The 184,648-nt window shown below is 43.6% G+C and carries 163 protein-coding genes and 1 other RNA gene; 71 read left to right on the top strand and 93 right to left on the bottom strand.

The window, feature by feature from the left end; genetic code table 11:
• A partial coding sequence (locus ACH0AB_RS03505) for a S1 family peptidase (RefSeq protein ID WP_406877186.1) occupies nucleotides 1-300 on the top strand: 300 nt, incomplete at its 5' end.
• Between the two features lie 153 nt (nucleotides 301-453).
• On the opposite strand, the gene ACH0AB_RS03500 is transcribed toward ACH0AB_RS03505, so the two are convergent.
• From ACH0AB_RS03500 to ACH0AB_RS03490, 3 genes are all read right to left on the bottom strand, one after another.
• Nucleotides 454-1,182 carry a hypothetical protein gene (locus ACH0AB_RS03500; RefSeq protein WP_406877184.1) on the bottom strand — a complete coding sequence of 243 codons (729 nt, stop codon included), beginning with the start codon at nucleotides 1,180-1,182 and terminating at the stop codon, nucleotides 454-456.
• A 179-nt stretch (nucleotides 1,183-1,361) separates the two neighbouring features.
• Nucleotides 1,362-1,733, bottom strand: coding sequence for a hypothetical protein (locus ACH0AB_RS03495; protein WP_406877183.1), 372 nt, complete (start codon nucleotides 1,731-1,733; stop codon nucleotides 1,362-1,364).
• A gap of 287 nt (nucleotides 1,734-2,020) precedes the next feature.
• On the bottom strand, nucleotides 2,021-3,163 hold the full coding sequence (locus ACH0AB_RS03490) for a DUF805 domain-containing protein (RefSeq protein ID WP_406877182.1): 1,143 nt from the start codon (nucleotides 3,161-3,163) through the stop codon (nucleotides 2,021-2,023).
• 271 nt (nucleotides 3,164-3,434) lie between these two features.
• Here ACH0AB_RS03490 and ACH0AB_RS03485 point away from each other — a divergent pair, with 271 nt between their 5' ends.
• Nucleotides 3,435-4,388, top strand: coding sequence for a LysR family transcriptional regulator (locus ACH0AB_RS03485; protein WP_406877181.1), 954 nt, complete (start codon nucleotides 3,435-3,437; stop codon nucleotides 4,386-4,388).
• Nucleotides 4,389-4,434: 46 nt separating this feature from the next.
• Here the strand turns inward: ACH0AB_RS03485 and lipB are convergent, their stop codons facing one another.
• Both lipB and ACH0AB_RS03475 read right to left on the bottom strand, forming a co-directional pair.
• The gene (gene lipB / locus ACH0AB_RS03480; RefSeq protein ID WP_284033992.1) at nucleotides 4,435-5,115 is read right to left on the bottom strand and encodes a lipoyl(octanoyl) transferase LipB; all 681 of its coding nucleotides are present in this window, start codon (nucleotides 5,113-5,115) and stop codon (nucleotides 4,435-4,437) included.
• 44 nt (nucleotides 5,116-5,159) lie between these two features.
• The gene (locus tag ACH0AB_RS03475) at nucleotides 5,160-6,503 is read right to left on the bottom strand and encodes a calcium-binding protein (protein WP_406877180.1); all 1,344 of its coding nucleotides are present in this window, start codon (nucleotides 6,501-6,503) and stop codon (nucleotides 5,160-5,162) included.
• Between the two features lie 364 nt (nucleotides 6,504-6,867).
• Between ACH0AB_RS03475 and ACH0AB_RS03470 the strand changes: the two genes are divergently transcribed.
• The 6 genes from ACH0AB_RS03470 (at nucleotide 6,868) to accC (ending at nucleotide 14,605) form a co-directional block, all read left to right on the top strand.
• Complete coding sequence (locus tag ACH0AB_RS03470) at nucleotides 6,868-8,382, top strand: protein adenylyltransferase SelO (protein WP_406877179.1); 1,515 nt, start codon at nucleotides 6,868-6,870, stop codon at nucleotides 8,380-8,382.
• Nucleotides 8,383-8,523: 141 nt separating this feature from the next.
• Nucleotides 8,524-10,830 (top strand): NADP-dependent malic enzyme, encoded by a 2,307-nt coding sequence (locus ACH0AB_RS03465; protein ID WP_406877178.1) that lies wholly within the window; start codon nucleotides 8,524-8,526, stop codon nucleotides 10,828-10,830.
• Between the two features lie 83 nt (nucleotides 10,831-10,913).
• Nucleotides 10,914-12,095 carry a tRNA nucleotidyltransferase/poly(A) polymerase-related protein gene (locus ACH0AB_RS03460; RefSeq protein WP_406877177.1) on the top strand — a complete coding sequence of 394 codons (1,182 nt, stop codon included), beginning with the start codon at nucleotides 10,914-10,916 and terminating at the stop codon, nucleotides 12,093-12,095.
• Nucleotides 12,096-12,105: 10 nt separating this feature from the next.
• Nucleotides 12,106-12,594: a type II 3-dehydroquinate dehydratase gene (gene aroQ / locus ACH0AB_RS03455; protein ID WP_406877176.1), complete on the top strand. Its 489-nt coding sequence runs from the start codon at nucleotides 12,106-12,108 to the stop codon at nucleotides 12,592-12,594.
• Between the two features lie 168 nt (nucleotides 12,595-12,762).
• On the top strand, nucleotides 12,763-13,182 hold the full coding sequence (locus tag ACH0AB_RS03450; protein ID WP_100269924.1) for an acetyl-CoA carboxylase biotin carboxyl carrier protein: 420 nt from the start codon (nucleotides 12,763-12,765) through the stop codon (nucleotides 13,180-13,182).
• A 55-nt stretch (nucleotides 13,183-13,237) separates the two neighbouring features.
• Nucleotides 13,238-14,605 (top strand): acetyl-CoA carboxylase biotin carboxylase subunit, encoded by a 1,368-nt coding sequence (accC, locus tag ACH0AB_RS03445; RefSeq protein ID WP_406877175.1) that lies wholly within the window; start codon nucleotides 13,238-13,240, stop codon nucleotides 14,603-14,605.
• 51 nt (nucleotides 14,606-14,656) lie between these two features.
• Here accC and ruvA read toward each other — a convergent pair whose 3' ends face one another.
• The 4 genes from ruvA to ACH0AB_RS03425 all read right to left on the bottom strand — a co-directional run bounded on the left by ruvA (nucleotide 14,657) and on the right by ACH0AB_RS03425 (nucleotide 18,405).
• A complete protein-coding gene (gene ruvA, locus ACH0AB_RS03440; protein WP_406877174.1) occupies nucleotides 14,657-15,277 on the bottom strand; it encodes a Holliday junction branch migration protein RuvA in 621 nt (206 codons plus the stop codon).
• A 108-nt stretch (nucleotides 15,278-15,385) separates the two neighbouring features.
• Nucleotides 15,386-16,423 carry a class II fructose-bisphosphate aldolase gene (gene fba, locus ACH0AB_RS03435; protein WP_007116726.1) on the bottom strand — a complete coding sequence of 346 codons (1,038 nt, stop codon included), beginning with the start codon at nucleotides 16,421-16,423 and terminating at the stop codon, nucleotides 15,386-15,388.
• A 211-nt stretch (nucleotides 16,424-16,634) separates the two neighbouring features.
• Nucleotides 16,635-17,039, bottom strand: a complete 405-nt coding sequence (locus ACH0AB_RS03430; RefSeq protein WP_007116727.1) for a hypothetical protein — start codon at nucleotides 17,037-17,039, stop codon at nucleotides 16,635-16,637.
• Nucleotides 17,040-17,214: 175 nt separating this feature from the next.
• Nucleotides 17,215-18,405 (bottom strand): phosphoglycerate kinase, encoded by a 1,191-nt coding sequence (locus ACH0AB_RS03425; RefSeq protein ID WP_406877173.1) that lies wholly within the window; start codon nucleotides 18,403-18,405, stop codon nucleotides 17,215-17,217.
• 277 nt (nucleotides 18,406-18,682) lie between these two features.
• On the opposite strand from ACH0AB_RS03425, the gene ACH0AB_RS03420 reads away from it, so the two are divergent.
• Entirely contained in the window at nucleotides 18,683-19,009 is a 327-nt protein-coding gene (locus ACH0AB_RS03420; protein WP_062334665.1) for a TraR/DksA family transcriptional regulator, read from the top strand.
• 111 nt (nucleotides 19,010-19,120) lie between these two features.
• Here the strand turns inward: ACH0AB_RS03420 and ACH0AB_RS03415 are convergent, their stop codons facing one another.
• Both ACH0AB_RS03415 and ACH0AB_RS03410 read right to left on the bottom strand, forming a co-directional pair.
• Nucleotides 19,121-20,155 carry a D-alanyl-D-alanine carboxypeptidase family protein gene (locus ACH0AB_RS03415; protein WP_406877172.1) on the bottom strand — a complete coding sequence of 345 codons (1,035 nt, stop codon included), beginning with the start codon at nucleotides 20,153-20,155 and terminating at the stop codon, nucleotides 19,121-19,123.
• 356 nt (nucleotides 20,156-20,511) lie between these two features.
• Nucleotides 20,512-22,263 carry a glutamine--tRNA ligase/YqeY domain fusion protein gene (locus ACH0AB_RS03410; RefSeq protein ID WP_406877171.1) on the bottom strand — a complete coding sequence of 584 codons (1,752 nt, stop codon included), beginning with the start codon at nucleotides 22,261-22,263 and terminating at the stop codon, nucleotides 20,512-20,514.
• A 212-nt stretch (nucleotides 22,264-22,475) separates the two neighbouring features.
• Here ACH0AB_RS03410 and ACH0AB_RS03405 point away from each other — a divergent pair, with 212 nt between their 5' ends.
• On the top strand, nucleotides 22,476-22,985 hold the full coding sequence (locus ACH0AB_RS03405; RefSeq protein WP_219298590.1) for a peptidylprolyl isomerase: 510 nt from the start codon (nucleotides 22,476-22,478) through the stop codon (nucleotides 22,983-22,985).
• Between the two features lie 10 nt (nucleotides 22,986-22,995).
• Complete coding sequence (locus ACH0AB_RS03400) at nucleotides 22,996-23,799, top strand: UDP-2,3-diacylglucosamine diphosphatase (RefSeq protein ID WP_406877170.1); 804 nt, start codon at nucleotides 22,996-22,998, stop codon at nucleotides 23,797-23,799.
• A 103-nt stretch (nucleotides 23,800-23,902) separates the two neighbouring features.
• Here ACH0AB_RS03400 and tkt read toward each other — a convergent pair whose 3' ends face one another.
• The 3 genes from tkt to ACH0AB_RS03385 form a co-directional block, all read right to left on the bottom strand.
• Nucleotides 23,903-25,900 carry a transketolase gene (gene tkt / locus ACH0AB_RS03395; RefSeq protein WP_406877169.1) on the bottom strand — a complete coding sequence of 666 codons (1,998 nt, stop codon included), beginning with the start codon at nucleotides 25,898-25,900 and terminating at the stop codon, nucleotides 23,903-23,905.
• Between the two features lie 190 nt (nucleotides 25,901-26,090).
• The gene (gene murU / locus ACH0AB_RS03390) at nucleotides 26,091-26,789 is read right to left on the bottom strand and encodes an N-acetylmuramate alpha-1-phosphate uridylyltransferase MurU (protein WP_406877168.1); all 699 of its coding nucleotides are present in this window, start codon (nucleotides 26,787-26,789) and stop codon (nucleotides 26,091-26,093) included.
• Between the two features lie 6 nt (nucleotides 26,790-26,795).
• Nucleotides 26,796-27,923 carry an aminoglycoside phosphotransferase family protein gene (locus tag ACH0AB_RS03385; RefSeq protein ID WP_406877167.1) on the bottom strand — a complete coding sequence of 376 codons (1,128 nt, stop codon included), beginning with the start codon at nucleotides 27,921-27,923 and terminating at the stop codon, nucleotides 26,796-26,798.
• 165 nt (nucleotides 27,924-28,088) lie between these two features.
• Between ACH0AB_RS03385 and ACH0AB_RS03380 the strand changes: the two genes are divergently transcribed.
• Together ACH0AB_RS03380 and ACH0AB_RS03375 are read left to right on the top strand one after the other, a co-directional pair.
• Nucleotides 28,089-31,073 (top strand): LPS-assembly protein LptD, encoded by a 2,985-nt coding sequence (locus tag ACH0AB_RS03380; protein WP_406877166.1) that lies wholly within the window; start codon nucleotides 28,089-28,091, stop codon nucleotides 31,071-31,073.
• A gap of 244 nt (nucleotides 31,074-31,317) precedes the next feature.
• Nucleotides 31,318-32,973 (top strand): peptidylprolyl isomerase, encoded by a 1,656-nt coding sequence (locus ACH0AB_RS03375; protein ID WP_406877165.1) that lies wholly within the window; start codon nucleotides 31,318-31,320, stop codon nucleotides 32,971-32,973.
• Between the two features lie 57 nt (nucleotides 32,974-33,030).
• Here the strand turns inward: ACH0AB_RS03375 and pgeF are convergent, their stop codons facing one another.
• The 3 genes from pgeF to ACH0AB_RS03360 form a co-directional block, all read right to left on the bottom strand.
• The gene (gene pgeF, locus ACH0AB_RS03370) at nucleotides 33,031-33,930 is read right to left on the bottom strand and encodes a peptidoglycan editing factor PgeF (protein ID WP_406877164.1); all 900 of its coding nucleotides are present in this window, start codon (nucleotides 33,928-33,930) and stop codon (nucleotides 33,031-33,033) included.
• Between the two features lie 69 nt (nucleotides 33,931-33,999).
• Nucleotides 34,000-35,181 carry a 2-methylaconitate cis-trans isomerase PrpF gene (gene prpF / locus ACH0AB_RS03365; protein ID WP_406877163.1) on the bottom strand — a complete coding sequence of 394 codons (1,182 nt, stop codon included), beginning with the start codon at nucleotides 35,179-35,181 and terminating at the stop codon, nucleotides 34,000-34,002.
• A gap of 142 nt (nucleotides 35,182-35,323) precedes the next feature.
• Nucleotides 35,324-36,346, bottom strand: a complete 1,023-nt coding sequence (locus ACH0AB_RS03360; RefSeq protein WP_406877161.1) for a hypothetical protein — start codon at nucleotides 36,344-36,346, stop codon at nucleotides 35,324-35,326.
• Nucleotides 36,347-36,494: 148 nt separating this feature from the next.
• Here ACH0AB_RS03360 and ACH0AB_RS03355 point away from each other — a divergent pair, with 148 nt between their 5' ends.
• Together ACH0AB_RS03355 and ACH0AB_RS03350 are read left to right on the top strand one after the other, a co-directional pair.
• Nucleotides 36,495-37,352, top strand: coding sequence for a glycerophosphodiester phosphodiesterase (locus ACH0AB_RS03355; protein WP_406877160.1), 858 nt, complete (start codon nucleotides 36,495-36,497; stop codon nucleotides 37,350-37,352).
• A 35-nt stretch (nucleotides 37,353-37,387) separates the two neighbouring features.
• Nucleotides 37,388-37,843, top strand: a complete 456-nt coding sequence (locus tag ACH0AB_RS03350; RefSeq protein ID WP_188874431.1) for a DIP1984 family protein — start codon at nucleotides 37,388-37,390, stop codon at nucleotides 37,841-37,843.
• A gap of 213 nt (nucleotides 37,844-38,056) precedes the next feature.
• Here ACH0AB_RS03350 and ACH0AB_RS03345 read toward each other — a convergent pair whose 3' ends face one another.
• Nucleotides 38,057-38,782, bottom strand: a complete 726-nt coding sequence (locus tag ACH0AB_RS03345; RefSeq protein ID WP_406877159.1) for a ribonuclease HII — start codon at nucleotides 38,780-38,782, stop codon at nucleotides 38,057-38,059.
• Between the two features lie 59 nt (nucleotides 38,783-38,841).
• Between ACH0AB_RS03345 and ACH0AB_RS03340 the strand changes: the two genes are divergently transcribed.
• The 3 genes from ACH0AB_RS03340 (at nucleotide 38,842) to ACH0AB_RS03330 (ending at nucleotide 42,201) form a co-directional block, all read left to right on the top strand.
• Nucleotides 38,842-39,243 carry a hypothetical protein gene (locus tag ACH0AB_RS03340; RefSeq protein ID WP_406877158.1) on the top strand — a complete coding sequence of 134 codons (402 nt, stop codon included), beginning with the start codon at nucleotides 38,842-38,844 and terminating at the stop codon, nucleotides 39,241-39,243.
• Between the two features lie 50 nt (nucleotides 39,244-39,293).
• Complete coding sequence (gene purD, locus ACH0AB_RS03335) at nucleotides 39,294-40,598, top strand: phosphoribosylamine--glycine ligase (RefSeq protein ID WP_406877157.1); 1,305 nt, start codon at nucleotides 39,294-39,296, stop codon at nucleotides 40,596-40,598.
• A gap of 172 nt (nucleotides 40,599-40,770) precedes the next feature.
• Nucleotides 40,771-42,201: an ABC1 kinase family protein gene (locus tag ACH0AB_RS03330; protein WP_406877156.1), complete on the top strand. Its 1,431-nt coding sequence runs from the start codon at nucleotides 40,771-40,773 to the stop codon at nucleotides 42,199-42,201.
• A gap of 70 nt (nucleotides 42,202-42,271) precedes the next feature.
• On the opposite strand, the gene lpxB is transcribed toward ACH0AB_RS03330, so the two are convergent.
• Entirely contained in the window at nucleotides 42,272-43,636 is a 1,365-nt protein-coding gene (gene lpxB / locus ACH0AB_RS03325; RefSeq protein WP_406877155.1) for a lipid-A-disaccharide synthase, read from the bottom strand.
• 327 nt (nucleotides 43,637-43,963) lie between these two features.
• On the opposite strand from lpxB, the gene ACH0AB_RS03320 reads away from it, so the two are divergent.
• Nucleotides 43,964-45,061 (top strand): 3-deoxy-7-phosphoheptulonate synthase, encoded by a 1,098-nt coding sequence (locus tag ACH0AB_RS03320; RefSeq protein ID WP_406877154.1) that lies wholly within the window; start codon nucleotides 43,964-43,966, stop codon nucleotides 45,059-45,061.
• A gap of 122 nt (nucleotides 45,062-45,183) precedes the next feature.
• On the opposite strand, the gene ACH0AB_RS03315 is transcribed toward ACH0AB_RS03320, so the two are convergent.
• Nucleotides 45,184-46,347 (bottom strand): PilT/PilU family type 4a pilus ATPase, encoded by a 1,164-nt coding sequence (locus ACH0AB_RS03315; RefSeq protein WP_406877153.1) that lies wholly within the window; start codon nucleotides 46,345-46,347, stop codon nucleotides 45,184-45,186.
• A 361-nt stretch (nucleotides 46,348-46,708) separates the two neighbouring features.
• Nucleotides 46,709-46,984, bottom strand: a complete 276-nt coding sequence (locus tag ACH0AB_RS03310; protein ID WP_406877152.1) for a SlyX family protein — start codon at nucleotides 46,982-46,984, stop codon at nucleotides 46,709-46,711.
• A 104-nt stretch (nucleotides 46,985-47,088) separates the two neighbouring features.
• Between ACH0AB_RS03310 and ACH0AB_RS03305 the strand changes: the two genes are divergently transcribed.
• Both ACH0AB_RS03305 and ACH0AB_RS03300 read left to right on the top strand, forming a co-directional pair.
• On the top strand, nucleotides 47,089-49,044 hold the full coding sequence (locus ACH0AB_RS03305) for an ATP-binding cassette domain-containing protein (protein WP_406877151.1): 1,956 nt from the start codon (nucleotides 47,089-47,091) through the stop codon (nucleotides 49,042-49,044).
• Nucleotides 49,045-49,201: 157 nt separating this feature from the next.
• Nucleotides 49,202-50,182 carry a pirin family protein gene (locus ACH0AB_RS03300; RefSeq protein WP_406877150.1) on the top strand — a complete coding sequence of 327 codons (981 nt, stop codon included), beginning with the start codon at nucleotides 49,202-49,204 and terminating at the stop codon, nucleotides 50,180-50,182.
• A gap of 66 nt (nucleotides 50,183-50,248) precedes the next feature.
• On the opposite strand, the gene ppnP is transcribed toward ACH0AB_RS03300, so the two are convergent.
• Nucleotides 50,249-50,536, bottom strand: coding sequence for a pyrimidine/purine nucleoside phosphorylase (ppnP, locus tag ACH0AB_RS03295; RefSeq protein ID WP_406877149.1), 288 nt, complete (start codon nucleotides 50,534-50,536; stop codon nucleotides 50,249-50,251).
• A gap of 253 nt (nucleotides 50,537-50,789) precedes the next feature.
• Between ppnP and ACH0AB_RS03290 the strand changes: the two genes are divergently transcribed.
• Nucleotides 50,790-52,133: a lytic murein transglycosylase gene (locus ACH0AB_RS03290; RefSeq protein ID WP_219333235.1), complete on the top strand. Its 1,344-nt coding sequence runs from the start codon at nucleotides 50,790-50,792 to the stop codon at nucleotides 52,131-52,133.
• A gap of 48 nt (nucleotides 52,134-52,181) precedes the next feature.
• On the opposite strand, the gene ACH0AB_RS03285 is transcribed toward ACH0AB_RS03290, so the two are convergent.
• On the bottom strand, nucleotides 52,182-53,114 hold the full coding sequence (locus ACH0AB_RS03285) for an NAD(+) kinase (RefSeq protein WP_128677936.1): 933 nt from the start codon (nucleotides 53,112-53,114) through the stop codon (nucleotides 52,182-52,184).
• A 201-nt stretch (nucleotides 53,115-53,315) separates the two neighbouring features.
• Here ACH0AB_RS03285 and ACH0AB_RS03280 point away from each other — a divergent pair, with 201 nt between their 5' ends.
• A complete protein-coding gene (locus ACH0AB_RS03280) occupies nucleotides 53,316-54,035 on the top strand; it encodes a Bax inhibitor-1/YccA family protein (RefSeq protein ID WP_406877148.1) in 720 nt (239 codons plus the stop codon).
• 57 nt (nucleotides 54,036-54,092) lie between these two features.
• Here the strand turns inward: ACH0AB_RS03280 and pdxH are convergent, their stop codons facing one another.
• The 4 genes from pdxH to cysS all read right to left on the bottom strand — a co-directional run bounded on the left by pdxH (nucleotide 54,093) and on the right by cysS (nucleotide 59,488).
• Entirely contained in the window at nucleotides 54,093-54,752 is a 660-nt protein-coding gene (gene pdxH / locus ACH0AB_RS03275) for a pyridoxamine 5'-phosphate oxidase (RefSeq protein ID WP_406877147.1), read from the bottom strand.
• Between the two features lie 25 nt (nucleotides 54,753-54,777).
• Nucleotides 54,778-56,133: a phosphoglucosamine mutase gene (gene glmM, locus ACH0AB_RS03270; protein ID WP_095355507.1), complete on the bottom strand. Its 1,356-nt coding sequence runs from the start codon at nucleotides 56,131-56,133 to the stop codon at nucleotides 54,778-54,780.
• Between the two features lie 202 nt (nucleotides 56,134-56,335).
• Nucleotides 56,336-57,802 carry an IMP dehydrogenase gene (gene guaB / locus ACH0AB_RS03265; RefSeq protein WP_282840998.1) on the bottom strand — a complete coding sequence of 489 codons (1,467 nt, stop codon included), beginning with the start codon at nucleotides 57,800-57,802 and terminating at the stop codon, nucleotides 56,336-56,338.
• A gap of 237 nt (nucleotides 57,803-58,039) precedes the next feature.
• Nucleotides 58,040-59,488, bottom strand: a complete 1,449-nt coding sequence (gene cysS / locus ACH0AB_RS03260; RefSeq protein WP_406877146.1) for a cysteine--tRNA ligase — start codon at nucleotides 59,486-59,488, stop codon at nucleotides 58,040-58,042.
• Between the two features lie 107 nt (nucleotides 59,489-59,595).
• Between cysS and ACH0AB_RS03255 the strand changes: the two genes are divergently transcribed.
• From ACH0AB_RS03255 to ACH0AB_RS03240, 4 genes are read left to right on the top strand one after another with little or no spacing between them, the layout of a single operon-like run.
• The gene (locus ACH0AB_RS03255; protein WP_406877145.1) at nucleotides 59,596-60,189 is read left to right on the top strand and encodes a cob(I)yrinic acid a,c-diamide adenosyltransferase; all 594 of its coding nucleotides are present in this window, start codon (nucleotides 59,596-59,598) and stop codon (nucleotides 60,187-60,189) included.
• 57 nt (nucleotides 60,190-60,246) lie between these two features.
• The gene (locus ACH0AB_RS03250) at nucleotides 60,247-60,963 is read left to right on the top strand and encodes an ABC transporter ATP-binding protein (RefSeq protein ID WP_406877144.1); all 717 of its coding nucleotides are present in this window, start codon (nucleotides 60,247-60,249) and stop codon (nucleotides 60,961-60,963) included.
• On the top strand, nucleotides 60,960-61,766 hold the full coding sequence (locus ACH0AB_RS03245) for an ABC transporter permease (RefSeq protein ID WP_406877142.1): 807 nt from the start codon (nucleotides 60,960-60,962) through the stop codon (nucleotides 61,764-61,766). The genes ACH0AB_RS03250 and ACH0AB_RS03245 overlap by 4 nt, the downstream gene beginning before the upstream one ends.
• A 41-nt stretch (nucleotides 61,767-61,807) precedes the next feature.
• Nucleotides 61,808-62,434, top strand: coding sequence for a LysE family translocator (locus tag ACH0AB_RS03240; RefSeq protein ID WP_406877141.1), 627 nt, complete (start codon nucleotides 61,808-61,810; stop codon nucleotides 62,432-62,434).
• A 4-nt stretch (nucleotides 62,435-62,438) separates the two neighbouring features.
• Here ACH0AB_RS03240 and ACH0AB_RS03235 read toward each other — a convergent pair whose 3' ends face one another.
• From ACH0AB_RS03235 to ACH0AB_RS03220, 4 genes are read right to left on the bottom strand one after another with little or no spacing between them, the layout of a single operon-like run.
• Nucleotides 62,439-62,936, bottom strand: coding sequence for a TSUP family transporter (locus ACH0AB_RS03235; protein ID WP_406877192.1), 498 nt, complete (start codon nucleotides 62,934-62,936; stop codon nucleotides 62,439-62,441).
• On the bottom strand, nucleotides 62,827-63,165 hold the full coding sequence (locus ACH0AB_RS03230; protein ID WP_406877193.1) for a hypothetical protein: 339 nt from the start codon (nucleotides 63,163-63,165) through the stop codon (nucleotides 62,827-62,829). The genes ACH0AB_RS03235 and ACH0AB_RS03230 overlap by 110 nt, the downstream gene beginning before the upstream one ends.
• Before the next feature lie 56 nt (nucleotides 63,166-63,221).
• Nucleotides 63,222-64,520, bottom strand: coding sequence for an adenylosuccinate synthase (locus tag ACH0AB_RS03225; RefSeq protein ID WP_406877140.1), 1,299 nt, complete (start codon nucleotides 64,518-64,520; stop codon nucleotides 63,222-63,224).
• Between the two features lie 57 nt (nucleotides 64,521-64,577).
• Nucleotides 64,578-65,873 (bottom strand): ATP phosphoribosyltransferase regulatory subunit, encoded by a 1,296-nt coding sequence (locus ACH0AB_RS03220; RefSeq protein ID WP_050324362.1) that lies wholly within the window; start codon nucleotides 65,871-65,873, stop codon nucleotides 64,578-64,580.
• A gap of 304 nt (nucleotides 65,874-66,177) precedes the next feature.
• Between ACH0AB_RS03220 and ACH0AB_RS03215 the strand changes: the two genes are divergently transcribed.
• The 3 genes from ACH0AB_RS03215 (at nucleotide 66,178) to corA (ending at nucleotide 68,866) form a co-directional block, all read left to right on the top strand.
• The gene (locus tag ACH0AB_RS03215) at nucleotides 66,178-66,771 is read left to right on the top strand and encodes a glutathione S-transferase N-terminal domain-containing protein (RefSeq protein ID WP_406877139.1); all 594 of its coding nucleotides are present in this window, start codon (nucleotides 66,178-66,180) and stop codon (nucleotides 66,769-66,771) included.
• A gap of 44 nt (nucleotides 66,772-66,815) precedes the next feature.
• Nucleotides 66,816-67,199 (top strand): DUF2237 family protein, encoded by a 384-nt coding sequence (locus ACH0AB_RS03210; protein ID WP_065252584.1) that lies wholly within the window; start codon nucleotides 66,816-66,818, stop codon nucleotides 67,197-67,199.
• 506 nt (nucleotides 67,200-67,705) lie between these two features.
• Nucleotides 67,706-68,866, top strand: a complete 1,161-nt coding sequence (corA, locus tag ACH0AB_RS03205; RefSeq protein WP_406877191.1) for a magnesium/cobalt transporter CorA — start codon at nucleotides 67,706-67,708, stop codon at nucleotides 68,864-68,866.
• Nucleotides 68,867-68,955: 89 nt separating this feature from the next.
• Here the strand turns inward: corA and ACH0AB_RS03200 are convergent, their stop codons facing one another.
• From ACH0AB_RS03200 to ACH0AB_RS03165, 8 genes are all read right to left on the bottom strand, one after another.
• The gene (locus ACH0AB_RS03200; protein WP_313012515.1) at nucleotides 68,956-69,591 is read right to left on the bottom strand and encodes a hypothetical protein; all 636 of its coding nucleotides are present in this window, start codon (nucleotides 69,589-69,591) and stop codon (nucleotides 68,956-68,958) included.
• A 207-nt stretch (nucleotides 69,592-69,798) separates the two neighbouring features.
• Entirely contained in the window at nucleotides 69,799-70,731 is a 933-nt protein-coding gene (locus ACH0AB_RS03195) for an electron transfer flavoprotein subunit alpha/FixB family protein (protein ID WP_060994967.1), read from the bottom strand.
• A 68-nt stretch (nucleotides 70,732-70,799) separates the two neighbouring features.
• Complete coding sequence (locus ACH0AB_RS03190) at nucleotides 70,800-71,549, bottom strand: electron transfer flavoprotein subunit beta/FixA family protein (protein WP_099807962.1); 750 nt, start codon at nucleotides 71,547-71,549, stop codon at nucleotides 70,800-70,802.
• A gap of 469 nt (nucleotides 71,550-72,018) precedes the next feature.
• Complete coding sequence (locus ACH0AB_RS03185; protein WP_007116781.1) at nucleotides 72,019-72,231, bottom strand: cold-shock protein; 213 nt, start codon at nucleotides 72,229-72,231, stop codon at nucleotides 72,019-72,021.
• A 211-nt stretch (nucleotides 72,232-72,442) separates the two neighbouring features.
• Nucleotides 72,443-72,982: a hypothetical protein gene (locus tag ACH0AB_RS03180; RefSeq protein WP_219331179.1), complete on the bottom strand. Its 540-nt coding sequence runs from the start codon at nucleotides 72,980-72,982 to the stop codon at nucleotides 72,443-72,445.
• Nucleotides 72,983-73,130: 148 nt separating this feature from the next.
• Nucleotides 73,131-74,147, bottom strand: coding sequence for a ketol-acid reductoisomerase (gene ilvC / locus ACH0AB_RS03175; RefSeq protein WP_007116783.1), 1,017 nt, complete (start codon nucleotides 74,145-74,147; stop codon nucleotides 73,131-73,133).
• A 48-nt stretch (nucleotides 74,148-74,195) separates the two neighbouring features.
• Nucleotides 74,196-74,687: an acetolactate synthase small subunit gene (gene ilvN, locus ACH0AB_RS03170; protein ID WP_007116784.1), complete on the bottom strand. Its 492-nt coding sequence runs from the start codon at nucleotides 74,685-74,687 to the stop codon at nucleotides 74,196-74,198.
• Complete coding sequence (locus ACH0AB_RS03165) at nucleotides 74,687-76,402, bottom strand: acetolactate synthase 3 large subunit (RefSeq protein WP_313421413.1); 1,716 nt, start codon at nucleotides 76,400-76,402, stop codon at nucleotides 74,687-74,689. The genes ilvN and ACH0AB_RS03165 overlap by 1 nt, the downstream gene beginning before the upstream one ends.
• 743 nt (nucleotides 76,403-77,145) lie before the next feature.
• On the opposite strand from ACH0AB_RS03165, the gene ACH0AB_RS03160 reads away from it, so the two are divergent.
• A complete protein-coding gene (locus ACH0AB_RS03160) occupies nucleotides 77,146-77,622 on the top strand; it encodes a DUF4124 domain-containing protein (protein WP_406877137.1) in 477 nt (158 codons plus the stop codon).
• A gap of 111 nt (nucleotides 77,623-77,733) precedes the next feature.
• Here the strand turns inward: ACH0AB_RS03160 and ACH0AB_RS03155 are convergent, their stop codons facing one another.
• Nucleotides 77,734-79,410: an NAD(P)H-hydrate dehydratase gene (locus ACH0AB_RS03155; RefSeq protein ID WP_406877136.1), complete on the bottom strand. Its 1,677-nt coding sequence runs from the start codon at nucleotides 79,408-79,410 to the stop codon at nucleotides 77,734-77,736.
• A gap of 70 nt (nucleotides 79,411-79,480) precedes the next feature.
• On the opposite strand from ACH0AB_RS03155, the gene queG reads away from it, so the two are divergent.
• Entirely contained in the window at nucleotides 79,481-80,608 is a 1,128-nt protein-coding gene (gene queG / locus ACH0AB_RS03150) for a tRNA epoxyqueuosine(34) reductase QueG (RefSeq protein ID WP_406877135.1), read from the top strand.
• On the opposite strand, the gene ACH0AB_RS03145 is transcribed toward queG, so the two are convergent.
• Nucleotides 80,605-81,183 (bottom strand): DUF924 family protein, encoded by a 579-nt coding sequence (locus ACH0AB_RS03145; protein ID WP_406877134.1) that lies wholly within the window; start codon nucleotides 81,181-81,183, stop codon nucleotides 80,605-80,607. The two genes, queG and ACH0AB_RS03145, sit on opposite strands and share 4 nt — an antisense overlap.
• A 115-nt stretch (nucleotides 81,184-81,298) precedes the next feature.
• Here ACH0AB_RS03145 and ACH0AB_RS03140 point away from each other — a divergent pair, with 115 nt between their 5' ends.
• From ACH0AB_RS03140 to tgt, 4 genes are all read left to right on the top strand, one after another.
• A complete protein-coding gene (locus ACH0AB_RS03140) occupies nucleotides 81,299-81,880 on the top strand; it encodes an acyl-CoA thioesterase (RefSeq protein ID WP_160001941.1) in 582 nt (193 codons plus the stop codon).
• A 4-nt stretch (nucleotides 81,881-81,884) separates the two neighbouring features.
• A complete protein-coding gene (gene queA / locus ACH0AB_RS03135) occupies nucleotides 81,885-82,958 on the top strand; it encodes a tRNA preQ1(34) S-adenosylmethionine ribosyltransferase-isomerase QueA (protein ID WP_406877133.1) in 1,074 nt (357 codons plus the stop codon).
• Nucleotides 82,958-83,521 (top strand): hypothetical protein, encoded by a 564-nt coding sequence (locus tag ACH0AB_RS03130; RefSeq protein ID WP_406877132.1) that lies wholly within the window; start codon nucleotides 82,958-82,960, stop codon nucleotides 83,519-83,521. The genes queA and ACH0AB_RS03130 overlap by 1 nt, the downstream gene beginning before the upstream one ends.
• Before the next feature lie 67 nt (nucleotides 83,522-83,588).
• Complete coding sequence (gene tgt / locus ACH0AB_RS03125; RefSeq protein ID WP_406877131.1) at nucleotides 83,589-84,725, top strand: tRNA guanosine(34) transglycosylase Tgt; 1,137 nt, start codon at nucleotides 83,589-83,591, stop codon at nucleotides 84,723-84,725.
• A gap of 104 nt (nucleotides 84,726-84,829) precedes the next feature.
• Here tgt and lpxA read toward each other — a convergent pair whose 3' ends face one another.
• The 14 genes from lpxA to hrpA all read right to left on the bottom strand — a co-directional run bounded on the left by lpxA (nucleotide 84,830) and on the right by hrpA (nucleotide 103,488).
• Nucleotides 84,830-85,606 (bottom strand): acyl-ACP--UDP-N-acetylglucosamine O-acyltransferase, encoded by a 777-nt coding sequence (gene lpxA, locus ACH0AB_RS03120; protein WP_060995097.1) that lies wholly within the window; start codon nucleotides 85,604-85,606, stop codon nucleotides 84,830-84,832.
• A 228-nt stretch (nucleotides 85,607-85,834) separates the two neighbouring features.
• Entirely contained in the window at nucleotides 85,835-86,350 is a 516-nt protein-coding gene (gene fabZ, locus ACH0AB_RS03115; protein WP_312522765.1) for a 3-hydroxyacyl-ACP dehydratase FabZ, read from the bottom strand.
• 129 nt (nucleotides 86,351-86,479) lie between these two features.
• Nucleotides 86,480-87,532, bottom strand: coding sequence for a UDP-3-O-(3-hydroxymyristoyl)glucosamine N-acyltransferase (gene lpxD / locus ACH0AB_RS03110; protein WP_406877130.1), 1,053 nt, complete (start codon nucleotides 87,530-87,532; stop codon nucleotides 86,480-86,482).
• 109 nt (nucleotides 87,533-87,641) lie between these two features.
• Nucleotides 87,642-88,154 carry an OmpH/Skp family outer membrane protein gene (locus ACH0AB_RS03105; RefSeq protein WP_406877129.1) on the bottom strand — a complete coding sequence of 171 codons (513 nt, stop codon included), beginning with the start codon at nucleotides 88,152-88,154 and terminating at the stop codon, nucleotides 87,642-87,644.
• A 13-nt stretch (nucleotides 88,155-88,167) separates the two neighbouring features.
• Nucleotides 88,168-90,561, bottom strand: coding sequence for an outer membrane protein assembly factor BamA (bamA, locus tag ACH0AB_RS03100; protein WP_406877128.1), 2,394 nt, complete (start codon nucleotides 90,559-90,561; stop codon nucleotides 88,168-88,170).
• 330 nt (nucleotides 90,562-90,891) lie between these two features.
• The gene (gene rseP, locus ACH0AB_RS03095; RefSeq protein ID WP_406877127.1) at nucleotides 90,892-92,259 is read right to left on the bottom strand and encodes an RIP metalloprotease RseP; all 1,368 of its coding nucleotides are present in this window, start codon (nucleotides 92,257-92,259) and stop codon (nucleotides 90,892-90,894) included.
• 129 nt (nucleotides 92,260-92,388) lie between these two features.
• Nucleotides 92,389-93,609 carry a 1-deoxy-D-xylulose-5-phosphate reductoisomerase gene (gene ispC, locus ACH0AB_RS03090; RefSeq protein WP_406877126.1) on the bottom strand — a complete coding sequence of 407 codons (1,221 nt, stop codon included), beginning with the start codon at nucleotides 93,607-93,609 and terminating at the stop codon, nucleotides 92,389-92,391.
• A gap of 265 nt (nucleotides 93,610-93,874) precedes the next feature.
• The gene (locus ACH0AB_RS03085; protein WP_406877125.1) at nucleotides 93,875-94,762 is read right to left on the bottom strand and encodes a phosphatidate cytidylyltransferase; all 888 of its coding nucleotides are present in this window, start codon (nucleotides 94,760-94,762) and stop codon (nucleotides 93,875-93,877) included.
• A 19-nt stretch (nucleotides 94,763-94,781) separates the two neighbouring features.
• Entirely contained in the window at nucleotides 94,782-95,522 is a 741-nt protein-coding gene (gene uppS, locus ACH0AB_RS03080; RefSeq protein WP_406877124.1) for a polyprenyl diphosphate synthase, read from the bottom strand.
• A 44-nt stretch (nucleotides 95,523-95,566) separates the two neighbouring features.
• Entirely contained in the window at nucleotides 95,567-96,121 is a 555-nt protein-coding gene (gene frr, locus ACH0AB_RS03075) for a ribosome recycling factor (protein ID WP_007116803.1), read from the bottom strand.
• 61 nt (nucleotides 96,122-96,182) lie between these two features.
• On the bottom strand, nucleotides 96,183-96,911 hold the full coding sequence (gene pyrH / locus ACH0AB_RS03070; protein ID WP_313012579.1) for a UMP kinase: 729 nt from the start codon (nucleotides 96,909-96,911) through the stop codon (nucleotides 96,183-96,185).
• A gap of 187 nt (nucleotides 96,912-97,098) precedes the next feature.
• Nucleotides 97,099-97,443 (bottom strand): SMR family transporter, encoded by a 345-nt coding sequence (locus tag ACH0AB_RS03065; RefSeq protein WP_313091816.1) that lies wholly within the window; start codon nucleotides 97,441-97,443, stop codon nucleotides 97,099-97,101.
• Nucleotides 97,444-97,457: 14 nt separating this feature from the next.
• The gene (rimO, locus tag ACH0AB_RS03060) at nucleotides 97,458-98,945 is read right to left on the bottom strand and encodes a 30S ribosomal protein S12 methylthiotransferase RimO (RefSeq protein ID WP_406877123.1); all 1,488 of its coding nucleotides are present in this window, start codon (nucleotides 98,943-98,945) and stop codon (nucleotides 97,458-97,460) included.
• Between the two features lie 319 nt (nucleotides 98,946-99,264).
• Nucleotides 99,265-103,488: an ATP-dependent RNA helicase HrpA gene (gene hrpA / locus ACH0AB_RS03055; protein ID WP_406877190.1), complete on the bottom strand. Its 4,224-nt coding sequence runs from the start codon at nucleotides 103,486-103,488 to the stop codon at nucleotides 99,265-99,267.
• Nucleotides 103,489-103,743: 255 nt separating this feature from the next.
• Between hrpA and ACH0AB_RS03050 the strand changes: the two genes are divergently transcribed.
• The 3 genes from ACH0AB_RS03050 to ACH0AB_RS03040 are packed head-to-tail and all read left to right on the top strand — an operon-like array spanning nucleotide 103,744 to nucleotide 106,363.
• Nucleotides 103,744-104,691, top strand: coding sequence for an AAA family ATPase (locus ACH0AB_RS03050; RefSeq protein WP_406877122.1), 948 nt, complete (start codon nucleotides 103,744-103,746; stop codon nucleotides 104,689-104,691).
• 7 nt (nucleotides 104,692-104,698) lie between these two features.
• A complete protein-coding gene (locus ACH0AB_RS03045; protein WP_159374583.1) occupies nucleotides 104,699-105,667 on the top strand; it encodes a DUF4435 domain-containing protein in 969 nt (322 codons plus the stop codon).
• 27 nt (nucleotides 105,668-105,694) lie between these two features.
• Nucleotides 105,695-106,363 (top strand): alpha/beta hydrolase, encoded by a 669-nt coding sequence (locus ACH0AB_RS03040; RefSeq protein WP_406877121.1) that lies wholly within the window; start codon nucleotides 105,695-105,697, stop codon nucleotides 106,361-106,363.
• Nucleotides 106,364-106,437: 74 nt separating this feature from the next.
• Here the strand turns inward: ACH0AB_RS03040 and ACH0AB_RS03035 are convergent, their stop codons facing one another.
• Nucleotides 106,438-106,860: a hypothetical protein gene (locus tag ACH0AB_RS03035; protein ID WP_406877120.1), complete on the bottom strand. Its 423-nt coding sequence runs from the start codon at nucleotides 106,858-106,860 to the stop codon at nucleotides 106,438-106,440.
• Nucleotides 106,857-107,462 carry an NAD(P)H:quinone oxidoreductase gene (gene wrbA / locus ACH0AB_RS03030; protein WP_406877119.1) on the bottom strand — a complete coding sequence of 202 codons (606 nt, stop codon included), beginning with the start codon at nucleotides 107,460-107,462 and terminating at the stop codon, nucleotides 106,857-106,859. The genes ACH0AB_RS03035 and wrbA overlap by 4 nt, the downstream gene beginning before the upstream one ends.
• A 250-nt stretch (nucleotides 107,463-107,712) precedes the next feature.
• On the opposite strand from wrbA, the gene ACH0AB_RS03025 reads away from it, so the two are divergent.
• On the top strand, nucleotides 107,713-109,728 hold the full coding sequence (locus tag ACH0AB_RS03025; RefSeq protein ID WP_406877118.1) for a YihY/virulence factor BrkB family protein: 2,016 nt from the start codon (nucleotides 107,713-107,715) through the stop codon (nucleotides 109,726-109,728).
• Nucleotides 109,729-109,801: 73 nt separating this feature from the next.
• Here ACH0AB_RS03025 and ACH0AB_RS03020 read toward each other — a convergent pair whose 3' ends face one another.
• The 3 genes from ACH0AB_RS03020 to ACH0AB_RS03010 are packed head-to-tail and all read right to left on the bottom strand — an operon-like array spanning nucleotide 109,802 to nucleotide 112,581.
• Nucleotides 109,802-110,326 carry a DUF2127 domain-containing protein gene (locus ACH0AB_RS03020; RefSeq protein WP_406877117.1) on the bottom strand — a complete coding sequence of 175 codons (525 nt, stop codon included), beginning with the start codon at nucleotides 110,324-110,326 and terminating at the stop codon, nucleotides 109,802-109,804.
• Nucleotides 110,327-110,380: 54 nt separating this feature from the next.
• Nucleotides 110,381-111,547: a dihydroorotase gene (locus ACH0AB_RS03015; protein ID WP_406877116.1), complete on the bottom strand. Its 1,167-nt coding sequence runs from the start codon at nucleotides 111,545-111,547 to the stop codon at nucleotides 110,381-110,383.
• A gap of 50 nt (nucleotides 111,548-111,597) precedes the next feature.
• Complete coding sequence (locus ACH0AB_RS03010) at nucleotides 111,598-112,581, bottom strand: aspartate carbamoyltransferase catalytic subunit (protein ID WP_406877189.1); 984 nt, start codon at nucleotides 112,579-112,581, stop codon at nucleotides 111,598-111,600.
• 296 nt (nucleotides 112,582-112,877) lie between these two features.
• Here ACH0AB_RS03010 and ACH0AB_RS03005 point away from each other — a divergent pair, with 296 nt between their 5' ends.
• The 3 genes from ACH0AB_RS03005 to ACH0AB_RS02995 are packed head-to-tail and all read left to right on the top strand — an operon-like array spanning nucleotide 112,878 to nucleotide 115,140.
• Nucleotides 112,878-113,855 (top strand): class 1 fructose-bisphosphatase, encoded by a 978-nt coding sequence (locus ACH0AB_RS03005; protein WP_406877115.1) that lies wholly within the window; start codon nucleotides 112,878-112,880, stop codon nucleotides 113,853-113,855.
• Nucleotides 113,856-113,867: 12 nt separating this feature from the next.
• Entirely contained in the window at nucleotides 113,868-114,347 is a 480-nt protein-coding gene (locus ACH0AB_RS03000) for a hypothetical protein (protein WP_406877113.1), read from the top strand.
• 16 nt (nucleotides 114,348-114,363) lie between these two features.
• Nucleotides 114,364-115,140 (top strand): TrmH family RNA methyltransferase, encoded by a 777-nt coding sequence (locus tag ACH0AB_RS02995; protein ID WP_406877112.1) that lies wholly within the window; start codon nucleotides 114,364-114,366, stop codon nucleotides 115,138-115,140.
• Nucleotides 115,141-115,236: 96 nt separating this feature from the next.
• Here ACH0AB_RS02995 and ACH0AB_RS02990 read toward each other — a convergent pair whose 3' ends face one another.
• The 3 genes from ACH0AB_RS02990 to xthA are packed head-to-tail and all read right to left on the bottom strand — an operon-like array spanning nucleotide 115,237 to nucleotide 117,477.
• The gene (locus tag ACH0AB_RS02990) at nucleotides 115,237-115,401 is read right to left on the bottom strand and encodes an NF038104 family lipoprotein (protein ID WP_172823558.1); all 165 of its coding nucleotides are present in this window, start codon (nucleotides 115,399-115,401) and stop codon (nucleotides 115,237-115,239) included.
• 19 nt (nucleotides 115,402-115,420) lie between these two features.
• Nucleotides 115,421-116,635, bottom strand: a complete 1,215-nt coding sequence (gene argJ, locus ACH0AB_RS02985) for a bifunctional glutamate N-acetyltransferase/amino-acid acetyltransferase ArgJ (RefSeq protein WP_406877111.1) — start codon at nucleotides 116,633-116,635, stop codon at nucleotides 115,421-115,423.
• 29 nt (nucleotides 116,636-116,664) lie between these two features.
• Complete coding sequence (gene xthA / locus ACH0AB_RS02980) at nucleotides 116,665-117,477, bottom strand: exodeoxyribonuclease III (protein WP_219333192.1); 813 nt, start codon at nucleotides 117,475-117,477, stop codon at nucleotides 116,665-116,667.
• A 286-nt stretch (nucleotides 117,478-117,763) separates the two neighbouring features.
• Here xthA and ACH0AB_RS02975 point away from each other — a divergent pair, with 286 nt between their 5' ends.
• The gene (locus ACH0AB_RS02975; protein WP_472797691.1) at nucleotides 117,764-118,300 is read left to right on the top strand and encodes an IclR family transcriptional regulator; all 537 of its coding nucleotides are present in this window, start codon (nucleotides 117,764-117,766) and stop codon (nucleotides 118,298-118,300) included.
• A gap of 322 nt (nucleotides 118,301-118,622) precedes the next feature.
• Here the strand turns inward: ACH0AB_RS02975 and ACH0AB_RS02970 are convergent, their stop codons facing one another.
• The 10 genes from ACH0AB_RS02970 to ACH0AB_RS02925 form a co-directional block, all read right to left on the bottom strand.
• Nucleotides 118,623-119,438 carry a Cof-type HAD-IIB family hydrolase gene (locus ACH0AB_RS02970; protein ID WP_406877110.1) on the bottom strand — a complete coding sequence of 272 codons (816 nt, stop codon included), beginning with the start codon at nucleotides 119,436-119,438 and terminating at the stop codon, nucleotides 118,623-118,625.
• A gap of 122 nt (nucleotides 119,439-119,560) precedes the next feature.
• Nucleotides 119,561-120,487, bottom strand: coding sequence for a 3-hydroxyisobutyrate dehydrogenase (gene mmsB / locus ACH0AB_RS02965; protein WP_312538803.1), 927 nt, complete (start codon nucleotides 120,485-120,487; stop codon nucleotides 119,561-119,563).
• Nucleotides 120,488-120,521: 34 nt separating this feature from the next.
• Complete coding sequence (locus tag ACH0AB_RS02960; RefSeq protein WP_406877109.1) at nucleotides 120,522-121,715, bottom strand: enoyl-CoA hydratase/isomerase family protein; 1,194 nt, start codon at nucleotides 121,713-121,715, stop codon at nucleotides 120,522-120,524.
• Between the two features lie 48 nt (nucleotides 121,716-121,763).
• Nucleotides 121,764-122,222, bottom strand: coding sequence for a hypothetical protein (locus tag ACH0AB_RS02955; RefSeq protein ID WP_406877108.1), 459 nt, complete (start codon nucleotides 122,220-122,222; stop codon nucleotides 121,764-121,766).
• Between the two features lie 75 nt (nucleotides 122,223-122,297).
• A complete protein-coding gene (locus tag ACH0AB_RS02950; protein WP_406877107.1) occupies nucleotides 122,298-123,074 on the bottom strand; it encodes an enoyl-CoA hydratase in 777 nt (258 codons plus the stop codon).
• A gap of 29 nt (nucleotides 123,075-123,103) precedes the next feature.
• Nucleotides 123,104-124,264 (bottom strand): acyl-CoA dehydrogenase family protein, encoded by a 1,161-nt coding sequence (locus ACH0AB_RS02945; protein WP_201664297.1) that lies wholly within the window; start codon nucleotides 124,262-124,264, stop codon nucleotides 123,104-123,106.
• Nucleotides 124,265-124,299: 35 nt separating this feature from the next.
• A complete protein-coding gene (locus ACH0AB_RS02940) occupies nucleotides 124,300-125,151 on the bottom strand; it encodes a hypothetical protein (protein WP_050324317.1) in 852 nt (283 codons plus the stop codon).
• Nucleotides 125,152-125,214: 63 nt separating this feature from the next.
• Entirely contained in the window at nucleotides 125,215-126,708 is a 1,494-nt protein-coding gene (locus tag ACH0AB_RS02935) for a CoA-acylating methylmalonate-semialdehyde dehydrogenase (RefSeq protein WP_050324316.1), read from the bottom strand.
• A 106-nt stretch (nucleotides 126,709-126,814) separates the two neighbouring features.
• Nucleotides 126,815-127,423: a LuxR family transcriptional regulator gene (locus tag ACH0AB_RS02930; protein ID WP_076776059.1), complete on the bottom strand. Its 609-nt coding sequence runs from the start codon at nucleotides 127,421-127,423 to the stop codon at nucleotides 126,815-126,817.
• Nucleotides 127,424-127,487: 64 nt separating this feature from the next.
• Entirely contained in the window at nucleotides 127,488-129,470 is a 1,983-nt protein-coding gene (locus tag ACH0AB_RS02925) for a propionate--CoA ligase (RefSeq protein ID WP_406877106.1), read from the bottom strand.
• 306 nt (nucleotides 129,471-129,776) lie between these two features.
• On the opposite strand from ACH0AB_RS02925, the gene ppc reads away from it, so the two are divergent.
• Nucleotides 129,777-132,635: a phosphoenolpyruvate carboxylase gene (gene ppc / locus ACH0AB_RS02920; protein WP_406877104.1), complete on the top strand. Its 2,859-nt coding sequence runs from the start codon at nucleotides 129,777-129,779 to the stop codon at nucleotides 132,633-132,635.
• Between the two features lie 77 nt (nucleotides 132,636-132,712).
• Here the strand turns inward: ppc and ACH0AB_RS02915 are convergent, their stop codons facing one another.
• Entirely contained in the window at nucleotides 132,713-133,138 is a 426-nt protein-coding gene (locus ACH0AB_RS02915) for a hypothetical protein (RefSeq protein WP_406877102.1), read from the bottom strand.
• A 126-nt stretch (nucleotides 133,139-133,264) separates the two neighbouring features.
• Between ACH0AB_RS02915 and ACH0AB_RS02910 the strand changes: the two genes are divergently transcribed.
• Nucleotides 133,265-133,756, top strand: coding sequence for a hypothetical protein (locus tag ACH0AB_RS02910; protein ID WP_353478303.1), 492 nt, complete (start codon nucleotides 133,265-133,267; stop codon nucleotides 133,754-133,756).
• A 129-nt stretch (nucleotides 133,757-133,885) separates the two neighbouring features.
• Here ACH0AB_RS02910 and ACH0AB_RS02905 read toward each other — a convergent pair whose 3' ends face one another.
• Nucleotides 133,886-134,278, bottom strand: coding sequence for a hypothetical protein (locus tag ACH0AB_RS02905; protein WP_065252543.1), 393 nt, complete (start codon nucleotides 134,276-134,278; stop codon nucleotides 133,886-133,888).
• Nucleotides 134,279-134,547: 269 nt separating this feature from the next.
• Here ACH0AB_RS02905 and ACH0AB_RS02900 point away from each other — a divergent pair, with 269 nt between their 5' ends.
• From ACH0AB_RS02900 to gspM, 8 genes are all read left to right on the top strand, one after another.
• Nucleotides 134,548-135,246, top strand: coding sequence for an alpha/beta hydrolase (locus tag ACH0AB_RS02900; protein WP_313012664.1), 699 nt, complete (start codon nucleotides 134,548-134,550; stop codon nucleotides 135,244-135,246).
• Nucleotides 135,247-135,446: 200 nt separating this feature from the next.
• Complete coding sequence (zapE, locus tag ACH0AB_RS02895; RefSeq protein ID WP_406877101.1) at nucleotides 135,447-136,568, top strand: cell division protein ZapE; 1,122 nt, start codon at nucleotides 135,447-135,449, stop codon at nucleotides 136,566-136,568.
• A gap of 41 nt (nucleotides 136,569-136,609) precedes the next feature.
• Nucleotides 136,610-137,257 (top strand): hypothetical protein, encoded by a 648-nt coding sequence (locus tag ACH0AB_RS02890; protein WP_144917534.1) that lies wholly within the window; start codon nucleotides 136,610-136,612, stop codon nucleotides 137,255-137,257.
• A gap of 43 nt (nucleotides 137,258-137,300) precedes the next feature.
• Complete coding sequence (locus ACH0AB_RS02885) at nucleotides 137,301-137,873, top strand: nitroreductase family protein (RefSeq protein WP_406877099.1); 573 nt, start codon at nucleotides 137,301-137,303, stop codon at nucleotides 137,871-137,873.
• An 88-nt stretch (nucleotides 137,874-137,961) separates the two neighbouring features.
• Nucleotides 137,962-139,170, top strand: coding sequence for an NAD(P)H-dependent glycerol-3-phosphate dehydrogenase (locus ACH0AB_RS02880; protein ID WP_406877098.1), 1,209 nt, complete (start codon nucleotides 137,962-137,964; stop codon nucleotides 139,168-139,170).
• Between the two features lie 33 nt (nucleotides 139,171-139,203).
• A complete protein-coding gene (gene sixA, locus ACH0AB_RS02875; RefSeq protein WP_406877097.1) occupies nucleotides 139,204-139,656 on the top strand; it encodes a phosphohistidine phosphatase SixA in 453 nt (150 codons plus the stop codon).
• A gap of 36 nt (nucleotides 139,657-139,692) precedes the next feature.
• Nucleotides 139,693-141,012: a type II secretion system protein GspL gene (gene gspL / locus ACH0AB_RS02870; RefSeq protein WP_406877096.1), complete on the top strand. Its 1,320-nt coding sequence runs from the start codon at nucleotides 139,693-139,695 to the stop codon at nucleotides 141,010-141,012.
• A gap of 21 nt (nucleotides 141,013-141,033) precedes the next feature.
• Nucleotides 141,034-141,525: a type II secretion system protein GspM gene (gspM, locus tag ACH0AB_RS02865; protein ID WP_406877094.1), complete on the top strand. Its 492-nt coding sequence runs from the start codon at nucleotides 141,034-141,036 to the stop codon at nucleotides 141,523-141,525.
• Nucleotides 141,526-141,609: 84 nt separating this feature from the next.
• Here gspM and ACH0AB_RS02860 read toward each other — a convergent pair whose 3' ends face one another.
• Both ACH0AB_RS02860 and ACH0AB_RS02855 read right to left on the bottom strand, forming a co-directional pair.
• Nucleotides 141,610-142,278 (bottom strand): DUF2057 family protein, encoded by a 669-nt coding sequence (locus tag ACH0AB_RS02860; RefSeq protein WP_406877093.1) that lies wholly within the window; start codon nucleotides 142,276-142,278, stop codon nucleotides 141,610-141,612.
• A 77-nt stretch (nucleotides 142,279-142,355) separates the two neighbouring features.
• On the bottom strand, nucleotides 142,356-143,141 hold the full coding sequence (locus ACH0AB_RS02855; RefSeq protein WP_406877092.1) for a DnaA ATPase domain-containing protein: 786 nt from the start codon (nucleotides 143,139-143,141) through the stop codon (nucleotides 142,356-142,358).
• Between the two features lie 402 nt (nucleotides 143,142-143,543).
• Here ACH0AB_RS02855 and ACH0AB_RS02850 point away from each other — a divergent pair, with 402 nt between their 5' ends.
• Entirely contained in the window at nucleotides 143,544-144,467 is a 924-nt protein-coding gene (locus tag ACH0AB_RS02850; protein WP_406877091.1) for a hypothetical protein, read from the top strand.
• A 20-nt stretch (nucleotides 144,468-144,487) separates the two neighbouring features.
• On the opposite strand, the gene ACH0AB_RS02845 is transcribed toward ACH0AB_RS02850, so the two are convergent.
• A complete protein-coding gene (locus ACH0AB_RS02845; RefSeq protein ID WP_406877188.1) occupies nucleotides 144,488-147,223 on the bottom strand; it encodes a heavy metal translocating P-type ATPase in 2,736 nt (911 codons plus the stop codon).
• 190 nt (nucleotides 147,224-147,413) lie between these two features.
• Between ACH0AB_RS02845 and mrcB the strand changes: the two genes are divergently transcribed.
• The 5 genes from mrcB to purH all read left to right on the top strand — a co-directional run bounded on the left by mrcB (nucleotide 147,414) and on the right by purH (nucleotide 154,878).
• Nucleotides 147,414-150,020, top strand: a complete 2,607-nt coding sequence (gene mrcB / locus ACH0AB_RS02840) for a penicillin-binding protein 1B (RefSeq protein WP_406877090.1) — start codon at nucleotides 147,414-147,416, stop codon at nucleotides 150,018-150,020.
• A gap of 230 nt (nucleotides 150,021-150,250) precedes the next feature.
• Nucleotides 150,251-151,159: a 50S ribosomal protein L11 methyltransferase gene (gene prmA, locus ACH0AB_RS02835; protein ID WP_406877089.1), complete on the top strand. Its 909-nt coding sequence runs from the start codon at nucleotides 150,251-150,253 to the stop codon at nucleotides 151,157-151,159.
• 223 nt (nucleotides 151,160-151,382) lie between these two features.
• A complete protein-coding gene (locus ACH0AB_RS02830; RefSeq protein WP_406877088.1) occupies nucleotides 151,383-152,561 on the top strand; it encodes a DUF3426 domain-containing protein in 1,179 nt (392 codons plus the stop codon).
• Between the two features lie 253 nt (nucleotides 152,562-152,814).
• Nucleotides 152,815-153,144: a helix-turn-helix domain-containing protein gene (locus ACH0AB_RS02825; protein ID WP_404935879.1), complete on the top strand. Its 330-nt coding sequence runs from the start codon at nucleotides 152,815-152,817 to the stop codon at nucleotides 153,142-153,144.
• Between the two features lie 153 nt (nucleotides 153,145-153,297).
• Entirely contained in the window at nucleotides 153,298-154,878 is a 1,581-nt protein-coding gene (gene purH, locus ACH0AB_RS02820) for a bifunctional phosphoribosylaminoimidazolecarboxamide formyltransferase/IMP cyclohydrolase (RefSeq protein ID WP_406877087.1), read from the top strand.
• Nucleotides 154,879-154,965: 87 nt separating this feature from the next.
• Here the strand turns inward: purH and ACH0AB_RS02815 are convergent, their stop codons facing one another.
• The 4 genes from ACH0AB_RS02815 to sohB form a co-directional block, all read right to left on the bottom strand.
• Nucleotides 154,966-156,054 carry a type I glyceraldehyde-3-phosphate dehydrogenase gene (locus ACH0AB_RS02815; RefSeq protein WP_406877086.1) on the bottom strand — a complete coding sequence of 363 codons (1,089 nt, stop codon included), beginning with the start codon at nucleotides 156,052-156,054 and terminating at the stop codon, nucleotides 154,966-154,968.
• Nucleotides 156,055-156,082: 28 nt separating this feature from the next.
• Nucleotides 156,083-158,170 carry an AAA family ATPase gene (locus ACH0AB_RS02810; protein WP_406877085.1) on the bottom strand — a complete coding sequence of 696 codons (2,088 nt, stop codon included), beginning with the start codon at nucleotides 158,168-158,170 and terminating at the stop codon, nucleotides 156,083-156,085.
• A gap of 133 nt (nucleotides 158,171-158,303) precedes the next feature.
• The gene (locus ACH0AB_RS02805) at nucleotides 158,304-158,951 is read right to left on the bottom strand and encodes a DUF1543 domain-containing protein (protein ID WP_406877084.1); all 648 of its coding nucleotides are present in this window, start codon (nucleotides 158,949-158,951) and stop codon (nucleotides 158,304-158,306) included.
• A 111-nt stretch (nucleotides 158,952-159,062) separates the two neighbouring features.
• Nucleotides 159,063-160,052 (bottom strand): protease SohB, encoded by a 990-nt coding sequence (sohB, locus tag ACH0AB_RS02800; protein WP_406877083.1) that lies wholly within the window; start codon nucleotides 160,050-160,052, stop codon nucleotides 159,063-159,065.
• 241 nt (nucleotides 160,053-160,293) lie between these two features.
• Between sohB and aspS the strand changes: the two genes are divergently transcribed.
• From aspS to ACH0AB_RS02775, 5 genes are all read left to right on the top strand, one after another.
• The gene (aspS, locus tag ACH0AB_RS02795; RefSeq protein ID WP_406877082.1) at nucleotides 160,294-162,114 is read left to right on the top strand and encodes an aspartate--tRNA ligase; all 1,821 of its coding nucleotides are present in this window, start codon (nucleotides 160,294-160,296) and stop codon (nucleotides 162,112-162,114) included.
• A gap of 22 nt (nucleotides 162,115-162,136) precedes the next feature.
• A complete protein-coding gene (locus ACH0AB_RS02790) occupies nucleotides 162,137-163,081 on the top strand; it encodes a lysophospholipid acyltransferase family protein (RefSeq protein WP_406877081.1) in 945 nt (314 codons plus the stop codon).
• Between the two features lie 18 nt (nucleotides 163,082-163,099).
• On the top strand, nucleotides 163,100-163,882 hold the full coding sequence (locus ACH0AB_RS02785) for a glycosyltransferase (protein ID WP_406877080.1): 783 nt from the start codon (nucleotides 163,100-163,102) through the stop codon (nucleotides 163,880-163,882).
• Between the two features lie 108 nt (nucleotides 163,883-163,990).
• A complete protein-coding gene (locus ACH0AB_RS02780) occupies nucleotides 163,991-164,803 on the top strand; it encodes a hypothetical protein (RefSeq protein ID WP_406877079.1) in 813 nt (270 codons plus the stop codon).
• Nucleotides 164,794-165,648: a hypothetical protein gene (locus tag ACH0AB_RS02775; protein ID WP_406877077.1), complete on the top strand. Its 855-nt coding sequence runs from the start codon at nucleotides 164,794-164,796 to the stop codon at nucleotides 165,646-165,648. The genes ACH0AB_RS02780 and ACH0AB_RS02775 overlap by 10 nt, the downstream gene beginning before the upstream one ends.
• Here the strand turns inward: ACH0AB_RS02775 and ACH0AB_RS02770 are convergent.
• The 7 genes from ACH0AB_RS02770 to glnE all read right to left on the bottom strand — a co-directional run bounded on the left by ACH0AB_RS02770 (nucleotide 165,626) and on the right by glnE (nucleotide 174,299).
• Entirely contained in the window at nucleotides 165,626-166,723 is a 1,098-nt protein-coding gene (locus ACH0AB_RS02770) for a glycosyltransferase (RefSeq protein ID WP_406877076.1), read from the bottom strand. The two genes, ACH0AB_RS02775 and ACH0AB_RS02770, sit on opposite strands and share 23 nt — an antisense overlap.
• Before the next feature lie 16 nt (nucleotides 166,724-166,739).
• The gene (locus tag ACH0AB_RS02765; protein WP_406877075.1) at nucleotides 166,740-167,495 is read right to left on the bottom strand and encodes a glycosyltransferase family 25 protein; all 756 of its coding nucleotides are present in this window, start codon (nucleotides 167,493-167,495) and stop codon (nucleotides 166,740-166,742) included.
• Nucleotides 167,496-167,513: 18 nt separating this feature from the next.
• A complete protein-coding gene (locus ACH0AB_RS02760) occupies nucleotides 167,514-168,611 on the bottom strand; it encodes a glycosyltransferase (RefSeq protein ID WP_406877073.1) in 1,098 nt (365 codons plus the stop codon).
• 15 nt (nucleotides 168,612-168,626) lie between these two features.
• Entirely contained in the window at nucleotides 168,627-169,496 is an 870-nt protein-coding gene (locus ACH0AB_RS02755) for a glycosyltransferase (protein WP_406877072.1), read from the bottom strand.
• 10 nt (nucleotides 169,497-169,506) lie between these two features.
• Nucleotides 169,507-170,334: a hypothetical protein gene (locus tag ACH0AB_RS02750; protein ID WP_007116867.1), complete on the bottom strand. Its 828-nt coding sequence runs from the start codon at nucleotides 170,332-170,334 to the stop codon at nucleotides 169,507-169,509.
• A gap of 112 nt (nucleotides 170,335-170,446) precedes the next feature.
• Complete coding sequence (locus ACH0AB_RS02745) at nucleotides 170,447-171,391, bottom strand: branched-chain amino acid transaminase (RefSeq protein ID WP_007116868.1); 945 nt, start codon at nucleotides 171,389-171,391, stop codon at nucleotides 170,447-170,449.
• A gap of 85 nt (nucleotides 171,392-171,476) precedes the next feature.
• Complete coding sequence (gene glnE, locus ACH0AB_RS02740; protein ID WP_406877071.1) at nucleotides 171,477-174,299, bottom strand: bifunctional [glutamate--ammonia ligase]-adenylyl-L-tyrosine phosphorylase/[glutamate--ammonia-ligase] adenylyltransferase; 2,823 nt, start codon at nucleotides 174,297-174,299, stop codon at nucleotides 171,477-171,479.
• A 582-nt stretch (nucleotides 174,300-174,881) separates the two neighbouring features.
• Between glnE and phbB the strand changes: the two genes are divergently transcribed.
• A complete protein-coding gene (phbB, locus tag ACH0AB_RS02735; RefSeq protein ID WP_219333156.1) occupies nucleotides 174,882-175,655 on the top strand; it encodes an acetoacetyl-CoA reductase in 774 nt (257 codons plus the stop codon).
• A 132-nt stretch (nucleotides 175,656-175,787) separates the two neighbouring features.
• Here the strand turns inward: phbB and rpiA are convergent, their stop codons facing one another.
• Nucleotides 175,788-176,477, bottom strand: a complete 690-nt coding sequence (gene rpiA, locus ACH0AB_RS02730; protein WP_406877069.1) for a ribose-5-phosphate isomerase RpiA — start codon at nucleotides 176,475-176,477, stop codon at nucleotides 175,788-175,790.
• 224 nt (nucleotides 176,478-176,701) lie between these two features.
• Here rpiA and ilvA point away from each other — a divergent pair, with 224 nt between their 5' ends.
• From ilvA to ACH0AB_RS02715, 3 genes are all read left to right on the top strand, one after another.
• Nucleotides 176,702-178,252: a threonine ammonia-lyase, biosynthetic gene (ilvA, locus tag ACH0AB_RS02725; protein WP_406877068.1), complete on the top strand. Its 1,551-nt coding sequence runs from the start codon at nucleotides 176,702-176,704 to the stop codon at nucleotides 178,250-178,252.
• Nucleotides 178,253-178,464: 212 nt separating this feature from the next.
• The gene (locus tag ACH0AB_RS02720; RefSeq protein WP_313421097.1) at nucleotides 178,465-179,808 is read left to right on the top strand and encodes an ABC1 kinase family protein; all 1,344 of its coding nucleotides are present in this window, start codon (nucleotides 178,465-178,467) and stop codon (nucleotides 179,806-179,808) included.
• Between the two features lie 145 nt (nucleotides 179,809-179,953).
• Nucleotides 179,954-180,703 carry a YebC/PmpR family DNA-binding transcriptional regulator gene (locus tag ACH0AB_RS02715; protein ID WP_060994896.1) on the top strand — a complete coding sequence of 250 codons (750 nt, stop codon included), beginning with the start codon at nucleotides 179,954-179,956 and terminating at the stop codon, nucleotides 180,701-180,703.
• Nucleotides 180,704-180,750: 47 nt separating this feature from the next.
• Here ACH0AB_RS02715 and ACH0AB_RS02710 read toward each other — a convergent pair whose 3' ends face one another.
• The gene (locus ACH0AB_RS02710) at nucleotides 180,751-181,548 is read right to left on the bottom strand and encodes a hypothetical protein (RefSeq protein ID WP_406877067.1); all 798 of its coding nucleotides are present in this window, start codon (nucleotides 181,546-181,548) and stop codon (nucleotides 180,751-180,753) included.
• A 280-nt stretch (nucleotides 181,549-181,828) separates the two neighbouring features.
• Between ACH0AB_RS02710 and ssrA the strand changes: the two genes are divergently transcribed.
• Nucleotides 181,829-182,189, top strand: a transfer-messenger RNA (tmRNA) gene (gene ssrA, locus ACH0AB_RS02705).
• Between the two features lie 340 nt (nucleotides 182,190-182,529).
• Nucleotides 182,530-182,868, top strand: coding sequence for a septal ring lytic transglycosylase RlpA family protein (locus ACH0AB_RS02700; protein WP_101964194.1), 339 nt, complete (start codon nucleotides 182,530-182,532; stop codon nucleotides 182,866-182,868).
• A gap of 78 nt (nucleotides 182,869-182,946) precedes the next feature.
• Here ACH0AB_RS02700 and ACH0AB_RS02695 read toward each other — a convergent pair whose 3' ends face one another.
• Both ACH0AB_RS02695 and ACH0AB_RS02690 read right to left on the bottom strand, forming a co-directional pair.
• A complete protein-coding gene (locus ACH0AB_RS02695) occupies nucleotides 182,947-184,128 on the bottom strand; it encodes a DEAD/DEAH box helicase (protein WP_406877187.1) in 1,182 nt (393 codons plus the stop codon).
• Between the two features lie 118 nt (nucleotides 184,129-184,246).
• The gene (locus ACH0AB_RS02690; protein WP_007116878.1) at nucleotides 184,247-184,459 is read right to left on the bottom strand and encodes a cold shock domain-containing protein; all 213 of its coding nucleotides are present in this window, start codon (nucleotides 184,457-184,459) and stop codon (nucleotides 184,247-184,249) included.
• Nucleotides 184,460-184,648: the final 189 nt, after the last annotated feature.

The raw sequence follows: 184,648 nt of genomic DNA, 5'->3' as shown, positions 1-184,648 counted from the left end.
CTACAAGGCATTGGCAATGATATTCGTTTTATGCAGTTTACTGCGCCAATTCAGCCTGGCTCAAGTGGCAGTCCGCTTCTACTTCCCACAGGCGAAGTGGTCGGTATGGTTACCCATACCATTGCCAACGCCCAAAATATGAACTATGCGGTCAAATATCAATTATTATCCGCGCTTTTAACCAGTTGCGGTCTTAATGTGAGCGAGCTTACCCACAATATTAGCCAAACACCCCTATCCACGCCTCAGATTACCAAACAGAGTAAATCTGCTTTGTGGTTAGTTGGCTGTGGGGCGTGACAGCTTTTTATTAAACTGAACTTATCGAAGTCAGCAGAGAAGATATACAATCAAAAAAGTCAACACTTTAGACTCACAACGATTAAAAAATCACTCAATCAAGCGCTAAAGCTGCAGCAGATGGCTAAATGTGTCTAGATTTTTGGTGGCTATTCACGGGTCGGCAATAAAATGCTGTGTTTGGGCATAAGATTGCGCTTCTGATTTAATTAGCGCCAACCATTCATTGGCAATAACAGCATTCGACTGAAAATATGCCATCATCCAATGGGCTAACGGCGTAGGTACAGGCACAAATTGGGTGGAAGGCAAAATGGATTGGGTGCCATTGGTGTCATCGCTGTCATACACAAGCTCGACCTGTGGATTTTTTTGAATAATTTCCACTCCCGTAATCTGCCAATTGGTAAAAGCATTATCAATCGCATAGGGCAACGATTCTGCTTGAGATAATTTTGATTGTAGATAGATGGGCTCAAATGTTTTGATGGTATTCACCCAATGCAAGCGTAATGCAATGTCAGGGTGTTGATAAAACACCACCAATTTGCCAGCAAACTTTATTTGCCAAGGATTGACTACTTGGTGGAGATGAATGCCCAGCATTTGCGCAAATTGTTCTCGCGTCAGCAATCGATCAAAGCTTGCTAGCAATTGACCATTTAACGGATGTTGCAGTTTGAGTAGGTCAGATAAATACTCATAATGGTAAATAAATTTCATAGGCAAGTGCTGTGAGATAACCCCGTCCGTCACTTGACACCGATGCACTTTCCACTGCGGCATGGTATCAGTGATAAGCGCAAGCAAATCTATGATTGTGTTATTGTTTGTACTCTTGGCTATAGTTTGTGTATTAACATCCGTTTGAGTGACTGGCAAGGGATTTCCTTTTAAATGATTTGTCTATCTAAATGGTTTGTTTATCTAAATGATTTTTTTCATCATAATAGCTTTATTATAAAACTTTTTTCATTTATTTGAGCCAAAAAAAATCATTACATGGTGAAATGTAATGATTAATGATTACTCAAAAAAACTGTGGTAGTTAAAAGTTTCAGTTAATAATAAGCAGCGTTTAGCAATAAGGCGACCGCTAAAAAGAACCAAATCATAAAGACGGTACTAAGCCATTTACGATGATAGCGCCAAGACTCATCATCGATTTTATTATCGGTTGCCCAATCATCCACCAAATCATCTTTAGCTGATTTTTTTGGTAGCTTTTTTGGTAGTTTTGCAGACTCTTTAACGCTATCTTTAAACCGCAAGTCTTTGGTTAATTGATTGTCCTCATCTTGCATGGTAAAGAAATTAGACGGGTAATCTGTCAAATACGTTTGCTGACTATCGTAGCTCGGTAATAGGGATTTAATAGTTGCCTGACTATAATCACTCTCATCCACGTCACCAAAAACTAATTGAGAAGCCATACTTTGAGGTGTTAGGCCCCTCCTTATATTATCATGTGTTTTGTTCATTTTCATGTAAAATACCCCTTTTTGATAGCTAACATTATAGGGATATCGTGCTTTAATTTAAGCATAGGTTTAATTGTGGTTTTGTTATACTTAGCTAACTTGTATTAGCAAATGTGCAGATTTGAAACCGTTTGTAAACCGCTAATAGTTAAACTTACGCCCTCTTAATTTATAATTTTTGGCACCCATGATTTGTACTAGGATGGAAAATTTTTATTTAACCTGTAGATTTAAAAAAATTATCTTCTATCGATAAATATTTGTTGCTCAGAGGCTTTGACAAAGTCTTCATAAGAAACCACCCCTTGACTATTAGGGGCATTCGTTGTTGGATTACTGCTGCCCGTCTGCGCGCGCTCATTTGAACCTTGATTTAGGTTATTGGGATTTAGGTTATTGGGATTTAAGCTATTAGGATTTGGGGTATTGGGATTAGCGGTGTCAATTGGCGCCTCAGGCATCTGATTAGTCCTACTTGGCGTATTGGCAAGTGTATCTGTTGACACTTGATTGGTGGTCATAGCGGGATTGACATTCGCTGGCGCGGTGGGTTGTGGGGTGGAAGCCACGCCGTTCCCTAATTGCTCACCGGTAATTACCACCGCTTCTGTTCTTAAATTCTCTGGTTGAGTGGTCGAGGCAACAACAGCGGAAGCAGTTGCAGGCAATATCTGCGCCGATTGGCTAGGGTTTGTTGCCGTCACAATGACGTTGTTTTGAGCGTCTCTACTGTTTCTTATCGCTTGATAACTGTGATAGCTGGGCACGACAACTTGGGTTAACAAACCGATGAGTGAGATGACTAACAGCGGAATCAATACCATCAGTACCGTTTTTAATTGGCTAGCAGGTCTAGCAGGTAAGCCATAATAATTGGCGCCTTCACTGCCTTTGACTGCTAGCAAGTAAAGGTAAACTAAGACATTTACCCCGGGCACTAGCATCAATAGCGCAAGCCACCCTGTTTTGTTAAGATCATTGAAGCGGCGTTTGCTAACGGCAAGCTGTAGATAAAACAAAACCGCCACACCAACACTACTTGCACCAAGCAAACTCATCGGCAACTGCTCACTACTGGCATTTACTATGCCTTGAAAGCCGCCAATCATCACAAATAGTAAAGCGACCAGCATTAATGCTATCAACGCATTGAAGGTGGAATACGCTAAAAACTGAACACGGCTAACGCGACCATGCCAGTCAAAAAACCGACGATTATTAAAGCCTTCATGCATCTCGGTTAACGTGACAAAAGACGTACCTGCTTCAGTTTCAATTATTTCATCAGCTTGCATTTCATCAACTTGATGCATATTATCGAAACTGGGTTCAATCGGGGGTAAAGACTGGGCTTTTTTTGGCTTGGGTAGACGGATGGCCATAATGAGCAACTTAATCTAGAGGTTTAAAATTCTTTTAGCGTAAGGTTTTTAGCGTGATATTTTTAACGTAGTATTGCCCAAATTTTATAATATATTGGTTAGAATATCTTGAAATGGCGACATAAATTTGACATTTTTTGTAACATTGATTTAGTGACATTGATTTAATGGTTTGGCTTGATCGCAAATTTGTTGCATAAATAATTTATTGAATGAGTAAGTAATTTTTAACCCCGATAACACAACGCTGTAATGATCATTGAGTATTGATATGGATATTTCCCAACTCACTTATTTTGTGGTAGTGGCAAAAGCAGGCAGTTTTAGCCAAGCTGCCAAAACCTTGGCTATATCGCAGCCATCGTTAAGCCGCCATGTCCAGCAACTCGAAAGCGAGCTGGGTGTCGAGCTGCTGGATCGCTATCACCGCCCAATGACCTTAACCACAGCGGGACATTTTTTTTTGGCACAGATTGAGCCAATATTGTTGCAACTTGAGCAAGCCAGTGAGTTGACTCAGCGCTTTGCCCAGCCGCATAGAAGCAATCATCTTACGATAGGATTTGTCGCCTCAGTGCTGTACGGTTTGTTGCCTGAGATTATTTCTACAGTCAAACAGCGACACCCCAATTTGGATATCAAGCTGGTCGAAATCAATTCAGAGCAGCAAATGTCAGCGCTAAAGTCGGGAGACATTGATGTGGGGTTTGGAAGATTTCGGCACAGTGACAACTTTGTGCAACAGATATTTTTACGGCATGAACGCTTTGTGGTGGCGCTGCCGATGGCGCACCCCTTGGCATCACGCCCAGATGATATCGGCATCGCATTTAAAGAGCTGCTAGAAGATACGCTTATTTTGTATCATCGCACGCCCTTGCCAATCCTGCAAAATCCGCTATTGAATGGCGAAACTGACCAACTCATGTATTTGTTTGCCCGCCATCAGTTGTCACCTCATTTGACCACCAAAGTGCGCGATATCCAAATCGCTTTGGGCTTGGTGGCGGCAGGTGAAGGTATCACCTTAGTGCCTGATAGTTTAAAAACCGTGCGTACCGAGCAAATTCATTATCATCGTGTACGCCACGAAGATGCGACAACCCCGATTTTTATGAATGTGTTGGCACACCAATCCAATCCGTATATTGATGATTTACTGCAAGCGACTTACCAAGTGTATGAAGCTAAAGGCATTACCTACTCTAATCAATCCTTGAATTAAACACAGTTATATTAAAGACTCTTATATTTAAGCCGCTAGTAAAATTTTATTTGCTTAGGCTAAATTGGCGTTCTTGGTTGACACGGCTGATAAATTGTTGGGTAAATGCTTGATAATCCACGTCCGCAAAATCTGCTAGACGCAACATGGTCATGCCGGCATAGCCACAAGGGTTGATCATTTGAAACGGGGTCAAATCATTCTGTACATTGATGGCGATGCCATGATAACTAAAGCCGTGTTTTATCTTAAATCCCAATGACGCAATTTTACCAAGTTCTAAATCGTCTTGATTATACACATACACCCCTGGCGCATCCGCACGCGCTTTGGCATAAAAATCTGGCGGCAAATAAGGCGTGATGACATCAATGATGATGTTTTCAGCTTTACTGACCAAATCGCGCACGCCCCACCCCAACGCATTTAAATCAAATAAAAAATACACCACCAACTGCCCATGACCGTGCCAAGTGACTTGACCGCCACGATCGGTGTGGATGATGGGGGTATTATCTCTTTGCAAAATATGTTCAGGTTTGCCCGCTTGACCCAGTGTAAACACATTTTCGTGATCCACAATCCATAACTCATCAGCGCTAAGCTGCGCCTGCTCGCTGCTGGTAGATTTTTTTTGCTCGATACGCGATAACACGCGCGCCAGCATTGCCGCATGGGTGGGTTCATATTGAGCGTTTTGCAAATATTTAATTTCTAATGGTAACATCGCATTTCCTTGCAGTATCTTTTTGCGTTTGTGTGACAAACCGCTTATTTGTCGTTTGTAGCAATAAGATTGACTTTGCCCAGTTGTAAAAGAGATTTTTGCAGTATTGACTGATAATCAGTCATATCACGCTGCGAGACTGAGCCAAAATTTTTTAATTGACTGGTTAATTGACTGACTGGCATCAGCATCGCAGGGTTGGCGATACCGCTTTTTGCAAAACCGATGGCTAAACTGGCGTTATCGCCCCCCAAATAAAAATCTTTGATGGTAAGTTGATCGTCAGTCGGCGTATGGGTTTTCTCATTGTTATTGGGCGAGGTAGTTGCAAAATCCAGCGTTAAATCCTGCTTTTCTTGAGTGACTAGGCTCAACTCGTTATATCCTCTATCCGCAAGATAAAGCGTATCTTTGCCACCGCCTGCATTGATGATGGTATCATGACCAAATCCTTTGGTGAAATAATATAAATCATTGCCCGTGCCACCCACTAGCATATCATCACCGGCATTGCCGATGAGCACATCATCATCAGCACCGCCCAGCAGCCGATCTTGACCGCTATTACCCACTAGCACATCGTCCCCCTGACTACCCCATAATAAATCCCCTACGCCCTGCTGTCCAAGTACAGAACCATCAATATGGTGATTGATAATGACGTCATTAGCTAAGGTGCCAAAATGCTGGTTAGCTTTATTAGCAAGGGATTTGGCTTCATAACTGTTCCAATCCAGTGGCTTGCCAAATGCTTGCTGATAATCTTGCGATATACGCGAAATGGCAAAACGGTTATTCAAGAACACCAAGGTATTGTATTCATCATACGTATAAAGTGGCGCGTGAAACTGCCCACTAGGCAACATGCTTTGATTAAGGACTGCCAATTGGGTTATTTTGTCGTTTTCACTGATTGCTTGGCGCATGATTTCATCGACTTCAGTAAACACATCTTTATCTTGCGGTTTTGCCGCGTTATCGAGCCACAAGGGTTTGACAAACCGTTGATACCCCAATTCTTTTGCCACCAAAAACTCATAATAAGTTGCCTCACCCTCCGCTTTGGCGCGTGCCATTCCATAGGCTTGTGGCGTATCAAATTGATACAAATTGTCTTTATCACTATTGATTTTTTGGTATTGACCGGTTGCGTGCCCTAGCTCATGGGCAATGTTCAAAAAATTTTTGTAACTTTTAGCAATATGAATGGTATTGCCGTAGGCTTTTGCGCCGACACCGACGGTGGTATCTTGCTCATCAATGAGTAAGTTACCTTGAAATCGATTGAGCAAATTGACCAAGGTAGGCGATTTTTCGATATCTTGGACATTAAATCCCGATTGAACCAAATAGACATTGTTGGGATTGTTAAGATCTAACGCAGGCATGACCTTCCTTTACGTAAGTGGCTTTTTAGTTAGTTTAGGTAGTTTCTTTAAGTGGCTTTCTTTACCTGTTTTTTTACTGCTTTTTTAAGCGGATTTTCTATCAAGTAACGCTTAATGACAGTAAAAAGTTATCACAGCAAAAAGTGAGTTTTATAGCGGCATTGCCTCATGCACAGTTATTGCACAGACCCTATCGTCGGATAAATGTATAGTAAGCAATATAAATTTTAAAAAACGTCAGCAAGCTTAATCAAATTTTAAGCCGGCTGTTAACGCGCTATTATAGCGCAATTAATAACTTAAAACGCCTTAAACAGGGGCATTTAACATCCAGATTAGTAATGCCTATAAACATGGAAAAATTATGAAAATTGAAAACTCGTATGCCACGCTCGATCCAAGGCTTTATCATAAACAACCCCCAAAACCGCTCACGAACCCGCAAGCAGGGCATTTTAATCCGCAAGTCGCCCACCAAATTGGTTGGGCTGATGATGAGTTTTTAACACAGCATTGGGTCGAAATCTTGGGCGGTGACATGGTTCCCGACGGTTTTGAACCATTAGCCATGGCGTATGCTGGACACCAATTTGGGCAATGGGCAGGGCAATTAGGCGATGGTCGTGGTCTATTACTCGCTCAGGTAATCGATAAAGACGGACAATTGACCGATTTGCATCTAAAAGGCGCAGGATTAACCCCCTACTCGCGCATGGGGGATGGTCGTGCGGTGATTCGAAGCGTCGTGCGAGAGTATTTGGCAGGTCATGCGCTTAATGGCTTGGGCATTCGGTCTAGCAACGCGCTAGGCTTTGTGGTGTCAGATACCCCTGTCAACCGTGAGACACGTGAACGCGGCGCGGCGCTACTACGTACCGCAGATTGTCATATTCGCTTCGGGCATTTTGAATGGGTGGCAAATTATGCGCCTGATTTATTGCTGTATTTTACCCGTTATGTCATCAAAACTTATTTCGCCGACTGTTTTGACAGTGATACGCCCATTCAAGATTTTTTGAGACAAGTCGTTGATAAAACTGCCAAAACCATTGCCGACTGGCAGCTGATTGGCTTTGCCCATGGGGTGATGAATACCGACAATTTATCTATCACAGGTGCGACCATCGATTTTGGTCCTTATGGTTTTATGGAGCGCTTTAATCCGATTTGGATCAATAACCATTCTGATTACAACGGGCGTTATGTTTATCAAAACCAGCCATCCATTGGACTTTGGAATTTGTCACGTCTGATTACCTTATTTTTACGTCTTAATGGCGAAAAACTGACCGCCAATCATCCGCCAGAAACCTTGTCGCGCGAGCATTTAACCGACATTTTAGACAGTTTTGGTGAGATTTTTTATCAGTATTATCAGCAAGGTCTCTGCCAAAAATTTGGCTTACCCAGCAGTGAAGAAAACTGTGACTTTGCTTTGCAGTACTTAGAGACCATGCAGCAAAACAAACTCGACTTTACCAACAGTTTGCGAGCGCTAGTAGCAATCGTTGCTGACGCCAAACCTAATGATAAATTAAACCTATTACATGAATTTAATTTACTTAATCAATTGAAAATTTCAATTAGCAGCAGTAACGGTCAACTCAATGCCACCTTAGCGGACTGGATTGCTACCTACCATACCAAATTACAGCAGGATTCTTTGCAGTTGGTAATGACCCACAATCCCGTGTATGTCCTAAGAAACAGCATGGCACAGCAAGCCATTGAATTGGCTGAACAAAATGACATGAGCGAGGTGGATAGACTGTATCAGCTACTGGCTAATCCTTACCAAGTTAGTGCATTAGCCAAACCGACTGACACCGAGCCACCGTTGGCAGATGCGCCTGAAATATGCGTCAGCTGCTCATCTTGAGATGATAGCCAAGGTCGGTAGCGCGATTTTTTACCTAACTAGTTTTATTTTTTGCCGGTACTCAACTAGTCATCAATCTGTCAATAGTGCTAGAATAGCGAACACTACGATTCGAAAACGACTGTCGCAACGAAGGATATTATGGATAAATTATCGCCGACCAACAATGGCTTATCAGACAAAGAATTATTTGAACAAGCCGCCTTGCATTATCATGCCAATCCACGCCCAGGTAAAATTTCTGTTACCCCCATCAAGGCACTTGCCAACCAACGGGATTTGGCACTTGCCTATTCGCCTGGCGTTGCCGTACCTTGTTTAGAAATTGAAAAAGACCCAAAAAAAGCCGCGCTTTATACCGCTCGTAGCAACTTAGTCGGGGTGGTGACAAATGGTACCGCTGTTTTAGGATTGGGGAATATTGGTCCTTTGGCGTCAAAACCTGTGATGGAAGGTAAAGGTGTCCTGTTCAAAAAATTTGCCGGCATTGATGTATTTGACATTGAAGTGGCACAAAACGATCCAGATAAATTCATCGAAGCGATTGCCTCTTTAGAGCCTACCTTCGGCGGTATCAATCTTGAAGATATCAAAGCCCCTGAGTGTTTTTATATCGAAAAAGAACTGCGTAAACGCATGAATATTCCTGTGTTCCATGATGACCAACATGGCACCGCGATTATTGCATCTGCCGCGTTATTAAACGCGCTAGAAATTACCGGTAAAAAAATCGAAGACATCAAAATTGTGGTCTCTGGTGCGGGTGCCGCAGCGATTTCTTGTTTGGATTTGATTTGTGCGTTGGGCGCCAAAAAAGAACACATCTTTGTCGCTGACTCAAAAGGCATCATCACCAGCAACCGCGCAAACCTAGATGAGTCAAAACAGCGTTATGCCCGCGATACCGAAGCCAAAACCCTATCGGATGTGATTGAAGGCGCGGATATGTTCTTAGGTCTATCTGCCGCTGGCATGCTGACCCAAGATATGGTAAAACGCATGGCGCAAGATCCCATTATCTTTGCCCTAGCCAATCCAAACCCAGAAATTTTACCTGAAGATGCCAAAGCGGTGCGTCCCGATGCGATTATCGCTACAGGTCGCTCTGACTATCCAAACCAAGTAAACAACGCACTGTGTTTCCCGTATATTTTCCGTGGAGCGCTTGACGTGGGTGCCACGACCGTCAACGAAGAAATGAAAATTGCCTGCGTGCGAGCCATTGCTGCCATGGCACATGTGGAAGCCACCCCACAAAAAGGTCAAAAAACGGTGGATGAAACCCAACGTTTTGGTCGTGAATACTTAATTCCGGGACCGCTAGAACCAAATTTGATTTTGGAGATTGCACCAGCGGTTGCCAAAGCGGCGATGGATTCTGGCGTTGCCACGCTACCCATCGAAAACATGCGTGCTTATCGCGATAAACTCTCAGAGTTTGTTTATAACTCTGCGTTCTTGATGAAACCTATTTTTACCCGTGCCAAACAAGAACCAAAACGTATCGTTTACTGTGAAGGTGAGTATGAAAACGTATTGCGGGCAGTGCAAGTGGTGGTGGATGAAGGCTTGGCAAAACCTATCTTGGTCGGTCGTCCAACCATTATTGCCAACCAAATCCAACGGTTGGGCTTACGTATGGTGGCAGGTGAAAATTATGAACTAGTCAACATCGAAAGCGACCCACGTTACAAAGACTACTGGCAGTTTTATTATGAGATGAACAAACGCAATGGTGTGACGGTTGAGTTGGCACGTCGTGATGTTCGCCGTAAAACTTCTTTGATTGGCGCGCTAATGGTTGAACGTGGCGATGCTGACGGTATGATTTGTGGTACGTTTGGTTCATACCACTTGCACCTAAACTACGTGCAAAACGTCATCAAAAAACAAGCAGATGCTAAAGATTTTTATGCGTTAAATGCCTTATTGATTCAAGGTCGTAACTTGTTCATTGCTGACACTTATGTGCATGAAGACCCAACTGCTGAACAACTAGCGGAAATGACAGTATTAGCAGCGCAAGAAGTCCGCCGTTTTGGTCTTGAACCGCGTGTGGCATTGTTATCACATTCAAACTTTGGTTCATCTGACTTTGAAAGCGCCAAAAAAATGCGTCAAGTCTATGATTTACTGACCGATATGAATGTTGATTTTGAGTTTGACGGCGAAATGCATGGTGATACCGCGCTTGATGACCGTATCCGCCATGCCTCATTCCCATTTAGCAAGTTGACGGGTTCAGCCAACCTACTCATCATGCCAGACTTAGATGCGGCTAACATCGCATTTAACTTATTAAAAACGGCGACCAATAGTGTGACTGTGGGTCCGTTGTTACTGGGAGCGCAACGACCTGTGCATATCTTGACATCTTCTGCCACAGCACGTCGTATCGTCAATATGACAGCTGTAGCGGTAACGCAAGCGCAAGAATTGGCAAAATAATTTTGTGTTGATTGATAAAACCAGTTTAGTGCTCTAAACTGGTTTTTTTATGGGTTTAATTTAGTTAAAACATCGGGGTAATTATGCAGGTTTATTTGGTCGGTGGTGCGGTACGCGATTATGTATTAGCGCGCGAGGTCACTGAACACGATTATGTGGTAGTCGGCGCAACGCCTGAGCAGATGCTTGAATTGGGATTTTCGCAAGTAGGTGCCGATTTTCCAGTTTTTTTACACCCAAAGACCCATGACGAATATGCACTGGCTCGCACGGAACGCAAAAGCGGTAACGGCTATCTTGGTTTTAACGTACACGCTGACGCCGCTGTCACCTTAGAAGAGGATTTAGCCAGGCGCGATCTCACCATCAATGCCATGGCCATAGAAGTCAATGGCTTGTTTGACTGCGGTTTTAAACAGGGCAAATTTGATGCGCGCGATATCATCGACCCGTATGGTGGCTTAGCAGACATTCAGCAAAAAAAATTACGCCATGTGTCCGCCGCTTTTGCAGAAGATCCGGTACGCGTATTGCGCCTTGCCCGTTTTGCCAGTCGTTATGCGCCACTTGGATTTACAGTCGATGAGTCAACCACGAAACTTACCAGCCAAATGAAAGCCGCGGGTGAGCTCAATCATCTTGTCGCTGAGCGCGTATGGTCAGAGACGTCAAAGGCGTTAACGCAAGCTTGGTCGGATATTTATTTTGACACGCTTTATCAGCTCAATGTCCTCGATGTCATTATGCCAAAATTGTATCAAGCATCGATTGATAATCCTAAGCAATGGCAATTGATGCTATCTGCTCTGCGAATGGCGGGAGAGCAACAAGCGGACAACGTCATGAAATTCGCTTTGGTTGCAACCTGCTTTAAGTCTCACCAGCAACACAATAACCCAACCACCGAGTATTTAGAATTTTGCCAAAATCTAAAAATCCCAAAAAATTATGAGCGATTGGGGTTATTTATTTTTGAGCATTTTGATGCATTAAAAAATTTCGATCACTTAACTGCAGACCCATTGTTTGAGCTGTTAAGATTGAGTAATAGCCTTAAAGACACCTCACTTTTAGAGCAAGCCTTGAAAGTCATTCATCTTTATCAACAGGTCAAACAAACCGCGCTATTAACCACCATCAAAACACAATTAACTCAAATTTCTGCCAAAGATGTGGCAAGCGAGCTGACCGGCAAACAGATCGGTGAAGCCATTGACAAGTTAAGGTTGCAAAAACTTGAGGAAATTTTAAATCAGCCACGATAAAGGAAGCATCATGACGACAACGACAGCAATAGCAAAGACCCCACTAACCCATGTGTTATTACTAAATGGTCCGAATCTCAATTTGCTTGGCAAGCGAGAACCAGAAATCTACGGATTTCAAACCCTACAACATATTGAAGATGATATAAGACAATTAGCCAGCAAGCATCAAGTCAAACTCACCTGTTTTCAAACAAATCAAGAATCTGCCCTCATCGATAAAATCCATCATCACGGTTTGTTGACCACAAATCCTGACGAGCAGATTGACGCGATTATCATCAATCCCGCTGCCTTTACTCACACATCGGTAGCAATTCGCGATGCCCTACTCGCCGTCAATAAACCTTTTATAGAAGTTCATCTTTCCAATATCCACACGCGTGAGCCATTTCGACAGCATTCTTATTTTAGTGACAAAGCTGAAGCCGTCATCTGTGGTATGGGCGCTTTTGGCTATACTGCAGCGTTTAATTATCTGGTTCAAAAATATCAGTAGCAATACAATTTAGCCTAAAATCAATAGCAACATGGCAGCAAATTTTAAGTGTACAAACGTACACAAATATACCCTGCTATATCTATTTATTTTAGAAAAATCTTGTTACAATACGGCAATCTATGAATTAGTTGTCTATGAAGCGTATAATTTTAAGGTAGTTAGGATATGGACATAAGTAAAATCAAACAACTTATTGACTTAATGGAAGAGCGAACGTTAGCAGAATTAACCGTACAAGATGGCGATAAAAAGGTCTCTATTTCCCGCCATTTACCCCAAGCGAATGTTCAACCCGTCACAGCAACTACAGCCACCACGACAACCGCTAATGCTGCCCCTGTAAAATCTGGCATGGTAGAAACATCACCGATGGTTGGGGTGTATTATGTTGCACCGAGCCCAAATGACGCGCCATTTATTAAGGTGGGTCAACAGATACAAGCAGGGGATAGTTTAGGCATTATTGAAGCCATGAAAATTATGAACCCGCTTGAAGCAACCCAAAGCGGTATCATTGCAGAAATCTTGGTACAAAACGGCGATGTTGTGCAATTTGGTCAACCGATTGTCCGTTACGAGTCTTAATTTTTAACTTTTTGTATATTTGAAGTTTGTTTATCGATAAAAATTAGGGATAGCAATGATAAAAAAATTACTGATCGCCAATCGTGGTGAAATTGCGCTTCGCATTGTTCGCGCTTGTAAGCAGCTTGGCATCCAAACGGTGGGCGTCTACTCAACTGCAGATGACAACTTGATGCACCTTCGATTCGTTGACGAATCCATCTGTATTGGCAAGCCCAATGCCAGTCAAAGCTATCTCAATATCGATACCATACTAACAGCCGCAGAAATCTCTGGCGCTGATGCCATTCATCCAGGTTATGGGTTTTTATCTGAAAATGCTGAATTTGCCGAACGCGTGGAAGAGGCAGGGCTGACCTTCGTAGGTCCTGCGCCTGAGCACATTCGCTTAATGGGTAACAAAATATCCGCTATCAACGCCATGAAAAAAGCCGGTGTGCCTACCGTCCCTGGTTCAGTAGGCAGCGTCACTCTGGCTAACGCTGAAGAACAAGCTAGAGCCATTGGTTTTCCTCTGTTGATTAAAGCCGCAGCGGGTGGTGGTGGTCGTGGTATGCGGGTTGTTGAACGCCTTGAGCAGTTATTGTCTCAAGTGCAAGCCGCAAAACAAGAAGCCGAATTGTGGTTTGGAGATGATAGCGTCTATATGGAGCGCTTTTTAAAAAACCCACGCCATGTCGAAGTGCAAGTGTTAGGTGACGGCGAAGGCAATGCCATTCATTTATTTGATCGCGATTGCTCGCTACAACGTCGTCACCAAAAAGTGCTTGAAGAAGCCCCTGCCCCAGAGATTCCTGAGGATATCAAAGAGCCCATTTTGCAAGCTTGCGTCCGTGCTTGTGAGCAAATTAACTATCGCGGTGCAGGGACGTTTGAATTTTTATATGAAGACGAGCAATTCTTCTTTATTGAAATGAATACCCGCGTACAGGTTGAACATCCTGTCACCGAGATGATTACCGGCATTGATGTGGTGGTTGAACAACTCAAAATCGCATCTGGCTATGGTTTATCGTATCGTCAAAACGAAATAGAAATTCGCGGTCATGCCATCGAGTGCCGTATCAATGCCGAAGACCCTGTGACTTTCATGCCCTCACCCGGCACGGTGACCCACTTTTTTATGCCAAATGGTAGCGGTGTACGTTTTGACTCGCACCTCTATCCCAACTATGCCATCCCTACCTTTTACGACTCATTGATCGGCAAATTAATCTGTCATGGTCAAACCCGTGAACAAGCGATTGCCAAGCTTCGCCATGCCCTTGACGAGCTGATTATCACCGGCATCAAAACTAATGTGCCATTGCATCGCGATGTAATTTTGCAAGACAAGGCATTTTGTAAACAAGCGCAAAACATTCATTATCTAGAAAAAAACTTATTATCTCCCCCAGAGACGTCAAAAACCGAAAAAGAATAAAGTTAATGGTAAAAAAAAGAGGGTCATTTGAGCCTCTTTTTTTATGCAATTTTAATTCATCGCCAAATTTTTAAGAGACGCCTTAAGCAGATTTTGGATGGTTAACGGTGAATCAATGGCAGATTTAGCCAGTTTTATCGCAGCTTGCGCTTCTTTATCGCGATAGCCTAGTGCAATCAACCCCGCTTCGACTTCAGCAATGATAATGCCTTCATTGCCACTATCGGTCTCTAGTGGCAATAAAGGTGCAAAACCTGACGTATCACCTAAGTGCTTGATTTTATCTTTTAACTCAACAATCAATCGCTGTGCGGTTTTTTTGCCAACCCCTGGGATACGCGTCAATGCCAGCTCATCATTGTTCATCACAAACTGGTGCAACTCCTGCACTGTTACGGTTGACATCATTGCCAATGCCATCTTTGCCCCCACCCCATTGACTTTAAGCAACAGTCTAAACACGTCCCGATCGCTATGGCTTAAAAACCCAAATAACAACTGAGCATCCTCGCGTACCAAAAAATGCGTCCACAAAGTGACGGATTGATTTAATTGTACTTGGCAAAATGCATTGAGCGGCATCTCAATTTCATACCCAACGCCCGCTGTGGTCATCACCACTACCGTAGGTGCCATTAGATGATGCACTTGCCCTTGAATTAATCCTATCATTGATGACTCGCTACAAATAATTTAATCCAATAAAAAAGTGGGCAACCTCAGTCAACCCACTTGAATGTCATGCTTTTTAGTCATTTGCTAAAACTTTAGTTCTAGTATTTAGTTATAGAAACTAACCATTTTTTCTAGACTAATTGGGCGAATTTTATCCGCATTACCCGCCGTACCAAATGCAGTATAGCGATCAATACAAACCGCTTTCATGGCATCGATGGTTTTGGCAAAATATTTGCGTGGGTCAAATTCTGCCGGGTTTTCAGCGAGGAATTTGCGAATCGCACCCGTTGATGCCAAACGTAAATCGGTGTCGATATTAACTTTACGTACGCCATGTTTGATGGCTTCTACGATTTGCTCAACTGGCACACCATAAGTCTCACCGATATTGCCGCCATTTTCATTAATCACTTTGAGCCATTCTTGTGGCACACTTGAAGAGCCGTGCATCACAAGGTGAGTATTAGGAATACGGGCATGAATCTCTTTGATACGTGCAATCGATAAGATATCATCGGTAGGTGGTCGAGTAAATTTATACGCCCCGTGGCTAGTACCGACTGCAATCGCTAGTGCGTCGACGTGGGTATCGTTAACAAATTGCTCAGCTTCATCGGCGCTGGTTAATAGCTGTGAGTGGTCAAGTTTCCCTTCCGCCCCTACGCCATCTTCTTCACCAGCCATACCCGTTTCAAGGCTACCCAAAACGCCAATCTCACCTTCTACTGATACGCCACAAGCGTGAGAGAGTTTTACCACTTCACGCGTCACTGCCACATTATAATCATAGTCTGCAGGGGTTTTACCATCACTCTTTAACGAGCCATCCATCATCACCGATGAAAAACCCAATTGGATTGAACGCTGGCAAACCTCTGGACTGGTACCATGGTCTTGGTGCATAACCACTGGAATATGTGGCCACTCTTCAATGGCAGACAAAATAAGATGGCGTAAAAATGGGGCACCTGCGTATTTGCGTGCGCCTGCCGATGCTTGCACAATCACAGGTGAGTTGGTTTCATCCGCTGCCATCATAATGGCACGCATTTGCTCTAAGTTATTGACATTAAATGCAGGAACACCATAGTTGTTTTCTGCTGCATGGTCTAAAAGCTGACGCAAAGAAATCAAAGCCATATTACTTTCTCTTGGTAAAGTTAATAATCAATTGAAAATTTTAGGAAAATTGGGTTTTGCCGTGTTGGACAAGGCTTGAGTATAACAGAAGTGCACTACAATTTGAATTCAAAAAAAATAACTTTGCGATGATAGATATCATGACAACATGCCTAACCCAATCAAAAAGCCCCAAAATAATTTTGGGGCTCTTTTAGAGTAAATGCTAAAATTAATATTTTTGTTTTTCTGGTACCGTGGTTTGGATATCAGTGTTGCTATTTGCTGCATCGTTTTTAACCGCTTCTGCACCTTGTGCTACATTGGCTGCACCAGTCGCTACAGCAGAGGCTACGTTTTCGGTAGCTTGGGCGGCACCATTGGCAACAGCTTCAGTCGCGTTGATTGCTGCGCCTTGGGCAACCGCGGCACCCGTGGTAGCAGCACTGGCAACTGCGTCACCTGCATTTGCTGTTGCACTGGCGGCACTTGCAGTCGCGTCTTTAATGTCTTGACCCGCTGCGCTCGCTGCAGCTTCAGGCTGACCGTTAGCTGCGGCTTCTTCCGTTTTTTTACTACACGCAGTAATTGATAAAGTGGCTAATAAAGTTGCCAATACTAAATTACGTTTTAACATATTCATTCCTTAAACGCCAAACATATGGGTATACATACTTGCATAATATCTTATCGACAATATATTTTTGGTGCAATTAATTACAATGTTTACCATACAAATATTAACTTAACATTACATTAATTCAGCGATGATAAATTTAAATCGCTGAATTAATGATAATGATTATTAGCATTTAGGCACGTTGGCTCAGTGCGTGCACGGCAGGTAGCGATTTACCTTCCACAAATTCTAAGAACGCCCCGCCCCCTGTTGATGTGTAGCTTACTTTATCGGCGACCTTGTATTTGTCAATCGCAGCGAGCGTATCACCACCGCCGGCAATGCTAAAGCCTGCACTTGCTGCGACTGCTTCACTAACGATTTTGGTACCTTCCCCAAATTTATCGACTTCAAATACGCCGACAGGTCCATTCCATAAGATGGTTTTGGCATTTTTAATCGCATCGGCAAGTTTCGCCGCACTGTTTGCACTAATGTCTAGAATCATTTCATCATCTGCAATGGTATCGACCGATTTGGTTACGGCATCGGCAGATTCTAGCGAGCCCAAAAAATCATCAAAATCAATCTGTGATTTTTTGGCGACGACCACTTCGTCAGGTAGCAATACATTGGTTTCTTGCATAATGCTTTTCGCCGTTTCTACCATGTCCGCTTCATATAGCGATGCACCGACATTGGCACCTTTGGCTGCCAAGAATGTATTGGCAATACCACCACCCACAATGATTTGGTCACAGATTTTTGCCAATGATTTAAGCACATCCAATTTGGTAGAAACTTTCGAGCCACCAACAATCGCAAGCATGGGCTTGGCCGGGTTATCTAAAGCTTTGGCTAATGCATCAAGTTCTGCCGCCAATAACGGGCCTGCACAGGCAATCTTTGCTTTGGCGATAACGCCTTCTGTTGACGCTTCAGCACGGTGAGCCGTACCAAAAGCATCCATCACAAATACATCACATAAAGCGGCGTAGCGTTCAGATAAAGCGGCATCATTTTTCTTCTCACCCGCATTAAAACGTACATTTTCCAGTAGCACAACTTCACCTGGGGCTACTGTCACATTATTTTGGGCATAATCGGTCACTAATTTGACAGGTTTGCCCAGAGCATCACCCAAATAATCTGCGACTGGCTGCAATGAATATTTGGCTTCAGGGTTTGATGGGTCGGGGCGACCTAGATGTGAACAAACGATAACCGCTGCGCCTTTATCTAAAGCCAACTGAATGGTGGGTAAGCTTGCTTTTAAGCGGGCATCATTGGCAATTTTGCCATCTTTTAACGGTACATTTAAATCTTCGCGAATCAAAACTGTTTTGCCAGAAACATCAATATCGTTTAAACGAGCAAATTGCATGGATTAACCTCTAAGTTAACAACAGGATGGTGACCCGTAGGGGTTGATAAAACGTCGTCACATGACAACAAAAATTGAATAAAAAATACGCGTAGATTAGCATATTTTGAGTATTTTTAACATTATTGATGCTATCAACTAACGCCGCGCACTCTGATAACACGGTATGACTACTATATTACTACTTTATTAAGAGGGGTCTTGATGATAAGCTTATAAGAACAAAAACATGAATGCAGCACTGCGTTCAATATTTTCTTATTAAATTGGAGTATTTATGGTTGACCTTGACAAAGCAAAACAACGATTACTTGACCTAAAACAAGAATACCAAACTCGCGTGCATAAAATACAACATGATATGCAAAATCCTGATACGGATATGACCCAAGATTGGGACGACCAAGCGGTGATTAATGAGCAAAACGATGTACGTAAAAACTTACTAGTTGAAGCCCAGCAAAACCTTGAATTGGTGAATAATGCCTTACTTCGTATCGAAAATGGGACTTACGGTATTTGCACCGTCAGCGGTGAAGAAATCGAGCCCGAGCGTCTGGAAGCGGTACCCTTTGCCACCACCTGTATGAAACACGCTAAATAGCTTATAAAACACATCAAATAGCTGGTTTTGGTAGTTTTGTGCTGATAAAAAAAGCAAGGACAGTTATCCTTGCTTTTTTTTCAAAAAATCAGTCAATTAATTGCGAATTGATTAGGTAAATCGGCGCATGCTTAAGTTAGCAATAATATTTTCTGCATCGTTCCAGCGGGTTTTTGAGTCATTGGCACCCAATAAAACTACGATGGCTGGACGATTACCGACATTGGTTTCAAATAAAACACAGTTACCCGCTTCACGAATATACCCTGTTTTTGATAGGCCAATATTGTATAGACCATCACGCACCATGTAATTGGTACTGCGTGCTGCAACCGTGCGATAACCTGAATTGATATTATTTACCCCAAATTGGCGGCTAGGTGTGGTACTAAACTGGCTAATTAAATTATGCTTATAAGCATAGCGCGCCAAAATTGCCAAATCACGTGGTGACGCCACATTACGAGAATCCAAACCCGATGGGTCATAAAAACGGGTTTGCGTCATCCCCAATTCACGCGCTTTTTGGTTCATACGGCTGATAAAATTGTCATAGCCCATAGGGTCAGTACGTGCTAATGCTTTAGCCGCGGGATTTTCTGATTTCATCATCATCATCAGTAGCATTTCAGCACGATTAAGCTGATCGCCAACTTTTAGACGGTCACTGCCCGATTGTTTTGGGGTTTTGAAATCTAATGGGCTAATCGTCAATGTTTCGCTCATGTTAGCGCCTGATTCCGCTACCACCACAGCTGTCATCAATTTACTAATTGACGCAATCGGACGGGCGATATCAGCATTTTTTTCATAAATGGTATTGCCTGTTAACGCATCCACTACCAAGGCACCTTTGGAATTAGCAAAATAGCTGCCCGAAGCCCGTGTGCTATCTTGAGACCACGCTGGATTGTAACCATCATCCTCACTGTATGCATTGTTATAGTTATTATAATTACCGCTATTAAAATTTGTCGTCTGTGGCGTGCTGTTATACATGATAGCACGGGCTTTATCTAAACTACCTTGCCCACCCCAACTAACTTTAGCCTGGCTACCTGTCTGCATATTTAATTCAGCATTACTTTGTACGCCAACCAGTGCAAGCACAGCACCTAACAACGTTTTCTTTAACAATGTTTTCATTTCAACACTCTCAATCAAATCATGGTTAACTTGCTGTTGGATAAAGCATACAGTTACCAAAACTACCAATACATTTACGAAAAACAGATCAACAACGATACCTTAAGCCTAATAGCCATTAAAATCAAGCCATTAAAAGTTACAAAATCTAACAAGAATAACGGATTGATTACGCAAGACTGACTTAAATTTACGATCAGTAGTTTAGCACAATACAAATATTACGCATGTAAAAAAATAACAAAACAGTCTAGCTAATACAATAATAAAACCATAAGTAACAATAGGTTAAGATATCCTTTTACAAAAAAAGCTGACATATTGCTATGCCAGCTAATTTATAAGTTAAAGATGATTTATGGTTTGAAACTGTCTTTTAAGGTCACAATACGGTTAAACACCAAATGCTCTGGTGAATAGTCTTTACTATCTGCCACAAAAAACCCTTCACGTTCAAATTGGAAACGCTCGCCTGCATTGACTTGTGATAAAGAAGGCTCGACAATGGCATCTACTTCACGTAGCGAGTTAGGGTTAATCTCTGCAGCTAGATTATTGATGTCAATTTTGGCGGGGTCTTCTTGGGTGAACAGCTGCTCATATAGACGTACCTTCGCAGGTACACCTAGACTAGCTGAAACCCAATGTATCACACCTTTAACCTTACGTCCTTCAGGGTTATTACCCAATGTTTTGGGGTCGATGGTGGCTTTTAATTCCACCACTTCGCCATTTTCGTCAGTGATGTGCTCCTCAATCTTTAGCACATAACTATTGCGTAAGCGGATTTCTGGGTTTTGCGATGACAAGCGTTTATAGCCCTCAGGCGGCGTGATTTCAAAATCCCCTTTATCAATATAAATTTCTTTGGTAAAGGGAATGTCACGCATACCTTGGCTGTCATCATGGCTATTTTTAGGCTGGGTCAACCATAAAACCCCATTGTCGAGTTTAGTTTTTACACTGTCTTTTTTGAGTGTTTCAACATTGGCGACGGCTTCATCAAAATTGGTAATCGTCACTTTTAGTGGGCTTAGTACCGCCATAGCACGATTCACATGCTCTAATGAGTTACGAATACTAAATTCCAGTAAGCCAAAATCCACCACACCGTCTGACTTGCTCACGCCTACACGGTCACAAAAATCCCGCAAGCCTTCAGGGGTATAACCACGGCGGCGCATACCGGCAATTGTCGGCATACGCGGATCGTCCCAGCCGCTCACCAAGTCATCTTCGACCAGTTTTTTGAGTTTGCGTTTACTGGTCAAAATATGGTTTACGTTTAGGCGGGCAAATTCATACTGGTGCGGTTCTTTCTCAAAGCCCACTTTATCTACCACCCAGTCATAAAACGGCCGGTGGTCTTCAAATTCTAGGGTACAAATCGAATGCGTAATACCTTCGATGGCATCTGACAACGGGTGCGCATAATCGTACATGGGATAAATGCACCAATCATCGCCTGTTTGGTGATGCGCTTGGTGCATGACACGATACAAAATCGGATCGCGCATATTCATATTGGGGCTTGCCATGTCGATTTTGGCACGAAGCACCGCTTCACCGTTGCCATATTTGCCAAGTTTCATATCGTCAAAGCGTTGCAAATTCTCTTCAACACTGGCGTCACGGTAAGGTGAGTTTTTACCTGCCTGACCAAAATTGCCGCGGTTTTCACGAATATCCTCAGGACTTTGTAAATCAACATAGGCATCGCCTTGTTTGATTAATTTCACCGCCCAATCATACAATTGACCAAAATAACTGGACGCATAGCGAGCCTCACCTGCCCAATCAAAACCGAGCCATTTGACATCATCTTTGATATTATCGACAAACTCCTGATCTTCAGCATCAGGATTGGTGTCATCAAACCGTAGGTTACACAGCCCTGCAAACTCCTTGGCAAGCCCAAAGTTGAGACAAATAGATTTGACATGACCCAAATGTAAGTAGCCATTGGGCTCAGGTGGAAAACGGGTCACAATCTGGCTATATTTTTGCGAAGCAAGGTCATCGCGTACGATCGCACGGATAAAGTCATTTTTTTCACTACTGGCTGCTGTATCGTCGGTTTTTGTATTTTTGTCGGTCGTCGCCGTCATTTGGTTGCCCCTTACCTATTACAAAAATGGTGAACTAATCTGCCATTCTAGCAGTTTTTTGACATTGAAAAAACTTAAATGAATTTAATTGAAACATTTAATTTTGCCAACTTTGCAAACTAAATACTGACTTTTTGATTGAAAATCGCTAGGATAGCCACAACAATTGCAAGATACGTTTTTTTAACCATAAAAACCATTAGGAGCTCACAATGGATATGCCATACGTAGAATTAGAAACCACCATGGGTAACATCGTTATCGAACTCAATCAAGAAAAAGCCCCCAATACCGTGGCAAACTTCTTAGCGTACGTCAAATCAGGTCATTATGATGGTACGATTTTTCACCGCGTCATTGACGGTTTTATGATTCAAGGTGGTGGTATGGACGCCAACATGACAGAAAAATCTACCAACGCCCCAATCCAAAACGAAGCAGATAATGGTTTAAAAAATGAAGTCGGCACGATTGCGATGGCACGTACTTCTGACCCACATTCAGCGACCGCGCAGTTTTTTATCAATGTAAAAGATAATAGTTTCCTAAACTTTTCTGGCAAAAACCCACAAGGTTGGGGCTATGCCGTGTTTGGTAAAGTGACTGAAGGCATGGATATTGTCAATAAAATCAAAGGTGTACCTACTGGTAAATACGGTTTCCACGCTGATGTACCAACCACGCCTGTGGTGATTACCCATGCAAAAGTAATTGAGAAATAATTTTTTTTGTATGCAAAGTTTTGCAGATTTGGTCACCGATAATTCCTCGGCCATTGCGCAGGTTATTATCAGTGACTTACATTTGAGCATGAATGAGCCTGCCACTAATCCTTTGGGGCAGGCTTTTTTAGATTTTTTAGATAAATTGGCTTTATTGCCCAACCTAAAACAGTTTTTTATTCTCGGTGATTGGTTTGAAGCTTGGCTAGGGGATGATGTTGCCGATACAGACACCTTAACAGATGCGCTGCAACCGATTATAGCAAAGCTCAAAGCATTATCCGATAAAAACTGCCAGATTTTTGTCATGCATGGTAATCGGGATTTTCTGCTTGGGAAGCAATTTTGCGACAAGTTTGGCGGGCAATTGATTTTTGAGCCGTTTTATTTGACGTTAAATGGCAGAAAAGTTCGCCTAGAACATGGCGATGCGCTGTGCAGCGATGATAAAGGTTACCAACGCTTTCGCAAAATCATCCAACATCCTATCACTAAAAAAATTTTGCTCGCGCTACCCATCAAAAGACGCCAACAAATCGCGCAAGATTTACGCCAAAAAAGCAAAACTGATAATACCAAAAAATCCCTGCAAATCATGGATGTCAATGAACAGGCCGTCAAACAAGCGTTGCGAAAAGCCGATATACTGATGCATGGGCATACTCATCGCCCTGCTGTTCATCAAATTGGCAATAAAAAACGGTTAGTGCTAGGTGATTGGCGATTGAATGACAACAGTGTTAGTGCTGTCATTGGCGTTACAATGTTGGGGCAACTAAATTTGGTCGAATTTTCTTATACAGTTAATCGTTAAATGCTCTCAAAGAATTTACTATTATTTGTTGCGGTGTTTTCAATTTAATTGAGAAATAAAAAAGGCGAGCATTGCCCACCTTTTAGTAAGTCAACAATTAAATTTAAACAACCGCTTTCACGGCTTGAATGACCGCATCAGTGGTGATGTTAAAGTATGGGAACAAGTCTTTGGCAGGGGCAGACTCACCAAAGGTGGTCATACCCACGACTTTACCATCAAGCCCTACAAACTTGTACCAATAATCGATATGGCTGGCTTCAACCGCTACACGCGCACGCACTTGCGGTGGCAACACACTGTCACGGTAGTTGATTTCTTGTTTGCCAAACACTTCAGCACAGGGCATTGATACGACGCGCACGCCCAAACCTTCGGCAGTCAACTCAGTATAAGCATTCATGGCAAGCTCAATCTCTGAACCTGTGGCGATGATGATGGCACGTAGCTCACCTTGTTCTTTGGCTAGCACATAGCCACCTTTGGCAATATTGGCTACTTGCTCGATATCTCGCGCTTGATGCGGTAGGTTTTGACGGCTAAAAATCAGCGCGGATGGCGTTGATTTTGCTTTCAAGGCTTCTACCCATGCCACGGCTGACTCGACCGTATCACATGGTCGCCAAGTATGTAGATTTGGGGTAGCACGCAGGCTTGACAACTGCTCAACAGGTTGGTGAGTGGGTCCATCTTCTCCCAGACCGATTGAGTCGTGGGTATAGACATTAATGACGCGTTGTTTCATCAAGGCTGACATACGCACCGCATTGCGCGCATATTCCATAAACATCAAGAACGTTGCCACATAGGGAATAAAGCCGCCGTATAAGGCAATACCATTGGCAATCGCCGTCATACCAAATTCACGTACACCATAGTGAATATAGTTACCTGCCGCGTCATCTTCGAGCGCTTTGGCATTTTTAAACCAAGTCAGATTTGACCCTGCCAAATCAGCGGAACCGCCAAGCAGCTCTGGCAATAATGGCTGCAAGGCATTGATTGAATTTTGGCTGGCTTTACGCGTTGCAATGTTTTCTGGGTTATCTTGACACGCCTTGATAAATTCCTGAGCTTGTGTCTCAAAATTTGCTGGCAAGTCACCATTCACACGGCGAAGCAATTCACTGGCAAGCTCTGGGTAAGCGTCTTTATAAGCATCAAACTCACTTTCCCATGATTGCTGTAGCGCTTGACCTTTAACTGTACAGTCCCACCCTTCATAAATATCGTCTGGAAGTTCAAAGGCTTCGTGATCCCACTTGAGGGCTTGACGGGTAAGCAAGATTTCATCTGCACCAAGGGGTGCGCCATGTGAGGCCTCCAAGCCTTGCTTGTTGGGTGAACCTGCGCCAATCACGGTTTTACAGATGATGAGGGAGGGTTTATTTTTTTCAGCTATGGCATTTTGGGTTGCTTGGGTGATGGCATCGGTATCGTGACCGTCAACTTTTTGCACTTGCCAGCCATAAGCTTCAAAACGTTTTTGGGTGTCATCTGAGAACCAGCCTTCGACGTCACCATCAATCGAAATACCATTGTCATCATAATATACAACCAATTTGCCCAGCTGCAGCGTACCGGCTAATGAGCAAACTTCATGGCTAATACCTTCCATCAAACAACCATCACCTAAAAAGCAATAGGTTTGGTGGTCGATGACTTGGTGACCGTCTCGGTTAAATTGCGCGGCTAGGGTTTTTTCTGCAATCGCAAAACCTACAGCGTTGGCAATCCCTTGACCCAAGGGACCTGTGGTAGTTTCCACACCTGCGGTGTAGCCATATTCAGGGTGACCAGGTGTTTTAGAATGCAATTGGCGGAAATTTTTGATATCCTCAATGCTAACGTCATATCCCGTCAAGTGCAGCAACGCGTACTGGAGCATTGAGCCATGACCATTTGAAAGCACAAAACGGTCGCGATTTAGCCAATTTGGGTCGGTTGGATTGTGCTTTAAAAACTTACGCCATAACACTTCAGCGATATCTGCCATGCCCATCGGCGCGCCTGGATGTCCAGAATTGGCTTTTTGCACCGCTTCAAAAGCTAGGGTACGGATGGCGTTGGCAAGACGACGTTCAGAAATTGGGGTTGTCATTGGCTTTCCTATATTACAGAATTAGTTACAGAATTAATTACAGAATTAAATTTTGTCGTATGTAACATGCTAAAAATAAAACTGTGACAAATTTTATCACAGTTTTGGGTCATTTTTTTAGCTTTAACCGTTTAGTTTGCTCGGCTTTCAAATAAAAGCAAAATGGCAAAAGATGCAATTTTCTGTCAAATCACTTTTTAGCCGACAATTTTTGGTTCAAATTTTCTAAACGCTCAAGCGTGCCCACATCGACCCACGTCTCGCTCAGCAAATCCCCCATGACCAAACCCGCTTGCATGGCTTGTTTAAGTAGTGGCGCAAGGGGCGCAGTTTCACCTACCTTGACCGTATCCAATAATCTTGGTGACATCACACTAATCCCTGCAAAGGTATATTTTGGCGTACCATCTGCCTTGACCTTGCCATTTTCTAAGGCAAAATCGCCAGTTGGGTTATGCGTCGCTTGGTCGGTGAGTAGCAAATAAGCCTGCGAATCGTTTAACTGAAGCTGGCTTAGTTGAGCAAAATCAAAAGGCGTCCACACATCCCCATTGACCAAAATAAATGGCTGGTCTTTTAATTTTCCGGTAGCCAAAGCCATCTTGATACCACCTGCTGTCTCAAGCGGTTCTTCTGGCTCAATCGACCAATGAATGGTGACACCGAATTGACTGCCATCCCCGATTGCATTGAGCAGTTTATCAGCAAGCCATGACACATTGATGGTGATATCGGTGATACCTGCTTGTTTGAGTGCTTTGATATGCCACACGATAAGCGGTTGCCCGCCGACTTCGACAAGTGGCTTTGGCGTGGTCAAGGTTAAAGGGCGCAGCCGAGTGCCTTTACCCGCGGATAAAATCATGGCTTGGGTGATGGTGGTTGACATGGGGTTTTATCCTTGGATTTTTTGATGAAAAGCAGGTTCAACGACGGCGGTCATCCAATCAGCAAACTTATCAAAAGTAGGACGCTCATCCCATTGGCTGATAGCTTTTAAACAAGTTAATAAATCATTGAAAACTTTGGGAAGGTTTACCAAATAACGGTCTTTGCCATCTCGCTCAAACAAACGTACAAAAATACCTAATACCTTGAGATGACGCTGCATACTCATGATATTAAAATCCACGGTAAACTCTGCCAAGCTTTTGTCAATTTGCGCCAATTGATAATAATGAGCCAGATGCGTGTTCACCCAGTTTTCATCATAATTGATATAGGCATCTCGCAATAAAGACGCCAAATCATAGGTGTAGGCACCGATGACAGCATCTTGAAAATCAATCACGCCCAACTCATCGCTGTGATTTAATACCATCAAATTACGGCTGTGAAAATCACGGTGCACCACCACTTGAGGCTGCGCGATGACTTGCTGGATAATATCAGACTGCAAATCTTGCCACAGCGTCTCTAAGTCTGGGGGCATCGTCACGCCGATATAGGGTAAAAACCACTCGCTAAACAAGCCCATTTCTCGGCGCAGCAAGGCATCGTCGTAACTTGGGATAACGGGTTTGGCGTCATTGATGTCAATCTTTTGAATCGCCAAAATTTCCTGCATTGCCTGCTGATAATAGCGCGCAGTTTTTGCCAGCTCGCCTGCATCCGTTAAATCCTTGGCAATGACATCGGCAAAATCCGTGTTTCCCAAATCCTCAAGGACGATAAAACCTTGCTGTTCATCCGTGGCAATCATTTTTGGCACATGCACATGACCTGCCATTAAATTGTCCACGGCGATAAATTCTTTTACCGATTCTTTTTCTGGCGGCGCATCCATCACGATATAGTGTTGATTGTCGACGGTTAAGCGATGATAGCTGCGAAAGCTGGCATCACCAGGTATTTTTTCATGCTGCAATGACCGATTTTGAAAAACTTCGGTCAACCAAGTGTGCAGCTGTTGTTCACGTGGCTGTTGTTTAAGTGATTGTTGTTCACATGGCTGGGCATTTGATGGCGAAACTGGGCTATCGCAAGGGTCTTGGTTGGCAAGTTGTGCGGCAGGATGGTTCATAAGGTGGGCTTACTCAATAAAAATAAGTTATGCTACCGAAAATCTGCGTATCTCTCAAGTGGCGTCTAACATGTTTGCAATTTTAAACATCTTTTGCAATAGTATATTGATGACGCTAGTGATATGATGTGAAGGTTTTTATATTGCGTCTTTGGTAAATGTCTAATGAAAAAATCTGTGAAATTGTCGCCTATTTCGTCAACTTCTAATCGTTTAACTTCACATTCGTCTTTGCCAACCCAGCCCACACGCCTGCATCAATCATTATACCAAATTTATCGACATACCAACGTTTTAGCGATGACGCTTGGGGCGATGTTTACTACTTTGTATTCAACCTCAGCGCTTGCGGTGTTGCCGACAGCCGCCGTTACGGAATCGACTGATGCAGCGACAGCACAAAGCACAGCAGCTCAAAACATTGAGTCACAGAGTATCGAGACACAGGGCACTGAATCACAAATTATTAAAAAACAAAACCTTGATGCCTCAACTGCAACGCCCGATACCGATAGTAGTATCGCCACCACAGCAGACAGCGTTACTACTGTCGATGTGACCACCAATCAAGGCATCACACCGATTAGCACGCCTGACATCAAACCAAACTCTGCGCGTACTCGTGCCAACTTTACCCCAAATCAACAGCAGCAAGCCAGTCTAGAAAAGCTCAAAACCTTTTATCAACCCAAAACCCCGCAAACCACGGACGATACTAACGCCACGGTTGCTAATCCAACTTCTAATCCAAACTTACTGAACCCGCTCGCGCCTGATAGTCAACAGTTAGGTGCTCAAGCAAATACGCAATCAAAAGCAGAGACCCGAAAAGACGCCATGTGTCATGGCAACTGGGTATATCCCACTTCCACCATCTATCAACAACAGGCATTAGCGGCAGCTGCTACCGACCAACCCAATAGCAGCTTCCCAATTTATGCCTCGGCTGACTATGGCTATTATGACAATGAAAATTACGCTGAATTGTCAGGCGATGTGCAAATCAACCAAGGTCGTCAGCAAATCTCTGCTGATAAAGTGGTCGTTAACGTGCAAGATGGCATTGCAGCCGCTCAAGGTAATGTTTTGTTGGTGGATGCCGCGCAAAGTACCCAATCGACAAACGGTAACCCACGTGTAAGCCTTAAAGATAGCCCAAAAGGGGGGCTGATTACCGTTGCCGATGAACTGGCGTACCAAACTGATAGCACCAAAGCAACCGCCAAAGATGTGGCGTTTGCCAGCGTGCCGCTACAAGCGTATGGTTATGCCAAACGGCTTAATAAAGTCGATGAAAGCCGCGTTGAAATTGACGATGTCATGTTTACTACCTGCGCGCCTGACAATCCGACTTGGCAAATCAATGCCAAAAACATCGATATCAATACCGACACGGGTCGCGGTGAAGCCTATAATGCCACGTTAAAAGTTAAAAATACCCCAGTATTGTACCTACCGTATTTCAACTTTCCGATTGACGATCGCCGCACCAGTGGTTTTTTGTTACCACGCGGCGGCTTTAGTACAGAAGGGAGTTTTAATGTACAGTTACCTTATTACTTTAATCTAGCGCCAAATTACGATGCCACTGTCACGCCAACCATTTTTACTGACCGCAATCCGATGTTGACAGGTGAGTTCCGCTATCTGACAGAAAAATTTGGTTATGGGAGCTTGACAGGCTCTTATCTGCCAAACGACAAACAATATAATGATGAAGACCGTACCCGCTTTTATTATGATCATCATTGGCAGTCAAAAGATATCCCTAACCTGTCCATTGATGCGCTATATCAGTATGTCTCAGATCCTAAATTCTTAAACGATTTTGAGACCTTGGGTGACGAAACCGTTCAATTAAATTTACCGCGCCGCATTCAAGCCAATTATTACAATGACTATTTGACTGCGCTTGCCAAGATTGAAACCTTTCAAACACTGGATCGTAATTTAACCAATTCAGACAAAATCTTGGATAAAGACAAACCGTATGACCGTCTGCCGCAGTTATCGGTCAAATATCGTGTGCCTTGGGTAACCCAATTTGATTTGACGGGTATCAGCGATTTTGCTTATTTTAAACGCCCAATCGATGATGGCTCTGCCCCTGAGCAAAGCGGTGGTAGACTGTATAACAAACTCACTGCCGCCTACCCAATGATGCGAACTTGGGGGTATGTGACCCCGTCAATAAGTTTACAGCACCTTTATACCCAATTTGACCAAGAATCAGCCGATGCCAATGGACTGGATGAAAATAGCAAAAGCCAATCTATTTTTGTACCGCAGTTTAGTATTGACAGTGGCTTAAATTTCTTTAAAGCAGGTACCCCATTTGGTAAATTTGATGACTCCTTGGGCGGCTATCAGTTATTAAGCCCGCGCCTAAAATATGTGTACTCGCCTTATAAAGACCAGACTGATGTACCCAACTTTAATACCCGTTTGGCATCGCTCAATTTTTCGCAATTGTATGAAGATTCATGGTTTTTGGGATATGATCGCCTGCCCGACAACAATCATCTAACCCCTTCATTAAATTATCGCTATATTGATCGCAATGGTTTGACTCGCTTGGATGCTAGCGTGGGTAAACAAATTTATTTGAGTGATATTCGGGTACATCTTGACAATACTGATGATGGGTTAAAAATTGACAATACCGGTACCGTCTTTCAGGTAAGCACCCAACCGCGTCAAGATTTTTGGGTGGATTTAGATGGCTCGGTTGATGACAACGCGGATTTAAACTATATCAATACCCAATTTCGTTATGCTCCAACTTACAATAGCCTTTATAACTTAGGGTATATCAAACGCAATGAGAGTAGATTTGGACAAAAAGCCCTCTCTGCTTTCACAGGCTCTACTGTTTTACCTATTAATGATAATTGGCAGTTTTTAGGGGCTGTCCAATACGATAATGAGAAGAGTCGTTTTAGTGATGTATTAGCGGGCTTTACTTATGATAGCTGTTGTTATGGCTTATCGATTTATGCTCGCCGTTATTACGATGAATTAAGTGATAAAGACAGTGCTGACCACGCCATCATGGCAGAAATTAGTTTAAATGGGTTATCCAATAAAGGTGACGGTCGACTGGCTAGCTTGATGCGTAATCGGGTGTTGGGTTATGACCCTAGATACTAAACGCCTATTACGCAAAAAACTGCCTAAAACTTGAGGTTTTTTAGGATTTATTATCATACAGACATACGCCAGCAAATATTATTGTATAAAATGACCCAAACTTAGCAACATCTAAATCTAAGCAACTTGATGTAAGAAACTTGGTCAAAGACCAGCCATTTTATCGAAATTGTTTTGCCATAATTTTTTGAGTGATCAAATTTACTTTTTTTATTTTTTGGTTTTTATTTTAAGGATACATGCCATGAACCATGCTGTCATGCATAATTTACCCAATTTTCACCGCAACACCCTATCTGCTCTCACTAGCGCTTTGATATATGGCGCTCTATTGGTTATGCCAACATTGAGCGCGCAAGCCGTGACTGCAGCAGCGGCTGCAACAGCCAAAACCAACACAACCAGCAGCAAAACGACGGTAGAATCTAGCAAAAAATCTAGTACCAAACCTGCAGCGCAAACCACAAGCAAATCAACCAAAGCTGTGACAGCAAACAAAACCACCAACGCTGCCAAATCAGTCAAAGCTGACACTAAAGCCAGTGGCTCAAAACCTACCACTCAAAAAACAGCAAAAGCTATCTCCCAAACTGCGCCCGTAACATCAGAGGTCGCCAACTCATCAGCCAAGCCAACGCCTGTCGTCACTAGCAGCTCGCAAGATCAGGTCATTGATGGCGTGATTGCTATTGTCAACGACACACCTATTTTACGCAGCCAGTTAGATCGCGCGGTTGCTCAAGCTTCTGCACAGCTTCAAGCGCAAAACAAACCTGTACCACCCGCACAGCAACTTTATCCGCAAGTATTGGATCAGCTAATTACTAAGCAAATCCAACTTGATATCATCAAACGCCAAGGACTGCAAGCTGAGGAGAATGCAGTGAATGCTGCATTGACCAATTTGGCACAACAAAATGGGGTCGCAAGCCTTGCCGAATTCCAGCAAAAACTTGACGCCCAGCGCGCAGGTAGTTACCAAGCATTGCGTCAAAAAGTCAGTGAAGACTTGGCGATACAAACCTTGCAGCAGCAGCAACTTGCCAGCCGTATCAAAATCTCCGATCAAGATGTCGATAACTTCCTCAAATCACCAGAGAGCAACGCTTTAGAAAAATCACAATATCGCACCTTACATATTCGTGTGCCTTTTGAAGCCGATGCCGCAGGTAAAACCAGCGACAAACAAAAAAAACAAGCGCTGACCGTAGCCACCCAAATTGCCAAAAACTTGCAAGCTGAGAATGCCAATATTGAGCAAATCATGACTGATGCGCAAACCAACTATAACGCGCAAATTCAAGGGGGCGATATGGGCTATCACGTCGCGGCAGAGTTACCGACAGAACTGTCAAAAAACATCACCGCCCTTGAAGTCGGGCAAGTCACCAACCCGATTGCCACGGCAGAAGGTTATAACGTGATTAAACTCGTCGATAAACGCGGCGGTCAACAAAAAATCATCGATCAATGGCATACCCGCCATATTTTAATCAGCCCATCAACTGCCCTGCCCGCTGACATGGCGAAACAGCAGATCGACACTATCTATGAAAAACTGCGTCAAGGTGAGGACTTCGCTACCTTAGCAAGCACCTACTCAAAAGACCCAGGCAGCGCCAGTAACGGCGGCGATTTGGGGTGGGTCAGTGAAGGTGATATGGTACCAAGCTTTGAAGCAATGATGAAAAAAACGTCGGTAAATGACTATTCTGTGCCATTCCAAACACAATTTGGCTGGCATATTCTTAAAGTCGATGAAAAACGCCAAAAAGACGTGAGTGATGTCTATCGTAAAAACATGGCGCGTGAAATCCTATATCAACGTATGGCACCACAAGCGCTAGACGATTGGATGCAGGAATTAAGAGCCCAAGCTTACGTTAAAATTATGCAATAATTTAGCTTGCATAAAAAAGGCAGTGTGTTAATCACACTGCCTTTTTTTATGATTGAATTAATCCATAAAAATCAGCGTTGCCATTCTACCTGTCGCAGGCAATTGATGCTGGGTTTGCCGACGATACGAATAAAATCGTGCATCACTATGACTATCTAAACCACTTTTATGCACCTGATGAATACCACAAGCCTTGAGCTGTAATTCTGCTATTGCAGGCAAATCGGCAAAATAATGACCGACCTTATCAGCATTTGGTTGAAACAACTGGGTAGCGACAGCCTCAGATACGTTTAACACTGATAACACGGCATCTTTGACACGACTGTCCACTTCATAGCTCGATTGTGCGATGCTAGCGCCTATCCAAGCGTGCCACCCACGAGTGACCTTGTGCATTTCGGCAGGCGCATTGTCCCCCGCTGCCAAATCAAACTGATGTACCATTTTTTGCACCGTTTTTGCAATAATATTTTTATTAAGACCTTGCCAGCCAGCGTGAATAGCCGCAATCAGCTTGTTATCATCTGCTGCCTCCGTCGCTATCATGACAGGTACACAATCTGCTGTCATAATCGCTAAGGCAACGTTAGGCAAACGAGTGATATGCGCATCAGCCGATATCGCTGCTGTGCCAATTTTATCAGTAACTTGATAAATGTCATTACCATGAATTTGATTAAGCCAATGAACGCTCTTTAATGCGGGATGATATTGTTGCAAGGATTGTAGCAAGTGCGCACGATGTTGATGCACCTGCATGCTATCATCACCTACATGCAAACCCAGATTGAATTGACCATACACAGCATTCAAACTAGACTGCCCCACTGCATCATTGCTTGACTTGCTTGACTTTCTTGGCAGGGACTCACAGCCAGATAGGGTTTGAACCACGGTTACCCCTTGGCTTGGCGCTTGCGTCAGTTCAATCCAGTGTGATTGCTTATCTGTCATTATTAGGCTCTTAGTTATTGGGCTCTTAGTGTTATTAGGCGCTCAGTTGGCTTGTGAATGATTTGTCGATTAAAACGCATCGCCAGGCAAATACACCTCACCCACCATTAGACGGCGCGCTGAACGGCTCATAGACACTTTTTTGGCTTGCCATTTGCCATCCACTTGCGAGGACTCACCCCCGACCAGTAGCGTGCCTGAGGGGTGACCAAAGCGTACTTCAGACAACGCTTTGCCACCGGCCGCTTGGTTAACTAGCGTACCTTTAATGGTCGCTGCGGTGCCAATCGCAACCGAGGCTGTACCCATCATGGCATGGTGCAGTTGACCCATGCTCATCGCGCGGGCAAGCAAATCAATATCGCCTGCCTTGACTGCTTTGCCACTAGAGGCGGTATAATCGGCGGGTGGCGCAACCCAAGCAATTTTTGGGGTATGCTGACGGGTTTGAGCTTCTGTTAACTCTTCAATTAGTCCCATTTTAACTGCACCGTACGCACGGATTTTTTCAAGCTTCGCCAAAATTTCTTGGTTGCTATTGATGTCTTTTTGCAGCTCAGCGCCCGTAAAACCTAAGTCTTTGGCATTTAAAAAAATGGTTGGGATACCTGCATTGATCATCGTGACGTCAAATTCACCGATTTCAGGTACATTAAGTTTGTCAATCAAGTTGCCCGTCGGGAACATATCCCCATCGCTGTCCACAGGGTCGATAAATTCAATTTTGACTTCGGCTGCTGGGAAAGTCACACCATCTAGCTCAAAATCGCCCGTTTCTTGCACTTGACCATCGGTCATGGGTACATGCGCGATGATAGTCTTGCTGATATTTTGCTGCCAAATACGCACTTCACAAATGCCATTTTGGGGCACTTTACTGGCATCCACCAAGCCATTGGCAATCGCAAATGAACCGACCGCAGCAGTTAAGTTTCCACAGTTACCTGACCAATCAATCATCGCTTTATCAATGGCGACCTGACCGAATAAATAATTCACATCATGATTGGCAACATCTGTTTTTGACAAAATCACCACTTTGGAGGTTGATGATGAGCCATTGCCCAAACCGTCAATTTGCTTACCATACGGATCTGGACTACCCACCACCCGCAGTAAAAAGCTATCTCTGGCTTGCCCTGGAGTTTGGCAGCGTTCAGGTAGGTCATCAAGCTTGAAAAAAGTACCTTTTGATGTACCACCGCGCATATAGGTAGCTTTAACAGCGATTTGTGGGGCAAAATGGGCCATGTTCATATCCTTATGGTGGCAGGCGAAAAATCGACGCATCAATTTGTTTTATGGTTAGTCACATGACTACATCAAAAATATGCTAAAACAAATTGATGACTGGGTGATATACGTTAAACACGTCATCTAACAGTGTTTAACGTTAGTATTGCTCGTTTTTTTCTTCAATGGTTAATTTGACATTGGTGTCGGTTGGGACTTTTTCATGCGATACTGACTTGGTCGATTTGTCTGTATTTGTGCTAGCCGCTGACTTAGTAGCGGTTGATTTGCTATCAGCATTTGAGGTGGTTGGCTCAGATTTTTTATCCGATATTTTATCTGCGCTATCTGATTGCGTGTTTTTCTTGTCTGATGTGTTGTTCACGTCAGTCTTGGTTTTTTCACTGCCTGTTTTTGGTTGTTCTGTGGTTTGTTTTTTGACAGGTTTGGTGGTTGAATTTTGGCTGTTGTTGGCAGCGACACTGGGTCTGCTAGTCACAGGTGGCAAAACAGCGATAGCGCCTGCCGAAGAACCGGCTAAGGGCGTATTAGATGGCTGGGTCAGCGTTTGCGCTAATGCCGAATTTGCCATAATCTCACCGACTAGCCCAATCACATCGTCGCCTGTGGTGCTATTGACTTGGTAATTGGCGCCACTCGCTGATAGACCAAACCCAACATTGTTTGCCACTAAAGTGCTATTTTGCAGTTGATAACCACGCGACGTGATTTGCTCGGCGGCGACTGGCATTTTTAGACGGGTATAAATTTTATCCGCGTTATCGAGCTGCGCTTGAGGCATATTAAACGACACGGTCGCTTGGCATTTACCATTGCTACCATTCACGCCTTCTAGGTTGATTGCCACTTGCGATAAGCCATTTTGCAAGATAGTCATATCAACCATCGTACCTGCTTGCTGCTGAATGATGTCAGACTGCTTTTTGGCTTGCTGGTCAATGCGATTGACTAAATAACTGTGAATGGCACCGGTTGCCTTCTCATTGTTACAGGCAATATCAGACGTTTCAATTGACTTTTGCTCACTGCTTGCAGCACTGCCAGTTTGCTCGTCTTTTTGCTCATTGCGACTACATCCCACGACGGTTAAGGCAAAACACGCCAACAATAACGGCGTACGCATTTTTTTTGACAACGTATTTTGTGGGAAAATCATAGACATAAGGCACCTTTCACGCAGAATTTATTACCATGCCATTATAAAGCAAAGTTTTGCAAATTGGGTAGTTGTTCACTATTATTTATAATAAAATTTAGTTGTAATAATTTTTAGTAGTCATAAAATTTTATTGTCTATTGCGAGCCATCGTATGCGCCATCCAAATCAAACCTATTATTTAATCGGTCATCGTGCTGCTCGGGCTGAAATGCTTGAGAACTGTCAAGACGGATTTGCCTACGTGCAGCAATTACAAAAACATGGTAAGCAGCTTGATGGGGTTGAATTTGATATTCAAATGACCTCCGACGGTAAATTTGTGGTGGTACATGACGAAACCTTAAATCGGCTGGCAAGACAACAATCGTGGATTGCTGATAAAACATGGACGGAATTAGACGCCATTGTGCAATCGGACTATGGGCGTTTTTCCCAATGTTTTGAACCCGGATTTTTAAAACATCACGTATTGTTGCTAGACGATTTACCACCCTATCTGCAACACTTTCGCCATATTGAACTAGAAATCAAAACCCATGCCAAAACTCATCCAGCGCTATTGGTTAAAAATCTGCTTAGGCTATTATCACAAGAAATATGGCAAGATTTACCTATCACTTTGACCAGTTTTGATACCGATGTGTTATATCAGATACGAAACCAACAGCAATCACTAACACTTAAGCGTCATACAGGCTTATTGCTTGAGCCAAAAACCACGCTGGCAAGCCACATTGCTTTTTTACCGACGCCTGATGCAGCGGGTAAACACTTAATATTACAAACCTTTAATCGCGCTTGTGCGTTAGGCTGTAGCCAAGTGGGCATTTATTATCCGCTTATCACCCCAACTCTGCTAGAAATTGCCAAAATTTATGGCTTAACAGTCACCGCTTGGACGGTAAATGAGGTTGATGTGGCAAAGCGCTTGATTGAGATGGGCGTGGATTGTGTGATTACAGATTATCCTACCCAATTTTTAACCCAATTATATGAGCTTAACGTTTAAATTGACCCACTAAATTGACCAATCAGGAGATAACCATGAAACTTGCAGAAGCTTTGTTACGACGTGCTGATATGCAAAAAAAGCTCGCCAGCTTGAAATCGCGCATTGCTGAAAACGTCAAAGTCCAAGACGGCGATACCCCAAATGAAAACCCGAATGAACTGCTGCTGCAAGCCAATCAAGTCATGAGCGAGCTGTATGCGTTAATCGACCATATCCATCGCACCAATGCCATTGCCGTCATGCCCGATGGTTCAACCATGCTCAGCACTTTAGTCAAGCGTGATGAACTTGCCGAACGCCATCGCCTGCTGCAAACCGCGATTGATAATGCTAAGACGGAAGGCGATCGCTATAGCTATCGGGAAATCAAATGGCAAAAAGTGATTGAACCCGTCAGACTGCAAAAACAAGCAGATGACATAGCGGTCAAACTTAGAAACTTAAATATCCAATTGCAAGCCGCTAATTGGCAGATTGATTTAGTATAAGCTAGTTTGAAAAAAGCCTACAATTTGCTATGATGGATTCGAACATACAGGGCGACTATCAGACCTTGTTTGGCGCGCTGTCCACCGAGAGGTTGAAAACAAATCGGGCACAGCTTGCAGGTCTGTGAGCAAGACCATCTTTTTACTTGTCATGCTCAGCACACTTTACTAGTTAAACTCGCTCACAAGGCGACTTTAGACCTGCACTCATTACTACCGGATATTGACTGTATGTTCACCTTTTTTGTCTAAAATCCTCTGTTTGATGGGGGCAAAACTTTTGCGGTGCATGGGCAAAATGCCGTAATGTTGTATCGCTTGGATATGGGCGGCGGTGGGATAGCCTTTATGCTGCTCAATGCCATAATCAGGATATAACTTTGACAACGCCACCATGTCTCGGTCACGCGTCACTTTGGCAATCACACTGGCGCCACTGATACACGCATGTTTGCCGTCCCCTTTCACAATCGCTTGCTCATGGGTAATTTGCTGATAATTGGGCAAATCAAACAACACGGGCAGTTTATTGCCATCCACCATGACGCTAAAAGTCGCTGTTGGGTATTGCGCTAACATTTGCGCCATCACGCCTGCCACTGCTTGTTTCATACCGAGTAATGTCGCTTGTAAGATGTTGAGCTGGTCTATTAAGCTAGCAGAAATTTTGACAACCTGATGCGCACTCGCCGTTTGTTCAATCAAGGAAAATAACGCTTCTCGCTTTTTCTCTGACAGTTTTTTGGAGTCAGTTAGCGCGCTTAGCGGATGATTGTGGTTAATACCTACACTATTAGCCGTGGGTAAATCAGTGCTTAGGCTATCTTCTTTGATAGATAAAATCGCCTTATCGAAGATGATCGCACAAACCACCACATCGCCCAATAACGGCCCTCGCCCGACTTCATCCACGCCAATAACAAAATGGTATTTATTCATTTAAAACTCGTTATAATGCTATAATTCAGGTGTTTATATTAACATATTGGGATTTAATCATGGCAACATGGTGGGTTAATCAAGGTAGCAAAAAAGGCAAGCCTCAGAATAAGATTGTTTGGTCTCCATTAAGAAATAAAAGGGGTGCTTCACAATGGCACTGGGAAACGATGTGGGATGCAGTTGAAGGTGATAAAATTTATCATTATACAAATAGTTTTATTGTAGGCGAAAGTTTAGTAACCAAAAGCGCAGTCAAAAGCAGGAATCCTTATCCTAACAATGATATGTGGGAATCAGAAGGTAAGCTTTTGGAAGTGAACTATACTCCCTATGAAAAACCTATTCACAAAACTAAAATTTCCGCAGATAATCGAACAAAATTTACCGGTAAAAATGGACCATTCAATGCGAATGGCGATGTCCAGCAAGGTTATTTTTTCCAATTTCTGCCGAGTTAGAAACTATTATTGAGAAATTGAAGTAACCATTAACTTTATAGAGGATATACATGAATATTTTAGTAATTGGCACAGGTGGACGTGAGCACGCATTGGCATGGCAATGCGCCAAAGATAGCAAAGTTAGCACGGTTTTTGTTGCCAACGGCAATGCAGGCACAGCGCTTGAACACAAATTACAAAATGTCGATTTAGACGTCAAGGACCATGCGGCGGTGATTCAATTTTGCCAAGACAATGACATTGCCTTTGTGCTGGTTGGTCCTGAAGCGCCACTTGTGGCAGGTATGGTCGATGACTTAACAACAGCAGGTATCAAAGCTTGGGGACCCACGGCGTATTGCGCGCAGCTTGAAGGGTCAAAAGCCTTTGCCAAAGATTTTATGATAAAACATCATATTCCTACCGCCAAATACCAAACTTTTAGCGATGCCGAGCAAGCGATTGCTTATGTGAAAGCCGAAGGCGCGCCGATTGTCATTAAAGCCGATGGTTTAGCTGCAGGTAAAGGCGTGATTGTGGCGATGAACGAACAAGAAGCCGTTGATGCCATCAATGATATGTTATCGGGCAACAAATTTGGTGATGCGGGCAGCCGTGTGGTGATTGAGCAGTTCTTGCAAGGCGAAGAAGCCAGCTTCATCTGTATGATAGATGGCAACCATATTTTACCGATGGCAACCAGCCAAGATCACAAACGTATTGGCGAAGGTGATAGCGGTCTTAATACAGGCGGTATGGGGGCTTACTCACCTGCCCCCGTGGTGACACAGCAAGTACATGATAAGGTGATTGCCCGTATAATTCAGCCAGTGGTCGATGCCATGAACGCTAATGGCACGCCTTATACGGGATTTTTGTACGCAGGCTTGATGATTGATGACCACAATGACCCCTATGTGATTGAGTTTAATTGCCGTTTTGGTGACCCAGAAACACAGCCCATTATGATGCGCCTAAAAGGCTCAATGGTAGATTTGATTGAAGCTGGACTTGCAGGCAGTCTTCCCAAACAAACCGAGTGGGATGAGCGTCCTGCCTTGGGTGTGGTACTGGCTAGCAAAGGCTATCCAGAAAGCGCGAGCAACGGCGATGTCATCCATGGGTTACCAACGCTTGAGTCTCAGTATGGGCAAACGGATATGGATGTCAAAGTTTTCCACGCAGGCACCAAAGCGTTTGATAATGGTGAAATTATCACCAATGGCGGCCGTGTGGTTTGCGTGACGGCGCTCGGTGACGATATTTTGGATGCGCAAACCAAAGCCTTAGCAGTTTGTGGCGCTATTAGCTTTGATGGTATGCAATATCGCCGTGATATCGGTTGGCGCGCTATTCAATCTAGCGCCGAATAACCAACAACCAATAAGATGGCATTTAGACATCTAGCCACTGTGTTAGCCAAGTGGTTACGCTAAGTTTTAATCTACTTTATTAAAAATCGGTAACAACAATCAAAGCAAATCATGTGTTAAAATGATTTGCTTTTTATTTGGCTTTTTCTTTCAAAAACATTAGGCACCCTGTATGGCAAATCCGCAAAATTACGATAACCAACCGCTTGAACAGCTCAAAACCTCGGCGCTTGACCGTCGGTTATCGATTGCCAAAGCATCGCTCAATATCGGCAGACGATGGGCGACCAATAGTGCTTTTGGATTATTCAAATCAAAAGAAGAAAAAGCGTTACAAAAACAAGCTTTTATGCGTGAGCAAGCCCAGTATTTGGTGGATGAGCTAGGTAAACTCAAAGGCTCGGTGGTCAAAATCGGTCAAATGTTAGCCCTGTACGGGGAGCATTTTTTGCCCCCCGAAATCACAGAAGCCTTACAGACATTGAACAGCCAGACGACTGCTTTTTCCTGGTCAATTATCGAATCAGCGCTACGAACCGAATTTGGTGATACCATCCATGAATTTGATATCGACCATACCCCCATTGGCACCGCCTCACTTTCGCAAGTACATAGAGCAGTTCATAAAGCCACGGGCGAGCAAGTGGTGTTTAAGGTGCAATATCCCAATATCGCTGATGCCGTAGACAGTGACTTGGATTTGTTCCGCCAATTGCTTAGAGTGACGAATGTTGTCCCGCAAACCCGCCAACTCGATGCGTGGTTTGAAGAAATTCGTGACCTGCTGCATCATGAAGTCAACTACCTCCTCGAAGCAGATACCACTGAGTTATTTTTTCAACGTTTTGTTGGGGATCGTCGCTATGTGGTGCCGCGCATCCTCAAAGCTTATAGCACCGATCGGTTGCTATGTATGACCTATGAAGATGGTGTGTCGATTTTGGATGAGCAAGTATTTGCGCTACCGCAAGAAAGACGGAATGCGATTGGGCAGGCGTCGATTGAAATTATGCTACGTGAGATTTTTGAATGGGGGGATATGCAGACCGACCCCAATTTTGGCAACTATCTGATTCGCCTTGCACAAAAGCCCAATACACAGCAGCCTGATACACAGCTTGACCAATTGGTGTTATTGGACTTTGGCGCGATTCGTCAGTTTGATGACAATCTGCTGCTCATCGCCCGTAATTTGCTGTTGGCAGGGGTTTTTCACGACCGTAGCAAAATGCGCCAAGCGATTGATCAAGCAGGCAAGCATTTTGAATTCTTTGCTAATCTTAGCGATTCGGTGAAAAATGATATGGTAGAGCTATGTTTGCTTGCCAGTGAACCCTTTAGTTTGCCAAGTCGTAATCCGACAATTCCACCGAATGTACTGGATGTACATGGCAATTATATTTGGGCAGAAAGTGATTTACATAACCGTGTCATTAAGCTTGCCAGCAAATCAGCGACCTCAAAATCCTTTAGCGTGCCGCCTAAAGAGCTGATGTTTATTAGCCGTAAATTCATCGGCGCTTATACCTTTATGACTGTGCTTGATGCCAGAACCAAAGCCCATGATTTGATGACAACATTCACCTCAGAAGATTGGACGTAAATTTGCCGTCAATATCACCGCGCCCAACTTGATAAAGTGTCAAATTTTGCTTGGATTTTGCCTGAGATTTTTACTGCTTTTTCCACATCAGCCAATTATCAATCACCGCATTGGCGGGATTGATGTTGCTTTGCTCACGCAGCCATTCTGACGTTTGCCGCAAATCTCGCAGCTGCTCGTTATAATTTTTAACTTTTAATGATTGCTGTACCACACGGCAAATATTGTCTGGGTTGGCGTCTTCTTGTAGCAATTCTGGTACGATTTCTCGACCTGCCAAAATATTAGGCAGTGCCACATACGGCACTTTGACCAGGCGTTTTGCCAGCCAAAAGGTCATTTTATTGAGTGAATATACCACCACCATCGGTTTACCCAGTAGCATGGCTTCAAGCGTGGCGGTACCCGATGCGAGTAGCACCAAATCTGACGCCGCCATCACCTGTTGGCTAAAATCCGCTTGTGTTTCATCACAGCTCACTGTCACATGATGGCGCACCTGCGCTGACTGGGCTTCTAGATATTGCTCTACGATAGTCAGTAGATGTTGGTTGACCGTTGGCACGATAAAGCACAGCTTATCGTCCATAATCAACATTTGATGAATGGCTTTGAGCATTTTTGGAAAAATCGCATCGATTTCACTGCGTCTTGAGCCTGGCATCACTGCAATGAGATGACTCATCTCAAGCTCGCCCATTTTAACAAAAAACTGATGGTAGGTGGGATTATCCCAAATCAACTCACGGCGCAGCTCGTCCATAGGCGTTGTAAACAAATTGTCATCCATGGTTTTGAGGAGTGAATGCCCGACACACACGGCGGGATGATCATGTTTTTGGTACACGGACAACTCAAACGGAAACAAACACAGCACCAAATTGGTGGCGCGTTTGATTTTCTCAATTCGCCCTTCCCGCCATGCCCATATCGATGGGCTGACATATTGCACACAATAAATACCGGCTGATTTTAACCGTTCCCCCAATCGTAAATTAAAATCAGGCGCATCAATACCGACAAAAATATCGATGGAATTTTGTTTAAACGCTGCCAAAATCTCATCACGTGCTTTAAACAAATCTGGCAAATGCTTGACCACTTCCACCAAGCCCATCACCGACAAACGAGACATGTCAATCACTGAGTTAAGCCCTTGCGCTTGCATCTGTGCGCCACCCACGCCCACCCACACAATGTCATCACGCAAATTATTCATCTGGCGCATGAAGTCTGCACCCAGCGCATCGCCTGAGACCTCGCCTGCTACGATACCAATGACAATCGGCTGAAACTTGGTTTTAGCAACGTTTTGCAGCAAATTCTCTTCACTGAGGTTAGAAAAGCTGGCTGCGCTTGGGTTAGCAATATTGGTTGCGAGTGTTGCGTTTGCAGCAAGGTCTGAAATGGTTTGTGCAGGGGTGTTAGCGTACATGGGATTAAACAGCCTTGTTTGGTTATAATTTTAAAAAAATATTTTAGGGGTAAACAGATGAAAAGTAAAACCATCAAAAAATTTAAATGACAGTTATTTGTTATTTTGTACTAGTATGCTGATACAATAGTTGTTATACTATTGCTATAGGATATGCAGCTTACCCAAGCATCCAAAAACTTTGACCAAACAGATTTTGAACATTGACAAAAAATTTTATCAACTGCCAAACTAAAAGTAGGCTTTCCTACTGACTCAAGTAATGACATTATAAATTTTTTGGTTTATAGTGATTTTTTAAATTTTTGCCAACAGCCTGTGAGAATTATGACAACTTTTGCCAAAACTGATATCGCTGATGTAGATAATGTGAATATTGAAGCAATTTTACCGCTAGTGACGCCTGCGGAATTAAAAAACGAACTATCATTGAGCCCCAAAGCTATCGAGACGGTGACCAAAGGTCGCGAAACCGTACGTAATATTTTAGACGGTAAAGACAAACGCTTATTGATGGTGATTGGTCCCTGCTCGATTCATGACGTCAACGCTGCGCATGAATACGCCGATAAACTGTTGGCTTTATCCAAAGAAATTGAAGACAGTATTTATGTGGTGATGCGTGTGTATTTTGAAAAACCCCGTACCACAGTGGGCTGGAAAGGCTTAATCAATGACCCAGACATGAATGATAGCTTTGATATCAATAAGGGCTTGCGTGTTGCGCGCAAACTGCTGCTTGATTTGAATGAAAAAGGCTTACCTTGTGCAACCGAAGCGCTTGATCCCAATACACCGCAGTATATCCAAGATTTAATAAGTTGGTCAGCCATTGGCGCACGTACCACTGAGAGTCAGACTCATCGCGAGATGTCTTCAGGTCTGTCTTGTCCAGTTGGCTTTAAGAACGGTACAGACGGCGGTATGACAGTGGCGGTCAATGCCATGCAAGCGGTCAAATCTGGTCATAGCTTTTTAGGTCTATCTGCCGATGGTCTGGTGTCTATCATTCAATCAAAAGGTAATCCATACGGTCATGTGGTACTTCGCGGCGGCAATGGCAAACCTAACTATGATGCCACTGCCGTTGCCCAAGCAGAAAATGAACTTGCCAAAGGGAAAGTCTCAGGCAAAATCATGATTGACTCAAGCCATGCCAATTCAAACAAAGACCCTTACCTGCAACCGATGGTCATTCAAAATATCGCTGAGCAAATCAAACACGGTAATCGCTCGATTATTGGGATGATGGTTGAAAGTCATCTTAAAGGCGGTCGTCAAGATTTGACCGCAGATTTGAGCCAGCTTGAATATGGCAAGTCCATTACCGATGGCTGTATCGATTGGGATACCACGGTCAAAGCGATGCATGATTTACGTGATGCCATTAAAGATGTATTACCCACTCGCGAGTTGAATGAGTAACTGTTATTTTTTAAGTGATTAGTAATGAGTAATTGATTATTAATTGTTAACTGACTCTAGTTTTTCAGATAGCTGATTAAAACGCCCTGTTTTACTTGTTTAGTCACAGGGTTTTTATTTTATCAGAGCTTTAATTCACTTGTGCTTTGCATGTCGCCTTCACCACGTCGGCTTTTAAGTTTGATTTGCAACCGCAGTTCGTTGGCAGAGTCGGCATTGCGAATTGCTTCATCATACGAGATGGCGCCTTCATCGTAAAGATCAAATAAGGCTTGGTCAAAGGTTTGCATACCCAATTCCCGAGATTTGGTCATCAGCGCTTTAATTTCATGAAAATTACCCTTTAATATCAAATCCGCCATCAATGGGGTATTAAGCATAATTTCTACCGCCGCCCGACGACCTTTACCATCTTCTGTACGAATCAAACGCTGCGAAATGATAGCTTTCATATTCGATGACAAGTCCATCAGCAATTGGTTACGACGCTCCTCTGGAAAAAAGTTGATAATACGATCTAAGGTTTGATTGGCATTATTGGCATGCAAAGTGCCTAAACATAAGTGACCTGTTTCAGCAAATGCAATGGCGTTTTCCATGGTTTCAGTATCACGAATTTCCCCAATCAAAATCACATCAGGCGCTTGGCGCAAGGTGTTTTTGAGTGCGTTATGCCATGAATGACTATCCACGCCTACTTCACGGTGGGTGATCATGGATTGTTTGTGCTTGTGCACATATTCTACTGGGTCTTCGACAGTGATAATGTGACCTGCGGAGTTTTCATTACGATGGTCAATCATTGCCGCCAGCGATGTTGATTTACCTGACCCTGTTCCCCCTACGACCAACACTAACCCACGTTTTTCCATGATAATTTTTTTGAGCTGCTCAGGTAGCAGCAGCTGTTTAAAGTTGGGTATTTCTGCCGTAATAGTACGAATCACCATACCGACTTGTAATTGCTGCTGAAACACATTAACCCGAAATCGCGATACATTGGGCACACTAATCGCAAAGTTACACTCAAGATTGGTTGCAAATTCTTCGCGCTGTTTTTGGTTCATCAAACTATAGGCAAACAGTTTGGTTTTTTCAGCCGTCAGTGGTTGTTTATTGAGCGGCTTCATGAGCCCGTGATATTTAATACTGGGTGGAAAATCCGCTGAGATAAATAAATCAGAACCACCGATTTCTACCACTTTGGACAGCATATTAAACATGACTGTTTTGGCTTCATGTAATGTTTCTTCGGCAACGCTGATTAAAGATTCATTATGATTCATATAGGATATTCCTAACAATAAATGAAAGCAGATTATTTGGTCACAGCACTATGCTTGCTTGAAATACTTGTGAAACTTATTTGCTATGCTGGTGAAAATTGATAGATACATATACAAAATTTACGTTAAAAAAATGACCCGTTTAGTCTCTCATCCTTGCCTATCTTTGACGGCACGCCTTGATAAAGCATTGATAAAGCAGTTTGCGTTTGATATCTATCACGGTCAATTTTTGCAGAGTTTGTTGCTGATAGTCAGATGCAACTAGCTACCATTATTTTTTCCTATTTAGGACATTGGCAGTCTATGGCGCATAAAACGCTTGCCATGTTGATAAAAATTTCAATTTTTGTCAATAAAATTAGTAATGCGGCGGTTTATCGCTCAACAAATCAAACGGCTGAATTTGTGAGCCTTGCGTTTGAGTTTCCAATTTTTGATAAAGTAGCTGTAATTGCCGTTGTTGGTCAGCAATTAGCTGGCTTTGCTCGGTGACGATATTATCAAGTTTATCCACTGTATCTTCCATAAACAGCACTTGCGTTTGTAAATCAATCAAGTCTTGGGTTAATTTTTCTACCATGGTAACCCACCCATTTTCATCGCTTGCCTGTTTTTGGTGATCTTTTTCGCTCATTTAGAATGCCTCATAACTTTCCCCACAATTTTTTGCCATAAAGTCTGCTACAATAGCCGCATTTTCCTATTATACAAACATTTTTACTAAACTTTGAGAAAGTTATGGCACTGATTCATTTACGAGATATTCATTTGGCATTTGGTATTGCACCGATTTTGGACGGTATTGATTTTAATATCGAACAAGGCGAACGCGTGTGTTTGATTGGGCGCAATGGTGAAGGCAAATCAACCTTATTTAAAGTCATTAGCGGTCAAGTCAAGGCTGACAGTGGCGAATTCCAAATCAGTGGCAATCTGAAAATTGCCATGCTCGAACAAGACATTCCAGAAACGTCGGGCAAAGTCAGTGACATCGTTATGGCAGGTGCCGGTGACGTGGCAACCTGGCTGACAGCCTACGAGCAAGCCAGTGATAAATGTGCCAGCGGTGACATGAAAGCCTGCGAACTAATGTCAGATTTGCAGCATAAAATTGATGATGCCCATGGTTGGGACTTGACCCGCGAAGTACAGACCATGCTGTCCATGATGAACTTGGACGGCGATGCCGATATTAGTGAATTATCGGGCGGTCGCAAACGCCGTGTACTGCTTGCCCGTGCGCTGATTACCAAACCTGATGTGCTACTACTTGACGAGCCGACCAACCATTTGGATGTCGAAAGTATCGAATGGCTTGAGCAATTTTTATTAAACGCGCAAGGATTGACCCTGCTGTTTATCTCGCATGACCGCTCGTTTATTGACAAAATCGCCACCCGCATTGTCGAACTTGACCGCGGTATTCTACGCAGTTATGACGTCACCAAGCAAGCAGGCAATGTCAATAAAGGCTATGCCCGCTACCAAGAACTTAAAGAACAACAACTCAACGCTGAAGAAAAAGCCAATGCCAATTTTGATAAAAAACTGGCTGAAGAGGAAGTGTGGATTCGTCAAGGTATCAAAGCGCGTCGCACCCGCAATGAAGGTCGCGTGCGCGCGTTAAAGGCGCTGCGTGAAGAACGTAAATCCCGCCGTGAGCAAGTCGGACAAGTTAACATTAGCATGAACGATGGCGACAATAGCGGCAAATTGGTTGCCAATGTCAAACATCTCAATCTAGGTTATGGCGATAAAACCTTGGTAAAAGATTTTAACACCAGCATCATGCGTGGTGACCGTATTGGCATTATCGGTAAAAACGGTGTCGGCAAATCCACGCTCATTCATGCGATTTTGGATATTCCACAGCCTGATATCACCAAATCCGGCTCAGTAAAATTAGGCACCAATCTACAAATCGCCTTTCTTGACCAGTTGCGTGACCAACTTGATCTAGAAGCGACCGTGGTACAAAACGTCGCGGAAGGTTCTGATTTTGTAGAAGTAGCGGGTAAAAAGAAACATATCATCGGCTATTTGCAAGATTTCTTATTTGCCCCAGAACGCGCCAGAACGCCAGTCAAAGCCCTTTCAGGCGGTGAGCGTAATCGCGTTTTGCTGGCCAAACAGCTACTAAAACCTGCAAATATCTTGGTACTTGATGAGCCGACCAACGACTTGGATATGGCAACCCTAGAGCTGTTAGAAGAAGCTGTCGATAGCTTTAATGGCACCATCTTACTGATTAGCCATGACCGTACCTTTATGGACAATGTCGTAACATCAACTTGGGTTTTTGATGAAGATAGCGATGGCAATGGCATTGTCAAAGAATATGTCGGTGGCTATCAAGACTATTTGACGCAAAAATCCCGTGAACAAGCGATTAAACCCAAAGCAGACAAATCAGAAAAGACAACAGTAAAGCCCAAAGCAGTGATTAACACTGATGCGCCAAAAACTGATACCGTGAAGAAAAAACTAAGCTACAAAGAACAGCGCGAATTAGATAGTCTCCCTAATGAAATCGCGCTACTCGAGCAAGAGCAAGCTGAACTTCAAGACAAATTAGCCGATGGCAGCTGGTTTGTGAGTGATATGGCAGCCGCTACCCAAGCCAGTGAACGCCTCAACGAGATTGATGATTTGCTACTTGAAAAAATGGCACGTTGGTCAGAACTTGATGATTAAAACAAGTAAACAATTTATAAAGGCAAAGTTAGCAATTAACTTTGCCTTTTTTTATCTTTTATATTAGTTAATATTGACAATAACCAATATAATGTAATTTATACTTGAAAATAGCTTTTTTGCTCCTATATTAAAGCTATCAATAAGGAGAAAAATCATGGCCATGCAAAATAGCAAGCAAAATAGCAATAAGACTTACCGACAAGTCGACAAAATTCATGCCGCCCCACGCCCCCATTGGGTGGGTGATGGTTTTCATGTCAACCCGATGTTCAATCACATGGTGGGTGATAAACGCACCGATCCTTTTTTAATGCTCGACTATGCGGCAACACAGTATTTTGAGCCCAATGCTCAAGCGCCGCGCGGTGTCGGACAACATCCGCACAAAGGCTTTGAAACGGTAACTATCGCCTATGCAGGTGAAGTGTCCCACCGTGATTCTAGTGGCGGTGGCGGTACTATTAAGACAGGTGACGTGCAGTGGATGACGGCGGGCAATGGCGTGATTCATGAGGAATTTCACTCCCCTGAATTTAGCCAAGCAGGCGGTGATTTTAGTATGGTACAGCTTTGGGTCAATCTACCTGCCAAAGATAAAGCCACGCCTGCCAAATACCAACATCTTGCCAATGATGACATGGCAGTGGTCAGTCTGCATGATGATGACGGACTGCATGCAGGACAAGTTAAGGTAATTGCTGGGGAGTTTACCCCTACTGTCAATACCAAAGCCCCTCAGCAGGGTGACAATAAGGCACGCGGCATTGGCACGACTTTTACCCCTATTAACTTGTGGGATATTAGCATTGAACCCAATCGCTCGATAGAAGTCGCAATTTCTCGCAGCCACAATTTGTTGTTATTGTCGATGCAAGGCGATGTTATTATCAACGCTGATCACGACCAGCAAGCACATGCCAATCAATTAATTACTTTTGAGATTGAAAGTGGTGAGACGGGCGAGGATTTTGTACGCTTAACGGCGGGCAAAGCGGGAGCGAAAATTTTGCTGATGAGTGGTGAGCCGATTAATGAGCCTGTGGTGGGTTACGGACCCTTTGTAATGAATAGTCAAGCCGAAATCCGTCAAGCTATCTTAGATTTTAATGCGGGGAAATTTGGCGGTATTCAATAAATTTTTCGGCTAAAAAAAGCGATATCATTGATTTGATATCGCTTTTTTATTACTAATTTATCTTGATTATTTATCTTGGTAAGTGCAAAGATAAGCCGTTTCTTCGTCAATTTTTACCTTGAATTTTTGGTTGGCCTCGACGGTAAAGGTTTCATTGGCTTTAAAAGTTTGCCAGTCAGTTTGGTCTGGCAATAGTGCTGAGATAGCCCCACTAATGACGGTCATGGTTTCAAATTGACTTGTGCCAAATTCGTATTCGCCTGTTTTCATCACACCCACGGTCGCAGGTAGGGTGGCTGTTTGAAAACCGATTGATGTCACATTCCCATCAAAATATTGATTAACTTTTAGCATAGTTATTCCTCAAAATTAGCTACTATAAACCGATTATCATAAACTTTTCTGACCAATTATCAATCCTATTTTCCAAAAAACGCTGGCAAAACTGCCAAAATCTGGCAAATACTTTTACCGCAATTTTTGTAGTATTTTTATATCAATTATTCCTTAACAACTAAAATTTCCTATTTTTATGCTATATTCATTTTTTTATAACAGTTGTTATGTTTGTACGCGTTTGGCTTGTATTAATTGAGGTTATTGCTTTATGTATGTTAAATATTCGTCGTCTATCGTCTCTTTATCGCTCTGTTTGTCGCATCGTTTGGGTGGTCAAAAACTGGCATTGCCTGTCAGCTTGGCGGCATTGTTGGCAGCTTGTTCATCAGCACCTATTCAGACCCAACCCCAAAAATTACCAGGTACCTTGCCGACTGCCCCTGTGGTCATTACAGTACCCCCTAAAGTCACGCCCGTGCCACCTGTGACTGTTCCAACCAATCAATACAGCAGCTTTTATCAGTGGAAATCGGATTTTATTGAACGCGCTGTGCAAAAAGGTTACCCCCGCGCTGATGTTGAACGCTTGCTGTCAAGTGCCAACTACAGTGAGCAAGTGGTGTCACTGGATAAAGGACAGCCTGAATTTGCCAAAATGCCTTGGGAATATATCGATGGTGCCGCATCGAGTGGTCGAGTCAGTGGCGGTCAGCGCAATTTTGCCAGCCAAAGCGCCCTACTTGATCGCATTGAAAATCAGTATGGTGTGCCGGCCTCTATTGTGACTGCCATTTGGGGCATGGAATCTTCATATGGTCAAGGCACAGGTAACTCATCACTGGTTAATAGTTTAGCGACCCTGGCATATGATGGTCGTCGCCGCAGTTTTGCAGAGGATCAGCTGCTAGCGCTGTTGTCGCTGCTTGAGCGTGGTGATATTGATTGGTCGCAACTGCGCGGCTCTTGGGCAGGTGGCATGGGACATACCCAATTTATTCCCAAAACTTGGTTAGATGAAGCAGTAGATGGCAATGGTGATGGTCATCGTAACCCTTGGCATACCGCTGATGCGTTAGCCTCTACCGCAAGCTATCTTAAAAATGCCGGCTGGCAGCGCGGCATGGGCTCGTACTATGAAGTACGATTACCAAATGGTTTTGATTATCGCCATGTCAGTACCAAAAAAACCATGGCGGACTGGCAAAATTTAGGTGTTCAGTTTATTACCCCAAATGCGCCCATGGATGCGATGGCAGAATTATGGCTCCCTGCGGGTAAAGAGGGTCCTGCGATTTTATTAACCAAAAATTTTGATGCCATTAAGGTCTACAATAATTCCTCCAATTATGCTATGGGGGTGAGCTTACTTGCCAAAGCCATTATCGGGCAGCTAGGCTTACAGCAATCTTGGCCTCGCTATGAGCAGCCACTTGCTACTTATGAAGTACGCCAACTTCAACAGCGTTTGACGGCAATGGGTTATGATACCAAAGGGTCAGATGGCGTCGTAGGTACCAATACCAAATTGGCATTTCAGCGCTGGCAAGCTGACCACAACCAAATCCCAGATGGATTCATCTCAAAACGCTCGGCAAGTGGGCTGATTAATTAAGGTATTTCTTTATAAAAAAGCCACCGAATGATTTGGTGGCTTTGTTATTTAATTATCCATACTAAATTCTTCAGCGTAGCTATTCCAACCGAGCTTAGTACGGCAAGCTTCAAAAAAATCCACCCCAGGTGGGTGTAATAACGTGAGTTTGTTAGGATGCTTGTGAATTACTAAGCGCTGGTTTTGGTTGAGCGGCACCGATGGTTTGCCATCTGCACTCACCATCGGCTGGGTGCGGTTATCTTTATGGATGCGGATTTTGATTTCGCTGTTGCCGCTAACCACAATCGGGCGGCTTGATAAGGTATGTGGATGCATGGGCACCAGACAAATGGCATCCATACTAGGATGAATAATCGGCCCGCCACCTGATAGCGCATAAGCCGTGGAACCTGTTGGAGTGGAGGCAATCAGACCATCACTGTGCTGACGATAGACATTAAGCCCATCAATTTTTAAATGAAAATCTAGCATATGCACTGATTTACCTGCATGCAGCACAATGTCATTTAGCGCCATATCTTCATAAATCACATGCGCACCTTGACGGATTTCCATTTTTAGCAAGAATCTATCTTCAAGCTGATAATGACCTTGTAAAATACTGGTCAATTTCATGTTTAAATCATCAGGATAAATGTCAGTTAAAAACCCTAAACGCCCGCGGTTTACCCCCACCACTGGCACTTTGTGTTTGACCAGTACTTGCGCCGCATGTAGCAGCGAGCCATCACCACCGACCACAATGACCAAATCACAAGCACCGCCGAGCAAACTGCGCTCAATCGTAGCAATCTCGCCCAGACGTGCAAAATCTAATGCCGGCAACCGTGCCGTCTGATGGTCAATTAATAAAGGCAACCCTTGCTCATGAAAAAAATCGCAAATTTGGTAGATACTTTGAATGACACTTGGCTTGTTGGCACGACCCATAATGCCGATACGCCCAAAGGCAGGATTGGGAATAAGTGTGGACGTCATAGCAGAAAATTAACTGATAAAGATTGAACTATTTTATCACAGCTTACTGGCTCACGTTATGCCCAATCAGTATTTTATATTACAAAATTGCTAACCTTCGTTGTGCAGTTAATGTATACAAACTCGTTGCTATTTGCTAATTTAAGGTAATTGATATCTAGTTAACTTTTGGAATTTTTTAACGCTTGGGAGCAAATTTTTATGGCAAATCCGATTATATCTCGCGCTGAACTTGCGGTTAGCACGACACCGATGACGGTCAAAGGGGTCATCCGAAAAACCTCTTTTCTGCTAGGTTTGACGACCTTATCGGGTGTTGGATTTTTTGGCTATTGCCTAACTAGTGGCGTCACTTCAGGTTTTGTTAGTGTAGCAGCTTTAGCCAGTATCTTGGTGGCTTTTGTATTGAGTATGGTGATTATCTCAAAACCCCACATAGCTAAAACACTGGCAATTCCTTATGCAATTTTAGAGGGCATCGTGATTGGCGCGATTTCTCTCTTTGCTAGCATCAAGTTTCCCACAGTTGCGCCGACGGCGTTGGTCGCAACTTTTGTAACCGCTGCCGTGATGCTGGCACTTTATCGCAGTGGCGTGATTAAAGTCACCCAAAAATTTCGTTCGGTGATGATGTCGGCTGTGATTGCTATCATGCTGGTGTATCTGGTACAAATCGGGTTTAGCCTATTTGGTAGCTCACTGCCGTATTTGTTTAGCGGTGGCGTGGTGGGTATTGGTTTTAGCTTGCTGGTGATTGTGATTGCGTCATTGAGCTTGTTATTAGATTTTGACAGCGTTGAGCGAGCTTATGCTGCAGGGGTGGATGAAAGCTATGAATGGCTACTAAGCGTCGGTATCTTGTCAACACTGGTGTGGATGTATATTGAATTTGTGCGTTTACTGCGTTCACTGCAAAACTAATTTTTATTAAATAAAAAAACACGGTATTCTAAACCGTGTTTTTTTATGGCTTGCAGTTTAAGGTAGTAGTCGTTCCATCACCCATTGCTCGTCAGCTAGCGAATAAACAATGCGGTCGTGCATACGATTGGCTCTACCCTGCCAAAATTCGATTTTTTCTACTGTCAGCAGATAGCCTCCCCAAAATTCTGGCAAAGGGATTGGATTGTCCTCATACTGCGCAGTTAATTGGGCAAATTTGTCTTCCATTACCTCGCGGCTAGCAACCACGCTGCTTTGTGGCTCGCTGACCCAAGCGGCTAGTTGGCTGTCACGGGGGCGGCTATGAAAATACCGGGCGGATTGTTCACGGCTAACCTTTTGCACAGCGCCGGTAAGACGGATTTGTCTTTCTAGGCTCGGCCAAAAAAATAATGCTTCTGCATTGGGGTTGGTCGCCAAATCACAGCCTTTGGCACTGTCGTAATTGGTATAAAACACGAGGCCAATGCCTGCGTTATCCAATTGGATAATTTCACGCATCAGTAAAGTGCGTACACTTGGCTGCCCATCACGTCCACAAGTCGCCAGTGAAAACGCATACGCTTCCCCTTGCTTGACGTCAATCGCTTGCTGCACCCAAGTTTGTAGTAAGCCAAACGGCTGCTTTGGCAAGTGTGATTCGATAAGCTCGCCTTGCTCATACGATAATCGTTGACTGGTAAAATCAATACTCATGTTTTATCCTTATAAAATGTCAACTTTACGCCATCACTTGGCGTACTTTTTCAGCAAGTTCATTGGCTAGCATATCACACTCAATCTCATCATCGCTTTCGACCATTACCCGAATCAATGGCTCTGTACCTGATTGACGAATCAGTAAACGACCCCGTCCTGTCAATTTTTCTTCGGCATCTTTAAACGCATTTGCCAATTCTGGGAAGGTGTAGGGATCTTGTTTTTGCGCCAATCTGACATTGACCAATTTTTGTGGTAGCTGCGTATAACCCTTCATCAGCTCTGATAATGATTGTTTGCTCTGCGCCATCACCGCAAGCACTTGTAGACCTGCTACAATGGCATCGCCCGTACTGGCTTTATCTAGGGTTAAAATATGACCTGATGACTCACCGCCCAGTACCCAGCCATTTTTTTCAAGCCCTTGCATGACATAGCGGTCGCCGACTTTGGCGCGTTCAAAGGCAATGCCCGCTTTGTCAAACGCCAATTGTAGACCCATGTTGGTCATCAAGGTACCTACCACGCCATCGACTTGTTGCTCTGCTTGGGTGGCTAAAATATATAAAATGCCGTCACCATCAACCAACTCGCCTTTTTCATTGACCATGATGATACGGTCGCCATCGCCATCTAACGCAATACCCACTTGGGCCTCATGGTCAAGCACCGCTTGTTGCAAGTTTGCCGGATGGGTAGAGCCGACATTGTCGTTGATATTAATGCCATCGGGTTTATCGCCAATGGCAATGACGGTCGCACCTAACTCACGTAATACACGGGGTGCGACGCTGTATCCTGCCCCATTGGCACAGTCAACGACGATTTTTAGGGCATTTAAATTTAGATTGTAGGGGAAAGTGCCCTTACAAAACTCGATATACCGGCCTTTGGCATCTTCCACACGATAACTTTTGCCAAGCGCTTCTGGTGCGTCAATGACGACATTGATATCTTTGATTTCATCGATTTTTTCATTGATGGCTTGTTGAATTTCATCTGACAGCTTTTTGCCTTCATTGGAGAAAAATTTGATACCGTTGTCATAAAATGGATTGTGGGATGCGGATATCACTACGCCCGCATCAGCGTGAAAACTTCGGGTCAAATGCGCGATGGCAGGGGTTGGAATAGTGCCTAGCATATGCACATCTACCCCTGCGGCGTTAAATCCTGCTTGCAGACAGGCTTCAATAACATAGCCAGAGAGCCGCGTATCTTTACCAATGACGACATTGGGACGATGATTTTCGTTCGGGGCTGCTTGGTTGGCTAGCAGCACTTTACCCGTGGCATAGCCTAATTTGATTAAAAACTGCGGATGTATCGGAAATTCCCCAAACTTACCACGAATACCATCAGTACCAAAATAACTCATTTAATTCTCCTTTGTCGCCCGTTGTTGTTATCACAATATAAAATTTTAGCATAGCAAAATTTCACGCATGTTGCGATATCTGTTTGTTTTTATGGGTGATGGCGCAACACGTTACTTTAAGCTATAAAAACTTTGGGCGATAAATTGGGCCATAAAAAAAAACTGGGTAGTTAACCCAGTTTTAGCGCAATCAACCTATCACTTAGTTTACACGGTAATTCGGTGCTTCTTTGGTGATTTGCACGTCATGTACGTGAGATTCTTTCATACCGGCCGAAGTCACACGCACAAATTGTGGTTTGCTACGCATTTCTTCAATATTGGCACAGCCTGTATAACCCATTGACGAACGTAAGCCACCGGCTAATTGGTTGATGATACCGTTCATTGGACCTTTGTAAGGGACGCGACCTTCGATACCTTCAGGTACCAATTTTTCTACCCCTTCTTTGGCGTCTTGGAAATAACGATCAGATGAACCATTTTGTCCTGACATCGCACCTAGCGAACCCATACCACGGTAGGCTTTGTAGTAGCGACCTTGGAATAGCTCCACTTCCCCTGGCGCTTCTTCGGTACCTGCAAGTAAAGAACCCACCATGATACAAGAGGCACCCGCTGCTAACGCTTTTGCCATATCGCCTGAAAAACGGATACCACCATCGGCTATCAGTGGAATATCATTTTTTAGCGCATCAGCCACGTTGCTAATCGCTGAAATTTGCGGCACGCCGATACCTGCGATGATACGTGTGGTACAAATAGAGCCCGGACCGATACCCACTTTGACCGCATCGGCACCCGCATCACGCAACACGAGTGCCGCATCAGCAGTGGCGATATTACCGCCAATCACTTGGATGTTTGGATAGTTCTTTTTCACCCAAGCCACGCGATCAATGACGCCTTTTGAATGACCATGTGCGGTATCTACGACAATCACGTCCACATCGGCAGCGATGAGCGCTTCAACGCGGGCTTCGGTATCTGCCCCCGTACCCACTGCCGCACCAACACGTAAGCGACCTTTGCTATCGCGGCAAGCATTTGGGTTGTTTTCTGCTTTGGTGAAATCATTGACAGTAATCAAGCCTTTTAATTGAAAATTGTCATCCACAACAATCACTTTTTCGATGCGGTGTTCGTGTAGCAGACGTTTAATATTCTCTGTGGGCTCGCCTTCTTTAACTGTCACCAATTTTTCTTTTGGGGTCATGATATTGCGAACAGGCTGGCTTAGGTTATTTTCAAAACGGATATCACGGTGGGTGACGATACCCACGACTTGGTTACCTTCTACCACAGGCACACCGCTGATTTTGTTTTCTTTGGTGATACGAAGCAATTCGCCAACACTGGTATCGGGTGATACGCTGATAGGGTCAACAACCGTACCGGCTTCAAATTTTTTCACCCGGCGTACTTGCATGGCTTGTAAATCAATGTCCATGTTTTTGTGCAAAATACCCATACCGCCAAGTTGGGCAATGGTAATCGCCATTTGCGATTCAGTCACGGTATCCATCGCAGCAGAAACAATGGGTAAATTTAGCTCAATACCGCGCGTCAAACGGGTTTTTAAATCTACCATCTTAGGCAAGACTTCAGAATAAGCAGGTAGTAGTAGCACATCATCAAAGGTAAGTGCTTCATCAACGATTCGTAACATAAAGACCTCGGAGCAGTTAAGAGTAGTTAAATAGTATTTAGAATTTTGTCGTGGTGAAAAATTTGACAGCCAAAAAACCGCAAAAGGCTGAACAGTTCCCTGCCCAGCCTTTGGATTTAGCGTGTTGTCATTGGTATGTTCAATTGACACCATCGTTTAGTTTTTGATTAACCGTCTATTCTAGCTAAAATCGGTTAAATTATCAAGCGATTTAAATGGTGACAGGTTAAAATCAGCTTAAACACGGCGCCACGTCGTGCCATTTTTACCGTCTTCTAGCTCAACACCTTGCGCCTTCAAATCATTACGAATTTGGTCAGCTTTGGCAAAGTCTTTGTCCGCTTTGGCTTGCTTGCGGGCTTCGATGAATGCTTCAATCTCGCTATCACTTAACCCGGTCGTTTCGCCCACTTTCGCTTGTAAAAAATCGGTTGGATTAAGCTGTAAAATATTGAGCGGTTGTGCCAAATCTTTTAGCAATGTTGCTAACGCCAGCGCTTGGGCATTGCCTTCAACGGTTTCGAGATTGACCGCTTTGTTGATTTCACGCGCTAGACTAAATAATACGCTCACCGCCCCTGCACTGTTAAAATCATCGCACATCGCTTGATTAAAAGGGGTTTCAAATGGGGTTTCGTCAATCTCGCCGGCTGGTTCGGTGAGGCTTTCTACAGATTTTAAGGCTTGATACAGACGCGTGAGGCTGGTTTGGGCTTCTTTAAGCGCGCTATCTGAGAAATTCACTGGACTGCGATAATGACTCGATAAAATAAAGAAGCGAATGGTCTCTGGGTGAAACTGCCCCATCACATCGCGAATGGTAAAGAAATTACCCAGTGATTTTGACATTTTCTCGCCGTCAACATTGATAAAGCCCACATGCATCCAGTTGTTGGCATAGGTTTTACCGGTTGCGCCTTCAGATTGGGCAATTTCGTTCTCGTGGTGCGGAAACTGTAAATCATGTCCGCCGCCGTGGATGTCGAAGGTGTCGCCCAAGCAGCAAGTACTCATTGCCGAGCATTCGATATGCCAACCTGGGCGACCCACCCCCCAAGGCGACTGCCATTTGGTCTCAGATGGCTCTGTTTGTTTGGCAGATTTCCACAATACAAAGTCAAACGGATTTTTTTTGTCTGTCTCAACATTCACCCGCTCGCTAGCACCCGCTTGCATATCGGCTAGGCGACGTTTTGAGAGTTTGCCATACTCAGCAAAATTTTCGACCGCATAATAGACGTCGCCCGTTGCGCCTTGATAGGCTAAATTTTTGCTTTCCAGCGTTTGAATTAGATGCTGCATCTGTGGGATAAAATCCGTGGCTTTTGGCTCACTGTTAGGACGCTCACAGCCCAGATTATCAGCATCTTCATGCATGGCTTTGATAAAGCGGTCTGTCAACTCATAGATACTTTCGCCATTGTCCTTAGCGCGGTTAATAATTTTGTCATCAATATCGGTAATATTACGCACATAATTGACATCATAGCCAATATGACGCAGCCAGCGCACGACCACATCAAAGCCGACCATGACCCGTGCATGACCAATGTGGCAATAATCATACACCGTCATCCCACAGACATACATGCCAACTTTGCCTGCTTCTAAGGGCATGAATGGGCGTTTTTGTCCACTCATCGAGTCATATATGGTAATCGGCATGGGCTGTGTCAGCTGTGTCATGGGATAGTCACCTGTGCAAGTTGGGTAAAAAAGACAATCGGTTATCATACCGAAATTTTGTTAAAAGTGCTATGATTTGGCATATTTCACACTTTAAGGTCTCTATAATGGGCAATCGATTATCAAAGATTTACACCCGAACGGGCGATGACGGCACCACTGGCATGGCGGATGGTTCACGCGTCTCCAAGGCAGACTTACGCTTTGACGCCATGGGCAAAATTGACTTATTAAACTCCCAAATCGGTTTATTGCGGGGCTATCTTACTCAAGATAGCCAATCCCAACCTAACCATGTCCAACCCAACCACGCCCAATTTGATGCTAAACTAAGCCGCTTGCAGCATCAGCTTTTCAATCTAGGGGGTGAACTTGCTATGCCCGAATACCGCGGGATTTTGGCAGACTATGTGACGGAACTGGAAAATCAAATTGATGAGTGGAACACCCATTTACCACCCCTCAAAGATTTTATCTTGCCTGCAGGCACCATGGTGACTAGCCAAGTGCATATCGCTCGCTGTTATTGCCGAGACGCTGAGCGCCTACTCGTGGCATTAAACTCGCGGGATGATAATGTCTCACCACTCAGTCTACAGTTTATCAATCGTCTATCCGATTGGCTGTTTGTATTGGCGCGTGTCGTTGCTCGGTTGGATGCTGGTCAAGAAGTGCTTTGGGATAAAACCACCTTGTCATAACTCTATCACGATACTTTAAAAACGCTATCCATTAAAAACACTATACTTTAAAAAGCCATGCTACAATTTAGCCAACTGTCCTACCAAATCGACAATCGAACACTCGTTAATCATGTTTCAGGTGAAATCCATGAGCATGACTTTATTGTCATCACAGGACAGTCTGGCAGTGGCAAATCGTTACTGCTAAAGCTACTATCAAGCCTATTACCTATGTCAACAGGTCACATCACGTTAAACGGCAAAAATTTGACCGACTTGACACCGGCTATTTGGCGCTCACAGGTGGCCTATATTGCGCAACTAAGTGAGATGATTGAGGGCAGCGTCTTAGATAACTTGACCCTGCCCTTTAGCTTTGCACTTTATAAAGACAAAAAACTCGATGTATCTTGGCACGAGCAGCAGCTAGTTAACCTTGGCAAATCACCCCAGTTTTTACAGCAAGATAGCCGAAGCTTATCGGGTGGCGAAAAACAGCTTGTCAATTTATTACGCACGCTACAATTGCACCCGACCATTTTATTACTTGATGAGCCTACCGCATCCCTTGATACCACTACCACCCACCAAGTCGAAACATTGATTAACCACTGGTATCAATCCACTCCTAATGCTACCGTCGTGTGGATCAGCCATGAGCCGACCCAAATTCAGCGCTTATTGGCGATTGGCACTAGCCACTGGACGATGGCTAATGGTCAATTGAGCAATGACGAGTTAACAATCGATAGCAAAGTACCCGCATCCATAGTACAAGGGAATCAGCCATGATGATGTTAGCCATCACTATGCCGCCTATCTCCTACCTACAAGTAGCGCTGGCAAGCCTGGCATTATTACTGGTGATGGCAATCAGTGTTTGGTTAAAATTGGGTATCGTCAAATCCCTGCTCATTGCAAGTTTTCGCACGGTGGTTCAACTAAGCCTAATTGGACTGGTCCTTGCGTGGATTTTTGCCAGAGAGCAATGGTATGAAGTGTTGGCAATTTTGACTTTTATGTCGATTGTCGCCACTATAGCTGCCAAAAATCGGGTTAACAAACCTTATCAAGGTTTATTTTGGGATACGGCGCTGGCGGTGTTTGTCAGTAGTTGGGTGGTGGCTATATTTGGTGGTTGGTGGGTGCTGTCAGATAACGCTGCTACATGGTTTCGCCCCCAAGTGATGATACCATTATTGGGGCTGATTTTAGGTAATTCATTGACTGCTGTCTCACTCTGTATGAACCAACTTGTCAGCAGTTTTCATCGCGAACAAAATATGATTAATACTTATTTGGCATTGTCCGCCACGCCTTGGGAAACTGCAAAACCCTATGTCATCGCTGCCATTCAAAATGGCATCACACCGACGATTAACAGCATGATGGTGGTGGGGTTAGTGAGCTTGCCGGGTATGATGACAGGACAAATTTTGGCAGGCGCAGACCCGCACCAAGCCGTGCTTTATCAAATTATAACCCTGTTTTTAATTGCCACCAGCAGTACCTTAGGGTGTACAATAGCGACTTTGCTGATGTTTCGACGGTTTTTTAACCCGCAATGGCAGTTTGTCATTCCACCGTCTGACTAACCGTTGATTGGCTATCTTTCACTTATTTACTAAAAATTCTAATGACCCTGCAAAATTTCTTATTTTTTTTAATCAGTACTTGCCTTATCTCGGCAGCGCCTGGCTCTAATATGCTGTTAGCGTTCCAATTTGGTGTCAATTATGGCATCAAAAAAACCCTGTGGACGTTAGCAGGGCTGAGCATGGGTCTATTTATATTACTAACAACGTCACTGTTAGGGCTAGGGCTTATCAGTACCAACGCGCCTTTTTTGCTGACCATTATCAAAGTCGTTGGCGCGCTGTATTTAGCCTATCTTGGGATAAAATCTTGGCGCCAAGCTGACAGCGAATTGCACAGTGACCAGTTACAGGTCATACCGACCCCCGCGCAACTGTTTAAAACAGGGGTTTGGGTGTCTTTATCCAACCCCAAGGCGATTTTGTTTTTTGCCGCATTTTTTCCCAAATTTATCAATTTTTCCGCGCCTTTACTGCCGCAATACCTCATACTCACGCTGGGTTTTTTTATGATTGAGATAACGTGGCAGCTGGTTTATACCATGAGCGGCAAAAAACTGTCGGATTGGCTGCAATTGGGCAATCGCTTGATGTGGCTTAATCGATTATGTGGGTTGATATTTATCATCATTGCCATGGCGCTTATTACTGAGATTTTTTGGCATTAGCGGTTCAAAAAAAATAGCGACGGGCGATATCGACAATCAATTTGAGCGCTATGAGGGTGATTAGATACGGCAGGATTTTTTCTAGCCAGTCTAAACGGATTTTATGGCACAGTCGGGTACCAAGCCATGAGCCCACGGTTGCCATGATGACCATCATCACTAGCAACTGCCAATAATCGGCAAACACAAATCCCATCGCCACATAAACTAGCAACTTAGCGGTATGCACCACCGTCATCATCAAGGCGCCCGTGGTAACGACGACATTATTATCATCATAGTACTTATTGAGCATGGCGATATTGAGCGGACCCGGTGTGCCAACAAACACGCCCAAGCCCGTTTGTGCAAATCCGACCAAAAAGAAACTTTCAAAACGGCGAATCACTCGGTTAAAAGTGCTTGGCCAGGTTATTAGTAAGATATAAATACCGATAAATAACGGAATAAGCTCTAAATGTATAAAGCGTACTAACACGCCAAATATCAACAGTCCCGTCAATGAGCCCGCCAAAAATTGCCAAAAATAGGTAAAGTCTAAGGCATCCCGACCAAACCAAGCGCGTGGCATTACTGACAAGCTGGGTCACGCCATGCACTGGTACAATCGCTGCTGCAGGCACAAAAAATGGCATCAGTCCAATGAGTATCATGCCGCCGCCCACGCCTGTGATGGCGGTTAAAGCAGAGGTTAATAAATTGGCTAAGGCGAGTAAGCTATCATTCAGCATTTTTTACCCTAAAATAAAAAACCCGACATGACATCGGGTTTTTTGATATGTGAGGGTTAAGCATCGTATGGGTCGCGTAGCACGATGGTTTCGGCACGGTCAGGACCTGTTGAGATAATGTCAACGGGACACTCGATGAGCTGCTCAATGCGTTTGATATAAGCTTTGGCATTTTCAGGTAGCTTGTCATACTCTGTCACGCCTACAGTGCTAGTTTTCCAACCTGGCAATGTTTCGTAAATGGGTTTGACATTCTCGTAAAACTCCGCATCGCTAGAGCCGCAAACTTCCCCACTTGGCAACTCATAACCCGTACAGATATTGAGGTGTTCAAGGTCATCTAACACATCAAGCTTGGTCAAGCAGATACCAGATAATGAGTTTAGTACCACAGCACGGCGTAGAATCGCTGCATCAAACCAACCACAACGACGGGCGCGGCCCGTGGTAGCACCAAATTCTTGACCCACAGTACCGATGTGCTCACCGATATCATCAAATAACTCAGTTGGGAAGGGACCCGCCCCCACGCGCGTGGTGTAAGCTTTGGTGATACCCAATACATAGTCAAAGTACAAGGGTCCAAGACCCGTACCCGTTGCCACGCCGCCAGCTGTGGTGTTTGAGCTGGTAACGAAGGGATAAGTGCCGTGGTCAACGTCAAGCAAGGTACCTTGTGCGCCTTCAAACATTAAGTTTTTGCCTTCTTTGCATAGCTTGTCAAGCTCGCCCGTCACATCAGCTACCAAGTCTTTTAGCGCATCACGCCACTCTTCTGCCAACTTTAAGGTCGCATCAAAATCAACTGCGTCCACCCCATAATATTGGGTCAAGGCAAAGTTATGGTACTCAAGGTTAGTTTTTAGTTTATCGGCGAAGTCAGCTCGCAACAAGTCAGCAAAACGCAAGGCACGGCGCGCTACTTTATCTTCGTAGGCAGGGCCGATACCACGCCCGGTCGTGCCAATTTTGTTGTTACCACGTTTGACTTCACGGGCTTGGTCAAGCGCTACATGCTGTGGCATGATCAGTGGGCAGTTGGGTGAAATACGAAGTCGCTCACGCACAGGCACGCCTGCTTCAACCAGTGATTGCATTTCTTTTAATAGCGCGTCTGGGGCTAGCACCACGCCATTACCGATGTAGCAAGTAACCCCTTCACGTAGAATACCCGATGGAATCAAATGTAATACGGTTTTTTTACCGCCAACGACTAAGGTGTGACCGGCATTATGACCGCCTTGATAGCGCGCCACCGCACTGGCTTTTTCAGTCAATAAGTCAACGATTTTGCCTTTACCCTCATCGCCCCACTGGCTACCAAGGACAACGACGTTTTTTCCCGTATGTTTCATGATAAGTCACCTTTTATCAAAGTAATTGCTAAAAACAAGTTTATGACAGCTTAAAAATTAATTTTCTGCCAAATGCTCTAAGTACCAAACCCCATTCGCTACTTGCAAGCGATGGGTGGTTTGCTCAGGTTCATCGGTTTCATCCAACGCAATCATCACCCGATGCCCTTCTTGGCGTAGTGAGTCAATCGCTTGTTTGAGCGCTGGCGCATCAGGATGATTGGGTACATGTAAAATAGTTTGTACATGGCTATAAGGCACCACGGTAAAAGGCTGCTCATGTACTTGGATATGATTTTGCCAACGGTTTAGCTCGCAGCTAAACCCAACGCCGGAACGCACGGCATCGGTATTATCAACTTCATGATGAAAATGATTACTAAAACGACCACCACGAATCAGCGGCAATGACTCATCTGCCACGTACACATTAAAGACAACGCCTGTATGATAGTGATATCCCAATCCTGTGACATCGACACTGACATTGGCATCCCAGTGCTCTTCGAGATAACTCACCAGATAAGTCAAATCAGACAAGGCTTTGGCAATGATAGCATCGTGTTTGGCTTGAGTTGATAGACGTTCACTCAGTTTTTGCAAGTCATTACCTGCCTCGCCAAGCACATAAAAATCGTTGGCAAGTTCGCCAAACTGGTTCATTTTGCTGGTCAAAAGTTTCAGCTCAGGTAACGCTTTATTGGCATACAGCTCAATTAGTTTTTCTTGCAGATACGTAGGTACACTGGCAAGCTGGCAAAGCTGCTGAAAAATCGCCACATGACCAATATCAATATGCGAGTGCTCAATCACATCGGTGCTATCTAACAAGGTAAATAGCACATCTAATAGCTCCACTTCACTGGCTAGTGAATCGGTACCAAAAATCTCAGCCCCCAACTGTAGCGGGGTGCGCGAACCAAATAAGCCCTTTGGCATGGTATAGATTACATGCCCTGCATAACAATAGCGGGAAATTGATTTTGCTGGGTTACTAGTGTCTTGATTATTGTGTAGACGCGCATCAATCCGCGCAATTTGTGGGGTGATATCCGCGCGTACCCCCATGAGCCGACCCGTTAGCTGATCAATGATTTTAAAAGTTTGTAATTTAACATCTTCAGACGCATAGCCGAGCAAGCTTTCGGTATATTCAATCATGGGCGGGCTAATAAATTCATAGCCATGGCTGATTAAAATCCGGGTCAATTGATAACGCAGGGTTTCTTGCTTTACCGCTTCGGTTGATAGTAAATCGACAACCCCATCGGGTAATAGCCAAGTATTTTTTGTATTAAGATAAAAAGCAGACTGATTTGCCACGTTTGTGGAATTTGATGCTAAATTTGACACAATAAATCCTAAGGATGATTAAATGATATATCACTAGACATGACAACAAGCGGCCATATGAAAACATAGACCATGAATTACCATGTAAAATCATAGAATAATCGATGAGAAGGGCACTTACAAAAATAAAATAAGCAAAGAATAAAATAAGGGCACTTTTCCTTTTCATTGTATCATAGCTTCACTGGGCTTAGGCATTTTTTTATTGCCCAATTTTTTATGCTAAACTCCTATAAAATTTTATTGAAACTTATTTATTAAAACTTACACCCATGCAACCAGTATAGGGAAATCCAATTTACCCATGAAACTCTTTGTCTCAACCACCTCCCCTTTCGCCCGTCTCGTGATGGTCGCCTGTTTACGCCAGCAGATTGATGCCGAGCTTATATTTGTCATGCCTTGGGAAAACCCACAAGAATTATTAGCGGTCAACCCTTTTAGCCAAGTACCTGCCCTGCTCACCGATAATCAATTACTCATCACAGAAAGCAGTGTGATTTTGGCGCACCTTATGCCGCAAATTTTCGCTGATGAAAAATCTGCCGCTTTAATCAGCCTGAGCCTCGGCATTATCAATCAAACTGTTCGCGCCTTTGCCACCGAGCGCTTTCAGCCATCAATTGCTACCCCACATCCATTTATTGAGCGCTCCACCAGTCTATTGTCGAATTTACTCCCCAATGCACCACAGCTCGACGCACAAAGCGATGCGTTAAGCCAAATCTTTTTTGGTATCGCTTTAGGGTATTTAAAATTACGTTTGGCTGAGGTGTTTGACAAGGCAGTAAGTGAGGCAAACAAAGCGGCACTTGAGCAATTTTGTCAGCGAGATTTTATGCAAAAAACTCAGAGTACTGCTTTAGAAAAACTACCAGCATCTATCTTTAAGCTTTAGCCAATCTTTCATCTAACACAATTAAAACGTAAAAAGAGCTCATTATGTCCTATCATCCAAAAGCTGAATTAAACCAAACCAATGTACTGGGTACCGCACTAGCGAGTTGCTGTTTTGACCCGTTAACAGGTTATTATCGAAATGGTTTTTGTCATACCGGCGCTGGTGACGTCGGCTTACACACGGTTTGCGCCAAAATGACCCGAGAATTCTTAGAATTTTCTGTTGCCAAAGGCAATGATTTGGTGACGCCTTTACCCGAATTTGGTTTTCCAGGGCTGCAGCCCAATGATTTTTGGTGCGTGTGTGCCCTGCGCTGGGTGGAAGCATTGGATGCGGGGGTTGCGCCGCCGCTAAAGCTTGCCGCATGTCATGAGAGTCTCTTAGAGTTAGTAGATATAGAGACACTGCAGCAGTACGCTATCTAAGGCGATAGTGAAAAAATGACCGTTGCTAATTCCATAGTTAACTAGATTCAACTAGGTTTTAGCGGTCTGTTACGTATAATTATCTTGAGATTGTCATTTTTCACTGTTATCATTATCCATCTAACTTTAGCGGTACGATTGCATTGTCAATGCATGACTTCTTTTTTTATTCGTTTAAAAATCACTGAGAATTACAAAATAGCAAGAACACACAGGCGCATTTGCCTACTTTGATGTTTACTTGCTGTTTTGTGGTTGCTACCTTTTAGTACTTTGATAACGACTGGACACATTTATTCGATCTGATATAACTCTTTCAAATCGTGATAGCGAGGTTTTTGGTTATGACGCCACCCCACCAAAACAAAAATTTATCTGAACGCAGCGACGATTTATTAGAGCACCCCACTCAGACGACCCAGCGCGTAACGCCGCCTTTAGCCTCAGCGCTTAATCCGCCACATGATATGTCTGCAGATGCTTTTACCCTTGCCAATGCGGATTTCATGTATGATGAAATCACTGATGAAGAACTCGATTTGCACGGTGATGATAGTTATATCTATGGCGAAGATTATGATGATGATGGCACTGTCGAAGTCTATGCACCGACCGATGTACCACCCCCTGAGTACAACCCTGAAGCTGAAATCACCGAAGATCGCTTTAAAGGGAAAAATGAGATTGCCAACTGCTTTGCCTACTCTCGTAAATCTGGGGAAAAAATCGGCGAGATTGAACTTGATGATGTGCGCCGCGAATTATCCAACAACAACGTATTTGTTTGGGTAGGACTGCATGACCCAAGTATCGAAACCATTCGAGAAGTCCAAGAGGCATTCGACTTACACGAACTTGCCATTGAAGATGCTTTCGCTGAGCATCAACGCGCCAAAGTTGAAAGCTATGGTAATGATAGCGTGTTCGTGGTGGTACGAACCGCCAAATTGACCGAAAACACCATTCGTTATGGCACTACGGCTATCTTTATGGGCAAGCAATATATCATCACTATTCGTCAAGGTGCCTCTCATAGCTACCAGAGTGTGCGAGATTTTTGTCATCGCCGACCAGAAAAATTACGCCTTGGACCCATCTTTGTGCTGCACGCCATCTTAGACTTTATCGTCGATAACTACTTACCTGTCACTGAAAAATTAGGACGTTATTTGCGCGAGCAAGAACGGGAAATTTTCTCTGAAAACTTTAACAAGCATACGCTGCGCAATTTGTATGAATTAAAATCACAGCTCGTACATATGCGTGCTGTCATCTTACCCGTACAAGATATCTGTAATTTTTTTATCAATCATAAAAAGACTGATTTGATTCCAAGTTTCCCTAGCCAAGCCAAACCGTATTTTCGCGACGTCAATGACCATCTACTGCGTGCGCTCGATGCGGTCAATGGACTTAACGAAATGCTCAGTGTTGCCATGGATACTTACATGGCAGTGGTCAATATGGGTCAGAATGAGGTGGTACGAAAACTTGCCGCTTGGGCAGGTATACTCGCGGTTCCGACCGCCGTCGCAGGGATTTATGGGATGAACTTTGACAATATGCCTGAACTAAAAATGCATTATGCCTACTATGTCTTATTAGCCGTTATTTTGACCATTTGTTTCACGCTTTACTATCGCTTTAAAAAGGCAGGTTGGCTGTAAATTTGATCTTTAATTATAAAAGCTTAACAGATGATGCTGTTAAGCTTTTTTATTATTGGTTTATAAATTTATCAATTAAACACTATTCTCTAAACAGTAATTAAATTAAACAGCTCATCAATTTCTTCTTTCAAATGATACATTTCGGTGTCATTCCATTTTTTGGATAAATGGCTGATGGGCAAAATCACACAGTGTAAATCTCGATAAGTAATGGCATTAAAAGTATTTCTAACAAGAATTTTATTGGCTTCTCGTTCAAAATATTTAATTACATCAATATTTTGGGTAATGACTAAGACAGGTTTTAAAATGCTATATAGCCAATCAAATAGATGCGTGTGTTTATGCTGAGGGCTTAATAAAGTCTTTTTGGGGGTGATAACACTATAAAGGTAAGTTTCAATCACAGGATGATTTGAGATTTCATCAATCAAATTTTGCTGAAATATATGGTTGCGATTCCACTGTAAATCATCATTGTAGCTAGCGATGTCATAATGCTCAGCAAACGATTCACGATCAAACCCTATGTCATCATGCCAAATATTTGCATCAAACACGTCTAAATTAACTTCGCGAGCTGGATTGTAGCCGACCATCATGATTTTGCAATTAAGGGGTGACCCTGAACAGATAAAGGGACGTACTTTCACATTGTCTAGTTGCTGCTCGCTAAGCCGCTGCTGCATTTCTGTACGGAATTTTTTTAAATCCATTTTCACGATTTATTTCCAAAAAATTTACTATCAATAAAATCCCATAATTTTTATTATATTACCTAGTCGCTATACAACAATCAATATACTTTTAGCGATAATTAAGTCACTGCTTAGCCTATAAATAGCAAATAAAAAAACCTCAAAAAGCATGAGGTTTTTTTATATTTATAGCCTATATATTTATCGCTTAGTAGCTTATGATAGCGGCAATTACAATTTGCTAGTTAGTTCTGGCAAGACTGTAAAAATATCACCTTCTAGGAAATAATCAGCCACTTGAGAGATAGGCGCTTCTGGGTCATTGTTGATAGCAACGATAACTTTTGAATCTTTCATACCTGCCAAATGCTGAATAGCACCTGAGATACCTGCGGCGATATATAGGTTTGGCGCAACAATTTTACCCGTTTGACCCACTTGTAGGTCGTTTGGCACATAACCTGCGTCAACTGCCGCACGTGATGCACCCATCGCAGCACCTAGCTTATCAGCGAGTGGCTCAATATACTTGGTGAAGTTTTCACCGCTGGCTAATGCACGACCACCTGATACAACAATCTCTGCAGCAGTTAATTCTGGACGATCAGATTTTGCTAACTCTTCACCGACAAATTTTGATTTGCCCGCATCTTCGCCTGCGCTTACTTGCTCTATACTGGCTGCGCCGCCTTCTGCTGCCGCTGCATCAAATGCAGTGGTACGAACTGTGATAACTTTTTTGCTTTCAGTATCTTTAACCGTTGCAATGGCATTGCCTGCGTAGATTGGACGTTCAAATGTCTCTGCATCAATCACAGCGGTTACATCAGTTAGCATATTTACGTCTAACAAAGCGGCAACGCGTGGTAAGAAGTTTTTACCTGTGGTTGTTGCTGGTGCAACGATATGGCTATAATCACCTGCAAGCGATACCACGAGTTTAGCGACGTTTTCAGCCAGTTGATGCTCAAAAGCAGCGTTACTTGCGCAAAGCACCTTTGATACACCCGCTACTTTAGCGGCTTGTTCTGCTACGGCTTCACAGCCAAGACCTGCAACTAACACAACGATATCGCCACCGATTTTGCTTGCTGCCGTTACGGTGTTGAGTGTTGCTTTTTTCAGCTCTTTATTATCATGTTCTGCATATACTAAAATTGCCATGAGATTTTCCTTAATATTTGATAATCGCTATCGTTAAATGACGAATTAAATTGAAGGTAGTTAAATGATTAGATAACTTTAGCTTCGTTTCTTAATTTATCGACTAACTCGTCAACCGATTTAACTTTAACACCCGCTTTACGCTCTGCAGGTGGCGTTACTTTTACGATTTGAATGTTACTAGCGGTAGAAACACCATAATCTTCTGGTTTTTTCTCTTCTAATGGTTTTTTCTTCGCTTTCATGATGTTAGGCAGTTTGGCATAACGTGGTTCATTTAAACGTAAATCAGTGGTGATAACCGCAGGCAATGATAACTGAACGGTTTGTAAGCCACCATCGATTTCACGTGTTACATTGACGCTACCACCTTCGACTTTTACTTGTGATGCAAAGGTTGCTTGACCTACATCCATCAATGCCGCTAGCATTTGACCTGTTTGGTTGTTGTCATCATCAATCGCTTGTTTGCCTAGTAAAATGATGTCAGCAGCTTCAGCTTGTGCAATCGCTTTTAAAATTTTTGCCACTTGTAGGGGACGCACAGTGTCGGTCGTTTCAACTAAAATACCACGATCTGCACCCAGTGCCATTGCGCCACGGATTTGTTCTTGTGCTTCTTTTGGACCGATAGATACAACAACAATTTCAGAGACCACGCCCGCTTCTTGTAGGCGTACAGCTTCTTCCACAGCAATCTCATCAAATGGGTTTACAGACATTTTAACATTGGTTAAGTCAACACCAGTGTTGTCCGCTTTTACACGAACTTTTACGTTATAGTCAACTACACGTTTAACAGCAACTAATGCTTTCATACGTTCCTCGTTTGTTATATGAATTAAAAAAGGAGGATAAATCCAAGTATCCCCAGTCATGATAAAATGAACATCCTATTCTTCTTAACTTAAACTAGCTTGGTGAGCTAACTTAGCAAGCTAAAAAGAATAGTTATACTGTGAATACTCACAATACCCATTATCTTCGTTAATAATATATGTTGCGATAACTTACCCAACAAATCAAGAAAATCCTATGAATTTTAAGTCATAAAAAAATGGTTGGAAAACATCAAAAATTCTTGAATTTTTCGAATATATCATAACTAAAATAATTAGGGAAATTTTTTAACTAAATATTCAACATACAATGTCTTGTGCTTGATATAAACATTAAACACAAAACAAACGCGCAAAAAAAAACAACCTATCGTCTGGTTGTTTTTCTTTATTGCAAGCTAATTAAGATAAGCAGTTAATAAACAAACAATTAAGCTTGTAGTTATTATTATTGTGCTTCAATTTGTTCGGCTTGTGGGCCTTTTTGACCTTGGCTCAATACGAAGCTCACACGTTGACCTTCTTTAAGTGTTTTAAAACCTGAACCTTGGATTGCACTGTAATGAGCAAAAACGTCTTGACCGCCATTGTCTTGAGCGATGAAGCCGAAACCTTTGCTTTCATTGAACCATTTTACAGTACCAGTAGCTTTATCTGACATAAAAAATCCTACATTAAAAATTAACTATGTTATCTATAACGCTTGCAATTACTTAGGTAAATACAGGATGTTATAAATTGTCATCGCCAAAAGTTTGTTAAGTGTATTTTAGCGAATAATCACAGTATAGCCTAGTTTTAGCGTTTCACCTACTATTTTTTGATTTTTTTACCACAAAGTTACAATTAAAAAGGGATTTAAATTGACTTTATTAAGCTAGATTAAAAGCGATTACGCCGTTCATCAACATATTGATAAATATCGCAATGCTGGTCACCATAATCACCAGTGAAAATGATAGGCTATAGTCCATATATTTGATGGGCATACTCATATCATCGACATCTTTAATATCGCCCGCCTGGTCTTTGAGTAGATAAAATCCGTAAATCCAACCAAATATGCTATACAGAATATAGGCAAATGGCACGACTTTGGCAATGCTACTAAATGCACCATAATATACGGCGACCACGGATACCATGAGCCACACGGTTTCTAATATGGAGCTCACGCTAAATAACTTTGATTGCGGCAATTTTCCTAAGTTTTTCTTCAAAACTATGGATTCATAGGCAATCAGTAGGGCGACAATTAACGTACCGACCAGATAAATTGCTTGCCAATTTAACGTATAGCTATCCCCCATCAGGTAATTCAAAGGATTTGCCAATGCAGGCAAAGCACTCATACCGCTAAAAGTGTGTAAAAAAGTTGCAGTCGACAACTGCCAAACAGACGCTATATTCAAAACAAATCTCATAAACTTTATATCGATACCCATTATTTTATACTAAAAAACCCTGTCTATGTAACTTTACACAGCGCAGGGTTATTGTCATTTTATTAGTTTTACCAATTGGGTATGATGCCATTGGTAAAACTAACTGGGTGCAAAACTAGTTTTTCTCTTTGTCGATGATCTTACTTGAGGTGATCCAAGGCATCATACCGCGAAGTTTGGCACCTGTTTTTTCGATTTCATGCTCAGCGGTTTGACGACGGCGCGCTGTCATTGATGGATAACCTGACATACCTTCAGCGATAAACATTTTTGCATATTCGCCTGATTGGATACGTTTTAGGGCATTACGCATCGCTTCACGTGATTGATCGTTAATAACTTCTAAACCTGTCACGTATTCACCGTATTCTGCATTGTTACTGATTGAGTAATTCATATCAGCAATACCGCCTTGGTACATCAAGTCTACAATCAATTTTAATTCGTGTAGACATTCAAAGTACGCCATTTCTGGGGCATAGCCTGCTTCAACCAAGGTTTCAAAGCCCATTTTAACCAGTTCAACCGCACCACCACACAGTACCGCTTGCTCACCAAATAGGTCCGTTTCAGTTTCGTCTTTGAACGTTGTTTCGATGATACCTGAACGACCACCGCCGACACCCATCGCGTAAGATAACGCGACTTGTTTGGCTTGACCAGACGCATCTTGGTAAACGGCGATTAAGTCAGGAATACCGCCGCCTGTGGCAAATTCGTTACGCACGGTATGACCCGGTGCTTTTGGCGCAATCATGATGACGTCTAGGTCTTTACGAGGTACCACTTGGTTGTAATGGATTGAGAAACCATGGGCAAACGCAAGCGTGGCACCTTGTTTGATGTTTGGCTCAATCACGTCATTGTAAAGTTGTTTTTGGAATTCATCAGGGGTCAAAATCATGACTAAGTCAGCTTGCTTGACGGCTTCTTCTACTTCAGCCACTTTTAGACCGGCATTTTCTGCTTTTTTCCAAGATGATGAATCTTTGCGCAGGCCAACTGTGACATCAACACCGCTGTCTTTTAGGTTCAATGCGTGTGCGTGACCTTGTGAGCCATAGCCGATAATCGCAACTTTTTTGCCTTGGATGATTGATAGATCACAATCTTTATCATAAAAAATGTTCATAACTATTTCCTTGTGTAAAAAACAACTACTATTAAAAGGTTGGTAAATTTAGACGCTGAGGATTTTTTCACCCCGAGCGATACCAATAACACCAGAACGTACGACCTCTAAAATGCGTTCACGTCCCATCAATTCAATAAAACCGTCCAATTTTGCCGTGTCACCGACAATTTGAATGGTATAGACATTGGGCGTGATATCAACAATACTTGCACGAAAGATATCCGCACAGCGCTTCACTTCTTCGCGGTTGCTACCCGTGGCACGTACTTTGATCAGCATGAGTTCGCGCTCAATATGTACACTATCGGTCAGCGTGGTTACTTTAACGATTTCAATCAGCTTGTGCAACTGTTTGGTCACTTGCTCAATCTTATTTTGATCGGTATCTGTGGTCAAGGTCAAACGCGATAAAGTCGGGTCATCAGTTGGGGCAACGTTCAGTGTCTCGATGTTGTAGCCACGTTGTGAAAATAAGCCAACCACACGAGACAGTGACCCTGATTCATTTTCCATTAAGACAGAAATTAAATGTTTCATTAGGTACGCTCCCCTTTCGCTAACCACATATCACGCATTGACTGACCTGCTAATTGCATTGGATAAACATGCTCGTTTTTATCGACGAGCACATCGATAAATACCAATCGATCTTTGAGTGATAAAGCATAAGCAAGTTGTTCATCAAGTTTGGCTGGGTCGGTGATTTGGATACCGACATGACCGTAAGCTTCTGCAAGTTTGACAAAATCTGGCAATGAATCCATATAAGAGTGCGAATGACGACCTTCATAAATCATGTCTTGCCATTGTTTTACCATACCCAACTGGGCGTTGTTAAGATTTAGAATCTTCACGGGTAAGTTATATTGTAGGCAAGTTGATAGCTCTTGGATATTCATCTGAATTGAGCCTTCACCTGTGATACAGACCACATCACGCTCTGGATTAGCAAGTTTGGCTGCCATTGCATAAGGCAATCCTACCCCCATGGTGCCTAAACCCCCTGAGTTTAACCATTGACGCGGCTCATCGTATTTATAGTATAGGGCTGCAAACATTTGGTGCTGACCCACATCAGATGTGATGATAGCTTTACCATGCGTTAACTCATATAAGCGCTCAACAACGTGCTGTGGTTTCATGCCATTGCTGTCGTCTTTGTCATAGCGTAGACCATGACGTTTACGCCATTCATTGATTTGCGCCCACCAATCATTTAACGCGGCTTGGTCAAGCTGTGCGTTATTTTCTGTTAATACGGCGAGCATATCACTCAGCACATTTTTTACATCACCGACGATCGGGATGTGTGCATTGATGGTTTTTGAGATTGATGCAGGGTCGATATCAATATGGATAATTTTAGCGTTTGGACAGAATTTTTGCGTATTGTTGGTCACACGGTCATCAAAACGCGCACCGACGGCCAAAATCACATCTGAATTGTGCATGGTCATATTGGCTTCATACGTACCATGCATCCCAAGCATACCTAAAAACTGTTTATCCGACCCTGGATAAGCGCCCAAACCCATCAAAGTATTGGTCACCGGTAAATTAAGTAAACGGGCTAATGCGGTTAATTCTGCACTTGCGTTTGATGCAATCACGCCACCCCCTGAATATAAAACAGGGCGTTTAGCAGCAATTAAGGTTTCGATGGCTTTACGAATTTGTCCTGAATGACCGCGAACTGATGGTTGGTAAGAACGCATACTGACCGACTCAGGGAAATGGTAAGGAAATTTTTCGTTAGGCGCGGTTTTGTCTTTGGGTACATCAATCACCACAGGACCTGGGCGACCAGAGCTTGCGATATAAAACGCTTTACGCACGATTTCTGGGATTTCGCTGGCATGACGTACTTGAAAACTGTGTTTGACGACAGGACGTGACACACCAATCATATCAGTTTCTTGGAACGCATCATCACCGATGAGGCTTGAAGGCACCTGACCTGAGATGACAACCATCGGAATAGAATCCATAAACGCGGTAGCGATGGCGGTAACCGTATTGGTGGCGCCTGGACCCGATGTGGCTAATACCACCCCAGTTTTACCTGTCACACGGGAATAAGCATCTGCCATATGACCCGCTGCTTGTTCGTGACGCACGAGGATGTGCTCAATGCTATCTTGTTTGAACAAAGCATCATAAATATGCAACACGGCGCCGCCTGGATAGCCAAAAATGTATTCAACACCTTCGTCAATTAGCGCTTGCACCAGCATTTCTGCACCAGACATCATGACAGGTTCACCTGCTGAGGCTTTGGCGGTTTTTTTGTCAAAATTGGGTGCAGCGTGAGCCGTTTGGTTTTCTCCCGTCATATTGGGAGCTTGGGTAGTTTGAGTCACTGTCATCACCTTTTATGGTCGTCTTCAAAAATGATACTGGGAAGTTGTTTTAGATAAAAATTGCTAAATGATTAGCAAGAATCTTCAACACTGCCATGAGGTAACAGTGAACAAATCAGACGAGGGCAAAAAGCATGATAACCAAAAAAGAAAGCATCACGAAAATTACGTAATGTATAAATTGATGGCTACTTTTTGTCTTTGTTGACCGATAAGTCAGGGTTGTTAGATTCTTTTGTTTAGATTCATAAACAACAACAACGGTAAAAAATGCTCTCATCCAATTGGAGAGCCTAATCAGCGGATAGCGCCAATTAGCTTAGATTTTACCAATTAGTAACCAACGATAATTGTTACTAACGACCAGTAGAGGACTTATGATGTGAGTTTTTTTAACACTTGTCAATAAAAAAAAGCTATTAGAATTAATAACTTTTAGTTATAGGTAAATGAATTGTCTGAGGCTTGGTTTTAAGGCTTGATAAACTTTAAAATCTCAAACTGATTGAGCCAGTCGTTTTTAGAAAACTACCTTTAGGAAATTATACGATTATCTTGTCAAAATTTACTGCTAAAAGCTATCAAGCTGTGATAGGCTATCGCATAACTTTCTAGTTTCTTGCATAGGAAAAACAATGTTAAAGCCACTGTTTTTGTTATCACTCATGTTATCACCATTCGTTATGGCGAGTTCAAATGCAGCCACTTACTACAAGTGGACTGACAAAAATGGTGTGCCGCATTATAGCCAATATGCCCCGACCAATGGTGTTAATTTGCGACAAGTGCAAGTGATTAATACCCGTGAACTTGGACCTAGTAGTCGTGCACCTGCAACCGCTGGCAATAGCACAGGTGCTGCATCAGGTGTATCACCAACGCTGACAGCCGATCAAAAACGTGCTGCTGAACTTGAAGCACAAAATCAGCAACTCAAAAAACAGCAAGATGCGGAGCGCTGTAAAGCCTTACAAAACACCCTTGCCAACTTAAACCAAGGCGGGCGCGTCTATGAGATGGATAATAAAGGTGAACGTAAATATTTAGATGGTCGTGAAATTGAGCTACGCCGTCAGCAAGTCGCGCAAACAGTGAGCCAATACTGTAAATAACTTTGCACGCTATATGACTTTAGCATTCAATTAAAATTAACGGTGTGTAAAGGTTAAAGGTGAGTGAATTCTCACCTTTTTTCTATTGAACCTGCTTAACCTGCCATGATTTTAATCGTCCGTGAATTGATGGATGATGTCACCGATTGCCGATGCCATGTGATTGGCTTGCAACGCATATTCACCCATTTTTTCTGCTAACGTATCACCCGCTTTGGCATGTATGAGCACGGAGGCTAGCATGGGTGCGGCAATTGCTTGCCCCAATAAGCCCGCCATCAGACCTGCCAAGCAGTCGCCCATGCCAGCCGTTGCCATACCGGCATTACCCAAGCCGCAAATATCAATGCTGTCACGCTCAAGACTGGCACGTTCAAGCACAATCGTTTGTGCCCCTTTGATAAGCCAATTGCCCCCATATTGGTGAGCTAACGCCCGAATCGCGCTGATTTTGTCTCGATCAATGTCAGCATAGGGTTGATTGAGCAAACGTCCTGCTTCCGCTGAATGCGGCGTTAGGTAAAACCGTTGGTTTGACTGTCCCAATCGTGGTTGAATGGGAGCATTTAAACCGTCACTCGTGCTTGCCCAATCTGCTAAATGGTATAAACCATCAGCGTCAATGACACATAGCTTCTCTGATTGCTTGATGGCCATAAGATACTGGTTAAATAAATCAAGCGTTACTTTATCCCTACCCAAACCCATGCCGATGGCAACCACATCCACCGCGTCAATCAGCTCGATGACGCTAGCGATATTGTGTAAATCCGCGGTCATGGCATTGGGCAAAGCGGTGACAATGGCTGGATGAAAATCACGATGACAGGCAACAGTGACTTTGCCTGCACCACTGCTCAATGCTGCATTGGCGGCCAATATCGCCGCCCCTGCCATGCCATGCCCATCCTGTAACCGATTGCCACCGATGATGAGTACATGACCATACGTACCTTTATGGCTCACCTGCTGACGTTGTGGTAAGTTAGGTAGCGTGGAATGCAACAAGATGCCTGATTGCTCAATAGGGAGCAAAGGCACATCGATAACGCTGCCAACATAATCTTTACTATCCCCGATATGCAGTCCGACCTTTCGCCCGATTAAACAAAGTGTCTTGTCTGCTTTAATCGCAATGTCATCGTACACTTCGCCCGTAGCGGCATTAAGTCCGCTGGGTACATCGATGCTGATGACTTGACAAGCGTGAACTTGCTTGCGGTATTGATTAATCCAATTGATGATTGTCTGATAATCATCGCTAGGCTTGCCATCGAGTCCAATCCCCAACAACCCATCAATCACCACATCATACTGATAGCTTAAACCAAGCTCATAGAATGGCTGTAAAAATGCTGTCAACGTCAAGTATTTTGCCGCATTTGCACAGTTTGACAGGTACATGTGCTTTGCTGTTTGGCTGTCGAGGGTGCTAGGCGCTGCGACTTGTACTACGGTAACTGACCAATGCGGGCAAAGCTTGCTCACATAATGCGCCACCAACCAAGCATCGCCGCCATTATTACCAGCGCCGGCTACTACCAATACCGATTTTTGAGGGTGACTGCTTTTTTGAAGGTAATTGCTTTTTTGAGGGGGACTGCCTTTTTGATTGCTACTTTCCTGCTTGATGATGTGTGCAAGTTGCCATGCAGCTTGTTGCATTAAGGCAAAACTGTCATTTTTGCTAAACCAGTTTTTTTCAATGTCATATATTTGTTTGGGGCTATATAAGGCAATGGCGTTTTGCATCACAGTATTTTTATCCGTCTGTGCATTACTTTGCATAAGATGATCCAATGATGTGGTAGGTTTTTATTTTGCTATAATAGCATTTTAATTTTATCTGGTTGTTGGCATGTTGGACACTACAAATGAACTCAATGCACTCAAGGGCTGGATAAAAGCGCAAGCCAAGGCGTTGGGGTTTGCTGATTGTGGCTTTGTCCATCCAACCAATCCCATCTTTAGCAAACAGCTTGATGCCTTGCAAACTTGGTTAGCACAAGGTAAACATGGCAATATGCTGTTTTTTGAAGACAATCATGATAAACGTGCTAACCCTGCCCTGTTAGTTGACAAGACGCAAAGCATCATTAGTGTGCGTTTAGATTATCTAGTCACGCCACCGCCCAAACGCAGTGTGCCAGACAACGAGCGCCCTAACTCAGCGATTATTGCCCGCTATGCTCGAGGACGTGATTATCATAAAACCATGCGAGGGCTACTAAAAACCCTAGCCAGACTGATTCAAGACAAACTAACCACCGATTATCCGCAATATGCCAACGACTTTGTATTTCGTCCCTTTAGCGACTCCGCGCCTATATTTGAGCGCGCGTTGGCTGAGCAAGCAGGTTTGGGCTGGACAGGCAAACACACTTTGCTGATTCATCCACAAGCGGGGTCATTTTTTGTGTTGGGGGAATTATTCACCAGCTTGCCTTTGGCAGACGATAAAAAGCAAATCGAAACCACATTATCGCATTGTGGCAGTTGCCGGGCTTGTATTCATGTGTGCCCTACCCATGCCATCCGCAAAACACCCACCGGGCATTATGATGTCGATGCACGGCTGTGTATTTCGTATTTAACCATTGAATTAGATGGCAAAATCCCTGTAGAACTTCGTCCCAAAATTGGCAATCGCATTTTTGGCTGTGATGATTGTCAGTTGATTTGTCCTTGGAATAAATTTGCCAGATTAGCGACGATTGAGGATTTTAATCCGCGTCACCGTTTAGATGAGATGTCACTACTTGAGTTATGGGCATGGGATGCACAGGATTTTTTGACAAAAACTGAAGGCTCGCCGATTCGCCGCACGGGCTACGACAATTTTATGCGCAATGTGGCAGTAGCCTTAGGCAATGCACCGTTTAGCCAAGCAATTATTGACAAACTGCAACAAAAACGCCCAATGCTAAGCGAAAACACACAAGAACATATTGATTGGGCGATCCAGCAACAACTTAATAAAAGTTAAAATGACGAGTTGGGATGTTGCAAAAAGGCGATTTCCTCATCACTGGATTGTCTACCCAAAATCGCATTGCGGTGCGGATAGCGCCCAAATCTTTCAATAATGGCTTGATGCTTATATTCAAACGCTAATGTATCGTTACTGGCGTATTTTTTAAACAATGGCAACGCCTGCTGATGAATGTTTGCCGATTCCGCATGCATAAAAGGCATTAAAGCAAAATTGCGTTCGTCTTGATTCAACGTGTCAAAATCTGGCTGTTTGACGATTTCTTGCGCCAATACTAACGCCATGCCATCTTGGGCAAAAGCTTGTGAAGAATCTCGAAAAATATTGCGCGAAAACTGGTCCAATACAATGATTTCTGCCAGTCGCCCTTTTGTACTGGCTCGCCAATCCCCTAACTCGCCTCGTTTGGCTTGCTCAAGTGTGACTAAAAATTTAGCCGTTACGGTTTTATCAAAATCCTCATCTTTGGCAAACCAAAATGGCTTAGTATTTTGCTGCAACCAAAAATCTAATACCTTTTTAGCGTCTGATGATATTGGTTGTGCTGCTACCTGTGATTGATTGGTCATTTGCTTTCCTTGTGTAGAGTAATTATAGTGACTTGTCGGGTAATTATAGTGACAAATTTTGCTAAACAAGCGCGATTTCCCTATAATGTGGCACAAATTTAGATTGAGAACAACCATGTATCCTTTTTTACGACTGGGCACCCATGCCATCAAAAGCGCGATTAAACAAAAACAAGGTCATTCGCTTCAATTAACCGATACCAGCGAAATCACCTTGACCGCTAATATCAACGACATTGACCATTTTTTTGAAATGAACAACGGGCGTATTTTTACGCTGTTTGATTTGGGGCGAAACGATCTTGCCATTCGCTCCGGTCTTGCCAAAAAATTATTCAAGCATCGCTGGGGGCTGGTGGTCGCTGGTAGTACCATTCAATATCGTAAGCGTGTTCGTTTATTTGATAAGGTCACCATCAAAACCCGACTGATAGCTGTTGATGAGCGCTGGTTTTATATTGAACAAAGCATGTGGGTCAAAGGTCAGCCGACTTGCTCTGCGCTGCTGCGCACCGGTATCACCAACATCGTGACTGGCAAGGTTTTGCCGACTAAGCAAGTGCTCAGCGCATTGGATTATAAAGATATCAATATGCCACCTGATGACTGGGTCAAAGCTTGGTCAGACGCCGATAAAATCCGCCCATTTCCTAAAGCCAATGTCCACCTTGCCAAAGATTCTGCTATCACCGAGTAAATAAATGCCTTTAACTTTAGATGATTTTGATTATCAACTGCCCGATGAACTTATTGCCCGCTATCCGTTAGCGGTTCGCTCAGCCTCTCGATTGCTGTATTTGCCTGCTCATGGTCAACCCAAAGACCAACAATTTGTGGATTTGCCAGCTTTGCTAAACGCTGGTGACTTGGTGGTGTTTAATGACACCAAGGTCATGAAAGCAAGGCTGTTTGGGCAAAAAGCCAGTGGCGGCGCGGTCGAAGTATTGGTCGAGCGCATTTTGCCCGATGATGCTAGTAGCAACCAAAAGCACACCGCTTTGTGTCATGTACGCGCCAGCCGCAGCCCAAAAGAGGGGCAAACGTTGAGCCTTGCCGATGGTAACATTCATGCCACAGTAATGGGGCGTGAGGACAATTTATTTTTGCTAGCGTTTGACCAACCTATATTGCCTGTGCTTGAGCACTATGGCGAACTACCGATTCCGCCCTATTTTGAGCGCCATGCCGATGACAATGACGAAACCCGTTATCAAACGGTATTTCATGACCCAACCAAACTTGCCAGCGTAGCCGCACCGACCGCAAGCCTGCATTTTGATGATAACGTATTGGCTGCCTTCAAGTCCAAGGGCATCAATACCGCCTTTGTCACGTTGCATGTCGGTGCAGGCACATTTTCCCCTGTCAAGACAGAGGATATTGTGCGCCATAAAATGCACTCAGAATATGCCGAGTTGCCCCAAGCGACTGCTGAATTGATTAACCGAACCAAAGCCCGTGGCGGGCAAGTGATTGCAGTCGGTACCACTGTGACACGGGTATTAGAAACAGCGTTTCAAAAAACCGCCAGTTTCGAAAGTCCGATGCTATCCGCTTGGTCAGGTGATACCGATATTTTTATTTATCCGTCATTTAGGTTCGGGGTGATTGATAAGCTCATCACCAATTTTCATTTGCCAAAATCCACGCTATTGATGCTGGTGTCAGCGTTTGCAGGCAGTGAGCCCATCAAACAGGCTTATCAGCACGCCATCGAGCAACAATATCGTTTCTTTAGTTACGGTGATGCGATGTTGTTAGATAAAGTAGAATGATGTTAGTAATTTCTCAGCTTGTTAATAAAATGACTGCATTGTCTTTATACCTAATCGTTGGTTTGTGGTTAGCAGTTAGCATTGCTTTTTTTAGTACGCTTAAATCTGCAGTTATGATTTTAAACTATCCAATTCCTGCTAAAACTGAACTTTTTCACTCGCAAGGTACGGCTAAATTTACCCCTTATCAACAAATCAACAGCAAACTTATCTATTTGCCAAATATGGCGGTGGTATCAGAAAATACTTTACGATTTTATCAATGTCCATTCACACCTTATATTCAAGATTGTTTGCATAACTATTTACCTTTAGAAAATCAAACAGTTAGCCTTGATTGGGCATCATTACAAAAAACATCGCAAGTCGATGCCACACGTCTTTTATACGAACTTTCAATCGATGGCAAAGTAATTTATGATTATGCCGATGCAGTCAAGCATATTGAACACAGAAAAAACCAATCGCTTTGGGTGGTGATTATTTATGCGGTTAGCACGCTTTGTGTTTTATCTTACCTGTTATTTTTTATTACCATTGATATTAAAAAAACTAAAAATTAATAGCATTTTCAGCCACGTAAGTTAATGGTATAATACCGCCTTTTAGCAAAACTTACTAAAGCAAAATATGCAATTCACCTTACATAAAAACGCTACAGGCGAGAGCCGTGCTCGCCGTGGTACGGTTCATCTCGCTCATGGCGATGTGCAAACCCCTGCCTTTATGCCTGTCGGTACTTATGGCACCGTCAAAGGCATGCTGCCGCGGGATATCCACGAAATCGGTGCCGAAATCATCTTAGGCAATACCTTTCATCTTTGGCTGCGCCCAACGACCGATGTCATTGACAAATTTGGCGGCTTACATGACTTTATCGGTTGGAATAAGCCGATTTTAACTGATTCCGGCGGTTTTCAAGTCTTTAGCCTGGGTGCAATGCGTAAAATCGTCGAGGAAGGTGTGCATTTTCGCTCGCCGATTGATGGCGCAAAAGTATTTTTATCCCCCGAAATATCAATGCAAATTCAATACTCACTGAACTCAGACATCGTCATGCAGTTTGATGAGTGTACGCCCTATCCTGCGACCCCTAGCGAAGCGGATACATCGCTTGAATTATCGCTGCGTTGGGGCGAGCGCTGTAAAAATGAGCATGAAAAACTGGGTAACAAGAATGCTTTGTTTGGTATTATTCAAGGCAGTATGTATCGCAACCTTCGCGAAAAGTCCTTAGAAGGGTTGCTCGCTATTGGGTTTGATGGCTATGCCATTGGTGGGCTGTCAGTCGGTGAGCCAAAAGAAGAAATGATGGCGGTGCTTGATTACTTACCCGATGATATGCCCGCCGACAAGCCCAGATACCTGATGGGCGTGGGTAAGCCTGAAGATATCGTGGAAGCGGTACGCCGCGGTGTTGATATGTTTGATTGCGTGATGCCAACACGTAACGCACGAAATGGTCATTATTTCACCACTTTTGGCGCCGTTAAAATTAAAAATGCGGTGCACCGTTTTGACCAAAGTCCGCTTGATAGCGAATGTGATTGTTATACTTGTCAGAATTTCAGCCGCGCCTATTTGCATCATTTGTTCAAGTGCAATGAAATGCTATCGGCACAGTTGGGTACTATACACAATTTGCGTTACTATCAGCGCTTGATGGCAGATATCCGTCAGTCCATTGAAGATGATAAGTTTGATGCGTTTGTCGATACTTTTTATCAGCATCAAAACTTACCAAAACCTGATTTGCATTTGACATAAAAACCACCTAAAAACACATAAAAAAAGAGCCGATTTGGCTCTTTTTTACTTTTTATAAGCTGCTGTTGATACGCTAAATAGCAACGCTATCCTTTCTTAGTACATTATCTGACTAAGCCACGTTCACTATGAATCAGGGAATCCAATAGCAATTGTACCAAAGGTTCTTGGGGTAATAGCTGCTCGGTCACTGCTACAATGGCTTCTTCCTTGGTCAGTCCTGAACGGAAAATCACCCGATAAGCCTGGCGTAGATAATCAATAGTCTGCTTTGACCAACCTTTGCGGCGCATGCCTTCGATATTAAGACCATGGCTTTTGGCAGGGTTGCCCGATACCATATTAAAAGCCGCAACATCTTTTAAAATCAAGCTGGCGCCACCAATCAAACTATAATCATCAATGCTACAAAATTGGTGAATACCTGAATTACCACCGACAATCACATGGTTACCGATGCGGACATGACCTGCAATCCCCACATTATTAGCCACAATGTTGTCGTTGCCAATCACGCAATCATGCGCAATATGGGTATTGACCATAAACAGATTACGGCTACCAACGCGCGTGATACCTTTATCTTGTACCGTGCCGCGATGAATACTACAGGCTTCGCGAATGCGATTGTCATCGCCGATTTCTAGCCACGTCTCCTCGCCTTGGTATTTGAGATCTTGGCAGTCTTCGCCGATGCTAGCGAATTGAAAAATCTGGTTACGCTCACCGATACGGGTAAACTTGCTAATGACGACATGGGGGTGAAGCACAGTCTGCGCCCCAATTGTGACATGTTCACCAATAATGCAATACGGCCCTATCTTGACCGACGGGTGTATCGTTGCAGTGGCATCAATAATCGCCGTTGGGTGAATCGTCATGAAAAATCCTTATACCAGCCTGCTATTCAAGAAGAATTAAAAATACAGGTTTAGCTGAACCCATAGGCAAAGCTAACTATAAACAGCAGGTTAAAATAAAAACGACATTATAGCATTTTTACTAAAGTATGCCATTTTTATCAAGGATTTTGCTTAACTTAAACAGATTTAAGCGGTATAGCTTACTCAAACGCGCCTTATTCAAGCCATGTAAAAATGATGTTGAAGTCATGATTGATGATATTGGGTACGCTGCTCTGCAATGGTGATTTCTGCACTGGCTGCCAACTCATCGCCCACGCACGCTGTACAACTAAATTTATAGATACTGTGACGCTCCATGGTTTTTTCGGCACGTAAAATAAGCTGATCACCAGGGATGACTTGACGTTTGAAACGCACTTTATCGACCCCAGCGAACAGATAAATATAACCATCTCTTGGTTTGACATTTTTGCTAATAAAGCCCAGAACACCCGCTACCTGCGCCATGGCTTCAATCATTAAGACGCCTGGCATGATAGGCTCTTCAGGAAAATGACCATTAAAGAAAGGCTCGTTAATGGTGATGTTCTTAAGACCGGTAATCCACTCATTGGGTTTTACCGCAGTGACTCTGTCTAATAGCATAAAAGGATAACGGTGAGGCAGATAATCACGTAACACAACGGCATTGAGAGGTAATGTCACCCCAATCTGTGCAAGGCCAGCGATGTCTTCATCAATCAACTTATCAAAATCCATGGATATATCCTTTATACTTTTAAATCATCTTTATCAAAAAAATAGATTTGTGAAAAACAACCATTGTAACGGTTTTAAGATTGAGTTTACAGTTGTTTTCTCAAATTATTTGATGGATAAACGTAATGACTAGCTTTTTGGTTTGCCAAGTTGCTTAAAATTAATATACGCTCTTTTCCATAAGCTATTGGGCATCACTGGCATGCCTGAAGAATATACACCCGGTTGGTGAATCGATTTGGTTACCATCGTCATGCCAGTAATCGTGACATCATCACAAATTTTGATATGACCTGCAAAACCTGATGCCCCGCCAATCATGCAGCGTTTACCAATTTCTGTACTGCCAGCAATCCCCACACACGCTGCAATCGCCGTGCCAGCACCAATTTTTACATTATGGGCAATTTGCACCAAATTATCGATAATGACATGATTACCGATAACCGTATCATTCAGCGCGCCGCGATCGATACAGGTGTGGCTGCCTACGCTGACATGATCGCCCAGTATCACTCGCCCCAATTGGTGAATTTTTTGCCACCCTGCTTCATCTGTACTGCCTTTAGGAGCAAAGCCAAACCCGTCATTGCCAATGCTGGCATGACTGTGCAAGCTGACATGTTTACCCAGTACACAATCATGCCCGATGTACACATGCGGCGCAATTAAGCTACCTTCGCCAATCACGACATTGGGCTGAATATTGACTTGGGCATCAATCTTGACGTCATCACCAAGGACGCAGTTATCACCGATTTGGCTATAAGCCCCAATACGCACATTGTCACCCAATTGCAGATTGTTACCCAAAATGGCAGTCGGGTGAATCAAACTATCCGATAAATTAGGGTTGACTGTCTGATGATACGCTTGCGTCGGTTCAAACAATGCGGTCAGTTTGGCATACGCGGCATAAGGTGATTTGACTACGATGGCAACGCTATGGCTTGGGCATTTTTCCTGTAAGGATGCGGGGACTAGCACAGCGCCAGCACCCGTGGTTTGCAATTTTGATTCAAATAGAGGATTGGCAATAAACGTGATATCGGTGCCAGTGGCATCCTCAAGGGCGGCGATTTTGGAAATTTGTTTCTGCAAATTTTGGTCGGTTTGCGCATCCCCTTGGTCAATGACGTCACTAGCTAAAAAATCCAAAATTTGTGTGAGGGTGAACGCCATTTAATTACTCCAATTATTTGCTTAAAATTTGCCTTAATTTTACACACAAAATAAAAAACGCAATAGTCGAATATTGCGTTTTTGCTAAAACCTCTGCGCTTAAAAAATATTATTTTACTTGATCGTTAATCGCTTTGGTAAAATCTGCTGTTACATCCCATTCAGGTTTGACATAACTAACCATTCTATCACGATTATCAATGAGTACATCAATATTTTTTTGACGCACAATAGTTTCTTTAATGGCTTGGATTTTGGGGGCAATTCGCTGCATCACTTCTGCCTCATTGGCATCAATAATGGACTGGATTTGACTGGCAACCTGTTCATAGTTTTGTAGGTTGGTTTGAATTTGCTTACGCAAATCATCCTTTTGTGCTTGGGTCATCTGAGCGTTTTGCGTGGCATATTGTTTTTGCAAACGCTCAATGGTCGCTTTATAGCTGTCAAGCTGCTGCTGCTTTGGTTTGACCGCCGCTTGCACCACGCCAATTTTGGTTTTGGCGATGTTAGTATTACTGATGGCAACTTGGGAATTCCAAACCGCAACGGTATTGGCAAACACTGGCATTGCCAATACACTTAAAATGCTCGCTGTGGCTAACTGAGTCATTATTTTCATATATATAGACCTTTTAGAATGTACGTCCAATCTCGAACTGTACATTGTCGACTTTATCTTTATCTTTATCATTGAGCGGAACGGCATAGCTTAATGAGATTGGGCCAATTGGGGTAATCCAAGTGAAGCCCACACCCGCGCTAAAACGCATGTCATTGTCTTTTTCATTTAATAGCGATACGGGATTGCCACCCACTGTGATTTTTTGGTCATATTTATTGGTGGTGTCAAACACTTGTGCCCCTTCAACAAATAACACGGGACGGATTTGGTCTGCCCAATCGCCTTTAAACGGCATCGGCAAGATTAATTCAGTACCCACTTGCGCGAGTGCATTACCGCCAATCTCTTCTGGGTAATTATCGACCCCACTATAATTCTTCACTGGGTAATAACGCTTACTGGTAGGGCCTAAAGTGGCATTCTCATAGCCACGCACAGAGCCATAACCCCCTGCGAAGAAGTTTTCCCAGAAAGGTAAATCGTTACCATATCCCAACTTGGTATAACCGCGTAGTACGGTATTTTTTAGGAATGGGCGATAATAGTTGCCTTGGTAGACCAGTTTTTGGTAAGTGGCATCGCCAAAGGCCAGTTTCAAATTGACGTTATGTGACATACCGTTGGTTGGAAAACGTCCACGGTCAAGCGTGTTCATATTCCAGCCTAAATTTAGGCTCGCGGTATTAAATGGGTCTGATTCGAATGATTCATTGCCATCAGAGTCTGAACCTACTTGCAGAGTACCTTCGTCTTTTAAGTATTGATAGTTTGATACCGCTAACAAAGCACCTGCTTTGATTGTGGTACTATCAAGTGTGAGACCGGCACTTAAACTCTTATTTTCATCAATCGGGTAGCTAAAACCTAAGGTGCCACCATACGAGTCTGTTACATAGTTTGAAATGTTTTTTCTGTCATATTTGGTTTTGCGTGTATAGATACTGGCACTTTGCGATATCCCATCTGGCGTAAAGTACGGGTTGGTATAGCCCAAATTATAACTATCTAACGTCTCAGAACGCGATAACGAAATATTGACCTGATTACCTGTACCCAAAAAGTTAGATTGACTTAAACCTGCTTGGAAGGTGATACCACCACTTTGTGAATAACCAGCCGCAATGGTACTGGTACCTGATGGCTGCTCCTCTACTGCGACATTGATATCTACCTGATCGGGGGTGTTGGGGACAGGTTTGACATCCATGTTGACAGTTTTGAAGAAGCCTGTACGCATCAAACGCGTGCGCGACAAATCGATTTTTTCATTGGCGGCCAATGCGCCTTCCATTTGGCGCATTTCTCGGCGCAATACTTCATCTGCGGTTTTATTATTGCCGGTAAAATTGATACGGCGCACATACACAGGACGCACAGGATCAATAAAGAAATCGACATCTACCGTGCGAGTGTCCTCATTGATACGGGGCACTGGGCGGATTTGGGCAAAATAGTAGCCATCGTTACCGTACAATGTGCCAAGATTTTGTAAAGTTGTCGTCATTTGACGTTGTGAATAACGCTCACCTGGCTTAAATGCCACCTGCTTACGAAGCTTGTCGGTGTCGTAGTTGGGCGTACCCATAAAGTTGACATTGCCAAATTTATATTGCTCACCTTCAGTAAGATTGATCTCAATAAACACTTTGTCTTTTTCTGGACTTAAATTAATGGTGGCATCATTGATGGTGAATTTGACGAAGCCCGCATTTTGGTACATGGCGGTGACATTTTCTAAACTTGCCGCAAGCTTTTCTTTGGCATAGCGGTCAGATTTACTAATCACATTGACCCATGAGCTTTCTTTGATGCTCATCGCCTGTCTGATTTCTTTGTCGCTAAAATGTTTGTTACCAATTACCTTGATATCGACAACACGCGCCGCTTTACCTTCAACAAAATTAAATTTAAGCGCAACGCGGTTATTGTCTAAAGGCGTTTGGGTCACCGTAACTTCGCTATTATAATAACCTTGCTGATTGTATTGCTGTTTTAGCTCATTTTGAACCTGCTCAACTGTCGCCTGTTTTAATACATTGCCTTCTACGATGCCAATACGTTTTAGGCCTTCGGTCAATGCTTCTTTTGGAATGAGTTTATTACCGTCATAAGTGACATTTGCGATAATTGGGCGCTCTACCACATCAAATACCAATTTATTGCCTGATTGGGATGCTTTAACGTCTGAGAAATTGCCAGTTTCATAGAGGGCTTTGATACTAGCTGCGATATTGGTATCGTTTGCTACTTCACCGGTATTGACAGCAAGCACTGGATAGAGGTTATCAGCGGATACCCGTGTCAATCCATTAAATTGAATATCGCTCACGGTAAAATTTGCCGCTTGTGCATACGAGGTAACGAGTGCTAACGGTGCAACCAAAAATAACGCTGAATTTCGCATATAACTTGTTTCCGAATTGACGACTGCCCAAAGATAATGCATGAAACCTGTCACTTTTAGGTATCCAAACTTAGTTATCCAAAGGTATTTATCTAGGTTTGTATCTAGGTTTGGTAATCTAAGTTTAGTTCGCTAAAAATGACAAATGCTATCAAAAAGGGTGACTTGATTAAACTTCTAGTAATAGTTTGTCTTTGATGTGTAGCTTGTATTATCAAAGTACAAGAGATCCGTAAATAAATTTTACTGGCATAAGGTAAGCTAAATTTTGCGTAAAGTCTAGCGAAAAAACAAAACTACAAATCAATATTTTAGCCAAATCTGGGTCGATTAAAACAAGCGTGAGATATCGTTACCAATCGCCAACAGCATGAAACCTGCAAGCAAAACTAACCCAATATTCATTCCCATCATTTGTATTTTCTCCGGCATGGATTTACCAAAAATAGCCTCATAGGCATACATGACAATATGACCGCCATCAAGCACAGGTACGGGTAATAAATTGAGCACAGCAAGGCTTAAACTGATAATCGCCATAAACGACAATACCGCTTCCCAACCGATGCTAAAGCTTTGATTGGCGACTTTGGCAATGGTAATGGGACCTGATAGGTTCTCTACCCCAATGGTGCCGGTCAACATTTTACCCATGGATTTGAGGGTCATGGCACTTAAATCGACAGTTTGATGCACGGATTTTTCGACCGCTTGGATGGGGGTATATTGAATGGTTTTTATATACTCAGGTGGCGGCGTGACCTTAGATGCTGCTGCCGCTGCGCCAATTTGTCCAAATCGATTGCCCATAGTATCTTTTTTTGCTTGTGGCATGACTTGTAAGGTAGTAATTTTGCCTTGGCGCTGTACTTCAAGGGTTAATAACTGCTCGGGGCTGGATTTGACAACTTGTGAAAACGCCAGCCAATCGCTCACCGGTTGACCGTTGACACGACTGATGGTATCACCGACTTGCAGACCTTGACGCGCGGCAGCGCTATTTGGGACAATTTCACCGACCACCGCCGGAATTTTTGGTTGCCACGGAATCGCGCCTAGACTATCAATCGGATTGGTTGCTTTACCCGCTTCTACTTTCATAAAGCGCTGTATCGGCACGGCAACATTGGTTTGACCTTGCGCGCCATTCACTGTTAAATTAACTTGTCCCGACTCGCCCATGCGATCAGCTAACGCATAGTTAATATCTTGCCAACTTTGGATGGGTTTATTATCAACCGCAACAATTTCGTCACCGACTTTTAGACTGGTTTGACTGACCGGTGAATTGGGCAAAATACTGCCGACTTTGGTCGCCAAGACTTGGGTTGGGGTGATAAATAGCAGCCAATACAAAAAAATCGCAATGAGTAAGTTCATCACCGGACCTGCTGCGACGATGGCAATTTTTTTCCAAGGTTGTTGGGTATTAAAGGCTAAATGACGTTCAGCTGGATTGACTTTGCCTTCTCGCTCATCGAGCATTTTGACATAGCCGCCAAGCGGAATCGCAGAAACCGCATAATTAATCCCAGTTTTTTTACTTGTCCAGCTTAGCAGCTTTGGACCAAAGCCAATTGAATAGGTCAATACCTTGACACCGCATAGCCGAGCAACAATATAATGCCCCCACTCATGTAGCGCAACCAAAGGTCCTAGTACCACAATCGCAGCTAAAACGGTCAAGATAAAATTCATGGCTATCCTTTTGACAAAATCACAGGCTAAAAATATTTTAACTATCGTTATCTTGATAATTTATGCAGTCATTTTTAACGATTATCAACCAGTGTTGCCAACTATTTTTAAGCTTTTTTTAAGCATTATTTAAGCGTTTAAATCGGCAATACATTGGTGTGCTTGTTCACGGCTTAGTTTATCTACCGCCAAAATTGCTTGCAATGACCCAATCGGCTGTTTTTCGGCTTGCAATAGTACTTTTTCATTGATATCAGCAATATCGGTTAAACGGATGTCACCGTCCAAAAACGCTTGAACGGCTATCTCATTACTGGCATTTAAGGCGATACACGCATAGCTACCTTGTTGCATGGCTTGATAAGCCAACCCTAAGCATTTAAACTTTTCTAAATCAGGTCGGACAAAATTTAAATTACTTAACTGAAAAATGTCTAATCGTTCCACCCCACTGCTGATACGATTGGGGTATGCCATAGCATGGGCAATGGGGGTACGCATATCAGGACTGCCAAGCTGCGCTAAAAAACTACCATCGTTGTATTCAACCATAGAATGCAAGATGCTTTGCGGATGAATGACCACTTCAATCTCAGAGACCGGCATATCAAATAAAAAACTCGCTTCAATCAGCTCCAAACCTTTATTCATCATGGTGGCACTATCTACCGATATTTTTTGCCCCATGGACCAGTTCGGGTGTTTGACAGCTTCCGCAATGCTGGCGCGTTTCATATCGTCAAGTGTTTTGTGTAAAAATGGCCCACCTGAGGCGGTTAACCAAAGCTTTTTAATACCATGGTTATCATCATGAATGGCATTGCGCTGTTGTTGCACCGCGGTAGGCAAACATTGAAAAATGGCATTGTGCTCACTATCAATTGGCAGCAATTTGGCATTTGACTGCTTGACGGCTTTAATCATCAGCTCACCTGCCATCACTAACGCTTCTTTATTGGCGAGCAAAATCGTTTTACCCGCGTTCGCCGCTGCCAGCGTTGATGGCAAGCCTGCAGCACCGACGATAGCCGCAACCACCATGTCCACTTCTGCTAGTGTGGCAAGCTCAACTAAACCTTGCTCACCAATCAAAATCTTGCAGTTTAGATGAGCCTCGCTGAGCATCTGCGCAAATGTTGCTTCCTTTTCTTTGGCAACACAAACATAGCTTGGCTTAAATTGCTGGCAAATGCTCAACAGTTTATCCAGCCGCGAAAACCCTGTCACCCCGACCACGTTATACAAATCAGGATGCTGACTGACAACCGATAGCGTACTATCGCCGATAGAGCCTGTTGCGCCCATAATAGCAATGTTTTTTTGCGATATAGTGTGAGTTGAAGATAGCATTACAATGACCTAGTAAGTTGCGGGCAGACGGCGGTTAAACCTAACATTTTGCGTTTACAGCGGCAAATTGCCTCTGTTATAAGCATATTAACACGCGAAAAAATTTTTAAGCATCAATCGACAAGCAGTTGCGCAAAAAAGATTGAATGAAAAACAAGCTTGCACTGATTAGCAGATTCAATAAATTGATATTGGCTATATTGGAATTGAACAAATTGGTATTAAGCAGATGTGAAAATTTTTGAAAGCTAAACCCAATGTAGCATTAAATTAATCCGTAAAATTTCATCGCCCAAAACCCCAACGCAAAAATTGGCACTGCTGAAAGCTGCGAATCAATACGATCAAGAATGCCCCCATGTCCTGGCAACAATGCCCCGGCATCTTTCACACCTGCATGGCGTTTTAGCATACTTTCAAATAAATCACCGAACACGGACATGCTGATAGTGATCAACGATAAGAGCAAAAACACGCCAATAGCCAGCATCGACCAATCGTTTAACAACCCAAAGGATACACCAATCACCACTAGCGTGCCTGTAGCAAGTCCGCCTAATAGGCCTTCCACACTTTTATTGGGTGAGACGTGCGGGGACATTTTGCGTCTACCAAGTTTTCGTCCGACAAAGTAAGCACCACTATCCGCGCACCACACCAATACAAACACATATAACAGCCACCAAGCTGAAAGTGACCACAGATAATACATCGCAGTAATGGCGGATGACAGTACAATCATACCGATGACGTATAAATGCTTACCATACCAAGCTTGCGTATTGTTGGGATAACGACGAATCCAGCCAATCGCTACCAACCAAATCAGCGCCGCAACCAGCCAAAAAAACACCCAAGAGACTATGCTGCCAGTCAGCTTTGCTATCGCCAATAACACACTGACAATCGCTAACACCACAAGGGTATACATATAATCAATTGGTTTGGCAGGTTTGGTGGGCATTTGGGTGGTAGGCGGTACATAATTGTCGGGATTTTGGTGAAATGATGGCATGAGCTTTGACCACTCAAAAGCCCCAAAGCCTGCACCCACTAACAATAGCGGCAACATCAAAATAGGCTCGCGGGTAGCAAACATCGCAACGCCAACAATCACTAACAAAATAATGGCGGTTCTAATGCGTTCCCACATGACAATTCCTATTGATTAACTAAAAGCTCAAACCTAATACTTGCTCGCTGGTCTTACCAAATCGACGCTCACGACCCATAAAAATATCAATCATTTGGTCTAATTCAGCTGCCTTGAAATCTGGCCAAAGCGTTTCGGTAAAAAATAACTCAGCATACGCACATTGCCAAAGGAGAAAATTAGAAATGCGGTAATCACCCCCTGTACGGATTAACATATCAACGGCGGGTAAATCCGATAGCGACAGGTGGCGTGCAAAATCGTCTTGGGTAATAGCCTCGGCAGTAAGTGCGCCTTCTTCCACTTGTTTGGCAACTTGGCGGCAGGCATTGACGATGTCCCACTGACCGCCGTAGCTGATAGCAATCACCAAACTCATCTTAGTAAAGTGGGCAGTTTGCTCTTCTGCATCTTGCATAATCGCGCGTAAATGCGGCGTCAAGGTACTCCTGTCACCGATAAAGCGCAAAGAAATTTGATGACGCAGCATTCGCGGTAATTGGTCATGGACGGTTTGCTCAAGTAGCTTCATCAATAGCGCCACTTCATTGGCTGGGCGCTGCCAATTTTCGCTAGAAAAAGCAAATACCGTCAATGCACGTATACCAATATCCATGCAATGCTCAACCAAAGGGTCTAAATTATCTTTGCCGGCAATATGCCCGCCACCGGTTGGTAGCCCATGTGCTTTGGCATAGCGGTTATTGCCATCCATAATGATGGCAATATGTTGTGGCATTGCTGCCTTTGACTCAACCATGACCTACTTCTTATGAATTGGTTCTTTTGTTGGATAAATAACGATTAAACGGCCATTAACTCTGCTTCTTTGCTAGAGAGCATTTTATCAATGCTATCAATGTATTTATCGGTCATTTTTTGGATGTCGTCATTGGCGCGGCGTTCATCGTCTTCTGAGATTTGCTTGTCTTTCACTAAGGCTTTTAAGGCATTGTTGGCATCACGGCGAGCATTACGCACGGATACACGGCGCTCTTCGGCTTCATGACGTGCCAATTTTTGCATATCTTTACGGGTTTCTTCTGTCAATGCGGGTAGTGGTACTCGAATCACTTCTGCGCTCATTGGGTTAAGACCCAAATCTGATTCACGAATTGCTTTGTCGACTGCCTGCACCATGCTACGGTCAAAAGGCTGCACTAATAGGGTACGCGAGTCTTCAACGTTGATGCTCGCCACTTGATTAAGTGGCATCTCAGAGCCATAGTAAGACACCATCACACCCTGCAAAATACCAGGATGGGCACGGCCTGTACGTAATTTACTAAAGGCATTTTCTAAGGCTTCAATCGCCTTTTTCATTTTGTCTTCGCCTTGTTTTTTAATATCGTTAATCATGTTGTGTCCTTTTAAAACTATGTATGTCAAATTTATAAAGTATTTTAGTGTATCAACTATTTTAGTGATTGATAACTTTGGTGCCTTCTGACTCGCCCATCACCACATGAAGTAGCGCATTGGGTTTTGCCATATCAAATACTTGCAGCGGTACGTTATGCTCACGCAGCAACGCAATCGCAGTCAAATCCATCACCCCCAATTTTTGATCTAGCACTTGGTCAAAGGTAAGTTCGTCGTATTTGACGGCATCGTCATGGTTATTTGGGTCTTTGTTATACACACCATCGACTTTGGTCGCTTTTAGGATTAAATTGGCTTCAATCTCGATGCCACGTAAACATGCTGCGGTATCCGTAGTAAAAAACGGATTGCCGGTACCTGCGACAAACACGCACACTTCATTGTTCTGTAAATAGCGAATAGCGTTGCGGCTGCTGTAGTTTTCAGTCACTTCGCCAATTGGCAAGGCTGACATCAAACGGCATTTGATATTACGGCGCTCTAGGGCGTCACGCATCGCCAAGCCATTCATTACGGTCGCAAGCATACCCATTTGGTCGCCTGTGACACGGCCCACCAAGCCTTGTTTTTGTAGCGCAGCGCCACGATACAAGTTGCCACCACCGACCACGATACCCACTTGCACACCCAATCCTACCAAGTGCGCAATCGCAAGACTCATGTTGTCTAATACGCCTGAATCAATCCCCATATCATTTTTGCCTGCCAGGGCCTCGCCAGAGAGTTTGAGCAAAATACGTTGGTAACGGGGAGCTTTATCAGACATGGTTGACCTCTTGTTGGCTGTTGGATAGCAAATAATGCAAATGGCGAAATTTTAACAAAATTAACGGTTTTTAGATAGTGTAAAGATAATTTCAACAGTCATTTTAATTTTTACCCTGCTCTCACCTTGAAAATTCAATCGGCTTTAGCCATCAAACTGTTAAGGTACTATATTAATGTGTAGATTATTAATGCGTGGCTGAATGAGAAAACAGATTAATCACAATCACACCCAATACAATTAGACTCATACCCGCGATGGCGGGTAAATCCAGTTTATTACCCAAAATAAAGTACCCAATGATAGCGGTCAACACAATACCTACCCCTGACCAAATGGCATAAGCAATCCCCAGTGGTATGATTTTTATGACTTGTGAAAGAAGATAAAAAGCAATGCCAAAACAAATCATGGTGATGATAGTGGGCAAGGGTTTGCTAAACCCCTCTGATTTTGCTAAAAAAGTTGAACCAGTAACCTCACTGACAATCGCAATCCCTAAAAGACCATACGCTAACATTGATTGAGACATGACAATTGTTATCCTTATAACATTTCACCTGTGAAACTGGCAAAAAGGTCATACTCGTTGGCTTCATCAATGGTGACGGTTAAAAATTCACCGATTTTAACCGATGCATCAATATTATCTACATACACGTGACCGTCAATTTCTGGCGCATCGGCATAGCTACGGCAAATGGCGATATTTTCTTCTTCATCAATCTCATCCACTAGCACTTTTAAAGTTTTACCGACTTTTTCAGCCAGTTTTTCGGCACTGATTTGTTGCTGTAGCGCCATCAGTCGTTCATAGCGTTGTTGTTTGATAGCCTCTGGCACAGGGTTCGGCAAATCGTTTGCCGCCGCGCCTTCTATTTCTGAATAGGTAAACGCCCCTACTCTGTCTAATCGCGCCTCTTTGAGCCAGTCAAGCAAATATTCAAAATCTTCTTCCGTCTCCCCAGGGAAACCCACCACGAAGGTGGAACGAATGACAATATCGGGGCAAATCGAGCGCCAAGTTTTGATACGCGCCAGTACGTTTTCGCTATGTGCGGGGCGTTTCATGGCTTTGAGCACATTGGGGCTGGCATGTTGGAATGGGATATCAAGGTATGGCAGTAGCTTGTCTTCACTCATCAGTTTGACCACAGCATCGACATGTGGGTAAGGATAGATGTAATGCAAACGCACCCAAATGCCCAGTCGATTCAGTGCCTCGCACATATCGTAAAATTTGGATTTGATGGGCATGCCATTCCAAAAACTGGTTCTGTATTTAAGATCTACGCCATAGGCTGAGGTATCTTGCGAGATGATTAATAGCTCTTTGACGCCTGTGTTTTTGAGTGCAGCCGCTTCAGTCATGATACTGTCAATCGGGCGACTAACGAGGTCACCACGAAAGCTTGGGATGATACAAAATGTGCAACGGTGGTTACAGCCTTCGGATATTTTGACATAAGCATAATGTTTTGGTGTAAGCTTAATGCCCGCATCATTGATTAGGTCAATTTTTGGGTCGTAAGTTTTTGATGGTGCAGGTTTGGGCACATAATGCGACACGGCATTGACCACTTCTTCATAGGCATGTGCGCCAGTCACCGCAAGCACAGCTGGGTGCATGGTTTTGATTTTTTCGGCATCTTTGCCAAGGCAACCGGTGACAATCACCTTACCGTTTTTGGTAATCGCCTCACCAATGGCATCAAGCGATTCTTGCACCGCAGATTCGATAAAGCCGCAAGTATTGACCACCACCAAATCTGCGCCATCATAGTCACTGGCGACTTGGTAGCCATCACGGCTAAGCTCGGTGATAATGCGCTCACTATCCACCAAGGCTTTGGGGCAGCCAAGCGACACAAAACCAATCTTAGGCGCTTTTGTCGTTGCTATATCTTGAGCCAGTTGGTGCGCCGTTTGGCTGGCGCTTTGACCTAAAGTACGGTTTTCATTATGATTGGCTTGGTGGTGGGTGGCGGGTTTATTGGTAGACTGGGGATTAAAAACTTGCGGTTGGCTTGGCATGACTTTCACTTTTAAAAAATTTAATCTGACTATTTTACTAAGTTTTGCTGTTTTTACCAAATCAACTTTTTAATTTTTCATTGACTCAAATTAACTGTACAGGTAAAAATTTCAAATGCTAAAAAATTAACCTATTGTTGATAACCTATTGTTCGTAAAGTCCCTATCAACTGTAGCACTCCCCATCATGACTACTCAATATGAGCCATACCCTGCAAAAAACACTATTGGCGATGATTTTAGTTCAAGCAAACTTTATGAAAATTATCTTAAATCAATATTTTATAAAAAATCCGCCAAAGTTTGACGGATTTTTTTATTAACCATTCAACTCATCCCACAATTTTTCTAGGCGTTTAGCTGACACAGGCACACGGGTTTTCATCGGCTGGGCAAACAGCTGAATCCGAAACTCCTCAACCAACCAACGATATGGCATAATTGTCTCATCATTACCCTTAACAGATAGCCTCTCCATGTGTTTATCAAGCTGATACACCGCATCCAGATCGGCATCCAAATTGTGCTCAAGCCTATCAAGTCGCACCAACAACGCCTGCAAATAACGCGGATATTGCTGCCAATCTTGATAACTCATGCGATACACAAAGTCCGACAAACGCAAATCATCGAGCTGGTCTTCGATATCTTCAATACTTTCTTCAAAAATATCACGGTCAAGTAACAGCAGTTTTTGGCGAACTTGCTGCCACTGCTCATACACCGATTTTAGCTGAACTATTACACTTTGACCCACGCTCAAGAAATTGGCAAGCACCACGGCTTTGGCTTGGTTAAATTCATCCAACGTCAAAGGCAACTGATTGATGGCAATCACCAACTCTTTATCATGAATCCCTGCCGTGAATTTTTCATGGTCAAACTCTGCAACAAATTTTTCAAAAGTGGCATCAAGCGTGGCATGAATCAGCAAATCTTTGAGTCTATCAAGCTCACCAAGCGGCGCAAAGGCAAGTTTAAAGTTTTTATCAATTTGGCTGGTAAGCTGTCTAGCTTTCGCTCCGAGCTCATTGCCGATTAAAGCAAGCAAGCCTTGACGGTGTTTGTTGAGTGCCACACTGACATCGGTAAATTGCTGAATAGACACAGCCTTTTTATCGCTATAGCTTGGCTGTCCATCAGCAACCAATGCCGAAAACTGCTTGATCATCACGCCTGCACTGTGACGGTTTTGCATAAAGTTAAAATGCTCGGGAAACTCGCTATGTACGCCTTTACCACTGGCGACGGCTTGGCTTGTGGTGACTTGATGGCGCAGTTTTAATGCGTCAATATCTCGCCCTTTTTCAATTAGACGGTTTTTGTCATCGACCAGCGCAATTTGTGGCTGCAAATAGGTTTCAACCTCGCTTGGATTAAAGTCTTTTGGCTCTACAAATTGGTTGTTTGCTCCACGCACACCGCGCTGGTTTAAGGCTTGGCACAGTTGCTTTAACAGTCCACCATGGTGGTTTTTTTCAAGCGTGTCAAAAATTTGTTTGGCGGTATCGGGCACAGGCACGATTTGACGGCGAATATCTTTGGGCAACGTCTTTAATAACTGCAAAACCAGCTCATAGCGCCACCCTGCAATACCCCATAATAATTCAACCGCATCAACCTGTGGTAAGGCAACGAGCGGGACTTTAATGGTCACGCCATCATCGTCGCTGGTCGGGTCAAAAATATACGACAGGGGTAGTTTCAGATTACCCAGTTGCCACGTTTCTGGGAAAGCTTGGGTAGCAGGTGCTTGTTCGTTGAGCACATCTTTATCACTAAAAAATAAAAACTGTGGCTCCGTTTTTTCTACTTCTTTTCGCCAATCTTCAAATACTTTGCGACTAGCGATATGCTCAGGCACTCGCTTGGCATAAAAGTCGTATAATTGCTCTTCATCAACCAGCAAGTCTCGACGTCGCAGCTTATCTTCAATCAAGGATACATCAGCGACTTTATCTATATTATGCTGCAAAAATGGTGGCAACTTGCCCTTTTTACCATCGCCTGTGGATGGGGCATTTAAATTGCCCAACACCAAGGCATCTCGCAAAAAGATTTCTCGAGACTCGGTAAGGTTGACCCGCTCATAATTCATCAATTGTTTGTGTACCACAATCAAACCAAACAGGCTGATTTGGGCATATGCTTTGACATGCCCCGTTTTGGCTGACCAATGCGGCTCAAAATAATGGTATTTGAGCAAATCCCCTGCCATCGCCAAAATCCACTCTGGCTCGATTTTGGCAGCAGTACGCATAAACACCTGCGAGGTCTCAACCACCTCAAACGCCATCACCCATAGCGGATTTTGTTTGAACAAGGTACTGGCAGGAAAAATCTTGGCTTTGTGCTGACGCGCGGTGACATACTCGCCGCGTTTGGCTTTGATTAGCTTACCGCTTTTGTCGACGTCATTGACTTTTTGGGCAATAAACGACAGCAAACCTGTGAGCAATGCTCGGTGAATAGGCACATAACTGGCTGGCTCTTGGTTGATGGTTAATTTTAAGCCATCCACCATTTGCAACAACTGGCTATGGGTTTGTTGCCATTCACGTAAACGCGGCGAGCTTAAAAAATGTTTTTTGGCAAAGCTTTTACGTTGGCTGTTGGTTAATTTGTCGTTTCCATACGGGCTTTGCGCGATTGGCGCGGCTTCATCGTCTAGCGTTTCATGTTTTTGATGGTCAAGATCACTGTTTTTAAATTCACTACTTTTAAATCCACCGCTTTTAAATAAAGCCCCATGAATTGCCTGCCAAAGACTGAGATAAAATAAAAAATCGCTGTCGGCTTGGCGAAATAATGCGTGTTTTTGGTCGGCTTGGGTTTGCTTATCGCTCGGGCGTTCTCGAGGGTCTTGCACTGACAAGCCCGATACAATCACCAATAGCTCTTTTAAACAACCATATTGCTCACCTGCAATCAGCATACGTGCCAAACGAGGGTCTATGGGCATTTTTGCCATCATTTGACCGACTTTAGTAAGTTGATTTGGATGGCGTTTGGATTGACCTTTGCCCTTGCTCTTGTCACTGTCATTAGCTATGCTTAGGCTATTTTCAGACTTTTTAGTGGCAATCGCACCCAATTCTTCTAATAGTTTACGCCCGTCATTGACCAGTCGATTGTCAGGGGGCTGGATAAAGTCAAAGTTTTCTACCTCGCCCAGACCCAAGTTTGCCATTTGCAAAATCACCGACGCCAAGTTGGTACGCAGAATTTCAGGCTCGGTGAATTCGGGACGGCTGGTAAAGTCTTCTTCTGAATATAAACGGATACACACGCCCGCGGCGATACGTCCACAGCGACCTTTTCGTTGATTGGCGGCAGCTTGACTGATCGCTTCAATCGGCAGGCGTTGTACCCGCGAGCGATAGTCATAGCGTGACATCCGGGCAAATCCCAAATCAATGACGTAGCGGATATTGGGCACGGTCAAGGCGGTTTCAGCAACGTTGGTGGCGATGATAATGCGACGGCCGCCTGTCGGGTGGAAAATCTGCTGCTGCTCGGCAAAACTTTGACGGGCGAATAACGGCAAAATTTGGGTATGACGGGGGGCATATTGGTTTAAAATATCTGCCAAATCATGAATTTGCACTTCTGTCGCCGCAAAAATCAAAATATCCGCTTGGTCAGCATGCCCTTTGCTGGCAGCGTCTTGGTAGCACTCTTCCACCGCTGCGGTAATCGCTCGCGGCAAGTTATCTTCGACATCATCAAAGCTGTCATCATCCGAACCTGTGACAATCTCCTCCGTCAACGGACGGTAGCGCACTTCCACGGGATAACTGCGACCTTCAACCACAAACACAGGCGCGGGCGTCGCTTTTTTGGTTTTACCATCAACGCTAGAAAAATACTGGCTAAACCTTGCTGTGTCGAGCGTTGCCGATGTGATAATCACCTTTAAATCGGGACGTTTTGGCAATAGACGCTTGAGATAACCCATGATAAAGTCAATGTTAAGACTGCGCTCGTGGGCTTCATCAATGATAATGGTATCATAGCGGCTCAAAAACTTGTCATGCGCCATTTCGGCAAGCAAAATACCGTCGGTCATCAGTTTGACAATAGAATCGGCTGAGCCTTGCTCAGTAAAGCGCACTTTAAAGCTGACTGTCTGTCCGAGCGTTTCCCCTAGTTCTTCAGCAATGCGATTTGCCACACTACGCGCCGCTAAGCGTCTTGGCTGTGTGTGTCCGATTTGCCCTGTTACCCCTCGCCCGGCAAGCATGGCAATCTTAGGTAATTGGGTGGTTTTGCCTGAGCCTGTCTCCCCTGCCACGATGATGACTTGGTGGTCTTGAATCGCTTTAATCAAGCGCTCGGCTGATTGGCTAACTGGCAAATCTTCATTGAGATGAATTGTCGGAATACTATCAATCCGCGATTGCACCATAGCTTGAGAATGGGTTAGCTGTTTTTGATAGCGGTCAAATCGCGTCAGGTATTCTTCACTCTCTGCGCCATCTTTGGATTTGATTTGGTGAATTTGTTTGGCAAGACGTGACAGATAATAGCTGTCTTTTGCCATCACTGGGGCATTAGGGGGTAAACTTGGATTTTGAATTTGAGCAGTTTTTTCGGGTAAAATTTCGGTCATTTGCTTGGGCTATTTTATTTTTTTAGAGAAAAAGTCTTTTGATAAATGGGGGATATATAAAGTATATCAAGTTCTATACATCAAATCTTATAGCTTCAAATTTTAAGGTTTGATTGTCATCATTTCTATTAAGCTGCTTTATGCTACAATACGATTTTTGCAAATTTTGAATTGATAGGTTTGACAATGGAAAACATGATTAAAAGTATAAAAATCAGCCAATTATTTGGTGATAAAGATATTAAGTGGAATCTGCAAAAAACAAATGTGCTTGTTGGTAAAAATGGTATGGGTAAGTCAACAATTCTACAGTTGATAATTGCAACACTATCAAAAAAAGATACTTTTAAAAAAAGCTCCCTATGTGAATCAATCACAATTTTGACTGAGCAAGAAGATATTTTTTCAATGCGAAATGAGGCTATAACGGATGAAATTAGAAAAGCTTTATTAAAGGCTTTACAAGATAATCCCAAAATCTTAGAACAAATAAAAAACGAAAATGATAGCAAATTTAATAGTGAGCAATTCTATGAAAATCTTAATAACCCTTATAATAAATCTGAGCTAACAGCCTTTATTTCTTCATCTAATGATAATGATAATGATGATAAATTAAATTTTGAATTTATATCGACAGTTAATCTTAATGCTAATTCCACACAAAATTTATCTCTAGCCAATGGAGAGATACAAAATATTTTAGACTTAGAAATTCAAACCGAATTACAACGCCTACTAGTAATCAATAATGAAGTATTAAATAAGCAACTTATCACAGCTCTTAATATCATGTTTAGCGAAAGCAAAAAAGATGTTTCTTTAAATGATAAATTTGAGCTTGAGTTTAAAGTTAATAATGAAATTTTAAATTTTCCACAGCTATCATCAGGTGAACGTCAAGTTATCTATATTTTATTAAAAGTCGCTATTGCTACCAAAGATAACGCATTGATTTTAATGGATGAACCCGAAATATCATTACATTTATCATGGCAAGAAAAGCTTCTCACCCAAATCCGAGAAATTAATCCTAATAGCCAAATCATCATCGTAACCCATAGCCCTGCAATCGTCATGAACGGTTGGCTAGACTGTTTTGTGGATATTCAAGATATTATTGTAAAAGGATAATATCAAAATGTCTGATTTTAAAGAATATTTCACTAATCCAAACTATATTGGCGGTTATAATGCCATCTTATCTGGCAATACAAATGACCGCCAAAAAGGTATGGTGTATGTCGAAGATGATTCGGATATTTGGTTTTGGAAAAAATTCATTGAGCAACATCTACCTAATCAATACGAATACAAACCTGCCACTAAAAATACTGAAAATGCTTCTGGTAAAATGGCTTTACGTCAGTTTTATAGCGGATTGAACCCAAAAGTTTTAATTGCTCGTGACGCTGATTATGATTGGCTATTACCGAATGGTAAAGATGATTTGAAAAATCCTTTTATTTTACATACATTTGCCTATAGCAAAGAAAGCGTATTGATAGAAAAATATAGTTTGAATAAATTCTTTGACGATATTTTTCACACAGTTAAACATCAAGTCAATATAGATGAAGTTTTTGAAAAACTCTCTGAATTAGTATTTTTTGGGCTTTGCACCTTAGTACATGATGATATGAAAGCCCATTTGACAGACCTGAAATCTTTTCATCAAAATTATCATCTACTTGATAAACCAATGATTTTAGAAAACTTAACATTTGATTTTACCGTTTTTGATACAATTTCTGATGCTATAAGTACCAACTCTAATCTATCTGATAAAGATTTTGACAATACAAAAACATACCTTTATCAACATGGTATTAATGAAGAAAACGCTTATCGCTTTATATCTGGACACTTATTATCTGACTTAATAGCAAAAATTCAGAAATTGTTGTTTAATCAACTCAAAATGAAAGAGATGAGCAATATTACTCAAAAATTTAAGGGCAAAGATATAGCAGATAGAAAGAAGCAATTAGACCAAATATTCGTTACAAATTTTCAATTAGAAACTTTTTATAGGCAATATCTCATTAACCCACAAGACGAAATTCATCAAAAGATATTAACGAAAATTGCTAATTTAAAGACTGTTTAAATTAGCAATGTCACAAGGAAAACCAAAATGCCACTATTAAAAACCGTTGAAGTCATTCATAACCCCAACAATTTACCCATCGATAGAGCCGTCATTTGGCTACACGGACTGGGCGCAAATGGTCATGACTTTGAGCCGGTCGTCCCTGACTTGGGACTCGATGGTAACCATGGCATACGGTTTGTATTTCCTCACGCCCCCGCCATTCCTGTAACCATCAACCAAGGTTATGTGATGCCAGCGTGGTACGATATTTTAGAAATGTCGCTTGAGCGCAAAATCGACACGGCACAGATTGAACAATCCGCTCGCGCAATTGGAGAATTAATCGCGCGTGAAGCCGAGCGCGGTGTGTCGCCTGAACATATCGTGATTGCAGGATTTTCACAAGGTGGTGCGGTGGCGTATCAGACGGCACTCACCTATGACAAACCATTAGCCGGACTGTTAACCCTATCGACTTATTTAGCGACCAAAGACAGCCTAACTTTAAGTGATGCCAATAAAAATCTAAACATTGCCATTCATCATGGCACACAAGACCCTGTCGTCCCAGTACAGCTTGGGCAAGAAGCCAAAGCATGGCTTGAGTCAAAAGGTTATCAGCCGCAGTTTTACAGCTATCCGATGGCGCACCAAGTATGTATGCCGCAACTCAAAATTATCGGTAAATGGCTAAATGATGTGTTGGCCTAACGATGTTTTAGCATAATTTTTTAGCCTAAAAAGAGCGTACGTGACTTGGTGACTTGGGTACGCTCTTTTGGCAATTAGCCATTCATCTTTGGCAATCGTTTGAGTAAGATAAATAGCCAATAATTCACCAAACCCAATAAAAAAAAATCCACCAACCAAACCGCCATCAACCCCCAATGCGTTTGATAGCCGTATTTTAGTGCGACCATACCACTGCCCCCCAAATATACAAAAGTGAGCATACTTAAAAGCAATAGCGCGTATGGACTTTTGCCTTTGACGATATAAGGCGTTGATAAGAGCGCGGGTATCAACCACAAAGCTTGCCAAGCAATCCCCCCGACCATAGCAGGCTTTGCACTTGCCAACCAATGCGTCAATAGCGGTACTGCCAGCAATCGAAACCCCAGCCAAACCCACCATACTAGGGTTAAGCGTTGGTGGATGGGATAAATGGGTTTGGGGGCAGATAGTGAGTGTGGGTCTTTTTTTCTCATAACGCTTGTAATGCCTTGGCAATTTTGGCTAGACGTTGACCTTGGGCGATGGCTAACGTTTTTTCATCCACGCTCATGATATGGTCATGCTTTGCGCCACTGACATGGCTTGCACCATACGGGCTTCCACCTTGGCTCGTGGTATTGAGCGCAGGCTCACTGTACGAAATTCCCACAATTACCATGCCATGATGCAGTAGCGGCGTCATCATGCTAGTTAACGTCGTCTCCTGCCCACCGTGCATGGTACCCGTACTGGTAAATACAGCGGCAGGTTTGTTTTGCAAATCCCCCGCGAGCCAAATTGTGACGCTATTATCCCAAAAATACTTCATTGATGCTGCCATATTGCCAAAATGGGTGGGGCTGCCGAGTGCCAGTCCCACACAGTTTTTTAAGTCATCCATGCTGGCGTACAGGTCACCTTCATCAGGAATACTTGGCGCAACTTTTTCAGTCTCGCTACTGACCTTGGGTACGGTGCGAATACGAGCGGCTATGCCTGTGCCACTATCTTCAATACCTTGTGCGACCAGATACGCCAAATCTTTGGTAGAGCCATTTTGGCTGTAGTACAAGACTAAAATATAAGGTTGACTCATGGTTTTTCTCACATCAATTTTGATAATTGTTACGTCAATCTAGCCTAGGTGAATAAATTTTGATGAATGAATTTTGATGGCAGGGTCAAGGCAATTTACTAGCCAGATTGCCAATTGCAAAACACCAAAACTGTTCACAGTAATTCAATAAACAATTTTTTTGAATATGATACCATACTGCCATACAATCACTGCCTTTTTCGCCGATTTGATGGTCAAACTTTGAAATTTTTTATCAATAAGAACTACTATGAATGAACTCATTGCCAAACTAAAAAAATTATCCATTTTTAAACATAAATGGGTGCAGTTTTTGATGTATCTTATCAAAAATTTTATTGATGATAATTGTAGTCAAAAAGCTGCATTATTGACTTATACCACGCTGCTGTCTATTGTGCCGATTTTAACCTTGTTGGTGGTGATTCTCTCCACCATCCCGCAGTTAGCAGAAGCGCGTGAGCAGATTCAAAACTTAATATTTAGTAATATTTTGCCCAGTACCGGATTACAGGTCACCAAGTATCTTAACCAATTTACCAGCAATTCCTCCAATTTAACCATCATCGGTGTGGGTATCTTATTTTTTACCACCATTTCCACTTTAATGACGATTGAAACCGCGTTTAACCAAATTTGGCGCGTTGAAAAAAAAGAGACCAGCTGGCTCAATCTGGTGCGTTATTGGGTGATTATTACCCTGTTGCCTATTGTGCTTGCGTTAGCGATGATTGTCTCGAGTACCGTTCAAAGTTTGAGTTTTTTAAATCAAAAGATTGGTGGTTATGGGATTGACTGGGCGATTTGGGTACAAATCGGCTCCATTGCAATTATGCTGATGGGTCTGGTGGCCATGTATTGGTTTGTACCACGCTGCCAAGTACGTTTTAAACATGCGCTGGTTGCAGGTGTCGTGGTTGGGATTATCTTTGAAATCCTAAAACTCACCTTTGGCGCAATTGTTGACAACTTTACCAGTTATAAAGCGGTGTATGGGGCGTTTGCGATTTTGCCGTTGTTCTTACTTTGGATTTATATTTCTTGGAATATTATCTTGCTTGGCGTGCAAATCAGCTACTGTTTGACCATTTTTGAGACCAAAGAAATCTTCCCACGTCATGCCTTGTTTAGCTTGATGGATATGCTAAACGTGTTATACCGTGAGCATAAAAAAGGCAATGTCGTCACCGAAGCCGGTCTGCGTGATGTGTTAGGTCGCCAAGAGATGCCAAATTGGTACACTTATATTAGCTTTTTACAAGATAACAATCTCATTACCACCAGTGATAAAGATGAATATGTGCTCAAACGCTCGCTCGATGATTATAGTTTTTGGGAATTTTATCAAAATATGCCCTATCCTTTGCCGCATGAAAAGGATTTGCGAAAACTTAAAAATAACGCGCCTTGGACTGTGCAGTGGATTAATACCTTAGCGCGTGGTGAAGCCATGCTCAAATATAATTTTGATGTGTCGATGGCAAGTATTTTTGATAGTATCGCGCCGCGTCAGACCCCAAATGCCGAAGACATCGAGCCAGATAAGGGAAAAAAAGGGAAAGGTAACAAACTAGCCGGTCAACGCGAAGGCTCAGGACTATCAGGGGGTCAAGTCAGTGACGTGGTCAATGAAGATAAACGTATCAAAGAAACTGACGCCGAGCAAGCGACTGGCTTTGATGGTACGCTTGATTTTAAAGGTCAAGGTAGCTTATCGAGTCAACCGCGTGATTTTAATGCCCTAAATAACGATGAGTTATCGGATGAATTATCACATGAATCATCAGTTGCTAAGCAAGCTCATGATAATCAGACACGCTTGTCAAATGATAACGGGTTAGATGATAAACATCCGCTAAAGACGCTTGAAGAAAGTAACAGTGAATACGACAGTCATAGCGAAAACAAAGCGACTCCCTCATCCCCACAAAATGGCAATGCCACAGACGAGCATAAATTTGCGATTGACAATTATTTGAATGCCAATAATTTTGACAATATGCGTTGGGATATCAGTAACCTAGATGACACGAGTTTTAGTAATGAAATTACCACCACCCAAACAGTCCAATCAAAAATCCTAGCGGATGATGACAAACCAAAAGGTGACAATACGGCAGTGATGGCTAAAATTCGTCAGATTGTACCGGCTAGCGTACTTAACAGCCCGTACAATCCTTTTAATTTCATCAAATCAAAAATTGCAGCCAATGCGAGCAAAAAATCTCCGCGTATCATTACCGAAAAAGATAAACCAGACAGCTAGACCAGACAGCTAGTTTGGCGAGTAAAAAAGGGCAGATTCTGCCCTTTTTTTATCGCTTTTTTTGATCAATAGATTAAGCCTGTGTTATCTTTTTACCCAATAACCCTTTGGCGCGCATATTGCGATAGACCACCACCACAATGACGATATTGACTAGCAGTATTAAAATATTAAGCCAATTAAACCGATGGCTCAACAACTCATAAACCTCAAGCGGCAAAAACACGCCATAGCCCAAAACGCTATACCAATACGCCCATATCTTATCTCGATAAAGGCCGTAGGTTTCCACAAAACGCAGCAGCGCATAGCCCACGACTATCCAAAAGGCTTTTTGCCAATTTTGGTTGGCGACCCAAGCATAGTGATTTAGTGCCTCTATTTGGTGATGCAGTGCCATGCCCATGATACGATGCAGCGCCTGTGAAACCACCCGCGCAATCCATTGCAATTTATCATGCCCTACAAAAATAATAGCCGCCACCCCTAGCGCTACCAATCCTTTTACCAGCTCATAGATAGCGACCATAATGATGGCGTTCTTGGCATGATGGCTATTAGGCACTGTCGGGGCTATCTGCTTAAACGCCTTTGGCATGATTCATTACCGTATCCAATCTTGAAACAAACTTAAAACAAGCTTCAAACAAGCCTAAAAATAGACTTGCTCGACTTTCCCTGTCAGTTCACTATTGATAAATGGCGTATTTTTACCTTGCGATATCATCGATTCTTTTGTCACCGTCCAAGTCAAACTAGGGTCAACCAGCACCGCCCCGCCCGTTTGATGATAGCTAGCTTCAATGCCAGCGATTTTAGCAGGATTGAGTGCGATTTTTTCTACTAGCTGCTCTGGGGTCAAAATACCTTCTTTGACCAATTGACAAGCGAGCCCCATAAAAGTATCAAAGTTGCTAATACCGGGTTTACACTCCGCAAATGGCGCTTGTTTAGCGGTTTTTGCCAATGGCTCATGGTGGCTACAAATCGCATCGATAGTGCCATCTTGCAAGCCTTCTTGCAGCGCTTTTTTGTCTGTATTGGAACGCAGGGGCGGCAACACATACGCCAAGGCATTAAAACCAATCAGGGCATCATCGGTTAAATGTAACTGGTGCATCGCCACATCGCAGGTCACGGGCAAGCCCCTTTGTTTCGCCCAGCGAATCAAATCAATCGATGATTTGGTGGTCAGCTGACCAAAATGTGCCGATACGCCTGTTTCTTCAACAATCAACAGCTGCTTGGATAACGCCACGGTTTCAGCAATCCAAGGAATCCCTGCCAAACCGTGATAAGATGCGATATAGCCATCATGGGCGACACCGTTTTTGGATAAACTGGGTTCATCAGGGTAAAAAAATACTTTGATGTCATAGGTCGCTGCATAATCAAGGGCTTGCAGTAGTACGTCATCATTGGCGAATTTGCGACGAGCATTGCTGCCCCCGATGATGCCACCTTGCTTTAGCCCAAGCATATTGGCGGGTTTTTCACCTTCAAGACCTGCGGTCATCGCCCCCAATATATGCAGATGAATACCACCATCTTGATAAGCCCGCTCTCGCAAGCCTGCCAGTAAAGAGCCGTTCTCAAGTACTGGGTTGGTATCAGGTGGTATAACCACATGCAAAAAACCATTTTTTCGAGCCGCGGCGCCTTCTGATTTTAATGTGCCATGCGACTGGTGACCAGGTTCGCGCAGGCGCGCACATAAATCCACCAGCGGCGGTAATAGCCATTTACCATCGGTGTCGATAGGGTTAAGCTGCGTGGTATCAAATTGCCAGTTGGCAGGTAAAAGATTTTGAAGCGTCATGGTTTTGCCTACTTTGGTTTTGCCTACTTTGTCATTTTTTTTGCTAAATTTTAAGATGCGCTGCGTGCGGCACGTTGCCCTTGCATAGCCAGTGCCAATACCGCCATACGCACCGCAATGCCGTTATTGACTTGTTTTAAAATCACCGATTGCTCGCCATCAGCAACACTTGATGAGATTTCAACGCCGCGATTCATCGGTCCTGGGTGCATGACAAGCGCATCAGGTTTGGCAAGGGCAAGGCGTTCGGTAGTGATGCCATACGCTTTAAAATACTCGGATGTCGATGGCAACAGCGGCGAGCCAATACGCTCATTTTGAATACGTAGACCAATGATGACATCACAGTCAACTACCGCCGCGTCCAAATCGTTATAGACACTGACACCATAACGCTCAATGCCTTTTGGTAATAATGTCTTGGGCGCCACGACGCGAATTTCTTTGACACCCAAGGTTTTGAGCGCTGCAATGTCCGAACGGGCAACGCGGCTATGCTTGATATCGCCGATAATCGCTACCGTTAATTCCTCAAACGGTCTTGGCGCTTCACGATAAATCGTGAGCATATCGAGCATCGCTTGGGTCGGATGCGCGTGCCAGCCGTCACCACCGTTGATGATGGCAATGTTTGGGGTGACTTCGGTTGCCATAAAATGCGCAGCCCCACTCGATGAATGACGCACCACAAAGATATCCGCTGTCATCGCTTCAAGGTTCCACAGCGTATCCCGTAAGCTTTCGCCTTTTTGGGTGCTGGATTTGGCAATATCGATACTGATGACACTAGCGCCAAGACGTTTGGCAGCCACATCAAAGGTGGTGCGGGTACGGGTAGAGTTTTCAAAAAACAAATTCATCACCGTACAGCCTTCAAGCTCATCACTATTGCGAATGCTGTTGGGGCGACCGGCATTGTCGGTTAAGTAACCATTGGCTTTTTCGATGATGGCCATCAGCTGCGTTTTGGATAACCCTTCTACGCCGATAAAATGCCGCAAATCACCTGCTTCGTTCATTTCTGGCTTTGCCATCGCTTGATCAAGCTTGCTCTGTAGCGCTTCGTTGGATAAAGTTTGGGTGTTTAAAATATTCATCAGCCACCTAGATTTGTTGTTATTTGTATAAATTTTGCCTATTTTACCGTAAATCGGCTGGAATAAATACGCCAATATTTTGCGATTATCGCTGATAAGACGGCTCAAAAAGTGCTACAATTTGCGGCAAATTGTCTATATTTTTTTTAATTCATGAGGTCTAAATTCACCTTGCTTAATCGTATATGATTGGCTTAGGATGTTAATTTATAATTTTATAATAAGGTCTACTTATGTCAAATCTTGAAACTTATCTTGCCGCGCAAAACGCCCAACCTGCCGTTGCCGACATCATTACCACCATTACCAAAGTCGGCATTCAAATCAGCGACTTGCTCAAACGCGGCGCGCTCGCGGATATTTTGGGCGAAGCGGGTAACCAAAATGTGCAGGGCGAAGAGCAAAAAAAGCTCGATGTCATTGCCAATGATTTGTTGCTAGACGCTTTGAGCAGCAATCCGCATTGCGCGGGTGTGGCTTCTGAAGAATTAGATAACGCCACCCCTGCCAATCAAGATGGCGACGTGTTGGTACTGTTTGACCCACTTGATGGCTCATCTAATATCGATATTAATATGGCAGTCGGTACAATTTTCTCGATTTTACCCTACAACAACCAAGGTCATCCTGCGACGGATGAGGACTTTTTGCAAAAAGGAACTGCGCAGTTGGCATCGGGTTATATTTTGTATGGCACCTCAACTGTGATGTCAATCACGCTTGGCAAGGGTGTGGCCATGTTTAGTCTTGACCCCGATACCAAAGCGTTTGTGCAAATCAAAGACCAAGTGCAAATTAGCCCAGATACCAAAGAGTATGCGATTAATGCCTCTAACTATCGCTATTGGTTGCCACCGATGCAGCGTTATATTGACGAGTTTACGGCGGGTAAAACTGGCGTGCGTGGTAAAGACTTTAATATGCGCTGGGTGGCGGCGATGGTGGGCGATATTCACCGTATTTTGTGCCGTGGGGGAATTTTTAGCTATCCGTTTGACACCAAACACCCTGATAAGCCAGGTAAATTGCGTCTGATGTATGAAGCCAATCCGATGAGCTTGCTGATTGAACAAGCGGGTGGTTTGAGTACCGATGCTATCAATCGTATTTTGGATATCGAGCCGACCAGTATCCACCAACGCGTGCCTGTGGTGCTGGGGGCAAAAAACGAAGTGGAGTATGTTAAAAAGTTGCATGACGAGATGAATTGAGATTGGCATGAAATGAAAAGAGAATTTTATTTTGAGCCAGTTAAACAGCCAGCATGGGTAAACATTTTACTATTCGCTGTTTTGCTTTTGGGTGGTTTATTCATGCTGTCATTATTATTGATGTTAATCATAAATGGTACTAAAGACCCAATTAAAACATTAAAGGATTTTACTTTAGTTTTAGTTCCTTTAATACTTGTAGGTAAGGTAGTAGTAAGCAATCGCAAACTCACTCAAAATTTACCGACCTTTGTTTTTGATGAACAGCAAGTGACTTTTAATCACCCTAGTAAAGGTTTTAAGATTAATTGGCAAGATATACAAGACACCAGTATCAGTATGATGTTTAATATACCGACTTTAGTCATACATACAAAGAACAAAAAGTATAAAATTGAAATGACGTATTTTCAAAATGCCGAAAATACCGATGTTTATGAAGTTTTTAAAGACTATGCAGTTAAATATAGCGGTAAAAAGCTAATTTTATGAATAAGTAATATACAAAATGATAATCACCTCCAAAGACAACCCGACCATCAAGACTACTCACGCCTTACTGACCCAATCACGCCAGCGTAAGAAACTGGGCAAAACCGTGATCGAAGGCACGCATTTGCTTGAAGCGTATCTAAATGCTGGTCTCACGCCCGAAACCGTGATTGTCAGCGAAAGTGGTTTGCACAATGACGAAATCAACGCCCTGCTCGGTCGGCTTAACCAGGTAAAAACGTTAACGGTTAGCGATAATCTGTATAAAGAGATTCGCACGCTGGGCGAGAGCCTGCCCATCATGGCGATGATTGATATGCCGCATTTAGACTTTAATCAGCCCATCACCAGCGACTGCTTAATTATCAATGGTGTGCAGGACAATGGCAATTTAGGCACGCTGTTACGCACCGCATCTGCTGTGGGAATTAAAACCATTATCTGTACCACGGGCACAGCATCGGCGTGGTCGCCCAAAACCTTGCGAGCCGGCATGGGGGCGAATTTTAGTTTAACGATTTTTGAAGGCATCAGCGTAGATGAGATTTTAATGAAGGTCAAAGTGCCGATGTTTGCCACGAGCTCACATACCGATCATATTATTTATCAGACCGATTTGAGACAACCGTTAGCCTTAATTATGGGACATGAAGGACAAGGCGTCGATGAAAGGTTACTTAGTCAATCTGCCCCGATTGCGCTACCGCAGCCCAATGGTCAAGAAAGCCTAAACGTGGCGATAGCAGGGTCACTTTGTCTGTATGAAATGTTACGGCAAAGACGCTACGCATGATTGCCATACATGATTGCCATCAATGAACGAGTGCGACATAAATAAATGACTAGACAGCCTGTGTTTAGTCTTTTTTGTCGTCACTATCGCTTGGTATTAGCCGCCTGGTATTACCGCTTTAGCGACAGCTACCGTGCCTTTGACCACCCCTTTGGTGGTCTTATAGGCAACTTTGACAGGAACAGTGACAATTTTATGCACACACCCTTGTAATATAACAGCGGTGGTCAGCACAAAAAGCAGGGTGGTTAGTTTTTTCATTCGTTACCTTTAATTGACTTTAAGAACGATAATCAGCATTGATTTTGACATACTCGTATGATAAATCACAGGTATAGACGGTATCACTCGCCTGCCCACGACCCAGTTCAATATGAATGGTAATTTCAGGACGCTTCATCACCTGGCTGCCACGCGCCTCGGTATAGTCGTGTGCCAAGCCGCCGCGCTCGCAGATACGCACATCATCGAGTGATACCGCCACTTTTGACTGGTCGAGCATCACGCCCGCTTTGCCTACCGCTGCCAAAATACGCCCCCAATTTGGGTCGCTGGCAAAAAATGCGGTTTTTACCAGCGGTGAATGCGCCACTTCATACGCGATTTTGGCACATTCTTCAGAGGTTTCACCACCTGTCACTTTGACCGTGATAAATTTGGTTGCCCCTTCACCATCGCGTACAATCAATTGCGCGATTCGAATCATCACATTGTTAATTGCCTGATAAATCGCTTGATAATGCGGGTGATTTTCACTGTCAATCATCTCCCCAACTTGTCCTGTGGCAATCAACGTACAGCAGTCATTAGTTGAGGTATCGCCATCCACTGTGATGCGGTTAAATGACTGATTCACCGTGTCGGTCAAGATATTTTGTAGCAATGTTTTCTTAATGTTGGCATCGGTTGCCACAAAGCCAAGCATGGTCGCCATATTGGGGCGAATCATGCCCGCCCCTTTTGAGATACCTGTCACGGTATAGGTGATGGTATCAATTGTGACTTGTTCACTATGTCCTTTTGGGGTGGTATCGGTGGTCATGATGCTGTGGGCGGCGCCAAGCCAATTATCTTCGGTTAAATTGGCTAAGGCGCTGTCTAACCCCGCGATAATTTTATCCGCCGGCAGGGTTTCCCCAATCACCCCGGTGGAATAAGGCAATACTTGCTCGGCTGCGACACCGGTTTTTTCTGCCAATGCCACACAAGTTGTTTTGGCACGCTGTTTACCGTCTTCACCTGTGGCAGCATTGGCGTTGCCTGTGTTGACAATCAAATAACGGGGGCTGTCTTTGGCGATAAATTCTCGCAGCAACTGCACAGGTGCGGCACAAAATTGGTTTTGCGTGGTGACAACCGCGGTATTTGCGCCCGCTATGATGTCAAAAACCGTTAAGTCTTTGCGCCCTGCATAGCGCACGTGGGCTTCGGTGATGCCAATTTTTATCCCTTTCACTGGGTTTAATTTTACAAGTTCGACATTGCCAACTGACATGAGAGCGCTCCTTACTGTTGTTTAATTGATTAATCCAAAAAATCTGCCCAAATCGGGGCATGGTCGCTGGGTTTTTCCATGGCACGCAAATCATAGCTGACGCCTGCACCGTTGAGCTTATCCGCCAAATCAGGCGTCATCAAAATATGGTCAATGCGCAGCCCCCGCTTTGGCTCATCGTCAAATCCTTTACTGCGATAATCAAACCAACTCAAGGCTTGACCGTCGGCATATAACGCCCGATAAGTATCATGCAAATCTGTCGCAAGCAAGGCTTGGTACCACTCTCGCTCCTCGGGCAAAAATGAGCACGTCCCATTTTTTAGCCAACGTTTGACACTGTCTTCGCTAATACCAATATCAAAATCAAGCGGCGCAATATTCATATCCCCCATCAAAATCATACTGCGATTTTCTGCTTTAAGCTGCAAGATATAGCCGGTTAAATCGGCATAGAATTTGCGCTTCATCGGAAATTTGGTTTCATGCTTGCGATTTTCGCCTTGGGGGAAATAGCCATTGAGCACATCAATATATTTGCCATTAAAATCATAGCGCGCATGGATAAATCGTCGCTGCGCCTCGTCGCTGTCGGTTGGAAAGCCTTTTTGTACAAAAATAGGTTTTTGTCGCGATAATAACGCCACGCCATAGTGAGATTTTTGCCCAAAAAATTCGACGTGATAGCCCAATTGCTGCACGCTTTGTAGCGGAAATGCATCATCATGTACTTTGGTTTCTTGTAGCCCAATGACATCGGGCGCGATGATATCGCGAATGGCTTCAAGCTGGTGTGGGCGCGCCCGCAATCCATTGATATTAAAACTGACAAAACGCGGCATGTGTTTTCCCCAAATTGATAAATGTGGCTTGGTATTGATAACTGTGGCTTGGTTAAGCGTTAAATGCCGACTATATTAGCGGATATTGCCCGCAAGCTCAATTTGAAAGCAAATTGGGTGTGCAGCGCTGAGGTTATGCATGATGAACCTGCAAATAGCAGGTGAAGTTTAAAAAAATTTTGGTATAATCAAAAAACCTTGCACTTTAATCACTGCTAACTTTGCAAAATATTTTTTTCAATTTTTTCTGGCGACGTGCTGACCTTAGACTTAAAAAGACAATATAATGGCTCGAGTTTCTTCTATTACCCGTGTTTTAAAAATCATCGAAGCCGTGTCTGCGGCACAGCGTCCTTTATCGCCACTGGATTTGTCTGAGATTTTGGATATTCCAAAACCGACCATGCACCGACTGATACAGCAGCTGCAAGAGGAAGGCTTTGTGCGGGTCGATATCAATGGTACTATTGTGCCGGCATCGCGTACGCGGCATATGGCGATTCATCTGTGGCAAAGCCAGCAAGTGGCGATTCAGCGATTTGCGATTTTGCAAAGACTGGTTGATAAAATTGGTGAAACCTGTGGCATGGCGGTACCTTATTACGTCAACATGGTATATACCGACCGCGTACCTTGTCCTTCTGCCTTACAAGTGTATATGCCCACTGATTCGCAAGCACCCATTTGGTGTACGGCGGCTGGTAAAATCTACCTAAGTACGCTCACAAAAGATGATAGGGTCACGCTACTAAAAAATTTATCGTTAACCGCTATCACACCTGCCACGATTACCGATAGAGATGTACTCAATCAAAGCCTTTAGCAGGTAGCCCAGCTGCGCTATGCAATTTCTGATGAAGAATATATTGCCCAAGCGGTCTCAATTGCTGTCGCAATCAATGACACCCAAGGTCGTTACATCGGCTCACTGTACACAACCGCACCTAAAACGCGCAAATCCCTCGAGGACTTGATTGGGTTTGTACCTGATATGCAAAAAGCTGCCGATGATATTCGTGATGCGTTTTTTGGGGAAATTTAAATGTTATCCTTGGAATTTTTGACAAGGTAAAGTTAAAACGCTCAAGGCGATTTTATTGATAGATTTTATATAACATGGCGAGGCTTAATCATTTGCTGCCTCATCAATGTGGCAACAAACCCAAATGTTGTAAACCTTGATAGATACCATCTTCCCACGCAGTCGGACATACATAGTCAGCCGCCGCTTTCACATCGGGATGGGCATTCCCCATCGCCACGCCAAAGCCAACTGTCTGTAACATTTCGATATCATTCACCCCATCGCCAAATGCCATCGCATCTTCAAAATCCAGCCCCAGTTTATTGAGCGCCTGCGCAATGCCGCGTGCTTTCGAGCCTGTCGCATCTAGAATATCGATACCGTTTTTGTGCCAGCGCATGATTTTTAAAGTCGAGGGAAATTCAAAATTTACCTGCGTGTTGTCAGGATGAAATGCCACGACTTGATAAATAGGTATCGACAAATCAATGTCATCATGACGGGCAGTACGGTAAGCTATTTTAAGCGAATTCAAAGCTTCTGACAGCGCATCATCTTCCGCTAACGCGATAATTTCCGTATCGGTCATGTAGGCATAGGATAAATTGTTTGATTCAAGATAATCGGTAATCAGTTTAATTTGCGTAGTGGTCATCGGATAATGCGCTAACAATTCACCTTGGTGGTGACTGCATTGACCGTTGATGGTGACCAGCACATCGATACCCACGGTTTCAATGAGCTCATACACAGCTTTGGGAAATACCGCACGACCCCGACCGGTGGCGATAGCGACCATAATGCCTTGCTGCTTTAATTTTTTAAGTGCCTCAATCGCGGATTGCGGCACCCTTTCTTGCTGCTTGATGTACAACGTGTCATCAATATCAAAAAAGACAATTTTCGGTTTTTTGGGGCGTGCTGTTGGCTTAGACATAATAAAACTGATGCGATAAATTGGGATTGACGCTAATTCTACCCTATTTTTGGGTTAACTTTTGAATTAACGACTAGAAAAAAGCCAGAAAAAAATCCTAGCTTTTTACTAAACGCCAAAACTTATTGCAGAACGTTCGCATCATAATGCGCCATGATGCTTGAGAAATCCTTATCTCCATGTTGCTCGCTATGTTTGCTATACAGAGCCGTCGCTTGGTCAGCCATTGGTGTCACCACCTGGGTATCATTGGCTGTTTGTTTGGCAAGGTTCATGTCTTTGAGCATGAGTTTGCTCATAAATCCACCTGTATAACCACGGCTTGATGGCATGGCATCACCAACATCGGGATGCGGATTACACACTTCCAGCGCCCAGTTACGACCGGTGCTGGCTGACAAAATACTGGCTAAGACTTTTGGGTCTAATCCGTTTTTGGCGCCCAAATTCATGGCTTCGGCTGTCCCTGTCATAATCACGCCAAGCAGCATGTTATTACAGATTTTGGCGACTTGACCTGCACCGACCTCGCCCGCGTGAAAGATATTTTTTCCCATCGCCTCTAAAACGGGTTTGACCTGCTCAAATTGCTCAGCTTGCCCGCCCACAATAAAGCTGAGTGTCCCTGCTGCTGCCCCTGCCGTACCGCCTGATACGGGCGCATCCATAAACTGAATACCTTTTTCTGCCGCGACTTGCGCAACTTCACGCGCATCACTCGCTGCGATGGTGCTACTATCGACCAGCAAGGTATCTTTACTCACCACATCGAGTAAGCCTTTATTACCATCTTTACCCAGATATACCTCTTTGACATGTTGACCTGCAGGTAACATGGTGATGACCATATCTACCTCTTTGCTTGCGTCCACAGGTGAAGTCGCCACGTTTGCCCCTTGTTTGGCAAGGTCGTTTAGCACGGCGGTGTTTAGGTCAAATACGTTGAGGGCAAAGCCATTTTTGATAAGATTTTCTGCCATCGGTTTGCCCATATTACCAAGCCCGATAAAAGCAATTTTTTTAATGGCTGTTTGTTGATTATTTGGCATATACATTCCTTGTATGTTGTGGTGTTTGTAAACTTTATACAGCAAGTTTGGCTAATTTTGCTGAGAGCGAATCGCTACCCAACCAAGCCTCAAATGGATGTTCGCTATTGGGAAAAGCTGGCGCAAGATGTGACTGGATATAGCGGGCATCGCATTCATCAAGGGTTTTACGCCATTTTGGCGATTTGTCTTTATCAATCAGTAACGCGCGTACACCCTCACGAAAATCGGGGTAATTAACACAATGTAGCGACGCATTCATCTCTATATATAGCACTTGCTCAAGCGATAATTTGCTGGCATGTTTAAACATCTCAACCGTTAATGCCGCACTAACAGGGCACCCGTGCTGATAAGTCTCGACCGCTTTGGTGAGCCATTTATCCGCTTCGCCGTTGACTTTGGTAAAGTTGTCATCGCGCAACGCTGCATCTATATCATGCACTGAGCCTTTGTTTACTAGCGCTTGGATAGTATTAAAATGCATCATCAAATGACTGTCTGCTAAATGCTCGGTATGATGAATTTTGGCTAAGGCTTGGCTTGCGATATCATGTAAATTGTTGTCAGCTTGCCAATTGGCTTGTTTTAGCGCGTCAAGCACTTTGTCATATTCGCTACTTGCCACCGCATACTCAGCAAGGCTAGAGAAAATCGCATCGTTGGCGTTACAGTTCGCCCCTGTCAAGCCCAAAAACAGCCCAATTTTGGCAGGCATGCGCGCCAAGAACCACGAACCTGTGGCATCAGGGTATAAGCCGATAGTAATCTCTGGCATGGCAAAACGGGTGGTTTCGGTGACGATACGATGGCTACACATCGCCATCAAGCCCATACCACCGCCCATGACAATGCCGTTACCCCACAAGACAATCGGTTTTGGGTAAAAGTGCATTTGCCGGTATAGGCTGTATTCGTTTTCGAAGAATTCAACCCCGTACGGATTGGGCTGCTGCATAGGCACTTGGGGCGGGGTGTCAGTCATGCTGTCATACAGTTTGCGGATATTGCCGCCTGCACAGAACGCTTTGTCGCCACTACCCTTTAGCAAAATGGCGACGATGTTATCATCAGTTGCCCACTTGCCTAACTGCTCTGCCATCATTTTGCACATATCGACACTTAGGGCGTTTAGGGCTTTTGGGTCGTTCAATGTCATCGTGCCGATTTGATGACCGCCTTCGGTGGCTATCGTTTCAAATATTACAGGTTGGTCTTGAGTTTCCATTTATAAAATCCTTTTTGATTTTCAAAGCGTTGTAATTTAATGATTGCGCTATTTGACATTGCTTGAAACAAATTTATAGTCATCTAATTTTGGAATACCATTCACGCCAACGACTTTAACATCCGTTACCCCTTTCCAGCCCATATCTCTGTAGCTCACACGATACCAATCATTTGAACGTGGCGTGATACTGGTTACACTACTAGTTCCGTCCCCATCTTGCGCCCCCGTTCTTAAAGCATAAGCTGCATAACAGTCATCTGATTCACAGTCGTATTCGTAATCTTGTTTTAATTTCTTTAAAAATTTCTGCGTACCCCAATTAGAAGCGTTAGTATTATCTAATTCCTCATTGCCAAAAACATATTGATTATAAAAGCTACCTATTAACTGTTTTGATTCTTGCGTGGATATACTTTGATCACCTGCCCAAGCAAGTGATGTAACTGTCATTGATAAAAAGCATGATAAAGAGAATGATAGAAGGATTGCTGAAATTTTTTTCATATAATACCTTTACGTGAGTTTATGGGATAACGTTTTGCTAACCCACTCTATGGCATAAGTTAATTTAAAATCAATTTATTTCCACTCTGGCGAGCGTTTTTCTAAGAACGCATTGACACCTTCTTGTTGGTTGTCGCCATCAAATAATTTGATAAATAACTCACGTTCCTTTATCCAGTTAAAACTTGGTGGTTGATAACGTGCCGACATAATCAAGGTTTTACTCGATGCAATCGCATCGGGGGATTGCTTCGCCACTTTTTGAGCCAATTCTAAAGCCGTTTCTAACCCTTTGCCGCTTTCCACGACTTCTTCCACCAAACCAATTTGCAGCGCCTTATCTGCCTTAATACGCTCACCGCATAAAATCATGCGTTTTGCCCAGCCTTCACCCACCAGCCACGGCAAGTTTTGCGTACCCCCTGCACACGGCAACAAGCCAACAGATAGCTCAGGGAGTGCCATTTGGGCATGACTTTCAGCAATGCGGATATCACACGCCAATGCACACTCAAGCCCACCCCCCATCGCATAGCCGTTGATACAGGCAATCGAAACGCCACGGAAGCTTGATAACGCTTCAAATGCTTCACCAAACGCAATTGCCATCTCCGCTGCTTGTCCTTTGTCACCACTGGCAAAGCTGTTCAAGTCCGCCCCTGCGGAAAAAAACTTTTCGCCATCGCCATGCACCACCAAAGCGGTGACTTGTTTGTTGGCATTTAAGTCGCTAATGAGCTGCTTTAAACTGGCTAAGCTGTCCTTTGTCCATGTGTGGGCAGGCGGATTATTGAGCGTCAAAACCGCAATGTGATTGTCGATTATTAATTTTAAATTGGTGTAACTTGACATGGTAAATTCCTTTTAAAATGTCTTTAAATTCATTGCAATCTTGCCAACGCCCCATCTTCCATCATTTTGCGAGACACAATCATTCGCATCACTTCATTGGTGCCTTCTAGGATTTGATGCACGCGCAAATCGCGTACATGACGCTCTAGGGGATATTCTTGTAGATAACCATAGCCCCCATGTAGCTGCAACGCTTGGTTGGCGATATCAAAACTCAAATCCGTGGCAAAGCGTTTTGCCATCGCACAATACGCCGTGGCATCAGGCGATTTGCTATCCAAATGATACGCCGCCAATCGCACCATCTGCCGAGCCGATACCAAATGGGTGAGCATATCGGCAAGTTTAAACTGCACGTTTTGGAATTGGTCAAGGGTTTTGCCAAACTGGCTACGCTCCTGTACATACTGCACGGCACGGTCAAGCGCAGCTTGAGCCGTACCCACCGCACAAGTGGCGATATTGATACGCCCACCGTCCAAACCTTTCATGGCAAAGGTAAAGCCCTGTCCTTCTTCACCCAGTAGATTCTCGGCAGGGACTTTGACATCGGTAAAATGTACTGCGGCGGTCGGTTGGTTTTTCCAGCCCATTTTATGTTCTTTTTTCCCGTAGCTGATGCCATCGCTGTTGGCATCGACGATAAAGGCAGACACGCCTTTTGCCCCATTGTCCGAGGTGCGCGCCATCACCACAAGCACATCAGTCGCCCCTGCCCCAGAGATAAACATTTTTTGCCCAGTAATGTGGTAATAGTTGCCTTGTTTGACCGCTTTGGTTTTTAATGAACCCGCATCTGAGCCAGCATTGGGCTCTGTCAAACAGTAGCTACCCAATTTTTCGCCCGCTAATAATTCAGGCAAGTATTTTTCGGCAACCTCAGGTTTGGCAAACTCGCCAATCATCCAAGCGACCATGTTATGAATAGTCATGAATGCGGCAGTTGACGTATCGCCATACGCCAGTTTTTCAAAGATAATCGCCGCATCAAGGCGCGGCAAGCCCAGTCCGCCAAAATCAGGGTTGGTGTAAAGCCCCATAAAGCCCAGTTCACCTGCGGCTTTGAACACCTCTTCGGGAAAATAGCCTGTGGCATCCCATTCGGCAGCGTTGGGGGCCAGCGATTTGGCGGCAAATTGGGCAGCCAAATCGGCAAAGGCTTGTTGGTCTTCGGTAAGAGAAAAATTCATGTTAAATCCTTTTAATTAAAATATCTTTCTAAAAATTAACAATAGGCTGAATCATAAATAGCCTTAATCTGATTTTTTTGGACAAATTCGCTATTAAAAAATCTATCAAGTTCACCTTGTGCATAGCCCCCTGAGAATTCAATTTGTTTTAGATTTGCCCAACTTTTACCATTGATAAAATCTTCTGTCAATTTGTAGTCTTTGCAATTAGTAGGCAATCCATCAATCCGTTTGAATTCATCATCAACAGCCCAATCAAGGTCTAAATCAAGCCAAACGGTCTCCAATTGTGGAAATTTTGAATTGAGTAAATTATTTAAAGTCTCTTGACTTATATAACCACCATTTCCTGCAGTCATTGGGTCATCTAAATGGATTGTCAATTCCGTTAATTCATTTAGAACAATAGGTGAGTTAAGCTCAAACTGCCCACCCAGTTCTAAGTAATTTAACTTAGGCATATTGGATAGAATCTGAGTTATGTCACCTAATTTTCCGTATAAACAATGAGAGTTACTTATCAACAACCATTCACCAAAACTAAAAGAATGTACATTTGGGAAACTTACTTGACTAAGAATTTTAGCTATTTCTCTATAATCTAATGGATGCCCTGTATTCTCAGAGCACACTCCAATATGTAACACTTCTAAATTATTTAAAAAATCAGAACCTATAAATGCTTGAATAATAGTTTTTGCATCTGAACCCAAAAAAACAGAAAATTCTTTTATTTCATTGGTAAAATTATCTGCTGTTGATATTTCCGTTTTATCGATTAAACTTGTATAAATTAAGTCTTTGTTTTCAATACCTACTATACATTTTTCACCCGTTTGACGTATGTTTTTAGGTAGTTTTAATAATTCTTGATAAAACTGATTCATTGTGTTTTCTCTTTGCAACTAAGGATTAAAATTGTCTAACCCTTAGTTTATCAACAAATAAAATTATTTTAGTGAAATCGTGGTATTAACGCCTTTACTGGCTTCATCATCAAACCAACGGGCGGTGACGGTTTTGGTTTGAGTATAGAACTGCACCGCTTGTTTGCCATAAGGACCTAAGTCACCCAGTTTACTGGCGCGAGAACCGGTGAATGAGAACATCGGTAGTGGCACAGGAATGGGTAAATTAATACCGACTTGACCCACATCAATATCTTGTTGGAATTTATGCGCTGCCGCACCTGATTGGGTAAAGATAGCCGTGCCATTACCATTTGGATTGGCATTGATGATGGCAATCGCTTCGTCTAGGCTATCGGCGTACATGATATCAAGCACCGGTCCAAAGATTTCTTCCTTATAGCACGTCATATCGGTGGTGACGTTATCTAAAATGGTCGGTCCGACAAAATTACCGTTTTCAAAGCCTTCGACCTTGATACCACGACCATCTAGCAGGACTTGTGCGCCTTCATCTGCGCCCGCTTGGATTAAGCGCTCAACACGCGCTTTGGCCGCTTTTGAAATCACAGGTCCTAAGTCTTTGTCATCTTTGCCAGCTGCCACCACCAATTTTTTGGCACGTTCAACAATATCACCCACCCAGTTTTTGGCTTCACCGACTAGAATCACCACTGACAATGCCATACAGCGCTGACCGGCGGCACCAAATGCTGCTCCTGCTAATTGGTTTAGACATTGTTCTTTGTTGGCATCGGGTAGGATGACCGCATGGTTTTTAGCCCCCATCATACATTGCACGCGTTTGCCTGCTTGACTGGCACGGTTATAGACGTGGGTGCCGACTGCAGTAGAACCCACAAATGAGATGGCTTTGATATCTGGATGGTCACAAATGGCATCAACGGTATCTTTACCGCCATGCACCACATTGAGTACACCTTTTGGAATACCTGCTTCGAGTGCCAATTCTACCAAACGCATGGTGACCATCGGGTTTTGTTCTGATGGTTTTAATACGAAGGTGTTGCCGGTGGCGATTGCCATTGGGAACATCCAAAGTGGAATCATGGCAGGAAAGTTAAACGGGGTAATACCTGCACAAACGCCAAGTGGTTGCTGAATATTATACATATCCACGCCAGTCGCCACGTTTTCGATAAATGCGCCTTGTTGCAGGTTGCCAATGCCTGAGGCATGTTCGACGACTTCAAGACCACGGAACACATCGCCTTTAGCATCGGCTAAGGTTTTGCCCTGCTCTTCGGTGAGCATGGCGGCAAGCTCATCCATGTTGTCACGAATCAGTTGTTGGTATTTTAAGAAAATGCGCGAGCGCGTGTTGATTGGGGTTTTGCGCCAGGTTTTAAACGCTTCTGCAGCCGCCGCGACGGCTTGGTTGATTTCATCGCTAGTAGTTTGGGGTACTTTGGCAATCACTTGTTGGGTAGCTGGGTTGGTCAGGTCAATCCACTCACTAGTGGTTGATTCGACAAATTCGCCGTTGATGAGTTGTTTTACAGTTTGGGTAGTCATCGTAACAATCCTTGTTTTTACCGTGTTGGGTGTATAGCGTTTGATAGCGTTAAACGCGTTGCAAAACAGTGTGAATGAGTTAGGGGGTACTGTCAATAATACTTAATTACTTAAGTAGTTTTTCTGGAGTAGTTTTGCTAGAGTGGTTTTGCTGGGCGGCTGCCATAGGGTTAATGACAATAATTTTTGAGGCTAGCTCACCTTTGCTGCGAGCGCCCAGTTTTTTCATTAAGTTGGCTTTATGCACTTCAATGGTTCTGGGGGATAAACCAAGTGACTTACCAATCTCTTTACAGGTATAGCCATTGACCACATATTGCGCAATTTGGGCTTCACGTGCGGTGAGCTGCGATTCGGACGATACTTGCGGTTTTTTTTCAAAATGCCAAATTGCCAGTTTGAACGGGTCATCTGGGGTTAAGGTGCGTCCGTGGGTGGTTGCCCAAAATATCTCCCCTGTTTTGTGACGCATAAAGCGCTCATCGCAGTAATACATATTGGTCTGTAATCCCAAACCTGTTAATGCTTCTTTGCCAATTTTTTCAAAATCTTCGACACTGGGAAACAATTTTTGCATCGATTGATTGAGTAGCTCATCGTGCGCATAACCGAACAAATTGGCAAAGGCATCGTTGAGTGCTTTGATACGCCGATAGCTTAATACCACTATCGGCGTGGGCGCGTGCCTAAAAGCCAGTAAGGCATAATTTTCCATGACCATCATCACCCCTGATTTTTAAGCCCTGACAACTTATCGGTGGACAACTTATTGATTGCCATTAATAGTCCGCCATCGCTTGTCTGACCGCCTCAATCGCAGTTGGGTCATCCAGCGTACTCATGTCGCCTGTTTCTTTGCCTTCCGCCAGTGCCTTGATAGAGCGGCGTAAGATTTTACCTGAGCGGGTTTTGGGTAAAGCTTTGGGAAAATAAATAGCCGCAGGTTTAGCCAAGGCGCCCAACTGTCTTGCGACTTCACCCACGATTTGCTGCTCAATGCGGAAACGGTTTTCGGTTTCTGCTACTAAGTCATGATTTTTTAGGATACAAAAGGCAATGGGTAGCTCACCTTTAAGCTCGTCATGGATGCCAACAACCGCCGATTCGGCGACTTCGGGGTGATGACCGATGGCCTCCTCGATTTCCTTGGTACCCAAACGGTGCCCTGCCACATTGATGACATCATCGGTTCGCCCTAGAATATAGTAGTAGCCGTATTCATCCATCACCGCATAGTCTGATGTTGCGTATTGTTTGCCATCAAGTAGTGAAAAATAGCCATTGATAAAACGCTCGTCATTTCGCCAAACGGTAGCCAAACAACCGGGTGGTAAAGGTGCGGCTAACACCAGCATGCCTTTTTCATTGGCTTGGCAGGGTTCTCCTGTGGTTTCATTGATGACTTTGGCGTCATATCCAAACATCGGATAGCCGGGTGTGCCTTGTTTGTGTGGCTTGTGGTCGGGATTGCCTGCAAATTTTGGGGCATGGCTTAGGATGGGCCAGCCCGACTCAGTTTGCCAATAGTGGTCAATGATTGGCACGCCCATGTGACCTGTTAACCACTGGGCCGTTGGCTCATCGAGTGGTTCACCTGCCAAGAAGAATGCTTTTAGGCTTGAGATATCGTGACGGCTCATCCACATTTCGTCTTGTTTACGTAGCATCCGCACGCCTGTCGGTGCAGTTAACAAAATATTGACTTTATTGGCTTCGACAATTCGCCACCAAATCCCCGGGTTTGGCGTGGTTGGCAAACCTTCATATATGATACTGGTCATGCCTGCCAGTAACGGGGCATAGATGCTAAACGAGTGACCCACTGCCCAACCGATATCCGAAATCGCCCAAAACGTCTCGCCAGCATTACCGTTATAGACAAAATCCATCGCGGTGGCCAGGGCTACCGCATGACCGCCTGTATCGCGCTGTACGCCTTTGGGTGTGCCTGTCGTGCCAGAGGTATATAATAGATACGATGGCGCATTGGACTCTAGCCAAACACAATCGACTTTGGCATTGTTGTCGGCACTTATCGCCCGCTCAGTGGCATAGTCGATGTCCTGCGGCTCAGCTGTATATGGCATAATGCCACGGTCAATCACCAACACATTGGGTTTGACTTTGGCTTCTTCCACCGCTTTATTGACCAAGTTTTTATAATTAATGAGCTTGCCGCCGCGCAGCCCTGCATCGACCGTAATCACCATTTTGGCTTCGGCATCATCCATGCGTACGGCGAGGTTATGCGAGGCAAATCCGCCAAATACCACTGAATGAATCGCCCCGATACGCACACAAGCCAGCATGGCATACGCCGCTTCCAAAATCATCGGCATATAGATGACAACACGGTCGCCTTTGTAGATGCCATGACGTTTTAGCACATCGGCAAAATAGTTTACTTCTTTGTATAAATCGTTGTACGTTAAGCGGCGTTTGGCATAGTCGGTATACAGTTCAACGGGGTTGCCCAGTGCCTTAAAAGCTTTCTGAATATTGGGGTAATTATCAATCATTTCAGCATTGATTTCGGTAGACACCCACACAAAGGCATCTTGCTCTGCGCGGTTTTCAAGATGGCGGTCGACCATGTTGTAACACAAATTGGTTTCGCCACCGACAAACCATTTGGCAAAGGGCAGCTTACTATCATCTAAAATTTGGGTAGGTTGTTGATGCCAATAGATTCGCTTGGCTTGCTCGCCCCAGAAGGCTTGTTTGTCGTTGATGGATTGATTGTATAAGTCAGAGAAATTCATTGGCTGTCCTTAGCTAGAATCTTAACGGATGGTGAAAGTCGCTTGCAGGTTTGGTTTTTAGAGGTTGGTAAAACATCTCATTGCTTGAATTCATTCCTTGAATCCACTTTATAAATTCAAATGATACGTTTTGTATCGTTTTTGAATATAGCAAATAGACTCACTTACGTCAAGCCTTGCCAAATTAATTTTAAATTTTTTATATTTCGAATTTTTAACGATTAGTATTTCTTACGGTGATGATAGTTTGTGCTAACATAATTGTCCTGTTACACTTTTTAGACTAAAGCAAATAAGGGAAAAGTCATGAGCCAGACCAACGCCAACCCAGCTGAAAATGAAAACAGCCTTGCACCGCCTCACGTTTTAAGCTTAACCCCTTTAAACTCGCATCCGTCAAATACGGCACTCGTTGAGCTTATCGATAGTGATAAAGACTCTCCTTTGCTAGCGGACACCCAGTTACTTAGCCGCGTGCTAATAACGGTCGTTGAGCAGCAAACCTCAGAACCGGTCAAACAAACCATTAATAAACTGTTAAATGGCGAAGACCCCCAGCAGACTATTCAAGCCATTTTGCCAACACTCAACCATCAACAGCGCAAGAACCTCATTCGGGCTTGTGGCTTATTTGCGCAAGTGTTTAACATCGCCGAAGATATGCACCATGAGCGCCGCCGCCTTGCCCACGAACAAGACGAATCTGCCTCAAAAAGTAGTTTTGCCCATGTGATTGATGAATTAAAAGCCCAAGGGATTGACAGCGATGAGTTGCAAGCACAGCTTGATGATACCTTTATCAGTGCGGTATTGACCGCGCATCCGACCGAAGTACAGCGTCAAACTATTTTATCACTGCGCCGTCAAATCCGTGCCTTACTTGAGCAATACCACACTGCGATTGGCTACCAACGTCATCGTATCGAGCAGCAACTAGAAGCCACGTTATTGTCGCAGTGGCAAACCAATGAAACCCGCCATTTTAAAATTACTGTCAAAGATGAAATCGACAATGGCATTGCCTATTTTGATTTAAGTTTTTTTGAAGCCTTGCCAAGTTTGTATCGCAAATTAGATTATCAGTTAAAAGAGCGTTTCCCCGACACTGACATGCCAAACTTACTTAATATCGGTGGTTGGATTGGTGGCGACCGTGACGGCAATCCGTTTGTGTCAGCCGATACCCTTCGCTATGCGTTCAAACGCCAAGCGGCGACGGTGTTTTACTTTTATCGTGACCAACTGGGCAAGCTATATCAAGAGTTGCCGCTGTCTATCCGCCATGTCAAAGTGAGTGATGCGGTACTGGCACTCTCCGAGCAATCCAAAGAAGATAATATCTCTAGAGAAGAAGAGCCTTATCGCCGCGCCATCGGGTTTATCTCATCACGTTTAGTCGCTACCTCGCATACGTTTGATTTGTCTTACGGTTGTCGCTTTGGACTTAGTGAGCCCTATGCTGATTGTGACGAGTTTTTAGATGATTTGTACGTTGTTTATCAATCATTGGTGGACAATGGCAGTGAGTTACTGGCTAATGAACGACTCACCGATATCATCCGCGCGGTGGAAGTATTTGGGTTTTATTTGATGCCATTGGACTTGCGCCAGTTTTCAGGGATTCATGCCGAAACCGTCCATGATTTGTTCAAACATGCCGATTTAGAAGATTACCTTTCTTTGTCTGAATCCGCGCGTCAACGTGTGCTGCTGCGTGAATTGGCAACTGCACGTCCTTTATACAACCCCTATATCACTTATGAGCCACAAACCCAGCGTGAGTTAGAGATTTTTCAAGCCGCAGCCGATATCAAAAATCGCTTTGGTGACAAAGCGATTACCCAAAGTATTATCTCTAATGCAGAACAAGTAAGTGATTTGTTGGCACTAGCGTTGTTATTGAAAGAATCAGGGCTATTATTGGTCAAAGATGGCGTACCCGTGAGCCGTATCAATATTGTACCTTTGTTTGAAACCATTGAAGCGCTGCAAAACAGTACCCGCATCATGAGTGAGTTATTGGATAAACCTTGGTACAAATCGGTGCTCGCTAGTCGTGACAATCTGCAAGAGATTATGCTCGGTTATTCAGACAGTAACAAAGATGGCGGTTATGTCACCAGTCAATGGTCGCTATACCAAGCTGAAATTCAGCTAGTCGAAATGGCAGAAAAATATGGCATTCAACTGCGTTTATTCCATGGTCGTGGCGGTAGCGTGGGTCGTGGTGGTGGTCCGTCATTTGAAGCGATTTTGGCACAACCCGAAGGCTCAGTGGATGGTCAAATCCGTATTACCGAGCAAGGGGAAGTTATTACCGCAAAATATGCCGATGCGGGCAACGCGGAACGCAACCTTGAGACGCTGATTGCTGCAACGCTCAAAGCGAGCCTATTGCCAAGCCATAGCGAAAGCCCTGATAGCGATCTAATGAATCAATTATCGCATGAAGCCTTTAATTGCTACCGCGCGCTTATCACTCAGCCGTATTTTATTGATTATTTCTTGCAGACAAGTTTGGTCAAAGAAATTGCCAGTTTAAATATTGGCTCACGTCCGGCTAGCCGCAAGTCGTTGGCGCGTATTCAAGATTTGCGCGCGATTCCTTGGGTATTTTCTTGGATGCAAAATCGCTTAATGCTGCCAGCGTGGTATGGCTTTGGCACCGCAGTCGAAAAACTGATTGCAGATAACCCAGAAAACTTAGCAAAACTGCAACACAACGCCCAACATAGCGCCTTTATGCAAGCCATGTTATCAAATATGGCACAGGTAATGGCAAAAACCGATATCGAAATCGCCCAAGCTTATGTTGAGCTTGCCAACGATGCCACTGAAGCCAACGCTATTTTTGCACTTATTACTGCAGAATATCACCGCAGCCTTAAAGCCTTGCTAACACTGACCAATAAAGAAACACTACTGGATGATAACCGTACATTGGCACGCTCACTTGCGCTACGCTTGCCATATTTGAATGCCTTAAACTGGTTGCAAGTGGCATTATTAAAACAACTTCGTGAAGCGACTACTGATGAAAGGTCTACCACTGAAACCACTACCAATGAAGCGACGAGCGATAATGAATCGTCTTATACCGCGGCGCTTAACTTGGTTCATTTAACTATCAATGGTATTGCCCAAGGCTTAAGAAATACTGGTTAGTAAATATTCAAAACAGTCTTAAATTACTTTTTAAAAAAATCGCTGGTTGTGTACTGGCGATTTTTTATTGATGACAATTAACCCAAATAAACCTTATCAAAATCCAAATGGTGCACCCATTCTCGTAGTAGCAATACCTTGGCATAAAACGCTAGGTCATTGGGCATAGCAGGTAAATCTCGCAGCGAGCGATAGCCCGCCAGCACCGCAAAAGCTTTTTCTAGCATCTCAGCCCGAATATAATCGCCATTGTCATCTTGCTCAAACGCTAGCAAGCGTAAATCCTCTGCCCCTATCACCTTTAATAATTCATCTTTGGGCAATCTAGGTTTTAGCGGTGAAATAGCATCTTCTATGCGCATAATTGCCGTTTCCCAAGCCAATTCAGTGGGTGGCAACACGTGCAATGTCTCTGCAATTACGTTTAGCGTAAGCCCAATGTCCCATAGGTTATCTTGCAACCTTACACTGATATTGTCAGGATTTACTGTTAACACTAACATAGCACGCCCTTTTGTTATTTTGATTGATTATAACTGGATTGTGATTAAAATGCGCTCGTCTAACCGGTGGATTTGATTTTATAAAAAAAACCCTTATCTAATAACCATATAAATAAGGGGATAGCCATGTCAGAAATTCAATTTAATGCCAACTTAAAAAAAGCCGAAAGCGCTGAGCCACTGACTGAGCAGCAATTAGAGGCACTGGCACAAAAACGCGCCTATTTGCAAGAGCAAGCCGAAGACATCATTGCTATTGCACAATTACAAAATAATTCTGCGCTTAACTGTTTACACAAAATCAATGTCTTAGGCGGTACTTCAGAAAAAGCTTACAGAGCCGTAAATACCCGTATTATAACCGACCAAGACCCACATGGCGCTTATCATGCGGTGGCAATGGCACAGTCAACCTCGGATTTGCCCTTTGATGTGCCTACCCTCGTAGATATTGTCATTGAGCAAGGTGAGCCAGCATTACAACTGCGGTTGTTAAAGCTATTTGATAGTCAGCCGATTGCTGCCGAGCCGATTCCAAAAATTCGTGATAGTATCAATCAGTTAGGGGATAAAGCGGTGATTTCACAGCTCAATCAGCATTTGTTAAATCGCCAGTGATACAAAAACAATAAAGGTTAGGAACGCTCCTAACCTTTTTTATGTCTGTCCTGTCGTTACCGCTGTCCTTTTTACATTTGTGCTTCTTTGCTTGTACTTCTTTGCTTATATAAAGGGCTTAGGTATAAATTACGGGCATCTAAACGTCATGGTATATTCGTAATCATCATCGCGGGCAATGGTTTTTTTGCTACCAAACACACTGCCAATCATGCCTATGGCTTGGTCAGCCGCGCGTCCCATGTTTTCATCCAACACGCCATTATACTGGTAGCTATCGGTCAACACGATGGGCGATTTTCCGCGGCACTGCTCGGTTGCGATATGTAACGCATTTACTTTGGCGATATTTTTGCTTTTGCCTAACCCAGTGGTTTCTAGGGTGTTGTTCGCGCGCTGTAGCACGGGTAAATTAGTTGGTGTACTTTGACAAGCAGATAAGCTCACTGCTGCAACCAGCGCGATAGTGGTAATTTTTAATGTGGTGATGTTTAATAAAGACGGTTTGAGAGATGATTTCATGATCTGCAGGCTGTCCCTTTTCAATAGCGGTGTTAAAGTTCTCATCAATTATCAATAATCCAGGCAAACTCACCATTTCAACAATAGAATTTGGTTGATGGCTTGTATTAGTGTGTGGTAAAAAGTGAGCCGCCGCAAGTGGTCTTACAAATCATAAAATCCGCGCAACAATTGGCTGGTTTGTTGATTTTCAAACTAGCTATTTTGGGTGAAATTGGTTAGCATGATGGGTGGTTTTTTTAAAGTTTTTTGCTTAGATTAGGACGATTATGCTCTCACCTGCCCACTCACAATCAACCCATTCGCAATTAATAGATGCCCCTTGCGGTAAGCTTGAAGTTGACGCGCTTTGGCAAGCTGACTCAACGGGCGTTGCTAACCCAAACGCCGCGTCGGTTGAGCGCGTTGCCATTCTTTGTCACCCAAACCCATTGCAAGAAGGCACGATGATGAATAAGGTGGTGACCACCATGTATCGTTTTGCCCGCGACCAAAACATGCACGTGGTACGCTTTAATTTTCGCGGCGTGGGCAAGTCAACGGGCGAGTACGGCAATGTGACAGGTGAAATCGAAGACGCCTTAACCGTGCTGCAATGGATTCATAGCCAAACCGAGGCGCGCAAGCTATGGATTGGCGGATTTTCGTTTGGCGGATTTGTCGCCGCTAAGCTTGCTCAGCTTGTCAATGAACAAGGCGCATTTTTGGGAGTGGATGATTTTGATATCACTGATTTGGCCTTGATTGCCCCTTCTATCGAAAAAAACGACACTTCAGATTTGCTACTGCCCACTGCACAAACCTTTATGATTTATGGCGCGAATGATGAAGTGATTGCGCCAAGCTCGCTACAACAATTTGGGGAAAACTTTGGTATTCAAACGCACATCATTGACGATACAGGGCACTTTTTTCATGGTAAATTAGGGGAATTAAAACAGCTGCTTGAAGCGTTAAGTAGTAAATAACGCAGTTTTTATTTTATCCTAGTTTCTGATTTGTGTTTTTGATGGGTGTTTTTGATTCAAATTTTTGCTGTATTTGACATCGTGAGCTATTTGGCACTTTAATGCAGTCTATTTAATGGCATCTATTTATTGAATACCCCTACGTCAAAGCACGTTGAAATGGAAATTTGACAACTTTTTAATTTACGCTGAGAGACAACATGCCCAACTCAAATTTACGACCCCTACAACGCTATGAGCTTGCGCTAAAATCTGGTGAGTTTAGCGAAGATGCACAGCAGCGCGCTGCGATGACTTATTTGGATAATGTCTATGAACAAATCATGGACAACCGCGCCAAACAACGTGGGCTATTTAGCTTTTTAAGACGTACTGAGCCGCCCAAAGGGCTATATATGTGGGGCGGCGTGGGTCGTGGTAAGACTTGGATGATGGATATGTTTTTTGAGTCGGTGCCTGCCGACAGCAAAATGCGCCAGCACTTTCATCACTTTATGAAACGGGTGCACGCCGAGCTCAACAAGCTACAAGGTCAACAAGACCCACTACAAAAAGTCGCCGATATCATCCATAATGAAGCGGATGTGATTTGCTTTGATGAATTTTTTGTCTCCAATGTCTCCGATGCGATGATTTTAGGTGATTTATTTACCATGCTATTTAAAAAAGGCATCACCTTGGTTGCCACATCAAATATCGCGCCAAATGGCTTGTATAAAAATGGTATTCACCGTGACCGTTTTTTACCTGCCATTGCCGAAGTTGAAAAAAACTGTACGGTCATGAACATTGACAGTGGTATCGACTACCGTCTGCGCGTATTGCAGCAAGCCGAACTTTACGTATCTCCATTGACCAAAGAAAACATCCACTGGCTTGCCAACCGCTTTACCGCGCTAAGCAACAACCAACACATTATCCAAGACCCCATTCATATCAATGGTCGTGATATCGCTATCAAAGGTCGCACCGAAAACACCCTGTACATTGATTTTCGGGCATTATGTATGCAGCCGCGCTCGGCCAGCGACTTTATTGAAATCGCCAATGAGTTTAGCACCGTGCTAGTCGATGACGTGCCTGCGCTCAATGATGTGATTGCCGACCCTACACGCCGTTTTATTTATTTGGTGGATGAGTTTTATGACCGTCGGGTGAAGCTTTTGGTACGTGCAGAACAGCCGATTTTGGAATTGTATCAAGGGCAAAAATTGGCGTTTGAGATTGAACGCACGCGCTCACGCTTACTTGAAATGCAATCGGAAGAGTATTTAAAAGCGGAACACCGATTGGATGATAGCAAAAAAGATATTGAAACTTGATCTTATTTTGAACAAGTCAGCACATTTTAAAGAGAGTTTTTATGAAAAGCGTTTTTGTATTTTTAATAGCAATGCTAACGACAAATTTGGTATTAGCAGATACTAATAATCTTAGCTACCAAGATATGCAAGATAAAAACAGTCCTGCATATCAACAATTTGCTCAAAGTGTAAGCGAAATTCAGCAATCTGACATGTTGGAAAAGATGGATAAAACTCAAGCTTATATTCGTCAAAAATATTCTAATTACGACCCTAATATGTGTCAAGAAAGTGTGGATCTTCAATTAGCAAACACTGCACCATCAACGCTTACCGCTAAACAAATTACCGAAGTTCAAAAAACGCCTAAATATAACCTATTACGTTCTACCGCCATCAAGTCATGCAGTGACTATATTTTAAAAAGTAACTTAGTGAATATTGTCAATCAGATAACTGAAGAATTAAATACCAAAAAATCACAAGATATTAACTTCTCAAAACTTGCTTTGACGGATTTTCCTTATGTAAAAAGTATTCAAAATGAAGATAACAAAATCATCATCTTATTCAATGATAAAGTCGCTGACTTTAAAGATAAAAAATTAGTTTTAACACCTAGATACAACAAGCGTTATCAAAACTACGAGTTATTGACTAAGAAAAGACAAACTTATGATTATTTAACACAATTAGAGTTTCAGTGATATAAGAATATAATTCTAATCTTTAAGAAACAAGGAAATCAAAATGCAAACGCAAGAAATTTTAGACTTTATCAAATCGCGCCGTTCAATCGGCAACCTTGTCGCCCCTGCGCCCAACCGCGAGCAAGTCGAGCAGGCTATCGAAGTGGCGCTATCCGCCCCCGATCACAAGGATTTAAACCCATACCGTTTTATCGTACTTGAAGACCAAGCGCTTAACACCTTAGGCACGGCATTAAAAAATGCCGCGATAGCACAAGGTGAAACCGACGAGAAAACCCTCAAAAAAGCGGAAAATATGCCGCTGCGTGCGCCGATGATTATCGCGTGTGTAACCGATTTTAAACCCCATGATAAAGTCCCCCATTGGGAACAAATAGCGGCAAGTAGTTGTGCCGTGCAAAATCTACTGCTTGCCTTGTCGGCACAAGGGTTTGCCACCGTATGGCGCACCGGTCCACTTGCCAATGCGCCTGCGATCAAACAACTGTTTAATGTAACCGCTGATAACCAAGTCATTGCTTTTGTCTATGTTGGCACAGCCGTGTCGACCATCCCGCCGCGTTCCAAGATAGACGTCACACCATTTATTGTTTATGATAATGGCACAAACTAACGGCTAAGCTAGCCGTTTTTATATTTTGCTCATGTAAAGGGTGCCCTGTTGTTAGTATTTGCAGGACAAGTGGATTCAAGGATTTTCAATGAAAAAACCCCAGATAGCAACCAATCTAAGTGAAAATTTAGAAAAGCTGAATGTCAATCGTGAAAAAGCCAGCAAGCTGTTTGCCGACGTCATTGAAAAAGCGGTCAAAAAGTCTAAACCGGACACCACAGCGGTATTAGAGACAGACTTAGACAATCAGCTCGCCAATCAACCTGCGCCCCTCAAAATTACCGTGCTGGGCGGTGGTAGTTTTGGTACGGCAATGGCAAATCTATCGTCCAAAAATGGCTGCGAAGTTACGCTTTGGGTACGCGATAAGCGCAGCGTCAAATCGATGCAAAAAACCCATATCAACAAAAAATATCTGCCCGACCATAAGCTTGATGAGCGCCTGCAATTTACCCATGATTTGCAAGCAGCCGTCAAAGGCAAAGATTTGATTTTTGTGGCAGTCCCTAGCGCTGCTTTTCGCGAAACTTTACAAAAAATTGCGCCTTTTATCAGCGCTCAAGCCATCGTGTCTTTAACCAAAGGTATGGAAAAAGATACCTTTGCGCTAATGAGTGATGTGATCGCAGATGAATTGCCCAATGTGGCTTTTGGCGTGATGAGCGGTCCCAATCTCGCCAAAGAAATCATGAATAATATGCCGTCTGCCACCGTGATTGCCAGCCAATCTGCAGCGCTACGGCTTGCCGTGCAGACAGCACTGCACAGTGCGTTTTTTCGCGTGTTTGCCAGTGATGATTTAATTGGCGTGGAGCTTGGCGGTGCGCTTAAAAATATTTATGCCATCGCCATGGGCATGGCCGCTGCCTATGACATCGGGGAAAACACCAAAGCCATGATATTAACCCGCGCATTGGCTGAGATGAGCCGATTTGGCGTCCAAGCGGGGGCTAATCCGCTGACCTTTTTGGGGTTATCGGGCGTGGGTGATTTGTATGCAACTTGCTCATCGACCTTAAGCCGTAACTACCAGATTGGTAATATGCTAGGGCGTGGCATGAGCCTTGACCAAGCCATCAAAAAACTGGGGCAAACCGCTGAAGGGATTAATACCATCCAGCAGGTCAATGAAAAAGCCATAAAAGAGGGTATTTATATGCCAATTACCCATGCTTTGCACGATATTATCTATGAAGACAAAGCGCCGCTTGGGGTTGCGTTAAACTTGATGGAAGCAGGATTTAGAAGTGATGTGGAATTTGTCATGCCGCATCAAGTGCAGCCAAAGCATAACTGAAAAACATAACTTTAAATATTTTTAGGTAAATACATGCAATTAATTTTAGTTCGTCATGGCGATGCAGGCGCTTATACCCTGCCAGACCATGAAAGAAATTTATCAGCACTGGGTCAAGCCCAAGCTTCACAGACCGCACAATGGCTTGCTGAGAACTTTGAGCCCGATCATTTTATCGTCAGTCCTTACAACCGCGCCCAGCAAACCCTTGCCCAAATCCAGCAATTTTTTCCCCATGTCCCTGTGACCACGTATGATGGCATCACCCCCGATAACGATGCAGACATCGCCGTGGATGCGCTAGGCGAATTTGTTGGCGACTGCATGGTGGTGGTTTGTCATATGAATATCATTGCCAAAATCGCCCATATTCTCACGGATGAACCCCTAGAGGGTTTTGCGCTGGCTGAAGCGCGTGTGTATGATATGGGTATATTGGCACCCAGTCTTGCCGCTGAGATTAAACGCTTTGTTCCCACCTGTTAGGTGATTTAATTTGTCAATTTTGTGTAGGACACTTCTGTGATTCATATTTGGTTGCCAACTCAGCATGCTGCCTTACGTTTATGGCAACAAACCAGCCAGACTTGGCAAACGGCTGACGATTGGCAAACGCTTGCGACCCTTGCCAATCTGCAAACCACCCAATCAGCCAAGCTGCAAGCCTGTCTCTATTTTCCTAGTGTCAATTTATTAACAATCCAGCCTACCCTTTCAGCAAGCCAGCTCAACGCTTTGGGCGACACCGGCAGGCGCTATTTATTTGAAGATATCAGCATTGGGTCGGTAGAAGATTTACAAGTCAAAATCCAGCCGGCGGTCAGCAATAGCGAGTTACCGGCGTTATTTGGGCTTCATGCTGCCGATATTCATTCATGGATCAATGCTGCCTCGTTGGCGGGTATTGAGATAGTCGCTTTAGTGCCAGATTTTTTATTGCTGCCGACCATAGATACTAGAATTGATACTAGAATGGATACAAGCATAGCTACGAGCACAAACACGAGGGATACAGAAACGAGGGCTGCAGAAACGAGACCTACCACAAGCGCGGTCTATTACCAAGATGCAGATACGCAGTTATTAAAACTCCATACTTATCACGGCATGGCGGTTAGTTTTTTACCGCTGGTACTCACCAAATTACCCATGCTAGAAACGCTATATTTAACGGGTTTTCACGATGAAACCGTTGCTCAGCAATTAGCCAGTATGCCTAATTTATCCATAGAATCATCTGAGTTGTTGCCTACCCCAATCAAAGACCCGGTCAGACATTTTTTTAACTTTGCGACAATCAAAGGTAAAACGACGCTTGCGCCTTATGCCAAAGTCATCGCCCTAATCACGGTTTGTGCGCTGCTGACAGCCTTTATGGTCGATGCGCTTCGTTGGTATTATTATAACCAAGCACAAAAACAAGCCGCAACTTTGCTGGCGCAGCAATACGCCCAGTGGTTTCCCAATGAGCCGCTTAGTAGCAAACTCACCCTACAACGACAGTTATCTGGCAAATTAACCACCCAGCAATCAGCCACGCCAAACCTACTTCAGACATTGTCGTCCATACAGCCGGTATTGCAGCAGTACCAACTGACTGCCAAGCAGCTTAATTTTCAAAATAATCACTTACAACTGCAGCTTTTATCATCAAGCGCCGATTCATTAAACAAAGCCGTCAATGACATGGTAAACAAAGGGATAAAAGCCAAGCTAGGGTCTGTGGATGCTGCTATGCCCGCTGCGATGTCTTCCAATACTGCCAGTGCGGTTTCCAGTGCAGTGGCGCCAACTTCTGCTGGCAGTGCCGTTGCCATGATAGATATTGAATTGGCAGACTAAACCTACGACTGAGATGAATTTATGAAACCGCACGCCTCACTGAGCCAATCCCTGCAAAAACTAACCACGCCTCTGGGTCATGCCTTTCAAAATTTATCACGTCGTGATCAGATTGCGCTGCTGATATTGGCAATGTTCTTGCTTTTCTTTGTGGTCGGTGTCGGTGGTTGGACGCTGCATAGTAAAGCCAACCAAGCACAAAAAAAATACGATGACACCATGGCAGATGTGTTTTGGCTACGCAGTCAAGCAGGTAACATCAATCCCAACCAGACCCAACAAGTCAGTCAAGCCGATGCTATCAAACAAATACTTAGCCAATCAGGTATTGTTAATGCGCAAGTGGTCGAGAATGGCAATACTATCCAAGTTGCTTTTAGTCACGCGCAAGCTAGCGTAATCACCAATATATTTAATCAGTTTCAACAACAAGGTATCCGCATCCAGCAACTACAAATCAACCAGCCAGCCCTCGATAAGCTAGAAGTACAATCTGTCTTATCTATTAACTAATGGTAAAACTAAGCAATGGTAAATGACCATAAAAAACGATGCACTTGGCATCGTTGTTTTGGCGCATGGGGGCGCATGGGGTGATTATTTTTGCACCCACTGACGAATTTTATCACGCTCTGCTGGCGTTGCTCTCAACCATAACTGCATAAATTGATCGAGACTATCCGATGAACTGACTGTGGTCGCAACAGGTTGATTGATAGCGGGAATTGCGCCCCCTGATTGTCCTAAGGCATTGATGGTTTGTTGATTAGCTTCAACCGCTTTTGAGCTACCACCAAACACACCGCCTAACGCATTACCCAACCCGCTAAAAATACTTGAACTACTGCTGGATGTGGCTTGCTGACTTGCAATGATTTGCTTGCCTTGTAGCACCGCTAGTGTGGGTTGTTTGACATATTCTTTGGCCGCATTATAGTCTTCTGGTTGACCTAGCATATCCAACACATACGTTTGATTGTCGGCAAGCTCTACGGGAACGCTAATATTGCTTGAACGTAACACATCGTGATTGTCACCGCGCAGCTCGTACAACCGATTGTACTTGGCAGTAATCACATGTTTGCCTGGCTCAAGTTTATAGGTTTTTTGCGGTTTTGAAAGCAAGCCGTTTTTGACTTCTTGACCATTAATGGCAGTCACGATGGTATTATCAGTGACATTCAAGGTGACTTGGGCAAATGTTTGTGTGGTTACTAACACGCCCGCAGTCAACGCGGCAGCCGTCCATAAGTACTGTTTATTCATAGGATATCCTGTTGTTTTACATCAAACTGTTAATGGATTCTAACCCATTTATCACGCAATTCCTATGACAAACCCGGTCAAAAATCTAAAAAATTTTCATTTTCTGTAATTTCATCAAAGTCCGCCAATTCAAAATTGAGCGTTAAATTATCAATGATGTTCATCGCATCTTGAATTTTGGCTTTGGTCACTTTGTTTAATGGGGTGCGTTCCATATTGGAAAATAATGGCTGCAATTCGTTTAACACTGCCAACATCGCGCCGATGCGGTGAGGACCTTCATTGAGCAAATAGTCAATAATGCGCGGGTCAAAGTGCCAATGACGACGGCGTAATACCGATTCCAAAATCAGCTGTCTATCAAGCTTATCACTGCCCGTTGGCAACTGAAAAGTTGCGGCTCGAGCAAGCCTGGATAGCAAATCTCGCAGCTCAAAATTTAACGCTTTGACAGGCAAACGACTGGCAAAAATAATTTTATTGCCGTATTCTTGCGATAAATTAATCAGATGAAAAACTGCTTCTTGCCACTCAGGATGACCTTGAATTTCATCCATATCATCAAGCGCAATCACTGTGGTATTCTCTAGCGATGACAACACCATGGCATCCATATTGGCGTTTATCAGTTCACGCAGCGACAGATAAATAACAGATTGGTCGATATCACGGAAGGATTCGCAGATAGCGTTGAGTAGATGGGTTTTACCTGTATCGCGCTCGCCGTATAGATATAGCTGCGTCAATAGCCCTACATGCATTTGGCGCACCACATCGATGATGGATGCCCAGCCTGGACCACTAAAGTCACTGATACTCGCGGACTGCTTGATATTTAAGTTTAGACTTAATTGTTCCGACATTCATGCACTCGCAATCGGTAAGATATCCCTTTTTGAAAATAAATCATAAACCACTGTACATATAACACACTGTATATATAACACATAGTGCTGCCCAGTTAGCCGCCCAATGCTTAAAAGTTTGAAAGTTTGAAAGTTTAAAAGCAAAAAATTCAAGCGTCTAACTAAATTTTGACTATTATAACCTAAATTTATGAAATAGCTACTCACGCGCCTTTTGCTCCATTTTTGCTCCATTTCAGGTTATTTCAAATTTACTTATCTTTTTTGTTTACTTTTGAAACCCGTCAAGACAAAAACACTCAATACTGTTTTGGCGCTGAATGCGATGATATAACCAAAGATTGTACATGTCTTATCATTTTAGTAGTATATTTGATTATCTTTGTAATGGAGACTTCTATGTCTTTTGTTAACCAATGGCGTGATGCGAATTTTTTTAGACCATTACATATTACTATAAGTACCCTAAGCGCTATGGGGCTAGGCTTGGGACTTGCCGCCTGCCAGCCCACCCCTGATACAACTAACGGAGCCAGCGACACTGCCCCTTCACCGTCTAACGTACCTGAAGTCATCATTGCTCAAACCCCAGCCAGTATCCCACCTGCCACAGTCGGGTTAAAACGCATGGATTTTCCGGTATATTTGGCAGGTGTGCCCAATCTACTGCATCCAATCATTCCGTCAGTGCCTATCAATCGCAAATATGACAGCGATGGCAGTGATGCTAAAAAATCAGCCGTCAGCTACTTTCAAGAAGTTGCGCCCTATGATTTTCAAAGCAGTGTTTACAATATTGTGTTTGAAGGGTTAAAAACCGGGCAAGTACACCGGCTGTTTCCACAAGATAACTTTGTGATAAGAGCGGTGCACACGCCCTTGGTAGATTTAACCCAAGATGACAAAACAGTGCAGAAGAAAGCTACCATGTCGCAAACTGCACCTACCCAACCTCAAGCCGCGAAAGAAGCAACCAGCCCATTGGCAGTCAAAGTCGGCAATACCTTACTGCTAGGCTATTTTATCTATGAAGTCAAAGAGATAGCTGATGATGATGACAATAAAACCAATCTTGATCAGCAGCTCACCTTGTATTTAAGCGATTTAAATGGCAAAAATTTATTGAAACTCACGCCCAATAATCAATATTTTAAACATTATAAATGGCTGCCTGAGACCAAGCGTTTTTACTTCTCAACCCAAGCCGATACCAACGGCGATCGGGTGATTGATGAGAATGATAAATACTTCTATTATTTCATCGATTTTGCCAAAAATGCGCAAATAGTCACTGCGTATGATTTTAGTAAGCCAAAAGCATAAAGCTTTGATAAATTGCGCCGTTAAGCGCGTTTGAGACGTAACGCATTGAGCACCACAAACAGTGAGCTCAATGACATACCAATCGCAGCCAACCAAGGCGGCACATAGCCTAACGCAGCGGGTATCAGTACGATAAAATTATATCCTAGCGCCCATTTGAAGTTTTGGGCAATAATGCGATCGGTCTTGAAAGCCACCTCACGCGCTTTTGCCACGGCTTGTATTTGACCATTGAGTACCAAGGAGTCGCTGGAGACTTGCGCCAAATCTGCTGCACCCGCCATCGCGGTTGAGATATTGGCAGCGGCAAGTACCGGCGCATCATTTACCCCATCCCCGACCATTTGCACGATGTGTCCTTGCTGCTGCAGCGCTTTTAAATGTTGTACCTTATCATTCGGGGTAAGACCTTTATAAACTGTGTCAATACCAAGCTCGCGCGCTACCTCAAGCGCCTGAGCACTAGGGTCACCGGTAAGCATCAGCACCTGCGCGCCTTGGTCTTTGAGATGTTTAATGGTAGCTAAGGCGCCTTCTCGGACTTTATCATGAAAATAAAAATGCGCCAGTGGTTGCCATTTTTTGCTTAGGCTATCTTGTCTCGATAAGGTCACACTGGTGCTGGCTTGGTGTTTGCTCAGATTTGGCAGTAACCCATCGTCTAATCCTGATTGAACTGCAAAACCATGATGACCTAGACGGTAACTTAGCCCATCAATCGTAGCTTGCAGACCGCCCCCCGGAATGTGTACCAAATCGCTGGTAGTGGGCAAATGCATTTGCCGAGTCATTGTCAATAACGCATGAGCAATGGGGTGACGACTACCCACTTCAAGGCTCGCTGCAATACTTAAAAAATGGTTTTTTATCTCGTCTTCGTTTTTGGTGTCATCTTCAGTAAAATCCACTGAGGGATTTTGTTTAACACCATACGGCATATCCAGCGTTTCAATCGCCATCAAATTGGGTTGACCGTACGTCAATGTACCGGTTTTATCAAACGCCACATGGGTGACTTCAGCGAGTGTGGTAATGGTATGCCCTCGCGTCGCCAAAAACCCTAGGCTTGCTAGTCGATTGGTAGAAACGGTTAATGCGATGGGTGTGGCCAATGACAAGGCACAGGGACAAGTAGCGACCAATACGGCAACCGTTGCCCAAATGGCATGACTCGGCTCGATAAAATACCAGGCCAAAAACACCATACCGGCAATCACCAGTACCCGCGCAACAAACCAGCGCGCCAGTTTGTCTGCTTTTAAGGCGATTTGCGGTTTTTCACTGAGCGAGCGATTCACTAGCCTGTCAATCACGCCCATTTGGCTGTCATTGGGTAGTGTGGTGATTTGCATCACAAACGGCTGACTGTCATTTTGGCTACCGCCCACAATATTATCGCCCAAGCGTTTGATGATTAAGTCACTCTCCCCGGTCAATAAACTTTCGGACACCGTGGCACTATCCGACAGCAAAACACCATCACTGATGATACTGCTACCGGCATCAATGCGGACAATATCACCAACTTTTAGCGACTGCGCCGAAACCATTTGCTCGTTATCACCCCTATTGGCAGGGTCTATACTAAGTGACTGATAAAAAAGGTCTTTATATTGACTGGCATAGAGCATCACTTGTGAGGCATCCATATTCTCTATCGCTAACGGCGCTTCATGACCCAGCTTTGCGACCAACACAGGTTCGACGACCACCAAATCATTGGCTAAATTGGCAGCTTTTAGCCTAGCATTGTGCTCGACAAATTTGCCCGCCAATAAGAAAAATATCAGCATACTAACCGAGTCATAATAGGTCTCGCCCGTGCTAGTCAATGTCGCATATAAACTTGCCAAAAAGGTAATAACAATGGCGATACTAATTGGCACATCCATATTGACTTGGCGGGCTTTAATCGCTGACCACGCCGATTGAAAAAATGGCAATCCTGCAATCAAAAACACAGGAATACTAACAAACAGCGATACCCAACGTAAAAATTGCCGATCGTTGACGCCGATACCTGAATATTCCCCAAAATATAGCGCCACTGCGAACATCATCGCTTGCATGGCACCCAATGCCGCAATGCCCAATTGAAATAACATACGGCGATTATCTCGCTTGAGCATCGCCTCATGGGTATCTTGCCGATAGGGTTTGGCATCATACCCGATGGCTTGCACATTTGCCAAAATTTGGCTAATCGGCAGTTTTTTATCATCCCATACCACGCGCATCCGTTGATTGGTCAGGTTGACTTGGCAAGTGTCCATGCCATCAAGGCGATACAACTGGGTTTCAATCAGCCAACTACAGGCAGCACAGCGCAAATTGCTGATTGACAGCTCAGCAACGCTGTGTCCTTGCTGATGGTAAATAAATTGCGATTTGATATCATCGTGGTCATACGCTTGCAGCTGATATAACGAATCAGGGAGACTGGCGGTACGATTGATTTCGCTGCGGTCAAGATAGTATTGTTCAAGCCCCGCCTCGATGATACTTTGCGAAGCAAGCTGACAGCCCATACAGCACATCGCCCGATCTTCACCCAATACATGGGTAAAAAATGGCTGGCTTGGTAGCGGGTCGCCACAATGAAAACAATGCCCTTCTTCTGGCAACACCAGCTCCACATTTTGATATGTGGTAGTAAATTTGCTATCCGCTTCAACAAGCGTACGGCTAGGCGCATCGGTCACAAGCGACCGCTCAATATCCGATTGTTTTGCCCCAAAATGGCTATTGTTTGGCATCATCAAAACCCCTAGGGCAAAAACCCTAACTCACCCAAAAATGACTGTTATTGTACTCCAAAACGGTCTATTAAAGTTCAAAAATCCTGTATAAACGTGGCAAAATAGCACGATGTTAACATTGTATTTTGGCGTATTTTGGGTCATGATAAAGCACTTTTTTATACCCTTGATCGTGACGCATTTTTGTATGAATTCAACCGTTATCTCTGCCGCTAAAAATCGCCAAAACTCGCCTAAATTCCAGCATGACTCAAACCAACAAGGGATGTTTATCCTGAGCTTTATCTTTGTGGTGGCAGTATTGGGCGGCTTGGTGTTGCTTGGGTTATATTTGGTGCGCCAAGATAATGTCATCACCCAAAAATTTGAGGGCAAACGCTGGAACATCCCTGCAAAGGTCTACTCGCAACCATTAACGTTAACTGTGGGTAATCCCCTTAGCGATGATGAATTGGAGAATTGGTTAAACTTACTCACCTATGCCCCTGACCAAAACTATGACAATGCCGGGACTTATACCAAAAAAAATGGCGAGTACTATATTCATACACGCGAATTTAAATTTGCCGCCAACGATACTGAGCCATCGCAAATTATTAAGGTCACGCTCAAAGATAACCAAATTGAAAAATTACAAAGTACCCATCCCAATCCATCGGGCGTGGCGCGGGTTGAGCCAATTTTTATTGGCGGTATCTATCCAGACAACAATGAAGATCGCATCGTTTTAACCATCAATGACTATCCGCAGCCATTAATTGATGCGCTGGTGGCAACAGAAGACCGCAGTTTTTATCAGCATCACGGCGTGTCTATCCGCGGGATAGGACGTGCAATTTACAGCAATTTTATGGGCGGTTCACGCCAAGGCGGCTCCACCATCACCCAGCAACTGGTTAAAAACTTCTATCTCAACTCAGACCGTACTATCAAACGTAAAGCCAATGAAGCGGTGATGGCGATTTTGCTGGAAATGCATTACACCAAAAGTGAGATTTTGCAAGCCTATATGAATGAGATTAACTTAGGTCAAAATGGCAATCACTCCATTAACGGGTTTGGGCTTGCCTCGCAATTTTACTTTAACCGCCCGCTAAAAGAGCTTCGACTCGACCAAATGGCGATGCTCGTAGGGCTTGCCAAAGGTCCTACCCAGTACAATCCGCTACGCTACCCCGATGCTGCCCTAAAACGCCGTAATGTGGTGCTGAGTAATATGCTGATAACCGGTAAAATCAGCCAGCAGCAATATGATGAAGCGGTGCAACAGCCACTGAGCATTTCTTACAATCCTGTGATTGGTAAAACGCGTTTTCCAGATTATCTCGATGTGGTCAAACGAGAACTTACCCGTACCTATGATGCCAACGATCTCAAAAACGAAGGCTTAAGAATATTTACCAGTTTTGACCCCAATGTTCAAAAAACCGCTACCAGTGCGGTCATTCAAAGCGTCAATCAGTTAAAAAAAAGTAATCCCAAACAGCTCACTAATTTGCAAGCCGCCCTAGTCAGCGCCAACCCCAACAACGGTGAATTACTTGCTGTGGTGGGAAGTAGTCGTGATTTTACCGGTTTTAATCGCGCCGTCGATGCCAAACGCCAAGTTGGCTCTTTACTCAAACCGATTATTTACTTAACCGCATTTGAGCAGGGTCGTTACAATTTATCAAGTAGTGTCGATGACAGCCCGATTGTGCTAAAAATGACCGATGGTAAGACATGGACACCCAGCAATTACGGTGGCGGCAGTCATGGTATTATCCCCCTCACCAGCGCTTTAGCCAATTCCTATAACCAAGCCGCGGTGCGTGTGGGCATGGAAGTCGGTATTCCCAATTTTTTAAATCAATTGTACCGTATGGGTATCAATAGCCCATTGCCCAATTATCCATCTACCTTGCTTGGCGCGGTGAATCTATCGCCCATGGATATGTTGGGGATTTATCAAGTACTGGCAACAGGTGGCTTGCGTCATGAAATTCATACCATTCGCACGATTATTGATGACCAAGGACGAGTGGTTCAGGGCATGGAACAAAAAAATCAGCAAGCCATTAACCCCACGGCTGCCTATCTCACCAATTATGCAATGCAGCAGGTCATCAAGCAAGGTACTGCCAAAGCGGCGCTAGCGCTCGGTGACAAGCTCAATCTTGCCGGTAAAACAGGGACTACCAATGATTATCGCGATGCGTGGTTTGCAGGCTATAGTGGTAATGTGGTCAGCGTTGTTTGGGTCGGTTTAGATGACAATAAACCCACAGGTCTAAGTGGCGGTAATGGCGCTTTGCCGATGTGGATCAATTTTATGAAGCAGCAAAAGCTTACCCCGGTTAATCTCATCGCGCCAGGCAATATCGAATGGCTATGGATGGAAAACGGCAAATCACAATTATCCCATGAAAAATGTCCAAATGCCATCTATGTACCTGTTGATACCGACAATCTACCGCAAGATAGTAGTGAATGCGCGGTACAACTATACCAAAGCGAGCAAGAAGCAAGATTTGCCGCCCAGCAACAACAGGCAATGAGTGAGTTTGGACAAAGCCAACAACAGCGGTATGACAATATTGAGCGCAGACAAACCGAGGCAGATACCATTGGCAATAACCCACCTGCAGCCAATCCCTACCAAAATGAAGGTGGCTATACGGGGAATACGCAGACCAACCCCAGTACCCCTAATAACCCCAATAACGGCGGCGACCCGACCAATACCAACCAACCGCTCAATGCAGCACCGCGCTCGCAGTCTTGGTTAGAAAAATCGGTTAAAGAAATGTTTTAAGGATAACAACAGGCGAACCTTCTTATTTGTCTTTACCCTTACCGTTAGGTGTTTTGGCTTGGGCGCACCAAGCAATAACATGGGCGTTTTCATTTTTGAGTCACATCGCATTTTTGGCTGAATGCGTTTATACTACCAACCCAGCACGCTCGCCTTTTATTGTTTCATTATTTTATTTTTTCATTATTTTATTTTTTCATTATTTTATTTGTTATTTTTAAGGACTGTTTATGCCTTGGCAGCAATTACATATTCAATGCGAAAAATCGCAAGCCGAACTGGCGGAAACCTTGATGCTCGAAGCCGATGCGCTCAGTATCAGTTTAGATGATGCGGGTGACCAACCGTTATTTGAACCATTGCCAGGTGAATCGCCACTGTGGGATGATGTGATTGTGACCGGGCTATTTAATGGCGATTGTAATCTGGAAACTGTGAGTCAAGATATCGCCAATGATGTGGTGGCGACGAGAGTTTGGACCAGCCGAGTGGATGACAAAGATTGGGAACGTGAGTGGATGAAGAATTACCATCCCATTGAATGTGCCAATGGACTTTGGATTGTGCCCAAATGGATGTCACCCCCTAACCCCAATGCGATTAATATCATCATGGATCCAGGCTTGGCATTTGGCACAGGTTACCATGCAACCACCCGTCTTTGTATTGATTGGCTGACAGAACAACCTTTGCAAGATAAAGTGGTGATTGACTATGGGTGCGGCTCAGGTATTTTGGGCATTGCGGCACTTTTGCTCGGGGCAAAACAGGTGTATGCGGTCGATATTGACCCCCAAGCGGTATTAGCCACCCATCAAAATGCCGAGCGCAACAAGGTAGCCGATCAGCTTCAGGCATTTTTACCTGAGCAATTTAGTGACTATTGTAAAGAGCAGGCTATTTTGCCCGTGGACTTGATAACCGCCAATATTTTAGCCAAACCACTAATGAGCCTTGCCCCTTATTTTGCGACATTATTGAAATCTCAAGGTAGCATTGTGTTGGCAGGTCTGATTGAAAACCAAGTGGAAGATGTAAAAGCTGCCTATCAGCCTTATTTTGAGATGAATAGCGAATTTACCTTTAGCGCGCAGGAAGATAAACATTGGCATCGCCTCTCGGGTTTTCGCCGCGTGTAGAACAAGTCGCAATTCGTATAAAAAGCCTTACAAGGCGGTAAGGTTTTCTTTTCCCCGTCAAAGCCTAATAACGTAGCTAGTATCATAGCTAGCAGCATAGTGAACATAAACTCTAGGAAATTTGTTGACTTTATTTTTTATTCATCATTAAATGATTTAACACACGACATTATTAACAATCAAAGACGCAAACTAAAAATGCTAAAAGGGAAGTGATGTTGCGATGAATTTGTACAATGCCAAATGCCCAAACTGTCAACACGCATTTAAAATCAATGATGAACAGTTAGCCTTTAAAAATGGGTACGTTCGTTGTTCCTATTGCAAAACCATTTTCTCCGCCGCCGACCAGCTAGAACAACAAAAAATTACTAACAACAATTCACTGGTAAGTCCAAACCATCAGACGTCCTCGGCGCTCATTGACGATAAATCTGAGGAGATTTTATTTGACGATGAGTCAGGTATTGATGAAGCCGGCAATCTCATTGTCGATGAACCCGTTAAACCCATCTCACCCTATCCCTTGTCACAATCTCATACAAAATCAGCCTATGCTAAATCAAACAGCACCATAGATGACTTAGAGATTATAGACAATTTTGACCAACTACCCATAGCCAAAAATAGCAATCCCAAGGTATTGATTGGCGATGAGGACGCCGTTGAAGCGATAGACCTCGCCCAAGATAACGAGACGTTAGGCGATGAGCAGGCTTGGCTGCTAAGTTTAATGGCACAAGCGGATGACAACGAAGCAGCGGACGACACAGCCGGCGCCAAGCGAGGCATGGATGGGGTGTTTAACACGGATATTTTTGACCAAATTCCGATTGATACTCGTAGTGAGCAACAATCAGATTTGTTAGCCTATCAACAAAAGATTGATGAACGCTTGTCGCAACAAGTTTCCTCGCAGCAATTGGCGAATGCAAAAATTTTTAATATGAGCATTCTTTGGGGATTAGGTAGCTTACTATTAGTCTTTTTGTTAGCCGCGCAATATATTATTTTTAACATCGACACCCTAATCACTTCAAAAGCAAACGCGGCCGTGCTATCAAAAATTTGCCATAAAATCCCTGCCTGTCAATTGCCTATCGCTGATACCGAGCTTATTGATGTGCAGATGCTAGCGCTTGCCCATTCATCAAAACAAGCGGGGCAGACTGACTTGGTATTTACTCTGACCAATACCACGGATAATAATATTGTCTATCCGAGTGTTAAGGTTTCGCTGCGCAGTGGCAACACCATACTCGCGCAGACGCTACTTACCCCTACAGACTATCTAGAAGCGGGTAACAACTATTTGATGCCGCATCAAATAAAACCCGTCAAATTGCGTATTGACTTTCCAAAAACCAAAGTTCAAGCCGCTAATATTGAGCTGATTTATTAAATTTTTTTAGCTTCATTCAATTGAGCTTCTTTTTAGCTTCATTCCAATAGTGATAAAACAAGCCTCCAGTACCTATTATTTATCGCACAATTTTACATATTGTAAACAACTTAAGCTTGCTATCGCTTTCATAATTGTTTTAGTATAAGTACTAATAACTTTATTATTCGTCTTGATATTTAAGTTTTATTTAATCTGTTAACTAACGAATTATTCAATAAATTTGTCAGCAAATTTAGTTTGAGAATCTGTTATGCCCAATTCTGTTGCTTTACAAAATCGCGCCAAGTATTCCAATATGTCAGATAACCCATCTAACCCCTACACTACCCATACCCCATCGCAAACTTCTCCCAGCGCAAGCTTAGCTCACCACATTGAGCTAGTCGTGAAAGAGTACTTCGATAATTTAAAAGAACAACAGCCGACCCAGCTTTATGAGCTTATGTTGTCACAGTTTGAAAAACCGCTGATCAGTGTCGTCCTTGAACACACCCGCGGCAATCAAACCAAAACCGCAGAGATTTTAGGACTTAATCGCGGTACATTGCGTAAAAAACTCAAAACCCACCAATTGCTATAATTGATAAAAATACCCGCTTTTTTATGATAAGATATCGCCATATTTTGGGATTAATAGAGTCGGGGTATGAAAGCCAATCAGTCAGTTCGTCATAACTGACTTTTTTGTTTTTTCTGCCCCCTAGTGTTTTTTTGTCAACGAGTCGAGTCAATTATGAATCAATCTTATGCATTGCTCTCTGTTTCTGATAAATCGGGTATTGTGGATTTTGCCAAAGGTCTAATCACCCACGGTTTTCGTCTACTATCAACAGGCGGCACCTACAAACTACTCAAACAACATGACTTAGCAGTGACTGAAGTCGCAGAATACACAGGTTTTGCAGAGATGATGGATGGTCGGGTAAAAACCCTGCATCCAAAAATTCATGGCGGTATTTTAGGTCGCCGCGGCACTGATGATGCCATTATGCAAGAGCGTGGCATCGACCGCATTGACATGGTCGTTGTCAATTTATATCCATTCGCCCAAACCGTTGCCAACCCAAATGTCACCAAAGAAGACGCCATCGAAAACATTGATATTGGTGGCCCTACCATGGTGCGTGCCGCGGCAAAAAACCATGACCATGTCAGCATTGTGACAAGCCCCAACGATTATGCAGCAATCTTGGGCGAACTAACAGCAAACGGTCGCATCAGTGATACCACCCGTTTTGATTTAGCGGTAAAAGCATTTGAGCATACCGCACATTATGACGGTATGATTGCCAACTTTTTAGGCAATCGCCTGCAAAGCTTTGAATCGGCTGACCAATTCCCGCGTACCTTTAACGTACAAATGGATAAAGCGCAAGACTTACGCTATGGTGAAAACCCCCATCAACAAGCCGCTTTTTATGTCGAAAAAGCGCAGGTAAATGGTCAAAAAGAAGCCAGTATTGCCACCGCCAAACAATTACAAGGTAAAGAACTATCTTACAATAACATCGCAGATACCGATGCGGCGTTAGAATGCGTGAAATCGTTTGATATGCCTGCGTGTGTCATTGTTAAACACGCCAATCCTTGTGGTGTGGCCGTGGATGCCGATTTAACCCATGCTTATCAAAAAGCCTTTGCCACTGACCCAGAATCTGCGTTTGGCGGTATCATTGCCTTTAACCGTGAGCTGGATATCAAAACAGCAAAAGCGATTGTGGATCAGCAATTTGTTGAAGTCATTATCGCCCCAAGCATTGCCGATGGTGTACTCGATGTCACATCTGCCAAGAAAAATGTGCGCGTGTTAGTCTGCGGTCAATTACCAAACCCAAGTGAGCGCCAAGCCCAGTTTGATTTCAAACGCGTCACCGGTGGTTTATTGGTGCAAGCGCAAGATTTGGGCTTAATTACTTTAGATGATTTAAAAGTGGTGACAAAAGTACAACCGACTCAGCAACAATTCGATGATTTGCTGTTTACTTGGCAAGTCGCTAAATATGTGAAATCCAACGCAATTGTGTATGCCAAAGATGGGCGTACCATTGGAGTAGGCGCAGGGCAAATGAGCCGTGTCAACTCAGCCCGTATTGCCGCGATTAAAGCTGAGCACGCTGGTCTATCGCCTGTGGGTGCGGTGATGGCATCAGATGCCTTCTTCCCGTTCCGTGATGGTATTGACAATGCCGCAGCGGTGGGGATTAAGGCGATTATCCAGCCCGGCGGCTCCATGCGCGATGACGAAACCATCGCTGCAGCCGATGAACATGGCATTGCGATGGTGTTCACCGGTATGCGTCATTTTAGACATTAATTTTTGTTAGGCATAAAAAAGGCGAAACTGACCAGGTTTCGCCTTTTTTAATTGATAATTTTTTTCTTTTTATAGCTCAGCTTAGGTTTAGATTTTGGCTAAGGTTTGACAAATATCGAGCATTCGATTGGCATAGCCCCATTCATTATCATACCAAGCAAACACTTTAAACTGCCGCCCCACACTCATGGTCTGTAAGCTATCAATCACCAATGAATGCGCATCATGGATAAAGTCACTGGACACCAATGGCTCATCACTATAATCCATGATACCCAATAAATCTTGTTCACTGGCATGTTTTAACAGCTGATTGATAGCGGTGACATCCGTGGCTTTGTCAAAGGTAAATGTCACATCAATTGCCGCGACATCCATGGTCGGTACGCGGATTGAATACCCATTCACCTTGCCTGCCATATGCGGCATCACCCGATTGACCGCAGCGATACTACTTGATGTGGTTGGGATAATGTTATGCCCAGAAGCCCGTGCACGGCGCAAATCACGGTGCACTTGGTCAAGCACAGTTTGGTCAGCAGTTACTGCATGGATTTCGGTCATCATCGCTGATTCGATGCCATAGGCATGATGCAATACATATAGTAAAGGCACGAGCGCTTGGGTGGTACACGACACACTGGATAAAATCTTTTTATCACGGCTAAGCTCATGGTCATTGACGCCCACTACAATACTGGCATCCACATGATCAAACGGGGCAGCCCCAATCATCACCTGCTTGGCGCCCGCGATAATATGCTGTGACGCCTGTTCATAGCTGCGAAAATGACCCGTGCTCTCAAGTACCATGTCGATGCCCAGTTTTTCCCAAGGTAATTTGGTGGCAATGGGCTGCTGTATCAATGCAATTTTTTGCCGAAATTCTCCTTGGCTTAATAGCAAAAAATGCTGTTGTTTTTCACCCAAATCCAGCGTCTTTAATTCAATATGGATATCACTGACCGCCGATAATCGACCGTGGGTACTGTCATATTTGAGTAAATGTAGCAGGGTTGCTGGCTCAGCAATATCATTGATGGCGACGATATTTAACGGCTGCAATTGTAAAGGATTTTGACAAAACCGTTCGATATAAGCACGTAGCACGTTGCGCCCAATACGACCAAAGCCATTAATAGCGATGTTAAAAGGTTTGATGGTAGAAGCATTCAATCAGGGATATTCCTTACTAAACAAGCGCTCAATTGCCCTGCGGTTTTAAAAACAACAAGGCAAGTTTCACATCATTATAAGAATAGGCGTTTCTTAACTCTTCGACAATCGCGCGAATTTTGATTTTGCCATCGTTATCTTTATCGCGTTTGTCATCCCGTTTAGCTATTTTTTGATACGCCTTATCAATCGGCTGTAGCCATTCGTCATCAGGGCGTAGATGCGCGATGTTGGCGCGGGGAAAATGCTCAGCAATTTTCTCGATATGCCCCATTACGGTTGATTGGGCGAGATTACGGGCTTGCGCAATTTCTGCGATGGTCAAACTTTCATCCAGCAGCGCTTTGGTTTCCAGCACCGTGGGAGTAATGACGCCTGTCGCATCATCTGCCAAAGATTGCAGCTGCTGTACAGCATGGCGACGTTTTTCCATCAGTTTTTGCTGTTGTTTGGCGCGATTTTCATACGCAGCGATTTTTTCTTTATCCAGCGTACCCCGGCATCGAATGATAAATTCACGATGAAGGTCATTGAGCTGTTTTTTACTGCGTGTCAAAAATTCACATTCTTGCTCTGCACTGATCGCTTGAAATCGCTGATCGGCGCCGCGCGCTAGGGGATCAAGCTGTAGGCTTAATTCATTGACACCCAGTAATTGTAGTCCAGATAGCTGCTTTAACCGTGATAAAGCCACATAGCCCTGCCCTTTTTCAAAGGTTTTGGACAAATCCACTTCTGCCGCATCTAGCGTCATGCCTTGGCTTTTGTGAATGGTAATCGCCCACGCCAGCGTCAAGGGGATATGGTAATAGGCAGCCAGTATTTCGCCGTCTTCATCATCAATACGCCATGAATCATATTCGGCGATGACTTTGCGGCCGTCATTGAGCTCAACCAAGGGATAAAGTAACTCCGATAATTTGTCATCAGCCGTGTCTGTCGCGGCGGTGTCATCCTCATCCCTATCCTCATCCCTGTGGTGAGTTTGTTGTGATTGACCGCCATTGACTTCATCCAGCAAGTCTGCCATATCGGCTTGTTGTTCTTGTTCGATGGCATCTAGCAAGGCAGTTGCATCTGCTGCCAGCGCTTGTTCATCAAGCGGCTCAGATAGGTTTTTTGATGGGCTGTTTGTTGATGGGCTATCGTTTGTTTGTTTATTTGGTTGTTTAAGAGTAGTGGCAACAAAATCAACTACTTTGCCCATGGTGCCATTTGAGACATTAAGCTCGGCGTTGTTTTTGATGAACATCACTTTTGCGCCAAGTTTGAGTACGAGCTCTGGGGTATTGCGTACGGATTTTTTTAGCGTTTCTACGAGCTTTTCATCACCTTCTCCCCACGCGCCAAAAGTATGCGCCGCTGTGGTAAGTTTGCCAAGTTCCTGCTCATTGATGGCTTGCACGTTGACATTGTGGGTAAACAGTCGGGTACGGTTGTCGGCTAGCACATGCTCAGCCGTGGCGGTCAAAGCAGGCATGATATGGGGGGTAAACTGCTGGCTACGAATTTGATTTAAAATCGCATTTAAATCCAAGCCATAATAGGTGTTGCCTGCCACCGCAGTTTTGTCAGTTGTTTGACGGTGCTGCTCGGATAAGTAGCAAATTTGAAAATCTGCATCTAGCCAAGCTTGCGCCATAAAGGCAAATTTATCACGGTTGCTCTCATGGGGCTCACCAATCGGCGGCAACTGAAAAAAATCCCCGGCAACCAATAGCTGTATCCCACCAAATGGCAATGTGTTTTCTTTGATGGCTTGTAGCACTTGGTTAATCAGCTCAAATTGCTGTCGATGCAGCATTGAGATTTCATCAATCACCAATACTTTGGTGCGCTCAATGCGCTCCACAACCACCGTGCGTTTTTTGATGCGGGCGATGTCTTTGGCGGTTAGCTCGTTACTGATACCGATGCCCGCCCAGCTGTGAATGGTCATGCCGTTCATGTGGGTGGCAGCAATACCTGTGCTTGCCGTCACCGCGACCGCCACATCCCTTGCGCGCAGATAATGCAAATACTGATTGATGGTATAGGTCTTGCCCGCCCCTGCTGAGCCTGTTAAAAACACATTTTTACCAGTTTTAAGGATATCAAGGGCGGTGGCTTGTTTCATTGGTTATAAAGAGCTTTTGTAGATAAAAAGAAGGGATTAAAAAAGCGAGTTAAAAATGAGCCTACTATAAAGGCAAAGCCGAGTAAAGGCAATGATTGACAGCACCAAAATACGCCATCAGACGCTTTATGGGTTAGTCAATCATGGTTTTGATTTGCTTGAGACTTAAATAACCAATATGCAGCGCATCGTCAGGTAGCTGATTTTTTTCATGCTCGGTTAATGGCTGAATGGTTAATGCTACGTCTTTTGGCAGTAAATCAGCCACACAGTGAATATCATCCAAGTCTAGTTGATGCTTATCATCTACATGACTGGTTGCCACGCCACTTTTGGCGGTATCGACATTATCAAATGTATAGTCTTGATAAAATGCCGTTTTTTTAACTTGCGCCGTTGCTTTACCTAGCGTCTCGGCTACCACAAGTGTTTTATAATGAAATTCTTCAAATTGACCCGGCAGATACCCGCCTAAATTGACAAAATAAAGTTGTTTGCCCTGACTATCTAATTTGTTATCTACCCTATCATCTGCAAGTATGTTATCTGCAAGCGCGTTATCTTTTGACAATCCATCTTTCGACAACAAAATTTGATAATCACCCACCCGCTTCACTTCTCGCCATGCGTCTAAGTGCCAGTTGTTTTTGACTGCCGGCCAGTGCTGATTGACAGACTCAATTGTTTCACTTAGGCTATTTGCAATCACAAACATCACGTCATGCTGTTCAATCAGTCGTCCTTGGGGACGCGCCCCGATTTTTAACATAAATAGTTTCATAGTTATACGCCCAAATGTGTCGCCATTAAAAATTAAAAACCTGCGAACCAACATAATAGGTTTTCGTCACAGGTTTTTATCACCACAGGTTTTTATTATTTTATCTTACGGTTATTTTTTGACCATCGGCATTTTAGCGCTTTCTAACTTTGCCAAGGCATCTGGTAGTTTATCAATCGCTGTCGCTACCACCGCTTGTGCCGCTTGCGAGATGCCTAGCTTTTGCGCAATGGTCGGTTTTTGGCGAGATTGAATGGCATACAATTCGCTATCTGTCATCTTCTCTAAGATATAACTGTCCGATGTTTGCAGGGCATCGACCAAATTGCGCGTTATCGCATCTTCACCGTACCAATGCTCACCGGTTGCCACTTGTTCAACATCCAAACTTGGACGGTATTTACGCACAAAGTCTTTAAACAGTTTGTGCGTTTCTTCCAGCTCTTGTTGGAATTTTTGTTTGTCTTCTTCGGTATTTTCACCAAAAACGGTTACCGTGCGTTTGTATTTACCTGCGGTAAATACTTCGACATCGATGTCATGTTTTTCTAATAAATCATGAAAATTAGGCACTTGTGCCACCACACCAATCGAGCCAACCACCGCAAATGGCGCCGCCAAAATTTTATCAGCCACACACGCCATCATATAGCCACCACTGGCGGCGACTTTATCAATACAGACCGTTAAGTGTAGCCCTGCTTCTTTTATACGTGCCAACTGCGCTGCCGCTAGACCATACGCGTGTACCATGCCACCTGAGGATTCAAGGCGCACAATGACTTCATCTTCAGCTTGCGCGACCGTCAATAGCGTGCTGATTTCTTCACGCAGTTGCTGTACTTCAGTGGCTTTGATATCGCCATGAAAATCCAGCACAAAACAATTTTTGTTGGCGACTTTATTTTTAAACAGACCAAATTTTGAGGTTTTTTTGGTATTGTCTTTTTTCGTCAAGTCTGTCAATGCGCGGCTGATGAGTGATGTTAACCCTTTATCATTCACCATTTGCAATTGTAATTGTTGTTTGCGCTGGGCTTTGACTTTATTTAAATGGGTGACTTTCATTTCAACCGGATGTTTGGCATTTTGAAATAGCATAATAACTCTCTAATTAAGTAAGGAAAAAATTCACACAATGGGTTTTATATAGCGTTTATTTTGCTGTTTTCAATCGCTTATCCACACAATATTCGCGAAATTTCTGTGACAGACATGGCTAGTAGATATGCATGATAAACCGTGTTTCATATTGTGAAATTTGAGTAAACAAGGCATAATATTCGTTTATAAAAATTTTTGCTACTTCTTACATTACGAAAAATATTGGGATTGCTTCATTATGATGCGTACACACTATTGCGGGCTTGTCACCGAAAACTTAAACGATCAAACCATCACTATTTGCGGTTGGGTGCATCGTCGCCGTGACCACGGTGGGGTTATTTTCTTGGATATGCGTGACCGTGAAGGCCTGCTGCAAGTGGTCATCGACCCAGATACCCCAGAAGCATTTGCTACAGCAGATAGCGCGCGTTCTGAATATTTGCTCAAAATCACCGGTCGTGTGCGTCAGCGTTATGCCGGTACTGAAAACAAAAACATGACCAGCGGTCAAGTAGAGTTATTGGCCAAAGACATCGAAACAATCGCCACTTCTGAGACACCGCCATTCCCCCTCAATGATGAGTTTACCAACGTTTCTGAAGAACTGCGCCTAAAATATCGCTTTTTGGACATGCGCCGTCCAGAAATGCAAGCGCGTATGAAGTTTCGTGCCAAAGCCACTTCGACCATTCGCCGTTACCTAGATGACCAAGGTTTCTTGGATGTAGAAACCCCCATCTTGACCCGTGCCACCCCAGAAGGTGCGCGTGATTATTTGGTACCTAGCCGCGTGTCAAAAGGTGAGTTTTACGCATTGCCACAGTCGCCTCAGCTATTTAAACAGCTGCTGATGGTAGCAGGTTTTGACCGTTATTATCAAATCGCGAAATGTTTTCGTGATGAAGACTTACGTGCTGACCGCCAGCCAGAATTTACCCAAATCGATATCGAAACTTCATTCTTAAGTGATGAAGATATCATGAACATTGCCGAAGGGTTAACAAAAGACTTGTTCAAAACCATGATGAACATTGAATTTGATACCTTCCCGCGTATGACCTACGCTGAAGCCATGCGTGATTATGCGTCTGATAAGCCAGACTTGCGTATTCCTATGAAGTTAATTGACGTGGCTGATATCATGCAGTCTGTGGAATTTAAAGTATTCTCAGCCCCTGCCCAAGACCCAAAAGGTCGTGTGGTGGCGCTTCGTGTGCCAAACGGTAGCGACCTGACCCGTAAACAAATCGACGAGTATACTAAATTTGTCGGCATTTATGGCGCAAAAGGTTTGGCTTATATCAAAGTCAACGATGTGAGCAACATCAACAACGGTGTCGATAAAGAATCAGGTCTGCAATCACCGATTATCAAAAACATGACCGATGAAGTATTAATCGAGCTGATTAAACGTACTGAGGCGCAAACCGGTGATATCATCTTCTTTGGCGCGGATAAAGCCAAAGTCGTCAATGATGCCATGGGTGCGCTGCGTGTCAAATTGGGTCTAGACCTAAATATGCTGACCTGTGAGTGGGCGCCGCTTTGGGTGGTGGATTTCCCGATGTTTGAAGAAACCGACAGTGGTGATGGGCTGGGGGGTAAATGGACGTCGGTTCACCATCCCTTCACCAAGCCAAAAGGCACGGTTGAAGCGATGAAAAACAACCCAGAAACCGCACTGTCTATCGCTTATGACATGGTATTAAACGGTACTGAAATCGGTGGTGGTTCACTGCGTATCAATACTTTGGATATGCAAAAAGCGGTATTTGAAGCATTGGGTATTTCTGAAGCCGAAGCCGAAGAGAAATTCTCATTCTTACTTAACGCGCTAAAATACGGTGCGCCACCGCACGGTGGTTTGGCATTCGGTCTTGACCGGTTAATTATGCTAATGACAGGCTCACAATCGATTCGAGACGTCATCGCCTTCCCAAAAACCAAAACGGCTGAATGTCCGCTGACTGATGCCCCTGCACCCGTGGATGGCAAACAACTGCGTGAATTGGGTATCCGTATACGCGAAAAAGACAGTAAAGCGCCACAATCTTAATCAAGGTCACACCTTTAATTAGATGAATGCCTTTACTCTTCTTAAATATGTGCCAATGTGGATGCTGTATCTATTGGCACATATCGCAAGCTTTATCATTTCACTTCGTCGTGACAAAAGTATCATGAAAACGGTAGATACTAACTTACGACTTGTCTATCCTGAACTCACCGAATTCCAGCGTGACCAGCTTGCCAGAGCCTGTATTGCCAATCAAAGCAAAAATATGGTGGAATCGGCTAGAAGCTGGGCGATGCCACCTGCGTGGTCGGTCAAACAAATCCATACCGTGCATCATCAACAAGTTTTGATGCAAGGCTTACAAAACCCCAATGGCATGCTTGCAATTGTGCCGCATTTGGGAACATGGGAAATCATGAATGCGTGGCTCAACCAGTTTGGTGCACCCACCATCATGTATAAACCTGTGAAAGGTCAACAAGCCAATCAGTTTGTGCTGCAAGGGCGTCAGCGGCTGAATGCAACTTTGGTACCAACCGATGCGACTGGGGTCAAAGCGATTTTTAAAACCTTAAAAGCAGGCGGTTTTAGTATCATATTGCCCGATCATGTCCCTGACCCATCTGGCGGTGAAGTGGTGCCGTTTTTTGGTATTCCGACCTTGACCAGTACTCTTGCTAGCAAATTAGCCAGTAAAACCAAATGTAGCTTGGTAGGTTTGACCTGTGTACGCCGTGACGATGGACAAGGTTTTGATATTTATTGTGATGAGCTAACTGACCCCGCCTTGTATGACAAAAACATGGTGACAGCGACAACCGCGATGAACCACGCCATCGAGCGGATGATTGATCGTTTCCCCAGTCAATACATGTGGGGCTATAAGCGCTTTAAACGTGTGCCAGGATTTCCAGTTATTTATAATGCCGAGCCATCCATCGCAGTAGCGGTTCGCCAGCGTTATCCAAAACTTGGCAATCATGATATTATCAATTCACTTACTTAATATGATAATCATTTACTTATGACTTTACCAAATTATACTTCAGCGCCTGCTTTGCCCGATGAAAACCGTTACATTATTTGTATGAAATGGGGCACCAAATACGGTGCTGAGTACGTTAATCGCCTGTACAATATGGTTAACAGACATTTAACGTTGCCCTTTCAAATGGTATGTTTGACCGATGATAGCACAGGGATAGATGCCAACGTCAAATGCTACCCAATTCCTGAGCTCAATTTACCCAGTAATATCCCTGAACGTGGCTGGAAAAAACTGACCACCTTTAGCCCTGAATTATACGATTTGAAAGGCACGGCGTTATTTTTGGATATTGATATTGTGATTGTCGATAATATTGATTGCTTTTTTACGTATCAAGCGCAGCACGATGACAGTGTGGTGATTATCCGTGATTGGAAAAAACCGTGGCGCATGGTGGGTAATTCATCGGTGTATCGCTTTAAAGTCGGACAAAACACCTACCCAAATTTATTGTCTAACTTTGAGCAAAATTTTGACACGATTCGTAGCCAAGTGCGCCATGAGCAAGCTTATCTATCCAATTATTTGCGTGAGCATCATCACCTAGAATATTGGGATGCGTCTTGGTGCGTGAGCTTTAAATACCAATGTGTGCAGCCATTTCCCTTAAGTTTTGTCAAACCGCCGATTTTGCCTAAAGGGGCAAAAATGGTAATTTTTCATGGGGAAGTGAATCCACCTGATGCCATCATGGGTAAAAGCGGTAAATGGTATCGTAAGGTATTACCAACTGACTGGATTAGGGATTATTGGCGATAACTCAACCTTTGATAGTTAAGCCTTAAATAGTTAATGGATAATTGAGCATCGAATAATTAAACTTAGAAGAAATTTAACATAAGCTTGCGGTTTTAGGAATAATAAAAAATGGCAAACTGGTATCGTAAGTTTATTTTATTATTTAAAAGCGAAAAACGCCTTGGGGCGAATCAAATTATTGACTACTATGTCGGGCAAAATATTGAGGCAATGAAAAGTCGCATGATTGATAGTAGTGATACTTGTTCTATCATTGACACGATTATTCAAGCCCACCCTCATTTATTAGATGATACCCAAGTGGATGAGCCGATAAACCCGCTTAAGGACTATGAGCCACGGCGTATTCGCAATTTATACACGCATTTAACCACGTTGCAACGCGAGTTTATAGGACAATCTGAACTTAGTTTTTACCATGCGATACTGATTGTATTATTACGCCGTCGATTTCAACCTGAAAAAACTTTTCAAACTTTTACCCATCTTTGGCAAACGCAGACTGACTATTTGATGGATAATTTAAGTTTACGGTGGATTGCCTCCGCCTGCGATACCTTTATTGATTTTGATCCAACGCCGACTAGAAAGGCAATATTACTCAATATTATTACTTTGATTAATACGGTAAAAGTCTACGAAACCCAGCAATATCTCTATCGTTCATCTACCAGCCTAGATGAGGAAAAATCCGCTATTTTATACGCCCATCATAAACCGCTGTATGCTGGTTTGACCTATTTTAGGCTAGGTAAGGACGATACACTAAAACATATGCGTGAGCGGTATCAGCATTTTTACGCTGAAGACCCTTTTTCTACCACACTCTTACTCAAGGTGTTTGCTAGATTGCATGACCAACCTAGCGCATTCACCACATTAAAACAACTACATAAGGATGAAAAATCAGCATGGTGGTAGCCAATCATTCTTTGATATTTACCCAATCTACTCAGACAATCGCCCTACGTATTGTCAATCCTGCATTTGTGCTACCAAAAGTATCTGATACGACGGTACATATTTTGGCGTCAGGACCGAGCATCCAAACTAATGCCATTGACCTGCTTGGTTGTGAGTCGGTTATATTTGTAAATGGCAGTATTAGCCTGACCGAACACTATAAATTTGACAAAATTGTGGCTTATGTCATCACCGACCCACGCTTTATTAAGCATAACTGTAGCATTCCACTGCAGTATTATCGGGGAGGTTATCCACTTTATATCAGTGCTTTAGTGGCAGAACAACTATGGCAAGATGCGCCCGATTTTTTAGTTCAATATGCCGACCATATCTATATCATCTATCCAGTCGATAGACCGATTGATGATAGTTTGATTGCCCTTCAGCAAACTAGCCTTTTAGGCAAAATAGCTGTCACACTCAATAAACGTACCCGACTAAAACACCTAAAACATAGCCCTTATCATACTATTAACAAAAAAATTGGGGTGTCCTGGGATATTCGTTACGGCTTTGTTGAAGGGGGAACGGTAGCGTTGGTGGCGTTACAGCTTGCCTATTCTCTAGGATTTCAAGTGATACATCTGTATGGCATTGATTTAATCAATAGCCAGCAGCCACGGTTTTATGAAAACCAAGACAATGCTGCCCCGACCAAACTTGATAAGGCTATCACCCACCGTATCGTACCGTCGTTTGATTGGGTAGCCCACAACTATCAGCAAAAAGGCGTGCAAATTTATAACCACTCGCCCATCTCTAAGGATTTGTTTACATTTATTCCGTATCGAGCAGATTAGAGGTCACGAATCGCTCAATGTATTGGTTAGCGATATTTTTGGGTAAAAATCGCTCATCAAACGGCACGGCAAACGCCGATGGATTTGCCATTGCTTGTTCTAATAATTGGGCTAAGGCGTCAATATCATCGACAGGGACAAGATTTTGTCTTGGTAACAACTCACTAGGACCATACGGACAGTCGGTGCTTATCACAGGCGTATCCACGGCTAATGCTTCGGCAATCACTCGCCCAAAGCCCTCAAATCGAGAACTTAATACTAAGCATTTAGCGTGTTTGATATACGGATAGGGGTTAGATTTAAAGCCAGTAAATACCACCTTTTCGCTAATGCCTAAATCAACCGCAAGCTGTTTGGTTTCTGCCATCAGCTTGCCTTGACCCACCAAATACAGCGGATAGCGTTGAGAGGTTTTGGCATAGGCTTTTAGCAGAATATCATGGGCTTTTTGGTACTTGAAGCTACCCACATGCACAATAAATTCCGCAATCTCTAGCGGGTATGCCTCTGCCATTGCCTCAATAAGTTTGTTATCAATCGGGTTATAAATCGTGGTAATATTCGTCAGCCCTAAGGTCGCCTTAAAATCCACCGCCACTCCTTCACTAATCGCCACACAAGGCTGCGCATGATAGGTCATCTTTAGCTGCGCTATGTCCATAGGCTTATTGCGAGCTTGGGCTAGTTTCAGTTCTTGAGAAAGGGTATTACGAATCACATGAATGACATTGGGTAATTGGCTATAGCTTAACACCTTGTCTGCCCGTTCCAAATTTGCAATCGTCAAACATGGCTGACCAATATGTGTTAAAACATAGTTATCTAAATGTTTGGCAAATTGTTGGTAACGTAGCCTATCACTGAGGATTAATTTAAACCACTTAAAGTTGACAATATGAAAATTAATATGTGGACTAAGCTCATATTCTGTCGTGGCTTTAAATCGGATGACATGGACTTTATAGCCCAGTTGATAAAAGCCTTCCGCGAGCGTCAATACTGACTTTTCTGCCCCGCCCCCCTGCAAGCAGTTGATAACCAACACAATGATATTTGAGGGGTTGCAGCTCACAAGTGGCTCCTTAGGTTTATTCAAAAGTAAGGTTGGTCATATATAGTGGGCGTGTCGCACGCAGGACTTCACGTTTGATTTTTTGTAGCCCTGTTAAAGGTCGTTTAATTTCTCTGCTTCTGGTTGCCTGCAGGCTGCTTGCCAAAGCAACTTGCGGTAATAGGTGATGCTCCTGAATCACAATCGCAGGTACAAGCTGATATACAGGCAGGGCTTTGGGGTATTTTCCCACATCAAATAGCATCACATCGACTGCCTCAAGCTGGGGTAGGTTTCTGATATATTGTAATAGATACTGACAAGCGCGATGGGATAGCAGATAACCTGCCCCACCTAAATGGCGAGACTTTAATTCATAAATCGTCCGTTTACTCTGAGGTAAGACTATCGGATGAGCCAAATGCACCCTTGGGCTTACCTTTTCTAATTTTAAAATATCGATAGCTTGGCTTTGAAAAACATCAGTTTGACGGATCAACTGCTCGAACTGCTGACCTAAAAAAACGTCATCCTCGTATATCCCGATATAATCAAGATTTTCATCCACACAGCGTTGCCAGAGGCTAGCATGACTTAAAAAACAGGCAATTTCGGTGTCACTAGATACCGACTTTGTGATATCAATCGCCAGTCGCTGAGCGACTTGGGTATTTTCATCCGGGGTGACCGCCGAAAAAAAAGTAAAAGGTATGTGCTGCTTAGCAAACTCTTGTTGGATATGGCTTTGCCGCTTGCTATGATGAGCGAGACTAATCACATAATTTTTTAGCATCACTTTTCTCGCTTGGATTTATTCAAAGCCAATCCCCATAAATGCCAAATACTGACGGGCAACATTTTGCGGCAAAAAAGCTTCGTTAAATGGCACGTTAAACTGGCTAGGGTGGCTCATTAATTGGTTGATTTTTTCAGTTAACGCAGGGATATCTGCCACTGCCACCAAATTCTGCGGCGGCAAAATCTCACTAGGTCCTGACGGACAATCGGTGCTAATCGCAGGCACGCCCAATGCCAATGACTCTGCCAATACCAATGCAAAGCCCTCAAAATGCGAGGATAACACAAATCCTATGGCGTGCTTTAGCAATGGGTAAGGATTCTTTTGAAACCCAGTTAAAATCACTTTATCTTGCAAGTTTAACGCGATAATGTTTTGTTCAATTTGCGCTTGCAGACTACCCTTACCCACCAATACCAAGGGCAATGTCTGTGCCGAATTGGCATAAGCTTGCAATAAAATTTCATGCCCTTTTTGCGCCTTAAAACTGCCCACATGGATAAGATAACCCTGTCGTGCGACATTGGGTAAATCTGGGCTAGCTGCCTCAGCTAATACACGGATGTTATCACGGTCGATGGGATTATAAATCGTGGTGGTTTTGGTCGGTTCGCCAAATTGATGAACAAAATCTTGCTCTACCCCGCCGCTCACACAAATAGCAGGGTATTTGGCATAAATTCGTTGAAAGTAAGAAAGCTGCTTGGGCGGCAAGGTAGCAAGTTTTAATTTTTCACTCAGTTGATTATGAATGACATACGCCACCTTTTTTTGCCTTGAATAATAAAATACCTCATGTTCACGGTACAAGTTCACGAATATTGCCACAGGCTGACCAATATGTTTATTGATATAGCCATCAACCGCGCGAGCAAAAAAGAAATGCCGAATGTTACCTTTCGGCAAGCGTCGATAATCGGTAAAAGGGATAAGATGATAGATTAAATTTTCGCTTAATGTATGTTCGACAATCGGGTCAAATCGGACAATATGCACCTCAAAGCCCATTTGGTAAAAGGCTTCCCCCAAGGTCAAAACAAATTTTTCTGCCCCACCGCCTTGCAGTGAATTAATCACTAATACGATTTTTTGTGACTGAACCAATGCCATTTAATACTCTATTGCCTATTTAAACCAACGACTAAATAAAGAAGGTTTTTTCGCAGGGCGAGTCACCGCATTACCTTTGTAACCTTTTTTATAAGTTCTTTTTGGAAACTCGCCAAACGGCGTAGTGCGATAGTTTTCAATACTATAGCCCGCTTGTATCGCCTCTTGATAGTAGGTATCGAAAAGCTCAACCAAATCTTGACGAGGATGCGGCAAAATCTGCCCATCAAACCAATGCGTTTTGCCCTCGGCTTGTAAACGCGGTAAGGAATATTTATGGCTAAACTGCGTTCCCATGTCCGAATAATGCAAAATCCGAATATCCTCAATAGCTAAATCTTCGCCATCCACACAATTAAAGCTGTCTTGGTAGAGCTGTATGAGTTGCGGATTGGCTTTAAATTTTGCCATCATTTTGCTATGGCTCTCAGGATCGGCTTGTAGCTGCGCCACAGGCTCAAGATAATCCTTGGCTTTTTGGCAATCCCATACGCAGGTACACAGTCGCATCAAATCGCCATCGCCTTTAGCCGCAAGAATCGCCTCATCAGATATCGGGTGCTGCCACAATTTAGCGATATCGTCCAACACCACCATATCGGCATCCATATAGATTGCCCGTCCGCTAAAGCTACAATATTCAGGGATTGCCCAACGAAAGCCCGAAAACGGGGTCGCCCATTTTTCGGTATGCCAGCCCTCGCCTGTTTGCGGATTGGAATACCATACGCTGCTTGGGTCACGGCTTAACTGCATCCAGATAATCTCGACAGGCTCGCTTGTATGTTTGTGCAAGCTATAATCTAGCACCATCATCTGCTCAAGGTCGCTGTTATTAGGGTCACAGCCGATAAAGATTTTGATAGGTTGGTTTAAGTTCGCCATAGTTTATCCTCTATTCTCGCCAATGCGTTGCCACCCAATCAGTCGGCAAAATAAAATGGCGTAAATGCGAAATCGGTTTTTTGATTTTTTCAGCGGTAAATAATTGCGCCAAATGGTCTTTAGCATTATCAGCAGAATTTTTGTTGTATTGTCCGGCAATCGCATTTTGCGGATACAAATCCCCCGGGAAAATAATAATGCGTGCATCATGAGGCAGTTTTGGCGGGATAAAATAATTTAGCGGAAATGGCTGACGGCATTTGCGGCGAAAATGCACCACCCACTCTTTTGGAAAAAGCTTAACCCCGCCTGGTGCATTGCGCGTGACAAAACGCTGCTCAAAGCGATATTTATCCGCCACCCCTTGTGGATCGGCACGGAATTTTTCTAGCAAGCTAACCAAACTACCGACTTTAAAGCGAAAACACGAGGTTTGACCTAGCTTCTCTAAGGGATTACTTGGGTTATAAGATAAAACCGTCTGATCGTCATCGCCAAAACTAAAAAAGTCGTCAAGGCTACCCACTACGACCACATCAAGATCTAAAAACAATACCGTTCCTGTGACATTGCCAAGCTGTGCATTCCAAAGCCGTGACTTAGGCCATTTACCAAGGGTATTGGTAGGCATCACAATATCGCTTGGCGGCAGATCTTGACATTCTACTTCAGGACGAATGCCATCGGTATTGTCGGTAAAGCAGACAAATCGAAACGGCGGGGTGATATTACGGCTTACCATTCCATAGAGTTTATTAACGTAATCTGCGCCATATTTGGTGCCCCATTTGATACAAATAATTTGTTTAAGCGGGGTGGTTGCACTCGATGTTGTCATGTCACTTCCAAAGTACCGATAATTTTTCAAAAAATAAGGATAGTCATTTTAACATAACTATCCTTTTATGTTCACTTATCTACTTATTTTCACTTATCTACAATTTTACCGATTATTCATCCACGTAGCTGAGCCAATGCGCGTATTTATCATTTTTGCCTTGTACTACGTCAAAAAATAGACTTTGCAGTTTTTCGGTGATTTCACCACGCGCGCCGCAGCCAATGACGTGGTCATCATATTCACGAATTGGGGTGATCTCGGCAGCAGTACCTGTCATAAAGATTTCGTCCGCGATATAAAACTCATCACGGGTGATTCTACGCTCATGCACTTTGATGCCCAAGTCCTGTGCAAACTGTATCACCGTACGACGGGTAATGCCGTCCAATGCCCCACCTGACAAATCTGGGGTATGCAGTTCACCATCTTTGACCAAAAATAAGTTTTCCCCTGAGCCTTGACAAACATAGCCTTGGGTATCCATCAATACCGCTTCATCATAGCCATGTCGGGTAACTTCTTGGTTTGACATGATAGATACTGGGTAGTTGCTGACGGCTTTGGCTTTACACATGGTGACGTTTGGGTGGTGATGGGTAAAACTTGAGGTTTTTACACGGATGCCTTTTGCCATGCCTTCCTCACCCAGATAAGCACCCCAAACCCAAGCGGCAACGATGGTATGAATACTATTATCTTTGGCAGCGATACCCAATTTTTCAGAACCGACCCAAATCAATGGGCGAAGGTATGCCGATTCAAGGTTATTTTCACGTACCACGGCTTTTTGTGCTTGTAACACTTCTTCATACGAATAGGGTACAGCAAGCTGGAAAATTTTAGCGGAATTTAATAGGCGCTGGGTATGATCTTCCAAACGAAAAATCGCCGTGCGTCCATCATGGGTTTTGTAGGCTCGAACCCCCTCAAATACGCCCATACCATAGTGCAGTGTGTGGGTTAATACGTGGATTTTGGCATCACGCCAGTCTACCATGTTGCCGTCCATCCAGATAAAACCATCACGGTCTGCCATGCTGGGAATTGTTGCCATTGATTACTCCTAGTGTTTTGTTTGAAATAAAAAGTGCTTTGTTTAAATAAAATTTTTTTGTTTGAAATAAAAATTGATGTTACATCTATTCTGGACGCTGCCCGATTAAGCGATGCCATTGCTCATCAACAAAATTACGCAGCTCATGCCACTGGGCTTCATCCACCAGTATCGGCTGCTCTGCCAAAGCCAAGCGATGCGTCATACTGCGGATGCGAAGATAAGCGTGCGTTAGCTGTTGGCATATTTCGGTTTCGATAATACCTGTTTTAGCAAGCGCTTCAAAGATACGCACATTGTCACTCCAAACTGCCAACGCAGGATAATTATTGGCATACGCCAAGACAGCAAACTGGGCAATAAACTCAATATCAACCAATCCGCCTGCATCTTGTTTCAGATGAAATAACCCTTGCTGTTTGGTATGCGGTTTGCTGCCCAAATGGTCTTGCATCTTATGCCGCATGGTGGATACTTCGATACGAACACTGTCTTTATCACGCGGCAGACACAATACTTCTTTACGAATTTGGTCAAATCGCGTCATCACGCGGTTATCCCCGCAAATGGCACGTGCGCGAACCAACGCTTGGTGTTCCCACGCCCAAGCTTTGTGCATTTGGTAAAGTTCAAACGCATGGGTAGATACCACCATCATACCCGCTTGACCCGAAGGACGCAGGCGCATGTCAATCTCATAGACACGACCATCGCGCGTTTGGGTGGTCAAATAATTCATCAGTTTTTGGGCAAGGCGTGCGGCAAACTTCATACCGCTGATGGGTTTTTCACCGAGCGTCATCGCTTCTTCATCAATATCATGAATAAACACAAGATCAAGATCTGAGCTATAACTCATCTCAAGCCCGCCAAGCTTACCATAACCGATAATCGCAAAGCCATTATGCGCTTCACTCACAGGCTCGCCTTGGGCATTGACAGGATAGCCATGTTTTTTTACCAATTCACCAAATACCCGTTGCAACGCTTTTTCAAGCACCACTTCAGCGATAAAAGTGAGTGAATCAGAGACTTTCATCAACGGTCTATCCGCCAACACATCACTCGCCGCCACTGCCAAGACTTGGGTTTTTTTGAAAAAACGAAAGGCGTTGAGTAGCCCTTCCTCATCATTAGGCTCTACCCGTAACAACTGCTGACGCAAGATGTCACTGAGTTCTGCCTTGTCAGGTAAATGACGGTATTTTTCACGGATGAATGAATCTAGCAAAACAGGATAACTTACCAATTCGCTCGCAATCCAAGGGCTCGCTGCTAGCATGGGAATCAATTTGGCAGCTGCCGTTGGGTTTTCGGCAAACATGACCAAATAAATTGACCGACGACTTACTGCCTCTAGCAGTGTCAACATTCTAGGTAACGCCACGTTGATTGCATCTTCGCTTAAATCGGAATGTAACAACCCATTGATTAGAATCGGATAGGCGGCATTTAAGCGGGTTTTAGCTTCTTCACTAAGCCCTGTGATGAGTTTACTTTGCCAAAACTGGTTTAATTTATCTTTATTATCATCGCTTAATTTTTGCTCAAGCTCAGATAAATTGTGCTGATGATCCACTTGCAGTTGTTCATCAGACTGTTGGCGATCACTGACCAGCTCGTCAAAAGGTATTTTTACCGTTTGGCGGTATTCATTGAGTTTGGCTAACAATGCCGCCCAATCGGCAAACCCCAATACTTGGGCAAGCTGATGTCGCTGTTTGGCATCTTGGGGTAATCGCTGGGTTTGTTCATCATTGATGGCTTGGATGCCATGCTCTAATCTGCGTAAAAAACGATAGGCTTGTGCCAATTGCTCATGGGTCACCGCATCGATAAAGCCATGTTTTTCCAGTTGGCTCATCGCTTGTAGGCAGTTTTTTACTCTGATATCACTGACACGCCCGCCATAAATCAACTGAAACGACTGCACGATAAACTCAATATCACGGATACCACCTGCCCCAAGCTTCACATTGTCGGTATCTTGACGTTGTTCGACTTGGTTTTGAATCAGTGATTTCATCTCACGTAGGGCGGCAAAAGCACTATAATCGACATAATAACGAAATACAAACGGCTTGATAAGGGCTTTTAAGCTATCGCTAAAGGCGACAGGGTTGACGATTCTGGCTTTTAGCCAAGCAAATCGTTCCCACGCCCGTCCATGTTGGGCAAAATATTTTTCCAGTGCCGATAAATGAATTGCCAAGTCACTGCCATCCCCCCAAGGACGTAGGCGCATATCAATGCGAAATACAAAACCGTCTTGGGTGTTTTTATCAAGCAGATTGATGATGCCTTGACCCCATTTGGTAAAAAATTTCTTGTTGTCGATGGATTTAGCAGCTTTTGACCCTGGTTGTTTTAACGGGTCAACCACCGTCTCACCTTGCCCCTGATGAACAAAAATCAAATCGATATCGCTTGATAAGTTGAGCTCTTCTGCCCCCATTTTACCCATGGCGATGATGGCTAAATCATCCTTGTGTGGTTTATTTTTTTCATCAAAAAAATACGGCTCGCCATAGCGTTCGCTTAAATCTTGATACACATAGTCTTTGGCAAAGATGAGACAATAATCAGCAAATTTTGATAGCTCCCATGTCAGCTGCTCTAGGCTAATCAGATTTAAGGCATCTTGCCAAATCCAGCGCACCATCAACAAATTGCGTAGATGACGCAGCCCCCGCATCACGCTTGCTTCATCCGCCAATTGGTAATCTTCATCCAGCGTATAATCGCGTATTAAATCTTTGATATGTTGCACATCAAGCGTTTGGGTAAGCGGATAGCTTTTTAAAAAGCTTTGTGCAACGTTTGTTTTAGTCTGCCAATACTGATAGCCAAAATTACTAGCTTGCTGTAATACAGCGATTTGTTCTATCGTCGGTAAGAGTTGCGGCATTCTAATTTCCGTGTGGCAAATAAATAAACAGACCCACCTCATCGTGGTATATATAAGTACTAAGCATTCACGCTTGCGTGTTCATACAATCAATCTTGTACAATCAATCTTGTCCAATCAAGTTTGTACAATTAAGCCAACTTTGTACCATCAGGAAAGAAATTTAGCACTTAGGCTTGATTAAGTGCAGTTGATACAGGGTATTTTGCTCAAGCTTACATTGCTTAAAGTTATCCTTATAGCCTAGCACAAACCGCTATTGTTGCAAATTTTTTTAGCACACAAACCTATAAATACTCGTTTGCGCGTAGCAAAATGTTTGTAATAAAAATAAAAACGTAAAAAATATTGGTAGTTATCAAATTTTCATATATGATGAAAAAAAACAAGGAAGTAAAAGTCAATAACTTTATGTGAATATTCGGTCTATAGTTTTTTTTGACCCTGATATCAATCGCGTGTGACTAATTTTTTAGCCACATGTTCAATTGTAAAAAACCAACACATTTATTTTATAAACTATCCAAATCATTGATTTTTTTATCACAACCAACAATCACAACAAACAAGGAGCGTACTGTGATGACAACGGACAACTCAACTGCAAATAAAAAAATTGCCCTCGTAACAGGTGCGCTAGGGGGTATTGGCACGGCTATTTGTCATGCGCTAATCCAAGCTGGCTATCACATCATTGCAACCTACACCCATAAAGCGGATAGCACGGTCAACCGCGGCGAAGCTTGGTTAAAAGAAGAAGGTATGAATGCCAGTGATTTCACCTTTGTTGAAACCAATCTCACCGACCATGAAGCAGCCACCAAAGCCATTCTTGATGCAATTGAAAAAGCAGGTCACATTGATGTGTTGGTAAATAACGCAGGTATCACCCGTGATACGACTTTCAAAAAAATGACTTATGAGCAATGGTCAGAGGTGATTGATACCAACTTAAAATCACTATTCACGGTCACCCAACCGGTTTTTAATAAAATGCTTGAGCAAAAATCTGGGCGTATTGTGAGTATCAGCTCAATTAATGGCTTAAAAGGTCAGTTTGGTCAAACCAACTACTCCGCCACCAAGGCAGGTATCATCGGCTTTAGTAAAGCGTTGGCGCAAGAAGGCGCTAAATCTGGGGTGACCGTTAACGTGGTTGCACCGGGTTATACGGGTACTAAAATGGTGATGGCAGTGCCTGAAAAAGTGATGGAAAGCATCAAAGCAGGTATCCCAATGGGTCGTATCGCCCAACCTGAAGAGATTGCCGCTGCCGTGGTATATTTGGTCAGCGATGGCGCTGCTTATATCACAGGTGAGACCATCAACGTAAACGGCGGTCAATACATGCACTAATGAGCTTGCCATCAAGCTTGCCATTAGCGGTTATAAATTAACTCGGTTATGAACTAAAAAAGACCAGTCACCGTGACTTGGTCTTTCTTATTGTGTGAGGACATTGCTGACAACCGTTAACTTACTGACAACTTACTTGGCTGTCAATTTTTTTACGCCATCTGCCGTTGCCATCAGCAAGATATCAGCGTGCTGTGCGCTAAATAACCCATTACACACCACCCCAACGATATTGTTTAACTTTGCTTCAAACGCTGCTACCTGCTCAGTGTCCAAGCCGATATCTAAGCCATAAACATCCAAAATCAAATTGCCATAATCGGTGACAAATCCTTCACGGTAGACCGGTTCACCGCCAAGCTGCACCAGCTCACGCGCCACATACGAGCGCGCTTGCGGCAATACTTCAATCGGTAGTGGAAAGCCAACGCCTAATTGCTGCACCCATTTGCTTTCATCCACCATGCAAATAAACTGCTTAGATGCGGCGGCAACAATTTTTTCACGGGTTAAAGCGCCGCCACCGCCTTTGACTAGCTGTAAGTGCGCGTTTACTTCATCGGCACCATCAATATATAAGTCTAACTCGCCCGTGAAGTTTAAATCCATCACCTCAATACCGAGCGCTTTGAGCTTATCTTCGGTGACCTTTGAGCTTGCCACAGCGCCCTTTAGGTTAACTTTTGGCAATAATTCAATGAGGCAGTTGACGGTACTGCCCGTCCCCACGCCCAAAATCATGCCTGATTCGATATATTTTAACGCGTCTGCTGCCACGGCTTGTTTTTGTTGTTGTTGCGTGCTTGCATTCATCGTACTCATAGACCCAGCCTTGTTAGGAATTTATCAAAAAAACAGATAGAAAACTTAATGCTATCAATTACCCAACTTATTTTACCGTAAAAGCACTTGCAAGCTAAACCCTAAAGTCCTAATCTAATCACTTATTTTTTACTTCTCTAACGATTTGCTGTGTTTTGGTTATGAAAGCACATAGAGGGTAAAAATAAATCTTCAAACGTATTTTTCAAACTTAGGTCATTATTATGTTATCAGATTGGGTACGCCTTATCCTTCAAGCGACCGTGTATGATGCTGCTATTCAAACGCCGCTTGAACCCGCCAAAAAACTCAGTGAACGGTTTAACAACGATATTCGTTTTAAACGTGAAGATTTTCAGCCAGTGTTTTCTTTTAAGCTGCGGGGTGCCTACAATCGAATTAGCCAGTTAAGCGAAGCAGACAAAGCCAAAGGCGTGATTTGTGCCTCTGCCGGCAACCACGCGCAAGGTGTCGCCTTCTCGGCTAGCCGCTTGGGACTCAATAACATTATCGTGATGCCGACCACCACCCCCGATATCAAAGTCAGTGCCGTCAAGTCCTTGGGCGGTAATGTGGTGCTATATGGCGATAGTTTTGATGAATCTAACCGCTATGCCATTGAACGCGCCCAAACCGATGGCTTGACCTTTATCCCGCCGTATGACGATGAATTGGTCATCGCAGGTCAAGGTACCATTGCCATGGAGCTGGTACAACAATGGCGTAAAATGGAATATGTGTTTGTTGCGGTTGGTGGCGGTGGCTTAATTTCAGGTGTCTCGGCGTTTTTGGGGGAAGTCGCACCGCATGTCAAAGTCGTGGCGGTCGAGCCAGAAGAAGCAGCGTGTCTCAAAATCGCCTTAGCCACCAATGAACGCAAGCGCTTACCCCAAGTGGGGTTGTTTGTCGATGGTGTGGCAGTCGCGCAGCTGGGTGAAATACCGTTTGACGTCTGCCGTATGCCAAAAAGCGATAACTCAGGTCCCGTGGTCGAGCCTGATGTGGTCACTTGTAGCAATGATGAAGTGTGTGCGGCGATTAAAGACGTGTATGATGAAACCCGCACCATCGTTGAGCCTGCGGGCGCGTTGGCGGTCGCGGGTATGAAAAAATACATCGAAGATCATAATCTACAGGGCAAAAACTGCGTGGCGATTTTATGTGGTGCCAACATGAATTTTGACCGCTTACGCTATATCGCTGAACGTACCGAAATTGGTGAGAAAAAAGAAGCGATTTTTGGGGTGACCATTCCTGAGCGCACAGGCGCCTTTTTGGATTTTTGCCGCTCGCTCAAAGGTCGCAACATCACCGAATTTAACTACCGCATCAACACCAACCCCAACTACGCCCATCACGCTGCCAATATTTTTGTCGGTATCGCCCTCAAAGAAGGGGAAAAAGAGCGCAAAGCAATCCACCAGTTACTCAATGAAGCCGATGATGCCGCGATTGATTTGACCGATGATGAAGTTGCCAAGACCCATATTCGCTATTTAATCGGCGGGCACGCGGGATTAAAAGACGAGCAATTATTTCGCATTGAATTTCCCGAGCGTCCTGGCGCGCTCCTCAACTTCCTTGAAAAATTGGGCTCACAGTTTAACATTTCTTTATTCCACTATCGCAATCATGGGGCGGCTGAAGGGCGTATCTTAGCGGGCATTCAAATGGGCGAGCAAACCGCCGACCAATTACTTGCCAAACTGCAAGACATTGGCTATGAGTGCGAAAACCTCACCGATAACTTAGGCTATCGCTTATTTTTACAATAATTTTTAATGATTTGGATAAAAAAGGTGTCATCGTGGCGCCTTTTTTTATGCCAAGTTTTTTATACCGAGCTATGCACAAAATTCGCTAAATTTCAGCACGGTACATAGCAAAAATAGCCATTTTCTGCTAATCTCAATACTTAAAACTTGATAATTTACCTGATAGTTTCACTGATAAATTAATTAAAAAATTCTGCTATAAGACAACCACTATGTCATCAAAAAAACGTTTTTTAAAACTTGCCGGTATGACTGCCAGTATCGCAGGGAAAGCAGCTAAAAATTCTATTAAGTCTTTTGCAGGCTCTGAAGAAGATAAACTCACAGCCCGTAGCGAAATGCTGCAAACCGTGGGGCTGCAAATCGCCGACACCTTAGGCGAAATGAAAGGTGCGGTGATGAAAGTCGGTCAAATTGCCTCGCAGTATAAAGATGTGTTTCCGCCTGAAGTCTCAAAAGCGCTGGAGAAATTACAAAAAGACGCGCCGCCCATGCCGTTTGCCGTCATCAAACAGCAGGTGGAAAAAGAATTGGGGCAACCGATTGAGGCGTTGTTTGCCCAGTTTGAGCAATCACCTTTTGCGGCAGCCTCTATCGGTCAAGTCCATAAAGCGGTGTTGCCAACCGGTGAAGCGGTCGTAGTCAAAGTGCAATACCCCGATGTTGATACCAGCATCGACAGTGACTTAAAACACGTTCGCTTGGCGCTTAAGATAACGGGCGTGCTTAATATGGATAAAACCTTGCAAGATAAAATTTTTGCAGAAATCCGTGATAGCCTGTATGACGAGCTTGACTACAGCAAAGAAGCCCATAATTTAGCAATTTTTGGCAGTTTTCACAGTGAGGATGATGGGCTAATTATTCCCAAAGTTTTTCATAGCCATTCGACCAAACGGATTTTAACCCTATCACAAGAACTGGGTGAAAAGCTTGAAGTGGCTGCGACTTGGGACAATGACATCAAGCAAAAAATCGCCACTCGCTTATTTGATTTTAGTGCCGGTCAATTGTTCAAACTGTACCGTCTGCATTGTGACCCTCATCCAGGTAACTTTGCGTTTCGCCCTGATGGCTCGGTCATTGCCTATGACTTTGGTGGTATCAAATCTTACAGTCATGACGAAGTTGCGTTATTCAAACGCTTTGCTATCCACTGCTTAAGCGGTGATGTGACAGCGCTTGAGCAAGATTTGGTCAGCATTGGCATCAAAAAAGACAATGATGAACCACTGCCCACAGACTTTTATAACGATTGGTTGCAGATTGGTTTAACCCCGTATGGTTTTACCCAGTTGTTTGATTTATCCAAACACGCGCCTTATGACTTTGCCACCAGCCAAACCCATTTTCAAGCGATTGCCAAAGCAAAAGAGTCGCTTAAATACTGGCAAAGCTTTCAACCTGCCCCACTTACCATGATGCTTGATCGAACCATTTCTGGACAGTATTGGAACTTGGTGAATTTAAAGGTAAAAATTGATTTAAGTGAGTTGATACACCGCTATATTGATTTGCCGACATTGCCACGACCTGACGACTCGCCTCGCCTTTAGGTTTGATTTTAACTTTCAATAACATTTCCTGCGATGACATAAGTGCAACCCCCTATCAAAAATCCGGGTTGCTCGTTTATAATAGCGCACGCAAAATTTTGAAAATTAGATTGTTACGTTAGATAGTTAGATAAAGGATACACTCATGGCCGGACATTCCAAGTGGGCAAACATCAAACACCGTAAAGCCAAACAAGATGCGGCAAAAGGTAAAGTCTTTACCAAAATCATTCGTGAGCTGGTCTCCGCTGCCAAACAAGGCGACCCAGACCCAGCAAGTAACCCACGTTTGCGTGCGGCGGTGGAAAAAGCCAACTCAGTTAATATGACCAAAGACACGGTAAAACGAGCGATTGAACGTGGTGCAGGCGGCGGTGACAATGACAACATGCAAGAAATCACCTATGAAGGCTATGGCTTGGGCGGTGTTGCGGTGATTGTCGAGACCATGACGGATAACCTCAACCGTACTGTTGGCGAAGTGCGTCACGCTTTTAGCAAAAATGGTGGCAACTTGGGTACATCAGGCTCAGTGGCTTATATGTTTAGCAAACGCGGTGAAATTACCTTTGATGATGTTTCGCTAGAAGACACCATCATGGAAGTCGCGCTTGAAGCAGGGGCAACCGATATTGAAAATAACGGTGATAGCATCACAGTGGTCACTGAGCCAGAGAATTTCGGTGACGTGATGGATGCCTTAGAAAAAGCCGGTTTAAAATCCGACAACGCAGAAGTGACCATGTCCCCTTCAACCATGGCAGATGTCACTGATGTCGAAGACGCTAAAAAAATCATGAAAATGATTGATATGCTAGAAGATTTGGACGATGTACAAGAAGTCTATACCAACGTCAACTTTACTGATGATGTCATGGAACAACTTGATGATTAAATGAAATTTTTCAGTATAAAAAAGGCTAAATGTAGATTTAGCCTTTTTTATTTAGCAACTTGTAGCAGTGTCGTGGTGGGATATAAGGTTAAAAACACTCGATCAAACTCACTACCGTGATGCAATGCTTCACTTGGGTCAAAAGTTAATACGCCCTTTTCTTGCTGTTCATTGGTATGAATCAACAACCACACTTCATCCAACGCTCTTTTTTTGTGGTACGCTTGGACTTTATGCGCTTTTTTGCTCATCACCGCATCAATATCACTTTGATTGATGTAGGAATCAATTGGTAAATCTTCGTTTTCATCTGCCATATCGGTAAAAAACGCACTGGGTAACCAACGCATGGTTTTGGCAATACCGTTTTGTAATTTACTACTGAGCGTAGGATGTGGTAAATCACTCGATGGCTCGATAAATTGCTGCGATATACTCGAAATGTTACGGTTATCAATCTTTTGCCAATTGACCCAATTGGCCCAATTAGCTTTGACACCTACTATCTCACCTTTACCATTAAACCGCGTTGGTGTCAATTTGGTTGACACCTGTAGCAGCGACTGCCAGTACCAACGTTTTAGCATTAAATTGTCATTACCGAGTCTATCGCGTAGTCTTGGCAAAGTGGTTAATTCGATACCAATTTTATATTCACCTTTGTCACAATAAAAAATACAGGTAAAATCAGGCTCATTACCATCATCCGTACCCGAGATGGTTTTGGCAGGATGTAAATGCAGCATGGCTAAAAAATGTACCAGATACACCCATTCACGCTGGCGTTTGAGCTGATTTTGCGACATCCGTATGATGCTTGGCGAATTTTTTTTGCTACTTGCCATTCAGCTACCTGCCATTCATTAATTACCTGATTAGCTTATTCAATGACTCAGTCTAACTTACCTATTCTAAGTTACCCAGCCTATTGTTTCTTTGACTAAAAATATATCAAAAAAATTTTACTTACTTTAACCCCTCAGCTTATCAGCTCAATACGTCAAATACATGACAATAATCTGAACGGTTTTGGGGTCTGTGTGTGTTTTTAGTAATTTATCTGACTATTATGACGTTTAGCCTTGTATTTTAAGCCACTAACCTTATATAATTCACAATTCATTTGGGGATGTTCTGGCTTCGACGCTGGTAATGAAACTCAATGATGCATGTCGAGTGAGTATGTCCACTCGTAAATAAAATATACATTTTAAACTAGTCGCAAACGACGAAACTTACGCTCTAGCAGCCTAAGGGCTGCTTGGGACGGCACAGATTGCCATTGGTCTGGTTGCTCTCCTTGAAGCGAACGCACGATGGATAGCTTAAATTGTTGTCTCGCCAATTTGAGCAAAACTTAAGAGGCTCGTGGTTGGCATCCTGACTGTCGGTTCGCCTACCATTAAAGCCATAGACAGAATCTAAACATGTAGAGTCATGGGCGTAGTGCTGGCGGACGCGGGTTCAACTCCCGCCATCTCCACCATATATAAAAAAGAGAATGCAATAACTTGCATTCTCTTTTTTTTGCATTTTTTTTAGCCGATTAGCTACTTAAGAAATCATTTTTACACAAAATCAACAGGTTAGAAAAACTAGCTGATATAGTTACACAATTTATATGTTTAGCAAAACACATCCGATATTAAAGATTTTGTTTACAATAAAATATTTGAAATAACATAACTTTGTAATTAGAATACACACCGCTTAAGTGATATTAAACAATATTACTTTGTTTTTACTATGTAAATCACGGGAAATGCCCCTTGATACCTTTAAGCAGTCAGATTATTGACCGCTTTAATTGATAAAAGGAACATCCGATGAAATATATCATTGCCAGTTTGTTTGTTACTACTTTAGCCACCCAGCAAGCTAATGCTGATGTTGTTTCATGGTATGGTGGCAAGCATCATGGTCGCACCACTGCATCTGGCGAGAAATTCAATCAAAATGCACTGACTGCCGCCAGCAACGTGCACAAATTAGGTAGCCTACTTAAAGTCACTAACAAAGCCAATGGTAAAAGTGTGGTTGTACGCGTGACTGACACAGGTGGGTTCGGCAAATATGGCCGTACGCTAGATTTGTCAAAAGGTGCTTTTAGCAGAATTGCTAATCTTTCAAACGGCCTTGCTAAAGTCGATATCGTTAGATTATAAATTTATTTTCACTATGTTTTAACGTAAAAAGGGCGCTATTGATTGATAGCGCCCTTGATGTTTTATCAATTAAAAAATTTAATCCTCTAAAAAACGGGTGTCATTCGACCATTGCTGCATTTTGATAGTTTCATCCAAATATTGCTCGATAGCCGGCAAATTAAACCCGTCGTTTTCACTGATAAAGCTAATACTCATGCCTTTATTACCTGCCCGACCTGTACGACCGATACGATGAACATAATCATCAGGACTGTCTGGCAAGGTATAATTGATCACACAAGCCACATCATCCACATGAATACCTCGCCCTGCGACATCAGTCGCCACTAAAATATTGGCATCGCCTTGACGAAATTGTGCCAAATATTTCTCGCGTTTTGCTTGGATGACATCCCCTGACAATATCACTACTTTATACTGACGATTAAGTTTGTCATACAGGCGTTTGACTTGGTCTTTACGATTGGCAAAGACAATCATTTTCTTGGGAGAAATTTTTTCAATAATTTGCTGTAACGCCGCCAGTTTATCCGATTCCATCAAGGTAAAAAACAGCTGCTCGATGTTTTGACTGGTTTTTTGTTCGGGCGCAATTTCTACAAAAATCGGCTGATATAACCAGCGATAAGCCAAATTCATCACATCTTGGTTAAAAGTAGCGGAGAAAAGCAGGGTTTGCCGATGTGTATTGGCGGGCATCATACGAATCAACCGTTTGATATCAGGTATAAACCCCATATCTAGCATTCTATCTGCTTCATCTAACACCAAAATTTCAAGACGATCGAGATACACATGGTGCTGAAAGCAAAAATCAATTAAACGACCTGGGGTGGCGATGATAATATCGACAAACTTTTGATGTAGCTGCTTTGACTGCGTGTCATAGTCTGTGCCACCGAGTAAACAAACAGTATGCAGTTTGGTAAACTTGGTGAGCTCAAGGCAATCTTGATAAATTTGTTGAGCCAGTTCTCGAGTTGGCGCCAACACCAGTGCACGGGTTTCACCCAAAAAACGATCGCCATCAATCTCAGGGTTTAGAGGATTATTCAGCAATTCATTGATGATGGTGAGTAAAAACGTTGCTGTCTTACCTGTACCTGTTTGTGCCTGCCCAATGGCATCTTGCCCAGCGAGTGTATTGGGCAATATCTGCGCTTGGATAGGGGTTAGCGTTTGATAGCCTAATTGATCAATCGCTTGTTTGAGCGCTGGATGAAGGGGTAATTGTGAGAAAGTTTGAAACACAGAGATTTAACCTATTTTGACCAATCAATCATTGGCTATGAGAAACAACAAAAACCAAGTTAATGACATCAACTTGGTTTGCAAAAAGGTCAAAAATAACACTTTAACCCCTTTTTGGCTTAACTTATTCGACTTTGGTAACTTCTTCAGCTTGAAGACCTTTTTGACCTTCAACCACGATGAATTCAACTTTTTGACCATCTTGAAGTGAACGGTAGCCGTCACCTTGAATCGCGCGGAAATGAACGAAAATATCTTCACCGCTGTTACGTTGAATAAATCCAAAACCTTTTGAATCATTAAACCATTTTACAATGCCTTGTTCACGAACTGACATATTATAACTTCCTTTAACACTATTAATGGTAGGTTTTTAAGGTAGTTGCTTAACTAATCAAGACTAGTTAAGTTTAGCTACTCGCTACCTACGCCTGCTAAATAATATACTAGAGACCTTTGCACGAAACAGCCCCTTTGCTCGAGGCATACCACCAAACCGAAAAAAAACAAAGAATGGCAATGAAAT

Source organism: Moraxella sp. 179-F 1C4 NHS (assembly GCF_045370505.1).
Lineage (GTDB): Bacteria > Pseudomonadota > Gammaproteobacteria > Pseudomonadales > Moraxellaceae > Faucicola > Faucicola tetraodonis.
Note: the sequence above shows the minus strand (reverse complement) of the source record. Positions and strands in the feature narration are given on the sequence as shown.

Excerpts from the sequence above, each read along its gene's own strand:
- uppS (WP_406877124.1), bottom strand. The coding sequence starts at position 95,522 with ATGGTTGAGTCAAAGGCAGCAATGCCACAACATATTGCCATCATTATG.
- ACH0AB_RS02780 (WP_406877079.1), top strand. The coding sequence starts at position 163,991 with ATGGCAAACTGGTATCGTAAGTTTATTTTATTATTTAAAAGCGAAAAA.
- ACH0AB_RS03210 (WP_065252584.1), top strand. The coding sequence starts at position 66,816 with ATGTCCTATCATCCAAAAGCTGAATTAAACCAAACCAATGTACTGGGT.
- xthA (WP_219333192.1), bottom strand. The coding sequence starts at position 117,477 with ATGCCGCGTTTTGTCAGTTTTAATATCAATGGATTGCGGGCGCGCCCA.
- pgeF (WP_406877164.1), bottom strand. The coding sequence starts at position 33,930 with ATGACAGATAAGCAATCACACTGGATTGAACTGACGCAAGCGCCAAGC.
- lipB (WP_284033992.1), bottom strand. The coding sequence starts at position 5,115 with ATGTTACCATTAGAAATTAAATATTTGCAAAACGCTCAATATGAACCC.
- lpxD (WP_406877130.1), bottom strand. The coding sequence starts at position 87,532 with ATGGCGTTCACCCTCACACAAATTTTGGATTTTTTAGCTAGTGACGTC.
- ACH0AB_RS02690 (WP_007116878.1), bottom strand. The coding sequence starts at position 184,459 with ATGTCAGTTCGTGAACAAGGCATTGTAAAATGGTTTAATGATTCAAAA.
- mrcB (WP_406877090.1), top strand. The coding sequence starts at position 147,414 with ATGAATTCAACCGTTATCTCTGCCGCTAAAAATCGCCAAAACTCGCCT.
- ACH0AB_RS03350 (WP_188874431.1), top strand. The coding sequence starts at position 37,388 with ATGAAACTTGCAGAAGCTTTGTTACGACGTGCTGATATGCAAAAAAAG.
- ACH0AB_RS03465 (WP_406877178.1), top strand. The coding sequence starts at position 8,524 with ATGGATAAATTATCGCCGACCAACAATGGCTTATCAGACAAAGAATTA.
- ACH0AB_RS03280 (WP_406877148.1), top strand. The coding sequence starts at position 53,316 with ATGGCAAATCCGATTATATCTCGCGCTGAACTTGCGGTTAGCACGACA.
- ACH0AB_RS03340 (WP_406877158.1), top strand. The coding sequence starts at position 38,842 with ATGGCAACATGGTGGGTTAATCAAGGTAGCAAAAAAGGCAAGCCTCAG.
- ACH0AB_RS02825 (WP_404935879.1), top strand. The coding sequence starts at position 152,815 with ATGCCCAATTCTGTTGCTTTACAAAATCGCGCCAAGTATTCCAATATG.
- bamA (WP_406877128.1), bottom strand. The coding sequence starts at position 90,561 with ATGCGAAATTCAGCGTTATTTTTGGTTGCACCGTTAGCACTCGTTACC.
- lpxA (WP_060995097.1), bottom strand. The coding sequence starts at position 85,606 with ATGACGATTCACCCAACGGCGATTATTGATGCCACTGCAACGATACAC.
- ACH0AB_RS03215 (WP_406877139.1), top strand. The coding sequence starts at position 66,178 with ATGAAACTCTTTGTCTCAACCACCTCCCCTTTCGCCCGTCTCGTGATG.
- corA (WP_406877191.1), top strand. The coding sequence starts at position 67,706 with ATGTATGATGAAATCACTGATGAAGAACTCGATTTGCACGGTGATGAT.
- ACH0AB_RS03085 (WP_406877125.1), bottom strand. The coding sequence starts at position 94,762 with ATGTGGGAACGCATTAGAACCGCCATTATTTTGTTAGTGATTGTTGGC.
- ACH0AB_RS03230 (WP_406877193.1), bottom strand. The coding sequence starts at position 63,165 with ATGCTGAATGATAGCTTACTCGCCTTAGCCAATTTATTAACCTCTGCT.
- glnE (WP_406877071.1), bottom strand. The coding sequence starts at position 174,299 with ATGCCGCAACTCTTACCGACGATAGAACAAATCGCTGTATTACAGCAA.
- ACH0AB_RS03225 (WP_406877140.1), bottom strand. The coding sequence starts at position 64,520 with ATGAAACATACGGGAAAAAACGTCGTTGTCCTTGGTAGCCAGTGGGGC.
- sohB (WP_406877083.1), bottom strand. The coding sequence starts at position 160,052 with ATGCTATTTCAAAATGCCAAACATCCGGTTGAAATGAAAGTCACCCAT.
- pdxH (WP_406877147.1), bottom strand. The coding sequence starts at position 54,752 with ATGAGTATTGATTTTACCAGTCAACGATTATCGTATGAGCAAGGCGAG.
- ACH0AB_RS03005 (WP_406877115.1), top strand. The coding sequence starts at position 112,878 with ATGTCAAATCTTGAAACTTATCTTGCCGCGCAAAACGCCCAACCTGCC.
- glmM (WP_095355507.1), bottom strand. The coding sequence starts at position 56,133 with ATGAGTTATTTTGGTACTGATGGTATTCGTGGTAAGTTTGGGGAATTT.
- cysS (WP_406877146.1), bottom strand. The coding sequence starts at position 59,488 with ATGACACAGCTGACACAGCCCATGCCGATTACCATATATGACTCGATG.
- ACH0AB_RS03345 (WP_406877159.1), bottom strand. The coding sequence starts at position 38,782 with ATGAATAAATACCATTTTGTTATTGGCGTGGATGAAGTCGGGCGAGGG.
- ACH0AB_RS03475 (WP_406877180.1), bottom strand. The coding sequence starts at position 6,503 with ATGCCTGCGTTAGATCTTAACAATCCCAACAATGTCTATTTGGTTCAA.
- rseP (WP_406877127.1), bottom strand. The coding sequence starts at position 92,259 with ATGAATTTTATCTTGACCGTTTTAGCTGCGATTGTGGTACTAGGACCT.
- ACH0AB_RS03240 (WP_406877141.1), top strand. The coding sequence starts at position 61,808 with ATGACCCTGCAAAATTTCTTATTTTTTTTAATCAGTACTTGCCTTATC.
- ACH0AB_RS03010 (WP_406877189.1), bottom strand. The coding sequence starts at position 112,581 with ATGGCAAAGCCAGAAATGAACGAAGCAGGTGATTTGCGGCATTTTATC.
- ACH0AB_RS03290 (WP_219333235.1), top strand. The coding sequence starts at position 50,790 with ATGTATGTTAAATATTCGTCGTCTATCGTCTCTTTATCGCTCTGTTTG.
- ACH0AB_RS03195 (WP_060994967.1), bottom strand. The coding sequence starts at position 70,731 with ATGGCAATTTTAGTATATGCAGAACATGATAATAAAGAGCTGAAAAAA.
- tgt (WP_406877131.1), top strand. The coding sequence starts at position 83,589 with ATGCAATTCACCTTACATAAAAACGCTACAGGCGAGAGCCGTGCTCGC.
- mmsB (WP_312538803.1), bottom strand. The coding sequence starts at position 120,487 with ATGCCAAATAATCAACAAACAGCCATTAAAAAAATTGCTTTTATCGGG.
- ACH0AB_RS03250 (WP_406877144.1), top strand. The coding sequence starts at position 60,247 with ATGCTACAATTTAGCCAACTGTCCTACCAAATCGACAATCGAACACTC.
- ACH0AB_RS03000 (WP_406877113.1), top strand. The coding sequence starts at position 113,868 with ATGAAAAGAGAATTTTATTTTGAGCCAGTTAAACAGCCAGCATGGGTA.
- ACH0AB_RS02755 (WP_406877072.1), bottom strand. The coding sequence starts at position 169,496 with ATGGCGAACTTAAACCAACCTATCAAAATCTTTATCGGCTGTGACCCT.
- tkt (WP_406877169.1), bottom strand. The coding sequence starts at position 25,900 with ATGACAACCCCAATTTCTGAACGTCGTCTTGCCAACGCCATCCGTACC.
- ACH0AB_RS02940 (WP_050324317.1), bottom strand. The coding sequence starts at position 125,151 with ATGAATCAGTTTTATCAAGAATTATTAAAACTACCTAAAAACATACGT.
- murU (WP_406877168.1), bottom strand. The coding sequence starts at position 26,789 with ATGTCAACCACCATCACCCAAGCCATGATTTTATCCGCGGGTAAAGGC.
- rpiA (WP_406877069.1), bottom strand. The coding sequence starts at position 176,477 with ATGAGTACGATGAATGCAAGCACGCAACAACAACAAAAACAAGCCGTG.
- ACH0AB_RS03025 (WP_406877118.1), top strand. The coding sequence starts at position 107,713 with ATGAATGAACTCATTGCCAAACTAAAAAAATTATCCATTTTTAAACAT.
- hrpA (WP_406877190.1), bottom strand. The coding sequence starts at position 103,488 with ATGGCAAAAGACAGCTATTATCTGTCACGTCTTGCCAAACAAATTCAC.
- ACH0AB_RS02720 (WP_313421097.1), top strand. The coding sequence starts at position 178,465 with ATGTCATCAAAAAAACGTTTTTTAAAACTTGCCGGTATGACTGCCAGT.
- ACH0AB_RS03405 (WP_219298590.1), top strand. The coding sequence starts at position 22,476 with ATGGATATGCCATACGTAGAATTAGAAACCACCATGGGTAACATCGTT.
- ACH0AB_RS03155 (WP_406877136.1), bottom strand. The coding sequence starts at position 79,410 with ATGCAAAGTAATGCACAGACGGATAAAAATACTGTGATGCAAAACGCC.
- ACH0AB_RS02915 (WP_406877102.1), bottom strand. The coding sequence starts at position 133,138 with ATGTTAGTGTTAACAGTAAATCCTGACAATATCAGTGTAAGGTTGCAA.
- ACH0AB_RS02880 (WP_406877098.1), top strand. The coding sequence starts at position 137,962 with ATGAAAAAACCCCAGATAGCAACCAATCTAAGTGAAAATTTAGAAAAG.
- ACH0AB_RS03130 (WP_406877132.1), top strand. The coding sequence starts at position 82,958 with ATGTTAGTAATTTCTCAGCTTGTTAATAAAATGACTGCATTGTCTTTA.
- ACH0AB_RS03190 (WP_099807962.1), bottom strand. The coding sequence starts at position 71,549 with ATGAAAGCATTAGTTGCTGTTAAACGTGTAGTTGACTATAACGTAAAA.
- ACH0AB_RS03165 (WP_313421413.1), bottom strand. The coding sequence starts at position 76,402 with ATGATGTCTGGTGCAGAAATGCTGGTGCAAGCGCTAATTGACGAAGGT.
- ACH0AB_RS03285 (WP_128677936.1), bottom strand. The coding sequence starts at position 53,114 with ATGACGTCCACACTTATTCCCAATCCTGCCTTTGGGCGTATCGGCATT.
- ACH0AB_RS02855 (WP_406877092.1), bottom strand. The coding sequence starts at position 143,141 with ATGTCGGAACAATTAAGTCTAAACTTAAATATCAAGCAGTCCGCGAGT.
- ACH0AB_RS02925 (WP_406877106.1), bottom strand. The coding sequence starts at position 129,470 with ATGAATTTCTCTGACTTATACAATCAATCCATCAACGACAAACAAGCC.
- ACH0AB_RS03315 (WP_406877153.1), bottom strand. The coding sequence starts at position 46,347 with ATGAATCATAATGAATCTTTAATCAGCGTTGCCGAAGAAACATTACAT.
- ispC (WP_406877126.1), bottom strand. The coding sequence starts at position 93,609 with ATGCTATCTTCAACTCACACTATATCGCAAAAAAACATTGCTATTATG.
- gspM (WP_406877094.1), top strand. The coding sequence starts at position 141,034 with ATGAAACCGCACGCCTCACTGAGCCAATCCCTGCAAAAACTAACCACG.
- ACH0AB_RS02935 (WP_050324316.1), bottom strand. The coding sequence starts at position 126,708 with ATGACTACCCAAACTGTAAAACAACTCATCAACGGCGAATTTGTCGAA.
- ACH0AB_RS03400 (WP_406877170.1), top strand. The coding sequence starts at position 22,996 with ATGCAAAGTTTTGCAGATTTGGTCACCGATAATTCCTCGGCCATTGCG.
- ACH0AB_RS03430 (WP_007116727.1), bottom strand. The coding sequence starts at position 17,039 with ATGTTAAAACGTAATTTAGTATTGGCAACTTTATTAGCCACTTTATCA.
- ACH0AB_RS02715 (WP_060994896.1), top strand. The coding sequence starts at position 179,954 with ATGGCCGGACATTCCAAGTGGGCAAACATCAAACACCGTAAAGCCAAA.
- ACH0AB_RS03160 (WP_406877137.1), top strand. The coding sequence starts at position 77,146 with ATGTTAAAGCCACTGTTTTTGTTATCACTCATGTTATCACCATTCGTT.
- ACH0AB_RS03185 (WP_007116781.1), bottom strand. The coding sequence starts at position 72,231 with ATGTCAGATAAAGCTACTGGTACTGTAAAATGGTTCAATGAAAGCAAA.
- ACH0AB_RS03380 (WP_406877166.1), top strand. The coding sequence starts at position 28,089 with ATGAAAAAATCTGTGAAATTGTCGCCTATTTCGTCAACTTCTAATCGT.
- ACH0AB_RS02945 (WP_201664297.1), bottom strand. The coding sequence starts at position 124,264 with ATGAATTTTTCTCTTACCGAAGACCAACAAGCCTTTGCCGATTTGGCT.
- ACH0AB_RS03300 (WP_406877150.1), top strand. The coding sequence starts at position 49,202 with ATGGCCATGCAAAATAGCAAGCAAAATAGCAATAAGACTTACCGACAA.
- zapE (WP_406877101.1), top strand. The coding sequence starts at position 135,447 with ATGCCCAACTCAAATTTACGACCCCTACAACGCTATGAGCTTGCGCTA.
- ACH0AB_RS03040 (WP_406877121.1), top strand. The coding sequence starts at position 105,695 with ATGCCACTATTAAAAACCGTTGAAGTCATTCATAACCCCAACAATTTA.
- ACH0AB_RS03245 (WP_406877142.1), top strand. The coding sequence starts at position 60,960 with ATGATGATGTTAGCCATCACTATGCCGCCTATCTCCTACCTACAAGTA.
- ACH0AB_RS03020 (WP_406877117.1), bottom strand. The coding sequence starts at position 110,326 with ATGCCAAAGGCGTTTAAGCAGATAGCCCCGACAGTGCCTAATAGCCAT.
- ACH0AB_RS03050 (WP_406877122.1), top strand. The coding sequence starts at position 103,744 with ATGGAAAACATGATTAAAAGTATAAAAATCAGCCAATTATTTGGTGAT.
- ACH0AB_RS03450 (WP_100269924.1), top strand. The coding sequence starts at position 12,763 with ATGGACATAAGTAAAATCAAACAACTTATTGACTTAATGGAAGAGCGA.
- ACH0AB_RS03140 (WP_160001941.1), top strand. The coding sequence starts at position 81,299 with ATGTATCCTTTTTTACGACTGGGCACCCATGCCATCAAAAGCGCGATT.
- ACH0AB_RS02850 (WP_406877091.1), top strand. The coding sequence starts at position 143,544 with ATGTCTTTTGTTAACCAATGGCGTGATGCGAATTTTTTTAGACCATTA.
- ACH0AB_RS02995 (WP_406877112.1), top strand. The coding sequence starts at position 114,364 with ATGATAATCACCTCCAAAGACAACCCGACCATCAAGACTACTCACGCC.
- fabZ (WP_312522765.1), bottom strand. The coding sequence starts at position 86,350 with ATGGATTTTGATAAGTTGATTGATGAAGACATCGCTGGCCTTGCACAG.
- guaB (WP_282840998.1), bottom strand. The coding sequence starts at position 57,802 with ATGTTACGAATCGTTGATGAAGCACTTACCTTTGATGATGTGCTACTA.
- ACH0AB_RS03385 (WP_406877167.1), bottom strand. The coding sequence starts at position 27,923 with ATGAACCATCCTGCCGCACAACTTGCCAACCAAGACCCTTGCGATAGC.
- ACH0AB_RS03425 (WP_406877173.1), bottom strand. The coding sequence starts at position 18,405 with ATGCAATTTGCTCGTTTAAACGATATTGATGTTTCTGGCAAAACAGTT.
- ACH0AB_RS03310 (WP_406877152.1), bottom strand. The coding sequence starts at position 46,984 with ATGAGCGAAAAAGATCACCAAAAACAGGCAAGCGATGAAAATGGGTGG.
- ACH0AB_RS02810 (WP_406877085.1), bottom strand. The coding sequence starts at position 158,170 with ATGAAACAAGCCACCGCCCTTGATATCCTTAAAACTGGTAAAAATGTG.
- ACH0AB_RS03490 (WP_406877182.1), bottom strand. The coding sequence starts at position 3,163 with ATGGCCATCCGTCTACCCAAGCCAAAAAAAGCCCAGTCTTTACCCCCG.
- accC (WP_406877175.1), top strand. The coding sequence starts at position 13,238 with ATGATAAAAAAATTACTGATCGCCAATCGTGGTGAAATTGCGCTTCGC.
- ACH0AB_RS02970 (WP_406877110.1), bottom strand. The coding sequence starts at position 119,438 with ATGTCTAAGCCAACAGCACGCCCCAAAAAACCGAAAATTGTCTTTTTT.
- ACH0AB_RS02830 (WP_406877088.1), top strand. The coding sequence starts at position 151,383 with ATGAATTTGTACAATGCCAAATGCCCAAACTGTCAACACGCATTTAAA.
- ACH0AB_RS03320 (WP_406877154.1), top strand. The coding sequence starts at position 43,964 with ATGACAACTTTTGCCAAAACTGATATCGCTGATGTAGATAATGTGAAT.
- ACH0AB_RS02845 (WP_406877188.1), bottom strand. The coding sequence starts at position 147,223 with ATGCCAAACAATAGCCATTTTGGGGCAAAACAATCGGATATTGAGCGG.
- ACH0AB_RS03460 (WP_406877177.1), top strand. The coding sequence starts at position 10,914 with ATGCAGGTTTATTTGGTCGGTGGTGCGGTACGCGATTATGTATTAGCG.
- purH (WP_406877087.1), top strand. The coding sequence starts at position 153,298 with ATGAATCAATCTTATGCATTGCTCTCTGTTTCTGATAAATCGGGTATT.
- aroQ (WP_406877176.1), top strand. The coding sequence starts at position 12,106 with ATGACGACAACGACAGCAATAGCAAAGACCCCACTAACCCATGTGTTA.
- ACH0AB_RS02760 (WP_406877073.1), bottom strand. The coding sequence starts at position 168,611 with ATGGCATTGGTTCAGTCACAAAAAATCGTATTAGTGATTAATTCACTG.
- ACH0AB_RS03410 (WP_406877171.1), bottom strand. The coding sequence starts at position 22,263 with ATGACGGCGACGACCGACAAAAATACAAAAACCGACGATACAGCAGCC.
- ppc (WP_406877104.1), top strand. The coding sequence starts at position 129,777 with ATGAGCCAGACCAACGCCAACCCAGCTGAAAATGAAAACAGCCTTGCA.
- ACH0AB_RS02910 (WP_353478303.1), top strand. The coding sequence starts at position 133,265 with ATGTCAGAAATTCAATTTAATGCCAACTTAAAAAAAGCCGAAAGCGCT.
- fba (WP_007116726.1), bottom strand. The coding sequence starts at position 16,423 with ATGGCTTTGATTTCTTTGCGTCAGCTTTTAGACCATGCAGCAGAAAAC.
- ACH0AB_RS02745 (WP_007116868.1), bottom strand. The coding sequence starts at position 171,391 with ATGGCAACAATTCCCAGCATGGCAGACCGTGATGGTTTTATCTGGATG.
- ilvC (WP_007116783.1), bottom strand. The coding sequence starts at position 74,147 with ATGAACATTTTTTATGATAAAGATTGTGATCTATCAATCATCCAAGGC.
- ACH0AB_RS03305 (WP_406877151.1), top strand. The coding sequence starts at position 47,089 with ATGGCACTGATTCATTTACGAGATATTCATTTGGCATTTGGTATTGCA.
- ACH0AB_RS03045 (WP_159374583.1), top strand. The coding sequence starts at position 104,699 with ATGTCTGATTTTAAAGAATATTTCACTAATCCAAACTATATTGGCGGT.
- ACH0AB_RS03065 (WP_313091816.1), bottom strand. The coding sequence starts at position 97,443 with ATGTCTCAATCAATGTTAGCGTATGGTCTTTTAGGGATTGCGATTGTC.
- ACH0AB_RS03330 (WP_406877156.1), top strand. The coding sequence starts at position 40,771 with ATGGCAAATCCGCAAAATTACGATAACCAACCGCTTGAACAGCTCAAA.
- ACH0AB_RS03035 (WP_406877120.1), bottom strand. The coding sequence starts at position 106,860 with ATGAGAAAAAAAGACCCACACTCACTATCTGCCCCCAAACCCATTTAT.
- ACH0AB_RS03485 (WP_406877181.1), top strand. The coding sequence starts at position 3,435 with ATGGATATTTCCCAACTCACTTATTTTGTGGTAGTGGCAAAAGCAGGC.
- ACH0AB_RS02700 (WP_101964194.1), top strand. The coding sequence starts at position 182,530 with ATGAAATATATCATTGCCAGTTTGTTTGTTACTACTTTAGCCACCCAG.
- rimO (WP_406877123.1), bottom strand. The coding sequence starts at position 98,945 with ATGCCAAGCCAACCGCAAGTTTTTAATCCCCAGTCTACCAATAAACCC.
- ACH0AB_RS02765 (WP_406877075.1), bottom strand. The coding sequence starts at position 167,495 with ATGCTAAAAAATTATGTGATTAGTCTCGCTCATCATAGCAAGCGGCAA.
- ACH0AB_RS02930 (WP_076776059.1), bottom strand. The coding sequence starts at position 127,423 with ATGGAAAATTATGCCTTACTGGCTTTTAGGCACGCGCCCACGCCGATA.
- queG (WP_406877135.1), top strand. The coding sequence starts at position 79,481 with ATGTTGGACACTACAAATGAACTCAATGCACTCAAGGGCTGGATAAAA.
- lpxB (WP_406877155.1), bottom strand. The coding sequence starts at position 43,636 with ATGTACGCTAACACCCCTGCACAAACCATTTCAGACCTTGCTGCAAAC.
- phbB (WP_219333156.1), top strand. The coding sequence starts at position 174,882 with ATGACAACGGACAACTCAACTGCAAATAAAAAAATTGCCCTCGTAACA.
- ACH0AB_RS03420 (WP_062334665.1), top strand. The coding sequence starts at position 18,683 with ATGGTTGACCTTGACAAAGCAAAACAACGATTACTTGACCTAAAACAA.
- prpF (WP_406877163.1), bottom strand. The coding sequence starts at position 35,181 with ATGGCCCATTTTGCCCCACAAATCGCTGTTAAAGCTACCTATATGCGC.
- ACH0AB_RS03145 (WP_406877134.1), bottom strand. The coding sequence starts at position 81,183 with ATGACCAATCAATCACAGGTAGCAGCACAACCAATATCATCAGACGCT.
- ACH0AB_RS03495 (WP_406877183.1), bottom strand. The coding sequence starts at position 1,733 with ATGGCTTCTCAATTAGTTTTTGGTGACGTGGATGAGAGTGATTATAGT.
- aspS (WP_406877082.1), top strand. The coding sequence starts at position 160,294 with ATGATGCGTACACACTATTGCGGGCTTGTCACCGAAAACTTAAACGAT.
- ppnP (WP_406877149.1), bottom strand. The coding sequence starts at position 50,536 with ATGCTAAAAGTTAATCAATATTTTGATGGGAATGTGACATCAATCGGT.
- ACH0AB_RS02975 (WP_472797691.1), top strand. The coding sequence starts at position 117,764 with ATGGCTCGAGTTTCTTCTATTACCCGTGTTTTAAAAATCATCGAAGCC.
- purD (WP_406877157.1), top strand. The coding sequence starts at position 39,294 with ATGAATATTTTAGTAATTGGCACAGGTGGACGTGAGCACGCATTGGCA.
- ACH0AB_RS03105 (WP_406877129.1), bottom strand. The coding sequence starts at position 88,154 with ATGAAAATAATGACTCAGTTAGCCACAGCGAGCATTTTAAGTGTATTG.
- ACH0AB_RS03415 (WP_406877172.1), bottom strand. The coding sequence starts at position 20,155 with ATGAAAACATTGTTAAAGAAAACGTTGTTAGGTGCTGTGCTTGCACTG.
- ACH0AB_RS03255 (WP_406877145.1), top strand. The coding sequence starts at position 59,596 with ATGGGCAATCGATTATCAAAGATTTACACCCGAACGGGCGATGACGGC.
- ACH0AB_RS02785 (WP_406877080.1), top strand. The coding sequence starts at position 163,100 with ATGACTTTACCAAATTATACTTCAGCGCCTGCTTTGCCCGATGAAAAC.
- ACH0AB_RS02960 (WP_406877109.1), bottom strand. The coding sequence starts at position 121,715 with ATGGAAACTCAAGACCAACCTGTAATATTTGAAACGATAGCCACCGAA.
- ACH0AB_RS02885 (WP_406877099.1), top strand. The coding sequence starts at position 137,301 with ATGCAAACGCAAGAAATTTTAGACTTTATCAAATCGCGCCGTTCAATC.
- ACH0AB_RS02790 (WP_406877081.1), top strand. The coding sequence starts at position 162,137 with ATGAATGCCTTTACTCTTCTTAAATATGTGCCAATGTGGATGCTGTAT.
- queA (WP_406877133.1), top strand. The coding sequence starts at position 81,885 with ATGCCTTTAACTTTAGATGATTTTGATTATCAACTGCCCGATGAACTT.
- frr (WP_007116803.1), bottom strand. The coding sequence starts at position 96,121 with ATGATTAACGATATTAAAAAACAAGGCGAAGACAAAATGAAAAAGGCG.
- ACH0AB_RS03360 (WP_406877161.1), bottom strand. The coding sequence starts at position 36,346 with ATGTCTATGATTTTCCCACAAAATACGTTGTCAAAAAAAATGCGTACG.
- ACH0AB_RS02950 (WP_406877107.1), bottom strand. The coding sequence starts at position 123,074 with ATGTCAAGTTACACCAATTTAAAATTAATAATCGACAATCACATTGCG.
- ilvA (WP_406877068.1), top strand. The coding sequence starts at position 176,702 with ATGTTATCAGATTGGGTACGCCTTATCCTTCAAGCGACCGTGTATGAT.
- prmA (WP_406877089.1), top strand. The coding sequence starts at position 150,251 with ATGCCTTGGCAGCAATTACATATTCAATGCGAAAAATCGCAAGCCGAA.
- ilvN (WP_007116784.1), bottom strand. The coding sequence starts at position 74,687 with ATGAAACATTTAATTTCTGTCTTAATGGAAAATGAATCAGGGTCACTG.
- ruvA (WP_406877174.1), bottom strand. The coding sequence starts at position 15,277 with ATGATAGGATTAATTCAAGGGCAAGTGCATCATCTAATGGCACCTACG.
- ACH0AB_RS02955 (WP_406877108.1), bottom strand. The coding sequence starts at position 122,222 with ATGAAAAAAATTTCAGCAATCCTTCTATCATTCTCTTTATCATGCTTT.
- ACH0AB_RS02750 (WP_007116867.1), bottom strand. The coding sequence starts at position 170,334 with ATGACAACATCGAGTGCAACCACCCCGCTTAAACAAATTATTTGTATC.
- wrbA (WP_406877119.1), bottom strand. The coding sequence starts at position 107,462 with ATGAGTCAACCTTATATTTTAGTCTTGTACTACAGCCAAAATGGCTCT.
- ACH0AB_RS02905 (WP_065252543.1), bottom strand. The coding sequence starts at position 134,278 with ATGAAATCATCTCTCAAACCGTCTTTATTAAACATCACCACATTAAAA.
- ACH0AB_RS02805 (WP_406877084.1), bottom strand. The coding sequence starts at position 158,951 with ATGAAACTATTTATGTTAAAAATCGGGGCGCGTCCCCAAGGACGACTG.
- ACH0AB_RS02775 (WP_406877077.1), top strand. The coding sequence starts at position 164,794 with ATGGTGGTAGCCAATCATTCTTTGATATTTACCCAATCTACTCAGACA.
- argJ (WP_406877111.1), bottom strand. The coding sequence starts at position 116,635 with ATGTCAGTTGGCAATGTCGAACTTGTAAAATTAAACCCAGTGAAAGGG.
- ACH0AB_RS03355 (WP_406877160.1), top strand. The coding sequence starts at position 36,495 with ATGCGCCATCCAAATCAAACCTATTATTTAATCGGTCATCGTGCTGCT.
- ACH0AB_RS03015 (WP_406877116.1), bottom strand. The coding sequence starts at position 111,547 with ATGACGCTTCAAAATCTTTTACCTGCCAACTGGCAATTTGATACCACG.
- ACH0AB_RS02860 (WP_406877093.1), bottom strand. The coding sequence starts at position 142,278 with ATGAATAAACAGTACTTATGGACGGCTGCCGCGTTGACTGCGGGCGTG.
- ACH0AB_RS02900 (WP_313012664.1), top strand. The coding sequence starts at position 134,548 with ATGCTCTCACCTGCCCACTCACAATCAACCCATTCGCAATTAATAGAT.
- pyrH (WP_313012579.1), bottom strand. The coding sequence starts at position 96,911 with ATGTCTGATAAAGCTCCCCGTTACCAACGTATTTTGCTCAAACTCTCT.
- ACH0AB_RS02890 (WP_144917534.1), top strand. The coding sequence starts at position 136,610 with ATGAAAAGCGTTTTTGTATTTTTAATAGCAATGCTAACGACAAATTTG.
- ACH0AB_RS02710 (WP_406877067.1), bottom strand. The coding sequence starts at position 181,548 with ATGGCAAGTAGCAAAAAAAATTCGCCAAGCATCATACGGATGTCGCAA.
- ACH0AB_RS03375 (WP_406877165.1), top strand. The coding sequence starts at position 31,318 with ATGAACCATGCTGTCATGCATAATTTACCCAATTTTCACCGCAACACC.
- ACH0AB_RS03470 (WP_406877179.1), top strand. The coding sequence starts at position 6,868 with ATGAAAATTGAAAACTCGTATGCCACGCTCGATCCAAGGCTTTATCAT.
- ACH0AB_RS02990 (WP_172823558.1), bottom strand. The coding sequence starts at position 115,401 with ATGAAAAAACTAACCACCCTGCTTTTTGTGCTGACCACCGCTGTTATA.
- sixA (WP_406877097.1), top strand. The coding sequence starts at position 139,204 with ATGCAATTAATTTTAGTTCGTCATGGCGATGCAGGCGCTTATACCCTG.